The 224,836-nt window shown below is 69.0% G+C and carries 230 protein-coding genes, 3 pseudogenes and 1 riboswitch (2 of these 234 running past the window's edge); of the genes and pseudogenes, 144 read left to right on the top strand and 89 right to left on the bottom strand.

The window, feature by feature from the left end; genetic code table 11:
• Window positions 1–295, bottom strand: partial view of a permease gene (locus A5758_RS22595; RefSeq protein WP_067744605.1) — the beginning only. The gene continues 923 nt to the left of window position 1, outside the view; only the first 295 of its 1,218 coding nucleotides appear in the window; the start codon lies at window positions 293–295; the stop codon falls past the left edge of the window.
• A gap of 279 nt (window positions 296–574) precedes the next feature.
• On the opposite strand from A5758_RS22595, the gene sepIVA reads away from it, so the two are divergent.
• Genes sepIVA through mutM form a run of 4 tightly spaced genes read left to right on the top strand, consistent with a single transcriptional unit; the run spans window position 575 to window position 3,524 of the window.
• Window positions 575–1,312, top strand: a complete 738-nt coding sequence (gene sepIVA / locus A5758_RS22590) for a cell division protein SepIVA (protein WP_067199853.1) — start codon at window positions 575–577, stop codon at window positions 1,310–1,312.
• 59 nt (window positions 1,313–1,371) lie between these two features.
• A complete protein-coding gene (locus tag A5758_RS22585; protein WP_197504019.1) occupies window positions 1,372–1,956 on the top strand; it encodes a DUF177 domain-containing protein in 585 nt (194 codons plus the stop codon).
• Window positions 1,953–2,663: a ribonuclease III gene (rnc, locus tag A5758_RS22580; protein WP_067199736.1), complete on the top strand. Its 711-nt coding sequence runs from the start codon at window positions 1,953–1,955 to the stop codon at window positions 2,661–2,663. Before A5758_RS22585 ends, rnc begins: the two co-directional genes overlap by 4 nt.
• Entirely contained in the window at window positions 2,664–3,524 is an 861-nt protein-coding gene (gene mutM, locus A5758_RS22575) for a DNA-formamidopyrimidine glycosylase (RefSeq protein WP_067744602.1), read from the top strand.
• 64 nt (window positions 3,525–3,588) lie between these two features.
• Here the strand turns inward: mutM and A5758_RS22570 are convergent, their stop codons facing one another.
• The gene (locus A5758_RS22570) at window positions 3,589–4,365 is read right to left on the bottom strand and encodes a PIG-L deacetylase family protein (RefSeq protein ID WP_067199731.1); all 777 of its coding nucleotides are present in this window, start codon (window positions 4,363–4,365) and stop codon (window positions 3,589–3,591) included.
• A 53-nt stretch (window positions 4,366–4,418) separates the two neighbouring features.
• Here A5758_RS22570 and A5758_RS22565 point away from each other — a divergent pair, with 53 nt between their 5' ends.
• The 7 genes from A5758_RS22565 (at window position 4,419) to A5758_RS22535 (ending at window position 14,693) form a co-directional block, all read left to right on the top strand.
• Window positions 4,419–4,832, top strand: a complete 414-nt coding sequence (locus tag A5758_RS22565; protein WP_067199728.1) for an OsmC family protein — start codon at window positions 4,419–4,421, stop codon at window positions 4,830–4,832.
• Entirely contained in the window at window positions 4,819–5,112 is a 294-nt protein-coding gene (locus tag A5758_RS22560) for an acylphosphatase (RefSeq protein ID WP_067744599.1), read from the top strand. Before A5758_RS22565 ends, A5758_RS22560 begins: the two co-directional genes overlap by 14 nt.
• A gap of 179 nt (window positions 5,113–5,291) precedes the next feature.
• On the top strand, window positions 5,292–8,909 hold the full coding sequence (smc, locus tag A5758_RS22555) for a chromosome segregation protein SMC (protein WP_067744596.1): 3,618 nt from the start codon (window positions 5,292–5,294) through the stop codon (window positions 8,907–8,909).
• Window positions 8,910–8,963: 54 nt separating this feature from the next.
• Window positions 8,964–10,277 carry a signal recognition particle-docking protein FtsY gene (ftsY, locus tag A5758_RS22550; RefSeq protein ID WP_067744593.1) on the top strand — a complete coding sequence of 438 codons (1,314 nt, stop codon included), beginning with the start codon at window positions 8,964–8,966 and terminating at the stop codon, window positions 10,275–10,277.
• 184 nt (window positions 10,278–10,461) lie between these two features.
• Complete coding sequence (locus A5758_RS22545; RefSeq protein WP_067212312.1) at window positions 10,462–11,853, top strand: ammonium transporter; 1,392 nt, start codon at window positions 10,462–10,464, stop codon at window positions 11,851–11,853.
• Window positions 11,850–12,188 (top strand): nitrogen regulatory protein P-II, encoded by a 339-nt coding sequence (gene glnB, locus A5758_RS22540; protein WP_066952569.1) that lies wholly within the window; start codon window positions 11,850–11,852, stop codon window positions 12,186–12,188. Before A5758_RS22545 ends, glnB begins: the two co-directional genes overlap by 4 nt.
• Window positions 12,189–12,233: 45 nt before the next feature.
• Window positions 12,234–14,693 carry a [protein-PII] uridylyltransferase gene (locus tag A5758_RS22535; protein WP_082939805.1) on the top strand — a complete coding sequence of 820 codons (2,460 nt, stop codon included), beginning with the start codon at window positions 12,234–12,236 and terminating at the stop codon, window positions 14,691–14,693.
• Between the two features lie 5 nt (window positions 14,694–14,698).
• On the opposite strand, the gene A5758_RS22530 is transcribed toward A5758_RS22535, so the two are convergent.
• The gene (locus tag A5758_RS22530; protein WP_067744586.1) at window positions 14,699–16,429 is read right to left on the bottom strand and encodes a DEAD/DEAH box helicase; all 1,731 of its coding nucleotides are present in this window, start codon (window positions 16,427–16,429) and stop codon (window positions 14,699–14,701) included.
• Window positions 16,430–16,533: 104 nt separating this feature from the next.
• The gene (locus A5758_RS22525) at window positions 16,534–17,328 is read right to left on the bottom strand and encodes an alpha/beta hydrolase (protein WP_067212511.1); all 795 of its coding nucleotides are present in this window, start codon (window positions 17,326–17,328) and stop codon (window positions 16,534–16,536) included.
• Window positions 17,329–17,503: 175 nt separating this feature from the next.
• Between A5758_RS22525 and ffh the strand changes: the two genes are divergently transcribed.
• The 4 genes from ffh to A5758_RS22505 all read left to right on the top strand — a co-directional run bounded on the left by ffh (window position 17,504) and on the right by A5758_RS22505 (window position 22,670).
• Window positions 17,504–19,069, top strand: a complete 1,566-nt coding sequence (ffh, locus tag A5758_RS22520) for a signal recognition particle protein (protein ID WP_067744583.1) — start codon at window positions 17,504–17,506, stop codon at window positions 19,067–19,069.
• A gap of 12 nt (window positions 19,070–19,081) precedes the next feature.
• Complete coding sequence (locus A5758_RS22515; protein WP_156622752.1) at window positions 19,082–20,161, top strand: amidohydrolase family protein; 1,080 nt, start codon at window positions 19,082–19,084, stop codon at window positions 20,159–20,161.
• 69 nt (window positions 20,162–20,230) lie between these two features.
• Window positions 20,231–22,060 (top strand): amidohydrolase family protein, encoded by a 1,830-nt coding sequence (locus A5758_RS22510; protein WP_067744580.1) that lies wholly within the window; start codon window positions 20,231–20,233, stop codon window positions 22,058–22,060.
• A 1-nt stretch (window position 22,061) separates the two neighbouring features.
• Window positions 22,062–22,670, top strand: a complete 609-nt coding sequence (locus tag A5758_RS22505) for a TetR/AcrR family transcriptional regulator (protein WP_067212333.1) — start codon at window positions 22,062–22,064, stop codon at window positions 22,668–22,670.
• Here A5758_RS22505 and A5758_RS22500 read toward each other — a convergent pair whose 3' ends face one another.
• Window positions 22,671–23,546, bottom strand: a complete 876-nt coding sequence (locus A5758_RS22500; protein ID WP_067212336.1) for a D-alanyl-D-alanine carboxypeptidase family protein — start codon at window positions 23,544–23,546, stop codon at window positions 22,671–22,673.
• A 58-nt stretch (window positions 23,547–23,604) separates the two neighbouring features.
• On the opposite strand from A5758_RS22500, the gene A5758_RS22495 reads away from it, so the two are divergent.
• From A5758_RS22495 to trmD, 5 genes are all read left to right on the top strand, one after another.
• Window positions 23,605–24,024, top strand: a complete 420-nt coding sequence (locus A5758_RS22495; RefSeq protein ID WP_067744576.1) for a nuclear transport factor 2 family protein — start codon at window positions 23,605–23,607, stop codon at window positions 24,022–24,024.
• Window positions 24,025–24,200: 176 nt separating this feature from the next.
• Complete coding sequence (gene rpsP / locus A5758_RS22490) at window positions 24,201–24,725, top strand: 30S ribosomal protein S16 (RefSeq protein WP_067212341.1); 525 nt, start codon at window positions 24,201–24,203, stop codon at window positions 24,723–24,725.
• Between the two features lie 5 nt (window positions 24,726–24,730).
• A complete protein-coding gene (locus tag A5758_RS22485) occupies window positions 24,731–24,973 on the top strand; it encodes an RNA-binding protein (RefSeq protein WP_003878715.1) in 243 nt (80 codons plus the stop codon).
• 17 nt (window positions 24,974–24,990) lie between these two features.
• Complete coding sequence (rimM, locus tag A5758_RS22480; RefSeq protein WP_067744572.1) at window positions 24,991–25,512, top strand: ribosome maturation factor RimM; 522 nt, start codon at window positions 24,991–24,993, stop codon at window positions 25,510–25,512.
• Window positions 25,509–26,213 (top strand): tRNA (guanosine(37)-N1)-methyltransferase TrmD, encoded by a 705-nt coding sequence (gene trmD, locus A5758_RS22475; protein ID WP_067744570.1) that lies wholly within the window; start codon window positions 25,509–25,511, stop codon window positions 26,211–26,213. Before rimM ends, trmD begins: the two co-directional genes overlap by 4 nt.
• Here trmD and A5758_RS22470 read toward each other — a convergent pair.
• The gene (locus A5758_RS22470) at window positions 26,210–27,178 is read right to left on the bottom strand and encodes a hypothetical protein (RefSeq protein ID WP_067744567.1); all 969 of its coding nucleotides are present in this window, start codon (window positions 27,176–27,178) and stop codon (window positions 26,210–26,212) included. The two genes, trmD and A5758_RS22470, sit on opposite strands and share 4 nt — an antisense overlap.
• Window positions 27,179–27,531: 353 nt before the next feature.
• Here A5758_RS22470 and rplS point away from each other — a divergent pair, with 353 nt between their 5' ends.
• The 4 genes from rplS to A5758_RS22450 all read left to right on the top strand — a co-directional run bounded on the left by rplS (window position 27,532) and on the right by A5758_RS22450 (window position 29,929).
• Window positions 27,532–27,873, top strand: a complete 342-nt coding sequence (rplS, locus tag A5758_RS22465) for a 50S ribosomal protein L19 (RefSeq protein WP_067212356.1) — start codon at window positions 27,532–27,534, stop codon at window positions 27,871–27,873.
• 69 nt (window positions 27,874–27,942) lie between these two features.
• Window positions 27,943–28,821, top strand: coding sequence for a signal peptidase I (gene lepB / locus A5758_RS22460; RefSeq protein WP_067744564.1), 879 nt, complete (start codon window positions 27,943–27,945; stop codon window positions 28,819–28,821).
• Between the two features lie 2 nt (window positions 28,822–28,823).
• Window positions 28,824–29,627 carry a ribonuclease HII gene (locus A5758_RS22455; protein ID WP_067744561.1) on the top strand — a complete coding sequence of 268 codons (804 nt, stop codon included), beginning with the start codon at window positions 28,824–28,826 and terminating at the stop codon, window positions 29,625–29,627.
• Window positions 29,624–29,929: a DUF2469 domain-containing protein gene (locus A5758_RS22450; RefSeq protein ID WP_046184425.1), complete on the top strand. Its 306-nt coding sequence runs from the start codon at window positions 29,624–29,626 to the stop codon at window positions 29,927–29,929. The genes A5758_RS22455 and A5758_RS22450 overlap by 4 nt, the downstream gene beginning before the upstream one ends.
• Before the next feature lie 5 nt (window positions 29,930–29,934).
• On the opposite strand, the gene A5758_RS22445 is transcribed toward A5758_RS22450, so the two are convergent.
• The gene (locus A5758_RS22445) at window positions 29,935–30,693 is read right to left on the bottom strand and encodes a GAF and ANTAR domain-containing protein (protein WP_067212514.1); all 759 of its coding nucleotides are present in this window, start codon (window positions 30,691–30,693) and stop codon (window positions 29,935–29,937) included.
• Between the two features lie 277 nt (window positions 30,694–30,970).
• Here A5758_RS22445 and A5758_RS22440 point away from each other — a divergent pair, with 277 nt between their 5' ends.
• The 4 genes from A5758_RS22440 to A5758_RS22425 all read left to right on the top strand — a co-directional run bounded on the left by A5758_RS22440 (window position 30,971) and on the right by A5758_RS22425 (window position 34,847).
• The gene (locus A5758_RS22440; RefSeq protein ID WP_067744748.1) at window positions 30,971–31,951 is read left to right on the top strand and encodes an SDR family oxidoreductase; all 981 of its coding nucleotides are present in this window, start codon (window positions 30,971–30,973) and stop codon (window positions 31,949–31,951) included.
• Window positions 31,952–32,025: 74 nt separating this feature from the next.
• Window positions 32,026–32,844: a formate dehydrogenase accessory sulfurtransferase FdhD gene (gene fdhD, locus A5758_RS22435; RefSeq protein ID WP_067744558.1), complete on the top strand. Its 819-nt coding sequence runs from the start codon at window positions 32,026–32,028 to the stop codon at window positions 32,842–32,844.
• Between the two features lie 114 nt (window positions 32,845–32,958).
• Window positions 32,959–33,336: a YraN family protein gene (locus A5758_RS22430; protein ID WP_067744555.1), complete on the top strand. Its 378-nt coding sequence runs from the start codon at window positions 32,959–32,961 to the stop codon at window positions 33,334–33,336.
• Complete coding sequence (locus A5758_RS22425; protein WP_067744546.1) at window positions 33,336–34,847, top strand: YifB family Mg chelatase-like AAA ATPase; 1,512 nt, start codon at window positions 33,336–33,338, stop codon at window positions 34,845–34,847. The genes A5758_RS22430 and A5758_RS22425 overlap by 1 nt, the downstream gene beginning before the upstream one ends.
• A 14-nt stretch (window positions 34,848–34,861) precedes the next feature.
• On the opposite strand, the gene A5758_RS22420 is transcribed toward A5758_RS22425, so the two are convergent.
• A complete protein-coding gene (locus A5758_RS22420) occupies window positions 34,862–35,137 on the bottom strand; it encodes a DUF4190 domain-containing protein (RefSeq protein ID WP_067212378.1) in 276 nt (91 codons plus the stop codon).
• 113 nt (window positions 35,138–35,250) lie between these two features.
• Here A5758_RS22420 and dprA point away from each other — a divergent pair, with 113 nt between their 5' ends.
• Genes dprA through A5758_RS22400 form a run of 4 tightly spaced genes read left to right on the top strand, consistent with a single transcriptional unit; the run spans window position 35,251 to window position 39,446 of the window.
• Entirely contained in the window at window positions 35,251–36,417 is a 1,167-nt protein-coding gene (gene dprA / locus A5758_RS22415; protein ID WP_067744543.1) for a DNA-processing protein DprA, read from the top strand.
• 32 nt (window positions 36,418–36,449) lie between these two features.
• Window positions 36,450–37,301: a siderophore-interacting protein gene (locus A5758_RS22410; protein ID WP_067744540.1), complete on the top strand. Its 852-nt coding sequence runs from the start codon at window positions 36,450–36,452 to the stop codon at window positions 37,299–37,301.
• A 42-nt stretch (window positions 37,302–37,343) separates the two neighbouring features.
• Window positions 37,344–38,507: a lactate 2-monooxygenase gene (locus A5758_RS22405; RefSeq protein WP_067744537.1), complete on the top strand. Its 1,164-nt coding sequence runs from the start codon at window positions 37,344–37,346 to the stop codon at window positions 38,505–38,507.
• A 33-nt stretch (window positions 38,508–38,540) separates the two neighbouring features.
• Window positions 38,541–39,446 (top strand): tyrosine recombinase XerC, encoded by a 906-nt coding sequence (locus tag A5758_RS22400; protein ID WP_067744534.1) that lies wholly within the window; start codon window positions 38,541–38,543, stop codon window positions 39,444–39,446.
• 18 nt (window positions 39,447–39,464) lie between these two features.
• Here the strand turns inward: A5758_RS22400 and A5758_RS22395 are convergent.
• Window positions 39,465–39,950, bottom strand: a pseudogene (locus A5758_RS22395) (M23 family metallopeptidase); the annotation flags it as partial.
• 261 nt (window positions 39,951–40,211) lie between these two features.
• On the opposite strand from A5758_RS22395, the gene rpsB reads away from it, so the two are divergent.
• The 3 genes from rpsB to A5758_RS22380 are packed head-to-tail and all read left to right on the top strand — an operon-like array spanning window position 40,212 to window position 43,304.
• Window positions 40,212–41,045, top strand: coding sequence for a 30S ribosomal protein S2 (rpsB, locus tag A5758_RS22390; RefSeq protein ID WP_067212517.1), 834 nt, complete (start codon window positions 40,212–40,214; stop codon window positions 41,043–41,045).
• Window positions 41,046–41,058: 13 nt separating this feature from the next.
• Window positions 41,059–41,874, top strand: coding sequence for a translation elongation factor Ts (tsf, locus tag A5758_RS22385; RefSeq protein WP_067212397.1), 816 nt, complete (start codon window positions 41,059–41,061; stop codon window positions 41,872–41,874).
• 32 nt (window positions 41,875–41,906) lie between these two features.
• Window positions 41,907–43,304: an amidase gene (locus A5758_RS22380; protein WP_067744528.1), complete on the top strand. Its 1,398-nt coding sequence runs from the start codon at window positions 41,907–41,909 to the stop codon at window positions 43,302–43,304.
• Window positions 43,305–43,365: 61 nt separating this feature from the next.
• Here A5758_RS22380 and A5758_RS22375 read toward each other — a convergent pair whose 3' ends face one another.
• The gene (locus tag A5758_RS22375) at window positions 43,366–43,785 is read right to left on the bottom strand and encodes a MarR family winged helix-turn-helix transcriptional regulator (RefSeq protein ID WP_066952628.1); all 420 of its coding nucleotides are present in this window, start codon (window positions 43,783–43,785) and stop codon (window positions 43,366–43,368) included.
• 125 nt (window positions 43,786–43,910) lie between these two features.
• On the opposite strand from A5758_RS22375, the gene A5758_RS22370 reads away from it, so the two are divergent.
• Together A5758_RS22370 and A5758_RS22365 are read left to right on the top strand one after the other, a co-directional pair.
• The gene (locus A5758_RS22370) at window positions 43,911–44,324 is read left to right on the top strand and encodes a ChaB family protein (protein ID WP_067212401.1); all 414 of its coding nucleotides are present in this window, start codon (window positions 43,911–43,913) and stop codon (window positions 44,322–44,324) included.
• An 89-nt stretch (window positions 44,325–44,413) separates the two neighbouring features.
• Window positions 44,414–44,743: a DUF2795 domain-containing protein gene (locus A5758_RS22365; RefSeq protein ID WP_067212404.1), complete on the top strand. Its 330-nt coding sequence runs from the start codon at window positions 44,414–44,416 to the stop codon at window positions 44,741–44,743.
• A gap of 30 nt (window positions 44,744–44,773) precedes the next feature.
• Here the strand turns inward: A5758_RS22365 and A5758_RS22360 are convergent.
• A pseudogene (locus A5758_RS22360) lies at window positions 44,774–45,612 on the bottom strand (SDR family oxidoreductase).
• Between the two features lie 513 nt (window positions 45,613–46,125).
• Between A5758_RS22360 and A5758_RS22355 the strand changes: the two are divergent.
• Together A5758_RS22355 and A5758_RS22350 are read left to right on the top strand one after the other, a co-directional pair.
• Window positions 46,126–46,680, top strand: a complete 555-nt coding sequence (locus A5758_RS22355) for an MPT63 family protein (RefSeq protein ID WP_067212411.1) — start codon at window positions 46,126–46,128, stop codon at window positions 46,678–46,680.
• A 103-nt stretch (window positions 46,681–46,783) separates the two neighbouring features.
• Window positions 46,784–47,719, top strand: coding sequence for a lysophospholipid acyltransferase family protein (locus tag A5758_RS22350; protein ID WP_067212415.1), 936 nt, complete (start codon window positions 46,784–46,786; stop codon window positions 47,717–47,719).
• 47 nt (window positions 47,720–47,766) lie between these two features.
• Here the strand turns inward: A5758_RS22350 and A5758_RS22345 are convergent, their stop codons facing one another.
• Window positions 47,767–48,504 carry a response regulator transcription factor gene (locus A5758_RS22345; protein ID WP_067744525.1) on the bottom strand — a complete coding sequence of 246 codons (738 nt, stop codon included), beginning with the start codon at window positions 48,502–48,504 and terminating at the stop codon, window positions 47,767–47,769.
• A gap of 223 nt (window positions 48,505–48,727) precedes the next feature.
• Window positions 48,728–48,964 (bottom strand): CsbD family protein, encoded by a 237-nt coding sequence (locus tag A5758_RS22340; protein ID WP_067212426.1) that lies wholly within the window; start codon window positions 48,962–48,964, stop codon window positions 48,728–48,730.
• Between the two features lie 357 nt (window positions 48,965–49,321).
• On the opposite strand from A5758_RS22340, the gene pyrH reads away from it, so the two are divergent.
• From pyrH to rlmN, 4 genes are all read left to right on the top strand, one after another.
• Window positions 49,322–50,092, top strand: coding sequence for a UMP kinase (gene pyrH, locus A5758_RS22335; protein WP_082939804.1), 771 nt, complete (start codon window positions 49,322–49,324; stop codon window positions 50,090–50,092).
• 15 nt (window positions 50,093–50,107) lie between these two features.
• Complete coding sequence (gene frr, locus A5758_RS22330; RefSeq protein ID WP_067212428.1) at window positions 50,108–50,665, top strand: ribosome recycling factor; 558 nt, start codon at window positions 50,108–50,110, stop codon at window positions 50,663–50,665.
• 133 nt (window positions 50,666–50,798) lie between these two features.
• Entirely contained in the window at window positions 50,799–51,620 is an 822-nt protein-coding gene (locus A5758_RS22325; RefSeq protein WP_369816479.1) for a phosphatidate cytidylyltransferase, read from the top strand.
• 23 nt (window positions 51,621–51,643) lie between these two features.
• Entirely contained in the window at window positions 51,644–52,738 is a 1,095-nt protein-coding gene (gene rlmN, locus A5758_RS22320) for a 23S rRNA (adenine(2503)-C(2))-methyltransferase RlmN (RefSeq protein WP_067744522.1), read from the top strand.
• On the opposite strand, the gene A5758_RS22315 is transcribed toward rlmN, so the two are convergent.
• The gene (locus A5758_RS22315) at window positions 52,739–52,993 is read right to left on the bottom strand and encodes a DUF2631 domain-containing protein (RefSeq protein ID WP_067212520.1); all 255 of its coding nucleotides are present in this window, start codon (window positions 52,991–52,993) and stop codon (window positions 52,739–52,741) included.
• Window positions 52,994–53,089: 96 nt separating this feature from the next.
• On the opposite strand from A5758_RS22315, the gene dxr reads away from it, so the two are divergent.
• From dxr to A5758_RS22265, 10 genes are all read left to right on the top strand, one after another.
• Window positions 53,090–54,286: a 1-deoxy-D-xylulose-5-phosphate reductoisomerase gene (gene dxr / locus A5758_RS22310; RefSeq protein WP_067744519.1), complete on the top strand. Its 1,197-nt coding sequence runs from the start codon at window positions 53,090–53,092 to the stop codon at window positions 54,284–54,286.
• Window positions 54,287–54,305: 19 nt separating this feature from the next.
• A complete protein-coding gene (locus tag A5758_RS22305; protein WP_067744516.1) occupies window positions 54,306–55,529 on the top strand; it encodes an RIP metalloprotease in 1,224 nt (407 codons plus the stop codon).
• 18 nt (window positions 55,530–55,547) lie between these two features.
• Window positions 55,548–56,714 (top strand): flavodoxin-dependent (E)-4-hydroxy-3-methylbut-2-enyl-diphosphate synthase, encoded by a 1,167-nt coding sequence (ispG, locus tag A5758_RS22300; protein ID WP_067212442.1) that lies wholly within the window; start codon window positions 55,548–55,550, stop codon window positions 56,712–56,714.
• Window positions 56,715–56,769: 55 nt separating this feature from the next.
• Window positions 56,770–57,624: a GNAT family N-acetyltransferase gene (locus A5758_RS22295; RefSeq protein WP_067212445.1), complete on the top strand. Its 855-nt coding sequence runs from the start codon at window positions 56,770–56,772 to the stop codon at window positions 57,622–57,624.
• Between the two features lie 150 nt (window positions 57,625–57,774).
• Complete coding sequence (locus tag A5758_RS22290; RefSeq protein ID WP_067744513.1) at window positions 57,775–59,592, top strand: penicillin-binding transpeptidase domain-containing protein; 1,818 nt, start codon at window positions 57,775–57,777, stop codon at window positions 59,590–59,592.
• A 66-nt stretch (window positions 59,593–59,658) separates the two neighbouring features.
• The gene (locus tag A5758_RS22285; RefSeq protein ID WP_067212451.1) at window positions 59,659–60,264 is read left to right on the top strand and encodes a DUF1707 domain-containing protein; all 606 of its coding nucleotides are present in this window, start codon (window positions 59,659–59,661) and stop codon (window positions 60,262–60,264) included.
• A 10-nt stretch (window positions 60,265–60,274) separates the two neighbouring features.
• A complete protein-coding gene (gene map / locus A5758_RS22280; protein WP_067744745.1) occupies window positions 60,275–61,132 on the top strand; it encodes a type I methionyl aminopeptidase in 858 nt (285 codons plus the stop codon).
• Window positions 61,133–61,146: 14 nt separating this feature from the next.
• Complete coding sequence (locus A5758_RS22275) at window positions 61,147–62,658, top strand: cobyric acid synthase (protein ID WP_067744511.1); 1,512 nt, start codon at window positions 61,147–61,149, stop codon at window positions 62,656–62,658.
• Window positions 62,659–62,802: 144 nt separating this feature from the next.
• Window positions 62,803–63,363 (top strand): alpha/beta hydrolase, encoded by a 561-nt coding sequence (locus A5758_RS22270; protein WP_197504017.1) that lies wholly within the window; start codon window positions 62,803–62,805, stop codon window positions 63,361–63,363.
• 99 nt (window positions 63,364–63,462) lie between these two features.
• Entirely contained in the window at window positions 63,463–64,197 is a 735-nt protein-coding gene (locus A5758_RS22265) for a gamma-glutamyl-gamma-aminobutyrate hydrolase family protein (protein ID WP_082939803.1), read from the top strand.
• A gap of 8 nt (window positions 64,198–64,205) precedes the next feature.
• On the opposite strand, the gene A5758_RS22260 is transcribed toward A5758_RS22265, so the two are convergent.
• From A5758_RS22260 to A5758_RS22160, 21 genes are all read right to left on the bottom strand, one after another.
• Window positions 64,206–65,096, bottom strand: coding sequence for a PPE family protein (locus A5758_RS22260; RefSeq protein WP_067744508.1), 891 nt, complete (start codon window positions 65,094–65,096; stop codon window positions 64,206–64,208).
• A 571-nt stretch (window positions 65,097–65,667) separates the two neighbouring features.
• Window positions 65,668–66,570, bottom strand: a complete 903-nt coding sequence (locus A5758_RS22255) for a PPE family protein (RefSeq protein WP_156622744.1) — start codon at window positions 66,568–66,570, stop codon at window positions 65,668–65,670.
• Between the two features lie 799 nt (window positions 66,571–67,369).
• On the bottom strand, window positions 67,370–68,512 hold the full coding sequence (locus tag A5758_RS22250) for an alkaline phosphatase family protein (protein ID WP_067744502.1): 1,143 nt from the start codon (window positions 68,510–68,512) through the stop codon (window positions 67,370–67,372).
• 98 nt (window positions 68,513–68,610) lie between these two features.
• On the bottom strand, window positions 68,611–69,348 hold the full coding sequence (locus A5758_RS22245) for a DUF6390 family protein (protein ID WP_255377755.1): 738 nt from the start codon (window positions 69,346–69,348) through the stop codon (window positions 68,611–68,613).
• Entirely contained in the window at window positions 69,345–70,475 is a 1,131-nt protein-coding gene (hypD, locus tag A5758_RS22240; protein WP_067212477.1) for a hydrogenase formation protein HypD, read from the bottom strand. Before hypD ends, A5758_RS22245 begins: the two co-directional genes overlap by 4 nt.
• 16 nt (window positions 70,476–70,491) lie before the next feature.
• Window positions 70,492–70,764: a HypC/HybG/HupF family hydrogenase formation chaperone gene (locus tag A5758_RS22235; protein ID WP_067212480.1), complete on the bottom strand. Its 273-nt coding sequence runs from the start codon at window positions 70,762–70,764 to the stop codon at window positions 70,492–70,494.
• Window positions 70,765–70,835: 71 nt separating this feature from the next.
• The gene (gene hypE, locus A5758_RS22230) at window positions 70,836–71,954 is read right to left on the bottom strand and encodes a hydrogenase expression/formation protein HypE (RefSeq protein WP_082939802.1); all 1,119 of its coding nucleotides are present in this window, start codon (window positions 71,952–71,954) and stop codon (window positions 70,836–70,838) included.
• Window positions 71,951–72,625 (bottom strand): SIS domain-containing protein, encoded by a 675-nt coding sequence (locus tag A5758_RS22225; RefSeq protein WP_067744497.1) that lies wholly within the window; start codon window positions 72,623–72,625, stop codon window positions 71,951–71,953. The genes hypE and A5758_RS22225 overlap by 4 nt, the downstream gene beginning before the upstream one ends.
• Entirely contained in the window at window positions 72,622–73,341 is a 720-nt protein-coding gene (locus tag A5758_RS22220) for a HypC/HybG/HupF family hydrogenase formation chaperone (RefSeq protein WP_067744494.1), read from the bottom strand. Before A5758_RS22220 ends, A5758_RS22225 begins: the two co-directional genes overlap by 4 nt.
• Window positions 73,342–73,344: 3 nt before the next feature.
• Window positions 73,345–75,687: a carbamoyltransferase HypF gene (gene hypF, locus A5758_RS22215; protein WP_067744491.1), complete on the bottom strand. Its 2,343-nt coding sequence runs from the start codon at window positions 75,685–75,687 to the stop codon at window positions 73,345–73,347.
• 1 nt (window position 75,688) lies between these two features.
• Entirely contained in the window at window positions 75,689–75,955 is a 267-nt protein-coding gene (locus A5758_RS22210; RefSeq protein ID WP_067744488.1) for a HypC/HybG/HupF family hydrogenase formation chaperone, read from the bottom strand.
• A complete protein-coding gene (locus tag A5758_RS22205; RefSeq protein WP_067744485.1) occupies window positions 75,946–76,455 on the bottom strand; it encodes a hydrogenase maturation protease in 510 nt (169 codons plus the stop codon). The genes A5758_RS22210 and A5758_RS22205 overlap by 10 nt, the downstream gene beginning before the upstream one ends.
• A gap of 144 nt (window positions 76,456–76,599) precedes the next feature.
• Complete coding sequence (locus tag A5758_RS22200; RefSeq protein ID WP_067744482.1) at window positions 76,600–77,925, bottom strand: hypothetical protein; 1,326 nt, start codon at window positions 77,923–77,925, stop codon at window positions 76,600–76,602.
• Window positions 77,922–78,569 (bottom strand): DUF6084 family protein, encoded by a 648-nt coding sequence (locus A5758_RS22195; RefSeq protein WP_067212501.1) that lies wholly within the window; start codon window positions 78,567–78,569, stop codon window positions 77,922–77,924. The genes A5758_RS22200 and A5758_RS22195 overlap by 4 nt, the downstream gene beginning before the upstream one ends.
• Window positions 78,566–79,192: a DUF5947 family protein gene (locus tag A5758_RS22190; RefSeq protein ID WP_067212505.1), complete on the bottom strand. Its 627-nt coding sequence runs from the start codon at window positions 79,190–79,192 to the stop codon at window positions 78,566–78,568. The genes A5758_RS22195 and A5758_RS22190 overlap by 4 nt, the downstream gene beginning before the upstream one ends.
• Window positions 79,189–80,091 carry a NifU family protein gene (locus A5758_RS22185; protein WP_067744479.1) on the bottom strand — a complete coding sequence of 301 codons (903 nt, stop codon included), beginning with the start codon at window positions 80,089–80,091 and terminating at the stop codon, window positions 79,189–79,191. The genes A5758_RS22190 and A5758_RS22185 overlap by 4 nt, the downstream gene beginning before the upstream one ends.
• Before the next feature lie 4 nt (window positions 80,092–80,095).
• Window positions 80,096–81,895, bottom strand: a complete 1,800-nt coding sequence (locus A5758_RS22180) for a nickel-dependent hydrogenase large subunit (RefSeq protein WP_067744477.1) — start codon at window positions 81,893–81,895, stop codon at window positions 80,096–80,098.
• 80 nt (window positions 81,896–81,975) lie between these two features.
• Window positions 81,976–83,031 (bottom strand): hydrogenase expression protein HypE, encoded by a 1,056-nt coding sequence (locus A5758_RS22175; protein WP_067199623.1) that lies wholly within the window; start codon window positions 83,029–83,031, stop codon window positions 81,976–81,978.
• 229 nt (window positions 83,032–83,260) lie between these two features.
• Window positions 83,261–84,031 (bottom strand): hydrogenase nickel incorporation protein HypB, encoded by a 771-nt coding sequence (gene hypB, locus A5758_RS22170; RefSeq protein ID WP_067744474.1) that lies wholly within the window; start codon window positions 84,029–84,031, stop codon window positions 83,261–83,263.
• Window positions 84,032–84,059: 28 nt separating this feature from the next.
• On the bottom strand, window positions 84,060–84,395 hold the full coding sequence (locus tag A5758_RS22165) for a hydrogenase maturation nickel metallochaperone HypA (RefSeq protein WP_067199614.1): 336 nt from the start codon (window positions 84,393–84,395) through the stop codon (window positions 84,060–84,062).
• Window positions 84,396–84,488: 93 nt separating this feature from the next.
• Window positions 84,489–85,604: a HoxN/HupN/NixA family nickel/cobalt transporter gene (locus A5758_RS22160; protein WP_067744471.1), complete on the bottom strand. Its 1,116-nt coding sequence runs from the start codon at window positions 85,602–85,604 to the stop codon at window positions 84,489–84,491.
• A gap of 170 nt (window positions 85,605–85,774) precedes the next feature.
• Between A5758_RS22160 and A5758_RS22155 the strand changes: the two genes are divergently transcribed.
• Window positions 85,775–86,239, top strand: a complete 465-nt coding sequence (locus A5758_RS22155) for a Fur family transcriptional regulator (RefSeq protein ID WP_067199683.1) — start codon at window positions 85,775–85,777, stop codon at window positions 86,237–86,239.
• Between the two features lie 80 nt (window positions 86,240–86,319).
• On the opposite strand, the gene mtr is transcribed toward A5758_RS22155, so the two are convergent.
• Window positions 86,320–87,699: a mycothione reductase gene (gene mtr / locus A5758_RS22150; protein ID WP_067744469.1), complete on the bottom strand. Its 1,380-nt coding sequence runs from the start codon at window positions 87,697–87,699 to the stop codon at window positions 86,320–86,322.
• A gap of 4 nt (window positions 87,700–87,703) precedes the next feature.
• Window positions 87,704–88,720, bottom strand: a complete 1,017-nt coding sequence (locus tag A5758_RS22145; protein WP_067744466.1) for an alpha/beta hydrolase — start codon at window positions 88,718–88,720, stop codon at window positions 87,704–87,706.
• A 110-nt stretch (window positions 88,721–88,830) separates the two neighbouring features.
• On the opposite strand from A5758_RS22145, the gene mqo reads away from it, so the two are divergent.
• The 8 genes from mqo to A5758_RS22105 all read left to right on the top strand — a co-directional run bounded on the left by mqo (window position 88,831) and on the right by A5758_RS22105 (window position 99,462).
• Window positions 88,831–90,333: a malate dehydrogenase (quinone) gene (mqo, locus tag A5758_RS22140; protein WP_082939801.1), complete on the top strand. Its 1,503-nt coding sequence runs from the start codon at window positions 88,831–88,833 to the stop codon at window positions 90,331–90,333.
• A complete protein-coding gene (locus A5758_RS22135) occupies window positions 90,330–90,854 on the top strand; it encodes a GNAT family N-acetyltransferase (RefSeq protein WP_067744463.1) in 525 nt (174 codons plus the stop codon). Before mqo ends, A5758_RS22135 begins: the two co-directional genes overlap by 4 nt.
• Window positions 90,851–92,713 carry a magnesium chelatase subunit D family protein gene (locus A5758_RS22130; protein WP_067744460.1) on the top strand — a complete coding sequence of 621 codons (1,863 nt, stop codon included), beginning with the start codon at window positions 90,851–90,853 and terminating at the stop codon, window positions 92,711–92,713. Before A5758_RS22135 ends, A5758_RS22130 begins: the two co-directional genes overlap by 4 nt.
• 15 nt (window positions 92,714–92,728) lie before the next feature.
• On the top strand, window positions 92,729–93,343 hold the full coding sequence (cobO, locus tag A5758_RS22125) for a cob(I)yrinic acid a,c-diamide adenosyltransferase (RefSeq protein WP_067744457.1): 615 nt from the start codon (window positions 92,729–92,731) through the stop codon (window positions 93,341–93,343).
• Window positions 93,340–94,734: a cobyrinate a,c-diamide synthase gene (locus tag A5758_RS22120; protein ID WP_067744454.1), complete on the top strand. Its 1,395-nt coding sequence runs from the start codon at window positions 93,340–93,342 to the stop codon at window positions 94,732–94,734. Before cobO ends, A5758_RS22120 begins: the two co-directional genes overlap by 4 nt.
• A 9-nt stretch (window positions 94,735–94,743) precedes the next feature.
• Window positions 94,744–95,949, top strand: coding sequence for a uroporphyrinogen-III C-methyltransferase (gene cobA / locus A5758_RS22115; RefSeq protein ID WP_067744452.1), 1,206 nt, complete (start codon window positions 94,744–94,746; stop codon window positions 95,947–95,949).
• 33 nt (window positions 95,950–95,982) lie between these two features.
• Window positions 95,983–97,575, top strand: a complete 1,593-nt coding sequence (locus tag A5758_RS22110; protein ID WP_067744449.1) for an MFS transporter — start codon at window positions 95,983–95,985, stop codon at window positions 97,573–97,575.
• A 138-nt stretch (window positions 97,576–97,713) separates the two neighbouring features.
• Window positions 97,714–99,462, top strand: a complete 1,749-nt coding sequence (locus A5758_RS22105) for a proline--tRNA ligase (RefSeq protein WP_067744447.1) — start codon at window positions 97,714–97,716, stop codon at window positions 99,460–99,462.
• A gap of 20 nt (window positions 99,463–99,482) precedes the next feature.
• Here the strand turns inward: A5758_RS22105 and A5758_RS22100 are convergent, their stop codons facing one another.
• Window positions 99,483–99,929 carry a ferritin-like domain-containing protein gene (locus tag A5758_RS22100; RefSeq protein WP_066946437.1) on the bottom strand — a complete coding sequence of 149 codons (447 nt, stop codon included), beginning with the start codon at window positions 99,927–99,929 and terminating at the stop codon, window positions 99,483–99,485.
• A complete protein-coding gene (locus A5758_RS22095) occupies window positions 99,926–100,462 on the bottom strand; it encodes a hypothetical protein (protein ID WP_067744732.1) in 537 nt (178 codons plus the stop codon). Before A5758_RS22095 ends, A5758_RS22100 begins: the two co-directional genes overlap by 4 nt.
• Window positions 100,463–100,665: 203 nt before the next feature.
• On the opposite strand from A5758_RS22095, the gene rimP reads away from it, so the two are divergent.
• The 6 genes from rimP to A5758_RS22065 all read left to right on the top strand — a co-directional run bounded on the left by rimP (window position 100,666) and on the right by A5758_RS22065 (window position 107,002).
• Window positions 100,666–101,193, top strand: coding sequence for a ribosome maturation factor RimP (rimP, locus tag A5758_RS22090; RefSeq protein WP_067744444.1), 528 nt, complete (start codon window positions 100,666–100,668; stop codon window positions 101,191–101,193).
• 49 nt (window positions 101,194–101,242) lie between these two features.
• A complete protein-coding gene (gene nusA, locus A5758_RS22085; RefSeq protein WP_067199578.1) occupies window positions 101,243–102,298 on the top strand; it encodes a transcription termination factor NusA in 1,056 nt (351 codons plus the stop codon).
• A 62-nt stretch (window positions 102,299–102,360) separates the two neighbouring features.
• Entirely contained in the window at window positions 102,361–102,723 is a 363-nt protein-coding gene (locus A5758_RS22080; protein WP_197504015.1) for a YlxR family protein, read from the top strand.
• Window positions 102,724–102,787: 64 nt separating this feature from the next.
• Window positions 102,788–105,550, top strand: coding sequence for a translation initiation factor IF-2 (infB, locus tag A5758_RS22075; RefSeq protein ID WP_067744441.1), 2,763 nt, complete (start codon window positions 102,788–102,790; stop codon window positions 105,548–105,550).
• The gene (gene rbfA / locus A5758_RS22070) at window positions 105,550–106,017 is read left to right on the top strand and encodes a 30S ribosome-binding factor RbfA (RefSeq protein WP_067199571.1); all 468 of its coding nucleotides are present in this window, start codon (window positions 105,550–105,552) and stop codon (window positions 106,015–106,017) included. The genes infB and rbfA overlap by 1 nt, the downstream gene beginning before the upstream one ends.
• Window positions 105,992–107,002 (top strand): bifunctional oligoribonuclease/PAP phosphatase NrnA, encoded by a 1,011-nt coding sequence (locus A5758_RS22065; protein WP_156622743.1) that lies wholly within the window; start codon window positions 105,992–105,994, stop codon window positions 107,000–107,002. The genes rbfA and A5758_RS22065 overlap by 26 nt, the downstream gene beginning before the upstream one ends.
• Before the next feature lie 52 nt (window positions 107,003–107,054).
• Here A5758_RS22065 and A5758_RS22060 read toward each other — a convergent pair whose 3' ends face one another.
• Window positions 107,055–107,639: a hypothetical protein gene (locus A5758_RS22060; protein WP_067744435.1), complete on the bottom strand. Its 585-nt coding sequence runs from the start codon at window positions 107,637–107,639 to the stop codon at window positions 107,055–107,057.
• Between the two features lie 323 nt (window positions 107,640–107,962).
• Window positions 107,963–108,712: an enoyl-CoA hydratase gene (locus A5758_RS22050; protein ID WP_067744430.1), complete on the bottom strand. Its 750-nt coding sequence runs from the start codon at window positions 108,710–108,712 to the stop codon at window positions 107,963–107,965.
• Between the two features lie 43 nt (window positions 108,713–108,755).
• Between A5758_RS22050 and A5758_RS22045 the strand changes: the two genes are divergently transcribed.
• Entirely contained in the window at window positions 108,756–109,025 is a 270-nt protein-coding gene (locus A5758_RS22045; RefSeq protein ID WP_067199556.1) for a DUF2277 domain-containing protein, read from the top strand.
• Window positions 109,022–109,582 (top strand): DUF1802 family protein, encoded by a 561-nt coding sequence (locus A5758_RS22040; RefSeq protein ID WP_067744427.1) that lies wholly within the window; start codon window positions 109,022–109,024, stop codon window positions 109,580–109,582. The genes A5758_RS22045 and A5758_RS22040 overlap by 4 nt, the downstream gene beginning before the upstream one ends.
• Here the strand turns inward: A5758_RS22040 and A5758_RS22035 are convergent.
• Both A5758_RS22035 and A5758_RS22030 read right to left on the bottom strand, forming a co-directional pair.
• Window positions 109,541–111,259, bottom strand: coding sequence for a CocE/NonD family hydrolase (locus tag A5758_RS22035; RefSeq protein ID WP_067744424.1), 1,719 nt, complete (start codon window positions 111,257–111,259; stop codon window positions 109,541–109,543). The two genes, A5758_RS22040 and A5758_RS22035, sit on opposite strands and share 42 nt — an antisense overlap.
• A 28-nt stretch (window positions 111,260–111,287) precedes the next feature.
• The gene (locus tag A5758_RS22030; protein WP_067199544.1) at window positions 111,288–111,872 is read right to left on the bottom strand and encodes a DUF3558 domain-containing protein; all 585 of its coding nucleotides are present in this window, start codon (window positions 111,870–111,872) and stop codon (window positions 111,288–111,290) included.
• Window positions 111,873–112,020: 148 nt separating this feature from the next.
• Between A5758_RS22030 and A5758_RS22025 the strand changes: the two genes are divergently transcribed.
• The 4 genes from A5758_RS22025 to A5758_RS22010 all read left to right on the top strand — a co-directional run bounded on the left by A5758_RS22025 (window position 112,021) and on the right by A5758_RS22010 (window position 115,838).
• Window positions 112,021–112,998 carry a metallophosphoesterase gene (locus tag A5758_RS22025; protein WP_067744422.1) on the top strand — a complete coding sequence of 326 codons (978 nt, stop codon included), beginning with the start codon at window positions 112,021–112,023 and terminating at the stop codon, window positions 112,996–112,998.
• Window positions 112,995–113,672, top strand: a complete 678-nt coding sequence (locus A5758_RS22020) for a 4'-phosphopantetheinyl transferase (RefSeq protein ID WP_067199535.1) — start codon at window positions 112,995–112,997, stop codon at window positions 113,670–113,672. The genes A5758_RS22025 and A5758_RS22020 overlap by 4 nt, the downstream gene beginning before the upstream one ends.
• A complete protein-coding gene (gene truB, locus A5758_RS22015; RefSeq protein ID WP_067744419.1) occupies window positions 113,669–114,568 on the top strand; it encodes a tRNA pseudouridine(55) synthase TruB in 900 nt (299 codons plus the stop codon). Before A5758_RS22020 ends, truB begins: the two co-directional genes overlap by 4 nt.
• A gap of 79 nt (window positions 114,569–114,647) precedes the next feature.
• Entirely contained in the window at window positions 114,648–115,838 is a 1,191-nt protein-coding gene (locus tag A5758_RS22010) for a lipid-transfer protein (protein ID WP_067199516.1), read from the top strand.
• 7 nt (window positions 115,839–115,845) lie between these two features.
• On the opposite strand, the gene mntR is transcribed toward A5758_RS22010, so the two are convergent.
• Window positions 115,846–116,538 carry a manganese-binding transcriptional regulator MntR gene (mntR, locus tag A5758_RS22005; protein ID WP_067199512.1) on the bottom strand — a complete coding sequence of 231 codons (693 nt, stop codon included), beginning with the start codon at window positions 116,536–116,538 and terminating at the stop codon, window positions 115,846–115,848.
• A gap of 101 nt (window positions 116,539–116,639) precedes the next feature.
• On the opposite strand from mntR, the gene A5758_RS22000 reads away from it, so the two are divergent.
• On the top strand, window positions 116,640–117,617 hold the full coding sequence (locus A5758_RS22000; protein ID WP_067199509.1) for a bifunctional riboflavin kinase/FAD synthetase: 978 nt from the start codon (window positions 116,640–116,642) through the stop codon (window positions 117,615–117,617).
• A gap of 12 nt (window positions 117,618–117,629) precedes the next feature.
• Here A5758_RS22000 and A5758_RS21995 read toward each other — a convergent pair whose 3' ends face one another.
• Both A5758_RS21995 and A5758_RS21990 read right to left on the bottom strand, forming a co-directional pair.
• Complete coding sequence (locus A5758_RS21995; protein WP_067744417.1) at window positions 117,630–118,115, bottom strand: SRPBCC domain-containing protein; 486 nt, start codon at window positions 118,113–118,115, stop codon at window positions 117,630–117,632.
• Between the two features lie 2 nt (window positions 118,116–118,117).
• On the bottom strand, window positions 118,118–118,459 hold the full coding sequence (locus tag A5758_RS21990; RefSeq protein WP_067744414.1) for a helix-turn-helix transcriptional regulator: 342 nt from the start codon (window positions 118,457–118,459) through the stop codon (window positions 118,118–118,120).
• A 173-nt stretch (window positions 118,460–118,632) separates the two neighbouring features.
• Here A5758_RS21990 and rpsO point away from each other — a divergent pair, with 173 nt between their 5' ends.
• The 4 genes from rpsO (at window position 118,633) to A5758_RS21970 (ending at window position 123,859) form a co-directional block, all read left to right on the top strand.
• Window positions 118,633–118,902 carry a 30S ribosomal protein S15 gene (rpsO, locus tag A5758_RS21985; protein WP_067199669.1) on the top strand — a complete coding sequence of 90 codons (270 nt, stop codon included), beginning with the start codon at window positions 118,633–118,635 and terminating at the stop codon, window positions 118,900–118,902.
• 311 nt (window positions 118,903–119,213) lie between these two features.
• Window positions 119,214–121,469, top strand: a complete 2,256-nt coding sequence (locus tag A5758_RS21980; RefSeq protein WP_197504013.1) for a polyribonucleotide nucleotidyltransferase — start codon at window positions 119,214–119,216, stop codon at window positions 121,467–121,469.
• Entirely contained in the window at window positions 121,447–122,829 is a 1,383-nt protein-coding gene (locus A5758_RS21975; RefSeq protein WP_067744729.1) for a pitrilysin family protein, read from the top strand. Before A5758_RS21980 ends, A5758_RS21975 begins: the two co-directional genes overlap by 23 nt.
• A 4-nt stretch (window positions 122,830–122,833) precedes the next feature.
• Entirely contained in the window at window positions 122,834–123,859 is a 1,026-nt protein-coding gene (locus A5758_RS21970) for a nitronate monooxygenase (RefSeq protein ID WP_067744408.1), read from the top strand.
• Here the strand turns inward: A5758_RS21970 and ald are convergent.
• Window positions 123,856–124,971: an alanine dehydrogenase gene (ald, locus tag A5758_RS21965; protein ID WP_067744400.1), complete on the bottom strand. Its 1,116-nt coding sequence runs from the start codon at window positions 124,969–124,971 to the stop codon at window positions 123,856–123,858. The genes A5758_RS21970 and ald overlap by 4 nt on opposite strands.
• Window positions 124,972–125,071: 100 nt before the next feature.
• Between ald and A5758_RS21960 the strand changes: the two genes are divergently transcribed.
• Both A5758_RS21960 and A5758_RS21955 read left to right on the top strand, forming a co-directional pair.
• Complete coding sequence (locus tag A5758_RS21960) at window positions 125,072–125,533, top strand: SRPBCC family protein (RefSeq protein ID WP_067744397.1); 462 nt, start codon at window positions 125,072–125,074, stop codon at window positions 125,531–125,533.
• Window positions 125,534–125,542: 9 nt separating this feature from the next.
• Window positions 125,543–127,003, top strand: a complete 1,461-nt coding sequence (locus tag A5758_RS21955) for an NAD(P)/FAD-dependent oxidoreductase (RefSeq protein WP_067744394.1) — start codon at window positions 125,543–125,545, stop codon at window positions 127,001–127,003.
• Here A5758_RS21955 and A5758_RS21950 read toward each other — a convergent pair.
• Together A5758_RS21950 and A5758_RS21945 are read right to left on the bottom strand one after the other, a co-directional pair.
• The gene (locus A5758_RS21950) at window positions 126,990–127,496 is read right to left on the bottom strand and encodes a GNAT family N-acetyltransferase (protein WP_067199480.1); all 507 of its coding nucleotides are present in this window, start codon (window positions 127,494–127,496) and stop codon (window positions 126,990–126,992) included. The two genes, A5758_RS21955 and A5758_RS21950, sit on opposite strands and share 14 nt — an antisense overlap.
• 2 nt (window positions 127,497–127,498) lie before the next feature.
• On the bottom strand, window positions 127,499–128,074 hold the full coding sequence (locus tag A5758_RS21945; RefSeq protein ID WP_369816478.1) for a TetR/AcrR family transcriptional regulator: 576 nt from the start codon (window positions 128,072–128,074) through the stop codon (window positions 127,499–127,501).
• 168 nt (window positions 128,075–128,242) lie between these two features.
• Here A5758_RS21945 and A5758_RS21940 point away from each other — a divergent pair, with 168 nt between their 5' ends.
• Both A5758_RS21940 and A5758_RS21935 read left to right on the top strand, forming a co-directional pair.
• Window positions 128,243–129,250 carry a Rieske 2Fe-2S domain-containing protein gene (locus A5758_RS21940; protein WP_067744389.1) on the top strand — a complete coding sequence of 336 codons (1,008 nt, stop codon included), beginning with the start codon at window positions 128,243–128,245 and terminating at the stop codon, window positions 129,248–129,250.
• Entirely contained in the window at window positions 129,247–130,329 is a 1,083-nt protein-coding gene (locus tag A5758_RS21935) for a dihydrodipicolinate reductase (protein WP_067744386.1), read from the top strand. Before A5758_RS21940 ends, A5758_RS21935 begins: the two co-directional genes overlap by 4 nt.
• A gap of 7 nt (window positions 130,330–130,336) precedes the next feature.
• On the opposite strand, the gene A5758_RS21930 is transcribed toward A5758_RS21935, so the two are convergent.
• Window positions 130,337–131,683, bottom strand: coding sequence for an HNH endonuclease signature motif containing protein (locus A5758_RS21930; RefSeq protein WP_067744383.1), 1,347 nt, complete (start codon window positions 131,681–131,683; stop codon window positions 130,337–130,339).
• 103 nt (window positions 131,684–131,786) lie between these two features.
• On the opposite strand from A5758_RS21930, the gene dapB reads away from it, so the two are divergent.
• The 3 genes from dapB to A5758_RS21915 are packed head-to-tail and all read left to right on the top strand — an operon-like array spanning window position 131,787 to window position 133,439.
• Entirely contained in the window at window positions 131,787–132,524 is a 738-nt protein-coding gene (gene dapB, locus A5758_RS21925; protein WP_067744727.1) for a 4-hydroxy-tetrahydrodipicolinate reductase, read from the top strand.
• Between the two features lie 7 nt (window positions 132,525–132,531).
• Complete coding sequence (locus tag A5758_RS21920; protein ID WP_067744380.1) at window positions 132,532–132,987, top strand: hypothetical protein; 456 nt, start codon at window positions 132,532–132,534, stop codon at window positions 132,985–132,987.
• A complete protein-coding gene (locus A5758_RS21915) occupies window positions 132,984–133,439 on the top strand; it encodes a flavodoxin family protein (RefSeq protein ID WP_067199459.1) in 456 nt (151 codons plus the stop codon). The genes A5758_RS21920 and A5758_RS21915 overlap by 4 nt, the downstream gene beginning before the upstream one ends.
• A 5-nt stretch (window positions 133,440–133,444) precedes the next feature.
• Here A5758_RS21915 and A5758_RS21910 read toward each other — a convergent pair whose 3' ends face one another.
• Window positions 133,445–134,278, bottom strand: a complete 834-nt coding sequence (locus tag A5758_RS21910) for an acyl-CoA thioesterase domain-containing protein (RefSeq protein ID WP_082939800.1) — start codon at window positions 134,276–134,278, stop codon at window positions 133,445–133,447.
• A 38-nt stretch (window positions 134,279–134,316) separates the two neighbouring features.
• Here A5758_RS21910 and A5758_RS21905 point away from each other — a divergent pair, with 38 nt between their 5' ends.
• Window positions 134,317–135,852, top strand: a complete 1,536-nt coding sequence (locus tag A5758_RS21905) for a class I adenylate-forming enzyme family protein (protein ID WP_197504011.1) — start codon at window positions 134,317–134,319, stop codon at window positions 135,850–135,852.
• Window positions 135,849–139,088 carry a carboxyl transferase domain-containing protein gene (locus A5758_RS21900; RefSeq protein WP_067744375.1) on the top strand — a complete coding sequence of 1,080 codons (3,240 nt, stop codon included), beginning with the start codon at window positions 135,849–135,851 and terminating at the stop codon, window positions 139,086–139,088. Before A5758_RS21905 ends, A5758_RS21900 begins: the two co-directional genes overlap by 4 nt.
• Here the strand turns inward: A5758_RS21900 and A5758_RS21895 are convergent, their stop codons facing one another.
• Window positions 139,089–139,436, bottom strand: coding sequence for a PE-PGRS family protein (locus A5758_RS21895; protein WP_067744372.1), 348 nt, complete (start codon window positions 139,434–139,436; stop codon window positions 139,089–139,091).
• Between the two features lie 89 nt (window positions 139,437–139,525).
• Here A5758_RS21895 and A5758_RS21890 point away from each other — a divergent pair, with 89 nt between their 5' ends.
• The 4 genes from A5758_RS21890 (at window position 139,526) to A5758_RS21875 (ending at window position 143,996) form a co-directional block, all read left to right on the top strand.
• Window positions 139,526–140,302 (top strand): SDR family oxidoreductase, encoded by a 777-nt coding sequence (locus A5758_RS21890; RefSeq protein WP_067744369.1) that lies wholly within the window; start codon window positions 139,526–139,528, stop codon window positions 140,300–140,302.
• A 2-nt stretch (window positions 140,303–140,304) separates the two neighbouring features.
• Window positions 140,305–141,498, top strand: coding sequence for an acyl-CoA dehydrogenase family protein (locus tag A5758_RS21885; protein WP_067744366.1), 1,194 nt, complete (start codon window positions 140,305–140,307; stop codon window positions 141,496–141,498).
• Window positions 141,495–142,586, top strand: a complete 1,092-nt coding sequence (locus A5758_RS21880) for an acyl-CoA dehydrogenase family protein (protein WP_082939799.1) — start codon at window positions 141,495–141,497, stop codon at window positions 142,584–142,586. The genes A5758_RS21885 and A5758_RS21880 overlap by 4 nt, the downstream gene beginning before the upstream one ends.
• A gap of 195 nt (window positions 142,587–142,781) precedes the next feature.
• Window positions 142,782–143,996 (top strand): glycosyltransferase, encoded by a 1,215-nt coding sequence (locus A5758_RS21875; protein WP_067744723.1) that lies wholly within the window; start codon window positions 142,782–142,784, stop codon window positions 143,994–143,996.
• On the opposite strand, the gene A5758_RS21870 is transcribed toward A5758_RS21875, so the two are convergent.
• Window positions 143,985–144,734 carry a dienelactone hydrolase family protein gene (locus A5758_RS21870; RefSeq protein ID WP_067744361.1) on the bottom strand — a complete coding sequence of 250 codons (750 nt, stop codon included), beginning with the start codon at window positions 144,732–144,734 and terminating at the stop codon, window positions 143,985–143,987. The two genes, A5758_RS21875 and A5758_RS21870, sit on opposite strands and share 12 nt — an antisense overlap.
• A 42-nt stretch (window positions 144,735–144,776) precedes the next feature.
• On the opposite strand from A5758_RS21870, the gene A5758_RS21865 reads away from it, so the two are divergent.
• The 9 genes from A5758_RS21865 (at window position 144,777) to A5758_RS21825 (ending at window position 154,041) form a co-directional block, all read left to right on the top strand.
• A complete protein-coding gene (locus A5758_RS21865) occupies window positions 144,777–145,577 on the top strand; it encodes a thymidylate synthase (protein ID WP_067744358.1) in 801 nt (266 codons plus the stop codon).
• Window positions 145,574–146,071, top strand: a complete 498-nt coding sequence (locus A5758_RS21860) for a dihydrofolate reductase (RefSeq protein WP_067199430.1) — start codon at window positions 145,574–145,576, stop codon at window positions 146,069–146,071. The genes A5758_RS21865 and A5758_RS21860 overlap by 4 nt, the downstream gene beginning before the upstream one ends.
• An 86-nt stretch (window positions 146,072–146,157) precedes the next feature.
• The gene (locus tag A5758_RS21855; protein ID WP_067744355.1) at window positions 146,158–146,859 is read left to right on the top strand and encodes a DivIVA domain-containing protein; all 702 of its coding nucleotides are present in this window, start codon (window positions 146,158–146,160) and stop codon (window positions 146,857–146,859) included.
• Window positions 146,860–146,877: 18 nt separating this feature from the next.
• Window positions 146,878–148,125, top strand: a complete 1,248-nt coding sequence (locus tag A5758_RS21850) for a winged helix-turn-helix domain-containing protein (RefSeq protein ID WP_197504024.1) — start codon at window positions 146,878–146,880, stop codon at window positions 148,123–148,125.
• On the top strand, window positions 148,125–149,516 hold the full coding sequence (locus tag A5758_RS21845; protein WP_067744353.1) for an N-6 DNA methylase: 1,392 nt from the start codon (window positions 148,125–148,127) through the stop codon (window positions 149,514–149,516). The genes A5758_RS21850 and A5758_RS21845 overlap by 1 nt, the downstream gene beginning before the upstream one ends.
• Window positions 149,497–150,558 carry a restriction endonuclease subunit S gene (locus A5758_RS21840; protein ID WP_067744350.1) on the top strand — a complete coding sequence of 354 codons (1,062 nt, stop codon included), beginning with the start codon at window positions 149,497–149,499 and terminating at the stop codon, window positions 150,556–150,558. The genes A5758_RS21845 and A5758_RS21840 overlap by 20 nt, the downstream gene beginning before the upstream one ends.
• 10 nt (window positions 150,559–150,568) lie before the next feature.
• On the top strand, window positions 150,569–151,321 hold the full coding sequence (gene thyX / locus A5758_RS21835; protein WP_067199647.1) for an FAD-dependent thymidylate synthase: 753 nt from the start codon (window positions 150,569–150,571) through the stop codon (window positions 151,319–151,321).
• Between the two features lie 121 nt (window positions 151,322–151,442).
• Window positions 151,443–152,345, top strand: coding sequence for a 4-hydroxy-tetrahydrodipicolinate synthase (gene dapA, locus A5758_RS21830; RefSeq protein WP_067199417.1), 903 nt, complete (start codon window positions 151,443–151,445; stop codon window positions 152,343–152,345).
• Window positions 152,346–152,364: 19 nt separating this feature from the next.
• Complete coding sequence (locus tag A5758_RS21825; protein ID WP_067744347.1) at window positions 152,365–154,041, top strand: ribonuclease J; 1,677 nt, start codon at window positions 152,365–152,367, stop codon at window positions 154,039–154,041.
• Between the two features lie 52 nt (window positions 154,042–154,093).
• On the opposite strand, the gene A5758_RS21820 is transcribed toward A5758_RS21825, so the two are convergent.
• Genes A5758_RS21820 through A5758_RS21810 form a run of 3 tightly spaced genes read right to left on the bottom strand, consistent with a single transcriptional unit; the run spans window position 154,094 to window position 156,103 of the window.
• Window positions 154,094–154,966, bottom strand: a complete 873-nt coding sequence (locus A5758_RS21820) for an SAM-dependent methyltransferase (protein ID WP_067744344.1) — start codon at window positions 154,964–154,966, stop codon at window positions 154,094–154,096.
• A gap of 4 nt (window positions 154,967–154,970) precedes the next feature.
• Complete coding sequence (locus A5758_RS21815; RefSeq protein ID WP_066950641.1) at window positions 154,971–155,792, bottom strand: mycofactocin-coupled SDR family oxidoreductase; 822 nt, start codon at window positions 155,790–155,792, stop codon at window positions 154,971–154,973.
• Window positions 155,789–156,103: a putative quinol monooxygenase gene (locus tag A5758_RS21810; protein WP_066950438.1), complete on the bottom strand. Its 315-nt coding sequence runs from the start codon at window positions 156,101–156,103 to the stop codon at window positions 155,789–155,791. The genes A5758_RS21815 and A5758_RS21810 overlap by 4 nt, the downstream gene beginning before the upstream one ends.
• A 177-nt stretch (window positions 156,104–156,280) precedes the next feature.
• Here A5758_RS21810 and A5758_RS21805 point away from each other — a divergent pair, with 177 nt between their 5' ends.
• The gene (locus A5758_RS21805; protein WP_082939155.1) at window positions 156,281–158,770 is read left to right on the top strand and encodes a DNA translocase FtsK; all 2,490 of its coding nucleotides are present in this window, start codon (window positions 156,281–156,283) and stop codon (window positions 158,768–158,770) included.
• A gap of 64 nt (window positions 158,771–158,834) precedes the next feature.
• Here the strand turns inward: A5758_RS21805 and A5758_RS21800 are convergent, their stop codons facing one another.
• Window positions 158,835–159,350, bottom strand: a complete 516-nt coding sequence (locus A5758_RS21800; RefSeq protein ID WP_197503636.1) for an amino-acid N-acetyltransferase — start codon at window positions 159,348–159,350, stop codon at window positions 158,835–158,837.
• 56 nt (window positions 159,351–159,406) lie between these two features.
• Here A5758_RS21800 and pgsA point away from each other — a divergent pair, with 56 nt between their 5' ends.
• The 4 genes from pgsA to A5758_RS21780 all read left to right on the top strand — a co-directional run bounded on the left by pgsA (window position 159,407) and on the right by A5758_RS21780 (window position 162,240).
• Window positions 159,407–160,006, top strand: coding sequence for a CDP-diacylglycerol--glycerol-3-phosphate 3-phosphatidyltransferase (gene pgsA / locus A5758_RS21795; RefSeq protein WP_082939154.1), 600 nt, complete (start codon window positions 159,407–159,409; stop codon window positions 160,004–160,006).
• Window positions 160,007–160,123: 117 nt separating this feature from the next.
• Window positions 160,124–160,462, top strand: a complete 339-nt coding sequence (gene clgR / locus A5758_RS21790; RefSeq protein ID WP_067199399.1) for a transcriptional regulator ClgR — start codon at window positions 160,124–160,126, stop codon at window positions 160,460–160,462.
• Between the two features lie 127 nt (window positions 160,463–160,589).
• A complete protein-coding gene (pspA, locus tag A5758_RS21785) occupies window positions 160,590–161,420 on the top strand; it encodes a phage shock protein PspA (RefSeq protein ID WP_067199395.1) in 831 nt (276 codons plus the stop codon).
• 10 nt (window positions 161,421–161,430) lie between these two features.
• Complete coding sequence (locus A5758_RS21780) at window positions 161,431–162,240, top strand: hypothetical protein (RefSeq protein WP_067744341.1); 810 nt, start codon at window positions 161,431–161,433, stop codon at window positions 162,238–162,240.
• A 4-nt stretch (window positions 162,241–162,244) separates the two neighbouring features.
• Here the strand turns inward: A5758_RS21780 and A5758_RS21775 are convergent, their stop codons facing one another.
• Window positions 162,245–162,676 (bottom strand): limonene-1,2-epoxide hydrolase family protein, encoded by a 432-nt coding sequence (locus A5758_RS21775; protein WP_067199388.1) that lies wholly within the window; start codon window positions 162,674–162,676, stop codon window positions 162,245–162,247.
• Between the two features lie 53 nt (window positions 162,677–162,729).
• Between A5758_RS21775 and A5758_RS21770 the strand changes: the two genes are divergently transcribed.
• Genes A5758_RS21770 through A5758_RS21760 form a run of 3 tightly spaced genes read left to right on the top strand, consistent with a single transcriptional unit; the run spans window position 162,730 to window position 164,430 of the window.
• The gene (locus A5758_RS21770) at window positions 162,730–163,896 is read left to right on the top strand and encodes a glycosyltransferase (RefSeq protein ID WP_067744338.1); all 1,167 of its coding nucleotides are present in this window, start codon (window positions 162,730–162,732) and stop codon (window positions 163,894–163,896) included.
• Window positions 163,897–163,928: 32 nt separating this feature from the next.
• The gene (locus tag A5758_RS21765; RefSeq protein ID WP_067199643.1) at window positions 163,929–164,192 is read left to right on the top strand and encodes a hypothetical protein; all 264 of its coding nucleotides are present in this window, start codon (window positions 163,929–163,931) and stop codon (window positions 164,190–164,192) included.
• 19 nt (window positions 164,193–164,211) lie between these two features.
• Entirely contained in the window at window positions 164,212–164,430 is a 219-nt protein-coding gene (locus tag A5758_RS21760) for a DUF3046 domain-containing protein (RefSeq protein ID WP_197500931.1), read from the top strand.
• Between the two features lie 62 nt (window positions 164,431–164,492).
• Here A5758_RS21760 and A5758_RS21755 read toward each other — a convergent pair whose 3' ends face one another.
• The gene (locus A5758_RS21755) at window positions 164,493–165,158 is read right to left on the bottom strand and encodes a (2Fe-2S)-binding protein (RefSeq protein WP_067744335.1); all 666 of its coding nucleotides are present in this window, start codon (window positions 165,156–165,158) and stop codon (window positions 164,493–164,495) included.
• 43 nt (window positions 165,159–165,201) lie between these two features.
• Window positions 165,202–165,332: riboswitch (cobalamin riboswitch) on the bottom strand.
• Window positions 165,333–165,500: 168 nt separating this feature from the next.
• Between A5758_RS21755 and recA the strand changes: the two genes are divergently transcribed.
• The 4 genes from recA (at window position 165,501) to A5758_RS21735 (ending at window position 169,197) form a co-directional block, all read left to right on the top strand.
• Window positions 165,501–166,541: a recombinase RecA gene (gene recA, locus A5758_RS21750; protein ID WP_067744332.1), complete on the top strand. Its 1,041-nt coding sequence runs from the start codon at window positions 165,501–165,503 to the stop codon at window positions 166,539–166,541.
• Window positions 166,507–167,019, top strand: coding sequence for a recombination regulator RecX (gene recX / locus A5758_RS21745; protein WP_067744326.1), 513 nt, complete (start codon window positions 166,507–166,509; stop codon window positions 167,017–167,019). The genes recA and recX overlap by 35 nt, the downstream gene beginning before the upstream one ends.
• A gap of 61 nt (window positions 167,020–167,080) precedes the next feature.
• Window positions 167,081–168,574 (top strand): tRNA (N6-isopentenyl adenosine(37)-C2)-methylthiotransferase MiaB, encoded by a 1,494-nt coding sequence (gene miaB, locus A5758_RS21740; protein ID WP_197504023.1) that lies wholly within the window; start codon window positions 167,081–167,083, stop codon window positions 168,572–168,574.
• Window positions 168,571–169,197, top strand: coding sequence for a hypothetical protein (locus tag A5758_RS21735; protein ID WP_067744321.1), 627 nt, complete (start codon window positions 168,571–168,573; stop codon window positions 169,195–169,197). Before miaB ends, A5758_RS21735 begins: the two co-directional genes overlap by 4 nt.
• Here A5758_RS21735 and A5758_RS21730 read toward each other — a convergent pair.
• Entirely contained in the window at window positions 169,194–170,555 is a 1,362-nt protein-coding gene (locus tag A5758_RS21730) for a DUF349 domain-containing protein (protein ID WP_067744318.1), read from the bottom strand. The two genes, A5758_RS21735 and A5758_RS21730, sit on opposite strands and share 4 nt — an antisense overlap.
• Window positions 170,556–170,791: 236 nt before the next feature.
• Here A5758_RS21730 and A5758_RS21725 point away from each other — a divergent pair, with 236 nt between their 5' ends.
• From A5758_RS21725 to A5758_RS21690, 8 genes are all read left to right on the top strand, one after another.
• Complete coding sequence (locus A5758_RS21725) at window positions 170,792–171,103, top strand: hypothetical protein (protein WP_067744315.1); 312 nt, start codon at window positions 170,792–170,794, stop codon at window positions 171,101–171,103.
• Between the two features lie 74 nt (window positions 171,104–171,177).
• Window positions 171,178–172,146: a DMT family transporter gene (locus tag A5758_RS21720; RefSeq protein ID WP_067199352.1), complete on the top strand. Its 969-nt coding sequence runs from the start codon at window positions 171,178–171,180 to the stop codon at window positions 172,144–172,146.
• 33 nt (window positions 172,147–172,179) lie between these two features.
• Complete coding sequence (locus tag A5758_RS21715) at window positions 172,180–172,869, top strand: hypothetical protein (RefSeq protein ID WP_067744312.1); 690 nt, start codon at window positions 172,180–172,182, stop codon at window positions 172,867–172,869.
• Window positions 172,870–172,876: 7 nt separating this feature from the next.
• Window positions 172,877–173,809 (top strand): tRNA (adenosine(37)-N6)-dimethylallyltransferase MiaA, encoded by a 933-nt coding sequence (gene miaA, locus A5758_RS21710; RefSeq protein ID WP_067744717.1) that lies wholly within the window; start codon window positions 172,877–172,879, stop codon window positions 173,807–173,809.
• A gap of 22 nt (window positions 173,810–173,831) precedes the next feature.
• Window positions 173,832–174,704 (top strand): diaminopimelate epimerase, encoded by an 873-nt coding sequence (gene dapF / locus A5758_RS21705; protein WP_067744303.1) that lies wholly within the window; start codon window positions 173,832–173,834, stop codon window positions 174,702–174,704.
• Window positions 174,705–174,750: 46 nt separating this feature from the next.
• The gene (gene hflX, locus A5758_RS21700; protein WP_067744300.1) at window positions 174,751–176,172 is read left to right on the top strand and encodes a GTPase HflX; all 1,422 of its coding nucleotides are present in this window, start codon (window positions 174,751–174,753) and stop codon (window positions 176,170–176,172) included.
• A 93-nt stretch (window positions 176,173–176,265) separates the two neighbouring features.
• Window positions 176,266–177,426: an acyl-CoA dehydrogenase family protein gene (locus A5758_RS21695; RefSeq protein ID WP_067199338.1), complete on the top strand. Its 1,161-nt coding sequence runs from the start codon at window positions 176,266–176,268 to the stop codon at window positions 177,424–177,426.
• Window positions 177,427–178,019: 593 nt separating this feature from the next.
• Complete coding sequence (locus A5758_RS21690) at window positions 178,020–180,224, top strand: LGFP repeat-containing protein (RefSeq protein ID WP_067744292.1); 2,205 nt, start codon at window positions 178,020–178,022, stop codon at window positions 180,222–180,224.
• A gap of 23 nt (window positions 180,225–180,247) precedes the next feature.
• On the opposite strand, the gene lexA is transcribed toward A5758_RS21690, so the two are convergent.
• Entirely contained in the window at window positions 180,248–180,946 is a 699-nt protein-coding gene (lexA, locus tag A5758_RS21685; protein ID WP_067744289.1) for a transcriptional repressor LexA, read from the bottom strand.
• A 288-nt stretch (window positions 180,947–181,234) separates the two neighbouring features.
• On the opposite strand from lexA, the gene A5758_RS21680 reads away from it, so the two are divergent.
• The 3 genes from A5758_RS21680 to A5758_RS21670 all read left to right on the top strand — a co-directional run bounded on the left by A5758_RS21680 (window position 181,235) and on the right by A5758_RS21670 (window position 182,818).
• Window positions 181,235–181,729 (top strand): LysM peptidoglycan-binding domain-containing protein, encoded by a 495-nt coding sequence (locus tag A5758_RS21680; RefSeq protein ID WP_067744286.1) that lies wholly within the window; start codon window positions 181,235–181,237, stop codon window positions 181,727–181,729.
• Between the two features lie 103 nt (window positions 181,730–181,832).
• Window positions 181,833–182,297, top strand: coding sequence for a transcriptional regulator NrdR (gene nrdR / locus A5758_RS21675; RefSeq protein WP_046184812.1), 465 nt, complete (start codon window positions 181,833–181,835; stop codon window positions 182,295–182,297).
• A 38-nt stretch (window positions 182,298–182,335) separates the two neighbouring features.
• A complete protein-coding gene (locus A5758_RS21670) occupies window positions 182,336–182,818 on the top strand; it encodes a peroxynitrite isomerase (RefSeq protein WP_067744277.1) in 483 nt (160 codons plus the stop codon).
• Between the two features lie 8 nt (window positions 182,819–182,826).
• Here the strand turns inward: A5758_RS21670 and A5758_RS21665 are convergent, their stop codons facing one another.
• The 3 genes from A5758_RS21665 to A5758_RS21655 are packed head-to-tail and all read right to left on the bottom strand — an operon-like array spanning window position 182,827 to window position 185,598.
• A complete protein-coding gene (locus A5758_RS21665) occupies window positions 182,827–183,513 on the bottom strand; it encodes a PhzF family phenazine biosynthesis protein (protein ID WP_067199321.1) in 687 nt (228 codons plus the stop codon).
• A gap of 36 nt (window positions 183,514–183,549) precedes the next feature.
• Window positions 183,550–184,581 (bottom strand): alpha/beta fold hydrolase, encoded by a 1,032-nt coding sequence (locus A5758_RS21660; RefSeq protein ID WP_067744266.1) that lies wholly within the window; start codon window positions 184,579–184,581, stop codon window positions 183,550–183,552.
• A 42-nt stretch (window positions 184,582–184,623) separates the two neighbouring features.
• Window positions 184,624–185,598: a proteasome assembly chaperone family protein gene (locus tag A5758_RS21655; RefSeq protein WP_067744263.1), complete on the bottom strand. Its 975-nt coding sequence runs from the start codon at window positions 185,596–185,598 to the stop codon at window positions 184,624–184,626.
• Between the two features lie 198 nt (window positions 185,599–185,796).
• Here A5758_RS21655 and A5758_RS21650 point away from each other — a divergent pair, with 198 nt between their 5' ends.
• On the top strand, window positions 185,797–186,636 hold the full coding sequence (locus tag A5758_RS21650) for a serine protease (RefSeq protein WP_067744260.1): 840 nt from the start codon (window positions 185,797–185,799) through the stop codon (window positions 186,634–186,636).
• On the opposite strand, the gene sthA is transcribed toward A5758_RS21650, so the two are convergent.
• Entirely contained in the window at window positions 186,633–188,048 is a 1,416-nt protein-coding gene (gene sthA / locus A5758_RS21645) for a Si-specific NAD(P)(+) transhydrogenase (RefSeq protein WP_067744257.1), read from the bottom strand. The genes A5758_RS21650 and sthA overlap by 4 nt on opposite strands.
• 111 nt (window positions 188,049–188,159) lie before the next feature.
• Here sthA and A5758_RS21640 point away from each other — a divergent pair, with 111 nt between their 5' ends.
• On the top strand, window positions 188,160–189,218 hold the full coding sequence (locus A5758_RS21640) for a DUF4192 domain-containing protein (protein ID WP_067744715.1): 1,059 nt from the start codon (window positions 188,160–188,162) through the stop codon (window positions 189,216–189,218).
• A gap of 19 nt (window positions 189,219–189,237) precedes the next feature.
• On the opposite strand, the gene ideR is transcribed toward A5758_RS21640, so the two are convergent.
• From ideR to A5758_RS21625, 3 genes are all read right to left on the bottom strand, one after another.
• Entirely contained in the window at window positions 189,238–189,927 is a 690-nt protein-coding gene (gene ideR, locus A5758_RS21635) for an iron-dependent transcriptional regulator IdeR (RefSeq protein ID WP_066950336.1), read from the bottom strand.
• 127 nt (window positions 189,928–190,054) lie between these two features.
• On the bottom strand, window positions 190,055–191,044 hold the full coding sequence (gene sigB / locus A5758_RS21630) for a sigma-70 family RNA polymerase sigma factor SigB (protein ID WP_082939153.1): 990 nt from the start codon (window positions 191,042–191,044) through the stop codon (window positions 190,055–190,057).
• 108 nt (window positions 191,045–191,152) lie between these two features.
• Window positions 191,153–191,566, bottom strand: a complete 414-nt coding sequence (locus A5758_RS21625; RefSeq protein WP_369816474.1) for a DUF3099 domain-containing protein — start codon at window positions 191,564–191,566, stop codon at window positions 191,153–191,155.
• 45 nt (window positions 191,567–191,611) lie between these two features.
• Between A5758_RS21625 and A5758_RS21620 the strand changes: the two genes are divergently transcribed.
• Window positions 191,612–191,851, top strand: coding sequence for a DUF3039 domain-containing protein (locus A5758_RS21620; protein ID WP_066950325.1), 240 nt, complete (start codon window positions 191,612–191,614; stop codon window positions 191,849–191,851).
• Here the strand turns inward: A5758_RS21620 and A5758_RS21615 are convergent.
• Both A5758_RS21615 and A5758_RS25445 read right to left on the bottom strand, forming a co-directional pair.
• On the bottom strand, window positions 191,848–192,843 hold the full coding sequence (locus A5758_RS21615; protein ID WP_067744251.1) for a YihY/virulence factor BrkB family protein: 996 nt from the start codon (window positions 192,841–192,843) through the stop codon (window positions 191,848–191,850). The genes A5758_RS21620 and A5758_RS21615 overlap by 4 nt on opposite strands.
• Before the next feature lie 64 nt (window positions 192,844–192,907).
• A complete protein-coding gene (locus tag A5758_RS25445; protein ID WP_082939152.1) occupies window positions 192,908–193,093 on the bottom strand; it encodes a hypothetical protein in 186 nt (61 codons plus the stop codon).
• Window positions 193,094–193,229: 136 nt separating this feature from the next.
• Here A5758_RS25445 and A5758_RS21610 point away from each other — a divergent pair, with 136 nt between their 5' ends.
• Window positions 193,230–193,586, top strand: coding sequence for a DUF952 domain-containing protein (locus A5758_RS21610; protein ID WP_067744248.1), 357 nt, complete (start codon window positions 193,230–193,232; stop codon window positions 193,584–193,586).
• Here the strand turns inward: A5758_RS21610 and A5758_RS21605 are convergent.
• From A5758_RS21605 to ppgK, 3 genes are all read right to left on the bottom strand, one after another.
• Entirely contained in the window at window positions 193,535–193,948 is a 414-nt protein-coding gene (locus A5758_RS21605; RefSeq protein WP_067744245.1) for a RidA family protein, read from the bottom strand. The genes A5758_RS21610 and A5758_RS21605 overlap by 52 nt on opposite strands.
• Window positions 193,949–194,050: 102 nt before the next feature.
• On the bottom strand, window positions 194,051–195,559 hold the full coding sequence (locus A5758_RS21600) for an RNA polymerase sigma factor (protein WP_082939798.1): 1,509 nt from the start codon (window positions 195,557–195,559) through the stop codon (window positions 194,051–194,053).
• A 176-nt stretch (window positions 195,560–195,735) separates the two neighbouring features.
• A complete protein-coding gene (ppgK, locus tag A5758_RS21595) occupies window positions 195,736–196,545 on the bottom strand; it encodes a polyphosphate--glucose phosphotransferase (RefSeq protein WP_067744242.1) in 810 nt (269 codons plus the stop codon).
• 103 nt (window positions 196,546–196,648) lie between these two features.
• Here ppgK and A5758_RS21590 point away from each other — a divergent pair, with 103 nt between their 5' ends.
• Window positions 196,649–197,527 carry an inositol monophosphatase family protein gene (locus A5758_RS21590; RefSeq protein WP_067744237.1) on the top strand — a complete coding sequence of 293 codons (879 nt, stop codon included), beginning with the start codon at window positions 196,649–196,651 and terminating at the stop codon, window positions 197,525–197,527.
• 8 nt (window positions 197,528–197,535) lie between these two features.
• Here the strand turns inward: A5758_RS21590 and cei are convergent, their stop codons facing one another.
• On the bottom strand, window positions 197,536–198,189 hold the full coding sequence (cei, locus tag A5758_RS21585; RefSeq protein ID WP_066950310.1) for an envelope integrity protein Cei: 654 nt from the start codon (window positions 198,187–198,189) through the stop codon (window positions 197,536–197,538).
• A gap of 193 nt (window positions 198,190–198,382) precedes the next feature.
• Here cei and A5758_RS21580 point away from each other — a divergent pair, with 193 nt between their 5' ends.
• Window positions 198,383–198,685, top strand: coding sequence for a DUF4193 domain-containing protein (locus A5758_RS21580; protein ID WP_007171590.1), 303 nt, complete (start codon window positions 198,383–198,385; stop codon window positions 198,683–198,685).
• A 13-nt stretch (window positions 198,686–198,698) separates the two neighbouring features.
• Here the strand turns inward: A5758_RS21580 and A5758_RS21575 are convergent, their stop codons facing one another.
• Entirely contained in the window at window positions 198,699–199,184 is a 486-nt protein-coding gene (locus A5758_RS21575) for a DUF3093 domain-containing protein (RefSeq protein ID WP_067744234.1), read from the bottom strand.
• Between the two features lie 25 nt (window positions 199,185–199,209).
• On the opposite strand from A5758_RS21575, the gene dut reads away from it, so the two are divergent.
• Together dut and A5758_RS21565 are read left to right on the top strand one after the other, a co-directional pair.
• Entirely contained in the window at window positions 199,210–199,674 is a 465-nt protein-coding gene (gene dut / locus A5758_RS21570) for a dUTP diphosphatase (RefSeq protein WP_066950303.1), read from the top strand.
• Entirely contained in the window at window positions 199,671–200,423 is a 753-nt protein-coding gene (locus tag A5758_RS21565) for a DUF3710 domain-containing protein (RefSeq protein ID WP_067744232.1), read from the top strand. The genes dut and A5758_RS21565 overlap by 4 nt, the downstream gene beginning before the upstream one ends.
• 10 nt (window positions 200,424–200,433) lie before the next feature.
• On the opposite strand, the gene A5758_RS21560 is transcribed toward A5758_RS21565, so the two are convergent.
• A complete protein-coding gene (locus A5758_RS21560) occupies window positions 200,434–201,135 on the bottom strand; it encodes an alpha/beta fold hydrolase (RefSeq protein WP_067744229.1) in 702 nt (233 codons plus the stop codon).
• Window positions 201,136–201,272: 137 nt separating this feature from the next.
• On the opposite strand from A5758_RS21560, the gene A5758_RS21555 reads away from it, so the two are divergent.
• Both A5758_RS21555 and A5758_RS21550 read left to right on the top strand, forming a co-directional pair.
• Window positions 201,273–201,641, top strand: a complete 369-nt coding sequence (locus A5758_RS21555) for an OB-fold nucleic acid binding domain-containing protein (RefSeq protein ID WP_067199265.1) — start codon at window positions 201,273–201,275, stop codon at window positions 201,639–201,641.
• A 74-nt stretch (window positions 201,642–201,715) separates the two neighbouring features.
• Window positions 201,716–202,357: a DUF3159 domain-containing protein gene (locus tag A5758_RS21550; RefSeq protein WP_067199633.1), complete on the top strand. Its 642-nt coding sequence runs from the start codon at window positions 201,716–201,718 to the stop codon at window positions 202,355–202,357.
• Here A5758_RS21550 and A5758_RS21545 read toward each other — a convergent pair.
• Window positions 202,354–203,031, bottom strand: coding sequence for a TrkA family potassium uptake protein (locus A5758_RS21545; protein ID WP_067199263.1), 678 nt, complete (start codon window positions 203,029–203,031; stop codon window positions 202,354–202,356). The genes A5758_RS21550 and A5758_RS21545 overlap by 4 nt on opposite strands.
• Before the next feature lie 13 nt (window positions 203,032–203,044).
• On the bottom strand, window positions 203,045–203,713 hold the full coding sequence (locus A5758_RS21540) for a TrkA family potassium uptake protein (protein WP_156622740.1): 669 nt from the start codon (window positions 203,711–203,713) through the stop codon (window positions 203,045–203,047).
• A gap of 131 nt (window positions 203,714–203,844) precedes the next feature.
• Between A5758_RS21540 and A5758_RS21535 the strand changes: the two genes are divergently transcribed.
• The 4 genes from A5758_RS21535 to dxs all read left to right on the top strand — a co-directional run bounded on the left by A5758_RS21535 (window position 203,845) and on the right by dxs (window position 210,685).
• The gene (locus A5758_RS21535; protein ID WP_067744227.1) at window positions 203,845–205,839 is read left to right on the top strand and encodes an APC family permease; all 1,995 of its coding nucleotides are present in this window, start codon (window positions 203,845–203,847) and stop codon (window positions 205,837–205,839) included.
• 29 nt (window positions 205,840–205,868) lie between these two features.
• Complete coding sequence (locus tag A5758_RS21530; RefSeq protein WP_067744224.1) at window positions 205,869–207,062, top strand: class I SAM-dependent RNA methyltransferase; 1,194 nt, start codon at window positions 205,869–205,871, stop codon at window positions 207,060–207,062.
• Window positions 207,063–207,253: 191 nt separating this feature from the next.
• Window positions 207,254–208,717: a cation:proton antiporter gene (locus A5758_RS21525; protein WP_082939810.1), complete on the top strand. Its 1,464-nt coding sequence runs from the start codon at window positions 207,254–207,256 to the stop codon at window positions 208,715–208,717.
• Window positions 208,718–208,771: 54 nt separating this feature from the next.
• Complete coding sequence (gene dxs / locus A5758_RS21520) at window positions 208,772–210,685, top strand: 1-deoxy-D-xylulose-5-phosphate synthase (RefSeq protein WP_067744221.1); 1,914 nt, start codon at window positions 208,772–208,774, stop codon at window positions 210,683–210,685.
• A gap of 53 nt (window positions 210,686–210,738) precedes the next feature.
• On the opposite strand, the gene A5758_RS21515 is transcribed toward dxs, so the two are convergent.
• The 4 genes and pseudogenes from A5758_RS21515 to A5758_RS21505 form a co-directional block, all read right to left on the bottom strand.
• Complete coding sequence (locus A5758_RS21515; protein ID WP_067744219.1) at window positions 210,739–212,028, bottom strand: ribonuclease D; 1,290 nt, start codon at window positions 212,026–212,028, stop codon at window positions 210,739–210,741.
• A gap of 1 nt (window position 212,029) precedes the next feature.
• The gene (locus A5758_RS21510) at window positions 212,030–212,665 is read right to left on the bottom strand and encodes a DUF3000 domain-containing protein (protein ID WP_067199242.1); all 636 of its coding nucleotides are present in this window, start codon (window positions 212,663–212,665) and stop codon (window positions 212,030–212,032) included.
• A pseudogene (locus A5758_RS26600) lies at window positions 212,662–212,740 on the bottom strand (hypothetical protein); the annotation flags it as partial. The gene A5758_RS21510 and the pseudogene A5758_RS26600, both read right to left, overlap by 4 nt.
• Window positions 212,741–212,839: 99 nt before the next feature.
• Window positions 212,840–213,700 (bottom strand): enoyl-CoA hydratase/isomerase family protein, encoded by an 861-nt coding sequence (locus A5758_RS21505; RefSeq protein ID WP_156622739.1) that lies wholly within the window; start codon window positions 213,698–213,700, stop codon window positions 212,840–212,842.
• 8 nt (window positions 213,701–213,708) lie between these two features.
• Between A5758_RS21505 and hemE the strand changes: the two genes are divergently transcribed.
• From hemE to A5758_RS21485, 4 genes are read left to right on the top strand one after another with little or no spacing between them, the layout of a single operon-like run.
• Window positions 213,709–214,770 (top strand): uroporphyrinogen decarboxylase, encoded by a 1,062-nt coding sequence (gene hemE, locus A5758_RS21500; protein ID WP_067744207.1) that lies wholly within the window; start codon window positions 213,709–213,711, stop codon window positions 214,768–214,770.
• On the top strand, window positions 214,767–216,119 hold the full coding sequence (locus A5758_RS21495; RefSeq protein ID WP_067744203.1) for a protoporphyrinogen oxidase: 1,353 nt from the start codon (window positions 214,767–214,769) through the stop codon (window positions 216,117–216,119). The genes hemE and A5758_RS21495 overlap by 4 nt, the downstream gene beginning before the upstream one ends.
• A 5-nt stretch (window positions 216,120–216,124) precedes the next feature.
• A complete protein-coding gene (gene hemQ, locus A5758_RS21490; protein ID WP_067744200.1) occupies window positions 216,125–216,820 on the top strand; it encodes a hydrogen peroxide-dependent heme synthase in 696 nt (231 codons plus the stop codon).
• 37 nt (window positions 216,821–216,857) lie between these two features.
• Complete coding sequence (locus A5758_RS21485) at window positions 216,858–217,565, top strand: class I SAM-dependent methyltransferase (protein WP_067744197.1); 708 nt, start codon at window positions 216,858–216,860, stop codon at window positions 217,563–217,565.
• 82 nt (window positions 217,566–217,647) lie between these two features.
• On the opposite strand, the gene msrB is transcribed toward A5758_RS21485, so the two are convergent.
• The 4 genes from msrB to A5758_RS21465 are packed head-to-tail and all read right to left on the bottom strand — an operon-like array spanning window position 217,648 to window position 221,716.
• Window positions 217,648–218,055 (bottom strand): peptide-methionine (R)-S-oxide reductase MsrB, encoded by a 408-nt coding sequence (gene msrB / locus A5758_RS21480; RefSeq protein ID WP_067744194.1) that lies wholly within the window; start codon window positions 218,053–218,055, stop codon window positions 217,648–217,650.
• Window positions 218,052–219,362: an arabinofuranan 3-O-arabinosyltransferase gene (gene aftC, locus A5758_RS21475; protein WP_067744190.1), complete on the bottom strand. Its 1,311-nt coding sequence runs from the start codon at window positions 219,360–219,362 to the stop codon at window positions 218,052–218,054. The genes msrB and aftC overlap by 4 nt, the downstream gene beginning before the upstream one ends.
• Window positions 219,363–219,380: 18 nt before the next feature.
• Window positions 219,381–220,940, bottom strand: a complete 1,560-nt coding sequence (locus tag A5758_RS21470) for an alpha/beta hydrolase (RefSeq protein WP_067744188.1) — start codon at window positions 220,938–220,940, stop codon at window positions 219,381–219,383.
• Between the two features lie 14 nt (window positions 220,941–220,954).
• Window positions 220,955–221,716 (bottom strand): pyrimidine reductase family protein, encoded by a 762-nt coding sequence (locus A5758_RS21465; protein WP_067744185.1) that lies wholly within the window; start codon window positions 221,714–221,716, stop codon window positions 220,955–220,957.
• Here A5758_RS21465 and zapE point away from each other — a divergent pair.
• The gene (gene zapE, locus A5758_RS21460; protein ID WP_156622738.1) at window positions 221,715–222,812 is read left to right on the top strand and encodes a cell division protein ZapE; all 1,098 of its coding nucleotides are present in this window, start codon (window positions 221,715–221,717) and stop codon (window positions 222,810–222,812) included. The two genes, A5758_RS21465 and zapE, sit on opposite strands and share 2 nt — an antisense overlap.
• Here the strand turns inward: zapE and A5758_RS21455 are convergent.
• The 3 genes from A5758_RS21455 to A5758_RS21445 all read right to left on the bottom strand — a co-directional run bounded on the left by A5758_RS21455 (window position 222,790) and on the right by A5758_RS21445 (window position 224,634).
• Window positions 222,790–223,290 carry a GNAT family N-acetyltransferase gene (locus tag A5758_RS21455; protein ID WP_067744179.1) on the bottom strand — a complete coding sequence of 167 codons (501 nt, stop codon included), beginning with the start codon at window positions 223,288–223,290 and terminating at the stop codon, window positions 222,790–222,792. The two genes, zapE and A5758_RS21455, sit on opposite strands and share 23 nt — an antisense overlap.
• Complete coding sequence (locus A5758_RS21450; protein ID WP_067744176.1) at window positions 223,278–223,802, bottom strand: hypothetical protein; 525 nt, start codon at window positions 223,800–223,802, stop codon at window positions 223,278–223,280. The genes A5758_RS21455 and A5758_RS21450 overlap by 13 nt, the downstream gene beginning before the upstream one ends.
• Before the next feature lie 85 nt (window positions 223,803–223,887).
• Window positions 223,888–224,634, bottom strand: coding sequence for a Clp protease N-terminal domain-containing protein (locus tag A5758_RS21445; RefSeq protein ID WP_067744166.1), 747 nt, complete (start codon window positions 224,632–224,634; stop codon window positions 223,888–223,890).
• Window positions 224,635–224,685: 51 nt separating this feature from the next.
• Between A5758_RS21445 and A5758_RS21440 the strand changes: the two genes are divergently transcribed.
• Window positions 224,686–224,836 carry the 5' end (the start) of a DUF732 domain-containing protein gene (locus A5758_RS21440; RefSeq protein WP_231987376.1) on the top strand. The gene runs 242 nt beyond the window's last position, so the window shows 151 of its 393 coding nt (coding positions 1–151); its start codon is at window positions 224,686–224,688; the stop codon falls past the right edge of the window.

The following is a 224,836-nucleotide window of genomic DNA, read 5'->3' as shown; positions in this document are numbered from 1 at the left end:
CCTTGCGGAAGAGTGATCGGGCCAACGCGACCGCGGCGTACGAGCACGACGACGACGCCGCACCGAGGCCGGCGGCCAGCGCCAAGGTGCGCGGCCGGTCGTCGCCCAGCAGCGCCACGATGGTGGAGCGCCGCACCACCGCCTGCACCACCGCCGACAGGGCAAACCCCAAGATCAGCGCCCACAGGATTTCCCACGTCATCGATCCCGCCACCGCCAAGGCGTGTCCGACCGCTGCTAGCACGAGTTCTAATCCTTCCCCTTCGATGGGCTGGGCCCCAAACTTATACCCCATGGGGGTATAGGTCAACCGCTGCAAAGTGCGCTGGCCAGCGCCTGGAGCCGCCGCGATCCCTAGAATGGCCGCAACAGGTGCAACCAGCCTTGGTGGCGCGGACGGGCGTTTCGATGCATTTCACTGATGACGGCGAGGCCGCAGCCGGTTTTCGGCGGCGTTTCGCGTCGTTGTCGCGGTCAAATGTCCGACACACCGGCCTCGCCACCACTGTCACAAAGGCAACACCAGGCACACTGGTAACAACAGGGTTTTTGCAGACGCCAGGAGGATGTGGCCGTGTACAGAGTCTTTGAAGCGCTCGACGAATTGAGCGCCATCGTTGAAGAAGCACGCGGCGTTCCGATGACGGCCGGCTGCGTGGTGCCTCGCGGTGACGTGCTGGAACTGATCGACGACATCAAGGATGCGATCCCCGGCGAGCTGGACGACGCGCAGGATGTGCTCGACGCGCGCGACTCGATGCTGCAGGACGCCAAGTCGCACGCCGAATCCATGGTTTCCTCGGCGACCACCGAGTCGGATTCGATGCTCAACCATGCCCGTGCGGAGGCCGACCGGCTGCTGTCGGACGCAAAAGCGCAGGCCGACCGCATGGTGAGCGAGGCTCGCCAGCACAGCGAGCGGATGGTCGGCGAGGCCCGCGAGGAGTCGATGCGCATCGCCACGGCGGCCAAACGGGAGTACGAGGCCAGCGTCGGCCGCGCGCAGGCCGAGGCCGACCGGCTGCTCGAGAACGGCAACATCTCGTACGAGAAGGCCGTCCAGGAGGGCATCAAGGAGCAGCAGCGCCTGGTGTCCCAGAACAGCGTGGTGGAGGCGGCGAACGCCGAGGCCACGCGTCTCATCGACTCGGCGCATGCCGAGGCCGACCGGCTGCGCGGTGAGTGCGACATCTACGTCGACAACAAGCTCGCCGAGTTCGAGGAATTCCTCAACGGCACCCTGCGCTCAGTCGGGCGCGGCCGTCACCAACTCCGGACGGCGGCCGGTACGCACGACTACGCGGTGCGCTAGCGCGTCAACCGGGCGGCCGCGCCCTGGAATTGTGCGGTTCGCGCCGTAGGATTTCTGATATGACGCGGCAGCACAGCACCACCTCGCGGCGCCATCTGAGCTCGCCGATGACGATTGACATCGCCCGGCTCGGGCGGCGTCCCGGGGCGATGGTGACCCTGCGGAAGACCGTGCCCACCCCGTCGCGCATCGGGCTGGACATGATCGCGATCGAGGCGGGCGCTCCGTTGGAGCTCGACCTGCAAGTTCAGTCGGTCTCCGAGGGCGTATTGGTGACGGGGACGGTGGACGCGCCCACCGCCGGCGAATGCTCCCGGTGCCTGACCCCGGTCAAGGGTCACGTGCAGATCCGGTTGACCGAACTGTTCGCCTACCCCGACAGCACGACCGAGGCGACCACCGAGGAGGACGAGGTCGGGCACATCGTCGACGACATCATCGACCTCGAGCAGTCGATCGTCGACGCCGTGGGACTGGAGCTGCCGTTCTCGCCGGTGTGCACGCCCGATTGCCCGGGGCTGTGCCCCGAATGCGGCGTTGCCCTCGCGGCCGAGCCGGACCATCACCACGACACCATCGACCCGCGGTGGTCCAAGCTGGCGGGCATGTTTCCCGAGGCCGACGCGGCGCGGGGTGAGCAGTGACGTCACGGCAAGACCTGCTCGATGCCCTCGGGGTCGAGCTGCCTGACGAGCTGCTCTCGCTGGCGTTGACGCACCGCAGCTACGCCTACGAGCACGGCGGGCTGCCGACCAACGAACGGCTGGAATTCCTCGGCGACGCCGTACTCGGCCTGACCATCACCGACGAGCTCTACCACCGCCATCCCGACCGTTCTGAAGGCGACCTGGCCAAGCTTCGGGCCAGCGTCGTCAACACTCAGGCGCTGGCCGACGTTGCGCGCAAGCTGTCCGCGGACGGCCTGGGCGTGCACCTCTACCTCGGGCGCGGGGAAGCCAACACCGGCGGCGCCGACAAGTCGAGCATCCTGGCCGACGGCATGGAATCGCTGCTGGGCGCCATCTACCTGCAGCACGGAATCGACACGGCCCGCGAGGTGATCCTGCGATTGTTCGGCGCGCTGCTGGACGCGGCCCCGACCCTGGGCGCCGGGCTGGACTGGAAGACCAGCCTGCAGGAGCTGACCGCGGCGCGGGGCATGGGCGCGCCGTCCTACGTCGTCACCTCCACCGGCCCGGACCACGACAAGGAATTCACCGCCGTCGTCGTCGTGATGGACACCGAATACGGCTCTGGCGTGGGGCGCTCCAAGAAGGAAGCCGAGCAGAAGGCCGCGGCGGCCACCTGGAAAGCGCTGGAAGTGCTGGACACGGCGGTTCCCGGGAATTAGATGCCCGAACTGCCCGAAGTCGAGGTGGTCCGCCGCGGCTTGCAGGCCCGCGTCGTGGGCAGGACCATCACCGCCGTCCGAGTGCACCACCCGCGCGCGGTGCGCCGGCACGAGGCCGGGCCTGCCGACCTCACCGCCCGGCTGCTCGACGCCCGGATCACCGGCACCGATCGGCGCGGCAAGTACCTCTGGCTGCTGCTCGACGGTCCGGACCAACCGGACACCGCGCTCGTCGTGCACCTCGGCATGAGCGGCCAGATGCTGCTGGGGGAAGTGCCGCGCGCCGACCACGTCCGCATCTCCGCGCTGCTCGACGACGGAACAGTGCTGAGCTTCGCCGACCAGCGCACCTTCGGCGGGTGGATGCTTGCCGATCTGGTGAGCGTGGACGGCAGCATCGTCCCGGTCCCCGTCGCGCACCTCGCCCGCGACCCGCTGGACCCGCTCTTCGACCGCGATGCTGTCGTTAATGTCCTGCGGCGCAAGCATTCCGAGATCAAGCGGCAGCTCCTCGACCAAACGGTGGTTTCGGGCATCGGCAACATCTATGCCGACGAGGCGCTGTGGCGGGCCAAGGTCAACGGCGCCCGGATCGCCGCCGGGTTGAGCCGCCGCCAGCTGGCCGCCGTCCTAGACGCCGCGGCCGACGTGATGCGCGACGCGCTGGCGCAAGGCGGGACGTCGTTCGACTCGCTGTATATCAACGTCAACGGCGAATCGGGCTATTTCGACCGGTCGCTGGACGCCTATGGCCGCGAGGGGCAGAGCTGCCGGCGCTGCGGCGCGGTGATGCGCCGGGAGAAGTTCATGAACCGGTCGTCGTTCTACTGCCCGAGATGTCAGCCGAGGCCGCGGCTTTGATTGTGCGCGTGGGGCTTTGGGTGTTCACCCACGGCGGCGGCACGCCGAGCGGGCCGACGGCGGATCAATCGAAGATGTCCCGGCGCGCGGACCCCGTGGGCAGGGCCGGGTCGACGAACCACTCGCGGGGAAACAGCAGGCCGAACGCCTGAGGTGGCAGTCGAAGCAGGACCCCGTACATGCGGGCGGCCACGCCGGAGTCACCGATCTGTGAGCGGTGGGCGGCGAACGCGTCTCGCTTCTGGCGCGCGAATCCGAAGACGTCGATGCGGTGGGTGATGCTCGCCCGCGGCGCGTACGCGGTGCGGGCGATGTGCGGCTCGTAGGGCGCCGGCAGCCGCAGCAGACTGGCGAGATGGCCGACGCGCACAAGTAATTCGCGCGGCATAGTCGCCTCCAGCACTCGCGGGGTCGCCGCGAGTTCGGCGCCCCGCTTGCCAACGTGATGCACCTGGACATGATCCCGGTGGCCGTAGCCGCCGTTGGGCTGATAGCTGAGCAGGAGGTCCGCGTCTTCCTCGCTGAGTATTGCCGCGAGCCGCTGCGCCGCCTCCTCGACGTTTGCTCGCCCGAAGCGGACCCGCCCCGGCGGATCCGGGTAGAACACCGGGCCATATCCGCTATCGGCATAGCCAAGGCACTCAACCCGCCGCGCTCCCAAAATGTCGGCGCTCGAACGCAATTCGTCCAGCCGAAAACCGCTTTCCTCGTTGTGCACGCGCCCGTCGGTTGCGGTGACGACGACCACGCGATGCCCGCCTGCCGCCGCACGTGCGAGCGTCCCTCCGGTGAGGATCACCTCGTCGTCGGGATGTGCGTGGAAGGCGACCACGGTGGCCATGAAACGCAGTATGCCCAGGGCGCGGTGAAAGCACGCCCGGTAAAAAGTAGGGCATGACCGAACTCTGGGTGGAGCGCACGGGATCGCGCCGTTACACCGGATACAGCTCGCGCGGTGCGCAGGTCCTCATCGGCTCGGAGGACGTCGAGGGCGTGTTCACCCCCGGTGAGCTGCTGAAGATCGCGCTCGGCGCGTGCAGCGGGATGTCCAGCGACCAGCCGCTCGCCCGCCGGCTCGGCGACGACTACAAAGCGGTGGTCAGGGTGTCCGGGGCCGCCGACCGCGAAAACGAGGTCTATCCACTCCTGGAAGAGACGCTCGAGCTCGACCTGTCCGGACTCTCCTCGGAGGAGAAGGAGCGGCTGCTGGTGGTGGTCGATCGGGCGATCGACCTGGTCTGCACCGTGGGGCGCACGCTGAAAGCCGGTACGCAGGTCAATTTCAAGGTCGCCGATGTCGGATCCTGACGTCCGGCTCACCGCCTGGGTGCACGGGACGGTCCACGGCGTCGGCTTTCGCTGGTGGACGCGCTGCCGGGCGCTCGAGCTGGGCCTGACCGGTTACGCGGCCAACCAGGCCGACGGCCGCGTCCTGGTGGTCGCTCAGGGGCCGCGCGAGGCCGGCGAGAAGCTGCTGGCGCTGCTGGAAGGCGGCGAGTCGTGGCCGTCCAGGCCGGGCCGCGTCGAGAAGGTCGTCGCCGACTGGTCGCAGCCGCAGGAACGTTACGAAGGCTTCGTCGAGCGCTGACGCCTGAACGTGATACCGCCGGCGCTATCACCTTTCAGCGCCCGGCATCGCGTCTGTTCCCGTGACTGATGTGGTCACTGTGGCCAGTGCGTCGACTGTGTTCAGCGGCCGTATTTCGACCCAGGCGACACCCCTCGGTGAGGGCGGCACGGGCGATTTGAGCGGTAGTCTGGCTCGCCGTGTACCTCAAGAGTCTGACGCTGAAGGGCTTCAAGTCCTTCGCATCGCCGACGACTCTGCGTTTCGAGCCGGGCATCACCGCGGTCGTCGGGCCCAACGGTTCCGGCAAATCCAACGTCGTCGACGCCCTGGCCTGGGTGATGGGGGAGCAGGGAGCAAAGACCCTGCGCGGCGGCAAGATGGAAGACGTCATCTTCGCCGGCACCTCGTCGCGGGCCCCGCTGGGCCGCGCCGAAGTCACGGTCACGATCGACAACTCCGACAACGCGCTGCCGATCGAATACTCCGAGGTGTCGATCACCCGCCGCATGTTTCGTGATGGCGCCAGCGAATACGAAATCAACGGCGCCAGTTGCCGTTTGATGGATGTGCAAGAACTGCTGAGCGACTCCGGGATCGGCCGCGAGATGCACGTCATCGTGGGGCAGGGCAAGCTCGACGAGATCCTGCAGTCGCGGCCCGAGGACCGGCGCGCTTTCATCGAAGAGGCCGCCGGCGTGCTCAAGCACCGCAAGCGCAAGGAGAAGGCCCTCCGCAAACTGGACGCGATGTCGGCGAACCTGGCCCGGCTCACCGACCTGACCACCGAGCTGCGCCGCCAGCTCAAACCGCTGGGCCGCCAGGCCGAGGTGGCCCGTCGCGCCCAGACCATCCAGGCCGACCTGCGCGACGCCCGGTTGCGGCTGGCCGCCGACGACCTGGTCAGCCGGCAGGTGCAGCGCGACGCCATCTTCGAGGCCGAGGCCGCCATCCGCCGCGAGCACGACGAGGCCGCCGCCCGCCTGGCCGTGGCGTCCGAGGAGCTCACCGCGCACGAGGCGGCGGTGGCCGAACTGTCGGTTCGCGCCGAATCCGTGCAGCACACCTGGTTCGGGCTGTCCGCGCTGGCCGAACGGGTGGCCGCGACGGTCCGCATCGCCAGCGAACGCGCGCACCATCTCGACGTGGAACCCGCACCGCCCAGCGACAACGACCCCAGAAAGCCTGAAGAGTTGGAAGCCGAGGCCGAGCGGGTTGCCGTCGCCGAGCAGCAATTGCTGGCCGAATTAGCGGAGACGCGCACGCGGCTCGATGCCGCCCGCGCCGAACTGGGCGAGCGTGAGCGCGAGGCCGCCGAGGCCGACCGGGCCCACCTGGCGGCGGTGCGGGCCGAGGCGGACCGGCGTGAGGGCCTGGCGCGGCTGGCCGGTCAGGTGGAGACCATGCGGGCGCGCGTCGAATCGATCGACGACAGCGTCGCGCGGCTGTCCGAACGCATCGAACAGGCCGCCGCCCGCGCGCAGCAGTCCAAGGCGGAATTCGAAACCGTGCAGGGACGCGTCGGCGAACTCGACCAGGGTGAGGTGGGTCTGGACGAGCACCACGAGCGGACCGTCGCCGCGTTGCGGTTGGCCGACGCGCGCGTTGTCGAACTGCAATCCGCCGAACGCGACGCCGAACGCCGGGTGGCCTCGCTGCGGGCGCGCATCGACGCGCTGTCGGTCGGGCTGGAGCGCAAGGACGGCGCGGCCTGGCTTACCGAAAATCATTCTCAGGCAGGACTTTTCGGGCCAATCGCGAAGTTGGTCAAGGTCCGCTCCGGCTATGAGGCGGCGCTGGCCGCGGTGCTGGGATCGGCGGCCGACGCGCTGGCCGCCGAAAGCTTCGGCGCGGCCCGGTCCGCCGTCGCCGCCCTCAAACAGGCCGACGGCGGCCGCGCGGCGCTGGTGCTCGGCGACTGGCCCGCCGACCACCCCGCGGCGCGTGACGCCCTGCCGGGCACCGCCTGGTGGGCGCTGGACCTGATCGAGGCGCCCGCGCGGCTGCGCGGTGCCATCACGGCGATGCTCTCGGGGGTCGCGGTGGTCGACGACCTGGATCAGGCGCTTGAGCTGGTGGCGGCGCGACCGCAGTTGCGCGCGGTCACGCTCGACGGCGACCTGGTGGGCGCCGGCTGGGTGAGCGGGGGCTCGGACCGCAAGTTGTCCACGCTCGAGGTGGCCTCGGAAATCGACAAAGCCGGCAGCGAGCTGGCCGCCGCGGAGTCGCAGGTCGCCCAGCTGACCGCGGCGCTCTCGGGTGCGCTGACCGAGCAGGCCGCCCGCCAGGACTCCGCCGAACAGGCATTGGCCGCGCTCAACGAATCCGACACCGCGATCTCGGCGATGTACGAGCAACTGGGCCGGCTCGGGCAGGAGGCCCGCTCGACCGAAGACGAGTGGAGCAGGCTGCTGCGGCAGCGCGAGGAGCTCGAATCCGGTCGCGCGCAGACGCTCGAGGAAGTCACCGAACTGGAAAACCGGCTGCGCAACGCTCAAGAGACGCAGCACGTGGACGCGGACCGGCCCGACCATGCGGAGGTCCGTCGGCGGATCGCCGCCGCCGCGGAGGCCGCCCGCAGCGCCGAGGTGGAGGCCCGGCTGGCGGTGCGAACCGCCGAGGAGCGGGCCAATGCGGTGCGCGGGCGCGCGGATTCGCTGCGCCGTGCCGCGGCCGCCGAACGCGAGGCACGGCTGCGGGCTCAACAGGCGCGCGAGGCGCGGCTGCGCGCGGCCGCCGTCGCCGCCGCGGTGGCCGACGCCGGCCGGTTGCTGGCGCAGCGGCTGGACTGGGTGGTCGCGGCGGCGTCGAAGATCCGCGACGCGCTGGCGGCCGAACGCCAGGAGCGCGCGACGGCGATGGCGGCGGTGCGCGAAGAGGTGAACGCGTTGAGCGCCCGGGTGGCCACCCTCACCGACTCGCTGCACCGCGACGAGGTGGCCAACGCGCAGGCGGCGATGCGCATCGAGCAGCTGGAACAGATGGTGCTCGAGCAGTTCGGCATGGCGCCGCCCGACCTGATCGCCGAGTATGGGCCGGAGGTGGCCCTGCCGCCCACCGAGCTCGAGATGGCCGAATTCGAGCAAGCGCGGGAACGCGGTGAGCAAGTGGTCGCGCCCGCTCCGATGCCGTATGACCGGGCCACCCAGGAGCGGCGGGCCAAACGCGCCGAGCGGGAACTCGCGGAGCTGGGCCGGGTCAACCCGCTGGCGCTGGAGGAGTTCGCCGCCCTGGAGGAGCGCTACAACTTCCTGTCCACGCAGCTCGAGGACGTCAAGGCGGCCCGCAAAGACCTGCTCGACGTCGTCGCCGACGTCGATGCCCGCATCCTGCAGGTGTTCAGCGACGCCTTCGTCGACGTGGAACGCGAATTCCGGGAAGTCTTCACCGTGCTGTTCCCCGGCGGCGAGGGCCGGCTGCGGCTCACCGATCCGGACGACATGCTCACGACCGGCATCGAGGTGGAGGCGCGTCCGCCCGGCAAGAAGATCACCCGGCTCTCGTTGCTGTCCGGTGGCGAGAAGGCGCTGACCGCGGTGGCGATGCTGGTGGCCATCTTCCGCGCCCGCCCGTCGCCGTTCTACATCATGGACGAGGTGGAGGCCGCGCTCGACGACACCAACCTGCGCCGGCTGATCAGCTTGTTCGAGCTGCTGAGGGCCCGGTCGCAGCTGATCATCATCACCCACCAGAAGCCGACGATGGAGGTCGCCGACGCGCTGTACGGCGTGACCATGCAGGGCGACGGCATCACCGCGGTGATCTCACAGCGGATGCGCGGGCAGCAGGTGGAGCAGCTGGTCTCGCAGTCTTCGTAGCGGCGCAGACCCCGCGCCGACCGCGCGGCGTCGCGCCCCTGAAACAATGTCAGCGTGTCCCAAGGTCTTTGGATCGCCGTCGCGGTCGTCGCTGTCCTGGTTGTCATCGCGGCGCTGGTCCTGGGGCTGGTGCGGTACCGCCGCCGACGCATCACCTTCACGGCCAAGCCAGAGCCCGGCGCGATCGACCGCTCGGGCGGCTACACCGCGTCGTCCGGCATCGCCTTCAGCCAGACCGCAACGGCCGATCGGCTCGACACCACGGGCCTGCCCGCGGTGGGCGACGACGCCACCATTCCTCGCGACGCGCCGCGGCGCACCATCTCGGAGGTCGAGCTCCCCGAACCGGAGACCCTGGAGACCCCCGCCCCGCCGCCGGTAGCACCGGCGCCCCCGCACCCGCCGGCCCCCGAGCCGCCGCCAGCGGCCCCAGAGATCGAGGCCATCGCGCCGCCCGAAGGCCGCCTCGAGCGCCTTCGCGGCCGGCTGGCCAGGTCGCAGAACGCGCTGGGGCGCAGCGTGCTGGGCCTGATCGGCGGCGGCGACCTGGACGAAGACGCCTGGCAGGACGTCGAGGACACCCTGCTGGTCGCCGACCTCGGCCCAGTGGTCACCGAGTCGGTGATGGCGCAGCTGCGCGCCCGCCTGGCCGGCAGCGATGTCCGCACCGAGGCCGACGCGAAGGCCGTACTGCGCGACGTGCTGATCCGGGAGCTGCACCCCGACATGGACCGCTCGATCCGCGCGCTGCCGCACGATGACCACCCATCGGTGCTGCTGGTCGTCGGCGTGAACGGCACCGGAAAGACCACCACCGTAGGCAAATTGGCCCGGGTGCTGGTGGCCGACGGACGCCGCGTCGTGCTCGGCGCCGCCGACACCTTCCGGGCCGCGGCCGCCGACCAACTGCAAACCTGGGCGTCCCGGGTGGGCGCTGAGGTGGTGCGCGGGCCCGAAGGCGCCGACCCGGCGTCGGTGGCGTTCGACGCCGTCGACAAGGGCATCGCGTCGGGCGCCGACGTGGTGCTCATCGACACCGCAGGCCGGCTGCACACCAAGGTCGGGCTGATGGACGAGCTCGACAAGGTTAAACGCGTGGTAACACGACGCGCCGCGGTCGACGAGGTGCTGCTGGTGCTCGACGCCACCATCGGACAGAACGGACTGGCCCAGGCGCGGGTGTTCGCCGAGGTCGTCGAGATCACCGGCGCGGTGCTGACCAAGCTGGACGGTACGGCCAAGGGCGGCATCGTATTCCGCGTCCAACAGGAACTCGGGGTACCGGTGAAGCTGGTCGGGCTCGGGGAAGGTCCCGACGATCTGGCGCCGTTCGAGCCGGGCGCCTTCGTCGACGCCCTGCTCGGCTGAAACCCCTTACACGGCGAGCGCGACGTTAATACCGCCGAAACACGGCGGCCCCACTGCTGAAACAACCATTGAGCATGGTTCTCGCAGGCCACAGGCGTCGCCTGACGGCCATTCATGTCCGACCGGAGGTGAGCGAGTGGCATTCCCGCAATTGGGCCAACCAGATACCGGCGATACCGCCTGGATGTTGGCGAGTTCCGCGCTAGTGCTGTTGATGACGCCGGGTCTTGCGTTCTTCTACGGCGGCATGGTGCGCACCAGAAGCGTGCTCAACATGATCATGATGAGCATCAGCGCCATGGGTGTGGTGACCGTGCTCTGGGTGCTCTACGGCTACTCAATGTCGTTCGGTGACGACCGGGGCGGCGTCGTAGGAAACCCGACCGATTACTGGGGCCTGGCAAAGCTTATCGGCGGCAACGCCGTCAAGGCGGACCCGAGCAAGGGCGTCACGCAGGTCGACATCCCGCTGGCCGGCACCATGCCCGCGACGGTGTTCGTGGCCTTCCAGCTGATGTTCGCGATCATCACCGTCGCGCTGATCTCGGGCGCGGTGGCCGATCGGCTCAAGTTCACCGCGTGGCTGGTGTTCGCCGGGCTGTGGGCGACGTTGGTCTACTTCCCGGTGGCGCACTGGGTCTTCGCCGCCGACGGCTTCGCGTCCGAGCACGGTGGCTGGATCAACAACAAGCTGCACGCCATCGACTTCGCCGGAGGGACCGCGGTCCATATCAACTCCGGTGTGGCCGGCCTGGCGCTGGCCATCGTCCTGGGCAAGCGCCGCGGGTGGCCCACGACGATGTTCCGGCCGCACAACCTGCCCTTCGTCATGCTCGGCGCCGGCTTGCTGTGGTTCGGTTGGTTCGGGTTCAACGCCGGTTCGGCGACCAGCTCCAACGGCTCCGCCGGTGCGACGTTCATGACCACCACGGTCGCCACGGCCACGGGCATGCTCGCCTGGCTGCTGACCGAGCGCATCCGCGACGGAAAGCCCACGACGCTGGGAGCGGCGTCCGGCATCGTCGCGGGGCTGGTCGCGATCACGCCGTCCTGCTCGTCGGTCAACATCCTGGGCGCGATCGTCGTCGGCGCGGTGGCCGGAGTGGTGTGCGCGCTCGCCGTCGGACTGAAATTCCGGTTCGGCTTCGACGACTCGCTCGACGTGGTCGGGGTGCACATGGTCGGCGGTCTGGCGGGCACACTGCTGGTCGGCCTGCTCGCCGCGCCGGAGTCCACTGCGATCAACGGGGTGGCCGGTGTATCGAAGGGGTTGTTCTACGGCGGCGGCTGGGCCCAGCTGGAGCGGCAGGCGGTCGGCGCCTTCGCCGTCCTCTTCTACTCCGGCATCGTCACGCTGATCTTGGCTTTGATCCTGAAGTACACGATCGGGTTGCGTGTCGGCGCCGAGGAAGAATCAACCGGCATCGACGAGTCTGAGCACGCGGAGAGCGCGTACGATTTCGGAACGATCGGCGGGCAAGGATCCGTTCTCCCGGCGGCGCGGACTCCGGTGGATGACCGCAACGGCCTGGAGGAGGATCGAGTGGGCGACAAAGTGGAGGCAGAGCAAGCATGAAGCTAGTCACCGCAATTGTGAAGCCGTTCACCCTCGATGACGTGAAGACCAGCCTCGAGGACGCGGGCGTCCTGGGGATGACGGTCAGCGAAATTCAAGGGTACGGGCGGCAGAAGGGCCACACCGAGGTTTACCGGGGTGCTGAGTACTCGGTGGATTTCGTGCCGAAGGTGCGAATCGAGGTGGTGGTCGACGATTCCATCGTGGACAAGGTCGTGGACAGCATCGTCCGGGCGGCGCGCACCGGCAAGATCGGTGATGGCAAAGTCTGGGTAACCCCCGTGGAAACCATTGTGCGCGTGCGCACGGGTGAACGCGGAACCGATGCCCTCTGACCGTAGCCGCACATTGCTGAACCAGGCCGGACGGGCCGGGAGGGTATGACAAGCCCATCCGATAGGTCATCTGAAGCGGGGACAGGAAGCGCCGGCGGGGCAGCCGATTTGGCTGCCTCGCGGCGCCAACTGCTGTCGGAGGGCAGTCACCTCGGCGCCGCGGAACTCAGGAAAGCCTGGCTGGAGCTTCACGAATCCTGGCTTGTCGCCAAGGCCGGCGAGATCGGCATCACCGACGGCAGCGGTTTCGCGGTCGTCGGGGTCGGTGGCCTGGGCCGCCGCGAGCTGTTGCCGTATTCCGATCTCGACCTAATGCTGTTGCACGACAACAAATCTGACAGGGAATTGCAGCGGGTCGCCGACGGATTGTGGTACCCGCTGTGGGACGCCAACGTCAGGCTTGACCACAGCGTGCGGACGGTGTCCGGGGCCCTGGGCGTCGCCAACAGCGACCTGGTGGCCGCGCTGGGCATGCTGGACGCCCGCCACATCGCCGGTGACGAGCGGCTGTCCGCGGAGTTGATCGACGGGGCCCGACGCCAGTGGCGCAGCGCAATTCGGTCCCGCATGGACGAGCTCGTCGCCATGACATATGAACGCTGGCAACGGTGTTGGCGCATCGCGCAGCGGGCCGAACCGGACCTGAAGTCCGGGCGCGGCGGCCTGCGCGACGTCCAACTACTTGACGCGCTGGGCGTCGCGCAGCTGATCGACCGCCACGGCATGGGCCATCCCGACGCGCCCGGCGGCTCGCTGGACGCCGCGTACCTCACGCTGCTCGATGTCCGCACCGAACTACACCGGGTATCCAAGCGCGGGCTCGATCAACTGCTGGCGCAGTTCGCCGACGAGGTCAGCGCCGCGTTGGGCGTCGGGGATCGATTTGCGTTGTCCCGCATGCTCTCCAGCGTCAGCCGCACCATCGCGTACCACGCCGAAACCGGCCTGCGGACCGCGCAGAACGCGCTGCCCCGACGCGGCCTCACCGCCCTGGTGCGGCGCCCGAAGCGGCGACCGTTGGACGAGGGGGTGGTCGAGTACGACGGCGAGGTGGTGCTCGCCCGCGACGCCCAACCCCAAACCGATGCCGGGCTGGTGCTGCGAGTCGCCGCCGCGTCGGCGGACACCGGCCTGCCGATCGGCGCCGGCACGCTCAAACGACTCGCCGACAGCGTCCCGGATTTACCGTCGCCATGGCCGCGGGAGGCACTGGACGACCTGCTGGTCGTGCTGCTGGCCGGGCCGACGGCGGTGAACACGATCGAGTCGCTGGACCGCACCGGGCTGTGGGGCCGCCTCTTCCCGGAATGGGATGCGGTGCGGGACCTTCCCCCGCGCGACGTCTCGCACAAGTGGACCGTCGACCGCCACATCGTTGAAACCACCGTCAACGCGGCCCCGCTCACCACCCGCGTGGCGCGATCTGACCTGCTCGCGCTCGGCGCGCTGCTCCACGACATCGGCAAGGGGCGCGGCACGGACCACTGTGTGCTCGGCGCGGAATTGACGATCCCGATCGGCAACAGGCTGGGGCTGTCGGCCCAGGACACCGACACGCTCGCGGGCATGGTCCGCCACCACCTCCTGCTGCCGATAACGGCCACCCGAAGCGATCTCAACGATCCCAAGACCATCGAGTCGGTGGCCGCGGCCCTGCACGGCGATCCGCAACTGCTCGAACTCCTGCACGCGCTGGCCGAGGCGGATTCGAAGGCCACCGGTCCCGGGGTGTGGAGCGACTGGAAGGCGTCGTTGATCGAGGACCTGGTCCGTCGCTGCCGGCTGGTGATGGCGGGCGAGCCGTTACCGGAGGCCGAACCGATTGCGCCCCACTATCTTTCGCTGGCGGCCAGCCGCGGCGTGCACGTGGAGCTGCACCCCGGCGACCGGGAGCGCCTGACCGCGGTGATGCTCGCGCCGAACCAGCGCGGGCTGGTGTCGAAAGCCGCGGCGGTGCTGGGGGTGAACTCCCTGCGAATCCATTCGGCGTTGGCCAACATTCACGACGGCGTGGCGATCGTCGAGTTCGTCGTGTCGCCGGTGTTCGGCTCGCCGCCCGAATCTGGCTTACTGCGGCAGCAATTCAACGGCGCCCTGGCCGGCGACCTCGACGTCCTCGGCGCGCTGGAGAGGCGCGATAGCGACGCGGTCAGCGCCGCGACGGCCCGGGCCGGCGAGATTCAGGCCGGGGTGCCCGTCACCCGGTCGACCGCCCCGCCGCGCATCCTGTGGCTCGACGCGGCGACCGCCGGCCAGTTGATCTTCGAAGTCCGGGCCATGGATCGGTTGGGTCTGCTCGCGCTGTTGACCCGTGCGCTGGAACGTGCGGGAGCGGACATCGCCTGGGCCAAGGTCAACACGTTCGGGTCGACCGCGGCCGACGTCTTCTGCGTGACGGTGCCGGCACACGGCGAGCACGACGCGCGAGCCGCGATCGAGCAGAACCTGCTCGCCGTGTTGGGCGGCCCCACGGTCGAGGTGCTCCAGGAGCCGGTCGGCGACTAGAGGGGTCAGGCGTGCTCGGCATTGAGTCGCCGCAGGGCCTCGATGCGGTCCTGGATCTGCTCGCGGGTCGCGGCGGCGATCGGCGGCCCCCCGCAACGACGGCGAAGTTCGCTGTGAATCCAGCCGTGCGGCTTGCCGGTGCGGTGATGGGTGGCCGACACCAATGTGTTGAGCTCGCGGCGCAGCTCGCGCAGCTGGCCATGCATCGACGGTGAGCCCGACACCGCGGCCGGCGCACCCTGTGCGGCCCGTCGCTGCAGCTGCTCGTCCTGCCGGCGATGCAGCAGCGCCCGCATCTGATCGGCGTCGAGCAGCCCTGGGATGCCGAGGTAATCGGCCTCCTCGTCGCTTCCGGCCGGCGCGGCGGTGCCGAACGACGACCCGTCGAAGATGACCTGGTCCAGCTCCGCGTCGGCGCCCAGTGAGGTGAAGCCGTTGTCGGTCTCGGTCTTTTCGGTCTGCGTCCTGACGGCGGCATCACCGTCGAGGGGATCGTCGTCGGGGCGGTGCGGCTCCCCCAGCACGTGGTTGCGCTGGGCTTCCAGCTCGCTGGCGAGCTGCAGCAGATTCGGCACCGACGGCAGGAAGATGCTCGCGGTCTCGCCCGGCCGGCGCGATCGCACGAAGCGGCCGATGGCCTGGGCGAAGAACAGGGGAGTGGAGGCGCTGGTGGCGTAGATGCCGACCGAGAGCCGGGGCACGTCGACGCCTTCGGAGACCATCCGCACCGCCACCAGCCACCGGCTGGTGCCGGCGGCGAATTCGCTGATGCGCGCGGACGATCCGGGATCGTCGGACAACACCACCGTCGGTGCCTCCGAGGTCAGCCTCGTCAGCAGGGTTGCGTAGGCGCGGGCCGCGGTGCGGTCCGAGGCGATGATCATGCCGCCGGCGTCGGGCACGTGCTCGCGTTTCTGGCGCAGCCGCTGGTCGGCGGCCGCGATCACCGCGGGCATCCATTCGCCGGCCGGGTCGAGCGCCGTGCGCCAGGCCCGCGCCGTGTGCTCGGCGGTCAGCGGCTCGCCCAGCCGCGCGGCGTGCTCCTCGCCGGCGCTGTCCCGCCAGCGCGCCTCCCCGGAGTAGGCCAGGAACACCACCGGCCGGACCACCCCGTCGGCGAGAGCCTCGGCGTAGCCGTAGGTGTGGTCGGCCTGCGAACGTCGCACGCCGTCGGCGCCCGATTCGTAGGGTACGAAAGGGATGGGGCTGTCGTCGCTGCGAAAGGGCGTGCCCGTCAAGGCGAGCCGGCGCGTCGCATCGCTGAAGGCCTCGCGGATGGCGTCGCCCCAGGTCTTGGCGTCGCCGCCGTGGTGGATCTCGTCGAAGACCACCAACGTCTTGCGCTGCTCGGTGCGTACGCGGTGCAGCGTCGGATGCGCCGCGACCTGAGCGTAGGTGACCATCACGCCGTGGTACTCGCCCGACATCAGGGCATGGGAGTTGGAGAACTTCGGGTCCAGGGCGATGCCGTGCCGTGCCGCGGCCTGGGCCCACTGCACCTTGAGGTGCTCGGTGGGCACCACCACCGTGATCTGCTCGACGGCGCGCTGGCTCAGCAGTTCCGCGGCCACCCGCAAGGCGAACGTCGTCTTCCCGGATCCCGGGGTCGCCACGGCCAGGAAATCGCGCGGTTGGCCGGCCAGGTATTTCACCAACGCCCGGCGCTGCCAACCCCGCAGCGCGCGGCCGCTGTCGTCGACGGGAGACTCCGTGCGAGCGAGCGGTTGCACGGACATTTCCCCCCGTTTGTTGTAATTGTCGACGCAGCCAGAGTGGTGAAGCGGTGGCTGTGAAATCTAGCACGCCAACGCTTTTCGGCGCAGTAACGACTCGGATGCGGTTACCGTGGCATGCCCGCGACGTCGCGGGTCTGCAGCCAGCCGTGGATGCGTTGCGCGACGTCAGCCCACCCCGGCTCGAGCATCATGTTGTGGCCCATCGGGAAGAATTCCGGCTCGGTCCGGTAGGCGCGCGCCGTGGCCCGCACGTCGCCGACGCTGACGAAGCCGTCGTGCTCGGCGCCGAGGACCAGGATCGGCGTGGTCACCCGACGGGTTCTGACGCGGCGGACCATCGGATCGGTCATGGCGGCGCGGATGCTTTCGGCTCCGGCGCGCTGCATGCAGGATTGGACCACCGCCTCCGGTGTGTCGGCGCAGAAGAGGTACTCGCGGGTAAGGGTGGGGGTGGCGAGGAACTTCAGCAGCGTGGGGTCGGCCCAGGCTCCCATCGTCATCGATGGTCGGCGACGCCAGACACGCACCGCCAACCTGAGCACGCCCTGCGGCGGCACGGAGCCCACCAGGACCGCCGCCGGGGCGCTGCGTGTTTCGAGGTGGCGCTGGATGACGAAGCCACCCAGCGAATGGCCTATCAGCACGGGGCCTCCGCCCAGTTCGTCGGCCACCGAACGGAGGTCGTCGATGTAGTCGGCGATGGAAACCTTGTGCAGCGGCTTGGCCGTCGGACTGGCGCCGTGTCCCCGCAGGCTCATCGCGACCGCGCGGTAGCCCGCGTCGGCGAAGAAGTCCAGGAAGTGCTCCCAGCACCACGCGCCGTGCCAGCCGCCGTGCACGAAGAGCAGCGGCACCGGATGGTCTTGGCTGCAAGATCCCTTGTCGATCACCTCGAGCATGAGCTTCACCTCGTTCGGCGGCGTTTTGGTTCGCTCGACCATTCAAACCCGCTTGCCGTCTCGGCGAGACTGAAACTGGGCACACCTTTATCGGCGTGTCGTGTGCGTGGTTGCAGAGTCGCGGTCGATGGGCGGTGGCGGGCCGGCCAGGCTGGACTACCACTAGGCTGGCGGGGTGTTTGAATCGCTGTCCGACCGGTTGACCGGTGCCCTTCAGGGACTACGCGGCAAGGGTCGACTGACCGACGCCGACATCGAGGCCACCACCCGCGAGATCCGGCTGGCGCTGCTGGAAGCCGACGTGTCATTGCCCGTGGTGCGCGCGTTCGTCACCCGGATCAAGGACCGCGCCCGGGGCGCCGAGGTCTCCGGTGCCCTCAACCCGGCGCAGCAGGTCGTCAAGATCGTCAACGAAGAGCTCATCGGCATCCTCGGTGGGGAGACCCGCCAGCTGGCCTTCGCCAAGACGCCGCCGACCGTGGTGATGCTCGCCGGTCTGCAGGGTTCCGGTAAGACGTCGCTGGCCGGCAAGCTGGCCGCCTGGCTGCGCGGCCAGGGGCACACCCCGCTGCTGGTGGCGTGCGACCTGCAGCGGCCCGCCGCGGTGAACCAGCTGCAAGTCGTCGGTGAGCGCGCCGGGGTACCGGTGTTCGCGCCCCACCCCGGCGAGTCCCCCGAGTCGGGGCCCGGCGACCCGGTCGCCGTCGCGGCCGCCGGCCTCGCCGAAGCCCGGGCGAAGCACCACGACGTCGTCATCGTCGACACCGCCGGCCGGCTGGGCATCGACGACGAACTGATGGCCCAGGCCGCGGCCATCCGCGACGCCGTGAATCCCGACGAAGTCCTGTTCGTCCTGGACGCGATGATCGGTCAGGACGCCGTCACCACTGCCGAGGCGTTCCGCGAGGGCGTCGGCTTCACCGGGGTGGTGTTGACCAAGCTCGACGGTGACGCCCGCGGTGGTGCCGCGTTGTCCGTCCGTGAGGTGACCGGCGTCCCAATCCTTTTCGCCTCCACCGGCGAGAAGCTCGAGGACTTCGACGTCTTCCACCCCGACCGGATGGCCGGCCGCATCCTGGGCATGGGCGACGTGCTGAGCCTGATCGAACAGGCCGAGCAGGTCTTCGACGCCGAGCAGGCCGAGGCCGCCGCCGCCAAGATCGGCACCGGCGAGCTGACGCTGGAGGACTTCCTCGAGCAGATGCTCGCCATCCGCAAGATGGGTCCGATCGGCAACCTGCTGGGCATGCTGCCCGGGGCCGGACAGATGAAGGACGCGCTGGCCCAGGTCGACGACAAGCAACTCGACCGCCTGCAGGCCATCATCCGCGGCATGACGCCCCAAGAACGGGCCGACCCGAAGATCATCAACGCGTCGCGGCGGCTGCGCATCGCCAACGGGTCCGGCGTCTCGGTGTCCGAGGTGAACCAGCTGGTGGACCGCTTCTTCGAGGCCCGCAAGATGATGTCGTCGATGCTTGGCGGCTTGGGCATCCCCGGCATGGGTCGCAAGTCGGCGACCCGAAAGGCCAAGGGCGGCAAGGGCAAGAAGGGCAAGAAGGGCGGGCGCGGCCCGACGCCGCCCAAGGCCAGGAACCCGCTCGGCGCCGGAATGCCGGGCATGCCGGGCGGATTCCCCGACCTATCGCACATGCCCGAAGGCCTCAACGAGCTGCCGCCCGGGCTGGCGGACTTCGACCTGTCCAAACTCAAGTTCCCAGGCAACCCGGGACGAAACTAACCCGCCGTGCGCATGCACGTGCGAGGTGTCGGGCTGCCGGACGAGACCCCAACCGAGCTGTGGATCGTCGACGGGCGCATCAGCACCGAACCGGTCGCGAGGGCCGACACCGTCTTTGACGGCGGCTGGATCATCCCCGGCCTGGTGGACGCGCACTGCCACGTCGGGCTCGGCGAGCACGGCGAGATTCCGCTCGACGAGGCGATCGCCCAGGCCGAGATCGAACGCGACGTCGGTGCGCTGCTGTTGCGAGACTGCGGCTCACCCACCGACACCCGCAGCCTCGACGACCACGAGGATCTGCCACGCATCATCCGGGCCGGAAAACATCTGGCCCGGCCCAAGCGGTATGCGGCGGGTTTCTCACGCGAGCTGGAAGACGAGTGGCAACTGCCCGAGGCGGTGGCGGAAGAGGCGCGGCGTGGCGATGGCTGGATCAAGCTGGTCGGCGACTGGATCGATCGCAGCGTCGGCGACCTCGCCCCGCTGTGGTCCGACGACGTGCTCAAGGCCGCCATCGACACCGCACACACCCATGGCGCCCGGGTCACCGCGCACGTCTTCAGTGAGGACGCGCTGCCGGGGCTGGTCAAGGCCGGCATCGACTGCATCGAACACGGCACCGGCCTCACCGATGACACCATCGCGCTGATGGTCGAGCACGGAACCGTTTTGGTCCCCACGCTGGTCAACATCGTCGAGAATTTCCCGGGTATCGCGGACGCCGCCGCCGCGAAGTATCCGACCTACGCCGCCCACATGCGCGACCTGCATGCACGCGGCCTGTCGCGGATCGCCGCGGCCCGTGATGCGGGCGTGCCGATCTACGCCGGCAGTGACGCCGGCACCATGGTCGCGCCCGGGCGCATCGCCGACGAGATCGAAGCGCTCAAGGGCATCGGACTGAGCCCGACCGATGCGTTGGGCGCGGGGTGCTGGGACGCCCGTCGCTGGCTGGGCCGCCCCGGGCTGGATCACGGCGCATCCGCCGACCTGCTGTGCTACGCGGACGATCCGCGGTCGGGCGCGGCCGCGCTGCACCGTCCGGACCTGGTGATTTTGCGTGGCAAGGCGTTCCGCTCGCCGACGTAGCCCGGAATCGGGCCTGTTCACGGGGCTGACACGCCGAATTCCAGGAAAGATTGCGAGTGCTTGCTATCTATGTTACGTTCCATGTCACCACGACGACTGGAGGCAAAAGTGGCTTACGACGTGATCATTCGCGAAGGGCTGTGGTTCGACGGCACCGGCAGCGCGCCGCAGACCCGCACGCTGGGTATTCGTGACGGCGTGGTGGCCACTGTGTCGGACGGGCCGCTGGATGAGACGGGCTGCCCCGAGGTGATCGACGCGGCCGGCAAGTGGATCGTGCCCGGCTTCATCGACGTGCACACCCACTACGACGCCGAGGTGCTGCTGGACCCGGGTCTGCGGGAGTCCGTGCGGCACGGTGTCACCACCGTGTTGCTCGGGAACTGCTCGTTGTCGACGGTCTATGCCAGCTCCGAGGACGCCGCCGACCTCTTCAGCCGCGTCGAGGCCGTGCCCCGCGAGTTCGTCTACGGCGCGCTGCAGGACAAGACGTGGTCCACCGCGGCCGAATACATCAAGGCGATCGACGCCCTCCCGCTCGGGCCGAATATCGGCTCGCTGCTTGGCCATTCGGACCTGCGGACCGCGGTGCTCGGGCTCGACCGGGCCACCGACGCCACCGTCTCGCCCACCGCCGCCGAGCTGGAGCAGATGGCGGCCCTGCTCGAGGAGGCGCTCGACGCCGGGGTGCTCGGCATGTCGGGGATGGACGCGGCCATCGACAAGCTCGACGGTGAGCGCTTCCGGTCGCGGGCGCTGCCGTCCACCTTCGCGACCTGGCGCGAGCGCCGCAGGCTCATCAAGGTGCTGCGCAAGCGCGGCCGCATGCTGCAGAGCGCGCCCAACGTGGCGAAGCCGTCGTCCGGAATGCTCTTCTTCCTGGCCAGCAGCCGGATCCTCAACCGCGGCAAGGGCGTTCGCATGAGCATGCTGGTATCCGCCGATGCCAAGTCGATGCCGCTGTCGGTATACGTCTTCGGCCCGGGGACCCGCTTGCTGAACAAGCTGCTGGGCGCCAGCGTGCGATTCCAGCATCTGCCGGTGCCGTTCGAGTTGTACTCCGACGGAATCGATCTGCCGGTCTTCGAGGAGTTCGGCGCCGGAACGGCCGCCCTGCACCTGCGGGACCAGTTGGAGCGCAACGAGTTACTGGCCGATAAGGAATACCGCCGGAAGTTCCGCAAGGAGTTCGACCGGATCAAACTCGGACCGTCGTTGTGGCACCGCGACTTCCACGACGCGGTAATCGTCGAGTGCCCCGATGAATCGTTGATAGGCAAGAGCTTTGGGGCCATCGCCGACGAGCGCAAGCTGCACCCGCTCGACGCGTTCCTGGACGTGCTCGTCGAGAACGGCGAACGCAACGTCCGGTGGACGACCGTCGTGGCCAACCACCGCCCAAAGTTGCTCAACGCGCTCGCCAATGAGGGCAGCGTGCACATGGGCTTCTCGGATGCCGGTGCGCACCTGCGCAACATGGCCTTCTACAACTTCCCGGTGAAACTGCTCAAGCGGGTCCGGGACGCCCACCGCGCCGGCACACCGTTCATGTCCACCGAGCAGGCGGTGCATCGCCTGACCGGCGAACTCGGCGAGTGGTTCGGCGTCGACGCCGGCACGCTGCGGCAGGGCGACCGCGCGGACTTCGTGGTGATCGACCCGGCCGGCCTCAACGAAGCGGTCGAGGGCTACTACGAGGAGGAGGTGCCGTTCTACGGGGGCTTGCGGCGCATGGTCAATCGCAACGACGACGCCGTCGTCGCGACCGGTGTGGGCGGCGCCGTCGTCTTCCGCGGTGGCCAGTTCAGGGACGGCTACGGCCGGACCGTGAAATCGGGCCGCTACCTGCGCGCGGGCCAGCGGCACCGGGGCCGGAGCGCCCTGAAAATCGGGGGCTGACGTGGCCAGAACACAGCAGCAGCGTCGGGAAGAGACCGTGGGACGGCTTCTCGACGCCTGCATCGCCACCATCATCGAGGTCGGATACGCCCGGGCGTCGGCGGCCGTGATCACCAAGCGCGCCGGGGTGTCGGTGGGCGCCCTGTTCCGGCACTTCGAGACGATGGGCGATTTCATGGCCGCCACGGCGTCGGAGGTGCTGCGTCGGCAGCTCGAGACGTTCACCAAGCGGGTCGCCGAAATACCGGCCGATCGGCCGGCGCTCGAAGCCGCCCTGGCGATACTCCGCGACATCACCGCCGCCCCGAGCAATGCCGTGCTGTACGAACTGTTGGTCGCCGCGCGCACCGACGAAAAGCTCAGGGCCACTTTGCAAACCGAGCTGCGCCAGTACTCGGCGAAGATTCACGATGCCGCCCGTACGCTGCCCGGGGCCGAAAGCTTCCCCGAGGAAACGTTCCCGGTTCTGGTCGCGTTGCTGACCAACGTGTTCGACGGGGCCGCGGTGGTGGAGGGGGTGCTGCCACAGCCGCAGATCGCCGAGCAACGGATCCCGATGCTGATGACGCTGCTGTCCGCGGCGGCGCCGGACGCGGGCCTGGCGGGATAGCTACAGCGAGCCGATGCTGGACTGCGGGCTCTGCGCGAATCCCCAGTCGAACAACGTCGCCGCCTGGTCCCAGTACGTCGGGCCGCCCTCTTTGAGCAGCCCGTACATCATGGCGATGACCAGCCGGCGGCCACCGCGGGCGGCGGCCCCGACGAAGGTCTTGCGGGCCGCGTTGGTGAACCCGGTCTTGCCGCCGATCGCGCCGGGGTAGCGCTGCAACAGCTCGTCCTGATTGGTGATCGGTTGATCCCCGTGATCGCCGGGGAACATCGCCGACGGCTCGGCAGTGATCTGCGCGAACACCGGGTTGGCCATCGCGGCGCGGAAGATGACGGCCAGGTCGTGCGCGGTCGATGACCCGGATCCACCGGGCCCGTCGAGCCCGGACGGCGTCGCGGCATGGGTGCTCGTCGCGCCGAGCGACGCGGCCTTGGCGTTCATCTTGGCGACCGTGACGTCGGGCCCGCCCAGCATGTGCGCCAGCGTGTTGGCGGCGTCGTTACCCGAGACCAGCAGCAGGCCGTCGAGAAGCTGACGCGCGGTGTAGGTGCGGCCCGGTTTGATGCCGACGCAATTGCATTCCACCTGGGTGTCGGCGGCGTCGGCGACGACGGTGGAGTCCAGGCTCACCGAGTCGAGGACCACCTGGGCCAGCAGCGTCTTGATGGTGCTAGCTGGCGGGTGGGCCACGTTCTGGTCGCGGCCGGCCAGCACCTGACCGGTGTCGAGATCGGCGACGATCCAAGTCTGGGCCGGGCCGTCCGGGATCGGCACCGAGCCCACCGGCTGCATGCTGTCGGCCCAGGCCGTGGGGACGGTCGCACCGCACGCCCCCACCGTGAGCAGGGCCGCGGCTGCGGCCATGACCTTGCGCATGGGCCGAAAGTCTAACTTCCGGGCCTGTTCGGCGTCGATTTTCAGTACTGTCCGATGCATGTTGAGCCTGGCCGAGATTTCCGACCGCTTAGAGATCCAGCAGCTTCTGGTGGACTATTCCACCGCCATTGACCAGCGCCGATTCGACGACCTCGACCAGGTGTTCACGGAAGACGCGTACATCGACTACACCGCACTCGGCGGCATCGAGGGCCACTACCCGGAGGTCAAGAAGTGGCTGTCGGAGGTGCTGCCGAACTTCCCGGTGTATGCGCACATGCTGGGCAACTTCTCGGTGCGGATCGACGGGGATAAGGCCTCCTCGCGGGTGATCTGCTTCAACCCGATGGTGCTCGGCGGGGACAAGGATCAGGTGCTGTTCTGCGGGCTCTGGTACGACGACGAGTTCGCCCGCACGTCCGAGGGCTGGCGGATGACCCGCCGGGTCGAGACCAAGGTCTTCCAGAAGGTCATGTAGGCCGGGACGATCGAGCGGATTTCTGGCGCGGCGCCCCGTTCTGGCACAATGGGCGGCTGTCCACCGAGCGATTACGCATCGCTTGGTGGTCATACACGCGAGGCAAAACCGGATCCGGGCATCCCGCCCCGATCGCTGAATTGCAGCGTGACGCACACAGGAGAACCCGCTTAACCATGGCTGTGAAGATCAAGCTGACTCGGCTTGGCAAGATCCGCAATCCCCAATACCGCATCGCCGTCGCCGACGCGCGCACGCGGCGCGACGGTCGCTCCATCGAGGTCATCGGCCGCTACCACCCGAAGGAAGACCCGAGCCTCATCGAGATCAACTCCGAGCGCGCGCAGTACTGGCTATCCGTGGGCGCTCAGCCCACCGAGCCCGTCCTCAAGCTGCTGAAGATCACCGGCGACTGGCAGAAGTTCAAGGGCCTGCCGGGCGCCGAGGGCCGCTTGAAGGTCGCCCCCCCGAAGCCCAGCAAGCTCGAGCTGTTCAACGCCGCGCTGGCGGAGGCCGAGGGCGGTCCCACCACCGAGGCCGCGAAGCCGAAGAAGAAGTCGCCCGCCAAGAAGGCCGCCAAGGCGGCCGAGCCGGAGGCGCCGGCTGCCGCCGAGACGCCGGCGGAGACCGCCGCTGAAGCCGCGCCGGCGGAGACGGCCGCCGAGGGCGGCGAGCAGGCCGCGCCGAGCGCCGAAAGCTGACTGACGTGAGCACGGTCGTCGTTGACGCGGTGGAGCACCTGGTCCGTGGGATTGTCGACAACCCCGACGATGTCCGGGTGGACATGGTGACCAGCCGCCGCGGCAGAACTGTCGAGGTCCACGTCCATCCCGACGACCTGGGCAAGGTGATCGGTCGCGGCGGACGCACCGCGACCGCGCTGCGCACCCTGGTCGCCGGTATCGGTGGCCGCGGTATCCGCGTCGACGTGGTGGACACCGACCAGTAGCCGCTGATGGAGCTCCGTTGGAGTTGACCGTCGGGCGCGTCGCGAAAGCGCACGGGATCGGCGGCGAGGTCGTCGTCGAGATCCGCACCGACGACCCCGCGACCCGCTTCGCGCCGGGTAACACCTTGCGCGGCAAGCCATCCCGCGGTGGCGAAGAACGTGACTTCGTCGTCGAGAGCGCACGCGAGCATGGTGGGCGGCTGCTGTTGCGATTGGCCGGGGTGACGGACCGCGACACCGCCGACGCGCTGCGCGGCACCTTGTTCGTCGTCGATTCCGATGATTTGCCCCCCATCGATGAGCCGGATACCTACTACGACCACCAACTCGAAGGGCTGCACGTCCGGACGGTGACGGGCCAGGACGTCGGTGTCGTCGCCGAGGTGTTGCACACCGCCGGGGGTGAGCTGTTGGCGGTGCGCCGAGGCGACGGCGGGGAAGTGTTGGTGCCGTTCGTCGGCGCGATCGTCACGTCGGTGTCGCTCGACGACCGCAGTGTCCAGATCGATCCGCCCGAGGGCCTGCTGGATCTGGCATGAGAATCGACGTCGTCACGATCTTCCCGACCTTTCTCGACCCGTTGCGACAATCCTTGCCGGGCAAGGCGATTCAGTCGGGGCTGGTCGACCTGCGGGTGCACGATCTGCGTCGGTGGACGCACGACGTGCATCGCTCGGTCGACGACGCGCCGTACGGCGGTGGCCCCGGGATGGTGATGAAGGCCCCGGTGTGGGGCGAAGCGCTGGACGAGATCTGTTCGGAGCAAACCGTTTTGGTTGTGCCCACCCCCGCCGGTGCGTTGTTCACGCAGGCTGACGCCCAGCGGTGGAGCGCCGAGGAGCACCTGGTGTTCGCGTGCGGCCGCTACGAGGGCATCGACCAGCGGGTCATCGAGGATGCCGCCCGGCGGATGCGGGTCGAGGAAGTCTCGATCGGCGACTATGTCCTGCCGGGTGGGGAGTCGGCGGCGGTGGTGATGATCGAAGCCGTGGTGCGCCTGCTCGAGGGCGTCCTCGGCAATCCGGCGTCGCATCGCGAGGATTCGCACTCCCCGGCGCTGGACCGGCTGCTGGAGGGGCCCAGCTACACCAGGCCGCCGAGCTGGCGTGGGCTCGACGTTCCCGAGGTGTTGTTATCCGGCGACCACGCGCGCGTCGCCGCCTGGCGCCGGGAGGTCTCGCTGCAGCGCACCCGCGAACGCCGCCCGGAGCTGCTCGACCCGCCCGGGCAAGAGGATTAGAGCCCGCGCCCCAGCGGGTCGATCCGGCCCTCGGGAAATATCGTCCTGACCGCCCGGGTGATGGTCTCGCGGGCGGTGGCGTCGTCGGAGTTCTGCAGCGACTGCACCACCATGATGTAGCGACGGTCCGAGCCGATCACACCGGTCGACAAGTGCATCCAGTCGCTGCCGATGCAGCACATCCAGCCCTGCTTGACCGCCACCGGTTCGGCGTACAGCCCGTCGGGGATGCCGAAGCGTTGCGGGTAGCCGTCGAGCCCGTTCGGGGTGGACTGGGCCAGGTCGTCGACGATGACCTTCGCCTTGTCCGCCGGCAGCCCGCCCGATCCGTCGAGCAGCATCTCGTAGTAGCGGATCAGGTCGGTCGTCGTGCTCATCGTGTTCCACCAGCGTCCGTCGCTGGGCGGGGTGGTCGACGTGAGCCCGTAGCGCGCCGCGACCGCGGTGATGATGGCGTTCTCGCCGTCCTGGCCCCAGAACTTCTCCGCCGCGCCGTCGTCGGATGACTGCAACATGATGTCCAACGCCTGGCGGTCGTCCGCGCTCAGCGCGGCCTTGCCCTGCGATTCGTGCAGCAGCAGGTCGTCGGCGATGAACAGCTTGGCCACCGACGCGGTGCCGATGACCTGGCTGTTGCCGGTGGAGACCAGCTGGTGGGTCTTGCGATCGAGGATCGCCACCGAAAGGGCGGCTCCGCCGGCGGCGGCTTCGTCGGTTGCCTGCTGCACCCGCGCCTGCAGGCCGACGGGCCCCGGGTTGGTCAGCTGCCGTTCGGGCTGCGGTGGCTTGACCGCCTCGAGCATGAGCTCGGCCGACTGCGGCGGCGGCTGGCGCAGGCCTCGGTCGGGTGTGACGTAGACCGGGAGGCTGTATACCTTAGCCTGTACCTTCGCCTCGCATCCGGCGGCCACGATCAACGCCACCGCCGCTGTGGCGGTGAACAAAATCAGCGGCCGAACGCGCATTCCTCTCCTCCGACGTGGCTCCGACGCACCCAAGTTCACGGGTGCGGGCTGCATCGCGCCACCTGTCCCGGCCATTACGCAAGGTCCGGTAGCGCGTTCTGGCCCCAGTCATATGTACCATTCACCAGCGTTTTCGGCTCGTTGCGAACCGCCTCCGACGCTGTGATTTTCATGGCAAGCCTCCTGTCTGGCACAATTGACCAGTTGTCTCCAGCGGTTCCAGGCCGGCCGGGCCGCTTCTTGCCTGCTGCGAGATACGCCCAAGTTGCCTCAAACCATCGGCTTGGCGACTGCCTCACATCCGGGTGAGAGCTGTTGCCGCAGGCCGCGACCGCAAGGAAGTGTCTTCTCAGATGAACCGCCTGGACTTCGTCGACCAAGCGTCGCTGCGCGACGACATCCCGGTTTTCGGCCCGGGCGACACCGTCAACGTGCACGTCAAGGTCATCGAGGGCGCCAAGGAGCGTATCCAGGTGTTCAAGGGCGCGGTGATCCGTCGGCAGGGCGGCGGCATCCGCGAGACCTTCACCGTGCGCAAGGAGAGCTACGGCGTCGGCGTCGAGCGGACGTTTCCGGTGCATTCGCCGAACATCGACCACATCGAGGTGGTGACCCGTGGCGATGTCCGCCGCGCGAAGCTGTACTACCTGCGTGAGCTCCGCGGCAAGAAGGCCAAGATCAAGGAAAAGCGCTGAGCTGGGACGGCCGGGCGGCAGTCCCGGTCGGTTTACAGCGCCACAATGTGCGCTGGCTACTCTGATCTCGTGACCGATCCCACGGACTCATCTGAGCCCCAGTCCGCCCAGTCAGAGCCGAAGGTCTCCACCCGCATCCCGGACACGCCCGAAGGCGATTCGCCGAAGGTCCCCGAACCGGGAGAGGCGCCCGACGAGGGCGCGCCGGAGCGCACCAAGCGATCCACGCTGCGGGAATTCGCGCTGCTGGCGGTGATCGCGGTAGCCCTCTATTACGTCATGTTGACGTTCGTGGCACGGCCCTACCTGATCCCGTCGGAATCGATGGAGCCGACGCTGCACGGGTGCGCCGGTTGTGTCGGTGACCGGATCATGGTCGACAAGGTCAGCTATCGCTTCGACTCACCCCGCCCCGGTGACGTCATCGTCTTCAAGGGACCGCCGAACTGGAACCTCGGGTACAAGTCGATCCGGTCCAACAACACCGTGCTGCACTGGGCACAGGACGCGCTGTCCTTCATCGGCTTCGTGCCACCCGACGAAAACGACTTGGTCAAGCGGGTCATCGCGGTCGGCGGGCAGACGGTGCAGTGCCGGGCCGACACCGGCTTGACGGTCAACGGCAAGCCGCTCAAAGAGCCCTACCTGGATCCGGCCACCATGATGGCCGACCCGTCGGTGTACCCGTGCCTGGGCAGCGAGTTCGGGCCGGTCACCGTTCCGCAGGGGCGGCTGTGGGTGATGGGCGACAACCGGACGCACTCGGCGGATTCCCGCGCCCACTGCAACAGTGTCCCGGCCGAGGCGCTCAAGGGCGTGTTGTGCACGGGTGATCCCGCGTCGGGAACCGTGCCGGTGTCCAACGTGATCGGCAAGGCGAGGTTCATCGTGTGGCCGCCCGGGCGATGGGGTGGCGTGTCTTCGGTGAACCCCCAGCAGCACCAGTAGCCATGGCCACGACGTGGCCGCCGCGGACGGTGATCCGCAAGTCATCGGGGTTGCGGACCCTGGAGTCGGCGCTGTACCGCAGCGGCCTGGGGCCGGTGGCCGGCGTGGACGAAGTCGGCCGCGGCGCCTGCGCGGGCCCACTGGTGGTGGCGGCCTGCGTGCTGGGGCCGGGGCGTCTGGAAAGCCTTGCTGCGCTTGATGATTCGAAAAAGCTCACCGAGAGTGCCCGGGAGAAGTTGTTCCCGCTGATTCGTCGTTACGCGCTGGCCTACCACGTGGTGTTCATCCCGCCGGCCGAGGTGGACCGGCGCGGCGTGCACGTCGCCAACATCGAAGGCATGCGCCGCGCCGTGGCGGGCCTGTCGCTGCGGCCCGGTTACGTGCTCAGCGACGGATTCCGGGTGCCCGGCCTGGCGGTGCCGTCGCTCCCGGTCATCGGCGGCGACGCGGTGGCGGCGTGCATCGCCGCGGCCAGCGTGCTGGCGAAGGTCAGCCGGGACCGGCTGATGGTCGCCATGGACACCGACCACCCGGGCTATGGCTTCGCCGAGCACAAGGGTTACAGCACACCGGCGCACAGCACGGCGCTGACGCGGCTGGGTCCCTGCCCCGAACACCGCCATTCGTTCATCAATGTCCGGCGCGTGGCCATAGGGTCAGAAGGGTCGGGCGGCCGCGTCGTGGCCGAATGCCGACCGGACCCTCGCCCGCGCGCGGTGGATATCGGTGAGGAAAGATGGGGCCAGGATTCCCCGGGCGGAACGCCGGGGGAAGTGTTTCTCCGAGAAGGACGTCTGAACAGATGAGTGCCGAGGATCTCGAAAAGTACGAAACCGAGATGGAGCTCTCGCTGTACCGCGAATACAAGGACATCGTCGGCCAGTTCAGCTTCGTCGTCGAAACCGAGCGGCGCTTCTACCTGGCCAACAGCGTGGAGATGGTGCCCCGCAACGCCGACGGCGAGGTGTACTTCGAGCTGCGACTGTCCGACGCCTGGGTGTGGGACATGTACCGCCCGGCCCGGTTCGTCAAGCAGGTGCGGGTGGTGACGTTCAAGGACGTCAACATCGAAGAGGTGGAAAAGCCCGAGCTGCGGCTGCCGGAGTAGCCAGGCTAGCCGTCCTCCTTGTCTTCCGCGGGCGGCAGTTGGCCGCGTCTGTCGATGACTTCCCGCGCGACATCGGCCAGCTTGATGTTCAGCGTCTGGGAATGGCGCCGCAGCAGGTCGAACGCCTGCGTCTCGGTCATGTCGTGGAGCAGCATCAACATGCCGACTGCCTTGCCGATCTCGCGGTTGCTCAGTAATCCGCGGCGCAGGCTGGTGGCGTCGTCGCCCTTTGCGACCGCATTGATGGCCACGCTGGCGAACGCGGCCAGCACCGCCGCGCGCCCGGCCGATTCGGCGTCGAACACGTTGGGGGTGTCGCTGAACAGGTTGAGCGCGGCGCCCTTGCGTTTGTCCACCAGCAGCCGAAAGCCCATCGCCCCGCGCACCGGGGTTTCCGCCACCAGGACCTTCGCCAGCTGCGGCCACAGCGACGGGGTCGTCAGGTCCGGGTCGATCTGGGGGGTCTCCTCCTCGATCGCGTCAATGCACGGACCGTCCCCCGAACGCCGTTCCAGCTCGTCGATCTGCTGCGCCAGCTGGTCACTCGCGCCCACGGTGACGTAGCGGTCGCCATCGCGCACCAACAGGCTGGCGTGGTCGCATCCGCGCACAACCAGGGTGGCGGCGATGCAGATGGCCGCATACATCTGGCCGGCGTCCGAGCCCTGGTAGATGATCTCGGCCAGCGCGGCGAACACCGTCCCGGGGTCGGCCATTTCCCCGCCCGGCGTCGGCCCGCCTGCGGCCGTCGATTCGTCCGCCATGTTGTGCCTCATTCCCTGCGCATTCGGCAGTCTGACCCCCGCGTTTCGATCGCCGTAGATTATCGGTCCTGGGCGCGACCCTCACACGCTGTTCGGTGCGATTGCGACGAATCCCACGCGTCTCGACCTCCAGTCCCCGGGCCGGCGAAAAGCACCCGCTGCCAATACGGGTACCCGCGCGTCTTGCACTCACCAATCGGCGCGCCCGCGGCGGCGCCCGTTGGTGACATTTCCCACCGGGGGTTTCGGCGGGCGCCCGGCGGGAAAGAGCCTTCAGGTGGGAATTAGCGTCGCGGTGACAGGGCCAACCGGCGAGATCGGTATGTCCGCGGTGACGGCGCTGGAGCGTGAACCCGCCGTGGACGCCATCGTCGGGATGGCGCGCCGGCCGTTCGACCCGTCTTCGCGCGGCTGGCAGAAGACGACCTACCAGCAGGGCGACATCCTGGACCGCGAGGCCGTCGACGCGCTGGTGGCGAAGGCCGACGTGGTCATCCACCTCGCCTTCATCATCATGGGGTCGCGGGAAGAGAGCGCCCGCATCAACCTGCAGGGCACCCGCAACGTGTTCGAGGCGACGGTCGCCAGCGAGCGGACACGGCGCCTGGTGTACACCTCATCGGTGGCGGCCTACGGCTACCACGGCGACAACCCCCACCCGCTGACCGAGGACGTCCCGGCACGAGGGTCCGACGAGCACTACTACTCCGCGCAGAAGGCGGCGTGCGAGGCGCTGCTGGCCGAGATCACCAAGGACTCGCCCCTCGAGGTGTTCGTGCTGCGGCCGTGCATCGTCGCCGGGCCCAATGCCACCGTCCTGGCCGACGCCATGCCGTGGAACCAGTTGCCGGGCCCGATGCGCGCCGTGGTCAAGGCGATGCCGATTTTGAAGCCGGTCGTCCCGGACCCGGGCATCCCGTTGCAGCTGGTGCACCACGACGACGTCGCGAGCGCGATCGCGCTGGCGGCCACCACCCCGGCGCCGCCCGGGGCGTACAACATCGCCGGGGACGGCGTGGTGACGGTGGGGGATGTGGCCAGGGCGCTGGGCGGCCGCCCGGTGCGGGTGCCGGCCGTCGCGGCCTCGGCGGCGTCGGCGGCGCTGTCGCGGGTGCCGCTGGTCCCGTCCATGCTGGAATGGCTGCACACCGCGCGCACGTCGATGGTCATGGACACCACCAAAGCGCGCACCCAGCTGGGCTGGCGGCCGGTGCACTCGTCGGCGGAAACCCTGAGGGCGCTGGCTTCGGCGGTGTGATGCCGACCAGGGTAGTTTGGCTGCGTGAGGTTCCAGCGTTCCGCCGCGATCCCGGCTGACGGTGAATTCGCCTAGTGCGGCACGTAACTGCGCGCCGGCGGGTAAAGCATCTCACCGCAGGGAAAGCGATCAGCCGGCCGGAGACGCTGGTCGTCGAGGAGCCGTTGGAGATCCGGGTGAACGGCGCGGCGGTGACCGTGACGATGCGCACCCCGGGTGCGGATTTCGAACTGGCCCAAGGCTTTCTGCTCACCGAGGGGATCATCACCGGCCGCGACGACGTGCTGACCATCCGGTATTGCGGCGGCGCCGTCGAGGGCACGAACACCTATAACGTGCTCGACGTGACACTGGCCGCCGGCGTCACGGTGCCGACCCTCGACGTGACCCGCAACTTCTACACCACCTCGTCGTGCGGGGTGTGTGGCAAGGCGTCGCTGGACGCCGTGCGGCTGATCGGCCGCTTCTCACCCGGCGCGGACCCCGCCACCGTAGCGGCGGCCACGCTCGAGGCGATGCCCGACCAATTGCGTTCGGCGCAAGAGGTTTTCGACAGCACCGGCGGGCTGCACGCCGCGGCGCTGTTCAGCGTCGACGGCACCATGCTGGCGGTGCGGGAGGACGTCGGCAGGCACAACGCGGTCGACAAGGTCATCGGCTGGGCGCTGGAAAATCGGCGGGTGCCGCTGGTCGGCTCGGTGCTGCTGGTCAGTGGGCGGGCCTCCTTCGAGTTGACGCAAAAAGCTGTGCTGGCCGGGATTCCGGTGCTGGCCGCCGTGTCCGCGCCGTCGTCGCTGGCGGTCTCGCTGGCCGAGGAGTCGGGCATCACGCTGGTGGCGTTCCTGCGGGAGGACTCGATGAACATCTACACCAGGGCGGACCGAATCGGCTAGTCGTTTTCGGCCGGTTGTGGATGTAGACGGCACTGGGGATAACCGGCCGTCGCGGATGGATCGCAGGCGTCGCTGCGGCCCGTCGTGTCGGGGTCCTCGAGCACATTGGCTCCCATGACGACCGAAACGACTTTGACTCGGGCCCAACTCGGGGCGATGGGTGAGGCGCTCGCCGTGGATCACCTGAAGAGGATGGGATTGTCGATCCTGCAACGTAACTGGCGCTGCCGCTACGGCGAACTCGACGTCATCGCCTGCGACGAGGCCATCCGCACGGTGGTGTTCGTCGAGGTGAAAACCCGTACCGGGGACGGCTACGGCGGGCTGGCGTACGCGGTCACCGAGCGTAAGGTTCGCCGGCTGCGCCGACTCGCCGGCCTGTGGCTGGCCGGCCAGGACGAGCGCTGGGCGGCGCTACGGATCGACGTGATCCGGGTGCGGATCGGTCGCCGGCGCACACCGGAGATCACCCATCTGCAAGGGATCGGCTGATGGCGCTGGGTCGCGCGTTCTCGGTCGCCGTGCGCGGGGTGGACGGCCAAATCGTGGAGATCGAAGCCGACATCGCGTCCGGACTGCCGGGCGTGCATCTGGTGGGTCTGCCCGACGCCGCCCTGCAGGAGTCCCGTGACCGGGTCAGGGCGGCGGTCGCCAATTGCGGCAACAGCTGGCCGATGGCGCGGCTCACGCTGGCGCTGTCCCCGGCGACGCTGCCCAAGATGGGCTCCGTCTACGACATCGCCCTGGCCGCTGCCGTCCTGTCGGCGCAACGGAAGAACCCGTGGGACCGCCTGGAGAAGACGGTGCTGCTGGGGGAGCTGTCGCTGGACGGACGGGTCCGTCCGGTGCGCGGCGTACTGCCGGCGGTGCTGGCCGCCAAACGCGACGGCTGGCCGGCCGTCGTCGTCCCGGTGGACAACCTGGCCGAGGCCAGCCTGGTCGACGGCATCGACGTCTGGGGCGTGCGCACGCTGGGGCAGCTGCAGAAGTGGCTCAGCGGGTCCGCCGCTCTGGTCAACAGGATCACCGCGACGGCCACCCCACTCGAGGCCTCGGCGGATCTCTCCGATGTGGTGGGGCAGACGCAGGCGCGCTTCGCGGTGGAGGTCGCCGCCGCCGGGTCGCATCACCTCATGCTCACCGGCCCGCCGGGCGTCGGCAAAACCATGCTCGCGCAACGGCTTCCGGGCCTGTTACCGCCGCTGTCGGACAGCGAGTCGCTGGAAGTCACCGCAATCCACTCCGTGGCCGGGCTGCTGTCGGGGGACACGCCGCTGATCACCACGCCGCCGTTCGTTGCGCCACATCACAGCTCCAGCGTGGCGGCGCTCGTCGGCGGCGGTTCAGGCATGGCGCGCCCGGGCGCGGTCAGCCGCGCGCACCGTGGGGTGCTCTTCCTCGACGAATGCGCCGAAATCAGCGTCAGCGCGCTCGAGGCATTGCGAACGCCATTGGAAGACGGGGAGATTCGGCTCGCCCGACGCGATGGGGTGGCCTGTTACCCGGCCCGGTTCCAGCTGGTGTTGGCGGCCAACCTGTGCCCGTGCGCGCCCGCCGATCCGCAGGACTGCATTTGCGCGGCGGCGGCCAAGCGTCGCTATCTGGGCAAGCTGTCCGGGCCGCTGCTCGACCGGGTGGACCTGCGGGTGGAGATGCATGCGGTGCGCGCGGGCGCCTTCGCGGGCACCGAAGCCGAATCGACGGCACATGTTCGCCAGCGGGTGGCGCAGGCCCGCGCGGCCGCGGCCGAGCGGTGGCTGCCGCACGGATTCCGTACCAACGCCGAAGTGAGCGGGGTGCTGTTGCGCCGCAAGTTCCGGCCCGGCAACGCCGCGATGACGCCGCTACAGCAAGCGCTGGACCGGGGGCTGCTCAGCATCCGCGGCCTGGACCGCACCCTGCGGGTCGCGTGGAGCCTGGCCGACTTGGCCGGCGGGGTATCGCCCGGACCCGCGGAGGTCGCGGCCGCGCTCAGCTTCCGGCAGCCGGGAGCGCGGCGATGAGCGCCGGACCCGGGTCACCAGTACGCCTTCGTCAGCCAGTCGTTGTGCCCGCCCCGGACCGCAATCGCGACGGTCACCAGGACGGCGAACGCCCTGGCGAACTGGGCCATCGCGCGGCCGCCCTCGCCGCGCTGTTCCATGTCGCGCAGCGCCACGGACGCGAGGGCGCCGCTCAAGATGGGAATGGGCAAGCCGCACCAACTGACCAGGCTCAAAGCGAACGCCGCGATCGCCCACGGGTTTACGGGGCGGGCGGGCGCGGCGAGCTGGGTCGGCTGGCAGACGATCATTGTTCGCTCCGTTCCTTGCCGGCGGCGCGATGCCGAATGGGGGTCGACGACAACACATTCGCGTACGGGGCTATACGGATCCTTGGCGAATTCTTGGACCCCGGAGCCCGGCGATGCTGACCGCGGTCGACGGTCCCGTGCTGCGCGCGTGGGCATACCTGTCCCGGGTGGCCGAGCCGCCCTGCGCCGAGCTCGCCAGCCTGGTGCGATGTGTTGGTCCGGTGGAGGCGGCCGACCGGGTCCGCCGTGGACTGGTGGACGACGGCCTGGCGCGGCACACCGAAGCGCGGCGCGAAATCGACTGCGCCGCCGCCGACCTCGAGCTGCTCGCCCGCCGGGGCGGACGGTTGATCACCCCCGACGACGACGAGTGGCCGCTGCTGGCGTTCGCCGCGTTCGGGAATCTCCCGGCGAAAGCTCGCGGCGGGGCGCCGATGGTGTTGTGGGCGCAGGGCACGACCCGGCTCGACGAGGTCGCGCACCGCGCCGCCGCCGTGGTGGGCACACGGGCGGCGACGGCGTATGGCGAGCAGGTGGCCGAGGACCTTGCGGCGGGGCTGGCGCAACGCGAGGTCGCGGTCGTCTCCGGTGGCGCCTACGGCATCGACGGCGCGGCGCACCGGGCGGTGCTGAACGCGGACGGAATCACCGTGGCCGTTCTCGCCGGCGGGCTCGACATTCCGTATCCGGGTGGCCACGCGGCGTTGCTGCACCGCGTGGGGCAACACGGGCTGCTCTTCACCGAATACCCGCCCGGTGTCCGGCCGGCCCGCCACCGATTCCTGACCCGCAATCGCCTGGTGGCCGCCGTCGCGGGGGCCGCGGTGGTGGTGGAAGCCGGCCTGCGCAGCGGCGCCGCGAACACTGCCGCCTGGGCGAGGGCGCTGGGCCGGGTGGTGGCCGCCGTGCCCGGGCCCGTGACGTCGTCCGCGTCGGCCGGGTGCCATGCGCTGCTGCGCAACGGCGCCGAACTGGTGACCCGGGCCGACCACGTCGTCGAGCTGATCGGCCGCATCGGCGAGCTGGCGGCCGAGGAACCGCGCCCGGCGACGGCGCTCGACGGGCTCAGCGACGACGAGCGCCGGGTGTACGAGGCGCTGCCGGGCCGCGGCGCCGCCACCGTCGAGCAACTCGCGGTCGCGTCGGGGCTGGCGCCCGAGCGGGTGTTGGGGCCGCTGGCGATCCTTGAGCTGGCCGGGTTGGTGCAGCGCCGCGAGGGCAAGTGGCGACTTTTCCGGGCCGCAACGGGTCAAGCTGCATCGACGACGCGGCTCGTATAGTCGACGGGTGTCGGGCGGGGACAGGAGGACAAGTGGCGGGTCGACCTTTGCAACGCTTCGAGGTTGTCGATACCAAGGAGCTCACACCGCACATGGTCGCGGTCGTGCTGGGCAGCAAGGACTTCGACGCCTTCGTGCCCAGCAAATTCACCGACTCCTACGTCAAGTTGGCGTTCGTCGCCGATGACGTCGACGTCGCGGACCTGCCCCAGCCGCTGACCCTGGACAGCTTCGCCGGCCTCCCCCCCGAGAAGAGGCCGTCGGTCCGGACCATGACCGTCCGGCACGTGGACGCGGCGGCCGGCGAAATCACGCTGAACATCGTGGTGCACGGCGAGCACGGGATCGCGGGCCAATGGGCCGCGGCGGCTCAGCCCGGCCAGCGGATCTACCTGATGGGCCCCGGCGGTGCCTACACACCTGATCCCGCCGCCGATTGGCATCTGCTGGCCGGCGACGAATCGGCGCTTCCGGCCATCGCCGCGGCGCTGGAGGCGTTGCCCCCCAGCGCCGTTGGCAAGGCGTTCATTGAGGTAGCGGGCCAGGAAGACGAGATTCCGCTGACCGCGCCGGAAGGCGTCGAGGTGCATTGGGTCTATCGCGGCGGGCGGGCCGATCTGGTCCCCGAGGACCGCGCGGGCGACCACGCCCCGCTCATCGAGGCGGTCACCACCACGCCGTGGCTGCCCGGTCAGGTGCACGTCTTCATTCACGGCGAGGCGCAAAGCGTCATGCACAATCTGCGGCCCTACATCCGCAAGGAGCGCGGCGTGGACGCGAAGTGGGCGTCGTCCATCTCGGGTTACTGGCGTCGCGGGCGCACCGAAGAGACGTTCCGGCAATGGAAGAAGGAACTGGCCGAGGCGGAGGCCGGGGCCTCCTAGCGGATTCGTCGGCTTGAACGCCGGCTGGCATCCTCTACTCCCATGGCGCATTTCGGGGACTACCAGAACGAGATCTACTTCAAGGGCCTGGGCGGGATCGCGCCCGCGCTGCCGATGGCCTTCGCGGAGCTGGAAGCCCGGGCCGAGCGGGCCATGTCGCCGTCGGTGTGGTCCTACGTCACCGGTGGTGCCGGCGACGAGCGCACCCAGCGGGCCAATCGCGAGGCCTTCGACGGCTGGGGCTTGATGCCCCGCATGTTCGTCGGCGCCGCCGAGCGCGACCTGTCGGTGGAGATGTTCGGCCTGACGCTGCCGTCGCCGGTGTTCATGGCCCCGATCGGCGTCATCGGCATCTGTGCTCAAGACGGCCACGGCGACCTGGCCACCGCGCAAGCCGCAGCGGCCACCGGCGTCCCGATGGTCGTTTCCACCCTGACCGCCGACCCGTTGGAAGACGTCGCCGCCCAGTTCGGCGACACCCCCGGCTTTTTCCAGCTCTACACGCCAAAGAATCGCGAGCTCGCCGCCAGCCTGGTGCAGCGGGCGGAGGCCGCCGGCTACAAGGGCATCGTCGTCACGCTCGACACCTGGATTCCCGGTTGGCGCCCGCGCGACCTCACCACGGCCAACTTTCCGCAGTTGCGGGGATTGTGCCTGAGCAACTACACCAGCGATCCGGTCTTTCGCGCCGGCCTGCAGCGGCCGCCCGAGGAGGACCCGCAAGCCACTGTGCTTCAGTGGATCACGACGTTCGGCAATCCGTTGACGTGGGACGACCTTCCCTGGCTGCGGTCGCTGACCAAGCTGCCGCTCATCATCAAGGGCATCTGCCATCCCGACGACGCCCGGCGCGCCAAGGACGGCGGCGTCGACGGTATCTACTGCTCCAACCACGGTGGCCGGCAGGCTAACGGCGGCCTGCCCGCGCTCGATTGCCTGCCTGGCGTGGTCGAGGCCGTCGACGGTCTTCCGGTGCTGTTCGACTCCGGGGTCCGCGGCGGTGCCGACATCGTCAAGGCGCTCGCGCTGGGCGCGACCGCGGTGGGCATCGGCCGCCCGTACGCGTACGGCCTGGCGCTCGGCGGGGTCGACGGCATCGTGCACGTGCTGCGGATGATGCTGGCCGAAGCCGACCTGATCATGGCCGTCGACGGATATCCCCATCTCGAAGATCTCACCCCGGACACACTTCGGCGCGTCGACTGACAACCGCCCGCCCATGTCTGCGAGCGTGGGGGAGTGCCGGACAGCGAATCGATCCTCGAGGAGTTCGACGAATACCTGTCGCTGCAATGCGGCCGGTCAGCGCACACCCGTCGGGCCTACCTCGGCGACGTGCGCTCGCTGCTGACCTTTCTCGACGACCGCGGCGCCGGGCTGGACAGATTGAGCCTGCCGCTCTTGCGCTCGTGGTTGTCGGCCTCGGGGGCCGCCGGCGCGGCCCGCACGACGCTGGCCCGTCGCACCTCGGCGGTCAAGGCGTTCACCGCTTGGGCCGCGCGGCGCGGCCTGCTGGCCGCGGACCCGGCGGTCCGGCTGCAGGTGCCCAAGGCGCACCGCACCCTGCCGGCGGTGCTGCGCCAAGACCAGGCTCTCGACGCGATGGCTGCCGCGAAATCCGGTGCCCAACAAGGTGATCCGATGGCATTGCGGGACCGGCTGATCGTCGAGATGCTGTATGCCACCGGGATCCGCGTGAGCGAACTGTGCGGCCTGGACCTCGACGATGTGGACGCCGGGCATCGGCTGATCCGGGTATTGGGTAAGGGCAACAAGCAGCGCACCGTGCCGTTCGGGACACCGGCCGCCGAGGCGCTGCGCGCCTGGCTGGACGAGGGGCGGCCCGCCCTGGTGGCCGCCGAGTCGGGGCCGGCGCTGCTGCTGGGTGCGCGAGGGCGGCGGCTCGACGTCCGCCAGGCCCGCACCGTCGTGCACGAGACGGTGTCGGCGGTGGACGGCGCGCCCGACATGGGGCCGCACGGCCTGCGGCACAGCGCGGCCACGCACCTGCTGGAAGGCGGCGCCGACCTGCGCGTCGTGCAGGAACTGCTCGGCCATTCGAGCCTGGCGACCACCCAGCTCTACACCCATGTCGCCGTCTCGCGGTTGCGGGCGGTGCATGATCAGGCCCACCCGCGGGCATGACGCCCGCCCTCATCCCTGCAGCGGCTTGAGCCGGATCGGCGTCGACTTCACCAAACCCAGCGGATCCACATAGTGGGCGCCCGACGCCGGACCCCACATCGCGCCCCAGTGCAGGCACGCCGCGGCCCGGCAGCCGGGATGGCCGGCCACCAGCTCGCCGATCACGGTCTGGGCCGTTACCGGCTGGCCCACCCGAACAGCCGCCCGGACCGGCTCGTAGCTGGTGCGCAGCCCGCCCGGGTGGGCCAGCGAAACCACCGGCCGCCCCGCCAGCTGCCCGGCGAACACCACGGTGGCGGTGCCCGCCGCATACACCGGCTGACCTGCAGCCCCGGGCAGATCCACGCCCCGATGCCCGGGTTTCCAGTTCGGTGACGGGGCGTCGAATCCGCGGGCGACGGCCGGGGGCGGGCGCAACGGCCAATCCAGGCGAGCGTCGTCCGCAACCGCCGGCACCGCGCTGAGCACCGCCAGGCACAGCATCAGCCGCAAAACCCGTCGCATCGGCTCAGTTCATTGCCCCGCCTGCGCCCACACCACTCAGGGCGGGTCGGTGCTGTGCAAAACCACCAGCTGAGTCGGTGTAAACTCCTGGTCGCAGCTCGTTCGCGGGCTGACTTCGCGCGTCCGCCCCGCGTCTCCCGTTCCACAAGGAGTTCGCATCGCATGCCGGGCGGTCCCTTAACAGGGTCCGGCATCGCAGCAGGCGCCAGGGCCCGGCTTCACCCGATGCCGGGCGACAACCGACACAAGTTAGGCACGAGCATGGCCGTCGTAACCATGAAACAGCTGCTGGACAGCGGCACTCACTTCGGGCACCAGACCCGTCGTTGGAATCCCAAGATGAAGCGGTTCATCTTCACCGACCGCAACGGCATCTACATCATCGACCTACAGCAGACGCTGACCTACATCGACAAGGCGTACGAGTTCGTCAAGGAGACCGTCGCCCACGGCGGCAGCGTGATGTTCGTCGGCACCAAGAAGCAGGCACAGGAATCCGTCGCGGCCGAGGCGACCCGCGTCGGCATGCCCTACGTGAACCAGCGCTGGCTGGGCGGCATGCTGACCAACTTCTCCACGGTGCACAAGCGCCTGCAGCGCCTCAAGGAGCTCGAGGCGATGGAGCAGACCGGCGGCTTCGAGGGCCGCACCAAGAAAGAAATCCTGATGCTGACCCGGGAGAAGAACAAGCTGGAGCGCAGCCTGGGCGGTATCCGCGACATGGCCAAGGTGCCGTCGGCGATCTGGGTCGTCGACACGAACAAAGAGCACATCGCCGTCGGCGAGGCCCGCAAGCTGGGCATCCCGGTCATCGCGATCCTGGACACCAACTGCGACCCCGACGAGGTCGACTACCCGATCCCCGGGAACGACGACGCGATCCGCTCGGCAGCGCTGCTGACCAAGGTGATCGCCTCCGCGGTTGCCGAGGGCCTGCAGGCCCGCGCCGGCGTTGGCCGCACCGACGGCAAGCCCGAGGTTGAGGCCGCCGAGCCGCTGCCCGAATGGGAGCAGGAACTGCTGGCCTCCGCTGCTGCCAGCGCCCCCACCGATGTCGCTGCGGGCGCACCCGAATCGACCCCTGAACCCTCCTAAGGAAGGCTGATCATTGGCCAACTTCACCGCCGCCGACGTCAAGAAGCTTCGGGAGCTCACCGGCGCCGGCATGCTCGACTGCAAGAACGCGCTGGCCGAGAGTGACGGCGACTTCGACAAGGCCGTCGAGGCGTTGCGCATCAAGGGCGCCAAGGACGTCGGTAAGCGCGCCGAGCGCGCCACGGCCGAAGGTCTGGTCGCGGCCAAGGGTGGCGCGCTGATCGAGCTGAACTCCGAGACCGACTTCGTCGCCAAGAACGCCGAGTTCCAGAAGCTCGCCGATGACATCGTCGCGGCGGCTTCCGAATCCAAGGCCACCGATGTCGAGGCGCTCAAGGCTGCCGCTACGGGCGGTAAGACGGTCGAGCAGGCCATCGCCGACCTGTCGGCCAAGATCGGCGAAAAGCTCGAGTTGCGCCGTGTCGCGTACTTCGACGGCACCGTCGAGGCCTACCTGCACAAGCGGGCGGCGGACCTGCCACCCGCTGTCGGCGTGCTGGTGGAATACAGCGGCTCCGACGTCGAGGCCGCGCACTCGGTCGCGCTGCAGATCGCCGCGCTCAAGGCGCGCTTCCTGTCGCGCGACGACGTCCCCGAGGACGTCGTGGCCAGCGAGCGCCGCATCGCCGAGGAGACGGCCAAGGCCGAGGGCAAGCCGGAGCAGGCGCTGCCCAAGATCGTCGAAGGCCGGCTGAACGGCTTCTTCAAGGACTCCGTGCTGCTGGAGCAGCCCTCGGTGTCCGACAGCAAGAAGACGGTCAAGGCCCTGCTCGACGAAGCCGGCGTGACGGTGACGCGGTTCGTGCGCTTCGAGGTGGGCCAGGCCTAAGCCCCGCGCGGGCGCGGGCTAGCGTCGGTTACATGCGACACGTGCATGCGTTCGGTGACGACGCCCTCGGTGATCTGGACGCGGTCGGCCTCGCCCACGCGATACAGGCCGGCTGGGTCAGCAGGGCGGAGGTGGTCGAGGCCGCCATCGCCCGCACCGAGGCCGTCGATCCGATCCTCAACGGCCTGGCCTATGCGGCCTTCCAGCAGGCCAGGACCGCCCCGGCGGCGAACGGCTTCTTCGACGGCGTCCCGACGTTCCTCAAGGACAACGTCGACATCGCCGGCCAGCCGACGATGCACGGCACCGACGCGTGGACGCCGTGGAATGCCACCTCCGACGGCGCATTCACCCGGTTGTTCCTGGCCACCGGGCTGGCCCCGGTGGGCAAGACGCAGTTGTCGGAATTCGGTTTCAGCGCGTCGGCCGAACACCCCCGGCTGGGGCCGGTCCGCAACCCGTGGAACACCGACTACAGCGCCGGCGCATCCTCATCGGGCTCGGCTGCGTTCGTTGCCGCCGGCGTGGTGCCGATCGCCCACGCCAACGACGGCGGCGGCTCCATCCGCATCCCTGCCGCCTGCAACGGGCTTGTCGGGCTGAAGCCGTCGCGTGGGCGGCTACCGCTGGACGCCCACCTGCGCCGGATGCCGGTGGGCATCGTCGCCAACGGTGTGGTGACCCGTTCGGTGCGTGACACGGCGGCGTTCTACCGGGAGGCCGAACGAATTTGGCGTAATCCGAAACTGGCACCGGTCGGCGACGTCGCCGGGCCCGGCAGGCCGCGGCTGCGGATCGCCGTGCTGACCCGTTCGGTGCAACGCGACTGCAGCCCCCAGGTGCGCGAGCTGGCGCTGAAGTCCGCCGGCCTTCTCGAGGAGCTGGGGCACCGCGTCGAATACCTCGACGAGCCCCCGGTGCCGGCCAGCTTCGTCGACGATTTCGTCCTTTACTGGGGATTTCTCGCGCTGGCCCAGGTGCGCAGCGGGCGGCACATGTTCGGCAAGACGTTCGACCGCGGCCGGCTGGACAGTCTGACGCTCGGGCTGGAGCGACACACCGCCCGCAACATTCATCGGCTGCCGCTGGCGATCATGCGCCTGCGCCGAATCCGCAGGCGTACCGCACAATTCTTCGGTACCTACGACGTCGTGCTGACCCCGACGCTCGCCGACGAGACGCCCCGCATCGGCTATCTGGCACCCACCGACTACCACCAGGTCATCGAGCGACTGATCGACTGGGTCTCGTTCACCCCGCTGCAGAACGTCACCGGCGAGCCGGCGATCTCACTTCCGTTGGCGCAGTCCGACGAAGGCATGCCGGTGGGCATGATGTTCTCGACCAACATCGGGCAGGAGGCGCTACTGCTCGAGCTGGCCTACGAACTCGAAGAGGCCCGACCATGGGCCCGGATCCAAAACGCTTGACGCGTAGTCCGAGGCGGCGACCCGCTTCGCCCGGCTTCGCCGCGCTCGCGATCGCCGCGGGTCAGTCGGACCCGAGCTTGTCGAGCATCCGCTTGAAGTCGCGCTGTTGAGTTTCGGTCAGCTTGGCCAGGATGCGCGCATCGGCGGTCCGCACCGCGCCTTCGGCGCGCTTAAGCAGGGCGCGGCCCTGACCGGTCAGCGTGGCCGGTAGCGCGCGACCGCTGGACACCGATGTCGGCCGGGCCACGGCGCCAATGTCTTCCAGCTTGCGCAGCACCGTGTTCATCGCCTGCGGTGTCACGCCGGCCTGCCGAGACAGTTCGGCGCTCGACATCCCCGGAACCAGGGAAAGCATGCGGAGGCAGACGAATTCGGGCAGCGTCAGGCCGAGCGGGCCCAACACCGCGGAAACCTCCGGTCGCAGCAGGCTGGCCACCCGGTACAGCAGGTAACCAAGCGGGGCGTCTTCGGCCTGAACCATGTCAATGATATTGACATATTTTCGGGCCCTGGACGCGACTTCGCGGTGCGAAGTGGTGATTGCCGGCCCGTCAGCGGGGTAACCGAAATGTCACTCGTACCGCGCGGGCGTATCAGGAGGTTTTCATGCCCAAGACGACGAAAGGCGGCAAGCCGAAGAAGGACGAACTGCCGAGCACTTTGCAGCGTTCCAACGCCAAAGCGCAACGCACGTTCGCGAAAACGCATGACGCGGCCGCCGACGAATACGGCAGCGAAGAGCGCGCCCACCGAGTGGCATATTCCGCCCTCAAGCACAGCTTCGAAAAGATCGGCGATCATTGGGAGCCCAAAGAAGAGAAGGGCCCGTCCGACGAGCGCGCCAAGAGCGGCGGGCCGCGTGCCTCCGGCGCGACCGCCGAGGGTGTGGACGCCAACGCGAGCAAGAAGCACCTGCTTGACGTGGCCCGCCGTCTCGACGTGCGGGGGCGGTCGACGATGAGCAAGGCGGAGTTGGTCGACGCGATCAAGAAGCACAACCGCCGGGTCCGCGGCCGCTGAGAAAGGCGTTCCAGGTCGCGCGCCGATGTGACCGAGACGTCACCCCGGGGCCGCGTTTAGCGCCACGGCCACCGGGCATCCCGACAGCCATGGTTGCGTCCACTACTCCCAGTCAGCTGCGTCAATGCTTCACCGATGTGGACTTTCCGGCGAACAAACAGGATCTGCTCGACGCCGCCGGTCGCAATGGCTGCGACGACCACACGATCCGCGCCCTGCGAAGCATTCCCCCCGAGACCTACAACAATGCCGCCCAGGTCGCCGCGTCGGTCACCATCATCGACGATCGCGACGTCCGGGACGCCGACAAGGCCGCGGCTCGTCGCTCCCACACCAAGCCAGGGCTGGCCGAAAACGCAAAAGACATCCCCGCTTCGAGCCCGATCGTCGAGGAACTGGGCGAGAACCGGGGCTCCTGAACCGTCCGCAAGAGCAAAAACGATGCGGCGCTAGAGAATTGGCCGGCCTCCGGTGACGGCCACCCGCGCGCCGGAGATGTAACTCGCGTCGTCGGAGGCCAACAGCACGTAGATCGGCGCGAGTTCGGCGGGCTGGCCGGCGCGGCCCAGCGGCGTGTTGTCGCCGAACGACTCGACGCTGTCCGGGGGCATGGTCGAGGGAATCAGCGGTGTCCAGATGGGGCCGGGCGCGACGCTGTTCACCCGAATCCCTTTCTCGCCAGCAACTGAGCGAGGCTGGCCGAGAAGTTGGCGATCGCGGCCTTGGTGGCGGCGTAGGGCGCCAGCGTTGGATTGGGCGTGTCGGAGTTGACCGACGAACTGCCGATGATCGACGCCCCCGCGTTCATGTGTGGCACCGCCGCCTTGGTGAGATAAAAATATGCGCCGACATTGAGCCGGAACGTGTAATCCCATTCCTCATCGCTGATTTCGTCGAGGTTCTTGTGCATCATCTGGTAGGCGGCATTGTTGACCAGGATGTCGATGCCGCCGAATTCTTCGACGGCCCGGTCGACGACGGCGCGGCAATGCGCAGCATCGGAAAGGTCGCCGGACACCAGTACGCATTTGCGCCCGGCGTCTTCCACGTAGCGCGCGACGTCGCGGGCGTCGTCGTCCTCGTTGAGGTAGGAGATCAGCACGTCGGCGCCTTCGCGCGCGAAAGCGATAGCGACCGCGCGCCCGATGCCGCTGTCACCCCCGGTGATGATCGCCCTTTTGCCGGTGAGCTTTCCCGAGCCCCGGTAAGTGTTTTCGCCGCAGTCGGGCACGGGGTTCATCCGGCCCTGCACACCGGGGGCGGTTTGTTGCTGAGGCGCAAAACCCATCTGATTCCTCGATTCGTGGTCGAAAATGCCGGTTCACGGTTCGTATGTCACCGGGCGGGCTGTGGGGACGTCGGGGTCGTCGGCGGCCAGCGGCTCGGGATCGCGCCATTCCTCGGCGCGACGGGCCGGTTACCGCGCAGCGTGCCTCCAATTCGTGCTTGAGCTCGTCCTCGCGCGGACTGTGCTTAGAGCTTCCGCGTTCCATGGACGGCCCCTGTCGTCTGGTCGGATTTCTCCCGCCCCGACTACCCGCCACCGTGCGCGCTAATCGGGCGCCCAGAGCCCGACGACGTTGTCGTTGCCACAGTCATTCAACGTGAATAGCGATACGGATGTTAAAAGCTGATGCGAAAGATGCTGTCCAGCAAAGCAACACCATTTCGCCAGCTAGCCGGCTGAAAATTACGAATAAACGGGCGCATATGTTTAAAGCGGGCAGCAAGGGGCTATTTGCGGCCTATGTGCGTATTGCCCTTCTGGGGGGCGATTGTTCGACACGAAAGGAAATGAGCAATGAAGGTCACCAAGACCGCGCTGAAGACAGCTGCCGCTGCCGGGGGGATAGCGGCGGCAGGCATTTTCGCCGCGGTGCCGGCTTCTGCCGCGCCGCCCAACATCCAGGGGTTCGGCACCAGTGAGCAACTCGTGGACGGGCCGCTGATCACCAACTACACGGTGAGCAACCTGCAGCCGAGCAACGTCTCGATTCCCGGCTACACGCCCAAGGGGACGCTCTACCAGGCGGACGTCACCGCTCGGTCGGACGGCGGGCTCGTGACCCCGATGGTCAAGGACTTCATCGCCCGCGGGCCCAACGGCCAGAACTACCGGGTGATCGACAAGGTGGGGGCCCCTAATGGCCTCAACCCGGCGCCGATCCCGCAGGGTAGCGAGTCGACCGGGACGCTGTACTTCGACGTGACCGGCGCGCCGCCCAACGGCGTGGCCTACAACGACGGGATGCAAGACATCCTGATGTGGACGTCGAACGTGCAGGGCAGCTCTGCGCCCGGCGCTCCGAGCCCGAGCCCGGCACCGGGTGCGCCGCCCAGCCCGGCTCACACCTGATCCCGCTTGCGGATATCTCCCCGCGTCGCGCATGCGACGCGGGGAGGTGCTTTTGGCAGCCGGGTGTTGCGTCGTGTGGGCATGAATCGGGTACACCGTACCCATGAGTAACCCAGATCACAGGCCAGCCGAAGTACGCGAACAAGCGCGACTGAACGCCGAGCGGGCGCGGGCGGCGATGGAGGATCGGCGCAGCGGTCAGGGCGGGGGACTGAGCGGCTGGGTCGCCGAGCGCGCCGGTCGGTGGGACCTCCGCGGCCAGGAAGAGGCCGCCCTGCAGCGGCAGAAGTATCTGTGGAATGTGCTGGTGGACTACTGGTTTCGCATGGAGATCGACGGCTGGGAGAACGTCCCGGAGCCGCCGGTTCTGTTGGTGGGAATCCACTCCGGCGCTCCCTTCGTCTGGGATGCCTGGACCGTCGGTCTGCAATGGTGGCGGCGCTTCGGGCAGGAACGCCCGCTGCACGGTACGGCCCACGACGCGTTGATGGCGATTCCGGTGATCGGCCGGTACTTCCGGTCGATGGGTGTGCTTCCGGCCGCCCCGGACGCGATCGCCACCGCCCTGGCCGAAGGGCGCGACGTTGCACTGTGGCCCGGTGGGGAGGTGGACTCCCTGCGCCCGTGGACCGAGCGCGACCAGGCCAACCTGGCGGGCCGAAAAGGCTTCGTGAAGATGGCGATTCGGGCCGGCGTGCCCGTCGTGCCGATCGCGACGGTCGGCGGCGCCGACGCCATGCCCGTGCTGATTCGCGGCGACAAGCTGTCGAAGGCCTTGCAGCTGGACCGCCTGCTGCGCCTCAAAGTGTTCCCCTTGGCGATCTCGCTGCCGTGGGGGATCGCGCCGGCGGCACTTCCGCAGCTGCCGCTACCGGCCAAGATCAGGACCCGGTTCATGCCCGCCGTGCAGCTCGACCACGATCCCGCACGCGCGGAGGACGAAGCGTACATCGACCGCAAGTACCGCGAGATCCAGGACGCCATCCAGGACGGCATGGACGCGCTCGCGCGCAAGCGCGCCTTCCCGCTCTTCGGCTGACCAATCCCCGAAATCCTTCTCGAGCAGGGCGATTCGCGCTCAGCGCGTCACTGCGCGACCGGGTCCCTGGCGGAATCCGTCGGCGCCAATGTCAGCGTCGGCTCGCTGATGATCCATTCCGGATGCGGTGGGGTCGCCGCCATGTAGCCGACACCTCGGACGGTGTCCACCATCGACTGATGTCGGGGTCCGAGCTTGGCGCGCAGCCGCCGGATGTGGACGTCGACCGAACGGACTCGGCCGTTGCTGTCATAGCCCCACGCCTCGTGCATCAGGCGGGTTCGGGTGAATGGCCGACCGGCATGCTGCACAAGGAAATTCAGCAGTTTGAACTCGGTCAGCGTCAAACCAAGGTCCTTGCCTTCCAGCGATCCAGTGAAGCTGGTCGGGTGCAAGAGCAGGGCGCCGAACCGCAAACTGCCGTTGATTGTGCTGCGCCGCAGCGCAATCGCCCGCTGCAGCCGCTCCTGCAGCTCGTCGAAGTCGGTCCCCGGCGGTATGACGTCGTCGACGTTCCAGTCCACGTCCTCCGTCACGCCGTCGGCCGGCGCCACCAACGCCACCACGGCGGTGGCGGGGGCATCGGTTGTCAGGCGCCGGCAGGCCGCCGCCGCGGCCGCGAGGTTGCCTCGAGCGTCGACGATGGCGACGTCGCCGGCTTCGACCGGCCCCTGGCCGTCACTTATAAGGGGCGCGCGCCGCATGATTCGCCCGAACGAAGTCAGGGGCGGCAGGGCGTGCTCGAAGTCGTCCGCGTCGGTCAGCAGTAGAACGTCCAACGACATCTCCCGAATGTGGGTCCGCTTTGGCCCCCGGCCCTTAGGCATCTCTCCTGGGGGAGATGTCAGCCAGCGCAGCGGTGACTACCCACTCGCGGCGAAAGTATGCAAACGATCTTGCGACGCTTGCGGACCGCGTCGGCCTGGCTAACCGGACGCGATCGTCTTGACCCAGAAAAGTCGATGGGCCCGGTCCGTTTCCACAGACCGGACCCATCCTCCCAGCAAGCTACTGATTGGCCTTCTGGCGCTGCTCAGCGGCCTCGGCGCCGCCGCGGGCCGCCTCGGCCTCGGCTTCCTTCTTCGCCGCGTCGCGCTGCGCTTCCGCCTTGTCCTGCTGGGCCTGGCCCTCGCGGGTGAGGTCGTCTTGACCCGTCACCGCACCAACGGCTTCCTTCGCCTTGCCCTTGACGTCCTCGACGACGCCCTTGACAGCTTCAGCAGGTCCCGAGTTGTTGTCCGCCATGGATCAGTTCCTCCTCGTAGGCGTACCTGAGCGATTCGCGCTCACCACCGATCGCCAACGCGATCGATCCGGTCATACGGCGAGATGGGCCCTCTTTTCTCAAGACCGTGAATTCCCGCCGCGATAGTGCAGATTCCCCACTACGGTCATGCCGCAAACATCCGTAGCGAGGAGCCCGCCGAACCGTAGCGCCGCCTCCGCGTCACCTGGGCCGATCGCAGCGAAAAGTCGTCCAAATCGCCAACTCCGCGCATAACGCACCCCACCGACGCCGGCTTGTGTTGCGATGAGGCAGGATGTGAAATGCCGTTCCGGAGGAGTTAACCCCCGGGATGGCACTCTCATGCGAGGAGCCTGATGACGGAGTCCAGGGAGCCCACGGCACCGGAGAATGGATCAGCTGCCGGGCCGCCGCGGACGCGGCCCAAGTACTCCAGGGTGTTGCTCAAGCTTGGCGGCGAGATGTTCGGCGGTGGCCAGGTCGGGCTGGACCCCGATGTCGTGGCGCGGGTGGCCCGCCAGATCGCCGAGGTGGTTCGCGACGGCGTCCAAGTCGCGGTCGTGATCGGTGGCGGCAACTTCTTCCGTGGCGCGCAACTGCAGCAGCGCGGCATGGAACGCACCCGCTCGGACTACATGGGCATGCTCGGCACGGTCATGAACAGCCTGGCGCTGCAAGACTTCCTGGAAAAGGAAGGCATCGTCACGCGCGTCCAGACGGCGATAACCATGGGACAGGTCGCCGAGCCGTATCTGCCGTTGCGCGCCGTCCGTCACCTCGAGAAGGGCCGGGTGGTCATCTTCGGGGCCGGCATGGGGCTGCCGTACTTCTCCACCGACACCACGGCCGCGCAGCGGGCACTGGAGATCGGGGCGGAGGTGGTCTTGATGGCGAAGGCGGTCGACGGGGTGTTCTCAGCGGACCCGCGGCAGAATCCGCACGCCGAGCTCATCGCCGCGATCAGCCATCGCGAGGTCATCGACCGGGGGCTCCGAGTGGCCGATGCCACGGCGTTCAGCCTGTGCATGGACAATGGCATGCCGATCCTGGTGTTCAACCTGCTGACCAATGGCAATATCGCCCGCGCGGTCGCCGGTGAGAAAATCGGGACACTGGTCACCACCTGAGGGGAAGAGCGAACGATGATTGACGAGGCTCTCTTCGACGCCGAAGAGAAAATGGAGAAGGCCGTAGCGGTCGCCCGTGACGACTTGTCGAGCATCCGGACCGGCCGCGCGAACCCGGGCATGTTCTCCCGGGTCGCCATCGACTACTACGGCGCCACCACCCCCATCACGCAGCTGGCCAGCATCAACGTCCCCGAGGCCCGGCTCGTCGTGATCAAGCCCTACGAAACCAGTCAGCTGGGCGCGATTGAAACCGCGATCCGCAACTCCGATCTGGGCGTCAATCCCACCAACGACGGCACCCTGATCCGGGTGGCGGTGCCGCAACTCACCGAGGAGCGTCGCCGCGAGCTGGTCAAGCAGGCCAAGGGCAAGGGCGAGGACGCCAAGGTGTCGGTGCGCAACATCCGCCGCAAGGCGATGGAGGAGTTGCACCGCATCCGCAAGGACGGCGAGGCCGGCGAGGACGAGGTCGGCCGCGCCGAGAAGGACCTGGACAAGACGACGCACCAGTACATCACCCAGATCGAAGACCTGGTCAAGCACAAAGAAGGCGAGCTGCTGGAGGTCTAGCGGCCACCAGCAGCTAAGTTCACCCAGGTCCGTGGCAACCACCGGCGCAGCCAGCACGCCCGACGAGCCGGCGCGTCAGGGCAGCAAGGCCGCGCAGCAGCCGACCAAGAAGACGTCCCGCGCGGGACGCGACCTGCGCGCGGCCATCGCGGTGGGCGCCGCGATCGGCGGCGTGCTCGTCGTGACGCTGATTTTCGCGCCCCGCTTCTGGGTCCCCATCGTCGCGCTGGCCATCCTGGTCGCCACCCATGAGGTGGTGCGACGGCTGCGCGAGGCCGGATACGTCATCCCGCTCATCCCGCTGCTGATCGGCGGTCAGGTGACGGTTTGGCTGACGTGGCCGTTTCACGCCGCCGGCGCCCTGGCCGGCTTCGGCGCCACCGTGGTGGTGTGCAACGTCTGGCGGCTGTTCATGCAGGACAACAGCAAGCGGCCCGAGCCGTTCGCCGGGTCCCCGTCGGCCAACTACCTGCGCGACGCCTCCGCGACGGTGTTCCTGGCGGCGTGGGTGCCGCTCTTCGCCTCATTCGGCGCCTTGCTGGTCTACCCCAAGGACGGCGCGGGCCGGGTGTTCTGCCTGATGGTCACCGTCGTCGCCTCCGACGTGGGCGGCTACGCCGTCGGCGTGCTGTTCGGCAAGCACCCGATGGTGCCGGCGATCAGCCCGAAGAAATCGTGGGAGGGATTCGCCGGTTCGCTCTTCCTCGGAATTACCGCGGCCGTTTTGACCGCGACCTTCCTGGCCGGCAAGCCGCCGTGGATCGGTGCGGTGCTCGGCGTGATCCTGGTGCTCACCTGCACACTTGGCGACCTGGTCGAGTCGCAGATCAAGCGCGACCTCGGCATCAAGGACATGGGCCGCCTGCTGCCCGGCCACGGCGGCCTGATGGACCGGCTCGACGGCGTGCTCCCGTCGGCGGTCGCCGCGTGGACGGTGCTGACACTCGTCCCCTGAGAAGGGCCGATACTGGACTGGACATGGTCCAACAACTGGTCTTCACCGAACCCCGCCCGAACAAGCCGCCGCGGCACCTGGCCGACCTCGACGCGGACGGCCGCGCCTCGGCCGTCGCCGAGCTCGGCCTTCCGGCGTTTCGCGCCAAGCAGCTCGCGCATCAGTACTACGGCCGTCTGATCGCCGACCCCCGCGAGATGACCGACCTGCCTGCGGCCGTGCGGGACCGGATCGCCGACGCGATGTTCCCGCACCTGCTCACGTCCGCCGCCGAGGTCACCTGCGACGCCGGGCAGACCCGAAAGACGTTGTGGCGCGGCACCGATGGGACGACCTTCGAGTCGGTGCTGATGCGCTACCCGCAGCGCAACACCGTGTGCATCTCCTCGCAGGCCGGCTGCGGCATGGCCTGCCCGTTCTGCGCGACCGGGCAGGGGGGACTGACCCGCAACCTGTCGACGGCGGAGATCCTGGAACAGGTCCGTTCCGCCGCGGTGGCCCTGCGGGACGATTTCGGCGATCGACTCTCCAACGTGGTGTTCATGGGCATGGGGGAGCCGCTGGCCAACTACGCGCGGGTGGTGGCCGCGGTGCGTCGCATCACCGAAGCGCCGCCGCACGGCTTCGGCATCTCGGCCCGCGCGGTCACAGTCTCGACCGTCGGCCTGGCCCCGGCCATCCGCAAACTGGCCGACGAGCGGCTCGGGGTGACGCTGGCCCTGTCGTTGCACGCCCCCGACGACGAACTGCGCGACACGCTGGTGCCGGTCAACAACCGGTGGAAGATCACCGAGGCGCTCGACGCCGCCCGCTATTACGCCGACGTCACCGGCCGCCGCGTGTCGGTGGAATATGCGCTGATCCGCGACGTCAACGACCAGCCGTGGCGCGCCGACCTGCTGGGCAAGCGCCTGCACCGGGCGCTCGGCCCGCTGGTGCACGTGAACCTGATCCCGCTCAACCCGACGCCGGGCAGCGAATGGGACGCCAGCCCCAAGCCGGTGGAGCGGGAGTTCGTCCGCCGGGTGCGGGCCCACGGGGTGTCGTGCACGGTGCGGGACACCCGCGGCCGCGAGATCAGCGCCGCGTGCGGACAGCTGGCCGCCGAGAAGAAGTAGCTACCTGATCCAGCCGCGCCGGCGGCCCCACAGGTCGCGGACCAGGGCGACGAGCACCAGCGTCGCGAACCCGATCAGGAACCAGTTCTCGATGTGGCCGACGTGATTGCCGCGCAGCATCGCCAGCAGGAACACGATGATGACCAGGCCGGTGATGTGCCAGGTGCGGTGATTGATGCTGCTCCAACCCCACGCCGCGGACGGCACCTCAACGGTGTCGACGCCGCTGAAGTGTTCCACCTCGGTACTGGCCACGGTGAATCCCTTTCGTCGGTCCTGCAGCGATTCTGGCATACCCGTGGCGAGGTCCCGCAGCCCTCGCATCGCCACCGGGCGGGGCACAATGAGTGAGTGACGATCGCGACACCCGAGGGCCGCCTGCGCGTGCTGGTGCTGGGCAGCACCGGGTCGATCGGCACCCAGGCCCTGGAGGTGATCGCGGCCCATCCGGACCGCTTCGAGGTGGTCGGCCTGGCCGCGGGCGGCGCGAGCCTGGACACCCTGCTGCGCCAGCGCGCCGAGACCGGGGTCACCAACATCGCCGTCGCCGACGAACGCGCGGCGCAGGCCGCCGACGCCCCCTACCGCGGTCCCGACGCGGTGACCCGCCTGGTCGAGGACACCGAGGCCGACGTCGTCCTCAACGCGCTGGTGGGCGCGCTGGGCCTGCGGCCGACGCTGGCCGCCCTGGAATCGGGCGCCCGGCTGGCGCTGGCCAACAAGGAATCGCTGATCGCCGGCGGTCCGCTGGTCTTGCGGGCGGCACGGCCGGGTCAGATCGTGCCCGTCGACTCCGAACACTCCGCGCTGGCCCAGTGCCTGCGGGGGGGATCCCTCGAGGAAGTCGCCAAGCTGGTGCTGACCGCCTCCGGCGGGCCGTTTCGCGGCTGGACCGCCGCCCAGCTCGAGGGCGTCACCCCGGAACAGGCCGGCGCCCATCCGACCTGGTCGATGGGCCCGATGAACACGCTGAACTCGGCCTCGCTGGTCAACAAGGGGCTCGAACTCATCGAGACGCACCTGCTGTTCGGCGTCCCGTACGACCGCATCGAGGTCGTCGTGCACCCGCAGTCGATTGTTCATTCGATGGTCACTTTCGTTGACGGCTCGACCATCGCCCAAGCGAGCCCCCCGGACATGAAGCTGCCGATCTCCTTGGCGCTGGGCTGGCCGGACCGGGTACCCGGGGTGGCCGCCCCCTGCGACTTCAGCACCGCCTCTAGCTGGGAATTCGAGCCGCTGGACGGCGAGGTTTTTCCCGCCGTCGAACTGGCCCGGTATGCCGGCCAGACCGGCGGTTGCATGACCGCGGTCTACAACGCGGCCAACGAAGAAGCCGCGGCGGCGTTCCTCGCGGGCCGGGTCGGATTCCCCGTCATCGTGAAAACCATCGCCGACGTGCTGCACGCCGCAGACCAATGGGCGGTTTCACCCGCTAACGTGGATGAGGTACTAGACGCGCAGCGCTGGGCGCGGGAGCGAGCGCAACGCGCCGTCGCACACGCCGGGTCCACCGAGGCCTCCGTCAACGCCTCCGGAATGGTGTGAGAAAGGTCCTGCAGCGGAGATGATGTTCGTTATCGGCATTGTGCTGTTCGCCGTCGCCATCCTGATCTCGGTGGCCTTGCACGAGTGCGGCCACATGTGGGTCGCCCGCGCCACCGGCATGAAGGTCCGTCGCTATTTCGTCGGGTTCGGGCCCACGCTGTGGTCGACGCGGCGTGGTGAGACCGAGTACGGCCTCAAGGCCGTGCCGCTGGGTGGCTTCTGCGACATCGCCGGGATGACCTCGGTCGAGGAGCTGGCTCCCGATGAGGCCGATCGCGCGATGTACAAGCAGGCCGTCTGGAGGCGGGTTGCGGTGTTGTTCGCCGGTCCGGCCATGAACTTCGTCATCTGCCTGGTGCTGATCTATGCGATCGCGCTGGTCTGGGGGTTGCCCAACCTGCACCCGCCGACCAGGGCGGTGATCGGCGAAACCGCTTGTGTCGCACCGGAAGTGGCTCCCGGGAAGATCGCGGACTGCACCGGCCCCGGTCCGGCCGCGGCGGCCGGCATCCGCGCCGGCGACGTCGTGGTCAAGGTCGGCGACACCCCGGTGTCCACGTTCGAGGACATGGCCGCCGCGGTCCGCAAGATGCACGGCATCGTCCCGGTCGTCGTCGAGCGTGGCGGCAACGCGATCACCACCTACGTCGACGTCACGCCCACCCAGCGCTTCCTGACCACCGGCGCCAACGGGCAGGGCGGTCAGCCGGCGCCGTCGACGGTCGGCGCCATCGGCGTCGCGGCCGTCAAACTCGCGCCCGCGCACTACGGAGTGCTCTCCGCGGTGCCGGCCACCTTCGCGTTCACCGGCGACCTGACCCGCGAGGTGGGTAGGGCGCTGGTCACCATCCCGACCAAGGTGGGTGCGCTGGTGCACGCCATCGGGGGCGGACAGCGTGATCCCCAGACCCCGATGAGCGTGGTCGGCGCCAGCATCATCGGCGGCGACACCGTCGACCACGGGCTCTGGGTGGCGTTCTGGTTCTTCCTGGCCCAGCTGAACCTCATTCTGGGTGCCATCAACCTGGTGCCGCTGCTGCCCTTCGACGGCGGCCACATCGCCATCGCGGTGTTCGAAAAGATCCGCAACCTCGTCCGGTCGGCCCGCGGCAAGGTCGCGGCCGCACCGGTGAACTACCTCAAGCTGATGCCCGCCACCTACGTGGTGTTGGTGTTCGTGGTCGGGTACATGTTGCTGACCGTGACCGCTGATCTGGTCAATCCGATCAGGCTCTTCCAATAGCAAGAAGGAATTAGAACAGTGACCATTGGCCTGGGCATGCCGGACGCACCGGCGCCCACGCTCGCCCCCCGGCGTAAGACGCGCCAACTGATGGTCCGCGATGTCGGGGTGGGCAGCGACTATCCGATTTCGGTGCAATCGATGTGCACCACCAAAACCCACGACGTCAACACGACGCTGCAGCAGATCGCGGAACTGACCGCCGCGGGGTGCAACATCGTGCGGGTGGCGTGTCCCCGTCAGGAGGATGCCGACGCGCTGGCCGAGATTGCCCGGCACAGCCAGATCCCGGTGATCGCCGACATCCACTTCCAGCCGAAGTACATCTTCGCCGCGATCGACGCCGGATGCGCCGCGGTGCGGGTAAACCCCGGCAACATCAAGGAATTCGACGGCCGGGTCGGCGAGGTGGCCAAGGCGGCCGCCGCGGCGGGCATCCCCATCCGCATCGGCGTCAACGCCGGCTCGCTGGACAAGCGGTTCATGGAGAAGTACGGCAAGGCCACCCCCGAGGCGCTGGTCGAGTCCGCGCTGTGGGAGGCCTCGCTGTTCGAGGAGCACGGCTTCGGCGACATCAAGATCAGCGTCAAGCACAACGATCCCGTCGTGATGGTCGCCGCCTACGAGCAGCTGGCCGCCCAATGCGACTACCCGCTGCACCTCGGCGTCACCGAGGCCGGTCCGGCCTTCCAGGGCACCATCAAGTCCGCGGTGGCCTTCGGCGCGCTGCTCTCGCGGGGGATCGGCGACACCATCCGGGTGTCGCTGTCCGCGCCGCCGGTCGAAGAGGTCAAGGTCGGCAGCCAGATTCTCGAGTCGCTGAACCTGCGGCCGCGCGGCCTGGAGATCGTGTCCTGTCCGTCCTGCGGCCGCGCGCAGGTCGACGTCTACACCCTGGCCAACGAGGTCACCGCCGGCCTGGAGGGCCTGGACGTCCCGCTGCGGGTTGCCGTGATGGGGTGCGTGGTGAACGGTCCGGGCGAGGCGCGAGAGGCCGACCTGGGCGTCGCGTCAGGAAATGGCAAGGGGCAGATCTTCGTTCGCGGCGAAGTGATCAAGACCGTGCCGGAAGCCCAGATCGTCGAGACGCTCATCGAGGAGGCCATGCGTCTGGCCTCGGAGATGGGGACCGATCACGGTCCTGACACAACATCAAGCGGTTCGCCGATCGTGACCGTAAGCTGATGGGGGCCGTTTCCAGCTTGCAAGTCCGTTAATCGCATCACAGAGAGTTCGCCAGATGTCGGCTCCGCCCCTCTTCCGCCTTGTCGGTGAGCGACGGGTGTCTGTGGTGCGCGACGCCGCCGCCGTCTGGCGGGTGTTCGACGAGGATCCCGTCGGGTCGTGCATGGTCGCGGCCCGGGTGGCGGACCACGGCATCGACCCCAATTCCATCGGCGGGGAACTGTGGACCCTGCGCGGCGCGGAAGAATCGCTGTGCTTCGCCGGCGCCAACCTGATCCCACTGCGCGGCGCACCGGAGGACATGGACGCCTTCGCCGACGAGGCGATGAGTGGGACGCGCCGCTGTTCGTCGCTGGTCGGCCGGTCCGACCTGGTGATGCGGATGTGGGAGCGGCTCGAGCCGGCGTGGGGCCCGGCCCGGGATGTGCGCGACCACCAGCCGCTGCTGTCGCTGTCCAGGCACCCCAACTGCGACATCGACCCCGGGGTGCGCCAGGTTCGGCCGGACGAGCTGGACGCCTATCTGGTGGCCGCCGTGGACATGTTCATCGGCGAGGTGGGCGTCGACCCGCGGATCGGCGACGGCGGTCGGGGTTACCGGCGGCGGGTGGCCAGCCTCATCGCGGCCGGTCGCGCCTGGGCCCGCTTCGAGCACGGCCAGGTCGTCTTCAAGGCCGAAGTCGGCTCGCAGTCGCCGGGAGTCGGCCAGATCCAAGGGGTGTGGGTGCATCCCGAGTGGCGTGGCCTGGGCATCGGCACCGCCGGCACGGCGACCGTGGCCGCCGTCATCGTCGGGAGCGGGCGCACCGCCAGCCTGTACGTGAACAGCTTCAACACCGTGGCCCGCGCCGCATACGCCCGAGTCGGCTTCGCCGAGGTGGGCACCTTCGCGACGGTCCTGCTGGACTAGCGGCCCGGCGCACCGAGATCGACGGCAGCGCGAGTACGGGTCACCCTCCTGTCGAACTCGGCGCAGTGGTCGCGGGCTACCTGCGCGTAACGGTTCGGTCTCGGAGTGTCTGCGGAGGTGTTGGCCCCGCAGTTCTTAACATCAGCAACGATGGTAACTACAAGAACATTGGCCTCTTCTGCCTCAGGGCTGTTGCTCCTCTCGGCGATCGCCCTGTCCGGATGCACACCGCGGCCCGACGGCCCCGGCCCCGCGGCCGAAAAGTTCTTCGGCGCCCTGGCGATCGGTGACACCGCCACGGCCGCCCAACTCAGCGACAACCCCAACGAGGCCCGCGAAGCGCTGAACGCGGCCTGGGCGGGGCTGCAGTCGACCCACCTCGACACGCAGATCCTCAACGCCAAGTACGCCGAGGACACCGGCACGGTCGGCTACCGGTTCACGTGGCACCTGCCCAAGAACCGGACCTGGACCTATGACGGCCAGCTGAAAATGGCCCGCGACGAGGGTCGCTGGGAGGTCCGGTGGACCCCGACCGACCTGCACCCCAAGCTGGGCGAACATCAGACGTTCGCGTTGCGGGCCGATGCGCCGCGGCGCGCCTCGGTGAACGAACTCGGCGGCACCGACGTGCTGGTGCCGGGCTACCTGTACCACTACACGCTGGACGCCACCCAGGCCGGATCCGGATCCGCCCTGAGCGGGACCGCGCACGCGATCGTGGACGTCCTGCACCCCTTCAACGGCACGCTCAACGACCCGCAGCTGCTCGCCGAGCAGGCCAGCTCGGCGACGCAACCGGTGGACCTGGTGACGCTGCATCCCGACGACAACGACAAGGTCTTCCCGGCGATCGGCCGGCTGCCCGGCGTCGTGGTCACGCCGCAGCCCGAGATCCTGCCGACGGATCCGCACTTCGCGTCGGCGGCCATGGCCGAGGTGAAGAAGGCGGTGGTCGACCAACTCGACGGCCAAGCGGGCTGGCGGGTGGTGAGCGTCAACCAGAACGGTGTCGAAGTCGAAGTCCTGCACGAGGTCCAGGGCTCACCAGCGCCGTCGATCTCGATCACGCTCGACCGGGTCGTGCAAAACGCCGCCCAGCGCGCGGTGGACACCCGCGGCGGCAAGGCCATGATCGTCGTGATCAAGCCGTCGACCGGCGAGATCCTGGCGATCGCGCAGAACGGAGGCGCCGACGCGGACGGCCTGCTCGCCACGACCGGCCTGTTCCCGCCGGGGTCGACGTTCAAGATGGTGACCGCAGGCGCGGCAGTCGACCGCGACATGGCCACCCCGAACACGATGCTGGGCTGCCCGGGCCATCTCGACATCGGGCACCGCACCATCCCGAACTACGGTGGCTTCGACCTCGGCGTGGTGCCGATGTCGCGGGCGTTCGCCAGCTCCTGCAACACCACCTTCGCCGAGCTCAGCAGCAAGATGCCGCCGCGCGGTCTGACGCAGGCGGCCACCCAGTACGGGATCGGGCTGGACTATCAGGTGGATGGCATCACCACGGTGACCGGATCGGTGCCGCCGACCGTGGACCTCGCCGAGCGCACCGAAGACGGCTTCGGCCAGGGCAAGGTGCTGGCCAGCCCGTTCGGCATGGCGCTGGTGGCGGCGACGGTCGCCGCCGGCAAGACCCCGACGCCGCAGCTCATCGCGGGCCGGCCGACCGCGGTTCAGGGCGACACCACGCCGATCAGCCCGAAGATGATCGACGCGCTGCGGCCCATGATGCGGCTGGTGGTGACCAACGGGACGGCCAAGGAGATCGCCGGCTGCGGCGCGGTCTACGGGAAGACGGGCGAAGCCGAGTTCCCGGGCGGATCGCATTCCTGGTTCGCCGGATATCGCGGCGATCTGGCGTTCGCCTCGCTGATCGTCGGGGGCGGCAGCTCGGAATACGCGGTTCGGATGACGAAGGTGATGTTCGAATCGCTGCCGCCCGACTTCCTGGCCTGACGCCGGCGGCCCGCCCCGGCGGTAAGTTGCGAGGGTAGGCCCAGGGTTCAAGCGTCAGGAAAGGCCATGACTGAGACCGGTGGAGAGATGGTGGCGTTACGGGTCTCGGACGCCGACCGCAACGGCACGATGCGGCGACTGCACAACGCCGTCGCGCTCGGGCTGATCGATATCGACGAGTTCGAGCAGCGCTCGTCGCAGGTGTCCTACGCGCGCACCCGGGGAGACCTCGACGGGCTGGTCGGCGACCTGCCCGGTCCGGGCGCGATCGTCACCTCCGCGGCCGACCGGGTCGAGCTGCGCGGCTGGGCCGGCTCGCTCAAGCGCCAGGGCGAATGGACGGTGCCCACCCGGCTGGCGTTGGTCCGCCGGCTGGGCTCCATCGAGCTCGACCTCACCAAGGCGCGGTTTGCGGGCCCGGTGGTGGTCGTCGAACTCGACATGCGGTTCGGCTCGGTGGAGATCCGGTTGCCGGACGGCGCCAGCGCGTCGATCGACGACGTGGAGGTCTACGTGGGCAGCGCCAGCGACCGCCGCAAGGACGCACCGGGCGAAGGCCGGCCGCACGTCGTTCTGACGGGACGGGTGGTGTGCGGCTCGGTGATCATCCGCGGGCCGCGGCGCTCGTTGATCCGCGGCCGCATCGGCGGAGCCGCCGCGCGGCGTGATTAAGCTGGTCGCCATGCCTGCTCGCACTGCGCTTTCCCCCGGAGAGTTGTCCCCGACTCTGCCGGTGCCCGGCCGCATTCCCCGTCCGGAGTATGCGTGGCAGCCCACCGTGCGGGAGGGCAGCGAGCCGTGGGTGCAGACCCCGGAGGTAATCGAAAAGATGCAGCGCGCCGGCCGGATCGCGGCCGCGGCGCTGCAGGAGGCGGGCAAAGCGGTGGCGCCCGGGGTGACGACCGACGAACTGGACCGGATCGCCCACGAGTACATGATCGACCACGGCGCCTACCCGTCGACCCTGGGCTACAAGGGTTTCCCGAAGTCGTGCTGCACGTCGCTCAACGAGGTCATCTGCCACGGGATCCCGGACTCGACGGTGGTCGAGGACGGCGACATCGTCAACATCGACGTCACGGCCTACATCGACGGGGTGCACGGCGATACCAACGCGACTTTCCTGGCCGGCGACGTCTCCGAGGAGCACCGGCTGCTCGTGGAGCGCACCCACGAGGCGACGATGCGCGCGATCAACGCCGTCAAGCCGGGACGGGCGCTGTCGGTCGTCGGCCGCGTCATTGAGGCGTACGCGAATCGGTTCGGGTACAACGTGGTTCGTGACTTCACCGGTCACGGCATCGGCACCACGTTTCACAACGGACTGGTCGTGCTGCACTACGACCAGCCCTCGGTGACGACGATCATGCAGCCGGGGATGACGTTCACCATCGAACCGATGATCAACCTCGGCGGCCTGGACTACGAGATCTGGGACGACGGCTGGACGGTGGTCACCAAGGACCGCAAGTGGACCGCGCAGTTCGAGCACACGTTGCTGGTGACCGACACCGGCGTCGAAATCCTCACCTCGATATAACAAGCCGTGAATCCTTGAGCGGAGCGCTGCTGGTCGCCGGCACCAGCTCCGACGCCGGGAAATCGGTGGTGGTCGCGGGCCTGTGCCGGTTGCTGGCACGCCGCGGCGTTCGGGTGGCGCCGTTCAAGGCGCAGAACATGTCCAACAATTCCGTGGTCACCGTGGAAGGCGGCGAGATCGGCCGGGCGCAGGCCCTCCAGGCGCGGGCGGCGGGGCTAGCGCCCAGCGTGCGGTTCAATCCGATCCTGCTCAAGCCGGGCAGTGACCGGACGTCGCAATTGGTGATCCGCGGCCAGGTCGCGGATTCGGTCACGGCGGCAAGCTATGTGCGGCATCGCGACCGCCTCGCCGGGATCGTCGCAGACGAATTGTCTTGCCTGCGCGATGATTTTGATGCCGTCATCTGTGAGGGGGCAGGCTCGCCGGCCGAAATCAATCTGCGTGCAACGGATTTGGCGAACATGGGCCTGGCCCGGGCGGCGAACCTGCCGGTGATCCTGGTCGGAGACATCGACCGGGGCGGTCTGCTGGCCCATCTGTTCGGAACGGTCGCGGTGCTCGAGCCCGAAGACCAGGCGCTGATCGCCGGGTTCGTGGTCAACAAATTCCGCGGCGACCCCGCACTGCTGGAACCCGGATTGCGGCAATTGCACGCGATGACCGGCCGCCCGACCTACGGGGTGCTGCCCTACGCCGACGAACTCTGGCTGGACGCCGAGGACTCGCTGTCGGTGGTCGCGCGCCGCCTCGTCGGCACCCCGGAACCGCCGCGCGGGAGCGAGTGGCTGCGGGTGGCCGCGATCCGGTTGCCCCGGATCTCCAACTCCACCGACGTCGAGGCGCTGGCGTGCGAGCCGGGCGTGGCGGTGCGCTGGAGCGCCGACCCCGCCGACCTGGCCGACACCGACCTCATCGTGATTCCCGGCAGCAAATCCACCGTCGCCGACCTGACCTGGCTACGCGATCACGGCCTGGCCGAGGCGATCACCGCGCACGCCGCGGCCGGCAAGCCGGTGCTCGGGATCTGCGGCGGCTTTCAAATGCTGTGCCGGCGCCTCGACGACCCGGTGGAATCGGCGGTCGGCGAAGTCGCCGGGCTGGGGCTGTTGGACGCGGACATCGCCTTCGGCGAGACCAAGATCCTGCGCCGCTGGCCGCCGCCGCTCGCCGGATACGAGATCCATCATGGCCGGGTGTCGCGCTGCGCGGAGGACATCTGGTTCGGCGCGGAGGGCGGGCGCGACTGCCAACCGCACGGCCTGGCGCGTGGCGCGGTCTTCGGCACCCACTGGCACGGGCTGCTCGACAACGACGACTTCCGCCGCGCGTGGCTCACCTGCGTCGCGGCCGCGGCAGGCCGCGACGGGTTCGTCGTCGCCGACACTAACGTCGCCGCGCGCCGCGATGCCCAACTCGATGTGATCGCCGATCTGCTGGCTGACCACCTCGACACCGACGCCGTCCTCGGCCTGCTCGACGGCCCGCCGCCCCGCCGGCCGCACCTGGCAACTCGGTTGGGGCCGTAGGGCATTCGCCGAGCGTCGGCGGCACGACGGCCGAATTGACGGCGACGCAAAACGCGTCGCGCGCGCCCGTAGGGATAGCCGCTGAACGCGGGGGATGTGGAGAAATCGTCCCGCGCGCGGGCCGGTCGGTTGTAGCGTGCGTAGATGCCCTCAATGATGACCACGCTCGACGGGTTCCCCGTCCCGGTAGCGGTGGCTGGTCCGGAACAGGGCGTCGTGGTCGTCATCCTGGGCGACGAGGAGCGCATCCCGGCCGCGTACGACGCGGTCTGCGAACGGCTGCACACCGCGTCGCTTCGGACGGTCGTCATCGGTCTCGACCCGCGCCTGACCCCCAAGTCGGTGGTCGGCATCCTCGACGCGCTGGGAATCGGGTGGGCCGTGGTGGTGGGCGACCGCGCCGGCGGCGAGCTGGCCTGGGAACTGGCCGCGACGAAGCTGGGCCGGTTCGTCGGCCTGGTGGTGATCGATCGCGGCCATCCGCGGGCGGCCGATCGCGACGGCGCGGTTCGCGACGGGCACTGCCCGCCGGTGGAGATCGGCACCACGGTCCTGGTCAGCTCCCCGGCCGCGCGGGCGGTGGCGCGTGCCAGCCAGCAGTATGTCTACGCCGAGTACCGCGTGGTGCATTTGGGCCGGCGGACGGTGCAGGAGTCGACGGCACAGTTGGCCGCCGAGATCGTGTTGCGCACCAGTACCTGGTAGTCCCGCCGGGCGCGCCGAACAGCAACTCGCACAAGCGGTTTGCGGCGACTTCGCGGGTCGCGGGCGGTACCGTGTCGGTCGGGGAAAGGATGCGCGGTTGTGAACGCCTCTGGGCGCCCGGTGGTGGGCCTGACTTCGTACCTGGAGCGGGTGCGGACCGGGATCTGGGACGTGCCGGCGGGTTATCTGCCTGCCGATTACTTCCAGGGTGTCGTGCTGGCCGGCGGGGCCGCGGTGTTGCTACCGCCGCAACCGGCGGAACCTGCGACGGTCGGCCCGGTGCTCGACAGTCTGCACGCGCTGGTGATTACGGGCGGCTACGACGTGGATCCCGCCGCGTATGGGCAACAGCCGCATCCGACCACCGATCAGCCGCGCGCCGCCCGCGACGAATGGGAATTCGCGTTGTTGCGCGGCGCGCTGGACCGGGGACTGCCGGTGCTGGGCATCTGTCGCGGTGCGCAGGTGCTCAATGTGGCGCTGGGCGGCACCCTGCATCAACACCTGCCGGAGGTTCTCGGCCACGACGGACATCGGGCGGGCAACGCGGTGTTCAACAGGTTGACGGTGCGCACCGCGGCGGGCAGCCGGCTGGCCGCGCTGGTCGGGGAGTCCACCGATGCGCCGTGCTACCACCATCAGGCGATCGACAAAGTCGGTGAGGGGCTGATGGTCAGCGCCTGGGACGCCGACGGCGTCGTCGAGGCGCTGGAGTTGCCCGGGGACCGTTTTGTGCTTGCGGTGCAATGGCATCCGGAACAATCCCTGGACGACTTACGCCTCTTCGCCGCGATCGTGGACGCCGCGCGGTCGTATGCCGGGCGCGCGGGCTGACCCGAGCGCTACGCAACCGTTCCGCGGTAGACGGCCATCGGCGCCGCGGCCGTCGCCCAGACCCGTGGTACCGACAGCGCCCCGACCGACGTTGCGCGGCCGACCCGCGCGGTGATTGCCGCGCCGCGAACAGCACGCTGGTCGGGCGCGAGGCAGCGCAAAGCCGCCGCCTTGTTGAGTGAATTCAGGTAGCCGATCGCGACACCCGACGGCGCGGTGAGTGAGCTCAGTTTTGACAGCGGGCAGGTCGCCGACGCGAGGGAGACGTCGAACGTGGCCAGCGGCGACAGGGACAGCGCCCGCAGCGCGCCGGGCGCGGCTGCGATCAGCTGCCGGCCTGCCGATACGACCTCCGGCCCCGATTCCAGTGCCCACGTGCCTCGGCTTGCGCTGCCGGGCGGCAACGTGAACGGCACGATGGCCGCGGCATCCGCCGACGCCGCGGCGTAGGCGTGCATGGCCGCGGCGTCCTGCGCCCACATCCGTTCGTAGTCGGCCTCGGTGGCGGCGATCGCCGGGCTCGCCAGACCCAGGGAGTTCGCCATGATCAGCGATCTGCAATGCACCCGGTTGGCGTCGATCGACGGCGGCGGCACCGTTGCCGCTAACGCCCTTTCGTGTGCGCTCGCCGCAGCGGCGGCCTGGGTTGCCGCTTGCTCGGTGCGTATCGCGGTGGCGTTGAGCCAGTCGATGTAGGACGCCGCGGCTTCGTGCCAGGGGGTGGGATCCTCCCAGCCGGCTCGCAGCTTCGAGATCACCGCCCGGTAGTCCGCGACTGCGGTGTGCAGCCGAGTGGCCAGGCGGGCCCACGCCGACGCGGCTTCGGCCATCGAGTCCGAGCCGGGGCCGGCATGCAGTTGTCCGGAAATGATTTCGGGCGGGAGCATCGTGAAATTCATCGCTATCTCTGCCTAACGACGGCGGTGGGGCCGCGGTTCGAACGGGACTCTTCTCTTGGGACGTAGGCCCGGGGGTTACAGGCCTACCTGCCAAGGAGCCCTCAGCAACGGGCGACGCAGAGCAGCGTCAACAGATCCCGGTCGGACGGAACCGCCCCGGGCGCACGGGATGGTGTGCGGGGCAGCCGAAATACCGCGGCCGCAAACGAAGTCGGTAACGGCGACCCGATCGATGGCGGTGACGAGCGGGCCCATGTGGGCGGCCGATCCCGCGTCATCCATGCGGTCTTGGTGGTCTTGTGATGTGTCGGCGAGGAGCCGGCGGAAAAGCCCGGTGCGGCAGCGCACGCGTTATGCGCTTGCACGTGCGTGGCATCCGCGCGGGCGAGTCCGGAGACCGCGCTCCCACGCGATGCCCAACCCGCTGTGACCGCGCAGAACACACCGAGCACCGCGACCACTGCGATGACGGACCGCCATCGTCGAGTTCTACGGGTATCGCCAACTGTCACAGTGGCCCGAACTTACAACACGAGGCTTGGCCGACAAGCCCAGCGAGCTGTGAAAACGATCAAAGTCCGGTGTGGGTTAGCGGCTCCCCGCCTACGGGGCGCTGGGGTTCAGTTGGCTGCTTGCCCACCGCATTCGGTTTCGCGGCGGGCAGCCATGCCCGCGGCACCGACAACCCGCCAATCGAGATCGCGCGTCCGAAATCCACCAGCACCGCCGCGCGATTACCCCTGCCCGTCTTCGCCGCCGCAGCACCGGTGGCCACGGCGAGCGGGATGCTGGCCTGCCGGGCGAACCCGGTGCGCAGGGAACTCAGCTTGGACAGCGGCGACGACATCGCCAGCACAGCCGTACGGAATCGCCGGCAAGATGCCGAGGATAGCCCGTCGATCGCCGCGGGGAGCATCGAAACCAGTTCCGCGCCGGCCGATATCACTTCGTCGCCGTCGTCGGCGACGGGCGGGGACGTAAAGGGCGTCACGGTCGAGGCGGCCGCAGCGACAGTGGCGTAGGCGTACATGGCGGCGGCGTTCTGCGCCCAGAGCTGGTCGTAGTGGCCCTCCGCGGACGCGATGGCCGGGGTGTTTTGGCGCAGGTGGTTCGTCGCCGCCAGCGACCTTCGCAATGCCCGGTTGGCGACGATGGTCTGCGGCGGCGCGGTCGCGGCCAGCGCCCACTCATACGCGTCGGCCGCCGCGCCGGCGCGGGCGGCGGTTTGCTCCGCTAATGCGGCGGTGGCCTGCAGCCACGCTATGTACGGTGCCGTCGTGTCGCCCATCTGCTGCGCGGCGGGGCCGCGCAAGCCGTCCAGCAGGCCCGCAGAAACGAGGTACTTCGTCGCGGCCTCGCGGAGGTGGTCGGCCAGCCGCTGCCACGTTGTGGCCGCGCTCAGCAGTGATGCGGGGCCGGGGCCGGAATACATTCGCGCGGTGTTGATCTCTGGGGGTAACGCGCCGAAGTCCACCGCTATCTGCCCCCGGCAGGGGCGGGGTGGGTGGCCGCGGATCCAGCGGGCGTGCGGGAGTTGGCTGCAAACATGACTTCCTTGGGTGGGTAGCGACCGACGTTCAGCGTCCGGTCGGGAGTTGCGGGCATGCCGACGGGCTTTGGCCGCTCCGGGCTAACGCCGTCGGCTGTTGGCCGGCGCGCGGCGCCGGCCAGACATGGCTACGAGTGGCTCGGAATGTCGATCAGCGCCTGGACACGCAAAGCTTGGTCAAGAGGTCTTGACCCGCAAGGACAGTCGAGGGTGCGCGTGACGGGCATAAGTCGAGGGGCCGCTGTGCCCCAGTGGCCGACGCGAGTGACGACAGCGTCCACGACCAGCGCGGCACGGACAGCGAAAAGGTCGTCGGCCGATCGCGCTTCAAACCCGCGCTCTTGAATGCCTTGTCGTCGTTCAGGGTGGAGCCGAAGTCGGGATGGCTGCGCGGTGCCGAGCCGTCCCGGAACTGAAGCGTCCCGGTGCCGGTGGTCGCCACCGACACGGCCACGTGCTGCGGTGGGCCGGCCGTCGCCTCAACCTGCAACGCCCAGAATCCGAAGGCAGCGGCGAAAAGGGACAGTGCAGCAACTACGGCCAGAGCCGACTGGCGTCGGGGCCGTCGTGAAGGTCTGCCCGCACCACGGAAACTCACAGTGCTGCCACCGTAGCAGCGCTGGTGAGTGGCGACCCTGTCAGTCCCCTTTGAAAAGGCTTAAAGGTAGCGCAATTTGGGCTGTGAGCGATTCGCGGAAGAAGCCGCAAGGCGGCGCAGCGGCGACTAGTGAGCCGCGGCAGGGGATTTGAAGACGATCAGCGGGATGGCCATTTCGGCGGGCGTCGCCGCGCCGTGAAAGCCTATGAGGCGAGCCGTCTCCGGCGGCTCGTGCCCGGTTGCCAGTACGGCGGCATCGCCGGTGCAGACGGCGACGACGTCGCCGATCCGCGCCAGGTGCGCCGGGCTGACCGGTCCGAACATCCCGGTGGCCACCGCCTGCTCGCGGCTGTAGACGTGCGCCCTGCCGTCGAGTACCTCGCTCCACGCCGCCTGCACATCCGCCGCGGCGCCGGGCTCGGTGTGCAGGTAGCGAACCCTCGGCTCACCGGCGACCACGCGGACTCCCGCGGCCAGCCGCGGGTCGGTGTCGAGGTCGACCCGCGCGTCCGGTGGAACGTTGAAACCGCCGTGGTCGGCGGTCACCAGCAGCGCCGCGTTCGGCGGTAGCGCCTCGACCAGCCGGCTGAGCAGCGTGTCCACCTGGGCGGCCGCTTCGTGCCATCGGGGCGATCCGACGCCGAATACGTGGGCGGCCGTATCCAGGGCGGCGGTGTAGCCGTAGACCAGGCCGGGCGCCGCGCGCAGCTCGTCGGCCACCGCCTGCGCGTTGTCGTCCGTCGGCTGGATCGGGCGGAACTCGGCGCCGCGGTACGCCGCCTCGGTCAGCCCGCTACCCATGAACGCGGCCGGCAAGACGGCGCGTGCGCTCACGCCGGCTTTGTTGAGCCGCCCGAACCACGTGGGTAAGGGTTGCCACTCGGCGTGCGGTGGGTCGTCACGCCACAGGATGTGGTTGAGCACCCGATCGGTGCCCGGCACGTTCAGCGTGAAGCCCAGGATCCCGTGCTCGCCGGGCTGCGCCCCCGTGCCAAGCGAGACCAAACTGGTCGGGGTGGTCGACGGGAAGGTGCAGGTGAGCTCCGTGAGGTGGCCGGCCTGCCCGGCGAGCACGGAGGCGAGCAGCGGGGCGCTGCCGGCCAGCTCCGCAAGCAGATGCCAACCCAGTCCGTCCACCAGCACCACCGCGACCCGATCGACCTGGTCGGCCCCCCCGATGCAGTCGGCCATACCCAGCTCGTCGACGGCGCCCGGCGCGCCGAGCAGAGCGGCGGCCGCGGGCAGCACGTCGCGGAGGGAACCGGGCACGGGGGCCAGTCTGGCACGAGCCGACCCCCAATGGCGGCGACCCGCTTCGCCCGGCTTCGCCGCGCTCGCGATCGCCACGGCCGCGCTCGCGATCGCCGCTAGACGCGCGCCAGTCGGTGGCTCGTCACCCGCAGTTGACGCTCGGTTCCGTCGGCGAGGGCGCCGACCTGCCGCGGTGACAGACGGCCGCACAGCCGCCCCCAGTGCAGCGCGACCTGGTCGCCCGCGGTGGCATCCGGCACCGCGCTGTACCCGTCGATCCAGACGTCGAACACAGCGGACGACGGTTCGGACAGCGCCAGCCCGTCACCGTCGAGCACCAGCCGTCGGCGCAGCACCTCGATCCGGTCGCGGTCACGGGAAAGCACGGTTCCCCAGGTGATGCGGCAGTTGTCGAGCACGTTCAGGGGATGTTCGTCCATACCCCGCCCCAGGAACCGGGTCCACGGGTACACGCCGAAGACGTGGAAACAGTGGTTGGCGGCGGCCTCGCCGGCCAGGTCCGGCGTCAGGTGCGACCAATAGCGGCCCGCCTGCGGGCCGATGATCGCCAGCAATCCGTTGAAGAAGTCCCGGGGGTCCAGGTCGGCGCCGACGCCGCCGCCCAGCCAGTAGGACTCCACCAGCCGGTAATCCAGCGGGTCGGCGATGCCGGTCAGCGTCGACAGCACCCGCAGGTACGGCCACGCCCCGGAGAACGTCGTCGCCGCCCGGCGCACCTCGTCGACCGAACCGTCGCGCAGGGTGGCTCCCAGCGGGGGACCGCAATAACCCAGCGCGTTGGGCGCGTAGGCGTAGCGCGCGAACATATCCGGGCCGTCGGTGTTACCGGTCAAGCGCGCCCCACCAGCTTGACCGCGTCGCGGTGCATTCGGCCGAAGTTGTAGTAGGCGGCGCACGCCCCCTCGGGGGACACCATGCACGTGCCGATCGGGGTCTCCGGGGTGCACGCCGTGCCGAAAACCTTGCACTCCCATGGCTTGAGCACACCCTTGAGCACCTCGCCGCACTGGCACGCCTTGGGATCGGCGACCCGCACGCCCGGCATCGCGAACCGCAGCTCGGCGTCGAATCCCGAAAAGTCGTCGTGCAGCCGCAGCGCGCTTTGCGAGATGAAACCCAGCCCGCGCCACTCGAAGTGGGGGCGCAGCGCAAAAACCTTGCCCATCAACGCCAAAGCGGCGGGATTGCCCCCCTCGGGCACCACGCGCGTGTACTGGTTCTCCACCTCACAGCGGCCCTCCCGGATCTGGGTCAACAGCATCGCGACCGCGGCCAGAATGTCCAGAGGCTCAAACCCGGCTACCACCAAAGGCTTTCGGTACACCTCCGGCACGAACCGGTAGGGGCGATTGCCGACCACCGTGGACACGTGCCCGGGGCCGATGAAACCCGACAGGCGCAGGTCCGGCGACTCCAGGATGGCCTTGATCGGCGGGACGATCATCACGTGGTTGCAGAACACGCTGAAGTTGTTCAGCTTCAGGTCGCGCGCCCGGACCAGGGTGACCGCGGTCGACGGCGCGGTGGTTTCGAAACCGATGGCGAAGAAAACCACGTGCTTGTCCGGATTGTCGAGCGCGATCTTCAGCGCGTCCAGCGGGGAGTAGACGAACCGCACGTCGGCGCCGCGCGCCTTTGCGTCCAGCAGGCTGCCGTGTGATCCGGGCACGCGCATCATGTCGCCGAAGCAGGTGAAGATCACGTCGGGTTGGCCGGCGAGCCACATGGCATCGTCGATGCGGCCCATCGGGATCACGCAGACGGGGCAGCCGGGGCCGTGCACCAGCTCGACGTTGTCGGGCAGCAGGTGCTCGATGCCGTGCCGGTAGATCGTGTGCGTGTGCCCGCCACACACTTCCATGAACTTGAACTGTTCGCCGTCGGCGCCGGCCAGGCGTTCGATGGCGCCCAGCAGCTTGCGGGCCGCGGCCGGATCGCGGAACTCGTCAACGAATTTCATGACGGTCCTTTCGTTCTCAGACGATCGATGAGGAGTCGAAGGCTTGGATCTCGGTGTCGTAGGCGTCGCCGAGCTTCTTGACGGCGGCCAGGGTGAGCAGAGCCTCCGTCTCGTCGATCTTGGCCATCGCGAACCCGACGTGAACCAGGACCCAGTCGTCGGGTTCGGGCATGTCGTCCTCGAGCAGCCGCACGCTGATGGTGCGCTGCACGCCGCTGACGTCGACCTTCGCCAAATAGTCGGCGGGATCGGTGATCTCGACGATCCGGCCCGGAATTCCCAAACACATGTGCGGCCTCCCTTCCTTTCTGGTGGCGATCCGCCGCGCCCGGCTTACGCCGCGCTTGCGATCGCCACGCCCTAGCAGATCCGCGGCAGCGGGTCGCCGACGAGCATGTCGACGATCCGTGTTCCGCCGAATCCGGTTCGCAGCACCACGCTTTCGGCTGGTTCGGTGACGATTTCCCCGACCTCGGCCGCGTCGGCACCCAGGGGATGCGACCGCAGGGCGTCGAGCCCGGCCGCCGCCTCCTCGGGCGCGACGACCGCGACGAGCTTGCCCTCGTTGGCGACGTACAGCGGGTCGATGCCGAGCAGCTCGCAGGCGCCGTTCACCATGGGCGCCACGGGAAGTCGTTCCTCTTCGAGCAGCACCCCGAGACCGCAGGCCTGGGCCAGTTCGTTGCAGACGGTGCCGACTCCGCCCCTCGTCGCATCACGCAGCCAGCGGGTGGACGGCGCGGCCGCCATCAGCAGCTCCACCAGTGGGCTGAGGCACGCGGTGTCGGAGTGGATGTCGGCCTCGATGGCCAGGTCGCCCCGCGCCAGCATGACCGCCATGCCGTGGTCGCCCATCGATCCCGACAGCAGCAGCTTGTCACCGGGCCGCACCGACGCCGCGGACAGCGCGCGTCCCGTGGGAATGACACCGGCCCCGGCGGTGGTGACGAACATGCCGTCGGCGGCGCCCTTGGGCACCACCTTGGTGTCGCCGGTGACGATCCGCACGCCCGCCTTCGCGGCCGCCGCCGCCATGTCGGCGACGATCTCTTTCAATTCGGTGATGGGGAAACCCTCTTCGAGCACGAACGCCGCCGAGATCCACGACGGCACGGCACCGGCCATCGCGAGGTCGTTGCAGGTGCCGTGCACCGCGAGCGCGCCGATGGAGCCACCCGGGAAGCGCCTGGGCTGTACGACGAATGAATCCGTGGACATCGCCAGGCGTTCGCCGCTCGGCAGCGTCAGGACCGCGCTGTCACCGAGTGACTCCAGCAGCGGGTTGCGGAACGCCTCCACGAACACCGCGTCCACCAGCGCCGCCGAGGCTTTGCCGCCCGCGCCGTGGGCCAGCGTCACATGGTCGTCGAGCAACCGGGGCCGGCGCCTGCGGAACGATTCGATCCGCTCGATCACCTCGCCCTCGGCGAATCGTGGTCCCGAGGAAAGGTATTCACCCGCCGACTTCGAATTGCTCATGCCGCCCCCATGCCTTGCTTGCCGCCGAGCTGTTGGTGCACGCTCAGCCAGAGCTGATAGCCCAGCAGCGCTTGCGATTCCTGGATCCGGTGCACGCTCTGCGAACGAACGACGAAGCAGGCGTCCACATTCGGATTGTTCGCGAACGCGCCGCCGTCGTAGCCGGCGAATCCGATGGTGTACAAGCCGCGTTGACGCGCCTCGGCCAGCGCGACGAGCAGGTTGGGCGAACCCCCGCTGGTCGACATGGCGATCGCGATGTCACCGGCCCTGGCGCGGGCGATCAACTGCCGGGCGAACACCAACTCGAATCCGACGTCGTTGCCCAGCGCGGTCAGGATTGCCTGATCGGTGGTCAGGGGCCACGCGGGCAGCGGCATGCCGCCCGGCGGCCGGGCGAACAGCCTCGCCAGGGTGGTGGAATCGGTGCAGCTGCCGCCGTTTCCGAAGGTGAACATGCGCCCGCCCGCCGCGAAACGGCGCGCCAGCTCGGCGGCGGCCTCACCGAGCAACGCGGCGTTGGCTTCCAGTGTCGAGCGCCGCAGCGCCAGGCTTTCGGCCGCCTTCGCCTGCGCCGAGGCGGCCAGGTCGGCCAGCAGCGAGGCGGGATTGTCTTCCTGGGCGTCGATGAACGGATACAGGAAGTTGGTGGGTTCGTCGGCGGTGCTCATCGGCCCTCCTCGTCTTCCAGTCTGCCGATCGCCATGCCCGCGTGCACCAACATCAGGTCCCCGGCTTCGACCGGGTCGATCAGGGTGGTCACCACGTTTTCGATGCCGCGCGCCGTGCGCACCGTGGCGTGCCCGTCGGCCGACGCCGTCACCGCCTCGCCGGGGCGCCCCTCGTCGCTGCAGGTGACGCAAACCGACTCGGCGCGCTCGGGTTTGAGCAGGCCGGGGTGCTCGAAGCACACGTGGGTCAGTTCCCACAGCAGGTGATAGAACAGCACAAAACCGCCCGTCGCGGGCACGCGAGGATCGGGGTCGTCGAGCCACAGCACGTGGTCTGCCATGCCCGCGCCGGGGCGTTCGCCGCTGCCGATCCAGATCGTGGTGGCGCCCCATGCGGGGGCGCGCCGCATCACCGAGCGGACCTGCGCGTCGTCGGCTCCGGAAACCGCGACCACGATGTCGCCCGGCCGCACGGACACTCGCACCAGGTCAACCAGGTCGGGTCCGGTCAGCGCCACCGCGGGCAGGGCCCGTTTGCCCATGATCACCGGGTGCACGAACTCGACCGCGATGTGCAGTGCGTGCGGTTCCCACGACGGCGCGATGGACCACATGGTCGCTCCCGCCGCGAAGCGCTTGGCGAGCGTGAACGCGGTGGCGGCGAGGTCTTCGGCCAATTCAGCGCCCAGCCCGCGATCGATGGCTGTGGTGGTCATGGGTCAACCCTCCTCCCGCGCGGTCAGCATGGAGATCGCGGCCTGACCCAGGGCGAGCCCGCCGTCGTTGGGCGGAACGATGTGGTGGGTCAGCACCTCGAATCCCGCCAGCTGCAACCGCTGACGACACGCTCTCAGCAACAACACGTTCTGGAATACCCCACCGGTGAGGCCCACCAACCGGGTGGCGCCGGCCACCTGACCGACCACCTTGGCCACGGCGTCCGCGACGGCCTCGTGAAAAGCCGCGGCCAGCAGCGCGGGTCGCGTACCGGTGTAGAGCGCCGACACCAACGTCTGCACCATCGGGGCGGGATCGATCACCCCGTCGGCGCCCACCATGAGCGGTAGCGACGGCCCGGCCTGCGCATCCGCCGACTGCGCCAGCGCCTCCAGCTCGATGGCGGCCTGGCCTTCGTAGTCGATGCGGTGCCGCACGCCGAGCAACGAGGCGACCGCGTCGAACAGGCGGCCCATACTCGAGCAGGGCACGCATCCGGTTCCCGTCTCCAATTGCGAACGGGTCAGACGCAATTCGTCCGGCGTCGCGGCCGCGACGGGGGCCAGGTCGGGGGTCCAGTCGATGCCGGCCGACCACAACTGCGAGAGCGCCATCCGCCACGGGTTGCGGACAGCCGCATCACCGCCGGGCAGTGGTACTCCCAACAGGTGGCCGGCCCGTACGAATCGCTGGCTGTCGTGGCCGAGCCGGAGAATCTCCCCGCCCCAGATGGTCTGGTCGCATCCGTAACCCGTGCCGTCGAAGGAGACCCCGACGACGGGTTCTCCGATTCGCCCGTGCTCGGCCAGCAGCGACACCACGTGCGCGTGGTGGTGCTGGATGAGGTCCAGCGGTCGACCGTCCGCGCGGCGCTCCGCCCAGCTTCGGGTGTGATACCCGGGATGCAGGTCGGCGGCCAACCGCGCCGGCTCACCGCGCATTTCGCTGAGTTGGCGCACCGCCCGCTCGAACGCGCGCAACGTCTCCCAGCTGCCCATGTCGCCGATGTGCCCGGACAGATAGGCGCGTGCGCCGTCGGTGAGGCAGAAGGTGTTCTTCAATTCCCCGCCAACGGCCAGCACCGCGGGGCCCTCGGTATTCAAGTCGACCGGCAGCGGTGCATACCCGCGGGACCGCCGGATCGGCAGTTCGCACCCGTCGACCACCCGCACCACCGAGTCATCGCACGGCACGTGGATCGGGCGATCGTGGTCGAGGACCGCATCACACAGCGCCGGAAGTCGTTGTCCGGCATCGTCATCGGTGAAGCAGATGGGTTCGTCGGATCGGTTGGCGCTGGTGAGCACCAGCGCGGTCGGGACGGCCTCGGCGGCGCCGGGCACGGGCGCCAACAGCAGGTGATGGATGGGGGAGTACGGCAGCATGAGTCCCAGCAGCGGGCTACCCGGAGCGACGGCGTCGGCGACCGGCGCAGTGTCGTTCGGGGATCGGCGTCGCAGCAACACGATCGGACGGGCGGGGCCCAGCAGCACGGCGGCCTCGTCGTCGTCGACGTGGGCGTAGCGGCGCGCGACGTCCAGATCACGGACCAGCATGGCAAACGGCTTGGCGCCGCGCGCCTTTCGCGCCCGCAGCGCGGCGGCGGCCGCGCCGTCGCTGACGGAGCAGGCCAAGTGGTAACCCCCGACGCCCTTGATGGCCACCACCGCGCCGGCGGCCAGCGCGCGTTGGGTGGCCGCCAGCGCTGCGTCCGCTCCGTCGATGCGTCCGCTCGCCGACCGGAACCACAGGGACGGCCCGCATTCGGGGCAGGCGATCGGCTGCGCGTGGAAGCGCCGATCCGCCGGGTCGTGGTATTCGGCGGCGCAGCGCGCACACATGGGGAACCCGGACATGGTGGTGGCCGGGCGGTCGTAGGGCAGCTCGCGGATGATGGTGAATCGCGGCCCGCAGTTGGTGCAGGTGATGAAGGGGTGGCGGTAGCGCCGGTCGCGCGGGTCGAAGAGTTCGGAGACGCAGTCGTCGCACGCCGCGATGTCGGGCGGAATCGGCGTCGTCTCGCCGGCGAGGTTCCGGCTGGCCACAATCCGGAACCCGCGTTCGGCGCCGGCATCGGCGGCGAGCTCGCTGACCGTGACGTCGCGGATCCGGGCCAGCGGCGGCGCCTCGGCGCGGAGGCGGCGGCCGAATTCGGCTATGCGTGCGCGCTCGCCCTGCACCTCAAGGAACACGGCGCCCGAATCGTTGCCGACGAAGCCGGACAGGCCGAGTTCGGTCGCGATGCGGTGGACGAATGGCCGGAAGCCAACCCCCTGCACGACACCGGTCACGGTGAAGCGCTGCCGAACGTCGCGTTGCCGCAGCAGCAGGGGGGGCGAGGTCATCTCAGCCGACCTCCGGAAAGTCCGTTGGGTCCGTGCGGCCCCGGCCCATCAGCTCGAGGCCCGCCAGCGCCTGTTCGGCGCCCGCGCGGTCCGTCTTCTCGACGGCGAAGCCCATGTGAATGATTATCCAGTCGCCCGGGGCGAATGTCTCCTCCGGCAGCATGCCTACGTTGACCCTGCGCTGTTCGCCGGTGACGTCGACCAGGACCAGCTGCCCTTCGAAGCCGTCCAGCATCCGGATCACTTGGCCGGGGATCCCTAAACACATGGCTCAGTACCCTCTCGACTGGTTGCGACCGAGTGCGCCTGCAACGCCGCGACGATCTCCTCGACGGCCCGCGCGGCGCGGGGAACCGCCTGGGCCACCGGCTCGGTGAGGCCGATACCCTCCTCGACGCTGCCCGCCTCGCACCCGACGACGACCGTGTAGGGCGGATTGCCGCCCAGCGCCCGCAGGCTGGCGAATACCGCGGCCGGGTCCATGCTGTGGCCGTCGAAACCCATTGCGGCGGGACCTGATTCATGATCGGCCTGGAAAACGTGCAATGTGCCGGGGCTGCCGCGGCTGGGGACGGCGTCAACGAGCACCAGGGTGTCCCAGTCCTCGAGCAGGTCGTAGGCCAAGTGCATGCCGCTGATGCCGTAGTCGGTGACGCGGATGCTCGCACCGTCCTGCGGGATCTCGGCGGTGCGGATCACTTCTGATCCGAATCCGTCGTCGCCCAGGAAGATGTTGCCGATGCCCGCTACCAGGATGCGCGCTGTCATTTCGCGAGCCGGTTACATCCGCCTCAGTTTCAGGTAGCGGCGGGCATCGGGCAGGGATGCCACCCCAAGCGCCACCCCGATCGCCACCACCAACGCGATGATCGCGATGAATATCCAACCCAGGATCTCCATCTCGGACTCCTTTCACGAGTTTGCCGGGCTGCGTTGAGCTTCCAGAGGCTCGATTTCGTCGGGGGAGAAGTACAGGTAGCGGCCATACCAGTCATGCAGGTCGGCGGCCGGGTCGTCCTCGACGACGACCGCGACGTGCTTGGTGCCCTCGACGTCCTCGTGCACCGAGGTGACGCGGGCGGTCTTGCCGGCGACGAAAATGTCCTGCGCGTCGGCGTTGCGCCTCGGCCGCAACCGGACCCGGCTGCCGCGCGCCACCCTGACCCCGTTCACCAGCACCGCATCGATTTCCGGGCGTACGGCGTTGTCGGCCAGTGGATCCCACCAATCGACCCCGTCAGGGATCTCCGGGACCAGGCCCGAGATCGCGTGGGGATCGCGCAGCACGCCGTGCAGGCGAGCCATCGCGTCGGGAGACATGGCGTCACATTGGTCGATGATTCGCGCCGCCCGTGGATCGGTGGCCCGGGCCTGCGCCTTCTCCTCGTCCGTCATGGTCATCACGCGCAGGGTGAGGATCTCGTCGATCTCGGTGCAGTCATACAGGGCGGTGTCGCTCTGCTCGGCGACCTCCGGGTGGTCGTAGAGGATGATCGGCGAGATCAACAGCAATTCCCGGGTGCCGGGGGGGCCGGCCAGCACCGGAAAGCAGCGGTGCTGGCTGCACCGGGCTGCCGCGTCGACCGCTGCGGGCGGCGGCTCGAGCAGCGAAACGAACTGCCCGCCCTCGAGTTCGGCGATGAGGTGCGTTCCAATCATGGACCGCGCGATCGAGTCGTTCTTGTCCGCTGCACCGTCGCCGATGTTGCTGACCCGCACCGACACCCGGCACAGGTCGCCGTCCGCCTCGCTGGCGACCGTGAGCACGCCACGTACCTCCCGTCGTTGCCGCACTAGGCGCCCGCCATCGAGGAATTCGATGTCGGTGCCCGCGTCCGCCGTCACCGACAGTGTCCACGGCCGGCCGTCGAGGGCGACAGGGCCGAAGGACCTTTCGCATTCGACCGCTTCGTCCCAGGTCAGCCACGATCCGCCCGGGGTGGCGAGCTCGTCGACGGGCTCGTATTCCCCCGGGGTGACTTCGCGCTCGGCCCGGCGGTGCTGCAACTGCAGGAATCGCACCACCAGGGTCAGCTCCCCGGCGCCGTCGACCAGGAACTGTGCCGCCAGGGTGTCGTCCTCGCCCAGGCCGGCCTCCGCGGCCCCGGGCGGGCCCAGAACGCCGAATTGCCAGCGTGATTGGTTCTTGCTCGAGGTGCCGCGGTAAGGGTAGAGCAAGTAGCCCTCGTAAAGCACCGCGTCGGCGACGGCGCGGGCCCGGTCCCGATCCTCGGTCACCGCGCCGTCTCCCGGTCCGCGTCCAGCAGTGCGGTGATCGCGTGGTCGAGGTCGAGCAGCCCGTGCGCCGACTTGTAGGCGGCCAGCGCGGTGATGGTTTCGTGGCTCAGCCGCAGCCAGCCGGCGTTCGGGTAGTGCTGGGCCATCAGCTGCCGCCAGACCGTGACCGGCATGTCGTAGCGGCATTCACAGTCCCACGGGACTTGCTGGACGGAAAACCCGCGTTCGGATTTGACGAAAATCGTTCCGCTGAAGAGGAACTGGAGCGGTAGCGCCGCGTCGCGCAGCGCATGCAGGTATTTGGCGGCGGCGACCTCGAAGTCGTAGGTGCAATCCAGCGGCAGCGCCACCGTCGTGTTGCCGGCGAAACCCTGCACCATCGCGGTGCAGTGCTGCCAGAGGAAGGTGCGCTGGGTGCTCGCCCAGCGTTCGCGCGGCCCGAACAGGTCGAGCAGCCCGGCGGCTTCGTCGTCGGAGTACGAGCGTCGCAGCGGCTCGATGCGGACCTGGCAGCGCAGGGCGATCGCGTGCACCGGGTCGCCTCCGCCATCGCCGGTGTCGACGGCGACCCGCGCCGTCAGCACCGGGCTGACGGTGTACGGCTCGGGCGCCACGTCGAGGACCGAGAAGTCGACGTCCATCATGGCGGTGTTCTCACAGCGCGCGCTTCGAGGTGGGAGAAGAAGCCGTCGATGAACTCGCGCGCCTCCTGCCCTCCGTCGAACCCACGCCACAGCATGCGCAGTCGCCCGACGAATTCGTAGCAGGCGTCGATGGGGACGAGATAGCTCTGCGGCGCACCGGATTCGGGGACCCGGACCAGCAGCGCCTCGACGTCGTCGACCAGCAGGCCCACCCGGGCGTCGGCGCCGCTGAGCGCGTCCCAAACGTCCAGCGCGAGCTCGGATTCGCAGGCGCCGGCCGGTCCGGGATAGAAGGCGACGGTGCGCCCGAGTGCGGAGTTCGTGAAGAAGAAGGCGACGCCCACCGGGATCTGCAACGCCTCCCAGGCGCGGCGATCCAGCGCGAAGCCCGGGAATGACAGATACCGGTCGGGCACGGCGCGGTAGCGGAGCTCCGCCTGGGAGTCGGTGAACAGCAGATAGCAGGCTCGGCATACGCACATGAGCTGGCGGTCAGCCACATTCACCACGTGCTGATGGGTGTCAGCGATCGATTCGGAGCACATCTCACACCGCTCCCCGGCCGGTTCGGGGGCCGCACGGTTGCTGCGGATGCGGGTCAGGACCTCGTACGGGGTCGTCATGCCGGGGCGCCCATCGGTTCGGCCAGCGCTACCGATGGCACCCCGTCGCGCACCAGCAGGGGGAGCGGCTCGAGGTGAGTTCCGCCTGCGCCGGCACCCGCGTGGACGACGTCGAACTGCATGCCGCAGCGCGGGCAGCCCAGCAGCGTCTCGCGCAGTCGTGCACCCGCCAACGAGTCGTCACACACCGGACAGTGGTCACGGTAGGCCAGCGGCAGGTCGCCGATCCTGCACACCACCAGCGGGGTGTCCGACACCAGGAAACCCGCCACCTCGCCGGGCTCCAGCTCGGCCAGTTCGGGTACCGGGTACCAGGTCGAGCTCGTCGAATGCAGATGGGCCAGTAGGGATTCGGCGGGTATCACGGCCGGGCCGGGCGCGGATTCGGCGGTCACCACCTCGATCGACGAGACCTCGGGCGCGGCGGCGCGCACCGCGTCCTGGACCGCCAATTCCAGCGTCACCGCCGATGACGGACAGCTCTTGCAACTGCCGGTGAATGCGAGCCGCACGCTATCGCCGTCGACTCCGATCAGGTCGACGTCACCACCGTGCGAGCCCAGGTACGGCCGCACCCGGTCGAGCGCGTCGGACACCCTGCGGTGCACGTCGTGGGGGTGCAGGCCGTGGACGAGGAGCAGGCTGGCCACCAGGTCGTCGGTGGCCAGCCGCTCGGCCAGGCCCGGGCCTGGTCCGTCCCGGGAGCCCTCTTGAGCCAGCAGCATGATCCGTTCCAGCCCGGCCCCGTAGAGCCCGACCACTTCCCGGACCAACTCCCTCGCGCGTTCCTGCGCGGCCGCCCCGCTCGCCGCGCAGGAATCCAGCAGGGTCTGGATCCGATCGCCCGCTGTGCGCCAACGCGCCGCACTGTCGTCAAGGGTTTCCGGGCGATCCACCATCTCCTCACTCCCCGACGGGTGACTGAGTTGGCGTGTGCAGTCTCTCCAGGGTCTTGCCTTTGCCCAGGTACATGTGCACACCGCAGGGCAGGCACGGATCGAAGCTGCGCACCGTGCGCATGACGTCGATGCCCTTGAAGTTCTCCCGGCTGTTCTCCTCGAAGATCGGTTGACCCTGCACCGCGTCCTCGTACGGCCCGGGCGTGCCGTAGCTGTCGCGCGGGTTGGCGTTCCACGGGGTGGGCGGGTACGGGTGGTAGTTGGCGATCTTGCCGTCCCGGATCACCAGGTGGTGGCTGAGCACGCCGCGCACCGCCTCGGTGAAGCCGCACCCGATGGCTTCGTCGGGCACGTCGAACTTCTCCCACGTCTTGGTGCGGCCGGCACGGATCTCGGTCAACGCCTTCTCGGCGAAGTACAACGCGCACGCCGCAGCGTAGGCCTGGAAGTAGGTGCGCGCCCGGTCGCGCTCGATGGTGTTGCTGCCGTATTTGGGCACCTTCCATTCGAACTCGACCGGACCCTTGAGCGCGGTCTTGGGCAGGTTGATCTTGACGCTGTTGCCGGTCGCCTTGACGTAGCCGATGTCGACCAGGCCGGCCAGCGCGGTCGACCACAACCGGGCCAGCGGGCCACCGCCGGTGTCCAGCGCCAGGTGGTCCTTGCCGTCGAACCAGCGCGGCGACATCACCCAGCTGTACTTGCCGCCGTCCATGTCCCGCTTCTGCGGGTGCGGGTTGGTGTGCTGGTTCCACGGGTGGCGCCGGTCCACCGCGTTGCCCAGGGGATCGGTCTTGACGAACATCTCCTGCTCGGTCCAGTCGTCGTAATACGAACTGCCCAAGAGGATCCGGATGCCGAGGTTGATGTCCACCAGCGAGTGGGTGAGCAGTTTGCCGTCGACCACCACGCCCGGGGTCACGAACATGGCGTTGCCCCAGCGCTCCATGTCCTTGTATGCGAAGTTGCACACCTCGGGGTCCTGGAAGGAGCCCCAGCAGCCGAGCAGGGTGCGGCGCAGCCCGACCTTCTCGTAACCGGGTAGCGCCTCGTAGAAGAAGTCGAACAGGTCGTCGTGCATGGGCACGACCTTCTTCATGAACTCCACGTACCGCATCAGCCGGGTCATGTAGTCGGTCATCAGCTGAATCGTCGCGACGGTGCCGACCCCACCGGGGTACAGCGTGGACGGGTGCACGTGGCGACCCTCCATGAGGCAGAACATCTCTCGCGTCCAGCGGCTGACGGCCAGCGCCTCGCGGTAGAACTCGCCGGTGAACGGGTTGAGCGACCGCATGATGTCGGCGATCGTCCGGTACCCGTGGGCGTCGGCCTGAGGCGCGGGCGTCTTCTCGGCGAGCGAAAGCACACTCGGGTTGGTCTCGGACACCATCTTCTCGCAGAAGTCCACGCCGACCAGGTTCTCCTGAAAGATGTTGTGGTCGAACATGTATTCCGCGGCCTCACCGAGGTTGACGATCCACTCGCCGAGGTGCGGTGGCTTGACGCCGTACGCCATGTTCTGCGCGTAGCACGAGCAGGTCGCGTGGTTGTCACCGCAGATCCCGCAGATGCGGCTGGTGATGAAGTGGGCGTCGCGAGGATCCTTGCCCTTCATGAAGATCGAGTAGCCGCGAAAGATCGACGAGGTGCTGTGGCACTCGACGACTTCGCGGTTCTCGAAGTCGATCTTGGTGTAGATGCCCAAGCTGCCCACGATCCTGGTGATGGGGTCCCAGGCCATGTCGACCAGTTGGCCGGGTTCCCGCTTGGCGTGGGTGGGCTCCGGAATGATGGTTGTCATCGCACTTCTTCTTCCCGCTGTGGGCTCTTGAGCTCGAGAGCTCAGATTTGAGAACGAAGCGCGCCCACCCAGTAGGTGACCTACCAGGTGCGGCGCGCTCCGGTGGTGAGTTGGTTACCGTTGTGGCGCCACCGCGGTTCCTTGTCGACGGTGCGCGACGTGATGCCCCGCAGATTGCGAATCACGGTTCCGTACAGGCCCACGGCGGTCGTCGAAACCTTGCCGCCCGGCGGTTCGTCCATGAACGGCATGAACTTGTCGGGGAATCCCGGCATCGTGCAGCCGATGCAGATCCCACCGACGTTGGGGCAACCGCCGACACCGTTGATCCATCCCCGTTTGGGCACGTTGCATTTGACCACCGGACCCCAACAGCCAAGCTTGACAATGCATTTCGGCGATCCGTATTCGGTGGCGAAGTCGCCCTGCTCGTAGTATCCGGCCCGGTCGCAACCCTCGTGCACGGTGGCGCCGAACAACCACGCGGGGCGCAGCGCGTCGTCGAGCGGGATCATCGGCGCCTGACCGGTCGCCATGTAGAGCAGGTAGGTCAGCGTCTCCGACAGGTTGTCGGGATGGATCGGGCAACCGGGCACGCACACGATGGGAATGCCGGCCTTGCTCTTCCAGTCCCACCCCAGGTAGTCGGGCACCCCCATCGCCCCGGTCGGGTTACCGGCCATGGCGTGGATGCCGCCGTAGGTGGCGCAGGTCCCGACCGCGACGACCGCGGTGGCCTTGGGCGTCAGCCGGTCGAGCCACTCGCTGGTGGTCATCGGCTGGTTGGTGGCCGGGTCGTTGCCGAACCCGCACCAGTAGCCCTCCTCCTTGATCTTCTCGTTGGGGATCGATCCCTCGACGACGAGCACGAACGGTTCGAGCTCGCCGCGATCGGCTTTGAAGAACCACGACAGGAAATCGTCCGCCCCTCCGCTGGGTCCGCACTCGAAATCGATGAGCGGCCAGTGCACGGCGACCTTCGGAAGCCCCGGTAGAGCCCCCAGGGCGATCTCCTCGATCGTGGGTTGGGTGGCGGCAGTCAACGCCACCGAATCGCCATCACAACTGAGCCCCGCATTAATCCATAGGACATGAATCAATGTTTCTTCCGCTTTGACTGCTGCTTCTGTTGGCATGCTGCAGCTTTCCGGGGCCGGGCTGAGGCCCCTGCGCCACCGGAGTCGACCGTCGGCCCACTTGCGCAGCGCTAATTTCTGGGTCTACTCTTCACCGCCCAGCGTGTCAACGTCTCTGCGGTACCAAGTAGTTAGACAACCGTTGCATACACTTTCGCGCCGCTCGGGGAGCAATCGTCGGCCGCGCCGATGCCCCGAGATCATGCGAAAGCCTTGCAAGAGCGGACCGTCAGGCCGGCGCGTCCGCGGCGAATCGTCGCAGCCAGCCGAACCAAGCGCCCATCCCCGCCCCGGTCCGCGCACTGAGCGGCAGGATCGTCGCCGTCGCATTGACCTTGCGCACGTGGGCGATGTACTCGTCGACATCGACGTCGAGGTACGGAACCAAGTCAATCTTGTTGAGTAACACCACATCCACCGAGCGGAACATCACCGGGTACTTCAGCGGCTTGTCCTCGCCCTCGGTCACGGAGTAGACCATGGCCTTGGCGTGCTCGCCCACGTCGAACTCGGCCGGGCAGACCAGATTACCGACGTTCTCGATGATCACCAGGTCCAGCGCGGGCAGGTCGAGACCCGGCAGTGCGCGGTTCACCATCGGCGCGTCGAGGTGGCACTCGCCGCCAAAACCGTTGCTGGTGTTGAGCAGTGACACCTGGGCGCCTCGACCGCTGAGCTTCGCCGCGTCCAGGTCGGTGGCGATGTCGCCCTCGATCACCCCGATGGCAAGCTCGCCGGCGAGCTCGTCAAGCGTGGCCTGCAGGACGGTCGTCTTGCCCGATCCCGGCGAGCTCATCAGGTTGAGGGTGCGCACCCCACTGCTCTCGAACGCCGCGCGGTTGGCGTCGGCGAGCAGGTCGTTCTCCGCGAAGATCGCCTCCAGCACGTCGACCCGCTGCTTGCCGGTCTGGTATTGGCCGTGATCGCCGTGCCGGTGATCCGGGTCGCCGTGCTCGTGGGTGTGCACGGTCCCGTCGTCATGCCGATGAAATCTACCCATAGTCAAATCCGTTCGGAGCGGGCCAGTTTCACGAGACGTCCAACGACGTCACCAAGAATTCGTTGCCGCGCAACACCTCGACGTCGGAGCTGTCACACTCGGGACACCAGATCGACCAGGCCGACGTGATCTCCGAGTGCCGGCCGCACGCGCGGCAGCGCACCTCGGCGCCGACGCACTCGAGTTCCAGCTCGGCGCCGGGCATGTCCTCGGCGTCCCGCACGAGCGTCCAGCAGAACGACAGCGACTCGGGCACCACCTGGCGCAGCGCCCCGATCCGCACGCGCACGACGTCGACGTGCCGACCGTCGGCATGCGTCTTGACCACACCGGCGATCGCTTCGCACAGCGACAGCTCATGCACAGCCGATCACCGGCGTCCGGCCGCAGCGAGGCTCATGAGCACTGTTCTACACCGACGGCCCGGGATGCGCAGCCGCTCTCCGGGTTCGCGGTTCTAAGACGACGTCCACTTCTGTTCGAGGCGCCCGTAGCGCCAGACGAGCAACGCCACCGCCCAGGTGACGACGAACGCGCCGACGATGAAATAGCCGACGGCGCCCAGGTCCAGCCCGCCGATCCAGCTCCAGAACGCGCCCCGCCAGCCGAACTGCTCGGCGAACAGGGTGAGTAGTTCGACGCTGCCGATCAGCAGCGCGACGACCACCGACAGCGCAGTGATGGTGATGTTGTAGTAGATCTTGCGGACCGGATTCGAAAAGGCCCAGCCATAGGCGAAGTTCATGAACGAGCCGTCGATGGTGTCCAGGAGGCACATGCCGGCGGTGAACAGCACGGGCAGACACAGGATGGCGTACCACGGCAACCCGGCGGCCGCGCTGGTGCCCGCCAGGACCAGCAGCGCGATCTCGGTGGCAGTGTCGAACCCGAGCCCGAACAGCAGCCCGACGGGGTAGGAGTGCCATGACTTGGTGATCGATTTGGTGAAGCGGCCGAGTAATCGGTTCATCAGGCCCCGGTTGTCCAAGTGCCGTTCCAGTTCTGCCCCGTCGGTGTCGGGGTCGTAGCCGCCGCGGCGGACCCGCGTGAACACCCGCAGGATGCCCACCAGCACGACGACGTTGAGGAGGGCGATCGCATAGAGGAACACACCGGAGACGCCCGTGCCGATCAGTCCCGTGTAGTGATGCAGCTTCGAGGAGTCGTCGCGGACCGGTCCCACGAACGTCTTGACCCCGGACGCCAGCAGGACCGCCAGCGCGAAGACCACCGTGGAATGGCCCAGCGAGAAGAAGAATCCGACCGCGAGCGGCCGCTGCCCGTCGTTCATCAGCTTGCGGGTGGTGTTGTCGATGGCGGCGATGTGGTCGGCGTCGAACGCGTGCCGCATTCCCAGGGTGTAGGCCGTCAACCCGACGCCGACCCCGAATGCCTTGCCGCCCAAGCTGAATTGCGCCGGGGCCACGAAGGCCACCAGGGCGAACCAACCGACCACGTGGAGCGCGACGATGATCGCCGACATCGATGCGAGCCGCCCCCACTCCGCCGGTGTCAGGGCGCTGCGCAGCCTGGTCGTCCATGACGGGCGCCGACCGAACTCAGTACTGACCACTGGGTTCCTCCAGGGTCCTTCCAGCATCGGGCATGGAACGGAGCAACCCGCACGACTGTATGTGCCGTCGTCAGCCAGATGCAAGTAGGTTGCAGGAATCCCGGGGGCCGGTGCAGGGCGAATTCGGCCGAAAGCTGGCGCGCCCACCGCGGCGGCGCGACACTGAACTGGTGACGCCCAAGCCGCCGGCACTGGACCCGTCCGCCACCGCCCGGATCGGCGATCTCCTGCGCGCCCGGGGGCTGCGGCGCATGTCGTCGCGGATCCAGGTGCTGGCGGTGCTCGAGCCGGTCGACGGCCATCTGCCGGTGGCGGAGATCCACAAGCGGGTGCGGGCGTGCCTGCCGCACGGGGCCCAGGCTCCCGACGTGGCGACCATCTATCGCACGGTGACCACCCTGGTCGGCCAGGGAGTGCTGCACCCGTTGACCCTCGACGGCGGTGTCACCACCTACGGGATGGCCACCGCGCCGCACCACCACGCCGTATGTACCGAGTGCGGCTCGATCATCGAGGTGCCCGCCCGGCAGCTCAGTTCGGCGCTCGAACACGCAATGGCGGGCAGTTCCTTCGCGCTGTCCGAGGCCGCGGGCCTGACCCTGCACGGCCTGTGCCCGCAGTGCCAAAAGCGCTGAGCTGCACCAACAGTGGCGACCCGTCCCCCGCAAGCGGGAGGTGCCCCCAGCGCCCGGCTACGCCGCGCTTGCGATCGCCACTAGGACAGATCGAGTAGCGCGTTCTCGACCACCTCGGGGAGCGCCGGATGAATCCAGTACTGGCCGCGGGCCATCTCGTGGGCGGTGAGCCCGAAGCTCATCGCCTGGATCAGGGGTTGGATGATCGACGACGCCTGGTGGCCCATGATGTGCGCGCCCAGCAGACGGCCGGTGCTGCGCTCGGCGATCAGCTTGACTATCCCGGTGGTGTCCTCCATGGCCCAGCCGTAGGCGACGTCGCCGTAGTCGTGTATCGCGACCGAGACATCGAATCCCTGTGCGATGGCCTGGTTTTCGGTCAGTCCGGCGGATGCCAGCTGAGGGTCGGTGAACACCGCCGACGGTACGTGGCGGTGGTTGGTCATCACCATCGACTCGGTGTCGTCCCAGTCGCAGTGCAGGTTGTGCTGTACGACGCGGGCCTCGTGGTTGGCGACGTGCTTGAGCTGGTATGGCGACGAAACGTCGCCGAGGGCGAAAACACCACGCGCCGAAGTCCGTTGGTATTCGTCGACCACCACCCGGCCGCTCTCAACCTCGACACCGGCCTGTTCGGCGTCCAGCAGGTCGGCGTTGGACACCCGCCCGGTCGCGACCAGCAGCAGGTCGGCGTCCAGCGTCGACCCGTCGTCGAGGCGCAGCGCGACGCCGGAGCCGTTGTTGGTGCCGCCCACGATGTTTCGGTGTGTGCGCAGTTCCCATTTAGCTGCGGCGATGCGGGTGAAGCGTTTACAGATGGTGTCGTCACAGTGCCGCAGCATCGAGCTGCCGCGGATGACCAATGTCACCCGGACGCCGAGGGCGGAAAAGACATGGGCGAATTCAGCTGCCACGAAGCCACTCCCGACGATCACCAGGTGCTCGGGCAACTCCGGGATCCGCATGATCGTGTCGCTGGTGTGATAGGCGACACCGCAGTCGAGGATCGCGGGAGGGATGACCGGGCGGGACCCCGCCGCGATCACCACCTGATCGGCGGTGAATTCGTCGCCCCCGTCCGTGCGCAACAAGTAGCGCCCGTCGGGTTGAACCGGTCCGAACCGGGTGTGCTGGTCGTACAAGTCGATGCTGGGTGACGCGCGGCGGTAATCTTCGCCGCTCATCGAGATCGGATCGATACGTCCGAAGATCCGCGAGACGATGTCGTCCCAGCGGATCCGGTCGACGTGCGCGTCGACACCGAAGCGCGCCGCGTCCCGGATCGTCGTGGCGACTTCGGCGGCGTAGACGAACATCTTGGTCGGGATGCACCCGACGTTCAGGCAGGTGCCGCCGAACGTGCCGTGCTCGCACAGCGCCGCACGCTTGCCGGCGAACCGATTGTCGAGAAGGGTGTTGCCCGAACCGGTTCCGATAATGGCGATGTCATAGGTCTCCAACCCGTCACCCCATCCTCGAAGAGGGCTCGATGCGGTCGATGTGGAGGTAGCGGTCCAGCCAGAGATCGAGCTGGCGGTAGGCCGCCCGCCGAGGCTGCGGCAGCGAGAGGAAGACGTCGTGTTTGGCGTCGCCGATCGGCACGATGGTGCTGTGATTCCCGATGCATCCGGCCCGCCTGGCAATCTGGGTGACGTCGAGAACCGCGTCGCCGCACTGCATGGACGCCGCGTCGCTGGTTTCCCGCACGGTGTGGTCCGAGCGCAGGATGAGGTTCGGCACCCCGACGTCGAGCCCGCGGTGCAGCCGGGCGTGGCCGCGGCGGATGGCGTGCAGCCAGCCGAGCGTGATCGGGAAGCCGCCCACCGGTTTCCACTGCAGGTCGTAGTCGAACTCGCCGTGGTAGTCGCGGTGCAGGGTGGTGCCGTAGCCGCCCTCGGTGGGCGCCCGGACCACCACCCTGGACCGCACGCGGGACAGGCCGGCGATCAGCGCCGAGGTCACCGAATGGCGCAGCACCGCCGGGCCGTGGAGGTCCAAAAACGGGCTGTTGAGCACGAGACCGCCGATGCCGGCGTGGGCTGCGGCGTCGCGCCGGCGGAGCCGGTCCAGCCATAACGACACGATGAGCCCACCGGAGGAATGGCCATACACCAAAACCTTGGCGGGTCGGTGGTGCTCGCGGATCGCCGCCAGAGCGTGGTCGAGTTCGGCGTCGTAGTCGTCGAGGTTGGTGATGAAGTGCGGTGTCTGGCCGTCGCGGCGCGACCGGCCGCATTTCTGTAGGTCCAGCGCGTAGAAGGCAAAGCCGCGGTCGGCGAAGTGGTCGGCCAGCGCCGTGTTGAAGAAGTAGTCCGTGTAGCCATGCACGGCCAGCACCGCGTGACCCGCGCCGGAGGGTCCGGCGGGCTCACCGCGTCGGATCAGCGTCGCGACGATCTCGCCCTCGCCGACCGGGTCGGGCCCGAGGGGGATGGTGCGCTGCCAATAACCGGGCAGGACATCGGGCACCCAGCCAGTCACGAGGCCAGCTTAGAGGTTTTGCTGGCGATGGGGAGGCGCACGCCGTCCGTGCCGCGTTTGCCTCGGGATAGCCTGGGAACCGGCACAGTCGACGGAAGGACCAGGAGCAGGTGTCATCGCTAGCCCGAACCGCGCGGACGGACGTCGTGCTGGTGGGCGCGGGCATCATGAGCGCAACCCTGGGTGCGTTGCTGCGGCGGCTGCAGCCCGACTGGTCCATGACCATCGTCGAACGCATGGACGCCGTCGCGGCCGAAAGCAGCAGTCCGTGGAACAACGCCGGCACCGGGCACTCCGCGCTGTGCGAGCTCAACTACACCCCGCAGAACCCGGACGGCTCGATCGATATCACCAAAGCGGTGCGCATCAACGAGCAGTTCCAGGTGACCCGCCAATTCTGGGCCTACGCCGCCGAGAACGGGATCCTGACCGACACCGGCTTCCTCAACCCGCTCCCGCACGTGAGCTTTGTGCGCGGGGTGCAACTCGTCGAGTTCTTGCGCCGACGGCAGCAGGCCCTGGCTCCCAACCCACTGTTCGCCGGCACCGAATTCATCGACGATCCGCAAGAGTTCGCCCGCCGGCTACCGTTCATGGCCGCCAGGCGCGACTTCTCCGAACCGACCGCGCTCAACTGGGCCCCCCACGGCACCGACGTCGACTTCGGTGCACTGGCCCGACAGCTCATCGGCTACTGCGTGCAGGGCGGCGCCACCGCGTTGTTCGGCCACGAGGTCCGCGACCTGACCCGGCAATCGGACGGCAGCTGGACGCTGCTGATCCGCAATCGCCGCACCGGCGAAAAGCGCCGGCTGAACGCCAAATTCGTCTTCATCGGGGCCGGCGGCGACGCGCTGCCGCTGCTGCAGAAGGCCGGCATTCACGAGGTCAGGGGCTTCGCCGGGTTCCCCATCGGCGGCCGGTTTCTGCGCACCGACAACCCCGCGCTCACCGCCGCGCACCGGGCCAAGGTGTACGGGGTCCCGGCGCCGGGGGCCCCGCCGCTCGGCGCGCTGCACCTGGACCTCCGGTTCGTCAACGGCAAATCCTGGCTGGTGTTCGGGCCGTACGCCGGCTGGTCACCCAAGTTCTTGAAACACGGCCGCCTCAGCGACCTGCCCCGCTCGGTGAAGCCGGACAACGCAATGGCCATGCTCGGGGTCGGCCTCACCCAGCTGACACTGATCAACTACCTGATTCACCAGCTGCGGCTGTCCGAACCGGACCGCATCCACGCGCTGCGCGAATTCGCCCCCAGCGCAGCGGGTTCCGACTGGGAGCTGACCGTGGCCGGTCAGCGCGTGCAGGTGATCAGGCGGGACCGGCGCAAGGGAGGCGTGCTGCACTTCAGCACCACCGTGCTGGCCGCCGCCGACGGCAGCATCGCCGGGCTGCTGGGAGCCTCGCCGGGAGCATCGACGGCCGTGTCGGCCATGCTCGAGGTGTTGGAGCGGTGCTTCGCCGGCCGCTATCAATCCTGGCTGCCCACGCTCAAAGAGATGGTGCCGTCGCTAGGGGTGGAGCTGTCCCGCGAGCCGGCGTTGTACGCCGAGGTGTGGTCCTGGGGAACCGAGGTGTTGGGGTTGCAGTCCGATTCGGGGGTTCGGTCATGAGTGAAGCGTTGCGTCGGTCCTGGGCCAAAGACCTTGACGCCCGGACCCTTTACGAGCTGCTCAAGTTGCGGGTGGAGGTGTTCGTGGTGGAGCAGGCCTGCCCGTACCCGGAGCTGGACGGGCGCGACCTGCTCGCCGAAACGCGGCACTTCTGGCTGGAGACGCCCGACGGCGAGGTGATCTGCACGCTGCGGTTGATGGAGGAGCACGCCGGCGGCCGAAAGACGTTCCGGATCGGCCGGTTGTGCACCAAACGCAGCGCGCGCGGGCAGGGCCACACCACCCGATTGCTGCGCGCCGCCTTGGCCGAGGTCGGCGACTACCCGTGCCGGATCGATGCGCAGACCTACCTGTCGGACATGTACGCCCAGCATGGGTTCGTCCGCGCCGGTGACGATTTCGTCGACGACGGCGTTCCGCACGTGCCGATGCTGAAGCCCCCACGCCCGCCTCCTCAGGGGGATACCCCGCCGGCATCGTCGACCGGCTGGCCGGGCGCCGGCCTGACGGAGCTCCCGTGAAGCCGTATCCGTTCAGCGCGATCGTCGGGCACGACCAGCTGCGCCTCGCGCTGCTGCTGTGCGCGGTGCGCCCGGAGATCGGCGGTGCGCTCATCCGGGGCGAGAAGGGCACGGCCAAGTCGACGGCCGTGCGCGGCCTGGCGGCGTTGCTGTCCGAGGCGACCGGTGACCCGGGCGCCGGCCTTGTCGAAATGCCGCTCGGCGCAACCGAAGACCGGGTGATCGGCTCGTTGGACCTGCAGCGGGTGCTGCGCGACGGCGAGCACGCGTTCTCGCCGGGACTGTTGGCGCGCGCGCACGGCGGCGTGCTGTACGTCGACGAGGTCAATCTGCTGCACGACCATCTGGTGGACGTGCTGCTCGACGCCGCGGCGATGGGCCGGGTGCACATCGAACGCGACGGGATCTCGCATTCGCACGAGGCCCGGTTCGTGCTGATCGGCACCATGAATCCCGAGGAGGGCGAGCTGCGTCCGCAGCTGCTGGACCGGTTCGGCCTCACCGTTGACGTGCACGCGTCCCGTGACGTCGACGTGCGGGTGGAGGTCGTCCGGCAGCGCATGGCCTACGAGGCCGACCCGGACGCGTTCGCCGAGCGTTACGTCGACGCCGAGGCCGAACTGGCCCGGCGCATCGCCGCCGCGCGGGCGCTCGTCGGCGAGGTGGTATTGCCGGACAACGAGTTACGGCGCATCGCGGCGGTATGCGCGGCGTTCGACGTCGACGGGATGCGGGCCGATCTGGTGGTGGCCCGCACCGCCGCCGCGCACGCCGCCTGGCGTGGGGCCAAGTCCGTCGAAGAGCAAGACGTCCGGGTGGCCGCCGAGCTGGCGTTGCCGCATCGGCGCCGCCGCGACCCGTTCGACGACCCCGGCATCGACCGCGACCAGCTCGACGAGGCGCTGGCGCAAGCCGGCGACGACGACCACGAGCCGGAACCCGACCCGCCGGGCGGCGGTCAGTCCTTGGAAGGCACTGGGGAGCAATCGAATTCATCGTCGGCGTCGAAGCTGCCGCAATCACCGAACTCGATGGGCAACGACCAGCCGCGCTCCAGCGCGCCGCCGTCAAAGACCTTCCGCGCCCGCGCGCTGACGGTGCCCGGGGTCGGCACGGGCGCGCCGGGGCGGCGATCACGGGCCCGCAACGCCAGCGGCAGCGTGATCGCGGCCACCGACGGAAACGACACGACTTCCGGCGCGCATGGGCTCCACCTGTTCGCCACCCTGCTGTCGGCCGCCGAGCGTGCCGGGTCCGGCCCCCTGCGCCCGGGGCCGGATGACGTGCGGCGGCCGATCCGGGAGGGGCGCGAAGGCAACCTGGTCATCTTCGTCGTGGACGCCTCGGGCTCGATGGCGGCGCGCGACCGGATGGCCGCGGTGAGCGGGGCGACGTTGTCGCTGCTGCGCGACGCCTACCAACGCCGCGACAAGGTCGCCGTGATCACGTTCCGCCAGCAGGAGGCGCGGCTGCTGCTGCCGCCGACATCGTCGGCGCACATCGCCGGCCGGCGGCTGGCCCGGTTCGACACCGGCGGCAAGACTCCGCTCGCCGAAGGCCTGCTCGCCGCGCGTGAACTGATCGTCCGGGAGAAGGCGCGCGACCGGGCCCGGCGTTCCCTGGTGGTGGTGCTGACCGACGGCCGGGCCACCGCCGGAACGGACCCGTTGGGCCGCAGCCGGGCCGCGGCCGCCCGGTTGGTGGCCGAGGGCGCGGCCGCCGTGGTCGTGGACTGCGAAACCTCCTATGTGCGGCTGGGTTTGGCCGAGCAACTGGCCCGCCACCTCGGGGCGCCGGCCGTGCGCCTGGAGCAGCTACACGCGGACTCTCTGACGCGCGCCGTGCGCAACGCGGCCTGAGAAAGGTAACCGCCGATGCCACAAGGCCGCCCACTGCAGGTCCCCGAGGACGGACTGAGCACCAAGGCCCGGCGCAACACCCCGGTGCTGGCGGTGCACACCGGCCCCGGCAAGGGGAAGTCGACTGCCGCGTTCGGAATGGCGTTGCGGGCCTGGAATGTCGGGCTCTCCGTCGCGGTCTTCCAGTTCGTCAAGAGCGCCAAATGGAGGGTGGGCGAGGAGACCGCCTTCGCTCAACTTGGCCAGGTGCACCAACAGCACAACATCGGTGGGCCCGTGGAATGGCACAAGATGGGCGCGGGCTGGTCGTGGTCGCGCAAGGCGGGCAGCGAACTCGATCACGCCGCGGCCGCGGCCGACGGGTGGGCGGAGGTCTCGCGCCGGCTGGCCGAGCAGCGCCACGACTTCTATGTGCTCGACGAGTTCACCTACCCGCTCAAATGGGGGTGGGTGGACGTCGACGAGGTGGTGGACGTGCTGCTGGCACGGCCGGGCCACCAGCACGTGGTCATCACCGGGCGCGATGCCCCGCAGCGGTTGATCGAGGCCGCCGATCTGGTCACCGAGATGACCAAGGTCAAGCACCCGATGGACACGGGCCGCAAGGGGCAGAAGGGCATCGAGTGGTGAGTGTCCCCGCGGTCGTCGTCGCCGCGCCGGCGTCGGGCAGCGGAAAGACCACCGTGGCAACGGGTTTGATCGGCGCGCTGCGGCGGGCGGGTCATGTCGTGGCACCGTTCAAGGTGGGCCCGGACTTCATCGACCCCGGTTATCACGGCCTGGCCGCCGGGCGTCCCGGCCGCAACCTGGACTCGGTGCTGGTCGGCGAGAACCTCGTCGGCTCGCTGTACGCGCACGGCTCGGGCGGTGCGGACATCGCGGTGATCGAGGGGGTGATGGGGCTCTTCGACGGGCGGATCGGGCCCGCCGCGGCCGGTCCCGCGGAAGGCTCCACCGCCCACGTGGCCGGCCTACTGGGTGCACCCGTGATTCTGGTGGTCGACGCGCGTGGCCAGAGCCACAGCATCGCCGCACTGCTGCATGGCTTTTCGACGTTCGATGCCGCGACCCGGGTCAGCGGCGTGATCCTCAACCGGGTCGGTTCGGCCCGGCACGAAGACGTGCTGCGGCAGGCCTGCGAGCAGGCCGGTGTCGCGGTGCTGGGGGCCATTCCGCGCACCACCGAATTAGAGCTCCCGACAAGGTATTTGGGTCTGGTCACCGCGGTGGAGTACGGGCGGCGGGCGCGGCTCGCGGTCGAGGCGATGACCGACCTGGTCGCCCGTCACGTCGACGTGGCGGCCGTGGCGGCCGTGGCGGATGTCGCCGCGAGCCGGACCTGCACGGCGTGGGACCCGGCGACCGCGGTGGGGGAGACGCTCGGCGGGCGCGCCACCGTGGCGATGGCGGCGGGTAAGGCGTTCACCTTCGGCTACGCCGAGCACGCCGAGCTGCTGCGGGCCGCCGGCGCCGACGTGGTCGAATTCGACCCGCTGGCTGAGGAGTTGCCGGACGGCACGGACGCGGTGCTGCTGCCCGGCGGCTTCCCGGAACAGTTCACCGCGGAGCTCTCGGCCAACGACGCCGTGCGCCGGCAGATCAACGAGCTGGCCGCCGCCGGTGCGCCGATCCACGCCGAATGCGCGGGCCTCATCTATCTGGCCACCGAACTCGACGGCTACCCGATGTGCGGAGTGCTGGCCGGGTCCGCGCGGTTCACGCCGAATCTGACGTTGGCCTATCGCGACGCCGTCGCCGTGGCCGATTCGCCGCTCTATTCCGCCGGGCAGCGGGCGGTGGGGCATGAATTCCACCGGACCGCAATCACATTCAGCGGCGGCTACCAGCCCGCCTGGGCCTATCGGGGCAACGACGCGGATACCGTGCGCGAAGGCGTCGTGCACGCCGGAGTGCACGCCTCGTATCTGCACACCCATCCGGCTGCCGCACCACAAGCCGTCGCGCGGTTCGTCGCGCACGCCGCCGCCCGCCGTTACCGCCGCCCTCGCGGTCGCCACTAGGCTTGCCCGGTGACCGAGAACGCCTACCTCGCCGGGCTGCGGCTGGCCGGCAAGAAGGTCGTCGTGGTCGGCGGCGGCTCGGTTGCCCAGCGCCGGCTGCCCTTGCTCATCGCCAGCGGCGCGGACGTTCACGTCATCTCTCGCAGCGCCACCAGGTCGGTCGAGGCGATGACCGGAATCACGTTGTCGCTGCGCGAATACCGCGACGGCGACCTCGACGGGGCCTGGTACGCGATCGCCGCCACCAACGACGCGCAGGTGAACGCGGCCGTCGTCGCGGAGGCCGAGCGCCGTCACCTCTTCTGCGTCCGCGCCGACGTCGCCGTGGAAGGGACCGCGGTGACCCCGGCGTCCTTCAGCTACGAAGGGTTATCGGTCGGGGTGCTCGCCGGCGGCGCGCACCGCCGGTCCGCGGCCATCCGCTCGGCCATCCGGGAGGCGCTGCAGACCGGGGTCATCGCGCCGGACAGCGCGGTGAGCCCCGACGTCGTGCGCGGTGGGGTGGCGCTCGTCGGCGGCGGCCCCGGCGACCCCGAACTGATCACCGTGCGCGGGCGCCGGCTGCTGGCCCACGCGGACGTGGTGGTCGCCGACCGGCTGGCGCCGCCGGAACTCTTGGCCGAGCTGCCGCCGCACGTGGAGGTCATCGACGCCGCCAAGATTCCCTACGGGCGGGCGATGGCGCAGGACGCGATCAACGACGTCATGATCGAACGCGCCCGGTCCGGGAAGTTCGTCGTCCGGCTCAAGGGCGGGGACCCGTTCGTCTTCGCCCGCGGCTACGAGGAAGTGCAGGCGTGCGTCGACGCCGGGATCCCGGTCACCGTCGTGCCGGGTGTGACGAGCGCCATAGGAGTGCCCGCCCTGGCCGGCGTTCCGGTCACGCATCGGGCCATAAATCACGAATTCGTCGTGGTCAGCGGACATCTGGCGCCCGGTCACCCCGAATCGTTAGTGAATTGGAATGCGCTGGCCGCGCTCTCCGGCACCATCGTTTTGCTGATGGCCGTCGAACGCATCGAGCTTTTCGCCGACGCACTCATAGCGGGCGGCCGACCTGCGGAAACGCCGGTCCTGGTGGTTCAACATGGAACGACGGCGGCTCAGCACACTTTGCGGGCCACTCTCGCCGACACGCCGGAAAAGATCCGAGCCGAGGGCATCCGACCTCCCGCGATCATCGTGATCGGGCCGGTGGCGGCTTTCGGGCTTTAAACGGATCTTAAGATTACTGTAAGGTAACCCTTTATGACGGCCCTCAACGACAGTGAGCGCGCGGTGCGGAACTTTACGTCCGCGCGCCCCGATCGTCCGGCCCCGGCGCGCTCCACGCGCCCGGCGGAGACCGCCACCACCCGCATCAGCAAGTACTACCCGGCCTGGCTGCCTTCCCGTCGCTTCATCGCGGCCGTGATCGCCATCGGCGGGATGCAGTTGCTGGCGACCATGGACAGCACCGTCGCCATCGTCGCGCTTCCCAAGATTCAGAACGAGCTCAGCCTGTCCGACGCCGGCCGTAGCTGGGTGATCACCGCATACGTGCTCACCTTCGGCGGGCTGATGCTGCTGGGCGGCCGGCTCGGCGACACCATCGGGCGCAAGCGCACCTTCATCGTCGGCGTCGCGCTGTTCACCATTTCCTCGGTGCTGTGCGCGGTCGCGTGGGACGAGGTGACCTTAGTCATCGCGCGGCTGTCGCAGGGGGTCGGTTCCGCCATCGCCTCGCCGACTGGGCTGGCGCTGGTCGCGACCACCTTCCCCAAGGGGCCCGCGCGTAACTTCGCGACGGCGGTGTTCGCCGCGATGACGGCCATCGGCTCGGTGATGGGCCTGGTCGTCGGCGGCGCGCTGACCGAGGTGTCGTGGCGGCTGGCCTTCCTGGTGAACGTGCCGATCGGGCTGGTGATGATCTACCTCGCCCGCACCGCGCTGCGCGAGACCAACCGGGAGCGGATGAAGCTCGACGCCACCGGCGCCATGCTGGCCACGCTGGCGTGTACCGCCGCCGTTTTCGCCTTCTCGATGGGACCGGAAAAGGGCTGGGTCTCGCTCACCACCGTCGGCTCGGGCGTGGTCGCGATGGCCGCCGCGCTCGCCTTCATCATCGTGGAGCGCACCGCCGAAAACCCCGTCGTCCCCTTCGACCTGTTCCGGGACCGCAATCGGCTGTTCACCTTCGCCGCGATCTTCCTGGCCGGCGGACTCATGTTCAGCCTGACCGTATGCATCGGCCTATACGTGCAGGACATCCTGGGCTACAGCGCGCTGCGCGCCGGCGTCGGCTTCATCCCGTTCGTCATCGCGATGGGGATCGGCCTGGGCGTCTCCTCTCAATTGGTGTCACGGTTCTCGCCCCGGGTGTTGACCATCGGCGGCGGAATTCTGCTGTTCTGGGCGATGCTCTACGGCTGGGCGTTCATGCACCGCGGCGTGTCCTATGCCCCCAACCTGGTGCTGCCCATCATCGTGGGCGGAATCGGCATCGGCATCTGCGTCGTTCCGCTGACGCTGGCGGCCATCGCCGGTGTCGGCTTCGATCAGATCGGCCCGGTGTCGGCGATCGCGTTGATGCTGCAGAGCCTCGGCGGGCCGCTGGTGCTGGCCGTCATCCAGGCCGTGATCACCTCCCGCACGCTGTACATGGGCGGCACCACCGGCCCGGTGAAGATCATGAACGACCTCCAGTTGCACGCGCTCGACCAGGGCTATACCTACGGCCTGCTGTGGGTGGCCGGGGTGGCCGTCGTCGTCGGCGCGGCGGCGCTGTTGATCGGCTACACGCCGGCGCAGGTGGCCCACGCGCAAGAGGTCAAGGAAGCGATCGACGCCGGCGAGTTGTAACGCCGCGGGCCGCCGATGGCGGCCGGCTCCAAGATCGTTGCGCCGCATTCGATAGCGCCGGTGGTATCAGATTCGCGGAGCCTTGCGTGGGTCCTCGGCTGCCAGGCGCCTATCCCTGACAAGTTAGGCTGGCCCGCTGTGATCACCCGGATGTCCGAACTGTTCTTGCGCACGTTGCGTGACGATCCCGCTGACGCCGAAGTGCCCAGCCACAAACTTCTGATCCGGGCCGGCTACATCCGGCCGATCGCGCCCGGGCTGTACAGCTGGCTGCCGCTGGGGCTGCGGGTGCTGCGCAAGATCGAACGCATCGTCCGCGAGGAGATGAACGCGATCGGCGGGCAGGAGATCCTGTTTCCCGCCCTGCTGCCGCGCGCGCCGTACGAGACCTCGAACCGGTGGACCGAATACGGCGACGGCGTGTTCCGGCTCAAGGACCGCCGCGGCAACGACTACCTGCTGGGGCCGACGCACGAAGAGGTGTTCACGCTGACCGTCAAGGGTGAATACAGCTCCTACAAAGACTTTCCGGTGTTGCTCTACCAGATCCAGAACAAATACCGCGACGAGGCGCGGCCGCGCGCGGGGATCCTGCGGGTGCGCGAGTTCCTGATGAAGGACTCCTATTCCTTCGACGTCGACGACGCCGGACTCAAGGCCGCCTATCACGCGCATCGGGAGGCCTACCAACGCATCTTCAACCGGCTAAAGGTGCGCTACGTGATCGTGTCCGCGGTATCGGGGGCGATGGGCGGCAGCGCGTCCGAGGAATTCCTGGCCGAAAGTCCGGTCGGTGAAGACACCTTCGTGCGCTGCCTGGAATCCGGGTATGCGGCCAACGTCGAGGCGGTCGTCACCGCCCGCCCGGAGGCCAAGCCCGTGGATGGACTGCCCCAGGCGGTGGTCCACGACACCGGTGACACCCCGACCATCGCCACCCTGGTGGACTGGGCCAACACGGCCGACCTGGGCCGCACGGTCACCGCCGCGGACACGCTGAAGAACGTGTTGCTCAAGGTGCGCCAGCCCGGCGGGGAGTGGGAGCTGCTGGCCATCGGCCTGCCGGGCGACCGCGAGGTCGACGACAAGAGGCTGGGCGCCGCGCTGGAACCGGCCGACTACGCATTGCTCGACGACTCCGACTTCACCAAATACCCATTCCTGGTGAAGGGCTATATCGGCCCGAAGGCGCTGCGGGACAACGGCGTTCGCTACCTCGTCGACCCACGGGTGGTGGATGGCACCAGTTGGATCACCGGGGCGGACGAGCCCGGCCGGCACGTCGTCGGCTTGGTGGCCGGCCGGGATTTCACCGCCGACGGCACCATCGAGGCCGCCGAGGTGCGCGACGGCGATCCGTCTCCCGACGGCGCCGGCCCGCTGGTGTCGGCCCGGGGCATCGAGGTCGCGCACATCTTCCAGCTCGGCCGCAAATACACCGACGCCTTCGCCGCCGACGTGCTCGGTGAGGACGGCAAGCCGGTGCGGCTGACCATGGGGTCCTACGGCCTCGGCGTGTCGCGGATGGTGGCGGTGATCGCCGAGCAGCACCACGACGAGCTGGGCCTGCGCTGGCCGTCTTCGGTCGCGCCGTTCGACGTCCACCTGGTGATCGCCAACAAAGACGCGGATGCCCGCGCCGGGGCCACCGCGCTGGCCGCCGACCTGGACCGGTTGGGCGTCGAGGTGCTGCTCGACGACCGTCAAGCATCACCGGGGGTCAAGTTCAAGGACGCCGAGTTGCTGGGCGTGCCATGGATCCTGGTGGTGGGGCGCGGCTGGGGCAACGGCGTGGTGGAACTGCGCGACCGCTTCAGCGGACAGACGCGCGAGCTGGCCACCGGTCCGTCGCTGGCCACCGACGTCGCGGCCGCCCTGACCGGGTAGTTCTGAAAACCCTTGCGCCGCTAGTCGTTTCCGCCGGGAAAGCTCGTCGTGATGGGCCAGGCGCCCAGCACCCGGTTCCACCGAGCGGCCATCACCGCGCTTTGCGTCAGTGCCGTGGCGGCGAACGCGCGGTCGTCGGCCGTCTCGGCGTGCTCGATCACCACGCGCCAGGCCGACGCGCCATCGTTTTCCATCCGCGCCGCCAGCCGCGCCGCATCCGCCGCGCTGCCCACCAGGATCGGCAACTGGTAGCCGGGGGCGGCGACCGGCGCGTTGACCTTGCGGGCGGTCAGCATCGCGATCACGTCGTCGCGGCGCTGGCGGTGCTGGGACAGGGCTTCCACCACCAGGCCGTTGACGCTGGGCGGCGACAACGCCGAGACCATGCCATAGCCGTAGATCGTCGAGTGTTCGATGGCCAGCGCGTCGCACAGCGCCGCGTTGTCCGCGTCCTTGCCGGAGCTCATATCGACGGGCCCCCGGGCACCAGGGCGACCGTGTACGACGCGGTGCAGGACGCGATGATCGAGGCGAGCAACCCCGCGCGGTAGCCGGATTCGCCCGCCACCAATCGGCTGGCGCTGTCCGCCGAGGCACGCAAGGCGTTGATCACGTCGGACACCGGCGGCGGAGGCGGCGGCGGCCCCGCCGGTTCGGCGGGGCTCGGGCTGGGGCCCGTCGTCTCGCTGGTCGAGGAGGCGGTGATCTTGCCGGCGGCCCGCGAGATCTCCGTGGACAGGGCGCGGGCGTGCGCGGCACGCTGACTCGCGACCACCGCCAGCGCGGCGGCGATCTGCGGTGGATTGCCGACGGCCGCCGCGGCGGCACCGGCCAGCGCGCTGTCCTTGCGAGCCTGGTCCAGCGGCCCCAGCAGCTCTTCGACGGACGGGGGCTTGGGCGGGGACTCGCCGCAGGCGGAGGTCACCACCCCGAGCGCAGCTAGAGCCGCGCCGCCGGCGAGCACGCCCCGCCGGTTGACGACCGGAAATGCGCTAGACACAAACACATCCTGCCATCGGTGCGGGGGCGGGTACGAGGCCAGGACGCGATCCGGCCGTCAGACGCGATTCCTGGCGTATCGTTGATAGCTGCTCTCGCGGAACGGCAGCCTTCGCGTTCCGCCAGGACACTGGAGCCGCCCGCAGTGCAACGGGGCGGCGACGCCCTCCAGCTGACCGAACAACTCAAGATGAGGAGCTCGCCGTGACCACCGGGCTACCATCGCAGACGCAGGTGATCGAGCTACTCGGTGACGAGTTCGCGCGCGCTGGATACGAGATCGAAGACGTGGTCATCGACGCCCGGACGCGTCCGCCGCGGATCATGGTCGTCGCCGACGGTGACAAAGCCCTCGACCTGGACACCATCGCGACGCTGTCGCGCTCGGCGTCGGCTTTGCTGGACGGCCTCGACGACGTCGCGGACCGCTATGTGCTCGAGGTGAGTTCGCCGGGCGTGGACCGCCCGCTGACCAGTGCGAAGCATTTCCGTCGCGCCCGCGGCCGCAAGGTCGACGTCATTCTCGCTGACGGTGCGCGACTGACCGGTCGCGTCGGCGAGACGCGCGGCGAGACCGTCGCGCTGGTGGTCCGCGCAGGACGGGACTACCGGGTGCGCGAATTGCCGCTCGCTGATATCGCCAAAGCCGTTGTCCAGGTGGAGTTTTCGCCCCCAGCCCAAGCGGAGTTGGACCTGGCGGGCCAGGCCGACAGGACGGAGGCCGGAGCATGAACCGCGCCGGCGACGATGCAGAGCGTAGCGATGAAGAGGAGCGGCGCTGATGAACATCGACATGGGCGCGCTGCACGCCATCGAGGTGGATCGCGGCATCTCGGTCAACGAGCTGCTCGAGACGATCAAGTCGGCGCTGCTCACCGCCTACCGGCACACCGAGGGCCACCAGAACGACGCGCGCATCGAGATCGACCGCAAGACCGGCGCCGTCAAGGTCGTCGCCCGCGAGACCGACGAGGACGGCAACGTCATCAGCGAATGGGACGACACCCCCGAGGGTTTCGGCCGCATCGCCGCCACCACCGCCCGTCAGGTAATGCTGCAGCGGTTTCGGGACGCGGAGAACGAGCGCACCTACGGTGAGTTCTCCACCCGCGAGGGCGAGATCGTCGCGGGCGTCATTCAGCGGGACAACCGCGCCAACGCCCGCGGCCTGGTCGTCGTCCGGATGGGCAGCGAGACCAAGGCCTCCGAAGGCGTGATCCCGGCGGCCGAACAGGTGCCCGGCGAAAGCTACGAACACGGCAACCGGGTGCGCTGCTACGTCATCGGCGTGACCCGCGGGTCCCGGGAGCCGCTGATCACGCTGTCCCGAACGCATCCCAACCTGGTCCGCAAGCTGTTCTCCCTGGAAGTCCCCGAGATCGCCGACGGGTCGGTGGAAATCGTGGCGGTGGCCCGGGAGGCCGGCCACCGCTCCAAGATCGCGGTGAAGTCCAACGTTCCCGGGCTGAACGCGAAAGGGGCCTGCATCGGCCCGATGGGCCAGCGGGTCCGCAACGTGATGAGCGAGCTTTCCGGGGAGAAGATCGACATCATCGACTACGACGAGGACCCGTCTCGTTTTGTGGCGAACGCGCTGTCGCCGGCCAAGGTGGTCTCCGTGTCGATCATCGACCCGAACGCCCGCGCCGCGCGCGTGGTGGTGCCCGACTTCCAGCTGTCCCTGGCCATCGGCAAGGAGGGCCAGAACGCGCGGTTGGCCGCACGCCTCACCGGGTGGCGCATCGACATCCGCGGCGATACGCCGGGGGGATCGGAGTCGCATTCGGAGAGCCATCCCGAACACGGGGCCACCCACGGGATGGCGCACGACCGCTAGCGGATCCCCGCGCGCACCCTTGGGCGGTTCTGACCATCGGATAAGTGACGCTAGACTGAGCCGTGATCCAGCGTGAGCCTTCGGTCCGGGCGCACAGGCGTGTGGACGGACCTGTCCGGACGTGTGTCGGGTGCCGAAAGCGAGAGCTGGCCGTCGAACTGCTTCGCGTGGTGGCTGTGTCGGACGGGAACGGCGAATATGCCGTGATCGTTGACACGAGGGCCAACCGGCCGGGGCGGGGTGCATGGCTGCATCCCGTACCGCAGTGCGTGCAACAGGCGATTCGGCGGCGGGCTCTCACCAGGGCGCTGCGCATCGACCGTCCACCGGACACATCCGCGCTGGTCGAGCACGTGGAATCGCTCGACCAGCACGGCAACAGAACAGGTAGCAAAGAACATGAGCACACCGTGAAGTCCCGATGACCATGCGTCATAGCTAAACCCGAGGCGCGGCCCCACGACTGTCGCCTCTTAGACAGGAGATGTAGTGGCAGGTAAGGCCCGCGTACACGAGTTGGCCAAGGAACTCGGTGTTACCAGCAAGGAAGTTCTCGCCCGGCTGAATGAACAGGGCGAATTCGTAAAATCCGCATCGTCAACCGTGGAAGCGCCGGTCGCTCGTCGACTGCGTGAATCCTTCGGGGGCGGCAAGCCGGCTGCCCAGAAGACGGCGGCCAAGGCGGCCGCCAAGGCTCCGGCCAAGGGTCCGGACAAATCGCTTGACCAGGCACTCGATAAGGCCATCGGCAATGGCGAGGCCAACGGCGAAGCCGCAGGCGGGACGACGACCGCCGCCGCCCAAGCGGCCCCGGCCGCGCCCGCGGAAGCGCCGGCGCAACCCGGTCCGGTGCCCGGCCGCCCCTCACCCGGACAGCCGACGCCGCCCGCCCCCGGGCAGCCGGCCGGCCAGCCCGGCCCCCACCCCGGCATGACGCCGGGTCCGCGCCCGGGTCCGGCGCCGAAGCCCGGCGTCCGCACCCCGCGCGTCGGCAACAACCCGTTCTCTTCCGCGCAACCCGTCGACCGGCCGATCCCGCGCCCGGTGCCCCGCCCCGGGGCGCCCCGGCCCGGGGGCGCGCGCCCCGGCGCCTCGCCCGGCAACATGCCGCCCCGTCCCGGCGGTGCCGCAGGTCAAGGCCGCCCGGCCCGGCCCGGCGCCCCGCGACCCGGCGGTGGCCGTCCCGGCGGTCCCGGCGGCCGTGACGGCGGCGGCGGCAACTACCGCGGCGGCGGCGGCGGAGTCGGCGCCCCACCCGGGGGTGGCGGTGCGGGAGGTTTCCGCGGCCGTCCCGGTGGCGGTGGCGGCGGCGGCCGTCCCGGTCAGCGCGGCGGCGCCGCCGGTGCGTTCGGCCGTCCCGGCGGTGCGCCCCGGCGTGGTCGCAAGTCCAAGCGGGCGAAACGCGCCGAGTACGAGAACATGCAGGCGCCGGTCGTCGGCGGCGTGCGGTTGCCGCACGGCAACGGCGAGACCATCCGGCTGGCCCGCGGCGCGTCGCTGAGCGACTTCGCCGACAAGATCAACGCCAACCCGGCCTCGCTGGTGCAGGCGCTGTTCAACCTCGGCGAGATGGTGACCGCCACCCAGTCCGTCGGTGACGAGACGCTCGAGCTGCTGGGCAGCGAGATGAACTACGTCGTCCAGGTGGTCAGTCCGGAGGACGAGGACCGCGAGCTGCTGGAATCCTTCGACCTGACCTATGGCGAGGACGAGGGCACCGAGGAAGACCTGCAGACCCGGCCGCCGGTGGTGACCGTGATGGGTCACGTCGACCACGGTAAAACCCGGCTGCTGGACACCATCCGGAACGCCAGCGTGCGCGAGGCCGAGGCCGGGGGCATCACCCAGCACATCGGTGCGTACCAGGTGTCCGTCGACTTCGACGGCACCGAGCGGCCGATCACCTTCATCGACACCCCGGGTCACGAGGCGTTCACCGCCATGCGTGCCCGCGGCGCGAAGGCCACCGACATCGCGATCCTGGTGGTCGCCGCCGACGACGGCGTGATGCCGCAGACGGTGGAGGCCATCAACCACGCGCAGGCGGCCGACGTGCCGATCGTGGTGGCGGTCAACAAGATCGACAAGGAGGGCGCCGACCCGGCGAAGATCCGCGGCCAGCTCACCGAATACGGCTTGGTTGCAGAGGATTTCGGCGGCGACACGATGTTCGTCGACATCTCCGCCAAGGAAGGCACCAATATCAAGGCGCTCGAAGAGGCGGTGCTGTTGACCGCCGACGCCGCCCTGGACCTGCGGGCCAACCCCGACATGGAGGCCCAGGGTGTGGCGATCGAGGCGCACCTGGACCGCGGCCGCGGCCCGGTCGCCACGGTGCTGGTGCAGCGCGGGACGCTGCGCGTCGGCGACTCTGTGGTGGCCGGCGACGCCTACGGTCGCGTCCGCCGCATGGTCGACGAGCACGGTGACGACGTCGAGGAGGCGCTGCCGTCGCGTCCGGTGCAGGTCATCGGCTTCACGTCGGTGCCCGGCGCCGGTGACAACTTCCTCGTCGTCGACGAGGACCGCATCGCCCGCCAGATCGCCGACCGGCGCAGCGCCCGCAAGCGCAACGCGCTGGCGGCGCGGTCGCGCAAGCGGATCAGCCTGGAGGACCTGGACTCGGCGCTGAAGGAAACCAGCCAGCTGAACCTGATCCTCAAGGGCGACAACGCCGGTACGGTCGAGGCGCTCGAGGAGGCCCTGATGGGCATCCAGGTCGACGACGAGGTGGAACTGCGCGTCATCGACCGCGGCGTCGGCGGCATCACCGAAACCAACGTCAACCTGGCGTCGGCGTCGGACGCGGTGATCATCGGCTTCAACGTGCGCGCCGAAGGGAAGGCGACGGAGCTGGCCAACCGCGAGGGCGTCGAGATCCGGTACTACTCGGTCATCTACCAGGCGATCGACGACATCGAGAAGGCCCTGCGCGGCATGCTCAAGCCGATCTACGAGGAGAAGGAGCTGGGTCGCGCCGAGATCCGCGCGATCTTCCGGTCCTCGAAGGTGGGCATCATCGCCGGCTGCATGATCAGCTCCGGGGTGGTGCGGCGCAACGCGAAGGCCCGCCTGTTGCGGGACAACGTCGTGGTCACCGAGAACCTCACGATCAACTCGCTGCGACGGGAGAAGGACGACGTGACCGAGGTCCGCGAGGGCTTCGAGTGCGGTATGACGCTGGGCTACTCCGACATCAAGGAAGGCGACATCATCGAGTCCTACGAGCTCGTCGAGAAGGAGCGCGCCTGATGGCCGACCCGGCCCGGGCGCGCCGATTGGCCAAACGCATCAACACGATCGTCGCCTCGGCGATCGAGTTCGAGATCAAGGATCCCGGCCTGGACGGGGTGACCATCGTCGACACGAAGGTCACCGCCGACCTGCACGATGCGACGGTGTTCTACACCGTGATGGGCCGCACCCTGGACGACGAGCCGGACTACGCCGCCGCGGCGGCCGCACTGGAACGGGCCAAAGGCGCGCTGCGCACTCTGGTGGGGGCGGGCACCGGCGTGCGATTCACGCCCACGCTGACCTTCACCCGCGACACCACGTTGGACACCGTGCAGCGGATGGACGAGTTGCTGGCGCGTGCCCGCGCCGCCGACGCCGATCTGGCGCGGGTTCGTTCCGGGGCCAAGCCGGCGGGGGAGGCCGATCCCTACCGGGGGTCTAGTGATGAGGACACCGGTGACGACGACCGACGCGAAGACTGAGCTGGCCCGCGCCGCGGGAGCCGGGGGACGCGTTGACGCCCGCGGCGCGGTCGAATTGCTTTCGGACGCCGCGACTATCGCGGTAGTCGCCCATGTCCATCCCGACGCCGACACGATCGGCGCGGGCCTGGCGCTGGCTTTGGTGCTGGACAAGTGCGGCAAAAGCGTCGAGGTCGGTTTCGCCGAGCCGGCGACGCTGCCGGAGTCGCTGTCGTCGCTGCCCGGTTGTCACCTGCTGGTCGGTGCGGACGAGATGCGGCGCGACGTGGATCTGGTTGTCACCGTGGATGTTCCGAGCGTGAAGCGGCTGGGCGCGTTGAGTGATCTAACCGGTCCCGGCCGCGAGTCGCTGGTGATCGACCACCACGCCTCCAACGAGCTGTTCGGGACCGCGAACTTCGTTGACGTGTCGGCGGATTCGACCACGATGATGATTGCCGACATCCTCGACGCGTGGGACAAGCCGATCGAACCGGACGTCGCGCACTGCATCTACGCCGGGCTGACGACCGACACCGGGTCGTTCCGCTGGGCCACCCCCCGTGCGCTTCGACTGGCGGCCCGGTTGGTGGAGACGGGCGTCGACAACGCCGCCGTCAGCCGAACGCTGATGGACAGCCATCCCTTCACCTGGCTGCCGCTGCTGTCACGCGTGCTGGGCTCGGCGCACCTGCTGCCCGAGGCGGCCGGTGGTCGTGGGCTGGTGTATGCCATTGTCGGACACCAGGATTGGGTCACTTCGCGCCCCGAGGAAGTCGAAAGCATCGTCGACATCGTGCGCACCACGCAGCAGGCCGAGGTGGCCGCGGTGTTCAAGGAGGTCGACCCGCAGCAGTGGTCGGTGTCGATGCGCGCCAAGGCCGACGTGGACCTGGCGGCGGTCGCGTCCGCGTTCGGCGGGGGCGGCCACAGGCTGGCCGCCGGCTATTCGACGAGCGGGCCGATCGACGACGCGGTCGCGTCGCTGCGTGCGGCCCTGGGCTGATTGCCCGACTTCTCCGCACCTCGCTGCGCGAGCTGCTGCGTCGCCGGGCGGGCTAGAACGCCCAGCTGCCCGCCCGCTGCAGCACGAACCCGTGGTCTCCGCTGGTGGTGTCCAGGCAGGCGACGAGGTTGTCGGCTCCGACGGCGCACGTGACGTTCAGGTAGGTCAGCTTCTGACCCGCGCCCAACAACTTGCCGCCCGGCGGCAGGGTGGCCGGGTTGCCGTCACATCCGCCGTAGGACATGCGGCTCAACTGGTAACCCGGTCCCTTGAACTCGGCGGAACCCACCAGGCAATCGCCCGGGTGCGGGCGCCCGCCGAGAACCGGAACGTCGTCGATGCCGGGCATGTCGCCCTTGCACTTGATGTCCTGTGACGGCTGCGGCGCGGGCGCCGGTCCGCCATAGAAGTCGCAGGCCAGGGTGTACGGGGTAGAAAAACTGATCCGCGGCGGAGTGCCCGGGCCGCTGCTGGTGACGTAGCCGTCCGCCGGGACGGGCGTGAAACCGTCCAGGTTGGGAAATCCCGCCGGCGGCTGCGCGGTAGCGCGCGGCGCGGGACCCGCGATCGTTACCGCCGCGGCGAGCGCAACGGCGCACGCGAGCAGCCTCCCGATGACGTCGACGACCAAACGCATCAGCTGATCGTATTGGTTGCCCTCAGTTCACCCACAAGCCAGCGGCGATGAGAAGTGACACAACGCCGATGACCAGGCGCAACGCCGGCCATTTCCACATTCCGGCTCGACGGCGCGGGCCTGCGACCAGCGCCCCGATGCATGACACCAGCAGCGCCAGCGCAATCCCGCCCCCGATGACGACGGTCCCGGCGAAGGTGCGATGAAAACGGCGCTGACCGCCGGCTCCGCGACGAAGAGCAGCACGGTCGCGACGATTTCCGCGGTCGGTCGTCGCCACGGCGCGGCCGGCGGAAATTGGATCATCGACAAGGCCGCCGCGGCTAGCGGACCTGCGCCCGTCCCCGCTGCAGCACCGCCTCGCGGTTCGCGGCGATGTCGTCGCCGCTGGTCCGGAACTGGCGGGCTGCCATCGCTTCCAGCCACAGCCCCGCGCTGGTCTGCGAGTCGTCGATCCGGTGATAGGACGCCAGCAGCGCGCGCACCGCGTCCTGGTTATTGCCGACGATCGACGCCGCCACTGCGCGGGCGGCGGGCAACAGCCGGTCGTGCGGCACCACCTCGGTCACCAGCCCGGCGCGCAGCGCGTCGGTGGCCGACAGGTAGTCCCCGGTCATACTCATCCGGCGGGCCAGGCCGACGCCGACCTTCTGCGGCAGCCGCACGCTCAGTCCCCAGGTGGGCAGCAGGCCGACGCGGGCGTGGGTGTCGGCGAAACGGGCGTTCTCCGAAGCGATCAGGATGTCGCAGTACAGGGCCAGCTCCAGCCCGCCGGTCACCGCGGCGCCGTTGATCGCACCGATGACCGGCTTGCTCAGCGGTGGCCACCGCGGGGAGATGTCCGGCAGCGCCGAGGAACCGCCCAACTCCTTGAGATCCAGGCCCGCGCAGAACACCGGGTCGGCGCCGGTGACGATGACGACGTCGACGGCGCCGTCGGTTTCCGCGTCGGCCAGCGCCCCGAAGAACCGATCCCGCAGCGCCGAAGACAGCGCGTTGCGGGACTGCGGCCGGTTGAGGGTCAGGGTGCGCACCCGCTCGTCGGTTTCGATCAGCAGGATGTCGTCGCTCATGCGATCACCGTAAAGGGTCGCCGGCCGCGCCTATCGTTGAGGCATGTGCCGGAACATCACCGAGTTGCGCGGGCTGCAACCGTCGGCCACCGCCGAGGAGATCGCGGCGGCGGCCCGCCAGTATGTGCGCAAGGTCAGCGGGATCACCCGACCGTCGGCCTCGAACGCAGACGCCTTCGAGGCGGCGGTTGCCGAGGTCACCGAGACGACGACGCGGTTGTTGGCGGCGCTGCCCCCGCGGCGTCAGCCGCCCAAGTCCGTCCCGCCGTTGCGAAGGCCCGAGGTGGTCGCCCGGCTGGCCGGGGCGCAATGACGCTCACCGCGACCATGCCCGCCCTCAAGGAGTGGAGCGCCGCCGTGCACGCCCTGCTGGACGGTCGCCAGCGGGTGCTGCTGCGCAAGGGCGGCATCGGGGAGAAGCGGTTCGAGCTGGCCGCTTCCGAGTTCCTGCTGTTCCCGACGGTCGCGCACAGCCATGCGGAGCGCGTGCGGCCCGAGCATCGCGACCTGCTCGAGGCGGCCGCCGCCGACAGCACCGAGGACCGCCTGGTGATCCGGGCGGCAGCGAAAGTCGTTGCCGCCGTGGCGGTTAACCAACCCGACCGCCTAGCGGAAATCGAGGACCTGCACATCTGGACCCCCGAGTCGGTCCGCGCCGACCGGCTCGACTTCCGCCCCAAGCACAAGCTCGCCGTGCTGGTGGTGTCGGTGCACCCGCTGGCCGAGCCGGTGGAGATCACCCGGATGCCCGACTACGGCGGCTGCAAAAGCTGGGTGGAGCTGCCCATGCGGGCGCCGCTCGCCCCGCCGGTGCATGACGAGGCATCGCTAGCCGAGGTCGCCGCCCGCGTCCGCCGCGCCGTTGGCTGACAGGTCGAGCGGGCCGACGGGCAGCAACAGCCGGGAGCGTCCGTAGCTCACGGTGTGGGTGGCCGGCTCGGACTGTCGGCCCGTCAGAATCGGCTCGTCGGTGCCCAGGTTGCGCGCGTAGCGGGGAAACCAGCTGCCGGCGATCAGCAGGCGGATGCGGGAGCCGGCGCGGAAGCGGTGGGCGATGCCGTCGAGTTCGACGCGGACGGTCCCCTTCGACGACTTCTTGGCGGTCCGCAACCGCCGGTAGCCGTCGCTGACGTTCTTCGACCGGCCTTTGGCGTCGACCTCGCTCACCCGGACGAAGAGATCGACGTGGGGAGTGTCGGCGCCGTGCGTTAGCTCGACGACCGGGGTCCCGTAGACGCACAGGTCGTGGGTGAGGGTGAGGCTGGTGAAGGCCAGGACGTCGTCGCGCGACGCGAGCCGGCTGTCGTCGCGGTAACCGCCGTTCGGCGACAGCAACGGGCCGCCCGTGGTGGGTGTCGGGTCGGCGGGGTCGTAGCGGAAAGACGCCGGCGCCAGCCGCGCCAGGTCCGTCGGCGCGGTTTCACCGAGGTGGCCGCCGGGCCGCAGATACAGCGCGCGCTCGGTGGTGGCGGGCGGCCAGTCGGCCACGTTGCGCCAACCCTGGCCGGTGACATACGCGTGGACCCGGCCGGGCCGGCGCGGGGCGGGGCCGCCACCGAGGTGGGCGCCCAGCCAGTCCAGCGACTCCCGGGTGCAGGTGCTCAACCCGGTGGTGAGCAGCTGGGTGTGCGTCCAGGGGCCCATCGTCAGCGCGACGTCGACGCCCCGGCCGCGCAGGTGCTCGTACTGCTGCAGCGTCTGCCTGACGAAGATGTCCTGCCAACCGCCGATCAGCAGCAGGGGCACGTCGACTCGGTCCAGCGCGTCGCCGCAGCGCAGGGCGTCCCAGAACGGATCGTTCGGGTCGGTGTGCTCGACCCACGACTCGAACCACGGCGCGCCCGCACCGAGCAGCGCCCGGGCCGTGTCGCCCACCGGCAGCCCGAGGGCCGCCTGTGTCACCCGGCTGCGGTTCTGCAGCTGGCGCAGCGCCGACCGGGCGCGCACCGGGTCCTCCTGGTGGGCGACCATGTCGCTCCAGCCCAGAAAGTCGTTGATCGCGAACGAGCCGGTGCCCCACACCGAGGCGTTGAAATCGTGCGGCCCCACGATGACGACCGCCGCGGCCAGCTCCGGCGGGGGATCGGTCATCAGCGCCCACTGGGTGAACCCGAGGTAGGACAGCCCGATGGTGGCGAACCGGCCGGTGAACCAGGGCTGCTCGCGCAGCCAGGCCACCGTGTCGGCACCGTCGGCGGCCTCGTTGGCCATCGGTTCGAAATCCCCGCCCGACCCGAACGTGCCGCGGACGCTCTGCAGCACGACGTGGTAGCCGCGGGCCGCGTACAGCGCGCCGAACACCAGGGAGAACGGGAAGGAGCGCCCGTAGGGCCCCCTCGCCAGCAGGGTGCCGGCGGGGGAGTCGGTGTTCGGCGTGTAGTGATCGGCCACCAGGTCGACCCCATCACGCATAGGCACCCGGACGCGTTCGACGGTGTACTCGGTGGTCGCCGGCGGCAGGCCAAGCAGCCGGCCCACAGCCTTGCCGCCGAGGTGTCGCAGGGCGTGCAGCGTGGGCTGGGCGGGTCGCGTCGAGGTGATACTCACGGTGCCCAGGTTAAGGCCCGCGTGGGCTTTAGAACTTGTAGTAAGGCGCGAGGTCGTTGGCCCGCTGCAGGTCGGTCGACATGCAGTCGACCTCGGGATTGGAGTAAACGGTCGAGTAGTAGAGAGCCTGCTGCAGCACGCCGTAACTGGTCTTGAACGCGACCATGCAGGAGTAATACCAGTAGCTGTTGTGATACGTCGGCTTGAGCACCCAGTACTGCGCGGCGCGGTGGCCGGCGATGGTGGTCTCGACGGCGTCGGGAGGCAGCGACTCCTCGTAGGTGCGCCAGATGATGGGCTCGACGGCCACCTGGTAGTTGCCCGCGTCGAAGTGGCAGCGCAGGCCGTCTTCGTGCTCGGGCGGTGTGAACGCCAGCCCCAGCCGCTGGATGACGTCGAACGGGATGTCCTCGCACGCGTCGAACGGGCGCGGATCGGTGGTCGCCACGATCGGGCTCTTCATCGTGGTTTCCATCGGCGCCGCCGTCGAGCGTAGCTCGACGCGCCCGCCCCCGGTAGGCCCCGGCGCGGCGCCCTGCCACCCGGCCGTACCGGCGATGGCCGCTGCGACCACGGCACCGATCGCCCCGATCAGACGCACCTTGGCGAACACGACACCCCCTGACGGCTCCCTGGCCCTTGCCGGGAGTGTACAAGTCGCCTCCCGCACGGTCACCGATAAACAAGAACACGTTCCAATGCCGGCGAGCAAGGCGCGGCCCCAACCGGCCCCGGACCGCGGGTCATTAGGCTGGTTAATCGTGGCTGGTCAAAATGCGGGGCAGGAATCGACCAATGGGGGGCAACCCACGCTGTGGGCCGTGTCCGACCTGCACACCGGCCACCTCGGCAACAAGCCGGTCACCGAATCGCTGCACCCGTCCTCGCCGGACGATTGGCTGATCGTCGCGGGTGACGTCGCCGAACGCACCGACGAGATCCGCTGGGCCCTCGACCTGCTGCGCCGGCGCTTCGCCAAGGTGATCTGGGTGCCCGGCAACCACGAGTTGTGGACCACGACGCGGGACCCAGTGCAGGTCTTCGGGCGGGCCCGCTACGAGTACCTGGTCCACATGTGCGACGAGTTGGGCATCGTCACGCCCGAGCATCCCTTCCCGGTGTGGACCGAGCGCGGCGGCCCGGCCACGATCGTGCCGATGTTCCTGCTCTACGACTACAGCTTCTTGCCCGAGGGGGCGGCGAGCAAAGCCGAGGGCCTGACCATCGCGCGGGAGCGCAACGTGGTCGCCACCGACGAATTCCTGCTGTCGCCGGAGCCGTACCCCACCCGGGAAGCGTGGTGCCAGGAGCGGCTCGCCACCACGCGGAGCCGCCTCGAGCAACTCGACTGGATGACGCCGACCGTCCTGGTGAACCATTTCCCGCTGGTCCGCGAGCCCTGCGACGCGCTGTTCTACCCGGAGTTCTCGCTGTGGTGTGGGACCACCAAGACCGCCGACTGGCACACCCGCTACAACGCGGTCTGTTCGGTCTACGGTCACCTGCACATTCCGCGCACCACCTGGTACGACGACGTGCGCTTCGAGGAAGTGTCGGTGGGATATCCGCGGGAGTGGCGGCGCCGCAAGCCGCACAGCTGGCTGCGCCAGGTGCTGCCCGACCCGCAATACGCGCCGGGCTACCTGAACGACTTCGGCGGCCACTTCGAGATCACTCCCGAGATGCGGCAGCAGGCCGCGCAGTTCCGGGAACGGTTGCGGCAGCGGCAATCACGATGACGGACAAGCTGGTTTCCTCGGTACTGCCCGACATGGGCGAGCTCGCCTATTCAGAGCTGTACTCCGACCCGCCCGACCTCGTTCCCCTGCCCGAAGAGGAGCCGCTGATCGCCAAGTCGGTTGCCAAGCGGCGCAACGAGTTCGTCACCGTCCGGCACTGCGCCCGGGTCGCGCTGGGCGAGCTCGGGCTGCCGCCGGTGCCGATCCTCAAGGGCGAGAAGGGCGAACCGTGCTGGCCCGACGGCGTGGTGGGCAGCCTCACCCACTGCACCGGCTATCGCGGCGCGGTCGTGGGCCGCACCGAAGCGGTGCGCTCGGTGGGCATCGACGCCGAGCCGCACGACGTGCTGCCGGACGGCGTGCTGAACGCGATCAGCCTGCCCGAGGAGCGACACGAGATGACGACGTTGCCCGCCGGCCTGCATTGGGACCGAATCCTGTTCTGCGCCAAGGAAGCAACGTATAAGGCCTGGTTCCCGTTGACCAAGCGCTGGCTCGGTTTCGAGGACGCCCACATCGTGTTCGACCTCGACCCGCCGGACGGGGAGACCACCGGGGTGTTCGTGTCCAAGATCCTGATCGACGGGCAGACCCTCGACGGCCCACCGCTGACCGCGCTGAGGGGCCGGTGGTCGGTCGAGCGGGGACTGGTGCTGACCGCCATCGTGCTATGAGTGCGGGGCCTGGTCCGGGATTGGTCGTCGTCGACAAGCCGGCCGGGATGACCAGCCACGACGTGGTGGGACGCTGCCGCCGCATCTTCGCCACCCGCCGGGTGGGGCACGCCGGGACGCTGGATCCGATGGCCACCGGCGTGCTGGTGATCGGCGTCGACCGCGCCACCAAGATCCTCGGCCTGTTGACGGCGGCCGCCAAGTCGTACACCGCCACCATCCGGCTGGGCCAGACCACCTCCACCGAGGACGCCGAAGGGGAAGTGCTGCACAGCGTCTCGGCCGCGCACCTGACGCGCGAGGCGATCGCGGCCGCGGTCGCCTGCCTGCGCGGGGACATCCAGCAGGTGCCGTCGGCGGTCAGCGCGATCAAGGTGGACGGGCGGCGCGCCTATCGGCTGGTTCGCGAGGGGCAGACCGTCGAACTCGAGGCCCGGCCGGTACGCATCGACCGGTTCGAGGTGCTCGATGTTCGGCCCGGATCCGACGTCGACGGCGTCATCGATGTTGATGTGGAGGTCGACTGCTCGTCGGGAACCTACGTTCGCGCGCTGGCCCGCGACGTCGGCGCCGCGCTCGGCGTGGGCGGGCACCTGACGGCGCTGCGGCGCACCCGGGTCGGCCGCTTCACCCTGCAGCAGGCCCGCCAACTCGACGACCTGGCCGAGCGGCCCGGCCTGTCGTTGACCCTGGATGAGGCGTGCCTGCTGATCTTCCCGCGCCGCGACCTGACCGCCGGGGAGGCCGATTCGGCGGCCAACGGGCGAGCGCTCGCGCCTGCCGGCATCGACGGTGTTTACGCCGCCTGCGACGCCGACGGCCGGGTGATCGCACTGCTGCGCGACGAGGGCGCACGCACCAAGTCGGTGGTTGTCATCCGCCCGGCGACGCTGTAGCGGGCTTCGAGGGTCCCCATCGAGGGGCCGGCGGGGTTAAGTTGCACACTGGGGGCCTGGCCGTTGGAAAGGGACAAAGATGTCTAACAAGGTTTACGTCGTCGGCGTCGGCATGACGAAGTTCGAGAAGCCGGGCCGCCGTGAAGGCTGGGACTACCCGGACATGGCGCGCGAGTCCGGGACGAACGCGCTCACCGATGCGGGGATCGACTACCGCGAGGTGCAGCAGGGCTACGTCGGCTACGTCGCCGGCGATTCGACGTCCGGGCAGCGGGCGCTCTACGAGCTGGGCATGACCGGCATCCCGATCGTCAACGTCAACAACAACTGCTCGACCGGCTCGACCGCGCTGTTCCTGGCGGCCCAGGCGATCCGCGGCGGGATCGTCGACTGCGCCATCGCGCTCGGCTTCGAGAAGATGCAACCCGGCCCGCTGAGCGGCGGCTTCCAGGACCGCGAATCGCCGATGGGCAAGCACGTGAAGGCGATGGCCGAGATCGACGAGTTCGCGATGCCCGTCGCGCCCTGGATGTTCGGTGCCGCCGGCCGCGAGCACATGCGCCAATATGGCAGCACCGCAGAGCATTTCGCCAAGATCGGTTACAAGAACCACAAGCACTCCGTCAACAATCCGTTCGCGCAGTTCCAGGAGTCCTACACGCTCGAGGACATCCTGGCGGCGCGGATGATCTCCGACCCCCTGACCAAGTTGCAGTGCTCGCCCACGTCCGACGGCTCCGGCGCGGCGATCCTGGCCTCGGAGGGCTTCGTCGACCGCCACGGGTTGGCCGCCCAGGCCGTGGAGATCGTCGGCCAGGCCATGACGACGGACTTCGCGTCGACGTTCGACGGGAGCGCCAAGAACCTGATCGGCTATGACATGAATGTGCAAGCGGCGCAACAGGTTTACGGCCAGTCCGGGCTCGGCCCGGAGGACTTCCAGGTGATCGAGCTGCATGACTGCTTCTCGGCCAACGAGCTGCTGCTCTACGAGGCGCTCGGCCTGTGTGGCCCGGGCGAGGCGCCGAAGCTGATCGACAACGGCGACACCACCTACGGGGGACGCTGGGTGGTCAACCCGTCGGGCGGCCTGATCTCGAAGGGGCATCCGCTGGGCGCGACCGGGCTGGCGCAGTGCGCCGAGCTGACCTGGCAGCTGCGCGGCACCGCCGACAAGCGTCAGGTCGACAACGTCAGCGCCGCACTGCAACACAACATCGGGCTGGGCGGCGCGGCCGTCGTCACCGCGTACCAGCGCGCGGAGCGCTAGCCCTGAGCTAGCCCACCACCCAGACCGCCCGGGCCGCCGGGCTGCCCAGGTCGACCGTCGTCTCCGCGCCGTCGCCGGCTTCGATCGCCACCGAGATCATGCCGGCGAATTCCCGGCGGGTCAGGACCCGCAGTCGCGAATCGAGGTTGATGCCGACGTCGGCGAAATAGCGCAGCATCTCCGGGTCGGCGTCGGAGATCCGGGCCACCGTTCCGGTGTCTCCGTCGCCGCACGCCCACAGCTGGCGGGCCGGCGGCGTGGGCACCTGCCCGTCGGAGGCCGGGATCGGGTCCCCGTGCGGGTCGCGTTGCGGGAACCCGAGCTTGGCGTCGATGCGGGCCACCAGCCGATCCGACACCGCGTGTTCGAGCACCTCGGCCTCGTCGTGCACCTCGTCCCAGCCGTAGCCGAGCTCGTTGACCAGGAAGGTCTCCAGCAGCCGATGCCGGCGCACCATCGCCAGCGCCGCCCGCCGGCCCGCCTCGGTCAGGGTCACGGCCCCGTATTTCTCGTGATCGACCAGGCCCTGCTCGGCGAGTTTGCGGATCGACTCCGAGGCCGTGCTGGCGGAGACCCCGATCTTCTCGGCCAGCATCTTGGTGCTGACCTTCTCCCGGGACCACTCCTGGGCATTCCAGATGACCTTGAGATAGTCCTGGCCGACCGCGGTGAGACCGCCACGCTCTTCGTCAGCCCTCACACCGAGAAAGTTTAGGCAACCCAAGCCTGATCGTGTGCTCCTCGACACCCTCGCGCCGGCGGATCTCCCGGCGGCCCGCGGCGGGCCGTAGGCTTGCGGTCGTGCAGCGGTGGCGCGGCCAAGACGAGATTCCCACGGACTGGGGCAGATGCGTGCTCACCATCGGGGTGTTCGATGGCGTGCACCGGGGCCACGCGGAGATAATCGCGCATGCCGTCAAGGCCGGGCGCGCCCGCAACGTGCCGACCGTGCTGATGACATTCGATCCGCACCCGATGGAAGTCGTCTACCCGGGCAGCCATCCCGCGCAGCTGACGACGCTGACCCGCCGCGCCGAACTCGTCGAGGAGCTGGGCATCGATGTCTTCCTGGTGATGCCGTTCACCAGCGACTTCATGAAACTCACGCCGGAGCGCTACGTCCATGAGCTGCTGGTGGAACACCTGCACGTGGTCGAGGTCGTGGTGGGGGAGAACTTCACCTTCGGCAAGAAGGCGGCCGGCAACGTCGAGACCCTGCGGCGCGCAGGCGAGCGATTCGGCTTCGCGGTGGAGTCGATGTCACTGCTCAGCGAGCACCTGAGCAACGAGACCGTGACGTATTCGTCCACGTATATCCGGTCCTGCGTGGACGCCGGTGACGTGGTGGCGGCCATGGAGGCGCTGGGCCGTCCGCATCGCGTCGAGGGCGTCGTTGTCCGCGGCGAGGGGCGGGGCATGGAGCTGGGATTCCCGACCGCCAACGTGGCGCCGCCTATGTATTCGGCGATCCCGGCCGACGGCGTGTATGCCGCCTGGTTCACCCTGCTCGGGCACGGACCGGTGACCGGCACCGTCGTCCCGGGCGAGCGCTACCAGGCCGCGGTGTCCGTGGGCACCAACCCGACCTTCTCCGGGCGCACGCGCACCGTCGAGGCCTTCGTCCTGGACACCACCGCCGACCTCTACGGCCAGTACGTGGCGCTGGACTTCGTCGCCCGCATCCGCGGTCAGCGCAGGTTCGACTCGGTGAAGGAGCTGATCGACGCGATGGGCAAGGACACCGACCGGGCGCGCAAGATGCTCTCGGCGCAGGACTGAACGGCCGCAGCTTCAGGAAGCAACCAGGTCGTCGATCTGGTTGATGGCCGACGTGGAGCCCTCGACGACGCCCATATCCAGCACTCGCTGAAGATCGTCGGCGGATCCGAAGGTGCACACGTAGATCGCGCGCGTGCCGCCGCCGTGCTCGGTGAAGGTGTAGGTGTTCTCCGCGACCGGCAGGTCGGGGTTCGGGTTGAAGTCCAGGTCGGCGAACCCGTCGAGAAACGAGAAGCTGTTCGGCTCGTCGACGGCGGTGATCTCCCAGTAGCCGGCGTACTTCTCGCCGTCCGGACCGGTCATGAAGTAGGTCGTGCGACTTCCCGGCGTGAGGCTGTGGTTCACCACGGTCGCCGGGTGCGACGGCGGTCCCCACACCTTCTCCAGTTGACGCGGATCGGCGTAGATCTGCCAGATGCGCTGCACCGGGGCGGCGAAGTCGGCGGTGATGGTCAGCGTCAGGGCGTCCGGGTCATGCTTGACGTCGGTGACGGGCATGGTCAGTCCTCCTTGGTTGGGTCGGTCGAGATGAGTTCGTCGATGCGGGCGATGCGGCCCCGCCAAACCTGCTCCAGCTCGGTGAGCATGCCGGCGACCGACCGCACCGCCGCCACGTCACCGCTGGCCAACTGCTCGCGACCGTTTCGGCGTTTTTTGATCAGGCCGGCCTTCTCCAGCACGACCACGTGCTTCTGCACGGCCGCAAAGCTCATGTCGTATTTCAGGGCGAGCGAGGAAACCGAGTGTTCCCCGGCCAGCGTCCGGCGCATGATGTCGCGCCGGGTCCGGTCGGCGAGCGCGTGAAAGAGGGCGTCCACCCGATCCTCTACGTCTACGGTCACCCGATTAACCTACAACCAAATGGTTGTAGGTTGTCAAGTGGTGGGAGCTGGCCTGCGATTTCAGTGGACATCGGAGCCGCTGATAGACTCGCCCCCCGGATATGGCGTGTGCTGCAGTCCGCGGTGGCCACGTACGAATTTTTTTCGCGGCACCGATTGATGGAGATGTTTTCGTGGCGCTGACAGCCGAGCAAAAAAAGGAAATCCTGGGCACCTACGGCCTGCACGACTCCGACACGGGTTCCCCGGAGGCGCAAGTCGCGCTGCTGACCAAGCGGATCGCCGACCTGACCGAGCACCTGAAGGTCCACAAGCACGATCACCACTCCCGGCGGGGCCTGCTCCTGCTGGTCGGCCGGCGTCGCAGGCTGCTCAAGTACGTCGCCCAGATCGACGTGGAGCGGTACCGCTCGCTGGTCGAGCGCCTGGGTCTGCGCCGCTGACCCGGGCCTGCTTTCGGGCCAAGTCCGCCCGTGTAGAGTGGGAGCGTTCTGGGCCGGGTTCGGCCCGAGCGAACGGTGCGGCCACGCAGATCCGCGTGCGCCGTTCCAGCGTGTCATGACGGGAGCAGCCCAGTCTGTATCGGGCGGTCTTCGGTAGTGGCTGCCGGGCTCTCCGGATCTGGGGCAGGTCGGCCGCTTCGATCGATGGCCGTAGCCGCATTCAGACTTTTTCCTCTCGTAGGAAGCTCTCGGGTTACTTGCGCGTGACGACGCGAAAAAGCTAAATACCCAGAGAGGCCGTACGGACACCTATGTCTGTAGCTGAAATTGAAGAAGGCGTGTTCGAGTCGACCGCCGTTATCGACAACGGGAGCTTCGGCACCCGCACAATCCGTTTTGAGACCGGCCGGCTGGCCCAGCAGGCCGCCGGCGCCGTCGTCGCCTACCTCGACGACGAGAACATGCTGTTGTCGGCGACCACCGCCAGCAAGAACCCGAAGGAGCACTTCGACTTCTTCCCGCTGACCATCGACGTCGAGGAGCGGATGTATGCCGCCGGGCGGATCCCCGGCTCGTTCTTCCGTCGCGAGGGCCGGCCCTCCACCGACGCGATCCTGACCTGTCGCCTCATCGACCGGCCGCTTCGCCCGTCGTTCGTCGCCGGACTGCGCAACGAGATCCAGGTCGTCGTGACGATCATGAGCCTGGACCCCAACGACCTGTACGACGTGGTGGCGATCAACGCCGCCTCGGCCTCCACCCAGATCTCCGGCCTGCCGTTCTCCGGCCCGGTCGGCGGCGTGCGCGTGGCCCTGATCGACGGCACCTGGGTCGCCTTCCCGACCGTCGAGCAGCTCGAGCGGGCCGTGTTCGACATGGTGGTGGCCGGCCGCAAGGTCGATGGGGATGTCGCCATCATGATGGTCGAGGCCGAGGCCACCGATAACGTCATCGAACTCGTCGAGGGCGGCGCCCAGGCGCCGACGGAAGCCGTGGTGGCCGAAGGCCTGGAGGCGGCGAAGCCGTTCATCGCCGTGCTGTGCACCGCGCAGGAGGAGCTGGCCGGCGCGGCCGCCAAGCCGACCGGCGAGTACCCCGTCTTCCCCGAGTACGGCGAGGACGTCTACTACTCGGTTGCCTCGGTGGCCACCGACGAGCTGGCCAAGGCGCTGACCATCGGCGGCAAGGCCGAGCGCGACCAGCGCACCGACGAGCTGAAGGCCGAGGTGCTGCAGCGGCTCGCCGAGACCTACGAGGGCCGGGAGAAGGAGGTCGGCGCCGCGTTCCGTTCGCTGACCAAGAAGCTGGTCCGGCAGCGCATCCTGACCGACCACTTCCGCATCGACGGCCGGGGCATCACCGACATCCGCGCGCTGTCGGCCGAGGTCGCCGTGGTGCCGCGGGCACACGGCAGCGCGCTGTTCGAGCGCGGCGAAACCCAGATCCTGGGTGTGACCACGCTGGACATGGTCAAGATGGCCCAGCAGATCGACTCGCTGGGGCCGGAAACCTCCAAGCGCTACATGCACCACTACAACTTCCCGCCCTTCTCCACCGGCGAGACCGGCCGCGTGGGTTCGCCCAAGCGGCGCGAGATCGGGCACGGCGCGCTCGCCGAGCGGGCCCTGATCCCGGTGCTGCCCAGCGTCGAGGAGTTCCCGTACGCCATCCGCCAGGTGTCCGAAGCGCTGGGCTCCAACGGCTCGACGTCGATGGGATCCGTCTGCGCGTCCACGCTGGCGCTGCTCAACGCGGGTGTGCCGCTCAAGGCGCCGGTCGCCGGCATCGCGATGGGGCTGGTCTCCGACGACGTCGAGATCGACGGCAAGAACGAGCGTCGCTTCGTCACGCTGACCGACATCCTCGGTGCCGAGGACGCGTTCGGCGACATGGACTTCAAGTGCGCGGGCACCAAGGACTACGTCACCGCCCTGCAGCTGGACACCAAGCTGGACGGGATCCCCTCCCAGGTGCTCGCGGGCGCGCTGTCCCAGGCCAAGGATGCACGCCTGACCATCCTCGAGGTCATGGCCGAGGCCATCGACGCGCCCGACGAGATGAGCCCCTACGCGCCGCGGGTGACCACCATCAAGGTCCCGGTGGACAAGATCGGCGAGGTCATCGGGCCCAAGGGCAAGGTCATCAACGCCATCACCGAGGAGACCGGGGCGCAGATCTCCATCGAGGACGACGGCACGGTGTTCGTCGGCGCCACCGACGGGCCCTCGGCGCAGGCCGCGATCGACCGGATCAACGCCATCGCCAACCCGCAGCTGCCGACCGTGGGCGAGCGGTTCCTCGGAACCGTGGTCAAGACAACCGATTTCGGCGCGTTCGTGTCGCTGCTGCCGGGACGCGACGGCCTGGTCCACATCTCCAAGCTGGGCCGCGGCAAGCGCATCGCGAAGGTCGAGGACGTCGTGAACGTCGGAGACAAACTGCGGGTCGAGATCGCCGACATCGACAAGCGCGGCAAGATCTCCCTCGTCTTGGTCGAGGAGGACAGCGCTGCCCCAGCCGATGCTCCGGCGGCCGCCCCTGCCGATGCCGCGACCGCCAGCAACTGACCTACCCCGGCCGCGTCCGACTCGTGCGGGCGCCCTGCGCCGGGGTAAGCAGATCGCCGAGGCGGAACCGGACCGCCAATCCGCACTGCGCCGCAGCACGCTTCCGGGCGGTCTGCGGGTAGTCACCGAGTACCTGCCGTCGGTGCGTTCGGCGTCCGTCGGGGTCTGGGTCGGCGTCGGATCGCGCGACGAGGGCGCCACCGTGGCGGGGGCGGCGCACTTCCTCGAGCATCTGCTGTTCAAGTCGACCCCCACCCGGAGCGCCGTGGACATCGCGCAGGCGATGGACGCGGTCGGCGGGGAGCTGAACGCGTTCACCGCCAAGGAGCACACCTGCTACTACGCGCACGTGCTGGACAGCGACCTGGAGCTGGCCGTCGACCTGGTGGCCGATGTGGTGCTCAACGGCCGTTGCGCGACGGAAGACGTCGAGCTGGAACGCGACGTGGTGCTCGAAGAGATCGCGATGCGCGACGACGATCCCGAGGACGCGCTGGGGGACATGTTCCTGGGGGCGATGTTCGGTGACCACCCGGTTGGCCGGCCGGTGATCGGCACCGCGCAGTCGGTGTCGTCGATGACCCGGACCCAGCTGCACTCCTTCCATGTCCGGCGCTACACGCCGGAACGCATGGTGGTCGCCGTGGCCGGCAATGTCGACCACGATGAGGTGGTGGCGCTGGTGCGTGAGCACTTCGGGCCGCACCTGGTGCGCGGGCGCCGGCCCGTCGCCCCGCGCAAGGGCGCCGGACGGGTGACCGGCCGACCCGGCTTGATGCTGGGCAATCGGGACGCCGAGCAGACCCACGTCGCGCTGGGCGTGCGCACCCCGGGGCGTGGCTGGCCCCATCGCTGGGCGCTGTCGGTGCTGCACACCGCGCTGGGCGGGGGGCTGAGTTCCCGCCTGTTCCAAGAGGTTCGCGAGTTGCGCGGGTTGGCCTACTCGGTGTACTCGACGGTGGACATCTTTGCCGACAGCGGCGCGCTGTCCGTCTATGCCGCCTGCCAGCCCGAGCGGTTCGCCGAGGTGATGCAGGTGACCAACGAGGTCCTCGAGTCGGTGGCCCGCGACGGCATCACCGAGGCCGAGTGCCGCATCGCCAAGGGGTCGTTGCGCGGCGGCCTCGTCCTCGGCCTGGAGGATTCCAGCTCCCGGATGAGCCGGCTGGGTCGCAACGAGCTGAACTATGGCCACCACCGCAGCATCGAGCACACCTTGCGGAAGATCGACCAAGTGAGCGTCGAGGAGGTCAACGCGGTTGCCCACCGGCTGCTGAGCCAGCCCTACGGGGCCGCCGTCCTGGGTCCGTATGCCTCCAAACGGTCACTGCCCCAACAACTTCGGGCGATGGTAAATTAGCCCCGTGGTACTGGGCTTTTGGGACATCATGGTGCCCATCGTGGGTGCGCCGATGGCCGGCGGACCGGGCACGCCCGAGCTGGCCGCGGCGGTGTCCAACGCGGGTGGACTCGGCTTCGTCCCGGGCGGCCACCGGAGCGCGGAGCGCTTCGCCGAGGACATCGCCGCCGCGCGCAAGGCCACCACCGGGCCGCTGGGCGTCAACCTGTTCGTTCCGCAACCCAGCGTCGCCGACTGGATGGCGCTGGACTACTACGCCGAAGAGCTCGAGGAGATCGCGGACTACTACCAGGTCGAGGTCGGCCACCCGCACTACGGTGACGACGACGACTGGGAGCGCAAGCTCGAGGTGGTCGCCGACGTGCGGCCCGAGCTGGTGTCGTTCACCTTCGGTGTCCCGCCGCCCGACGTCATCCGGCGGCTGGGGGCGCTGGGCCTGCTGGTGATGGTCACCGTGACGTCGGCGTATGAGGCCGGGGTGGCCGTCGCCGCCGGCGCGGACAGCCTCATCGTCCAGGGGCCGGACGCGGGCGGGCACCGGGGCACGTTCGCGCCCGACATGGAGCCCGGCAACGAATCGCTGCACCACCTGATCGATCGCATCCGTCACGCGCATGAGGTGCCCGTCGTCGCGGCGGGCGGGCTGGGCACCGCCCGGGATGTCGCCGCCGTGCTGCACCGCGGCGCGGTGGCCGCCCAGATCGGCACCGCGCTGCTGCTCAGCGACGAAGCGGGCACCAGCACCGCGCACCGCACCGCCCTGAAGAATCCGGTCTTCGGCACCACCGTTGTCACCCGCGCCTTCTCGGGCCGGTATGCGCGCGGCCTGGAGAACAACTTCACCCGCCTGCTCGACAACGTCGCGCCGCTCGGCTACCCGGAGGTCAACCAGATGACCTCCCCGATCCGCGAGGCGGCGGCCGCGATGGAGGACCCGAACGGGATACCGCTGTGGGCCGGAACGTCGTTCAAGGAGGCCCAGCCGGGGCCGGCGGCCGATATCATCGCCAGCCTGGTGGAAGCCGACTAGGCCAGGACGCTCGCCGGATCGGTGAACGGCAGCCCCAAGTCGGTGGCCACCCGTTCGGACAGCAGCCCGCCGTCGTGCGTCGAAAGTCCCTTCGCCAGAGCGGGATCCGACCGGCACGCCGCCTGCCAGCCACGGTTGGCCAGTTCCAGCACGTAAGGCATCGTCGCGTTGGTCAGCGCCACGGTCGACGTCTTGGGCACCGCGCTGGGCATGTTCGACACGCAGTAGAACTGCGTGTCGTGCACGGCGAACGTCGGGTCATCGTGCGTGGTCGGCCGGGAATCCGCGAAGCAGCCGCCCTGGTCGATGGAGATGTCCACCAGCACCGCACCCGGCTTCATCTGCGCGACAAGCGAATTCGAAATCAGTTCCGGCGCCTTGGCGCCCGGCAGCAGGACCGCCCCGATCAGCAGGTCGGCCCGCGTGACCGTGCCCTCCAGCTCGTACGCCGACGAGTAACGCGTGCGGACCTGTCCGCCGAACTCCGCGTCCAGCAGCCGGAGCTTGCTGATGTTGAGGTCGAGCACCGTCACGCTCGCGCCCATGCCGTTGGCGACCCGGGCGGCGTTGTAACCGGCCGTGCCGGCGCCGATCACCACGACGTCGGCGGGTTTGACGCCCGGGACCCCGCCCATCAGCACACCGCGCCCGCCGTGGGACCGCATCAGATGGTAGGAGCCGACCTGCGCCGAGAGCCGACCGGCGACCTCGCTCATCGGGGCCAACAACGGAAGGCTGCCGTCGGCGGCCTGCACGGTCTCATAGGCGATTGACGTTGTGCGGGAAGCCAATAACGCATCGGTGCAGGAGCGGGAGGCGGCCAAGTGCAGATAGGTGAACAGCACCTGATGCTGCCGCAACAGGCCGTATTCGGCCGGAATCGGTTCCTTCACCTTGAGCAGCAGGGCGGCGTCGGCCCACACCTGTTCGGCCGAGTCGGCCAGTTGGGCCCCCGCCGCCTTGAACTCCTCGTCGGGAATCGACGACCCCTCACCGGCGCCGGCCTGGACGAGCACCTCGTGGCCGCGACGGGTCAGTTCGGCGACGCCCGCGGGGGTGATGGCCACCCTGAACTCGTTGGCCTTGGTCTCGGTCGGTACGCCGACTCGCATGGTTGCCCCTTGCTTTGGGAGGTTCGCCCTTCAGTGTGGAGAAAGTTCGGATGGGCCGCAATCGAGGTGAAACCGCGGGAGCGCTGGCTATGATCGGCCCATGACTGACCCCTGCGTGTCGGACACCGTGCAGGTCGATGCCCGCCCGGACGTGGTGTACCGGCTGATCACCGACCTGCCCACGCTGGCCTCGTTCGCAGAGGAGGCGGTGGCGATGGAGTGGCGCAAGGGCGATTCGGCGCGCCCCGGGGCGGTGTTCACGGGTCACAACGAAAGCAGCAAACGGCGCTGGAGCACCAAGTGCACGGTCACCGACGCGGAACCGGGCCGCCTCTTCGCGTTCGATGTGCGGCACTCGGTGCTTCCGATCGCGCGCTGGCAATACGACATCGTCGCGGCCGATGGTGGTTGCCGGGTCACCGAAAGCACCTGGGATCGCAGGCCCGGCTGGTTTCGCAAGATCGCCGGCAAGGCCACCGGTGTCCCAGATCGCGTGGCCGCCAACACCGAACACATCCGGCTCACCTTGCGGCGCCTCAAGCAGCGCGCCGAGTCCGAGTAGCCGGCAACCATGCGACGCGATCCCGCCGTAGCCGTCGTCGGAGCCGGCATGTCGGGCATGTGCATCGCAATCGCGTTGCTGCGCAGTGGGATAACCGACGTGACTCTCTACGAGAAGGCCGGCGAGGTCGGCGGGACCTGGCGCGAGAACACCTACCCCGGTCTGGTCTGTGACATCCCTTCGCGGGTCTACCAGTACACGTTCGCCCGAAACCCCAACTGGTCGCACCTGTTCTCGCCCGGCCGCGAAATCCAGGCGTATTTCCGCGACGTCGCGGACCGCTTCGGGTTGCGCGACCGCATCCGGTTCGGCACCGAGATCTCCGATGCGCGCTTCGAGGGCGGCCGCTGGCGGCTGCGCACGGATGCCGGGGAGGAATCGAGCGTCGACTTCCTGATCTGCGCGACCGGCGTGCTCCATCACCCCCGCCTACCGTCGATTCCCGGCCTGCAGGACTTCGGCGGGCGGGCTTTTCATTCGGCGCGGTGGGATCATTCCGTCGAGTTGCGCGGTCGCCGGATCGCGATCATCGGCAACGGGTCGACGGGCGTGCAGCTCGTCTGCGGCCTGACCGGCGTCGCGGGCCGGGTCATGCTGTTCCAGCGAACCGCGCAGTGGGTGCTTCGGCTGCCCAACCCCCGGTACAGCAGGTTCACCAACATCACCCACAACAGGTTCGGCTGGCTCGACCGGATGGCTTACCGCTGCTACAGCTTCGGCTTCGACCTGTTCGCCGCCGGCCTCACCAAGCCGGGCCTGCGCCGAAAGATCATGGGGGCGCTGTGCCGCGCCAGCCTGCGCGAGGTCCGCGACCCCGAGCTGCGCCGCGCCCTGACCCCCGACTACACGCCGATGTGCAAACGGCTGGTGATGTCCAATGGCTTCTACCGCGCCATCCAGCGCGACGACGTCGAACTGGTCACCGCCGCTATCGACCACGTGGAACCGCGCGGCATCGTGACCGGCGACGGCGTCCTGCACGAGGCAGACATCATCGTGCTCGCCACCGGATTCGACACCCACGCGTTCTTCCGGCCGATGCGGCTGATCGGCCGCGACGGTATCGCCGCCGACGACGTGTGGCGTGACGGCCCGCGGGCCTACCAGACCGTGGCGCTGCCGGGCTTCCCCAACTTCTTCATGATGCTGGGTCCGCACAGCCCGGTCGGCAACCTCGCGCTCACCACCGTCGCCGAATCGCAGGCCGAACACATACTGCGGTGGATTCAGCGTTGGCGGCGTGGTGAATTCGACACGGTGGAGCCGACCTGGCCGGCGACCGAGAACTTCAACGCCAAGCTGCGCGCCGCGATGCCGAACACGGTGTGGACCACCGGTTGCCAGAGTTGGTACCTGAACAAGGACGGGGTGCCCGAGGTGTGGCCCTTCACGCCGGGCGAGCATCGCGCCATGCTGGCGAACACCGATCTCGGACAGTACGACTTGCGCCGACACGTCACCGCCGGCTGAGCCGGAAGCCCAGATGGGCGACCTTGATGCCGCCCACGGGCTCCCAGTCCAGGGTGCGTCCGTCGGCGCGAAAGTCGTTCTTCTCGTAGAAGGTTCGCGCTTGGATGTTGCGTTCCGCGCACCACAGGACGACGTCAACCGACGGGCTTTCGGCCAGAGCGGTGGCGAGCAGGCGCTCGCCGACACCGCGCCGTTGGCATTCCGCCGCGATGTACAGCGAGTCGAGTTCGACCTGCTCGGGATTCGCCGGGTCCGGTCCGAAGATGGCCATTCCGATTGTCCGGGAACCTGATTCGGCGACCCACATGCTCCAGTCGCGGCGCTGCAGGATTCGCGGGTACGCCAGCACCGCCCAGCGCCGCGGCGATCCGAGGACGTCGAGGGTGGCGTCCGGCAGGATGCCGGTCCAGGACTGCCGCCAGACCGGATAGTGCATCTCGGCGACGTTCGCGAGATCGGCAGGTCCGGCTTGGCGGATCGTGATGCCGCCCATCGTCACGGGCGGGGTTGCTCCAGATAGGCGGCCAGCGCGTTGGTCAGGCCCCGCCGCGCCATGTCCAGGTCGGCGTACGAGCCGAGCTGGCGCTCGGACACCAGCCCGCGCATCGCGCCGGGGATCAGGGCGGCCACCTCGCGCACCCGGTCCGGGTCGACGTCGAGACCGGCGAAGGCGTTCTGGCAGGTCTCCAGCCAGCTCTTGCCCCACGAGAACAGCTCGGCGGCGGTGCGCGGGAACAGCCGCTCGAGCTCGTCGGGGTCGCGGGGGAGCGCCGCACGGAGGTTCTCGATCGCGCGCGAATCCGGCGACGCCAACCCGGTGTAGAGGGTGTCGATGATGGCGCCGACCCGCTCGCGCAGGGGCGCGTCCGGTGAGATCGGCGTTGAGAGGGTCGAGAAGGTTGCGGCGCGCCGTTCGGCGGTGCGGTGCAGCACCGCCGCCCAGAACCCGTCGGTGTCGCCGAACTGGTACTGCACGGCGCCCCAGGTCGCGCCGATCTCCTTGGCGATGCGATTGGCCGACACCGAGCCGGGGTCGCCGGAGGCCAACGACTTGAGCGCGGCTTCGAGCATGGTCTCGCGCGTGGCGTTGCCACGCCGGTTGGGGCGCCGGTTCGCGGTTCCGGCCCCGCTCACCTGCCGAGTCATCTGCCGAGCGTATCGCACGCGCAGAGTTTCATAGAGGGTACTTTTATTTCTTCGGTCGCCCCGCCTATCATTCTTTTCAAGGAGGGATCCCGCATGGCTAAGCCGCCGCTGTCGATGAGGCCCACGGGCTGGTTCCAGGTCGCCTGGTCCGACGAGATCGGTATGGGCGACGTGCACAAGATGAAGTATTTCGGCCAGGAGATGGTCGCGTGGCGGGCCGAGTCGGGTCAGCTCACCGTGATGAACGCCTACTGCGAACACCTTGGCGCTCATTTGGGGTACGGCGGCACGGTCGTCGGCGAGGTGTTGCAGTGCCCGTTCCACGGGTGGCAGTGGAGCCAGGAGGGCCGCAACGTCCGCATTCCGTACCAGGATCGCCCCAACCGCGGGCGGCGCATCCGCACCTACCCCGTGGTGGAACGCAACGAGTCGGTCTACATCTGGCACGACGTCGAGCGCCACGAGCCGTACTTCGATGCTCCGGACGTGTTCGGCGCGTTCGGCGACGGCAGCAACTCGGACGACTACTACCCCCAGCAGCGGTTGTACCGGCCGGCCCTGGAGCTGCATCCGCAGTACGTGCTTGAAAACGGTGTCGACTTCGCACATTTCAAGTTCGTGCACAACACGCCGATCGTGCCGGTGTTCACCCGCCACGACTTCGCCGAGCCGGTGTCGTTCGTCGACTTCACCATCACCTTCGAGGGTGACGACGGGCAGAAGATCGAGGACGTCAACAGCGGCGTCGAGGCCATCAACGGCGGTCTGGGCATCGCGGTGACCAAGAGCTGGGGGATGATCGATAACCGCACGATCTCCGCGGTCACCCCGGTAGACGAGTTCACCTCCGACGTCCGCTTCATGGTCTACATCGGCCGCACGCCGGGCAAAGACCCGGCCCGCGCCGAGCTCAAGGCGACCGAGTTCGGCCGTGAGGTGATCCGGCAGTTCGAGCAGGACATCGAGATCTGGCAGCACCAGCGCTACTCCGACCCGCCTGCGCTGGCCACCGACGAGTACGAGGGCTTCACCGCAATCCGCAACTGGGCCAAGCAGTTCTACCCCGAGGCAATCGCAACGCAGAAAGGCTCAACGGAATGAGTTCAGCACCGGTCCGCGTCTTCCAAGTGGCCACCGGAAATGTCGGCTCGGAGATGATCAAGCGGATCGCCACCCAGCCCGACCTCGAACTCGTTGGCGTGCACTGCTATTCGCCGGACAAGATCGGGCGCGATGCCGGCGAGCTCGCGGGCATTGAGCCCAACGGGGTGAAGGCCACCGGCTCCATCGAGGAGATCATCGCCGCCAAGCCGGACGTGCTCACCTTCCACGGCGTGTTTCCCGACGAGGACCTCTACGTCAAAGTGCTTGAGGCCGGCATCAATATCGTCACCACCGCCGACTGGATTACCGGCTGGCATCGCGACAAGAACCATCCGCACCCGTCGGGCAAGCCGGTGAGCCGGCTGCTCGCCGAGGCTTGCGAAAAGGGTGGCGCGACGTTCTACGGGACCGGGATGAACCCGGGCCTGAACCAGGTACTGGGCGTGGTGTGTTCGGCCGACGTCGCCGACATCGAGAACGTCACCACCATCGAGTCCGTGGACGTGTCGTGCCACCACTCCAAGGACACCTGGATCGAGGTGGGCTACGGCCAGCCGGTGGACGATCCGGAGATCCCGTCCAAGCTGGAGAAGTACACCCGCGTCTTCGCCGACAGCGTGCTGATGATGGCCGACTGCTTCGATCTGACCCTCGACGAGGTGAAGTTCAGCTACGAGCTGGGCGCCTGCACGAAGGACGTCGACCTGGGCTGGTACACCCTGCCCAAAGGCTCGCTGGGCGGCAACTACATCAAGTACCAGGGCATGGTGGACGGGGTGCCCCGGGTCGAGACGCACCTGGAGTGGCAGATGACGCCGCACACCGATCCGAGCTGGAACATCAAGGGCTGCTACATCACCCAGATCAAGGGCGACCCGTGCATCTACAACAAGCACATGATCTTCCCCAAGCCCGGTGTGGACCTGTCCAACCCGGACAACTTCGCCTCCATCGGGATGACCGTCACCGGCATGCCCGCGCTGGCCTCGATCAAATCGGTCGTGGCGGCGCCGCCGGGGCTCATCACCAGCGCGGACCTGCCGCTGCGCGGGTTCGCCGGTCGGTTCAAGATGTAGGCGCCGGTCAAGGATCCGCGAGGCGCTCCGGGTGGTGATAGTCGTTGGTGCCCGGGCCGCGGCCCAATCGAGGCGGCGGAATCCATTCGGTACGCCCGTTGGGTAGCTTCCTTGTGCGCCAGCCCTTTTCGATCAGCTTGTGGTGCGGCGTGCAGGCGAAGGTGAGTTTGTCGGCATCGGTAAGGCCGCCGGTGGCCCAGTCGTCGAGATGGTGGACCTCGCACCAATAGCCCGGCGCGTCGCAGCCCGGGTGCGTGCAGCCGCGGTCCTGCGCGTAAAGCACCACCCGCTGATCCGGTGTGGCGATTCGCCGCGTACGGCCGAGATACAGTGGGCGGCGCGAGTGTTCGTCGAACACGGCCAAATAGTGGTAGGCGTGTCGCGCCATCCGGATCACGTCGCGCATCGGCAACACCGTTCCGCCGCCCGTGGCCGCGCGCCCGGTGCCCGCCGTCAGCTCCTGCAGCGTGGTGGAGACGATGACGGTGACCGGCAATCCGTTGTGCGCCCCTAACCGCGGGTCGCCCAGCTGGCCGCGCACCAGCGCGTTGATCGCGTCATGCTGGCGCTGCGCGTGGCTCCGCGTGTCGCTGTTCGCGGATTCCTCGGCGGGTTCGTCGTCGACACAGGGCTTTTCGTCGTCCGGATCGCACATGCCGGGGGCCGCGAACCGCGCGAGCCAGGCATCGAGATTGGCCCGCAGCTCCGGCGAGGCGACCAGCTTGCCGATGCTCATACCGTCGAGACGCTGCCCAGTCCAGGCGAAGCCGCGCTGCCGGGCGCGGTCGGTGTCGGAGAATTTCCCGTCGGGATTGATCCGCAGGGCGCACTGGTGCGCGACCTTTTGCAGCTGGTCGGGACGCAAAGCCAGCGCCTGCTGGGCCAGGAAGCGCTCGGCCGCATCGACCTTCTCGGCGGGCACGGCGTCCGGCAGGTCGCGCACGAACGCCTGAATCACCCGCAGGTGCTGCCCGTCGAGAAGGCCGCTCCGCCACGCCACGGCGGTGGCCGGCAGCTCCGGCGGCATCTCCTGGCCGGTGAGGGTCAGGCGCGGCGAGAGCTGCTTGGCGTCTCGAACTCGACGGCACGCGTCGGCATAGCTGATCCGCAGCCAGTCGGCGATCACCCTATGGACCGGACCGCCGACGTCGCCGGGATCCTCGTTCGCCAGGCCGGCAATCACGTCGGTGCCGACCGCGGCCTGGCGCCGGTGAGAGCGCTCCATCGCTTCCAGCACGCGCAGCCGGACTTCGGGGCGCAGCGCGTCGAAGTCCAGCCCGCCCACCGCCGCGTCGGCCGCGTCCAGCGCGTCCAAGGCGGCCTTCACCTCGGCCGGAACCTCGATCGAACTCATGTTCGAACACTATCCGGGGACTCCGGCGCCGGCCACCGCGATTGCGACCGCTGTGGATAAACACCCAACTGTGGATGAAGGGGCCCGGTCTAGGGTGAAGCTCATGCGGGTAGGCGTCTTGGGAGCTAAGGGCAAAGTCGGTGCGGCGATGGTGGCGGGCGTGCAGGCCGCCGAGGACTTGACCCTGTCCGCGGAGGTGGACGCCGGCGACTCGCTGAGCATGTTCACCGACTCCGGCACCGAGGTGGTCATCGACTTCACCCATCCCGACGTGGTGATGGGCAATCTAGAGTTCCTGATCGGCAACGGGATTCACGCCGTCGTCGGCACCACGGGCTTCACGCAGGAGCGCCTCGACCAAGTGCAGGCGTGGTTGGCCGACAAGCCCAATACGAGCGTCCTCATCGCCCCCAACTTCGCGATCGGCGCGGTGCTGTCGATGCACTTCGCCAAGCAGGCGGCGCGCTTCTTCGAGTCGGTGGAGGTGATCGAGCTGCACCACCCGCACAAGGCCGACGCCCCGTCAGGTACGGCCGCGCGCACCGCCAAGCTGATCGCCGAAGCGCGAAAGGGCTTGCCGCCCAACCCCGATGCAACCAGCGCCAGCCTGCCCGGCGCCCGCGGCGCGGACGTCGACGGCATCCCGGTGCACTCGGTGCGGCTGGCCGGGCTGGTCGCCCACCAGGAGATCTTGTTCGGCACCGAGGGGGAGACGCTCACCATCCGCCACGACAGCTTGGACCGCACCTCGTTCGTGCCGGGCGTGTTGTTGGCGGTGCGGCGCGTCCAGGAACGGCCCGGCCTCACCGTGGGCCTCGAGCCCCTGCTCGACCTGCACTGAACCTGCAATGAACACCGCCCTGCGCACCCAGTTCCTCATCGCGTTGCTCTGCGTGGCGATGCTGGTTTACTTCGTGCTGCTGGGGCGGATGGCCGTCGCGATGATCGCCTCGGGCCGGGCGGCCGCCGTGGGCCTGGGCCTGGCGGTGCTGATCATGCCCCTGATCGGGCTGTGGGCCATGGTGGCGACCCTGCGGTCCGGGTTCGCCCACCAGAAGCTGGCCCAGTTGATCGCGGCCGACGGCATGGAGCTCGACACCAGCGCGCTGCCGCGGCGGGCGTCGGGCCGCATCGAGCGGGACGCCGCCGACGCGCTGTTCGCCTCGGTGCGCACCGAAGTCGAAGACCACCCCGACGACTGGCGGCGCTGGTACCGGCTGGCCCGCGCCTACGACTATGCGGGGGACCGCAGGCGGGCGCGGGAGGCCATGAAGACGGCGCTGGAATTGCAGGGCCGCCAATGAGCAAGACGCTGCTGATCGTCCACCACACGCCGTCCCCGCATTGCCATGAGATGTTCGAGGCGGTCGTCTCGGGTGCCACCGACCCCGAGATCGAGGGCGTCGAGGTCGTCCGGCGCCCGGCGCTGACCGTGTCGCCGGCCGAGATGCTTGAGGCCGACGGCTACGTGTTGGGCAGCCCCGCGAACCTGGGCTACATGAGCGGGGCGCTCAAGCACGCCTTCGACTGCGCCTACTACCAACTGCTCGACTCGACGCGCGGGCGCCCGTTCGGCTTGTACCTGCACGGCAACGAGGGCACCGAGGGCGCCGAACGCGGCGTCATGTCGATCACCACGGGGCTCGGTTGGACGAAAGCCGCAGAGACCGTGCTGGTTTCGGGCAAGCCGGACAAGAGCGACCTACAGGCGTGCTGGGAACTCGGCGCTACGGTTGCTGCTCAGTTGATGGGATGAGCCGTCTAGGCGAAAGCCGGCTTGAATGCCTCGGCCGGCTGGGCCAGGGCCAGCGCCGAGCTGGTGCCGATCGGCCCGTGCCGGTCGAAGAGGGTGGCTGCCCCGGTCGCGACGCCGGCCGTCGCGTAGTGGCTCTGGGCCGCCAGCCCCAGGTATTCACCGTCGGGCAGGCGGCTCGCGGTGACCGTGTAGTCGGCGTTGATGTAGCGCAATCCGCCGGTGCCCCAATGGGTCAGCGAACTCGTGATGTCTCCGACGAAGGCCAGGCGGGTGAACGGGGTCAGTGGGTGGCCGTGCACCATCGGGCGAAAGATCCGCGTCCAGGCGAACTTCTGGGAATGGGACTGTTCCCACTCGCCGGCCGCGATGCCCGGGCTGCCCGCGGCGGTGGCCCCATAGCCCCAGATCAGGAACGGCATGTCGGTAGGGAAGCCCTCGGAATCGGCCGGAAGCGGCGGCATTTGGAGGGGCGCGGACCACACCGCCCCCTCGGGATGATCCCCTCGGCGCAGGAACAGCGCGCTGGCCCGCGCGACGGTGTTGCCGTTCTGCACCAGCGCCCCGTCGACGAGCTTGATCCGCCGGCCTTCCCGCTGCACCGAGGTCCGAATCTGCACCGGCTCGGGCAACGCCGGACGCAGCAGGTCGACCGTGAGGCGGGCCGGCTGGAAGTCGGGTTCGATGCCGGATTGCTCTATGCCCCAACCGAGCAGGCCGCCGACGATCTGGCCGCCCATCGCCGCACCCCACGGCCCTCCGGTCAACCGGCCGGGCAGGTAGCAGTCGCCGTCGACAGTGAAGAACGCCTCGGGCATGATGGCGGGATCGTCGATCGTCACCGCTATCACGATAGGACACCGGATAGTAAGGAACGGGCATGCCTGCAGTGATCGAAATTTCCCGTGAAAACAACCCGTTCCCCACGACCGGCGTGACCCGCGACGCCGACGGTGTCCCGCACTACGACGATCTACCCGCCACGCTGCTGGACATGCTGGCCGAACAGGTCGACCGGCGCCCGGACAGCGAGGCGCTGGTCGAACTCGGTGCCGGTCGGCTGACCTACCGCCAGCTGTGGGACGGCGCCGCGCGCGTCGCCGGTGGGCTGCGCGCCGCCGGGCTGCGACCCGGTGACCGCGTCGCGGTGCGTTACCCGGCCGGCGTCGACTGGGTGCTGGCGTTCTGGGGCACCGTGATGGCGGGTGGCGTTGCGGTGGCGGTCAATACGCGCTCGGCGCAACCAGAAGTCGAGTTCGTCCTCTCCGACTCCGGGGCGACACTGGACCTGGCGGCGGACACGCCGCTGCCCGACGGCCAGCCCTACGTGACCGAGCGACTCGGCCCCGCCGACGTGGCCGCGCTGTTCTACACCTCGGGCACCACCGGCCACCCCAAAGGCGTGCCGACCACTCACGAGGCCTTCCTGACCAACACCGAGAACGGGATCCGCTGTCTCGACCAGCCCCGAGACCTGGGCGAAGGGATGCGCACGCTCATCTCGGTGCCGCTGTTCCACGTGACCGGTTGCAACACACAGCTTTTGGCGGCCGCCCGGCTGGGCGGGGCCTCGGTGATCATGCCCGCCCTCAACCTGGACGCCTTGATCGCCACCCTGGGCGCCGAGCGCATCTCCGTCATGGTCACCGTTCCGGCGGTCTACGCATTGATGCTGCGGCAGAATGCCTTTGCCGACGCCGACGTTTCCAGCGTCCGCTGGGTGGGTTACGGGGGCGCCCCGATCGCCCCGTCGTTGGTGCGGGCGGTGCAGAACGCCTTCCCGCAGGCCACGGTCTTCAACGGCTACGGCATGACCGAGACCTCGTCGCTGATGACGGTGCTGCCCAGCCGGGATGCCGTCGAGCACGCCGACTCGGTCGGCTACGCGGTCCCGTCCGTCGACCTCGGCCTGATTCCGTTTGGCGGCGACGAGCCAGGCGTCGGTGAGTTGGTGGTGCGCGGGGCCAACGTGACCGCCGGGTACTGGAACAGGCCGGAAGCGACCGCGGCCACCATCGTGGACGGCTGGCTGCACACCGGCGACGTGGTGCGGGTCGACGACGTAGGCCGGGTGCACATCGTCGACCGGCTCAAGGACATCATCAACCGCGGCGGTGAGAACGTCTCCAGCGTCGAGGTGGAAGCCGTGCTGCTGGCGGCGCCCCAGGTGCAGGACGCGTGCGTGCTGGCGGTTCCCGACGACGTCATGGGCGAGAAGGTGGGCGCGGTGTTGTTCGGCGGTGCGGACGGGATCGACGTGCCGGCGGTGCTCGACCACTGCCGCGAGCAGCTCGCCGACTTCAAGGTGCCGCAATACGTCACGGTGGTCGACAGCGCGCTGCCGCGCAACGCCGGCGGCAAGCTGCTCAAGGGCAAACTCCGTGAACAGGTGCAGTGGGGAGAGCCGCTGCGATGAGCGCGACCGTACTGGTGGCAAACCGCGGCGAGATCGCGCTCCGAATCATTCGCACGGCAGTCGAATTGGGCATGCGAACGGTCGCGGTCTACGCCGAAGACGATGCCGAAAGCCCGCACGTGCATGCCGCCGACGAAGCGATCGGCCTTCCCGGCGCCGGCCCGCGGGCCTACTTGGACCAGCCCGCCATGCTGGCCGCGGCCAAGAGCTGCGGCGCGGAGCTGATCCACCCCGGTTACGGATTCCTCAGTGAGAACGCCGAGTTCGCCCGCACTTGCGCCGGCGCCGGCTACGCGTTCGTGGGACCGGACGCCGACGCGCTCGAACTGGTCGGCAACAAGTCCGCCGCCCGCGGAGCCGCTATCGCCGCCGGGGTGCCGGTGTTGCCCGCGACCGACGGGCCGAGCAGCGTCGCCGAGATCGAGGCGTTCTTCGAGGCCCAGGGCGGCGCCATCATGATCAAGGCGCTTGCCGGCGGGGGTGGGCGGGGAATGCGCACCGTGCGCAGCGCCGACCAGATCGGCAGCGCCTACCAACAGTGCGCCGGGGAGGCGCAACTGGGCTTCGGCGACCCGGCGCTGTTCGCCGAAGCGCTGCTCGACGGCGCGCGGCACATCGAGGTCCAGGTCGTCGCCGCGCCGGCGGGGCACCAAACCCGCGCGCTTGCGCTCGGCGACCGCGACTGCAGCATCCAGCGGCGTTACCAGAAGCTCGTCGAAATGGCTCCCGCCCAAGGGCTTTCCGACACATTGCGGCGCAGCTTGCACCAGGCCGCGGTCCGGCTGTGCGCACGGGTCGGGCTGCGGGGGCTGGCCACCGTCGAATTCCTGGTCGCCGGTGAGGAATTCGACTTCCTCGAAGTCAACCCGAGAATCCAGGTGGAGCACACGGTCACCGAGGAGACGACCGGATTCGACCTGGTGGCCGTCCAGTTGGCCATCGCCGGGGGTGCCTCCTACTATCAGCTCGGGCTGCCGGCCGGGATCGCCTCCGACGGCAACGAAATCATCGGGGAGCCCGCGGCGCATCGCGGCATCGCCATCCAGGCCCGGGTCAACATGGAGACTTTCGCCCCCGACCTCTCCGTTGTGCCCGCGGCCGGCACGCTCACCGCGTTCTCGCCGCCGAGCGGGCCGGGGATCCGCGTTGACACCTACGGCAGGACCGGCCTGGTCGTCAACCCGCAATACGACTCACTGCTGGCGAAGGTGGTGGCCCATGTGCACGGGTCGTCGCCGCAGGCGGCGTTGCGGAAGGCCCGAACCGCGCTCGCCGAGTTCGGCATCGAGGGGGTCCGCACCAACATCGACTTCCTCCACGAGCTGTTGAATGACCCCGCCGTTCAATCCGGTTGCGTGAGCACCGGTTTCGTCGACGAGAAGTTACCCGAGCTGGCGGCGGCGGCCTCGTCGCACCAGCACGACGTCCGCGCGGCTTCGGTCGAGCTCTATCCCGGCGAGGACGTGCTGCGTGCCCAGCTGGCCGGCACGGTGGTCGAGGTGGTGCCCGAAGGCGCGGAACACCCGGCGGCCAGCCAGCTCGTCGTCCTCGAAGCGATGAAGATGCAGCATGTGCTCGTCGCGCCGGACGCGCTGCGGACCGTGCGCAATCTGGTGACGCCCGGGCAGGTCGTCGGAACCGGTGACCCGTTGCTGGTGTTCGCCCGCACCGCTGCCGGCGCAAGGGGCGACTCATCGACGGCCGCAACGGATCTCGACCGGCCGCGCGCAGACCTCGACGAGGTGCGCAGGCGGCATCTGTTCACCCTCGACGAGGGCCGCGAGGCCGCGGTCGCCAAGCGGCACAAGCAAGGCCGTCGCACCGCGCGGGAGAACATCGCCGATCTGGTCGACCCCGGCAGCTTCGTCGAATACGGCGCGCTGGCCATCGCGGCGCAGCGCAGCCGGCGCTCGGAAGACGACCTCATCGCCAACACGCCGGCCGACGGCCTGGTCGCAGGCCTGGCCACCATCGGCGCGGACCGTTTCGGGCGAGCGGCGGCCGAGGCCGTCGTGGTCTCCTACGACTACACCGTGCTGGCCGGCACGCAAGGCATGCGCAACCACGCCAAGACCGACCGCGCGTTCGACCTGGCCGCCCGGAAACGGCTGCCGGTGGTGCTATTTGCCGAGGGCGGCGGCGGCCGGCCGGGGGACACCGACGTCGGCGGCGCCGCCGGTCTGGACGTGCCGACCTTCCGGATGCTGGCCGCGCTGAGCGGCCGGGTGCCGCTGGTATCGATCGTCTCGGGCCGGTGCTTCGCCGGGAACGCGGCGCTGGCCGGGGTGTGCGACGTGATCATCGCGACCCCGGACGCCAACATCGGGATGGGCGGGCCGGCCATGATCGAGGGCGGCGGGCTGGGGGTTTACCCGCCGGAGGCGATCGGGCCGATCGGCGTGCAGCGACGCAACGGCGTGGTCAGCCTGGTCGCCCGCGACGAGGCGCACGCGGTCACGTTGGCCAAGCAGTACCTGTCGTATTTCCAGGGCCACGTCGATGATTGGGCGGCACCCGATCCGCGGCTGGCCCGGCATGTGGTGCCGCAGAACCGATTACGGGCCTACGACGTGCATCGCGCCATCGAGGCGATCGTCGACATTGACTCCGTGCTGGAACTGCGCCCCGACTACGGCGTCGGCATCGTCACCGCCCTGGTCCGGGTCGAAGGGGCGGCATATGGGCTGATCGCCAACAGCACGCATCACCTCGGCGGCGCCATCGACGCGGAGGCGGCCGACAAGGCCGGCGACTTCCTCGCCCTGTGTGAATCGTTTGGGCTGCCGGTGATTTCGCTGTGCGACACCCCGGGCTTCATGGTCGGGCCCGACGCGGAGAAGGACGCGGCGGTCCGGCGGTTCGGACGGATGTTCGTTCTGGGTGCGCGCATGACGGTGCCCATCGGAATGATCATTTTGCGCAAGGGATACGGGCTCGGGGCGATGGCGATGGCCGGCGGTTCCTTCCGCGCCCCGCAATTCACCATCGCCTGGCCGACCGGGGAGATCGGCGGGATGGGACTCGAGGGGGCTGTGCGCCTCGGGTTCAGCAAGGAACTGGCGGCCGAGGGTGACCCCGTCAGGCGCCAAGAATTATTCGACAAGCTGGTGGCGGCGGCCTACGAGCACGGCAAGGCGCTGCGGGCGGCCACCACCTTCGAACTTGACGACGTCATCGACCCCGCGGACACCCGGGCCTGGATCACCAGGCTCCGGGAGCCGCGAAGATCGGTCTGATCAGGCGTGGCCGGAACCGCAGCCGACGCCGGGCAGGCAGCCCTGGCCGCCCGGAATTCCGCCCGGTCCAGCGTTTTGGCCGCCGGAGCCGCAGCCGACGCCGGGCAGGCAGCCCTGGCCGCCGGGGCCGCCGCCCGGGCCGCTGTTCTGGCCGCCCGAACCGCAGTTGCCGTTGGCGTCACAGCCGCCGCCGTTCGGGTCGTCCTTGAACACCACGTGCGTGGGCGCCGCGGACTGCGCGGGTGCGGATGCCAGGGAATCGGTTACGGCGATCGGCGCGACCGCGATTGCTGCTGCCGCAGCCCCGCCCACCACCAGTCTTTTCGTGAGGGTTAATTTCGTGGACATGCGCCTCGCGTACCACGCTGACGCACGTGTAAACACATCCATATAGCAAACGGTAAACCGTTGGCTTCCGCGATGGAAGGTGCAGCTCGATGACCTCACTGGATCTGACCGGCCGAACCGCGATCGTCACCGGCGCATCGCGCGGGATCGGGCTCGCGATCGCCCAACAACTCGCGGCCGCCGGGGCCAACGTGGTGCTCACCGCCCGCAAGCAGGAGGCCGCCGACGAGGCCGCGGCACAGGTAGACGGCAACGCGCTGGGCGTCGGCGCGCACGCCGTCGACGAGGACGCCGCCCGGCGCTGCGTGGACCTGACGCTGGAGCGTTTCGGCAGCGTGGACATCCTGATCAACAACGCGGGCACCAACCCCGCGTACGGCCCGCTGATCGACCAGGACCACGCGCGCTTCACCAAGATCTTCGACGTCAACCTCTGGGCCCCGCTGCTGTGGACGTCGCTCGTCGTCAAGTCGTGGATGGGCGAGCACGGCGGCGCGATCGTCAACACCGCTTCCATCGGCGGCCTGCATCAATCGCCGGCCATGGGCATGTACAACGCCACCAAGGCCGCGCTCATCCACGTCACCAAGCAGCTGGCGCTGGAACTGTCGCCCCGCGTCCGCGTCAACGCGATCGCCCCTGGGGTGGTGCGCACCAGGTTGGCCGAGGCGCTGTGGAAGGACCACGAGGATCCGCTCGCCTCCTCGATCGCGCTCGGCCGCATCGGTGAGCCCATCGACGTGGCCGCCGCCGTGGCATTCCTGGTCTCCGACGCGGCGAGCTGGATCACCGGCGAGACGATGGTGATCGACGGCGGCCTGCTGCTCGGTGCCGCACAGGGCTTTCAGGCTCGACCGCAGGGCTAGCGATGAGCTCCGATGACCTGGCGACCGACCTGAAGGCGCGGGTGCAGGCGCTGCTGGACGAGCATGACCCGGCCACCACCGATCCGCGCGAATTCCTTGGCGCACAGTACGACGCGGGCCTGGCCTGGGTGCACCTGCCGCACGGCTTCGGCGGGCTGGACCTGCCGCGAAAGGCCCAGGAACTCGTCGACGCCCAGCTGGCGGGCGCCGGCGCGCCGGTGGGCGGCACCGCCAAGAACTTCATCGGGATGGGCATGGCGGCGCCCACCATCGCGGCGTTCGGTACCGACGAGCAGAAACGAAAGTTCCTGCGCCCTTTGTTCACCGGTGAGCAAGTGTATTGCCAGTTGTTCAGCGAACCCGGCGCGGGCTCGGACCTGGCCGGGTTGGCCACCCGGGCGGTCCGCGACGGTGACGACTGGATTGTCAACGGGCAGAAGGTGTGGACGTCGATGGCGCAGCACGCGCAGATGGCCATCCTGGTTGCCCGCACCGACCCGACGGTGCCCAAACACTCTGGCCTGACGTACTTCCTGTGCGACATGACGCAGCCCGGTGTCGAGGTGCGCCCGCTGCGCCAGATAACCGGCGAGGCGGAGTTCAACGAGGTGTTCCTCACCGACGTGCGGGTGCCCGACGAGAACCGGCTCGGCCCGGACGGCGGCGGCTGGCGGGTCGCGACCACCACGCTCAATAACGAGCGCGTCGCGATCGGTACCCGCGCCGGAACGCCGCGCGAGGGCGGGATCATCGGGAAGGTCACCAAGGCGTGGCGCGATGACCCCGGGCTGCGCAATCCCGCGATGCACGACGAGCTGATGAAGCTGTGGGTCGACGCGGAAGTCCTTCGCCTGGCCGGCGAGCGGCTCCGGCAGCAGGCCCAGGTGGGTCAGCCCGGACCGGAAGGCGCCGGCATGAAGGTTGCCTTCGCCAAGCTGGCGCAGTCCATTTCGGGCTTCGACATCGAGCTGCACGCCGAGGCGGGGCTGCAGTACGACGACTGGACCATGCGCAGGACCGAAGTCGTGGATCTGGTCGGGCGCGAGCCCGGATACCGCTATCTGCGGGCTCGCGGCAACTCGATCGAGGGCGGCACCTCGGAGATCCTGCGCAACACCATCTCTGAGCGCATTCTCGGCCTGCCGGGCGAGCACCGCGTCGACAAGGACGTCGCGTGGAAGGACCTGGATCGGTGAGTGACCTGCTCTACTCGGACACCGAGGAGGCCCTGCGCGACAGCGTTCGGCATCTGTTCGCCGACCGCTGCCCGCCCGAATCGGTGGCCCGCGCCTATGACCCCGAACCGCAAGACTTCTCAAGCCTCTGGCGGACACTGGCCGTCGAGCTCGGGGTGGCCGGCCTGCTGGTCCCGGAGTCGCTTGGCGGGGCCGGGGCGGGTGCCCGCGAGGCCGCGGTCGTCATGGAGGAGATCGGCCGGGCCGTCGCGCCGGTGCCGTTCTTGTCGAGCGCGGTGCTGGCCACCGTCGCGCTGTTGCATGCCGGCGATACCGAGACCGTGTCCGCCCTGGCCCAAGGCGAGCTGACCGCGGCGTTGGTAGTGCCGCTCTCGACAGCACCCGGGGATCCGCCCGGGGCGGTGACCGGCGGCGCAGACGGGCTGAGCGGATCGGTCACCAGCGTCGCCGGTGCCGCGCAGGCCGACGTGCTGGTGGTGCCGGTTGCCGGTCCGGACGGACACGAGCTGCACACCGTCTCGCGCACCGCGGCCGGTGTGGAGGTGTCGCCACTGTTGGCGCTGGACATGACGAGACCCCTTGCGGATGTGCGCTTTTCGGCGGTCGCCTCGTCACGCTTCGGGCCGGCCGACGGCGCGGTCACCGAGGCGCTGCGCACGGGGGCGGCCCTGCTCGCGTCCGAACAGCTCGGCATCGCCCAATGGTGTTTCCAGACCACGCTGGAATATGCCAAGCAGCGCAAGCAGTTCGGCCGCGCGATCGGCTCGTACCAGGCGATCAAACACCGGTTGGCCGATCTGTGGTTCGAAGTCAGCGCCGCGACGGCGGCGGCCCGCTACGCCGCCGACACGTGTGCCCGCGGCGACGAAGACGCGGCCCTCGCGGCCGCCGTCGCCCAGGCGTATTGCAGCGGCGTCGCCGTGCACGCGGCCGAGGAGTGTGTGCAGCTGCACGGCGGCATCGGCATGACGTGGGAGTATCCCGCGCACCTTTATCTCAAGCGCGCCAAGAGCGACCAGTTGATCTTCGGCACCGCCTACCGTCACCGCGCCCGGCTGGCCGAATTGGTGGGCCTGCCCCCGAACTAGTTGGGCTCGGATTGATTTTTTTCCCCGCGGCGCGCCGCGGAGGGCAAACTTCGTTATTTTGCCGCGGTATTCGCGGCGTCATGGGAATCGCATTCCGGGTTGACGCAGGCCACGGGCCGCCGTTTCATGCGAAGGTGTCGGTCCGCGGTGGGCGACGAGGTGGCCGACCGCACGCCGGAGGTGAAGAACGTCGGAATGCGTGTGTTGCTGTCCACCCACGATTCGCGCGGGGCGGTCGAACCGCTTGCGGCGCTCGGGGTTCAGTTGCGGGCGCTCGGCGCGGAGGTTCGGGTGTGCGCGCCGCCGGACCAGGAATTCGCGGAATTGCTGGCCGGTATCGGCCTGCCGCTGGTGCCATTCGGCGATTCGTGGCGTGCCATGGCGGCCGGCCTCACACCGTCCGAGGACGACCTCCGCCGGCACTTGGACGCGCTGGTCGCCGCGCAATTCGACACGGTGGCCGCCGCGGCCGACGGATGTGACCTGCTGGTGGCCACCGGCTTCCCGCCGGTCGCGGCGGGCGCGCGGTCGGTGGCCGAGCGCCTGGGCATTCCCTACGTCTATGTGAGCTACCAACCGACCATCCTGCCGTCGCCGCACCACCTGCCCCCGACGTATGCCGGCCAGTTTCCGCCGGGAGTGATCGACAACCGGGTGCTGTGGCGGATGGACGCCCAGCACATGGACACGCTGTTCGGCGCGACGCTCAACGACCACCGTGCGTCGCTGGACCTGCCGCCGGTGGACGACATCCGCGACTACGCCCTCACCGAGCGTCCATGGCTGGCGGCGGACCCCACGCTGGGACCGTGGCCGGAGCGAAGCGGGCTCGATGTGGTCCAGACCGGGGCGTGGCTGCTGCCCGACGAACGTCCCCTCCCCGCCGACGTGGCGGAGTTCCTCGACGCCGGCCCGGCGCCGGTGTACGTGGGCTTCGGCTGCATGCCGATGCGCGCCGCGACCGACCTTTCCCGGGCGGTCGTCGAGGCCGTCCGCGCCCATGGCCGCCGGGCGATTCTCTACCGAGGCTGGGCCGGCCTGGCCCCGATGGACGACCGCGACGACTGCCTCGCCGTCGGTGAGCTCAACCACCGGGCGCTCTTCGCCCGCGTCGCCGCAGTCGTGCACCACGGCGGCGCGGGCACCACGACCACCGCCGCGCGGGCCGGTGCGCCGCAGGTGGTGCTGCCGCAGGGGGCCGATCAGCCGTATTGGGCCGGTCGGGTGGCGGACCTGGGCATCGGTGTCGCGCACGACGGTCCGGCGCCTACCGCCGAGTCGCTGTCGGCCGCGCTCGAGACGGCCCTGTCGCCGGATATCCGTGCGCGGGCGAGTGCCGTGGCCGCCACGATCCGCACCGACGGCGCGGCGGTGGCCGCGACGCTGCTGCTGGACGGGTTAGCGCGGTAACGCGGAAGCGAAGACCTCGGTCATCGCCTGCCAGTGCCGCTCCGCCGCGGCGGGGTCATACGGCGCGTTGTCCGGAACCGCGAACCCGTGGGCCGCCGGATACCACTCGATCGTGTGCTGCACGCCGGCTGCGGTCATCGCCTTGTCGAGCTGCTCGGCGTGGTCGTGGGTGAAGGACGCGTCATCTTTGGCGCCACCCACATACACCGTCGCGCGCATCCGGTCGGCCAGCAGATGCGGGCTGTCCGCCGTGTCGGTCACCAGGCCGCCGCCGTGGAAGGACGCCGCAGCGGCCACGCGCTCGGGCACCCGGCCGGCGACCACCAAGGACGTGCGGCCGCCCATGCAATATCCACACACGCCGAAGCGCTCCCCGGACACCTCCGGCCGGGCCGACAGGTAGTCGAAGAAGGCGACGGCGTCGCTGGCCATCTTGTCCGGGGTGATGCTGCCGATCATCCCGAACAGCCGCTTGCGTTCCTTCTCGTCGGCGAACACGGTGGCCATGTCGAACGGAGCCCACTCGCCGCTGCGGTAGTACACGTCGGGAAGAAGCACGGCGTAGCCGTATCCGGCCAATTTGGCCGCCATTTGTTCGAAGGTGTCGCGCAATCCGCCGGCGTCGGGGTACATGACCACGCCGGGCCACGGAACTTGGGATTCCGGACCATCGGGGGTGAACAAGTGGACGGTGCAGATCCCGTCAGCGGTGGCGATGGTGTCGATGATGTTCGGCATGGGACCCGTTCTACTCCTGGCCCTGGGAGCTAAGCTGGCCGCGTGCCGATCCCGACGCCCTACGAGGACCTGTTGTGCCTGGTGCTCGAGCGGGGCACGGCCAAAGCCGACCGCACCGGCACCGGGACCCGCAGCCTGTTCGGCCAGCAGTTGCGCTACGACCTGTCGGCCGGCTTCCCGCTGCTCACCACCAAGAAGGTGCATCTGAAGTCGGTCATCTACGAGTTGCTGTGGTTCCTGCGCGGCGACTCGAATGTCGCCTGGCTGCACGAGCACGGCGTCACCATCTGGGACGAATGGGCAAGCGAGACAGGCGATCTCGGGCCGATATATGGCGTGCAGTGGCGGTCCTGGCCGACGCCGACGGGTGAGCACGTCGACCAGATCACCGCGGCGCTGGACTTGCTGCGAACCGACCCGAACTCGCGGCGCATCATCGTCTCGGCGTGGAACGTGGGGGATATCCCGCAGATGGCGCTGCCGCCGTGCCACGCGTTCTTCCAGTTCTACGTGGCCGACGGTCGGCTCAGCTGCCAGCTGTATCAGCGCAGCGCCGACCTCTTCCTAGGTGTGCCGTTCAACATCGCCAGCTACGCGCTGCTCACCCACATGATGGCCGCCCAGGCCAACCTGTCGGTCGGTGAGTTCGTCTGGACGGGCGGCGACTGCCACATTTACGACAATCACGTCGAGCAGGTGCGCACCCAGCTCAGCCGCGAGCCGCGGCCGTACCCGGAACTTGTACTGGGACACCGGGATTCGATCTTCGACTACACCTACGACGACGTCGTCGTGAAGAACTACGACCCGCACCCCGCGATCACAGCCCCCGTCGCTGTATGACCGACCTCGGCCTGGTGTGGGCTCAGTCGACGTCGGGCATCATCGGCCGTGGTGGCGACATCCCGTGGCGAGTTCCCGAGGACCTGGCCCGCTTCAAAGAGCTGACCATCGGGCACACCGTGATCATGGGCCGGCGCACGTGGGAGTCGCTGCCTGCCAAGGTCCGGCCGCTGCCCGGTCGCAGGAATGTCGTACTCTCGCGCCGGAGGGACTTCGTGGCCGACGGCGCGGAGGTCGTCGGGTCGCTCGAGGCGGCTCTTGCCGGTTCCGAGACCGAGCCCGAGACGTGGGCGATCGGTGGCGAGCAGGTCTATCTGCTCGCGCTGCCCCACGCCACGCGGTGTGAGGTCACCGAGGTCGAAGTCGACCTGCGGCGCGACGACGACGACGCGCTGGCGCCTGTGCTCGACGACGCCTGGCTGGGTGAGACGGGGGAGTGGCAGGTCAGTCGCACGGGGCTGCGGTACCGGCTACACAGCTACCGTCGGGCATAGGCGTTGGTCTCCGCGCCCGTGACATACTCGGACGCGGGGGTCGGTCTCTCCGCGTCACCACACGTTGCCAGGAGGGGGAATTGGCAGTGATAACCGAACCCACGAAAGCGTTCACTCGCATGTTCAGGGGCTACGACCCGGCCGCGGTCGATGCCCACATCGAGATGTTGACCACCAAACAGCAGTTGCTGCTCGACGATGTCGAGAGTCTGAGGTCCCGGCTGAAGGAAGCCGGCGACCAAACGGCCGCACTGCGCAAGGAGGTCGCCGTCCTCACCGACACCTCACCCTCACCCCACGCGGTGCAGCGCCGGATGGCGAAGATGCTGCAACGCGCGGTCGAGGAGGTTTCCGAGATGCAGGCCGAGGCGCGGAGCGAGGCGGACGCGCTGATCGCAGCGACCGAGGCCGAGGTCGAGGCCGCGCAGCGAAAGCACGAAGAGGAGTTGGCGGCGATGGCCGAGCAGCGAAAAGCCATGGAAACCGATTACGAGGAAGCCAAGAAGCAGCTCGAAGCCGAATTGGCCGGGATGCGCGCCGAGACCGAAGCGGCGATCGACAAGGCGTGGCGCGACGCCCAGCGCGAGGCCGATCACTATCGCGAGCAGGCCCGGCGTGCGGCGGACGAGGCGATCAAGCAACGGATCAACGTCCTCGAGCAGCTGATGGGCGTGTACCGCGACCTCGAAGCGGTCCCGGCCGCTCTCGAGTCGGCCTACCAGGAGCAGAAGAACGCGCCGGAGCCGAGCGTCGTGGTGCCGCTGGACGGGAAAGTCAGCACGGGCTAGCCGCGTCGCCGCGGGGCGCTGTCGCACCCGAGCGGTATTCTCGGCGCCGTGTCGATCCGGACCCCCAGGCTGTCGGCCGCGCAAGCCCGACGGATCGCCGTTGCGGCCCAAGGCTTTAGCGAGCCACGGCCCGCCGGTCCGATCACCCGCGCCCACCTGAAGCGGCTGATATCGAGAATCCAAGTGCTGCAACTGGATTCGGTTTCGGTCGCGGTGCGTGCCCACTACGCGCCGGTGTTCAGCCGGCTCGGCCCCTACGACCGCGACGTGTTGGACCGCGCCGCCTGGGGCCCGCGCGCGTCGCGGCTGCTGGCCGAGTACTGGGCGCACGAGGCCGCGCTGATGGCCGTCGACGACTGGCCGCTGCTGCGCTGGCGGATGCGCCAGTACCGGCACGGCCGCTGGGGCGTTCACATCGTCAAGGCCAATCCCCAGCTCGCCGACAAGATCGTCGCCGCCGTCGCCGAGCTCGGGCCGAGCACCGCCGGACAGATCGAGGCCCATCTCGAGGCCGAACCGCGCGGGCCCAGAGGAAGCTGGTGGGGCAGCCGCAGCGACACCAAGTGGGTCGCCGAGGCGCTTTTCGCGGCCGGCGTGCTCACGACGGCCACCCGCGTGGGCTTCGCACGGCACTACGACCTGGTGGAACGGGTGCTGCCGGCGAGTGTGCTGGCGCGCGACGTCGACGACGAAGAGGCCGTCCGGGAACTCACGCTGCGGGCGGCCACCGCGCTCGGCGTGGGCACCGAGGCCGACATCCGCGACTACTTCCGGCTGTCGGCCCAGCAAGTCAAGCCGGCGGTCGCCGACCTGGTGGCCGCGGGTGAGATCGAGCGGGTCGACGTCGAAGGCTGGCCCGCGCCGGCCTATCTGCGCACCGGGCGCGCGGTGCCGCGCGCCGACCGGGGCACCGCGCTGTTGTGTCCGTTCGACCCGCTGATCTTCTTTCGGCCCCGGGTTGAGCGGCTGTTCGGATTTCACTACCGCATCGAGATCTACACCCCGGCCCACAAGCGCCAGTACGGCTACTACGTGTGGCCGCTGCTGATGGACGGGCAGCTGGTGGCGCGGGTCGACCTCAAGGCCGATCGGGCCGCCGACACGCTGCGCGTCGTGGGCGCGTTCGGTGAACCCGACGTGCCGCGACCGCGCGTCGTCGAGGCGCTGGCCGGCGAATTGCAGTCGATGGCGTCGTGGCTGGAACTTGGCGGGTTCAGCGTCGCCACCCGGGGCGACCTGGCCGCCGATCTGCGGGTGGCCGGCTGATGCGGGCAACGGACAAAGAGCTCAAAGACACGCTGTGGAAGGCGGCCAACAAACTGCGCGGCTCCCTATCCGCCGGCCAGTACAAGGACGTCGTCCTCGGGCTGGTGTTCCTCAAGCATGCCTTCGATGCGCAGTGGAAGTTGTTGGTGCACAACGCGGAATCGCCCGACATCGGCCGGCTCGTCGACGAGGCGATGGAGGCCGCGGCGCTGCCGCGGCTGTACGAAAACCACCTCGACCCGCGCCGCCTCGGTGAACTGCTGGGCCTGCTGGACACCGCACGGTTCGGTGAGCGTGGCCACGCCCGGGACGTGCTGGGCGAGGTGTACGAGTACTTTCTGGGCAATTTCGCGCGCGCGGAAGGGCGCCGCGGCGGCGAATTCTTCACCCCACCCAGCGTGGTCCGCGTGATCGTCGAGGTTCTGGAACCCTCGAGCGGGCGGGTGTATGACCCGTGCTGCGGCTCGGGCGGGATGTTCGTGCAGACCGACCGATTCATCGCCGAACACGACGGTGACCCCGCCGGAATCACGATCTGCGGACAGGAAAGCGTCGAGCAGACCTGGCGGATGGCGAAGATGAACCTCGCCGTGCACGGCATCGACAACTCCGGGCTGGGTGCGCGGTGGGGTGACACGTTCCGCGACGACCAGCACGCCGGCGTGCAGATGGATTACGTGATGGCCAATCCGCCCTTCAACATCAAGGATTGGGCCCGCGACGAGCGTGACCCGCGGTGGCGCTTCGGTGTCCCGCCAGCCGGCAACGCCAACTACGCGTGGATTCAGCACGTCCTGTCCAAACTGGCCCCGGGTGGGAAGGCCGGCGTCGTCATGGCCAACGGTTCGATGTCGTCGAACGTGGCCGGGGAAGGGGAGATTCGCGCGCGGATCGTCGACGCCGACCTGGTGTCGTGCATGGTCGCTCTGCCCGGGCAGCTGTTCCGCAGCACGTCGATTCCGGTGTGCCTGTGGTTCTTCGACACCGACAAGGGCAAGCGGTCCGGGCAGGTGCTGTTCATCGACGCCCGCGGGCTCGGCTACCTGGTGGACCGCACCGAGCGGGCGCTGACGCACCAGGAGGTCGTCCGCATCGGCGACACCTATCACGCGTGGCGCGGATCGGAATCGGCTGCCGCGAAAGGCCTTACCTACCAAGATGTTCCGGGGTTCTGCGGCTCCGCGTCGCTCGACGACATCGCCGCGGCAGGCTACCCGCTTACGCCGGGACGCTATGTCGGGGCGCCCGCCCCCCAAGGCGACGGCGAGCCGGTAGAGCAGAAGATCGCCCGGCTGACCGGCGACCTGCTCGCCGCACTCGACGAATCCGCACGCCTGGAAAGCGTTGTACGCCAACAATTGGAGCGCCTGGGTGACCACCACACTGGGTGACCACCTGGCCTTCAGCACCGGCGGCGGCGCGCCGCTGCCGGCGCCGGGCGGCTGCTTCCGCGTCTACGGCGCCAACGGGGCCATCGGTTACACGGCCGAACACAACGCGGCCGGCCCGCTGATCGTCCTCGGGCGCGTCGGGGCGCAGTGCGGCAGCCTGCGGTACTGCGACTCCGACGTCTGGGTCACCGAGAACGCACTGGTATGCCGGGCCAACGACCCACGCGAGACGCGGTATTGGTACTACGCGTTGCACACCTGCCGGCTGGGCGATCACCGCTCCGGATCGGGGCAGCCGCTGCTGAGCCAGCGCATCCTGCGTGACGTCGCGGTGCGCAGCGTGGGCGCGCCTCAGCGCCAGGCGATCGCCGAACTGCTCGGCTCCCTCGACGACAAAGTGTCCGCCAACGAACGGGTGATCGAGACCGCCGAGAACGTGATGGTCGCCATCGCGGAGTCGGCCCGCGAACGCGTGCGGCTGTCCAGCCTGGCGGGCCGGTCGGCGGCGTTCCTCAACGTGACCGAGTTCGACGACGTGGTCGCGCACTTCAGCCTTCCGGCCTTCGATGACGGGGCGCAGCCCCGCGCCGCGAGCGCAGAGTGCATCAGGAGCGGCAAGTTCCTCCTGTCGGAGCCGTGCGTGTTGTTCGCGAAGCTCAATCCCCGGATTCCGCGAATCTGGAATGTGGTCAGCCTGCCGCCGCGGATGGCCGTGGCCAGCAGCGAGTTCGTCGTCCTGAAACCGAGCGGCGTCGACGCCTCGGCCCTGTGGTCGGCCGTTCGGCAACCCGACGTCTCCGAACGGCTGCAACGCCGGGTGGCCGGGACTTCGGGGAGCCATCAGCGGATCCAGCCGCGCGATCTGTTGGAAGTTATGGTCCCGGACGTCCGGCGCCTGCCGACCGCGGCCCTGCAAACGATCACCGACCTGGGGGCGCTGTGCCACGCACGTCGCACCGAGAGCGCGCGGCTGTCCGCCGTCCGCGACGCGCTGCTGCCCCCGCTGATATCGGGTGAGCTCCGGGTACGGCTGCCACGTTAAGGTGAGCGCCGTGGCCGAGACCGCGCCGCTACGCGTGCAACTGATCGCCAAGACCGAGTTCCTGGCGCCGCCGGACGTGCCGTGGACCACCGACGCCGACGGTGGCGCGGCGCTGGTTGAGTTCGCCGGCCGGGCCTGCTATCAGAGCTGGTCGAAACCCAATCCCAAGACCGCGACCAACGCCGGCTACATCAAGCACATCATCGACGTCGGGCACTTTTCGGTGCTCGAACACGCCAGCGTGTCGTTCTACATCACCGGCATTTCGCGATCGCTCACGCACGAGCTGATCCGGCACCGGCATTTCTCCTACTCGCAGCTGTCGCAGCGCTACGTGCCGGAGGGCGACTCGCGAGTCGTCGTACCCCCGGGCATGGAGGACGACCCCGAACTGCGCCGGATCCTGACCGAGGCGGCCGACGCCAGCCGGGCCACCTACGCCGATTTGCTGGCCAAGCTCGAGGCGAAATTCGCCGACCAACCCAACGCCATCTTGCGCCGCAAGCAGGCGCGCCAGGCCGCGCGGGCGGTGCTGCCGAACGCGACCGAGACCCGCATCGTCGTCACGGGCAACTACCGGGCCTGGCGGCACTTCATCGCCATGCGCGCCAGCGAGCACGCCGACGTGGAGATCCGGCGGCTGGCCATCGAGTGCCTGCGCCAGCTCGCCGACGCCGTGCCCGCGGTGTTCGCCGACTTCGAGGTCTCGACGCTGGCCGACGGGACCGAGGTAGCCACCAGCCCGCTGGCGACCGAAGCCTGACATTCCAGTCGGCACTGCAGTCACCCCGCCGGGCTCCTGAGGCTGACCGCCCCCGCCGCCCGGGCAACGCACGTCCGCGCCGTTGCCAAATACCTTGCCGCCGCCAGGTAACCTAAGGACCGTGAGCACCGTCGGATTCGACGCCCCGGCCCGGTTGGGAACCGTGCTGACCGCGATGGTGACACCGTTCGCTCCCGACGACTCCCTCGATACCGGCGCCGCGGCACAGCTGGCGAGCCACCTGGTGGACGCGGGGTGTGACGGCCTGGTGGTCTCCGGCACCACCGGCGAGTCGCCGACCACCACCGACGACGAGAAGCGAGAGTTGCTCCGCGTCGTGCTGGAGGCGGTGGGCGACCGCGCCCGGGTGATCGCCGGCGCGGGCACCTATGACACCGCTCACAGCGTCCGGCTGGCCAAGGCCTGCGCGGCCGAGGGCGCCCACGGATTGCTGGTGGTCACGCCCTACTACTCGAAGCCGCCGCAGAGCGGGCTCATCGCGCACTTCACCGCCGTCGCCGACGCCACCGAACTGCCGGTGCTGCTCTACGACATCCCGCCGCGCTCGGTGATCCCGATCGAGACCGAGACCATCCGTGCGCTGGCCGCCCATCCGAACATCGTGGGAATCAAGGACGCCAAAGCCGACCTGCACAGCGGCGGCCAGATCATCGCCGAGACCGGGCTGGCCTACTACTCCGGCGACGACGCGCTGAACCTGCCGTGGCTGGCCATGGGCGCCACCGGCTTCATCAGCGTGATCTCTCATGTGGCCGCGGGTCAGCTCCGAGAAATGTTGTCCGCCTTCGCTTCCGGCGACATCGCCACCGCGCGGAAGATCAACGTCTCCGTCGCCCCGCTGTGCAACGCGATGAGCCGGCTGGGCGGCGTGACGATGTCCAAGGCGGGGCTGCGCCTGCAGGGCATCGAAGTTGGCGATCCCCGGCTGCCGCAAATGCCGGCGTCGCCCGAGCAAATTGACGCGCTGGCCGCCGATATGCGCGCGGCGTCGGTGCTCCGGTGAGCCAAAGGGTGGCCCGTAAGTGGATGTAGACCTCGCCCCTCCTGGTCCCTTGGCCGCTGGTGGGTTGCGGGTCACCGCGCTGGGCGGCATCAGCGAAATCGGCCGGAACATGACGGTTTTCGAGCATCTCGGCCGGTTGCTGATCATCGACTGCGGGGTGATGTTTCCCACCCATGACGAGCCAGGGGTGGACCTGATCCTTCCGGACCTGCGCCACATCTCGGACCGGCTCGACGACATCGAGGCGCTGGTGCTGACCCACGCGCACGAGGACCACATCGGCGGCATCCCGTTCCTGCTCAAGCTGCGCCCGGACATCCCGGTCGTTGGATCGAAGTTCACCCTGGCGCTGGTCGCCGCGAAATGCCGTGAGCACCGGCTCAAGCCGGTGTTCATCGAGGTCAGCGAACGCCAGCGGAGCACCCACGGCGTCTTCGAGTGCGAATACTTCGCCGTCAACCACTCGATCCCGGATGCGCTGGCGATCGCCGTGCACACCGGCGCGGGAACCGTCTTGCACACCGGCGACATCAAGCTCGACCAGCTTCCCCTCGACGGCCGGCCCACCGATCTGCCCGGCATGTCCCGCCTCGGCGACGCCGGTGTGGACCTGTTCTTGTGCGACTCGACCAACTCCGGGATCCCCGGCGTCGGGCCGTCGGAGAGCGAAGTGGGACCGACGCTGCACCGCCTGATCCGGGGCGCCGAGGGTCGGGTGATCGTCGCCTGCTTCGCCTCCAACGTCGACCGGGTGCAGCAGATCATCGATGCCGCGGTCGCGTTGGGCCGGCGGGTGTCGTTCGTCGGGCGGTCCATGGTGCGCAACATGGGTATCGCCCGCGAGCTGGGGTTCCTGCGGGTGGCCGATTCCGACGTGATCGACATCGGCGCCGCCGAGATGATGCCGCCCGAGCGCGTGGTGCTGATCACCACCGGCACCCAGGGCGAGCCCATGTCGGCGCTGTCGCGGATGTCACGCGGCGAGCATCGCAGCATCACGCTCACCGCGGGCGACCTGATCGTGCTGGCGTCGTCGCTGATCCCCGGCAACGAGGAGGCGGTCTACGGCGTGATCGACGCGCTCGCCAAGATCGGGGCCCGCGTCGTCACGAACGCCCAAGCCCGCGTGCATGTTTCGGGCCACGCGTACGCCGGCGAGCTGTTGTTCCTCTACAACGGCGTGCGGCCGCGCAATGTCATGCCGGTGCACGGCACCTGGCGGATGCTGCGCGCCAACGCCAAGCTGGCGGCCAGCACCGGTGTGCCGGAGGAGTCGATCCTGTTGGCCGAGAACGGCGTCAGCGTCGACCTCGTCGCCGGCACGGCGTCGATCGCCGGGGCGGTACCGGTCGGCAAGATGTTCGTCGACGGGCTGATCAGCGGCGACGTCGGCGATATCACGCTGGGGGAACGGCTCATCCTGTCGTCGGGCTTCGTCGCGGTGACCGTCGTCGTCCAGCGCGGCACCGGGCGCCCCGTGGCCGCGCCGCACTTGCATTCGCGCGGGTTCTCCGAAGACCCCAAGGCGCTGGAGCCCGCCGGGCGCCGGGTCGAGGCGGAGCTGGAACTGCTTGCCGCGGACAACATCACCGATCCGGGCCGCATCGCCCAGGCCGTGCGCCGCACCGTCGGCAAGTGGGTGGGCGAGGTGTACCGCCGGCAGCCGATGATCGTGCCGACGGTCATCGAGGTCTAGTGGCGATCGCGAGCGCGGCGAAGCCGGGCGAGGCGGGTCGCCACGATCGGACCTACAGCTTTTCCGCGTAGGCCGACCATTCCAGTTGCGACGCCTTCAACTTGCGACCCGTGGGTTCCACGTAACGCTCGAGGAGTTCGTCCGGGCCGGCCTGCTCCAGCAGCCGCCAACCGTATTCATCGACGAACTCGCCGACCTCCTCGGGCTGTAAGCCGAAGTGCCACAACTGCCTCCGCTGGCGGACGCTGCGATAGAGCGTACGAGTGCCGTACCGATTCGTACCGTCGATGAAATCCCGCCGGACGTAGGTGAATACCAAACGGCTGCCCGGCGCGGCCGCGCGCAACCCCTCCAGCGTCCGGCGAACGGTGGCTTCGGTCAGGTACTGGGTGACTCCCTCGCAGATGAAGAAGGCCCGGTAATCGGTGCGGTAGCCGTGCTCGGCCAGGGCGGTCAGCAAGTCGTCGCGCTCCAGGTCCAACGCCACCTGCCGCACCGACATCGGCGGCCCGCCGAGCACCCGCCGGACCGTCTTCACCTTCCTGGCGACGTTGACCGGCAGGTCGACCTCGAAGACGGGGACGCGGACTTGGCGCGTCAACAGGTAGGCGCGGGTGTCCAACCCGGCACCGAGGATGACGACCGCGTCGACGCCCTCGAGCGCCTCGGCGAGCTTGTCGCCGATGAAACGCTTGCGGCAGGCCATGTTCGCCCACAGGCCGCGGCCGGTCCACTCCGATCCGCGGATCATCAAGCGGCGCACGGGGGCCACACGGGTGGCCGCGACAAGCCAGCGCAGTGGCGCCGGCAGAAACAGTTCCGCGAGGTCGTCGTCCACCAGGCGGCGGCCCGGTGGCTCGTTCTGTTCGACGGCGGCCAACACCATCGGGCCGAAAGCGGTCTGCGCGGCGGGATTCCGTGCCATTCGACTACTTGTTCAGGAAGCCCGCATCGACCGGCAACGTCACGCCGGTGATGTAGCGGGCCTGGTCGCTCACCAGCCACGCCACCGCGTTGGCGACGTCCTCGACGTCCAGCACCTCCACCGGCATGGCATTGCCCATGGCGCCCGGTGTGTCGGTCGCGGCGGCCATCTTGGCCAGCCATTCCCGGGTGAACTCGTTGTTGATCATCGGGGTCTCGACACCGGACGGGTGGATCGAGTTGACCCGAATATACTGTGTGGCAAGCAGATTCGCATATACCCGCATCAGCCCCACCACGCCGTGCTTGGCGGCGGCATAGCCGACGGAACCGGCGTCCGGGCTGCCGACGCCGGCCAGTCCGGCGCTCGAGCTGATCAGCACGATCGAGCCTCCGGTGCCCTGCTTGACCATGGTCGGGATGGACACCTTGATGGTGTTGTAGACGCCGGTGAGGTTGACGTCGATGACGTCGCGCCAGCCGTCGTCGCCGGACTGCATCGGTGCGATACCGGCGTTGGCCACGACGATGTCGAGCCGGCCGAACTCGTCCAGGCCCGCCTGTAGCGCGGCCGACAGCGAGGCCCGGTCACGGACGTCGCCACGGGCGGCCACGATCCGGGCGCCGGTGTCCTCGACCAGCTTGACGGTTTGCGCCAGGTCGTCCTCGGTGGCCAGGGGATACGGCACGCTGGCGATCTGGTCGCACAAGTCGACCGCGATGATGCTCGCGCCGTCGGCGGCGAGCCGCACCGCGTGTGCACGTCCCTGGCCGCGCGCCGCGCCGGTGATGAAGGCGATCTTGCCTTCGAGGGGCCGCGTCATCAGGACCGGAGCTGACCCTTGTCCGGGTCGCCGGCGGGAACCGGCTGCAGCATCTTGATGTCCGGCGCCCCGGCGAGGTGGTCGCCGGCCGCGGTGAACATCTTGGTGACGGCGGGAGCGGTGCTGTGGGCCTTGAGCGCCTCGGGATCGGCCCACTGCTCGACGAAGACGAAGGTCTCGCCCGATTGGTGCAATGAGTACAACTGGCAGCCGGGTTCGTTGTGCACTTCCTCCACAGCCTGCGTAAGGATGTCGCGGACCGCGTCGACCGATTCGGGTTTGACGGTCATGGTGGCAACGACGACGACGGGCATGCTGGGGCCTCCTGGGGCTACGGGGTGGGTGACGCGCATGACTTCTGTTATCTAAATCACCGGTTGTCACCCTACTCACGCGGCCTGACGGCCCATCCGTCAGATGGCTCACATGACCAAACCGTAACCAGTGTGGCGGGTGGTGCAGATGATGGCGGTGCGACTACCCTTGCCGACATGGCTAACAAGACCGCCGCCCGCTCCAAAGCCAGAACGAGCAGGTCAAAGGCCCCTTCGCGAAGTGGGTCGGGTCGCGCGCGGCCGGCGGCGCCCCGTAAGCGGCCGAGCAGGCCCGCCAAACGGCGAAACCACTCGCTGCTGGTGGCCGCCGGGCTGACCGGCGGCCGCGCGCTGCGCGCCACCTGGCTGATGGCGGCACGCAGCACTGGCGGCGCGGCCCGATCGATCGGCCGGGCCCGCGACATCGACCCGGGGCACCGCCGCGACGGGATCGCGCTGATGCTGCTCGGCCTTTCCGTGGTGGTCGCCGCGAGCTCGTGGTTCAACGCCGCCCGGCCGGTCGGCGCGTGGGTCGACACGCTGTTGCGCACCTTCATCGGGGCGGGCGTCCTGGCGCTTCCGGTCGTCACCGCCGCGGTCGCGGTGGCACTGATGCGCACCCAGCCCAACCCCGATGCGCGACCCAGGCTGATCCTGGGCGCCACCCTGATCGCGCTTTCCGTTCTCGGCTTGCGGCACCTGTGGTCCGGCTCGCCGGAAGACCCGGAAGCGCGGCGCCGCGCGGCGGGGTTCATCGGCTTCGCCATCGGCGGCCCACTGTCCGACGGGCTGACGGCGTGGATCGCGGCGCCGTTGTTGTTCATCGGCTTCATGTTCGGCCTGCTGTTGCTGACCGGGACCACCATCCGGGAGGTGCCCGACGCCGTCCGCGCCATGTTCGGCGCCCGACTGCTCGGCGATGACGAGTACTACGACGACTATGACGACGACGCGGATTCCGGTGCGGTCCAGGACTTTTCCGACGAGTTCTACGACGAGAGTTCGCTCGATCCCGAAGATGGGCCGCCGCCGGCCTGGGCGACTGCGGAGCCGGCAGCGGCCCTGCGCGACAACGAGGACGACATTCCCACCACGCCGGAGCCGGCCATCGGGAAGAGCCGCCGCCGCGACAAGAAGAAGACCGAGGTGCTCGACCGCGTCGTCGAGGGGCCCTACACCCTGCCGTCGATGAGCCTGCTGGTGGCGGGTGACCCGCCGAAGAAGCGCAGCGCCGCCAACAACGTCATGGCCGACGCCATCGGCGAGGTGCTCACCCAGTTCAAGGTCGACGCAGCCGTCACCGGCTGCACCCGCGGACCGACCGTCACCCGCTACGAGGTCGAGCTCGGGCCGGGCGTGAAGGTGGAGAAGATCACCGCGCTGCAGAAGAACATCGCCTACGCGGTGGCCACCGAGAGCGTGCGCATGCTGGCCCCCATCCCCGGCAAGTCCGCCGTGGGCATCGAGGTGCCCAACACCGACCGCGAAATGGTGCGGCTGGCCGACGTGCTGACCGCGCCGTCGACCCGTCGCGACCACCACCCGCTGGTGATCGCCCTCGGCAAGGACATCGAGGGCGACTTCATCTCGGCCAATCTGGCCAAGATGCCGCACCTGCTGGTCGCGGGATCCACCGGCTCCGGTAAGTCCAGCTTCGTCAACTCCATGCTGGTGTCGCTGCTGACCCGGGCCACCCCCGAAGAGGTCAGGATGATCCTGATCGATCCGAAGATGGTGGAGCTGACCCCGTACGAGGGCATTCCGCACCTGATCACCCCGATCATCACTCAGCCCAAGAAGGCCGCCGCCGCGCTGGCGTGGCTGGTCGAGGAGATGGAGCAGCGCTACCAGGACATGCAGGCGTCGCGGGTGCGCCACATCGACGACTTCAACGAGAAGGTGCGGTCGGGGGCCATCACCGCGCCGCTGGGCAGCCAGCGCGAATACCGGCCGTACCCGTACGTCGTGGCGATCGTCGACGAGCTGGCGGACCTGATGATGACCGCGCCGCGCGACGTCGAGGACGCGATCGTGCGGATCACCCAGAAAGCCCGGGCCGCCGGCATCCATCTGGTGCTGGCCACCCAGCGCCCGTCGGTCGACGTGGTCACCGGGCTTATCAAGACCAACGTGCCGTCACGGCTGGCGTTCGCCACGTCCTCGCTCACCGACAGCCGGGTGATCCTGGACCAGGCCGGTGCCGAGAAGCTGATCGGCATGGGCGACGGCCTGTTCCTGCCGATGGGCGCGAGCAAGCCACTGCGGTTGCAGGGCGCCTACATCACCGACGAGGAGATCCACGCCGTCGTCAACGCGTGCAAGGACCAGGCCGAGCCCGAATACACCGACGGCGTCACCACGGCCAAGCCGACGGGCGAACGCACCGACGTCGACCCCGACATCGGCGACGACATGGACGTGTTCCTGCAGGCGGTCGAGCTGGTGGTGTCCAGCCAGTTCGGCTCCACCTCGATGCTGCAGCGCAAGCTGCGCGTCGGCTTCGCCAAGGCCGGCCGGCTGATGGACCTGATGGAAACCCGCGGCATCGTCGGGCCCAGCGAGGGATCCAAGGCGCGCGAGGTGCTGGTCAAGCCCGACGAGCTGGCCGGAACGCTGGCGTTGATCCGGGGCGGCAGCGACGCCGACGGCGGCGACCCCGACGAATAGCTCGCGGGGCCTGTGGCGATCGCGAGGGCGGCGTAGCCGGGCGACGCGGGTCGCCACCATCGGGCTAGAGCACCAGCAGCATCCGGGAGTTGCCCAGGATGTTGGGCTTGACGTAGCTCAGGTCCAGGAACTCGGCGACACCGATGTCGTAGGAGCGGCACATCTCCTCGAACACCTCGGCGGTGACCGGCGTGCCCTCGATCTCGGTGAACCCGTGCTTGCCGAAGAACTCGGTCTCGAACGTCAGCACGAACAGGCGCTTCAGCTGCAGCTCGCGCGCGACCTCCAGCAACCGATCGACGATCGCGTGGCCGATGCCGTGGCCCGTCATCGCCGGGTCGACCGCGACGGTGCGGATCTCGCCCAGGTCGGACCACATCACGTGCAGCGCGCCGCAACCGACCACGTCATCGCCGCATTCGGCCACCCAGAACTCCTGGACGGCCTCGTACAGCGTCACCAGGTTCTTCTCGAGCAGGATCTTCCCCGCGTAGGTGTCGACGAGTTGTTTGATCGCGGGGACGTCGGACGTTCGCGCGCGGCGCACCACCGCTCGGCGGTCCTGTGGACATTCAGTCACGGCTAACAGTATCGGCATCGGGGACGGGCGCGCTGGTCAACAGTTATTCTGTTGCCGTGTCGGGGCAGCCGCAAACGGGACCGTTGATGGGACCGCCGGGCCGCGCCCATATCGCAAACCTCGCCAACACGCTGACGCTGTTGCGGCTGGTGTTGGTGCCGATCTTCCTGCTCGCGCTGTTCGCCAAGGACGGTCACGAGATCGCTTTCCGGATCGTGGCTTTCGTGATTTTCGCGGTTGCCGCGATCACGGATCGGCTGGACGGCCTGCTCGCCCGCAACTACGGCATGGCGACCGAATTCGGGGCGTTCGTCGATCCGATCGCGGACAAGACGCTGGTCGGGTCGGCGCTGATCGGTCTGTCGATGCTCGGCGAGCTGCCGTGGTGGGTCACGGTCGTGATCCTGGTCCGCGAGTTCGGGGTCACGGTGCTGCGGCTGGCGGTCATTCGCCGTGGGGTCATCCCGGCCAGTTGGGGCGGCAAGGTCAAGACCGTGGTCCAGGCGGTGGCGATCGGCCTGTTCATCCTGCCGCTGGCCGGGCCGTTCCGGGTGACGGCGGCGGTGGTGATGGGTGTGGCCATCGTGCTGACGATCGTCACCGGCATCGACTACGTGGTGTCGACCGTTCGGGAAGTGCGTCGGACGACCGACTGATTTTCCGGTCGCCGAACGGGAACCAAGGCCCCGCTCCCCGCGTTTCACGTAGTGAGCATCCGCCGGACGCGGTCGATTTCGTGCCGAGCGGGGCTGACTGGACGAAGGAGGGCAGGAATGCCGTCATTAGTGCGCGAGGTCATCGGCGACGTGCTGCGCGAGGCCCGGGTGACGCAGGGCCGGACGCTGCGCGAGGTGTCCGATTCGGCGCGGGTGAGCCTCGGATATCTGTCCGAGGTGGAGCGCGGGCGCAAGGAACCCTCCAGCGAGCTGCTCAACGCGATCTGCGAGGCGTTACAGGTCCCGCTGTCGTCGGTGCTCACCGACGCCGGCGAGCGGATGGCCGGCCAGGAACGGGCGGCCCACAGCGCGCCCGTCGACGGGGCGCGCGGTCCCAGCATCGACGCCGGCACGAAGGTCGTCATCCCGCCGGTGGCGTCCCTGGCGATCGCCTGAGCGCAGCCCGGCGCGGCGATCCAGCGCCAGGGGTAGGGCGATCGGCCCCGACCCACTAAATTGAGCGACAAGCGACGGCCCATCCAGGGACCATCCGGCCTATAAGAAGCGAAGGTGGAGCTCACTCATGGCCAATCCGTTCGTCAAAGCGTGGAAGTACCTGATGGCGCTGTTCAACGCGAAGATCGACGAGCACGCCGACCCCAAGGTGCAGATCCAGCAGGCCATCGAGGAAGCGCAACGCACGCACCAGGCGCTGACGCAGCAGGCGGCGCAGGTGATCGGCAACCAGCGCCAGCTGGAGATGCGGCTGAACCGGCAACTCGCCGACATTGAAAAGCTGCAGGTCAACGTGCGCCAGGCCCTGACGCTCGCCGACCAGGCCACCGCCGCCGGTGACGCCGCCAAGGCGACCGAGTACAACAACGCCGCCGAGGCGTTCGCGGCCCAGCTGGTGACCGCCGAGCAGAGCGTCGAGGACCTCAAGACGCTGCACGATCAGGCGCTGAGCGCGGCCTCGCAGGCCAAGAAGGCGGTCGAGCAGAACGCGATGATGCTGCAACAGAAGATCGCCGAGCGCACCAAGCTGCTCAGCCAGCTCGAGCAGGCCAAGATGCAGGAACAGGTGAGCGCGTCGCTGCGGTCGATGAGCGAGATCGCCGCCCCGGGCAACGTGCCCAGCCTCGACGAGGTGCGCGACAAGATCGAACGTCGCTACGCCAACGCGATCGGCTCCGCCGAGCTCGCACAGGGTTCGGTGCAGGGCCGCATGCTCGAGGTCGAGCAGGCCGGGGTGCAGATGGCCGGTCACTCCCGGCTGGAGCAGATCCGCGCGTCGATGCGCGGCGAAGCGCTGCCGACCGGGGGGACACCCGCCGCCGGGGCCACCCCGGAGGCGAAGCCCGCGTCCGCCGAGACCACCGGGGGCGCGGTCACCGAGAAACCTTTTGGCCAGTAACGCGGGTGTCGTGGCGGTGAGCGAGACGCGGCGCGGGCTCTGGCGCACGTTGCTGGGGCGCGGGTTGGCCACCGCCGCCGACCTTTCCGATTTGGTGGCCCAGAAGATCAGCGCCGCCGCGGATCCGCGTGCGCGGCTGCTGCGGCGGCAACGTCGCGCGCTGCGGTGGGGCCTGATCTTCGCCGCCGGCTGCGTGTTCTGGGCGTTGGTGACGATGCTGCTGGCAGCCTGGGGATGGTTCGCGCTGCTGCTGGAGATCACCGGCGCCGTCGCGGTCATCATGGCCATCCCGGCGACGCTGTTGTTGTTCCGCTACCGGTGGCTGCGCTCCGAGCCGCTGCCCACGCCCCGCCCGACGAACGCGCGCCGGCTGCCGCCACCCGGGTCGGCGGCGCGGCCCGCCATGTACGCGCTGGGCGCCTCCGAACGCGGATTCCTCTCCCTGCTGAACGTGATCGAGCGCGGCTCGATGTTGCCGACCGCCGAGATCCGTGACCTGACCGCGGCGGCCAACAAAACCTCGGCGGCCATGGCGGCCACCGCTGCGGAGGTGGTGTCGATGGAGCGGGCGGCGCAGTCCAGCGAATCATCGCGGGCGTATCTGGTGCCCACCATCAACGCGTTCACCGCGCAGTTGAGCGCCGGCGTCCGTCAATACAACGAGATGGTCACCGCCGCAGCCCAATTGGTGTCTTCGGCCAACGGCGATCAGTTGGCCGCCTCGCAGCGCTACCGCGCCGAGCTCGCCGGGGCAACCGACCGGCTGGTCGGCTGGGCGCAGGCGTTCGACGAACTCGGCGGCTTGCGCGGCGCCAGCTAGCGGGCTAGAACGTCGCTTTCAGCGACGGCAGCACCACGGCGGCCAGGCCGCGAAGGGTGGCCTTGAACATGTCGAAGAAGTCAAAGTAGTCGCGCCACAACGTGATTCGCCCGTCGTGGACTTCGAACACGCCGCACACCCAGAACTGAAGCCGCAACGGGCCGAAGATCAGGGCGTCGGTGCGCTCGGTGAGCACCGCCCCGCCGTCGGCGGCGATTCGGTGGATCTTCACCTCGAAGGCGGCGCGGCCGTCCATCCGGCGAAACAGCTTCATCGCCCTGGCGCGGCCGTGAATCGTCGGCAGCCCGACATTTTCGTAGACGAGGTTGTCGTCCAATGCTGCGTCGGCGGCCTCGTAATCCGCATCCTGCAGGGCGTTCAGAAAGCCCTCGACCGTGCGGGTGTTCGCAACGGTTGTCCCAGTCAGCTCGGTCATGGGTGCCAGCGTAGGCGAGCGTTTCGGTGGCGCGCTGTGGCAGGGTAAGGCCGATGCGCGTCGCCGTGGTCGCCGGGCCGGATCCCGGGCACTCGTTTCCCGCGATTGCGCTGTGCCAACGCTTCGCCCACGCCGGCGACGAGCCCACGCTGTTCACCGGCGCCGAATGGGTCGACACGGCCCGCGCCGCCGGCATCGACGCCGCCCCGCTGGACGGGCTGGCCGCCACCGACGACGACGCCGACGCCGGGGCCCGAATCCATCGGCGCGCGGCACGGATGGCCGTCCTCAACGTGCCGGCGCTGCGCGACCTGGCGCCCGACCTCGTGGTGTCCGACGTCATCACCGCGGGGGGCGGCATGGCCGCCGAGCTGTTGGGCATCCCGTGGATCGAGCTCAACCCGCATCCGCTCTACCTGCCATCGAAGGGACTGCCGCCGATCGGGAGCGGACTGGCGCCGGGCACCGGCCTCCGCGGCCGGCTCCGCGACGCCACGATGCGGGCGCTCACCGCGCGGTCGTGGCGCGCGGGCCTGCGGCAGCGCGCGACCGTGCGGGTCGAGATCGGACTGCCGGCCCGCGATCCCGGGCCGCTGCGGCGGCTGATCGCCACCCTGCCCGCCCTCGAGGTGCCGCGGCCGGACTGGCCGGCGGAGGCCGTGCTGGTGGGCCCGCTGCACTTCGAACCGACCGATCGGGTGCTGGAAATCCCGGCGGGCTCCGGACCCGTGCTGGTGGTCGCGCCGTCGACCGCGATGACCGGGACCGAGGGGCTGGCGGAGGTCGCGCTGGCTCACCTGCGGCCGGGGGAGACGCTGCCGGCCGGATCGCGGCTGGTGGTCTCGCGGCTGGGGGGAGCGGATCTGCAGGTGCCCCCGTGGGCGGTGGTCGGGCTCGGCAGCCAGGCCGAGTTGTTGCGCCACGCCGACCTGGTGATCTGCGGCGGTGGGCACGGCATGGTGGCCAAAACGCTGCTGGCGGGGGTGCCGCTGGTCGCGGTGCCCGGTGGCGGGGATCAGTGGGAGATGGCGAACCGGGTGGTCCGGCAGGGCAGCGGGCGGCTGATCCGGCCGTTGACCGCCGAGGCGCTGGTGGCTGCGGTGAACGAGGTGCTGTCGTCGCCCCGCTATCGGGAGGCCGCCCAAGCCGCCGCCGCTAGCATCGTCGGCGTGGCCGATCCGGTCCGGGTGTGCCACGAAGCGCTCGCTCCGACGGGATGATCGGGCGGGTTCGCGAAGGGAGGGCGTCGGCAATGAGGACGATCGCCGCGGGCGGCCTGCTTCTTGCCTTGATGTTCGGCTCGGGCGTCGCGCGTGCCGACAGCGGCGACGAGCAGCAGGCATGCCAGTTGATGGACGACCCGGCGGCCGCTGAGCAGGGCTATGCGCCGGCCGAATACGCCTTCATGCAGTTGCGCTCCCGAATGTCGGCGCAGCGGGCGCGGACGACCATGTCCGAGGCCGTCCAGGACTTCTGCCCCAACCACCTGATCGACCTGCCGGCCAGTTGGCGGTAATGCGGCCGGTGTCCGAACGCTGCCCGGTGGGTATCTTGCTGGCGTGCGGCTAACGGAATTCAACGAGCGCGTGGTCCTGCGATTCGGTGCGGCATACGGCTCTTCGGTGCTGGCGGACCATGTGCTGAGCGGTTTCGACGGCCGTACCGCCGCCCAGGCGATCGAGGACGGGGCCGAGCCCCGCGACGTGTGGCGGGCCCTGTGCGTCGACTTCGACGTGCCGCGCGACCAGTGGTGACGTGCGGGCCGCAACCTTGTTCGTAGGGCGGGTACTCGTTCTGCCGCAGTAGAGCCGCGAGCCTAACTTCGCTTCGACGGTGGCGCCTCGAACACGCAATCGCCGCAGACGGACCGACCCGGAAGGCGATAGAAGAGGCAGCAACTACGACGTTTGAAGCCCAGGTGTGGGCCGGTGACGCCCGATCCGGCCAGCGCGCCGGTACCCAGCAGCGCATGGGTCATCTCGGCGATCCGCGGGCCGAGGTCGGGCCGCGCCGCGAGCAGGGCCCGGGCGGCGCCGGTCAACGCGGAGGCGACGTTGCCCGCCAGCAGGGCGGGCGCCAGCTTGACCCGCAGCCCGGCGGCAAGCGGCTCCATGTGCTCTTGCACCACCACCCGGTACAGCACGTCCGGCGAGTTGGCGGGGACCCCGACGGGCGCGGGCAACCGCAGTTGCGCCCCGTCGTCGGCGCGTTGCAAGTCGTTGAGGTCGGGGACGACGCCGTGACCCAGCGCGCAGGCGAGCACGGGCGACCACAGGCGGGTGGCGTGGCCGAGCTGAACCAGCGAGGCGGCGACGCGCAGGTCCGTCGTGTGATAGCGCCTGGCGGTGGCGTCGACCAGGTCGGTGAAACCGTCGGCGTAGGACCGCCCGACCGGGTGCCAGCCCGTCGCATCGCCGCCCACGGGCAACGCGAAAAATCCTTTGTAGCAGGATATTTCGGCTAGCTCAGCAGAGATGTCCATATATGCGCAACCAAGCCTCTTCAGGGGAGATCCGCCCCGGTTGTGGTGAGGAAGCGCCGACGGTGAGTGTCTGGCTCTCGGGTGGGGGCATCCCCATCCCGGTCACAGTGGCGGGACCGCGCCGGATTCGCACCGGTTTCCTCAGGCTTATGCCCCGTCAGCGCCTTTCGGTAGCAGATGTTGCCATACGCGGTGGGGGCCCGGCGTGTCCACTTGAATCGAACAGGTGTTCGGCTACTGTGGGGAACGTTCGGTGAGTCAACTTGTCGGTGGCCTTCTCTAGTGTCACGGCCAACCGACCGACACCGGTCACCGAACACAACGAACCATAGGAGAGGCACCATGACGCAAGCCCCCGACCGCGAGAAGGCTCTCGAACTGGCGATGGCCCAGATCGAAAAGAGCTATGGCAAAGGCTCGGTGATGCGTCTCGGCGACGAGATGCGTCAGCCGATCTCGGTCATCCCGACCGGATCCATCGCACTGGACGTGGCCCTGGGCATCGGCGGCCTGCCCCGCGGCCGGGTCGTGGAGATCTACGGCCCGGAGTCCTCGGGAAAGACCACCGTCGCCCTGCACGCGGTGGCCAACGCCCAGGCCGCCGGCGGCGTCGCGGCGTTCATCGACGCCGAGCACGCGCTGGACCCGGACTACGCCAACAAGCTGGGCGTGGATACCGATTCCCTGCTGGTCAGCCAGCCCGACACGGGGGAGCAGGCGCTCGAGATCGCCGACATGCTGATCCGCTCCGGAGCGCTGGACATCCTGGTCATCGACTCGGTGGCGGCGCTGGTGCCGCGCGCGGAGCTCGAGGGCGAGATGGGCGACAGCCACGTCGGTCTGCAGGCCCGGCTGATGAGCCAGGCGCTGCGGAAAATGACTGGCGCGCTGAACAATTCGGGAACCACCGCGATCTTCATCAACCAGCTGCGGGAAAAGATCGGGGTGATGTTCGGCAGCCCGGAAACCACCACGGGCGGTAAGGCTTTGAAGTTCTACGCGTCGGTGCGCATGGACGTGCGCCGGATCGAGACGCTCAAGGACGGCACCAACGCGGTCGGTAACCGCACCCGGGTCAAGGTCGTCAAGAACAAGGTGGCGCCGCCGTTCAAGCAGGCGGAATTCGACATCCTCTACGGCAGGGGAATCAGCCGCGAGGGTTCGCTGATCGATATGGGCGTGGAGCAGGGCTTCATCCGCAAGTCCGGTTCCTGGTTCACCTACGAGGGTGAGCAGCTCGGTCAGGGCAAGGAGAATGCCCGCACCTTCCTGATGGAAAACGGCGAGGTGGCCAACGAGATCGAGAAGAAGATCAAGGAGAAGCTCGGCATTGGCGCGGTCGTGACCGATGACGACGTCCTGCCCGCCCCCGTCGATTTCTGAGCCCTCTCGCGAGGAGCAGGCGCGGACGCTGTGCCTGCGCCTGCTCACCGCGAGGGCGCGCACCCGGGCCGAGCTGCACGGCCAGCTGGCGAAACGCGGTTACCCCGAGGACATCAGGGCTGCCGTGCTCGACCGGCTCGCCGCCGTTGGCCTGGTCGATGACAGCGACTTCGCCGAGCAGTGGGTGCAGTCCCGCCGGGCGAAGAGCAGGCGGGCCCTGGCCGCTGAACTGCGCACCAAGGGTGTCGACAGGGACGTGATCGCCACCGCGCTGTCCGGGATCGACGCCGGTGCCGAGCGGGACCGGGCCGAGCAGTTGGTGCGGGCCAAGCTGCGTCGGGAAGCGCTGGACGGCGATGACGCGCGAGTGACCCGCCGGCTGGTCGGGATGTTGGCGCGCCGTGGCTACAGCCAGAACCTGGCGTGCGAGGTCGTCCTCGCCGAACTGGCCGCCGAACGGGAGCGCCGCCGGGTCTAGCCCGGTGACGTGCGGTTTCTCGCCCGCCGACCGGTCGCCGTACCATGGCCCCGTGACTTCGATGGTGGCCCGAGATGTTTCGGGGGCGCGTACCTACCAGGTGCGCACCTACGGCTGCCAGATGAACGTCCACGATTCCGAGCGGTTGGCGGGTCTGCTGGAAGCGGCCGGTTACGAGCGGGCGGTCGAGGGGGCCGACGCCGACGTGGTCGTCTTCAACACCTGCGCGGTCCGCGAAAACGCCGACAACAAGCTGTACGGCAACCTCAGCCACCTGGCGCCGCGCAAGCGCGGCAACCCCGAGATGCAGATCGCGGTCGGGGGTTGCCTGGCCCAAAAGGACCGGGATGCGTTGCTGCGCAAGGCGCCCTGGGTCGACGTCGTCTTCGGCACGCACAACCTCGGATCGCTGCCCACGCTGCTGGAACGGGCGCGGCACAACAAGGTCGCCCAGGTGGAGATCGCCGAGTCGCTGCAGGAGTTTCCGTCGTCGCTGCCGAGCGCACGCGAATCAGCTTACGCCGCTTGGGTTTCCGTCTCCGTCGGGTGCAACAACAGCTGCACCTTCTGCATCGTGCCCTCGCTGCGGGGCAAGGAGGTCGACCGCAGCCCGGCCGACATCCTGGCCGAGGTGAGGGCGCTGGTGGACGACGGCGTGCTCGAAGTCACGCTGCTGGGCCAGAATGTCAACGCCTACGGGGTGTCGTTCGCCGACCCGGCGCTGCCCCGCGATCGCGGCGCCTTCGCGCGCCTCCTGCGGGCGTGCGGGGACATCGACGGTCTGGAACGGGTGCGGTTCACCTCCCCGCATCCGGCCGAATTCACCGACGACGTCATCGACGCCATGGCGCAGACGCCGAATGTCTGCCCCGCCCTGCACATGCCGCTGCAGTCGGGCTCCGACCGGGTGCTGCGCGCGATGCGGCGCTCGTACCGCGCCGAGCGCTACCTCGGCATCATCGACCGCGTGCGCGCGGCCATGCCGCATGCCGCCATCACCACCGACCTGATCGTCGGGTTTCCCGGTGAGACCGAAGAGGACTTCGCGGCCACCCTGGACGTGGTGCGGCAGGCCCGGTTCGCGGCCGCGTTCACCTTCCAGTACTCCAAACGGCCCGGCACCCCCGCCGCCGAGCTCGCCGGGCAGCTCCCGAAAGCCGTTGTGCAGGAACGCTATGAGCGCCTGGTCGAGCTGCAGGAGCAGATCTCGCTGGAGGGCAATCGTGCGCTGGTCGGCCAGACCGTCGAGCTGCTGGTCGCCGCAGGCGAGGGACGCAAGGACACCCGCACGGCGCGGATGACCGGCCGCGCCCGCGACGGGCGCCTGGTGCACTTCAGCGCCGACGACCGAATCCGACCCGGGGACCTCGTCACCGCGGTGATCACCCAGGCCGCGCCGCACCACCTCATCGCCGACGCCGGCGTCCTCAGCCATCGCCGCACCCGCGCCGGGGACGCGCACGCCGCCGGGCAGCGCCCGGGTGGCATCGGGCTCGGCATGCCCGCCGTCGGACCGCCCGCCGGCCCAATCGAACCCCTTGGATGTGCCCGATGAACGAAGAACACCCCGACCTCGACGCCCTGCGCACCGAAATCGAGGCCGCCGAGCGCCGCGTGGCGCGCGGATTCGACCCGGGCCCACGGGGGTTCGTCGTGGCCATCCTGGTCTTCGTGCTGCTGGGATCGTTCATCCTGCCGCACACCGGCGCGGTGCGCGGCTGGGACGTGTTGTTCAGCAGCCACGGGGCCGGCGCGGCCGCGGTGTCGCTGCCGTCGCGGGTGTTCGCCTGGCTGACGCTGGTGTTCGGCGTCGGCTTCTCGATGCTGGCGTTGGTCACGCGGCGCTGGGCGCTGGCCTGGATCGCGCTGGCGGGTTCGGCGCTCGCCGGCGCGGCGGGACTGTTGGCCATCTGGTCGCGTCAGACGGTGGCCGCGGGGCACCCGGGCCCGGGGGTGGGGCTGATCGCGGCCTGGATCATCGTCCTCACGCTGACCTACCAGTGGGCCCGGGTGGTGTGGTCGCGCACCATCGTGCAACTCGCTGCCGAGGAGCAGCGGCGCCGCGTCGCGGCGCAGCAGCAGTCGATGACGCTGCTCGACAGCCTGGACGACGGGCCCGACGCCCCGAACCGCCGGGGGGAGCCGAACGGCGCGGCCCCCGGGGATCCCGAAGCCTAGGGCTTGCGGGTCAGCGCCTCGGCGGCCGCCTGCGCCCACTGCCGCCACTGCTCGGCGTTGGCCCTGGCCTCTTCGGCCTCTTTGGTGCGGCCCGCCGCCGCGGCCTTCTGGGCCTGCTGCTCGTATTGTTCGGCACGGGTGCGGAACTGCTCAGCGCGGGCCTGCGCCTGCGGATCCGACCAATCGGCCTCGCCCGCATCGCGCACCTTCTTCTCGATCGCACGCAGCCGGCGCTCCAATTCGGCGGACCGTTCCCGCGGCACCTTGCCGATCGCGTCCCACTTCTCGGCGATCGACCGCAGCGCGGCCCTGGCCGCGTCGTGGTTGCTCGTGTCGATCTTCTCCGCCTCGGCCAGCAGCGCCTCCTTGGCGGTGGCGTTGGCCCGCAGCTCCGCGTCCTTCTCCGCCGTCGCCGCGTTGCGGGCCGCGAAGAAGATGTCCTGGGCCGCCTTGAACCGCCGCCACAGGGCGTCGTCGACGTCGCGGGCCGCTCGGCCCGCCGCCTTCCACTCCGTAAGCAGCTTGCGGAATTCCGCGCTGGTGGCGGTCCAGTCCGTCGAATCGGACAACTCCTCGGCCCGCTCGCACAGCCGTTCCTTCGCCTGCCGGACTCCCACCCGCTCCCGGTCCAGCTCGGCGAAATGCGATCCCCGCCGCCGGTTGAAGGCCTCCCGGGCCGCCGAATAACGCTTCCACAGCGCATCGTCGACCTTGCGGTCCAGGCTGTTGATGGTCTTCCACTCGTCGAGGATGGCGCGCAGCCGGTCGCCGGCCGCCTTCCACTGTGTCGAGTTGGCGCCCAACTCCTCGGCCTCGGCGGCCAGCGCCTCCTTCCGTGCGGTCTGGGTGGCGCGGTGCTCGTCGCGGCGGGAGCGCTCCTCGGCGACGGTGCTCTCGACCTGGTCGATGAGGCTGGTCAGCCGGCGCGCGAGCGCGTCGATGTCGCCCAGCACTGACGCCGTCGGCAACGTTTCGGCCAGTTCGGTGGCGTGGGCTTTGATCTTGCGGGCGTCACCGGTTCCGGCCGCCAGCCGCTCCTCCATGAGGGTGACCTCGGTGCTCAGGTCGTCGAAGCGGCGGCCGAAGTGGGCGAAGGCGGCTTCTCGGTCGCCGGCCTGCCAGGAGCCGACGATGCGCTCGCCGGCGGCGGTGATCAGCCAGACCGTGCCGTCGTCGTCGACCCGCCCGAACTGATGCGGATCGCTGCGCGGGGGCGCCGGTATGGGATGGGTGGTGGGCCGCGGCCCCGGACTGAGCGGCCGGGGCCCGGGACGTGGTCCCGGACGTGGCACCGGGCGCGAAACCGGTTGGGCCACCGGGTCAGCCGGATCTCCGCCGTGTGGTTCGTCAGCCGTCATGCGCTCGTCACCTACCCTTCGCGCGGTCGGTATTCCGCGCACCTGCCGCGCGTAGCGGCACCATCTGCTGCAGCCGCGGGCCTGCCGTCTCGGCTCTCCCAACAGCTGCTTAACAGTATTCAAGCAGCTTGGCGGCCCGTGCGCCGCCACCCTGATCTTCTCGTTCATACCCGCTGCATCCGTCCGGACGCAGCGGGTATGACGGTTGTCCGTACCCCGACTCGGACCGAGGAACCATGGCCAAGGCGGACATCGCCGCGTTGCTCGCGTTGGCGTCCGCGCTCTGCGCCAGAATGCTGGCGGTGGCGGCGCTGGTGATGACGGCCGCCGCCACCGTCGAGCTCGCTCGCGTCGACGCCTCCGCGACGCGCGACCGGGTAGAGGCGCGGCTCGGGACGCCGTCGCGCAACCGGCGTAGCCGGCCCGCCGTTGTAATCGAATCGCGGCGGTACCCACAGCACCTACTTATGTTGATGAAGTATCAACAGTGGGTGAACCGGTCAAAGAGCAATGACGTGCGCTACGTCATACAGTTGTTGCTGAACTGATCGCGAATTTTTGGTGTATTTCCCCGCACCCCAGGGAAAGCTGGTCGGGGCAGTCGTGAGGTGAGGGGTCGCTCATGTCGAAGGTTGATGTCGCGGCGCTGATAGCGCTGTGTGCGGCGTTGGCGTCCGCGGTCGGCGATGTGATCCGTCAGCGCTCGGCGCAGGAGATCACGGATAAGAAGGTCGGCCATCTCGAGCTGTTCCGCATGTCGCTGCGGGACACCCGGTGGTGGTTGGGCGGCCTGGCCGCGATCGTCAACTACAGCCTGCAGGCCGGGGCCCTGGCGTGGGGTTCGGTGGTGTTGGTGACCGCGCTGCAGGTGACCGCGTTGCTGTTCGCCCTGCCGATCTACGCGCGGCTGACCAAGCGCCGGGTGACCCGCTGGGAGTGGGTGTGGGCGGTGACACTGGCCGGCGCCCTGGCGGTGGTCATCATCGTCGGTGACCCGGCCTCCGGCCATCAGCGCGCGTCGGTGGAGACGTGGGCCATCGTCGCCGCGGTGATGGTGCCTTTGCTGATCGCGTGCGTCGTGGCCGCGCGAATCTGGTCGGGCAGCCCGATGGCGGCCGCGCTGCTCGCGGTGGTGGCGGGGTCGGCCCTGGCATTGTTCGCGGTGCTCACCAAGGGCATCGTCGAGGTGGGCGAGAACGGCCCGTTGGCCGTGCTGACAGCCCCCGAGTTCGTCCCCTGGCTACTGCTGGCGCTGACCGGGATGATCTTCCAGCAGTCGGCGTTCCGTGCCGGCGCGCTGACGGCCTCGATGCCGACGATGACCGTCGCGAAGCCCGTCGTGGCCGGGTTGCTCGGCATCTTCGTGCTCGGCGAAACACTGCACGCCGACGGGCCCAAGGCCTTCGTCCTGATCGCGGCGGTGGCGGTGGTGATCGTGGCAACGGCCGCACTGGCCCGCGGCGAGGCCGCGACGATGGTCGCGGAGGTTGGGCGCGACGACGGAAGCCTCACGCCGGGCGCGTGGTCATCCGAGGACGGCGACGCCGGCCCTTTTAACACCGGCCCCGTTGTCGCGGCGGCCGAGGCCTAAACGCACGCGTCGGCGAACCGTTAGTTTGGTGGCGTGCTCAGCGGCATTGCCATCGTTCCCTCGGCTCCGCTGCTGGTGCCCGAGCTCGCCGGAGCGGCCGCCGCGGAGGTGACCGACCTGACGGCCGCGGTGCTGGCGGCGGCCGCCCTATTGCCCGCGCGCTGGACCGTCATCGGGACCGCCGGGCGCGACGACGTTTTCGGCCCCGGCACGGCCGGCTCCTTCTCGGGTTTCGGCGCCGACGTGCGGGTCGGGCTTTCCCCGCAAGCCCCCTCCGCGGCGCCCGCCGACCTGCCCGTGTGCGTGTTGCTGGCCGGCTGGGTCCGGGGCCAGGCCCGGCCCGACGCGACCGCGCAGGCCCGCGTCTACTCCGCCGACCACGACGCCGGGACCGCGCTCGCCCAGGGGCGACGCTTGCGCGCCGACATCGACCGATCACGGGAGCCGATCGGCGTGCTGGTCGTGGCCGACGGCGCGAACACCCTGACGCCGGCCGCCCCCGGCGGATTCGACCCGGGCAACGCCGGCGCGCAGGCCGCCCTCGACGACGCGCTGGCAACCGGCGACGTCGCCGCCCTGACGCGGCTGCCGCGGCAGATCCTGGGCCGGGTCGCCTTTCAGGTGCTGGCCGGCCTGTCCGAACCCGGGCCGCGCTCGGCCAAGGAGCTGTACCGGGGTGCGCCCTACGGCGTGGGCTACTTCGCCGGCACCTGGCAGCTCTGAGGTGGCCGTGCGACCACTGGCGATCATCGGCCCCACCGGAACCGGCAAGTCGCAGCTGGCGCTCGACTTTGCAGAACGGGTCGAACGGCTCGAGGGATCCGCCGAAATCGTGAACGCCGACGCGATGCAGCTCTATCGCGGAATGGACATCGGGACGGCCAAGCTTCCCGTCGACCAACGCCGCGGCATCCCGCATCACCAGCTCGACGTCCTGGACGTCACCGAGACCGCGACCGTCGCCCGCTACCAGCGCGCGGCCGCGACCGACGTCGAGGCGATCGCCGCCCGCGGCGCCGTCCCCATCATCGTGGGCGGCTCGATGCTCTACATCCAGTCCCTGCTCGACGACTGGTCGTTCCCCGCGACCGATCCCGCCGTGCGGGCGCGCTGGGAACAGCGGCTGGCCGAGGTCGGGGTCGGCGAGCTGCACGCCGAGCTGGCTCGTCGCGACCCCGCCGCCGCCGCGGCCATCCTGCCCACCGACGCGCGGCGCACCGTGCGGGCGCTCGAAGTGGTCGAGCTGACGGGACGGCCGTACGCCGCGTCCGCACCCCGCATCGGCCCGCCTAGGTGGGACACCGCCATCGTCGGACTGGATTGCGAGACAACGATTCTGGACGAGCGGTTGGCCCGCCGCACCGACGCCATGTTCGACCAGGGCCTGGTCGGCGAGGTGAGCGCGCTGCTCGGCGCGGGCCTGCGCGACGGGGTCACCGCGTCGCGCGCCCTGGGCTACGCCCAGGTGATCGAGGCGCTCGACGCCGGGGGCGGCGCGGATCGGCTGCGCGACGCGCGGGAACAGACCTACATGGGCACCCGACGCTATGTGCGACGGCAGCGGTCATGGTTCCGCCGCGACCACCGGGTCCACTGGCTGGACGCCGCGGATAGCGCGCGGCTCGTCGACGAAGCCCTGCGAGCCTGGCGCCACGTATCCTGAGCAGGTGAATCGCGCGGCGCATATGATCTTCGCCAAGGGCCACGGCACGGAGAATGACTTCGTGTTGTTGCCCGATGTCGACGCGGCGCTCACACTTACCGCGGCCCGGGTGTCCGCCTTGTGCGACCGGCGGCGCGGGCTGGGCGCCGACGGGGTGCTGCGGGTGACCACCGCCGGTGCCGCCCACTCGGCCGGCGTGCTCGACCGGCTGCCCGATGGCGTGGACTCGGCCGACTGGTACATGGACTACCGCAACGCCGACGGCTCCGTCGCCCAGATGTGCGGCAACGGCGTCCGGGTGTTCGCACACTACCTGCGGGCCAGCGGGATGGAGTCCCGGGACGAGTTCGTGGTCGGGTCGCAGGCCGGCCCCCGGCCGGTCACCGTGCACCGCGTCGATGCGACGTATGCCGACGTCACCGTCGACATGGGCAAGGCCAACACGCTGGGCCCGGGCGAGGCGACGGTCGGCGGGCGCCGGTTTTCCGGCGTGGCGGTCGACGTGGGCAATCCCCACCTGGCGTGTGTGGATCCCGACCTGACCGCCGAGGAGCTGACAAGGCTGGACGTGGCGGCGCCGGTCAGCTACGACCACGCCCAGTTCCCGGAGGGGGTCAACATCGAAGTTCTCACGGCACCGGCCGGCGGCGCGGTGCGGATGCGGGTGCACGAGCGGGGCGTGGGTGAGACCCGCTCGTGCGGCACCGGAACGGTCGCGGCCACGGTGGCCGCACTGGCCGCCGGCGGGGCGGACACCGGCACCCTCACGGTGCGGGTGCCGGGCGGCGACGTCGTCGTCACCGTCACCGATGCCACCAGCTACTTGAGAGGACCGTCGGTATTGGTCGCGCACGGGGAGATCAGCGGGGAATGGTGGGACGCGCAGCAGCGTTAATTCGGGTGCACGACGCCGATCCGCCGTGCATCATCTTGTATTGCCTATGACACATCCTGAATTCTCCAATCCCGCTGTGCCGGAGCCAAGCACCGGCGAACTCGCCCTGGAAGAACGGTCGGCGCTGCGCCGCGTCGCCGGTCTATCCACCGAACTCGCTGACGTATCCGAAGTCGAGTACCGCCAGCTCCGGCTGGAACGCGTAGTGCTGGTCGGCGTGTGGACCGACGGCACCGCCGCCGACAGCGAGGCCAGCATGGCCGAGTTGGCCGCCCTGGCCGAGACCGCCGGTTCCCAGGTGCTCGAAGGGCTCATCCAGCGCCGCGACAAGCCCGACCCGTCGACCTACATCGGCTCGGGCAAGGCTCAGGAGCTGCGCGAAGTGGTGCTGGCCACCGGCGCCGACACCGTGATCTGCGACGGTGAGCTGTCCCCGGCGCAGCTGACCGCGCTGGAGAAGGCGGTGAAGGTCAAGGTCATCGACCGCACCGCGCTGATCCTGGACATCTTCGCCCAGCACGCCACCAGCCGGGAGGGCAAGGCGCAGGTCTCGCTGGCCCAGATGGAGTACATGCTGCCGCGGCTGCGCGGCTGGGGTGAGTCGATGTCCCGGCAGGCAGGTGGCCGCGCCGGCGGCAGCGGGGGAGGCGTGGGCCTGCGCGGCCCCGGTGAAACCAAGATCGAGACCGACCGCCGCCGCATCCGTGAACGAATGGCCAAGCTGCGCCGCGAGATCAAGGACATGAAACAGGTCCGCGACACCCAGCGCAGCCGTCGCCTGCACAGCGACGTGCCGTCGATCGCCATCGTCGGCTACACCAACGCCGGCAAGTCCAGCCTGCTCAACGCGCTGACCGGCGCGGGGGTGCTGGTGCAGGACGCGCTGTTCGCCACGCTGGAACCCACCACCCGCCGCGCCGAGTTCGCTGACGGGCGGCCGCTGGTGCTCACCGACACCGTCGGGTTCGTCCGGCACCTGCCCACCCAACTGGTCGAGGCGTTCCGCTCGACGCTCGAGGAGGTCGTCGACGCCGACCTGTTGCTGCATGTGGTCGACGGCTCCGACGCCAACCCGCTGGCCCAGATCAACGCGGTTCGCGCGGTGATCTCCGACGTCATCGCCGACCATCACGGCGATCCACCCCCGGAGCTATTGGTGGTCAACAAGGTCGACGCCGCGAGTGGCCTGACCCTGGCCAAGCTTCGTCACGCGCTGCCCGGCGCGGTCTTCGTCTCGGCCAGGACCGGCGAGGGCATCGACGCGCTCCGGCGCCGGATGGGCGAGCTGGCCGTTCCCGCCGATACCGCAGTGGACGTGGTGATTCCCTACCACCGCGGTGACCTGGTGGCCCGGCTGCATGCCGACGGTCGCGTGCAGCAGGAGGAGCACAACTCCGACGGCACCCGGATCAAGGCCCGCGTACCGGTGGCGCTGGCCGGGCGCCTACAGGAGTTCTCGACGCGCTGATCGGCCCGGCGACTGGACCCCGCCGGCCGCCTACCAACCGTCTGGTTGGTATATGTTGGGCGACAGAGTTTCCAGTCGCCGGAGGTCATCCACATGGGCAGTGCCGTCAAGTACCAGCGCTCTCTTTTCGAGGCGGAGCACGACCTGTTCCGCGAGTCCTACCGGGCCTTCCTCGATCGCCACGTCGCGCCCCATCACGACGAATGGGAGAAGGCGAAGATCGTCGACCGCGGCGTGTGGCTCGAGGCCGGCAAGCAGGGCTTCCTCGGCATGGCGGTGCCCGAGGAGTACGGCGGCGGGGGCAACCCCGACTTCCGGTACAACACGATCATCACCGAGGAGACCACCGCCGGTCGCTATAGCGGGATCGGCTTCGGCCTGCACAACGACATCGTGGCGCCGTACCTGTTGGCCCTGGCCACCGAAGAGCAGAAGCAACGCTGGCTGCCGAAGTTCTGCACCGGCGAGATCATCACGGCGATCGCGATGACCGAGCCGGGAACCGGCAGCGACCTGCAGGGCATCAAGACCCGTGCGGTCAAGCAGGGCGACCACTACGTGCTCAACGGCGCAAAGACGTTCATCACCAACGGAATCAACGCCGACTTGGTGATTGTCGTGGCGCAGACCGATCCCGACAAAGGGGCGCAGGGCTTTTCGTTGCTCGTCGTCGAACGTGGCATGGAGGGTTTCGAACGCGGCCGGCACTTGAACAAGATCGGGCTGGACGCGCAGGACACCGCCGAGTTGTCGTTCACGGATGTCAAGGTGCCCGCCGAAAACCTGCTGGGGCAGGAGGGCATGGGATTCATCTACCTGATGCAGAACCTGCCGCAGGAGCGGATTTCGATCGCCATCATGGCGGCCGCGGCAATGGAGCAGGTGCTGGAAGAAACCCTGCAATACACAAAGGAACGCAAGGCATTTAACAAGCCGATCGGCAGCTTCCAGAACAGCCGCTTCGTGCTCGCCGAGCTGGCGACCGAGGCGACGGTGGTGCGCATGATGGTCGACGAGTTCATCCGGCTGCACCTGGACAAGAAGCTGACGGCGGAGCAAGCGGCGATGGCCAAGTGGTACTCCACCGAAAAGCAGGTGCACCTGATCGACCGTTGCCTGCAACTGCACGGCGGCTACGGCTACATGCGCGAATACCCCGTCGCCCGTGCGTATTTGGACGCGCGGGTGCAGACCATCTACGGCGGAACGACCGAGATCATGAAAGAGATCATCGGACGCAGCCTCGGGGTCTAGCGCTAACACGTTGGTCGACAACGCCATCGGCCGGCCAATTCGCACTCTGACGGCAAACCTCATCAATGCCCGGCGCGCGGGGCGATTTTTCGGATAGATCGGTGAAGAGTTAATGGCTTCACGTACCGTCGGCACATGTGTTCGGGGTATGTCGCCCGCGTAATGGCGCACCGTCGAGCCGAAAAGCGCGACGCCGCTGACGACCCCGGTAGGTCCGACAACACCCGCGGGCGCGCAGTCGCAGCGCGCGACGGCAGCCGTGCGCGATTGCGCAGGCGGGCGTCGGGTCCGGGGTGGGGCACCAATACCCATACGTCGCGCGACCGATGCTGCTGCCGGTCGCGATTTGAGCGTGGCTCTGCATCATTTCGACATCGGCGTGGTATCCGTTTTTGTAATATTCGTGATTTGACTTCGCATTTTTCGTTCGCGGGAGCAAAGTTATGCGCGCCCGGCGATAATGCGGATCGGAACGGGGTTGTTTCCCCGCGGTCGGACTACGGCCCGCCTGCCGGCTGTGCAGGCACGGGCCTAGCCGCTGACAGGGGCATGGCCGTCGGCTGGGAGGCTTGGTGAACGGGCAGAGAGGTCACATGCGCAGGCTGGTCGGGAGCGCGCTGGTCACCTTGACCGCCACGGCAATAGCCGTCGGCTTGCTGGCGCCGCCGGCAGCGGCGTCTCCCATCGGCGACGCCGAGGCGGCCATGATGGCGGCCTGGGAGAAGGCCGGCGGTGACGGTTCACCCCTGGGCGCCCGGAAGGGCGATGTGTATCCCGCCGGGGATGGTTTCGCGCTGGACTTCGACGGCGGCAAGATGTTCTTCACCCCGGCGACCGGCGCCAAATTCGTCTACGGGCCGATCCTGGACAAATACGAGATGCTGGGCGGGCCTGTAGGCAGCGATCTGGGCTTTCCCGCCATCAACGAAGTGCCCGGCCTCGCCGGGCCCGACAGCCGCGTGAGCACCTTCTCCGCCAGCGACAAGCCGGTGATCTTCTGGACGCCCGAACACGGCGCGTTCGTGGTGCGCGGCGCGATCAACGCCGCCTGGGACAAGCTGGGCAGTTCGGGCGGCGTCCTCGGCGTCCCGGTCGGCGACGAAACGTACAACGGCGAGGTGTCCGCCCAGAAGTTCAGCGGCGGCCAGGTCTCGTGGAACAGGCAGACGAAACAGTTCTCCACCGAGCCGCCCGCACTGGCCGACCAGTTGAAGGGCCTGCAGGTTGCGATCGATCCCACCGCGGCCATCAACATGGCCTGGCGCGCGGCCGGCGGGCCCAATGGGCCGTTGGGGGTGAAGAAGGGGACGCAATATCCGATCGGCGGCGACGGAATCGTCCAGGACTTCGCCAACGGCAAGGTCTATTTCAGCCCCGCCACCGGCGCGAACGCCGTCGAGACCGACATCCTGGCCAAGTACGAGTCGCTCGGCGGACCCGCCGGCAGCGACCTGGGTTTCCCCACCGCCAACGAATCCGACGGCGGCATCCCGTCCAGCCGCATGGTCACGTTCTCCGGCGCCGACAAACCGGTGATCTTCTGGACGTCGGAGCGCGGCGCGTTCGTGGTGCGCGGCGCCATGAAGGCGGCGTGGGACAAACTCCGCGGACCGACCGGCAAGCTGGGCGCGCCCGTCGGCGACCAGGCCGTCGACGGCGACGTCGTCTCCCAGCAGTTCGCCGGCGGCAAGATCTCGTGGAACCGGGCGAAGAACACGTTCAGCACGGATCCCGCCAACCTTGCGCCGCTGCTGTCCGGCCTGCAGGTGTCTGGCCAGAACCAGCCGAGCAACTCGGCGATGCCCACCCACGCCAAGAAGTTCACGTGGCAGTGGTGGTGGCTGCTGGCCGCCATCCCGGTGCTGGTGCTGGTCGTCGTGGCGGGGTTGCTCGCGATCGGTTGGCGTCGGCGTCGCGCCATACGCGAGGATGCCGGCTACGAGCCTCCCCGCGACCTCGATGCCGGTTATGACGCCGGCGCCGAGCGGCAGTGGGAACGTGACGATGTCACCACCGAGCATTTCGCGCATCAGCCGGAAGCGCCCGAGGCGGCCGGCCGGGTCAGCTGGCGGCGCGGCGGCACCGAAGAGGATTCATTCGAGCAGGACCCCGACGCGGTGGACACCGACTCCTTCTCCGCGGTCTCGCCGGCGGCCCTGTCGGGGGCCGGCTACCCCGAAACGGAGACCGAATACGCCGAATCCGATTACGCCGAATCGGATTACGCCGACGGGGAATACGCGGACGAGGATTACGCCGAGGTCGAGTACGCCGACGATGAGCGGGAGTCCGCCTACGCGGACGCCGCCCGCGGGGACGATGACCATGTGGAGGCCGAATACCTCGACCTCGCCGTGGCGCCAACGCCCCCGGCCCCCGAGTTCGGCGCCGGTGGCCCCGACGTCGCCGCCCCCGAGGGCGAGTATCCGGATGTTGCGGTCACGCACGTCCCGGCGGACGTCGCCGAGGCCCCCACTCCAGAGGCCGCCGCTCCGGAAGCCGCCGCGCCGGAAGCCGTCGCGCTGGCGGCTGCCGCCGCATCCGAGCAGCGCAGCGGGCGGCACGCGGCCACCGATGACGAGGACACCGCCGGGGGGGCCGGCCCAGCCGGGCGCCCGACCATCCACCTACCGCTCGACGATCCCTATCAGGTGCCCGACGGATACCCGATCAAGGCGAGCGCCCGCTTCGGGCTGTACTACACACCGGGCAGCGAGCTCTACCACGACACGCTCGCCGAAATCTGGTTGTCCAGCGAAGAAGTGGCGCAGGCCAACGGCTTCGTCAAGGCGGACTGAGCCGGCCGGAAGTCCGCGACGGGCTAGACCTTGCGGATCACCGTGACGACCTTGCCGAGCACGGTCGCGTCATTGCCGGGAATGGGATCGAACGCGGGGTTGTGCGGCATCAGCCATACCTGACCGCCGGCGCGCTTGAACGTCTTAACGGTGGCCTCCCCGTCGAGCATGGCCGCGACGATGTCGCCGTTGTCGGCGACGTTCTGCTGGCGCACCACCACCCAGTCGCCGTCGCAGATCGCCGCCTCGATCATGGAGTCGCCGACGACCTTGAGCAGGAAGAGCGTGCCCTCGCCGACCAGCTCGCGCGGCAGCGGGAAGACGTCCTCGACCGCCTCCTCGGCGAGGATGGGGCCACCGGCCGCGATGCGCCCGAGAACCGGAACGAACGTCGGCTCCGGCAGGGCGTCCGAGCCGGCGACGTCGGTGGTGCGGGCCGCCACCTCGTCGTCGGCGCCGCGGACGTCCACCGCCCGTGGGCGGTTCGGGTCGCGACGCAGGTATCCCTTGCGCTCCAGGGTGCGCAGTTGATGAGCCACCGACGAGGTCGACGTCAGACCGACGGCGTCGCCGATCTCCCGGATGCTCGGCGGATAACCGCGACTGGTGACCGACGCGCGAATGACGTTCAGAATCGTGCGTTGCCGTTCGGTCAGCGATGAATCCACGGCGCGCAGCCGACCGTCCGCGCTGGCCGATGAAGTGTCGTTGCTGTCGCTCATGGCACTGAATGTAACCCCATGGCGGCCGAGAATCAAACATGTGTTCGACTAGCGTGTCGCGCCGCGGGCGGCCGCAAACCCACCCGTCGAAGTCGTTAATCACAAAGGTGTAACTCTTCGGCAGATCGGGTATTTCAGCCGCATGTCAGCTCTAGCGACCACGGACTTGTCGGTGGCGGGGTCTAGCGTTCGACTCGTGCGACACGCTTCGCTCACATGTTCGGATTTCGAACACACGAGCGATACAGTCGAACAGCTGAGCGAATCAAGTTGACCGGAGGAACGCAGATGACAACCATCCACACGCTGGCGCCGCGTACCAGCAGCCCTCGGCGTCCGGTCAACGGACCGGTCCAGGGGCTTCGTTACGGCCGGGACGGGCTGGCCCGTTCCCGCCGGCCCGGTCCGTCGAGGCCGGCGGGCGCGCCCACGCGTTATTACGGCACCGGCGTCGCGATGTCCGCCGCGCCGCATCGCAAGCGTCCCGTCACGGTGGCGACCACCGTCTGGTTGGCGCTGGCGGCCGGCGCGATCACGCTGTGGCTGGGCCTCGTCGGGAACGTCGGTCAGGTGCTCAACGGCGACGCCGGGAGTTCGGCTGCTCACGTACCCGACCGATTGGCCGTGGTCCGCGTCGAGGCGGGGGAGTCGCTGCAAGACGTCGCTCACCGGGTGGCGCCCGACGCGCCGGCGCGCCAGGTTGCCGACCGCATCCGCGAACTCAACGCCATGAACTCACCGACGCTGGTGGCGGGCCAAACGCTGATCGCCCCGGTCGGCTGACCACCGCCCTCGCTGGGGCCGGCTGCATTCGCCGCGCAGGTGAGGGCACGGGTACGCTCGTGCTGCGGTACCTGGTGTTTGTCGGCACGGCGAAGGAGCGGCCATGCATTGCCCGTTCTGCCGGCATCCCGATTCCCGGGTGATCGACTCGAGGGAAACCGATGAAGGGCAGGCCATCCGGCGCCGCCGATCCTGCCCCGAGTGCGGGCGGCGTTTCACCACCGTTGAGACCGCCGTTCTCGCGGTGGTCAAGCGCAGCGGGGTCACCGAACCTTTCAGCCGGGAGAAGGTCATCAGCGGTGTCCGCCGGGCCTGCCAGGGCCGCCAGGTGGACGACGACGCGCTGAACCTGCTGGCTCAGCAGGTAGAGGACACCGTGCGGGCCGCGGGTTCCCCGGAGGTCGCGAGTCACGAGGTCGGGCTGGCCATCCTCGGCCCGCTGCGCGACCTCGACGAAGTGGCTTACCTGCGGTTCGCATCGGTATACCGGTCCTTTGAGTCCGCGGACGATTTCGAGCGCGAGATCCAGGCGCTGCGCGAGCACCGCCAGGTGACAACACCGAGCTGACGGCCGGGCCCAAGCCGCCCGGGCCTAGGCTCGGTTTCATGCCCACCGACTTGCATCCCGATCTCGAGGCACTGGCACCACTCCTGGGAACCTGGGCTGGCCAGGGTGCGGGCGAGTACCCGACGATCCAGCCCTTCGACTACCTCGAAGAAGTGGTCTTCTCCCACGTCGGTAAGCCGTTTCTGGCCTACGCGCAAAAGACCAAGGCGCCCGACGGCAAGCCGTTGCACGCCGAGACCGGATACCTTCGCGTGCCGCAGCCCGGTCACGTCGAGCTGGTGCTGGCGCACCCGAGCGGCATCACCGAAATCGAGGTCGGCACGTATTCGGCCGCCGGCGGCCAGATCGAAATCGAGCTGTCCACAACGGACGTCGGGCTGACCCCGACTGCCAAAGAGGTGACCGCGCTTGGCCGTTCCTTCCATGTCGACGGCGACGAGCTGTCGTATTCGGTGCAGATGGGCGCGGTCGGGCAGCCCTTGCAGCACCACCTCGCCGCGGTGCTGCACCGGCAGCGTTGAACCGCGGGTCAGTTCAGGTGCGTCACACCGTCATTGACGACGCGCCCGGCCACCCCGACCCAGCCCTCGGCGTTCCACGTCGTCTCGATGACCGATCCCTTGCCCTGGGTGATGTGTAGGTCGCGGCTGAGGTAGTCGGTGATGCGCATCGCTGCCGAGCCGGTCGCCTCGTCTTCCGGCACACCGAGGTTGGCGGCAAACACGCGGGCGCGTACCGATCCGGCGGCCCGGTCGGTCCACGCCCACAGGTAGTGCGCCGTGTCGTCGGAAAAATCTCCCGGGTCGGCGGCGAGAAGGTCGTCGGCTGAATCGAATTCGTGCAGGGCGACCTCGGGAGCCCAGTCCGACCGTGCGCTGATGCCCGCGCTTTCCGCCCCATAGCTCACCTGCACGATGCCGGCCGTCACCTGCAGCGTGTTGATCGGCGTTCCGTTCTCGCGCAGCCACCACGCCGCGCCGACGGTCGGGTGCCCGGCGAACGCAATCTGGATTAGTGGGGTGTAAATGGTGGCGTGCGCCGTCGTTGATCCGCCAGCCGGAAGATCGACGAAAACCGTTTCGCTATAGCCCAATTGAGTTGCGAGCCGTTGCCGAGCGGCGGGCTCGACCTGGGCGGCATCCACGACACCCAGCGGATTGCCGAAATTCCCCTCCGAATCGGTGAACACCCGCAACACGGTGACGTCGATACCCATGGCCCGACTGTACGGCCCCTGGCGCGGCCGCGGGGTTCAGGTGGCGCTGCGTTCGTCGGATCCCATGGCGTTCAGCACGGCGACGCGGGTGGGGGCGGGGCCGGTGACGGCCTTCTCGCCGCCGCCGCTGCGGAGCAGCTCGCGCAGGGCCGCCTGATCGTATTCGGCCGGCGAGGTGGTGTCGACGAAGCGTTCGACCACGTCGATGAAGCGAGCGGGGTCGTCGTGGAAGGGGAAGTGGCCGGAGCCCTGGAAGATTTCGAGGCGGGAGCCGGGCATCGCGGCGTGCGCCATCCACCCATGACGAACCGGGACGACCACATCCTTGGTGCCCCAGACGATCTGCACCGGGATGGCTTCGGTCAAATAGCACCGATCGAGCATGGTGACGATCTGTCCGCGCCAGTCCACCACCGCCCGCAGGGTCCGGCTGAACGCCGCCGACGCCGTCGGCTCCGGCAGGTCATCGAGGATCCGCAGGACGTTGGGCAGGTCGCGGCCCAGGCCGGTCGATCCGATCGCCAGGCCCGCGATCCGTCCCGCCAGCTGCACCGCCGGCAACACCAGGGGAAGCCGCAGCAAGGCCAGCGCCTCGCTGCCCATCGGCAACGAGGCCAACCGGAAGGCGACGTTGACGTCCTTGGTGACGCCGCCGGCCGCGACCAGGATCAGCCGGTCGACCAAATGCGGGAACTGGTAAGCGAATTGCATGGCCACGCCGCCGCCCAGCGAATGGCCGACAACCGTCACCCGCTCGATGTCGAGCACGCTGAGCAGGTCGCGCATCCCGTTGGCGTAGGCGGCGACCGAATAGTCGGCGCGCGGCTTGTCGGATCGCCCGTGGCCCAACAGGTCCGGGGCGATGACGGTGAACCGCTGGGCGAGCTTGGCCTGCACGGTGTTCCAGGTGGTGGAGTTGTCACCGATGCCGTGGACCAGCAGGATCGCCGGCCCGTCACCGGCGATCCGGTAGGCCCGCTTGTAGCCGTGGATGGTGCGGAACTCCAGCCGGGGCTCGCTGACCTCCCGCACCGGGCGGAGAGTGCTCTTGCGCTTCCGCTCGGTCATGTCGCCACCTTGGTGTCGGGCCGGGAAGGCCGGGCGGAAAGGTCAGGCCTGGTCTTCGTCGCCGCGCTTCTTCTCCGCCTCCTGGGCGAGGAATCGCTCAAACTCTGCGCCAAGCTCGTCGCCGCTAGGCAGGTCCTCGTCCCGAGTTAGTAACGACCTGTTCTCCTGAGCGTCGATGAAGGCATCGTACTGGCGCTCGAGCGCGGTCACCACTTGAGCAACCTCCGCGCTCGCCTCGACCTGCTCGTCGATCTTGGTCCGGATCACTGCCGCCGCTTCGGTCAACGCCGTCAACGGCAGCTCGAGCGACGCGATCTTGGCCACCTGCTCGAGCAACGCCTCGGCGGCCGCCGGGTAGTCGGTTTGCGTCAGGTAGTGCGGCACATGCACGGTGTAGCCGACGACCTCGTGGCCGTGCTGGGCCATCCGATATTCCAGCAGGTTCGACGCGCTGCCGGGGACCTGGATCTCCGAGATCCACGGCGTGAACTCCGCGATCAACTCGGGGTTGTTGGAGTGCGCGGTCATCGTGATGGGCCGCGTGTGCGGAACCGCCATCGGCACGGTGCCCAGGCCGATGGTCTGGCGAACGTTGAGGCGCTCCGCCAGCAGGCGGACCGCGGTGATGAAGCGCTCCCACTTCAGGTCCGGTTCCATTCCGGCGAGGAGCAGAAACGGGGTGCCGATGGTGTCGCGCAACGCGTACAGGCTCAGCTCGGGGTCGTCGTAGTTCGTGAAGTGATCGGTCTTGAAGGTCATCAGCGGCCGCCGCGACCGGTAATCGAGCAATTCGTCGATGGCGAAGGACGCCACCAGCTCGGAGTCCAAAGCCGCTTTCAGATGCGACGCGGCCAGCCGGATCGCGTGACCGGCATCCGAGAAACCTTCCAATGCGTGCACCAGCACCGGGCCTCGCCCGTCCGACGTCGACAGCTGGGGCGCGGGCAGCTCGAGCTCGTACATGCCGGCCTGTCCCGGCTGGTAGTGCTGCTCCTGCGGGTCCTGATCGTGAGCCATCGGAATCGCCTCCTCTCGGGGGTTTCACCAGGGTGCCCTACCAGTGTCCCCCGAATCGGTGGGCACCAATATCAAACAGCGATGTGAAGTTCGGGTTTAATCCACGAGTGAACATGTCGGGGGGTCGCTCGTGAGTTTTACCGGCGAGCCGGTCGGCACGCGACGCGTCGAAATCTGCTCTCTGTGCAGGTGTCAGGCATGATGAAACCGATGCGCGTACCGACCCTGTTGCTGTGCTTGGTGGTCGCCGTGGCGACGTCGGTGACGTCGTGCAAGCGGCCGCCGAATGATCGTGCGTCGGCCCCGCCGGCGCCGGCCGTGCGCAGCAGTGCGCCGGTGCAGCGGCTCGGCACGCCCCAGCAAAAGGCGGTGGCGGGCCCGGTAGACCCGGACAAGCGCGTCGGCGCGATCTTCATTGACGGCGGTCCGCTGCACGTGTGCACGGGCTCGGTGGTGCATTCCGCGGGCGGCAACCTGATGATGACCGCGGCGCACTGCCTGGCCGGGGCCTCCAAGATCACCTTCGTGCCGGGTTTCGTCGGCGACGCGCCCCCCGCGCCGGCCGATGTGTGGAAGGCCGACGCCGTCTACCTCGATCCCCGCTGGACCGTCAGCAAGGATCCCAGCGCCGACTACGCGATCGCACGGCTGAGTAACGACGTCGGGGGTTCGGTGGAGTCGCACGCCGGCCTCGCGCTGACGCTGGGCACGACGCCGCCGCCCGGTAGCCACGTCACCGTGATGGGCTATCCGGCCGGTGTGGGTGGCGCTCCCATCGGGTGTCAGGCGAGCACGTCGTTGACCGAGGCCGGATTTCCCTCGTTTCCGTGCGAGGGGCTGGTGGACGGCACCAGCGGCGCGCCCTGGGTCAGCGGTACCACGCTGACCGGGGTGATCGGGGGTTTCGAGCGCGGCGGGTGCGCCGCGAACGTGTCGTATTCGGCCCCGTTCGACGCGCAGACCGCGCGACTGTTGGCCCGTGCCGATGCCGGCGGCCCCGGCGACCCGGTTCCCGGGGAGCTCGACGACAGCTGCTAGGCGCGGAACTGGTTGAGCGCGCGCACTTTGTTCATCACGTCGAGCGCGGCCACCTTGTAGGCCTCCGAGAACGTGGGGTAGTTGAACACGGCGTCCACCAGGTATTCGACGGTGCCGCCGCAGCCCATGACGGCCTGCCCGATGTGCACCATCTCGGTGGCGCTGGTGCCGAAGATGTGCACGCCCAGCAGCTTGAGATCGTCGGTGGACACCAGCAGCTTGAGCATGCCGTAGGAGTCGCCGGCGATCTGGCCGCGGGCCAGTTCGCGGTACCTGGCCACGCCGACCTCGTAGGGGATCGCGTTCTTCGTCAGCTCGACCTCGGTGGCGCCCACGTAGGAGACCTCGGGGATGGAGTAGATGCCGATCGGCTGCAGTTCGGTGATCCCGTCGGTCGGCTCTCCGAAGGCGTGGTAGGCGGCCAGCCGGCCCTGTTCCATCGAGGTCGCGGCCAGCGCGGGGAAGCCGATCACGTCACCGACGGCGTAGATGTGCGGCACCTTGGTCTGGAAGAAGTCGTCGACGAAGATCCGGCCGCGGTTGTCGGCCTCCAGCTCGGCGTTGTGCAGGTCGAGGTGGTCGGTCTGACCCTGCCGCCCGGCGGAATACATCACGGTCTCGGCGGGGATCTGCTTGCCGCTGGCCAGGGTGGTGACGGTGCCGGCCGAGCCGACGTCGACCGCGGTCACCTCCTCACCGAACCGGAACGTCACCGCCAGGTCGCGCAGGTGGAACTTCAGCGCCTCCACCACCTCGGGGTCGCAGAAGTCCAGCATGTCGCTGCGCTTCTCCACGACGGTGACTTTGGTGCCCAGCGCGGCGAACATCGAGGCGTATTCGATGCCGATGACACCGGCGCCCACCACCACCATCGAGGTGGGCAGCGATTTGAGGTCGAGGATCCCGTCGGAGTCGAGCACCCGCTCCTCGTCGAACTCGACGCCCGACGGCCGCGCTGGCCGGGTGCCGGTGGCGATGACGATGTATTTGCCGCTGACGGTTAACTTTTCGCGACGGGACGGGTCTTCGACCTCGATGGTGTGCGGGTCGACGAACCGGCCATGGCCCAGCAGCAGGTCGATGCGATTGCGCATCAGCTGGTTGCGCACCACGTCGACCTCCTTGCCGATCACGTGCTGCGTGCGGGCCAGCAGGTCGGCCGGGGTGATCTTCTCCTTGACGCGATAGCTCGCGCCGTACAGTTCCCGTTGGCTCATCCCGGTGAGGTAAAGGACGGCCTCGCGCAACGTCTTTGACGGGATGGTGCCGGTCTGGACGCACACCCCACCGAGCATCTGGCCGCGTTCGACGACCGCGACGGTCTTGCCGAGCTTGGCCGAGGCGATGGCGGCCTTCTGGCCGCCGGGCCCCGAGCCGATGACCACCATGTCGTACGCTTGCGCCGAACTCATGGGGTAACAGTAGAGCAGCAGAACTCACAGTGCTGGGTTCATTCACAGGCCCGGGATTCCATCCGTTCTCCCGAGCACCGGCTGACGGTGCGGCACGTCAGCGTGGTGCCCATGACGACGCATCGACGTGACTTCAAACTGAACCGGCCCGGCGCACTCATCGCCGCGCTGCCTGCCGTCCTCGGCTTCGTTCCCGAAAATTCATTGGTACTGGTGTCTTTGGATGGTGGCGACCTCGGAGCGGTGATGCGGGTCGACCTGTCCGACGAGCTCGCCGCGCGGGTCGGACACCTCGCGGAGGTCGCCGCCGCGGCCCGGCCCGACGCCGCGATCGCGGTGATCGTCGACGCGGAGGGGGCGCACTGCCCCTGCTGTAACGACGATCACCGGCTGGTGTGCGATGCGCTCGCAAAGTCGTTGTCCGAGCACGACATCGAGTTGTGGGCCGCACACGTGGTAGACCGGGTCGCCCTCGGCGGGCGCTGGCACTGCGTGGACGGTTGCGGCTCGAGCGGCCTCGTCGATGATCCGTCGGCGTCGCCGCTGGCGGCCGCGGCGGTGCTCGACGGCAGGCGGCTGTACGCGCGCCGCGCCGACCTGCAGGCCGTCATCGCGATCGAGGACACGGCGCGCAGCGCCAAATTGACCGCCGTGATCGACCGGCAGGAGACCAGGCGCCGGTCCGCGCACCGCGCGGATCCGGCCCGCTGCACCCGCGCCGACGTGAAGCACGCGATGGCGGCCGCGTCCCGTGTCGCCGCCGGCGAGGCGCTGACCGCAGGCCAGCTGGCGAAGCTGGGCTGCGCACTCGTCGACGCGCAGGTGCGCGACATCCTCTACGCCCTGGCGGTCGGTGAGAATGCCGACGAGGCGGAGTCCTTGTGGGCGCTGCTGGCTCGCACCCTGCCCCCGCCCTGGCGGGTGGAGGCGCTGGTGCTGCTCGCGTTCAGCGCTTACGTCCGCGGCGACGGGCCGCTGGCCGGGATATCGCTGGAGGCCGCGCTGCGCTGCCAGCCCGGCCATCGAATGGCGGGCATGCTGGACACGGCGTTGCAATCGGGCCTGCGGCCCGAGGACATCCGGGAACTGGCGCTTACCGGCTACCGGCTGGCTAAAGAGCTCGGCGTGCGGTTGCCGCCGCGACGGCCTTCTGGCCGCCGGGCGTGCTAGCCCTAGGGCGAGCGAGCGGTCAGACTTTCTCGACCTTGACGGCGTGCGCCATCTCGTGCGGCAGGGTGACGTTCTCGTGGCCCGGGATGACGATGGTGACCCCGGCGGGCCCGGTCTCGACGGTCACCCGCGCGTTGGGGACGACGCCGGCGTCCTTCAGGCGGGTGATCAGGTCGATGTCACCTTGCACATGTTCGGTCAGTTGGCGGACGACCACGGCCACCGGCGAACCGGGCGGCAACTCGGTGAGCCGGACGAGGTTGGCGTCGTCGGCGCCGGACTCGGGGCCGACGCCCAGGTCCAACAGACCCGGGATCGGGTTACCGAAGGGGGAGGTGGTCGGGTGGTTGAGCACCTTGACCAGACGCCGCTCGACGTCCTCGCTCATCACGTGCTCCCACCGGCATGCCTCGGCGTGCACTTCCTCCCAGGGCACCCCGATGACGTCGACGAGCAATCGCTCCGCGAGGCGGTGCTTGCGCATGACGGAAATGGCCAGCGCCCGGCCCTTGTCGGTGAGCTCCAGGTGGCGGTCGCCGGCGACGTGGAGCAGCCCGTCGCGCTCCATGCGGGATACGGTCTGGCTGACTGTCGGCCCGCTCTGGTCGAGGCGTTCTGCGATGCGCGCACGCAGCGGGGTCACGCCCTCTTCTTCGAGGTCGTAGATGGTCCGCAAGTACATCTCGGTGGTGTCAACCAGGTCGTTCATTCAGCACCTTCCATCGACGCCGAGTCTACTTGGCCAGCTGCGCGAATGGGTGTAACGCTGCCCCGACAAGCAGTATGCCCGCCGCGTGCGCGGCGGGCATACCGTCTGCTACCTAGCTGGGGGGGTCTTAGCTTGCGTACGACCGTAGCCGGTCGGCGCGCTCGCCGTGGCGGAGTTTGGACATTACGTCTCGCTCGATCTGCCGGACCCGCTCGCGCGAGAGGCCGAACAGCTTGCCGATCTGATCGAGGGTGCGTGGCTGGCCGTCGTCCAGGCCGAAGCGCAGCCGGATCACCTGGTGCTCGCGCTCGTCGAGAGTGGCGAGCACGCTGCGGATGTCGGTGTGCAGCAGCTCGGCGATCACCGCGTTCTCGGCGGACATCGCCTCGGCGTCCTCGATGAAATCGCCCAGCGGGGCCTCTTCTTCGGAGCCGACCGGCATGTCCAGGCTTACCGGGTCGCGGCTGTGCTCGAGCAGGTCGTTGATCTTTTCGACCGGGATGCCGGACTCGGCCGCGAGTTCCTCGTCGGTGGCCTCGCGTCCCAGGTTCTGGTGCATCTCCCGCTTTATTCGCGCCAGCTTGTTGACCTGCTCAACCAGGTGCACCGGCAGCCGGATGGTGCGGCTCTGGTCGGCCATGCCACGGGTGATGGCCTGGCGAATCCACCAAGTGGCATAGGTGGAGAACTTGAATCCCTTTGTGTAGTCGAACTTCTCCATCGCGCGGATCAAGCCCAGGTTGCCCTCCTGGATGAGGTCCAGCAGCGGCATACCGCGGCCCGTGTAGCGCTTGGCCAGCGACACCACCAGACGCAGGTTGGCTTCCAGCAGGTGACGGCGCGCGGCCTGTCCGTCGCGCGCGACGGCATCGAGGTCACGTCGGCGGTTCTCGCCGAGGCGCTTGCGCGTTTCGAGCAGATGCTCGGCGTAGAGCCCGGCCTCGATGCGCTTGGCCAGTTCAACCTCGCCCGCCGCGTTCAGCAGCGCCGTCTTACCGATGCCATTGAGATATACGCGCACGAGGTCAGCGGCCGGGCTTTGAGCATCCAGATCGCCGTCAAATCTGCTCGTGCTGGCGTTCGCCATAGCGACCTCCCGTTCGGCTTGTTCTGTCATGGAGTTCAACGACAGATCAGCCCTGAGAGTTCCCGGCCCGTTGTGATCTCACACGTCTTGACGTGCGGGAATGTGCCGTCGACCTGAGAATGTCCTGAGAAGTGCGGACTATTCCGAGCCCTGCGGTCCGGTTGGCCAGCTCGAGTGGGGATGCCGGGGCGGTTCGATCGCCGGCCGCTCGGCGCTCGGGAACAGCGGCGTGCGCCGCCGGGCATCGTCGAACCGCCGCGGCTCGTCGGGGCTGCGCGGTGGCCGGTCGTTGGCGATCAGGACCGCCATCCACGGCAACGGGATCGACACGGCCACGATCGCCAGTGAGATCAGGCCGTTGTGCCACGCGCCGTATGCCAGCGCGGCGAGGATTAGCGCCGGGATCCGGAACCCCATCAGCGTCAAGTATTTCCGGACCCGCGCGCGGTGCTGCTCTTCGTAAGAGGGTGCTGCGGCGGTGATGAGCACCGGCCGGCCCTCATCGTCGAACCCCAGATCGGATTCGCGCTTCATTTCTCCACTCTCCCACACCCGGGCAATTCCGGCAGGAGCGAGTTACGGGGCACAATGTCAGGTATGGAGACCCAGACGATCGAACGCACCGAGACCGACGAACGCGTCGACGACGGGACGGGCAGCGATACGCCGAAGTACTTCCACTACGTCAAGAAGGACAAGATCGCCGAGAGCGCGGTCATGGGTAGCCACGTGGTGGCGTTGTGCGGGGAGGTCTTTCCCGTCACCAAGGCGGCCAAGCCGGGTTCGCCGGTCTGCCCGGATTGCAAGCAGATCTACGACCGGATGAAGAAGGGCTAGGTCGGCCGCGACGGCTCGGCCGCCAGCGTCGCGTTATCGGCGGGCGCCGGCTCGGGTGACGAAGCCGCCGGACGCTTCAGCGCCGTCACGCGGTATTCCAGCCACTTGCGCAACCGGTGGGCGTGCGTCTTCGGCGCCGGGAACTCCTCCTGGACTGCCGCGTTGAGTTCGGCGCCGAGCATGACCGCGAAACCGCCGAAGAACGCGAATAGCAGGAACGCGATAGGTGTGGCCAGCGCACCGTAGGTGTAGCCGGTGCTGGTGATCCACCGCAGGTAGATCCGAAGGCCCAGCGTCGCGATCAGGAAGACCGCCGTGGCGAGCACGGCACCGAAGATCAGCCGGTGCGTCGGCAGGGGTTCGGGCAGCGCCACCCGGTACAGGATGACCACCCCGACCAGCAGTCCGAGGATCAGCGCCGGGTAATACCCGTAGCGCAGGACGTTGGCCAAGTCGTACGGGATGTGTTCGCTCACCTTGCGCGGGCCCACCACCAATACCGGCGCGGCCACCACCACGAACACCAGCATCACCATGTAGAGGAACAGGGCGAAGAGCCGCTGCCGCACGGGGTGCCGCAGCGGGGTCTGGTCGTGCGCCTCCACCACGGCGTCGACGTAGGCCGAGATCGCCGACGATCCCGCCCACATTGAGATCAGGAAGCCGACCGACACCACCTCGCCACGCGCATTGGCGGTGACGTCACGGATGGTCGGCTCGATGATCTCGTTGACGACGCTGGGCGAGAAGAAGCTGCGGATCGCGGAGATGATGCTCTTCTCGATCGCCGTCAACGTGTCGGGCCCGAACAGCGGCGCCACGTAGGCCATGCTTCCCAGCATCCCCAGGAGCAGCGGCGGTAGCGACAGCGCCGACCAGAAGCCCGCCTGCGCGGACTCGGAAAAGATGGAGTCATCCCAGCTTTTCGAGAGGGTCCTCAGACCGAGTCGCCAGATGTGATGGCGCGACGGTTTTGCGACTTGATCGCTCATACCCGTCCAGCATTACCGAAGACTTGCCCCGTCGCCCACATTGCCGACGGGTGAGTCCGGCGGACTAGCTTGCGCTGACCTCCAGGACGGCGGAAAGCTCGGTCAATTTCGCCTCGTGCTCATTGGCGTGATGCTGGCAGAAGAGAAGCTCAGCTCCGGAAGGCAGCGTGGCACGGACTCGAGCGGCGGCACCGCAGCGGTCGCAGCGGTCCGCACGGGTTAGCTCGGGACTGGTCAGAGTTGCATTCATGGCTTCTCCGTTCTTGCTTTTATTCACTCTCTCAGACGTATGGGGTTTTCGCGTTGTTCCCTGATCGTTATCGGGTGTGTCGTTTCTCACGGCCTGTAAACGTTTCGTTTCCGACGCATCTCTAATGTGTTCGTCCATGACTTCCGCTCCTGACCTGCTGGTACATCTGTGTGGGGTGGACGAATGGTCCCGTGCCCGCGCGGCCGGTGAGATCCACGCGTCCGGCGGCCAGTTCATCCATCTGTCGACGCCGGGGCAGGTTCACCTGCCGGCGAATCGGCTCTATCGGGGCCGCGATGACTTGGTGCTACTGCACATCGATCCGGCGCGGCTGCACTCCGAAGTGCGTTGGGAGCCAGGCGTTGCAACGGATCCGGAGTCGATGCTGTTCCCGCACCTGTACGGTCCGCTGCCCACGGACGCTGTGATCAGAGTCACGGCCTACCGCCCGGCGCCCGACGGAACCTTCCCGCCCGCTGGGGAGTCCACGTAGGCGTCGGCCTCGATCTCGACCAACAACTCGGGCGCTATCAGCGCGGACACCTCCACCATGGTGGCCGCGGGACGGATCGCGCCGAAGACCTGCGCGTGTATCGCCGCGACCTCGCGCCAGCGGGAGATGTCGGTGACATAGATCCGGGTGCGGACCACGTCGGAGAGCGCCGCTCCCGCCTGTCGGAGCGCAACCTCGATGCGGCGCAACGCATCTCGGGCCTGGGCCGCGATGTCGCCGGCCGGCCCGGCACCGGTCGTTCCGGCTACCGACACGTGCGGGCCGACCCGGACCGCGCGCGAATAGCCGACGGCGGCTTCGAACTCGGAGCCGGATGACACCACTGTGCGGTTGGCTGACATGGGAGTAACCGTACGACGGTCCCGCCGGCGGCGCGACGCATTTTCCGTGGGCGCTGAGCGTCCTTGCGCGGCAACGGCTCCGGCGAGGACGTTCGGTGGTTACTAGTCGAGGTAGTCGCGCAAGACCTGGGAACGGCTGGGGTGGCGCAGCTTTGACATCGTCTTGGACTCGATCTGACGGATGCGCTCGCGGGTGACGCCGTAGACCTGGCCGATCTCGTCGAGGGTGCGCGGCTGGCCGTCGGTGAGGCCGAAACGCAGCCGTACTACGCCGGCTTCGCGCTCCGACAGCGTCTCCAGCACCGACTGCAACTGGTCTTGCAGCAGGGTGAACGACACCGCGTCGACGGCCACCACGGCCTCGCTGTCCTCGATGAAGTCACCCAGTTGACTGTCGCCCTCGTCGCCGATGGTCTGGTCCAGCGAGATCGGCTCACGGGCGTATTGCTGGATCTCCAGCACCTTTTCGGGCGTGATGTCCATTTCCTTGGCCAGCTCTTCAGGCGTGGGCTCGCGGCCCAGGTCCTGCAACAGCTCGCGCTGGATGCGGCCCAGCTTGTTGATCACCTCGACCATGTGCACCGGGATGCGGATGGTGCGGGCCTGGTCGGCCATGGCGCGGGTGATGGCCTGCCGGATCCACCACGTCGCGTAGGTGGAGAACTTGTAGCCCTTGGTGTAGTCGAACTTCTCGACCGCACGGATCAGGCCCAGGTTGCCTTCCTGAATGAGGTCCAGGAACGCCATCCCGCGGCCGGTGTACCGCTTGGCCAGCGACACCACGAGGCGCAGGTTGGCTTCCAGCAGATGGTTTTTCGCGCGGTCGCCGTCGCGGCAGATCCACATCATGTCGCGGCGCTGAGCGGCGGGCAGCTTGTCGCCGCGCTCGGCCATCTCGGCCATCAGCTGCGTGGCGTACAGGCCGGCTTCGATTCGCTTCGCCAGCTCGACCTCTTCCTCGGCGTTGAGCAGCGCCACCTTGCCGATCTGCTTGAGGTACGCGCGAACCGAGTCCGCGGATGCGGTGAGTTCGGCGTCCTTGCGCGCTTGCCGCAGCGCCTCAGACTCGTCTTCGTCCCAGACGAAATCGCCGGAGGCTTTGTCCTTTTCGGAGGGCTCGGCGATTTCCTCGTCGTCCTCGGCGGGAGCCGCGGCAACCACGGCGGCTGCCGGGGCGGTTGCCCCTTCCTCGCTGTCGTCGGGGTCGGGCGGGTCGACTTCGGCGTCCTCGCTTTCGGCCGCGACGTCGTCTTCCTCCAGGTCGTCCAGGCTCAGGTCGGCGGCGTCGATCTCGAGGTCTTCGCCGGGCTCGGCGTCGAGCTCCGCGTCGTCGAGATCTTCGACGGCCTCCACGTCGACGTCGGAATCCGCCGGCGCGCCCTTGGCCGCTTTGGTCCCGCGGCCCGACGGTGCCTTGGCGGTGCGGGTCTTCTTGGTGTCGGCGGCGGCGCCGGCCTCGGCCGCGCGTGCCGGCGCCTTGGCGGCGCGTTTCGCGGGGGCGGAGCCATGAGCGGCCTTGGCCGCCGATCGCTTAGCGGGGGAGGACGGAGACTTCGTGGCGGTCCGTTTCACCGGCGCTTCGGTTGCCGGGCTTGCCTTGGTCGCTGCCACTTACACCCCTTCGTTTGGGCTCACCTTCGGTGGGTATTGGGCATGGTTAACCGAAAGTGTCTGCTATGTCGATGTCGGCGTTGGATCAGCGTGGGTGTTTGCACGCTATCGTTCGGGCGGTCGCCGATGACCATTGTAACGACAGTGAGCGGTGCAACGGCTCTGCCGGGCGAAAATCAGTGCGTCACGTCGGAGGTGGAGGCCATGGCCGCGCCGACGATCCCGGCGGTGTTGAGCAGGGCCGCCGCCACCACCGGGGTGCGATTTTCGAGCAGCGGTAGCCACTTGTCGGCCTTGCGGCTGATGCCGCCCCCCGCGATGAACAGGTCCGGCCACACCGCGTTCTCGATGGCCACCAGCACCCGGGTGACCTGCTTGGCCCACTTTTCGAAGCTCCAACCGTTCTTCTCCTTGACCGACGACGCCGCGCGCTGCTCGGCTTCCTTGCCGCCGACCTCGAGATGGCCGAACTCGGTGTTGGGTATCAAGACGCCGTTGTGGATGACCGCGGAGCCGATTCCCGTCCCGAACGTCAGCAACACGACCAGACCGGACCGATTTCTGCCGGCGCCGTAGTGCTCCTCGGCCAGCCCCGCGGCGTCCGCATCGTTGAGCACCGTGACGTCCTGGCCGTCCAACTCCGCGCTGATGATGTCGCGCGCGTTGCTGCCGATCCACGAGTTGTCGACGTTGGCAGCCGTCTGGACGACACCGTGGGTGACGACCCCGGGATAGGTCACCCCGAGTGGACCGGTCCAGCCGAACGCGTTGACCACCTCGGCGATGGTCTTAGCAACCGCCGGCGGCGTTGCCGGCTGCGGGGTCAACAGCTTGATCCGCTCGCCGATCAGCTGCCCGGTGTCCATGTCGACGACGCCGCCCTTGATGCCGCTGCCGCCGACGTCGATGCCGAATCCCCGACGCTGTGGGGTGCCGACGGCGGCGCCGGTGCCGGGCGTTTCCGTGGTCGAGTCGGTGCTGGTCATCGAAGCTCCTGGACGTGGCTGAGGCTGTCCGCCCACCTTAGCCCGGCGCTGGTGCGCCTACGGGGTATCTGCGGGGCCGTGCCGCCTGTGATGCGATAGACCGGTGACCCGAGGAGATGACGAGCCCGCCCGCTTGCGCACGGTGGCCGAATCGCTGGCCACGGAGGCCGCCGCGTTCGTGCGGCGTCGCCGCGCCGAGGTCTTCGGCGAGGCCCCGGCGAACTCGCAACTTCCGGGCAACGGCGCGGTGCGGTCGAAGAGCACCCCCACCGATCCGGTGACCGTCGTCGACACGGAGACCGAACGCCTGTTGCGGGACCGGCTGGCCGAATTACGGCCCGGTGACCCGATTCTCGGCGAGGAGGGCGGCGGCCCGGCCGACCCGGCGGGGACCCCCGCGGGCGCGGTGACGTGGGTGCTCGATCCCATCGACGGCACGGTGAACTTTGTCTACGGGATCCCGGCGTACGCGGTGTCGGTCGGCGTGCAAGTCGACGGCGTGTCGGTGGCGGGCGCGGTCGCCGACGTCGTCGCCGGCCGGGTGTACTCGGCCGCGACCGGCCTGGGCGCGCATGTCATTGACGACCAGGGGGTGCGGCCGCTGCGGTGCGCCGCGGTCGATGATTTGTCGATGGCGCTGCTGGGCACGGGTTTCGGGTACTCGCGGCAGCGGCGGGCGACGCAGGCGGCCCTGTTGGCGCGGCTGTTGCCGGTGGTCCGCGACGTCCGCCGGATCGGTTCGGCGGCGCTGGATCTGTGCATGGTCGCGGCGGGCCGGCTAGACGCGTTCTACGAGCACGGCCTGCAGCCGTGGGATTGCGCCGCCGGTGCGCTGATCGCCGCTGAGGCGGGCGCGCGGGTTTCCTTGCCGGCGAACGACATTGAGGGCGCCGGGCTGGTGCTGGCCGCCGCGCCGGGAATCGCCGACGAGCTGCTGGCCGCCCTGGATGAAATCGACGGCCTCGACCCGATCCTCGATTGACGCCGCTGTCAGCAGCTGCTGGCGTGAATCTTCGTGAGCAGCGCGGGGTCTGACGGCTCGGTGGCGCCGGGGCGCAGCGTGGCCAGCACGGCATCGATGTCGTCGTTGTGGGCCAGCGCGGTGAAGTCCGTACCCAACGCCAGGTCGACTGAGTCGTCGGCGCGGCTGTCGTTGAACAGCTCCATGCACGGCGCCACCAACCAGACCGCTGCCGCGGTGGCTTGCCCCGCCGTACCGAACCGGATCTGGCCCTGGCAGGTCAGCCGCGTGCCGGCATAGAGCGGATCGTTAGCGGCCGTCGGCTGGGCAAACCCGAGGTCTTTGAGAGCGCCTGAGACGTCACCGGCCTGCCCGCCACGGCCGCTGGCGTTGAGCACGCGGACCTTGGTGTCGCTGAGCTTGGCGGGTGTGACGTCCATCATCGCGCTTCGCGACACCTGCTCACCGAGCTGAGCGGGCGCCCCGGATCCGGCCCCTTTCGGCGGCGGGTTGCACACCGCGACCTCGTGCACCTTCGCCGGCCGGGTCAGCGCGATCGTCCACACCACGGCCGTCACCACCACGAGGAAAACGACGACGACGATGGCGGGGCGCGGATTGCGCCGCCGGAAGGGCCGGCCGTGCTTGTCGAAGGCGGTACCCTCGGTGATTTGTGCGACCACAGGTGCACTCTAGTCACACCCTAAACGCACTGTTCAAAGGCGAACGCAAGGGCGAAGATGGGTGTGTGACGTAAATCACACATAACCGGGGCGCGATCCGGGCACGAATCATTTGGTGGATGCGTTCGACGCTGGTACAAAGCGATGCCTGAGACACGAGGCATGAAGAGGCAATAGGGCAGGGGAAACGAATATGCCTACCGACTACGACGCTCCACGGCGCACCGAGACCGACGACGTCTCGGAAGACTCGCTGGAGGAGCTCAAAGCGCGGCGCAACGAGGCGGCTTCGGCCGTGGTGGACGTCGACGAATCCGAAACCGCTGAGTCTTTCGAGCTGCCCGGCGCCGATCTGTCCGGGGAAGAACTGTCAGTTCGCGTCATTCCGAAGCAGGCCGACGAATTCACCTGCTCGAGCTGTTTCCTGGTGCAACACCGCAGCCGGCTGGCCAGCGAGAAGAACGGCCTGATGATCTGTACCGACTGCGCGGCCTGACCGGGGTTCGGGATCAGCTGCGCAATGCCGACAGCACCCGCTCGGGGTGGCGGCAACTCACCAGCCAGTACGGCGTCGGGTCGTCCGGGTCATCGAGGACGACCAGGATCATCGGCCCGATCCATGCCCGATGCAACACGTAAGCCGCCGGGTCGAGTTGGCGGCCCAGGGCCGCGGACTTGGCCGACGGGACGACCGCGGCGGACCGGGCGATCACGGTGACCGGCAGGTGCGCCTCGCCGGCCCACAGTTCAACCCCGCCCGGGACGTTCGGGTCGGCGGTCACCCGGATCTCGACGCGGCCCAGCCACAACAGGGCGCCGGCCGCCACCGCGAAAAGCGTTGCGTACGGCAACCAGGAAGGCCGGGGGGCGACACCCATGTTGACTTCGAAGGCGATCAGCCCCGCCAGCCCGAAGGCCAGCGGCCACCACCACCATGGCACCCACAGTCGTTCGCGATATCGCACATTGTGCGGCGCGACGCGCGTATCGGACACGCAGTCAAGGGTAATCTGTGGCCCCGTGTCGACCAGTCTCGCCATCGTCCGTCTTGATCCCGAGCTTCCACTGCCCACGCGCGCTCACCAAGGCGACGCCGGGGTGGACCTCTACAGCGCGGAAGACCTCAAGCTGGAACCCGGGCGACGCGCCCTGGTCCGCACGGGCGTGGCCGTCGCGATCCCGTTCGGGATGGTCGGGTTGGTGCACCCGCGTTCGGGATTGGCGTCGCGCGTGGGGCTATCGATCGTCAACAGTCCGGGAACCATCGACGCGGGCTATCGCGGCGAGATCAAGGTTGCGCTGATCAACCTCGATCCCACCGAGCCCATCGTGGTGCACCGCGGCGACCGCATCGCCCAGCTGCTCGTGCAGCGGGTCGAGCTGGTAGAGCTGGTCGAGGTGTCGTCGTTCGACGAGGCCGGCCTGGCCGACACATCCCGTGGCGACGGTGGCCACGGTTCCTCCGGCGGACATGCGAGTTTGTGATGGCACTCAATAGACGTTCAAGCAACGACGACAGCGACCAGTCGGTGGACGCAGTCGCTGACCCGATCGACGACGAGTTCGACGAAGAACTCGAGGGCCCGTTCGATATCGACGATTTCGAGGACCCGTCGGTTGCGGAGCTGGCGCGCCTGGACCTGGGCTCGGTGCTCATTCCGATGCCGGAGGCGGGCCAGCTGCAGGTCGAACTGACCGAGACCGGCGTTCCGAGCGCCGTGTGGGTCGTCACGCCCAACGGCCGCTTCACTATCGCGGCCTACGCGGCACCGAAGACGGGCGGCCTGTGGCGGGAAGTGGCCAGTGAACTCGCCGATTCCCTGCGCAAGGACTCGGCCAAAGTCAGCATCAAGGACGGCCCCTGGGGCCGCGAGGTGGTCGGCTCCGCCTCCGGTGCGGTGCGCTTCATCGGGGTCGACGGCTACCGCTGGATGATCCGCTGCGTCATCAACGGCCCCCACGAGACCATGGAAGCCCTCGAGCAGGAGGCGCGAGCGGCGTTGGCGGACACCGTGGTTCGCCGCGGTGACACACCCCTTCCGGTGCGCACGCCGTTGACCGTGCAGCTGCCCGAGCCGATGGCGCAGCAATTGCGGGAGGCCGCGGCCGCCCAGCAGGCCCAGCAGGCCGAGGCGCAACAGGCCGCGGAGCAGGAGGGGTCCAACCAGCCGGCGGCGCGCCGCAGCGTTGACGGTTCGGCCATGCAGCAGCTGCGCACCACCACCGGGGGCTGAACCAATCCCCCTAGCTCAGCTCGGCGAGGGCGGCCAGGCACGCCGCGCCCAGCGCGGCGGGGTCCGAGCCGATCTGGTCGAGCGTCACCGTCCGCAGCGCGGCCCGCGGCGCGGCGGCAACCCACTCCACACCGACCTGGAGTGGATGGATGGGATCGTCGACGGCGGACGCCACAGCCAGTGGCACGGCCAGCCGGGCCAGCTCGGCGTGGTTGGGCGCCACGTGGCCGGCGGCTTCGTCCATGGCGTCGGGCAGTTGTGGCCACTGGGCGCGCCACGACCGCGCCAGCTCGTCGGCCAGCCACGGCGGGCTGGACGCCCGCATCTGGTTGGTCGTCGCCTCCAGTCCGTCAGCACGGAGCTGCGATGCCGTATGCCGCGCCGCGAGTGCCGCGGGCGCCGTTTCGGGTTCCCCGGCCCACGCCGGCAGCGCGGCCAGGACGGCGACCGCCCTGTCGGGGTGGGCCAGTGCCCAGGCGACCGCCACCGCCGCGCCGATCGAGACGCCGCCGACGGCGATCGGGCGCGTGCGCGCGGCGATATCCAAAGCGGACACGTAGCCGTCGATCAACCGATTCGGGTTGGGCGGCGGGGTCACCAGCACGGCGCCGGCCTCGCGCAGCGGGCCCGAAAAAGCCCGGCGAACGTAGTCGTCGTCGGACCCCGTGCCGGGCAGCAAGACGGTCGTGACACCCCGCAGATCGGCAGTCATCCCCTGATATTGCCCCGGCGTTCATTTGTGCCCAACAGCGGTGTTTGAGTCGGTTGGCGCGCGGGAACCAACAGGTCTACGGTGTCCGTTGGCATAAATGGAAGCGCCAAGGCTTATCGGCATTGTCAGGAGGGGCCATGGGGGCCCAAGGATATCTGCGCCGGCTCACCCGCCGCTTGACGGAGGCTCCGGAGCAACGCGACTCGGAGGAGTTGTCCGACGAGGTCGCACTCACCGGCGCGCAACGAGTCATCGATTGCGAGCGTGGCCAAGAGGTCACCATGGTCGGCACGCTGCGCAGCGTGGAATGTAACGGCAAGGCCTGTCCGGGCGGTGTCCGTGCCGAGCTGTTCGACGGCAGCGACACCGTCACTTTGGTCTGGTTGGGCCAGCGCCGGATACCCGGCATCGACTCGGGCCGCAAGCTGCGGGTGCGGGGCCGGCTGGGCAAGCTGGAGAACGGCACCAAGGCCATCTACAACCCGCACTACGAGATTCAGCGGTGACTCGCCCCGCCGATTGGGGGTCGAGTCCGGGACCGCATGAGTCGGGCTCGCCCGAACCCGCGACCGCCAGCCGCATCACACCGGAACGTCTGCTGGGGCAGGTGGGCGGCGTCAGCGGTGTCATCTATTCGTCGCTGCCCGTTGTGATCTTCGTCATTGCTTCGAGCGTGTCCGGTTTGCTCGTGGCGGTCGGGTCCGCGCTGGCCGTCGCCGCGCTGGTGTTGGTATGGCGGTTGATCCGCCGCGAATCCCCGCAACCGGCATTCTCCGGGTTCTTCGGCGTCGCCATCTGCGCGCTCATCGCCTACATCGTGGGGGAGTCGAAGGGCTACTTCCTGCTGGGCATCTGGATGTCGTTGGTGTGGGCGGTGGTGTTCGCCGCGTCGGTCGTCATCCGACGGCCTCTGGTCGGCTACGCGTGGAGCTGGGCCGGCGGGCGTGGTCGCGAATGGCGCGACGTGCCCCGGGCCGTCTACGCGTTCGACATCGCCTCGGTCTGCTGGGTGCTGGTGTTCGCCGCGCGGTTCGTCGTCCAGGGCCTGCTCTATGACGCCGACCAGACCGGTTGGCTGGCGGTCGCGCGGATCGCGATGGGGTGGCCACTGACCGTGGCGGCCGCGCTGGCGACATACGCGGCGATCAAAGCCGTGCAGCGTGCCCTGCCGGCGGTCGGTGACACCGGCGTCCAGATCGACGCCGACCCCGTCCGCGACTAGCTGTCGAGCGGCGGGCCGTCCGGCAGCAGGAGTTTGCGCAGGTCCTCTTCGACCTCCGCGACCGCGACGAAGAGCAGCTCGTCGCCGCCCTCCAGCGGCTCGTCCGCCTCGGGCACGATCACCCGCGGGCCGCGCAGGATCGTCACCAGCGAGGCGTCCCGGGGCAGTTGCAGGCGGCGCACCGGCTTGCCGCCCCAGGGCGTGTCGTCGGGCAGGGTGATCTCGACGAGGTTGGCCTGGCCGCGACGGAATTCCATGAGCCGCACCAGATCACCGACGGCGACGGCCTCTTCGATGAGCGACGCGAGCATGCGCGGCGTGGACACCGCCACATCCACGCCCCAGGCGTCGGTGAACAACCACTCGTTGCGGGGATCGTTGACCCGGGCCACGACCCGCGGCACCGCGAATTCGGTCTTGGCCAGCAAGCTGAGCACGACGTTGGCCTTGTCGTCGCCGGTCGCGGCCACCACCACGTCGAAGTCCTGCAGATGCACCGATTCCAGCAGGCTCAGCTCGCAGGCATCGCCGAGACGCCAGTGGGCGGCGGGGATGGCGTCGACGTCGACGTGATCGGGATTGCGCTCGATGAGCGTCACGTCGTGGCCGTTGCCGATGAGTTCGCGACTGACGGAGCGGCCGACGGCGCCGGCCCCGGCGACAGCTACCTTCATATCCGCCGTCTCCTTAACCGAGGTCTTCACTGGGTGGCATGGCCGCGATGGCGATAGCCTCGGCGGCGCGGCCGGAGATCGCGGCGACGTAGACCTGATCGCCGGCCTGGATGACCGTTTTCGGTTCCGGCAAGACGCCGGCACCGAACCGGATCAGAAACGCGACGCGGGCGCCGGTGGCCTGCTCGAGATCGGTCACCCGGTGCCCGATCCACTCCTCGTGCAGGACGACCTCGGCGACGGCCACGGTGCCGGTCGGGTCCCGCCATTTCGCGGTCTCGGTGTCGCGCAGCAGCGCGTTGAGCAGGCGGTCGGTGGTCCAGGGCACGGTGGCGATAGTCGGGATGCCGAGGCGTTCGTAGACCTCGGCGCGCTTGGCGTCGTAGATCCGGGCGACGACGCGCTTGACGCCGAAGGTCTCCCGGGCCAGCCGCGCCGAGATGATGTTCGAGTTATCCCCGGATGACACGGCGGCGAACGCGTCGGCCTCCTCGATGCCGGCCCGCAGCAGTACGTCCCGGTCAAACCCCTGGCCCAACACCCGCTCCCCGGCGTACTCAGGGCTGAGCCGGTTGAAGGCGGTGCTGTCGCGGTCGATGACCGCGACGTCGTGGCCGATCCGCGATAACCCGTCGGCCACTGAGGAACCGACGCGGCCGCAGCCCATCACCACTACTCGCACTTTCCGATCCTCTCGGCTGCGTCCTGCGCCCCCCCGATCGGCAACCCACGTCGGCCAGCCGATTTCGGGTCGGCAAACATTCTCGCCTACGAAGCTACCGCCAAACCCTTGTGGGCTTACTCTTGGCTCTCGTGTCCAAACTTTCAACCGCAGCGCGTCGGTTGCTAATTGGCCGGCCGTTTCGCAGCGACCGGCTGAGTCACACCCTGCTGCCCAAGCGGATCGCCTTGCCGGTGTTCGCCTCCGACGCGTTGTCGTCGGTGGCGTACGCACCCGAAGAGGTCTTCCTGATGCTCTCGGTGGCAGGCCTGTCCGCGTACGCGTTGACGCCCTGGATCGGGCTCGCCGTGGCCGCGGTGATGCTGGTCGTGGTGGCCAGCTACCGGCAGAACGTGCACGCCTACCCGTCGGGCGGGGGCGACTTCGAGGTGGTCACCACCAACCTCGGTGACACCGCCGGCCTGGTGGTCGCCAGCGCCCTGATGGTGGATTACGTTCTCACCGTTGCCGTTTCGACGGCGTCGGCGATGTCTAACATCGGCTCCGCCATCCCGCTGGTGGCCCAGCACAAGGTGTGGTTCTGCGTGGCGGCCATCCTGCTGGTGATGGCGTTGAACCTGCGCGGAATCCGGGAGTCCGGGGTGGCGTTCGCCATTCCGACCTATGCGTTCATCGTCGGCGTCTTCATCATGATCGGTTGGGGCCTGTTCCGGATCTTCGTGCTGGGCAACCCGCTGCGCGCGGAGTCGGCCGGCTTCCAGATGCACGCCGAGCACGGCCAGGTCGTGGGCTTCGCGCTGGCATTCCTGGTGGCGCGGTCCTTCTCCTCGGGCTGCGCGGCGCTGACCGGTGTGGAGGCCATCAGCAACGGCGTTCCGGCTTTCGAGAAGCCCAAGTCACGCAACGCGGCGACGACGCTGCTGATGCTGGGGGCGATCGCGGTGACCCTGCTGATGGGCATCATCGTGTTGGCTCAGCAGATCCGCGTTCAGCTGGTCGAGGATCCCGCCACGCAACTGGCCGGCGCCCCGCCGGGCTACTACCAGAAGACCCTGGTCACCCAGCTGGCGGAAACGGTGTTCGGCAGCTTCCACATCGGCTTCCTGCTGATCGCCACGGTGACCGCGCTCATCCTGGTGCTGGCCGCCAACACCGCGTTCAACGGGTTCCCGGTGCTCGGCTCGGTGCTGGCGCAGCACAGTTACCTGCCGCGCCAGCTGCACACCCGCGGGGACCGGTTGGCGTTCTCCAACGGGATCCTGTTCCTGTCCGGGGCGGCGCTGCTGGCGATCATCGCGTTCCGCGCCGAGGTCACCGCCCTGATCCAGCTGTACATCGTCGGGGTGTTCATTTCGTTCACCCTGAGCCAGATCGGGATGGTGCGGCACTGGACTCGATTGCTGCGCACCGAGACCGACCCGCGTGCGCGGCGCAAGATGGTGCGCTCCCGGGTCGTCAATACGGTCGGATTGCTCTCCACCGGCGCGGTTTTGTTGGTCGTCCTGGTGACGAAGTTCGTCGCCGGCGCATGGATCGCGCTTTTCGCCATGGGTTTGCTGTTCGGAATGATGAAGATGATCCACCGGCACTACGGCACCGTCACCCGGGAACTGGAGGAGCAGGCCGCCGCCCAGCACGACGTGGTGTTGCCCAGCCGCAATCACGCTCTGGTGCTGGTGTCCAAACTGCATCTGCCCACGCTGCGCGCGCTGGCCTACGCCCGAGCGACCCGCCCCGATGCGCTCGAGGCGCTCACCGTCAGCGTGGACGACGGGGAAACCCGCGAGCTGGTGCACCAGTGGGAGGAAAGCGACATCAGTGTGCCGCTGAAGGTCATCGCCTCGCCGTACCGCGAAATCACCCGCCCCATACTGGATTACGTCAAGCGGGTCAGCAAGGAATCGCCGCGCACCGTGGTCACCGTCTTCATTCCCGAGTACGTGGTGGGCCGTTGGTGGGAGCAGGCGCTGCACAACCAAAGCGCGCTGCGGCTCAAGGGCCGGTTGTTGTTCATGCCGAACGTCATGGTGACTTCTGTTCCGTGGCAACTGACTTCGTCGGAACGGCTGCAGACGCTGCAGCACCACGTGGCCCCGGGGGACACTCGTCGGGGAATCTTCGATTGACCCGCGAATCCCCCCGCGCACCCGGCGCGGTGCTGCCCCCGCACGAGGAGCTCACGTTGGTCACCGGCGCCCCGGCCAACGGCGGCAGCTGCGTGGCGCACCACGAGGGGCGCGTGGTGTTCGTCCGCTACGCGTTACCGGGTGAGCGGGTGCGGGTCCGGGTCACCGCCGACCGCGGATCTTATTGGCACGCCGAGGTTGTCGAGGTGCTCGAGCCGTCGGCCGACCGCGTCGAGTCGCTTTGCCCCATCGCCGGGGTGGACGGTGCCGGGTGCTGCGACTTGGCGTTCGCCGCCCCGGAGGCGGCCCGCGCGATCAAGGCGCAAGTGGTGGCCAATCAGCTGGAGCGGCTGGGCGGACACCGCTGGAATGGCGAGGCGGAACCGCTGTCGGACTCCGGGCCGACGGGTTGGCGCACCCGGGTCCGGCTCGACGTGGGCACCGACCGCCGCGCCGGGTTTCACCGGTATCACAGCGACGAGCTGGTGACTGACCTGCGCTGCGCGCAGTTGCCGGCCGGCATGCTCGACGGGATCGCCGAATCCGAATGGCCGCCGACCGCCCAGCTGCACGTAGTCGTGGACGACGACGGTGCGCGCCACGTGGTGCGCACGCTGCGGCAGGGCAGGAAGACCGCGACCAAGGTCGTCGAGGGCAGCTACGAGGCGGTGCAGCGGGCCGACGGCCGCAGCTGGCAGATCCCGGTGACGGCCTTCTGGCAGGCGCACCGCGGCGCGGCGACGGTGTACAGCCGCCTGGTCGCCGACTGGGCGCAGCCCGGCACCGGCACGACCGCCTGGGATCTGTACGGCGGCGCCGGCGTTTTCGCCGCGGCGCTTGGCGCCGCGGTCGGGGAGCCCGGTCGGGTGCTGAGCGTGGACACGTCGCGCGCGGCCCCGCGCGCCGCCCGGGCCGCACTGGGCGACCTGCCGCAGGTGCAGGTCGTCACCGACTCGGTGCGGCGGGTGCTCAACGCGCAACGATCCGGCGCCGATGTGGCGGTGCTGGATCCGCCGCGCGCGGGGGCCGGGCGCGAAATCGTTGATCTGCTGGCCGCCGCCGGTGTCCCGCGGATAGTGCACATCGGTTGCGAGGCCGCATCTTTCGCCCGCGATATCGGGCTCTACCTCGGCCACGGCTATGCCGTCGAGAAGATCAAGGTGTTCGACGCGTTCCCGCTGACCCATCACACCGAATGCGTCGCGCTGCTGACGCGCGCTTAGGGGCGCCGCCAGAGCCGACGAGACACGAGTAATCGCAATGACTCTGCGGGTGGGGCGCCCCGAAAGCGGCTAGACTCCATCGCGGTGTGCCGGGAAGTCTGGTCGGCGATGTCCTCGATGTCCCTGTCGACCAACCGAAAGGCACGAGTGCCTACCGACAAATCGCCGTCGCGTCTCCGGGTGCCGCGATCGTGAACGATGGTCTTCGGTTCGCGCTCATCATCTTGTTCTCCAGTGCGGTCGGGCTGGTCGCTGTCTTGGCGAACCGTCTGACGGAGCGGGTCAAGGTCCCCGTTCCACTGCTCGTGCTCGTCGGAACGGCAGCGGTGGTGCACTCCGTGCCCGCGGTGCAACCACCGTCCGAGCGGATCGTGCAACAGGTAATCACCATCGCACTGGTGCTGGTGCTGTTCGACGGCGGAATGCATATCGGGCCTTCTCGTTTCCGCGCGGCGGTGGCTCCTATCCTGTCGGTCGGCGTCGTGGGCACCGCCCTCACCGCCGCCGGTGCCGCATTGGTGCTGCACTACGCAGGCGGGGTGAGCTGGTTCCCCGCGGTGCTCGTCGCAACCGCCATAGCTCCCACCGATCCGGCCGTGGTGTTCTCTGTCCTGGGCAAACGCGAGATCAGAGGCCGCAGCAGCACGATCTTGGAGGGCGAGTCCGGCGCCAACGATCCGGTGGGCATCTCGTTGATGTCCAGCCTGATCGCCGCCGGCGGCCTCAGCGCAGCCGGATTCGCCAGCGTCGGAACTCAATTCGCTCTGCAGATGGCGATCGGCCTGGCGGTCGGGGTGATCGGCGGCCGCGCCTTGCTCGTCTTCATGCGCCGCGTGGCGCTGCCGAGCGAAGGCCTCTACCCGTTACGAACGCTGGCATCCATCCTGATGCTGTACGGCATCGCCACGCTTGCACACGGATCGGGATTTCTGGCGGTATTCGTCGCCGGCATCGTGATCGGCGACGCGCGCGCGCCCTACAAGCCGGAGATCAAGCGATTCCACGCCGCCCTGGCCGGTCTAGCCGAAATCGTCGCTTTCGCCGTGCTGGGTTTGACCGTCGACCTCGGCGTCCTTACCCACCCCGACGTGTGGATTCCCGGGATCGTCCTCGGAATTGCCCTGACGGCGCTGATCCGCCCGCTGGCCGTGAGCGCATGCCTGGTTGGCGTGCACCTGAAGCGAAACGAACGCGTCTTCATCCTGTTCGCCGGCCTCAAAGGGGCGGTGCCGATTCTGCTCGGCGAGTTGCTGCGCGCCGCGCACATTCCCAACGCCGAACGGCTCTACGGCATCGTGGTCGTCGTCGTGATCTTCTCGGTTCTGGTGCAAGGCAGCTCGGTGCCCGGCGTCGCAAAACTGTTGGAACTGCCCATGCGCACCGTGGAGACCCAGCCATGGGAGATAGGTGTGCGGCTCGCGGACGAACCGGAGGGGGTCCATCGATTCAGCGTTGCCCCGGGCTCTGCCGCCGAGGGGTGCACGGTGGAGGGTCTCAGTGACCGTGTCGGCGACATCTGGGTGAGCATCGTGGTTCGCACCACCGGCCTGGTGCCGGTGCGGGGCGACACCGAACTTCAGGCCGGTGACGAGGTCGTCGTCCTGGCGGATCCCGAACTTCGCGACACCCTGGCCGAGCTCTTCAGACCCTCGTAGGCCGGCTGCCTCCGGCTCCCTGCTGTTCCTTCCGACGCTGCGTAGACTATCGGGATGCTGGAACAGATCCGCGGGCCCGCTGATCTGCAACACCTGTCCCAACAGCAGCTGCGCGAACTGGCCGCCGAGATTCGCGAGTTCCTGATCCACAAGGTCGCTGCGACCGGGGGACACCTCGGGCCCAACCTCGGCGTCGTCGAACTGACGCTGGCGCTGCATCGGGTATTCGACTCGCCGCATGATCCGATCGTCTTCGACACCGGTCACCAGGCATACGTCCACAAGATGCTGACCGGGCGCTCGCAGGACTTCGAGAGCCTGCGCAAAAAGGGTGGGCTGTCGGGCTATCCGTCGCGCGCGGAGAGCGAACACGACTGGGTCGAGTCCAGCCACGCCAGCGCGGCGTTGTCGTACGCCGACGGCCTGGCCAAGGCGTTCGAGCTGACCGGCCACCGCAACCGGCACGTGGTCGCCGTGGTCGGCGACGGCGCGCTCACCGGCGGCATGTGCTGGGAGGCGCTGAACAACATCGCGGCGTCGAAGCGGCCGGTGATCATCGTGGTGAACGACAACGGCCGCAGTTACGCGCCGACGATCGGCGGCGTCGCCGACCATCTGGCCACCCTGCGGCTGCAGCCGGCCTACGAGCACGCCCTGGAGAAGGGCCGCGACGCGGTGCGCTCGCTGCCGCTGCTCGGCGAGCTCGCCTACCGGTTCATGCACAGCGTCAAGGCCGGCATCAAGGACTCCCTGTCCCCGCAGCTGCTGTTCACCGACCTGGGGCTGAAGTACGTGGGACCGGTCGATGGCCACGACGAACGCGCGGTGGAGATGGCGCTGCGCCACGCGCGGGGCTTCGGCCGGCCGGTGATCGTGCACGTCGTCACCCGCAAGGGCATGGGTTTCGGTCCGGCGGAGGACGACGAGGCCGAGCAGATGCATTCCTGCGGCGTCATCGATCCGGTCACCGGGCAGGCCACCAAGGTCGCCGGTCCCGGTTGGACCGCCACCTTCTCCGACGCGCTGATCGGCTACGCCAGGAAGCGCCGCGACATCGTGGCCATCACCGCGGCGATGCCCGGCCCGACCGGGCTGAGCGCCTTCGGACAACAGTTCCCGGATCGCCTGTTCGACGTCGGCATCGCCGAGCAGCACGCGCTGACGTCGGCGGCCGGCCTGGCGATGGGCGGCATGCACCCGGTGGTGGCCATCTATTCGACCTTCCTCAACCGGGCCTTCGACCAGATCATGATGGACGTGGCGCTGCACAAGCTGCCCGTCACCATGGTGCTCGACCGGGCCGGGATCACGGGTTCGGACGGCGCCAGCCACAACGGCATGTGGGACATGTCGATGCTGGGCATCGTGCCCGGCATGCGGGTGGCCGCGCCCCGGGACGCCACCCGGTTGCGCGAGGAACTCGGCGAGGCGCTTGAGGTCAACGACGGGCCGACGGCGCTCCGGTTTCCCAAAGGCGATGTGGGCGAAGACATTCCGGCCCTCGAGCGGCGCGCGGGTGTCGACGTGCTCGCCGTCCCGGCCGCCGGGCTGAACCACGACGTGCTGCTGGTGGGCGTCGGCGCGTTCGTCCCGATGGCGCTCGAGGTCGCCAAGCGGCTACACAACCAGGGGATCGGCGTGACGGTGATCGACCCGCGTTGGGTGCTGCCGGTGTCCGAGGGAGTGATCGAGCTCGCCGCGCAGCACAAGCTGGTCGTCACGTGCGAGGACAACGGCGTCAACGGCGGCGTGGGGTCGGCGGTGTCGGCGGCCCTTCGGCGCGCGGAGATCGACGTGCCGTGCCGCGACGTCGGCCTGCCGCAGCGGTTCTACGAGCACGCCTCGCGGGGAGAGCTGCTGGCCGACCTGGGGCTGACGGACCAGGACGTGGCCCGCCGCATCACCGGGTGGGTCGCCGCGCTGGGTAACGCCGTCACCGAAGCGGAGATCCGCGAGCACCTCGACTAAGTGGCGATCGCGAGCGCGGCGGAGCCGGGCGAAGCGGGTCGCCACCATCGGGGCTAGTCGCGGTCCTCTTCGGGCGGTTGCAGCGCCCGGGCCAGAACGGGATCCACCAATTCGCGCTGCCACTGCCGGGCCTGCCCGGCCCGTAGAAACGTCTCGACGGCGTCGAAAGGATCGGGGGCGGGCTCCCAGTCCCAGCACAGCCGTCGCACCAGGTCGGGCGAGACCAGGTTCTCGGTCGGGACGTGCACCCGCTCGGACACCTCCGACAGCGCCGCCCGCGCCGCCTCCAGCCGTGCCGCCGCCTCCGGTTTGCGCCTGCTCCACCGCGCCGCCGGCGGGGGCCCGTTCGGCGGTTCGGTATCGACGGGCGGGTTCTTGGTTTGCCGGGCCGCCTCCAGTGCCCCCAACCACGTGGCGGCGCTGCGACGTTGATTGCGCCCACCGAACACCGGCAAGGCGGTGAGGTCCTCGAGGGTCTTCGGGTCGGCGATGGCGGCCTCGATGATGGCCGAGTCCGGCAGGATGCGTCGCGGCGCGATGTCGCGGCGCTCGGCGATGCGGTCGCGCGTCAACCACAGCTCGCGGACCGCGGCCAGGCCGCGCTGCTCGCGTACCCGATGGATTCCCGACGTCCGCCGCCACCGGTCCCGCCGCGTCGCCGCGCTGGGCTCCCTGGCGCCCGCCACCCGTAGGTAGTCGAATTCCTCTGTGGCCCAACCGGTTTTGCCTTGCTCGGCCAGCACGTCGGCGATCGCGGTCCGCAGCTCGATGAGCAGTTCCACGTCCAGCGCCGCGTAATTGAGCCATTCATCGGGCAGCGGGCGTTTGGACCAATCGGCCGCCCCGTGCCCCTTGGCCAACCCGGAACTGAGCAGCCGCTCCACCATGGTTGCCAGGTTCACCCGTTCGAACCCGGCCAGCCGCCCGGCGAGCTCGGTGTCGTATAACGCGGATGGCCGCAAGCCGACTTCCGCGAGGCAGGGCAGGTCCTGGTCGGCCGAATGCAGGATCCATTCGTCTTCGCTGAGCACCTCGGCGACGGGCCGCAGCGCCTCGAGCGGGTCGGCGCCGTGGCTGACGGGGTCGATGAGCACGGTGCCTGCGCCGGCCCGCCGGATCTGAATCAGGTAGGCGCGGTTGGAGTACCGGAAACCCGAGGCGCGCTCGGCGTCGACCGCAAACGGTCCGCGACCACGGTCCAGGAGCTCCGCCGCCTCCTGGATCTGGCGGGCGGTCACCGAGAGGTCCGGGATCCCTTCGGCCGGGTGCAGCAGGGGCGTGGGCGCGGGTTCGGTGTCGTCGGGCGCCGTGCTGCCGGCCCCGTGGGCCGCCGGTTCGCACATGTCAGGCGCGTGACCGCGAACTCAGATCGGTGACGCCCGTCGGCGGGAGACCCGCCGCGTGTTCCAGTACCTCGCAGAAGGCCTCGACATGGGCGCCGACTTGCGGCGTGGTCGCCGTCCACGACGCCCGCAGCTCCAACTGGTGGGCGCGCGGCGGCCCCGAAATGTCGCCGTAGCGCACCGAGGTGGTGGCGGTGACCGTGCCGCCGAGGGCGGTGACCTGCTCCATCCGGGACTCCAGCGCGTCGACCAGCCAACTCCACGCCACCTCCGGCAGCAGGGGGTCGACGGCCTCGCTGGGATCGAGGTCGGCCTGGATGTAGGCGACCAGGCGGATGGTGCCGTCCCACGCGTCGGCGCCTTCCGGGTCGTACAGCAGGATCAGGCGGCCGAAGGCGTCGCCGTCGGATCGCTCGGGGACGATTTCGCGGTCGGGATGCTTGACCTCGGCCCCCAGCGCGTAGCTGTAGGGCGCCAGGCGTTGCGGCGGGCGGATGGGGCCTAGCTCGATTTCCGGTCGGACGGTGACGCCGTTCATCGCCGCTACCGCCTCGCGGAATGGCTCCGGTTCAGCTGAGGTCACTTGGCGCCGCTCCTGTTCATCCGGGCCACTCTGCGTCGTCGCGGCCCGGGTCATTTGCGCCGCTCCTCCGCATCGCTGCCGTCCCCCGCATGCGGGAGGTGCCCCCACTGCGTCGTCGCGGCGCGGGTCACAGGGTCCGACGGTAGACCTATCAGCCGACACGCGGAATCAGGCGCGCCGACCGCTACCAACCCGTTACCCGACCTCGTCGGCCGGTATCGCCCCTGCTCAGGAGCCATTTCCGCCGGTAAATCGGGTCGGCCGCTTCTCGCGGTGCGCCGCCAGCCCTTCCTGCACGTCGGGGCCGCTGAAGCTGAGGAATTCCAGGCCGAGCGAGGTCTCGAAGGTGGGCGCGAACATGCGGTACCAGGAGTTGAGGCTGTGCTTGGTCCACCGGATGGCGTTCTGCGCGCCGCGGGCCAGATCCTCGGCGATCCGCGTCGCCGTGGACAGCACCTCATCGTCGTCGACGCAGGTGGACACCAGGCCGATGCGCTCGGCTTCCTCGCCGAGCAGCGTCTCGCAGGTGAGCAGGTAGTACTTGGCTTTGGCCATGCCGACCAGCAGCGGCCAGCAGATCGCGGCGTGGTCGCCCGCGGCCACGCCAAGCTTGGTGTGCCCGTCGATGAGTTTCGCGGTGCGGCCCGCCACCGAGACGTCGGCGAGCAGGGCCACCACCAGGCCCGCGCCGACGGCCGGGCCCCGGATCGCCGAGACGACGGGCTTGTCGAAGTTGACCATGTTGAGCACCAGATCGCGGGCCTCCCGCATGATGCGCATCCGGCCCTCGTAGTCGCCGATGGTTTCGGCGATCAGGTCGAAGCTGCCGCCGGAGGAGAATGCCTTGCCCTCGCCGCGGACCAGCACGACGCGCACGTCGCGGTCGCGGGCGATCGCCGGCCAGATGTCGGCGAGGTCCCGGTGCATCTGCGGCCCGACCGAATTGAGGCCGGGGGCGTCGAGAACCAGCGTCAGGATGCCGTTGTCGCCGACCTCGCAGCGCAGGCTGGGGAACTCGTCGTAATTCACGGGCGGGTGGCTGACTGGCACGGTCGTCGATATTACGCAGCAGCACCCTCGTGGCAGCATTGAGGACAATGAGTACTCGCCGCGACCTCCCCGAGTCGCCGTATCTGGCCGCCGTCACCGGTGGCAAACCCGGCCGGATCCCGGTGTGGTTCATGCGGCAGGCGGGTCGTTCGCTGCCCGAATACCGGGCGCTGCGGGCCCAGACCGACATGTTGTCGGCCTGCTTTGACGCCGAGCTGGTCTGCGAGATCACCCTGCAGCCGGTGCGCCGGCACGACGTCGACGCGGCGATATTGTTCTCCGACATCGTGGTGCCGCTGCTCGGCGCGGGCGTCGACCTGGACATCGTCGCGGGTGTCGGGCCGGTGATCGCGTCGCCGGTGCGCACCACGGCCGACGTCGATGCGATGAAACCCCTTGACCGGCAACGGATTCAGCCGGTGTGCGACGCGGTGACGCTGCTGGTGGCCGCGCTCGGCAGCGTCCCGCTGATCGGGTTCGCGGGTGCCCCGTTCACCCTGGCGTCCTATCTGATCGAGGGCGGCCCCAGCCGCCACCACGCCCGCACCAAGGCGATGATGCTGGCCGAACCGGACAGCTGGCATGCGCTGATGGAAAAGCTGACCGACATCACCGTGGGCTTCCTGCGGGCGCAGCTGGAGGCCGGCGTGGACGCCATACAGGTGTTCGACTCGTGGGCGGGCGCGCTGTCGCTCGCCGACTACCGCACCTACGTGCAACCGCACAGCGCCCGGGTGTTCGGCGCGCTGGCCGAGTACGGCGTGCCGATGACGCACTTCGGGGTCGGCACCGCCGAACTGCTGGGGGCCATGTCCACCGTCTTGAAACCAGCCACAGCCACGGTGGTGGGCGTGGACTGGCGAACCTCGCTCACCGACGCGGCCACCCGGGTCGCGGCGGGTACCGCGCTGCAGGGCAACCTCGATCCGGTGGTGCTGCTGGCGGGATGGCCCGCCGTCGAACGCGCCGCCCGGGCCGTGGTCGACGATGGGCGCCGCGCCGTCGACGCGGGCGTGACCGGTCACGTCTTCAACCTCGGCCACGGTGTGCTGCCCGAGACCGACCCCGGTGTGCTGACCGATCTGGTGTCACTGGTCCACTCCCTATGACGCCTTCGTATTGTGTTGTCGGAGGCGGTATTTCGGGCCTGACGGCGGCATATCGGCTGCGCGCGGCGGTGGGCGACGACGCGGCCATCACCGTGTTCGATCCCGGCGACCGGCTGGGCGGGATCTTGCGCACCGAGCGGGTCGGCGGGCAGACCATGGACCTGGGTGCCGAGGCGTTCATCCTCCGCCGGCCCGAGATGCCCGCGCTGCTGGCCGAGCTGGGCCTGTCGGGGCGCCAACTGGTGTCCACCGGCGCCCGGCCGTTGATCTACAGCCAGCAGACGCTGCACCCGTTGCCCACCGGCACGGTGGTCGGGATTCCGTCGTCGGCCGCCTCCGTGGCGGGGTTGGTCGACGAGGCGACCGTGGCGGGCATCGAAGCGGAACCCGGCCGCCCGCTCGACTGGCGACCCGGCAGCGATCCCGCGACGGCCGAACTGGTGGGTGAGCGGTTCGGCGAGCAGGTGGTGGCGCGGTCGGTGGATCCGCTGCTGAGCGGGGTGTACGCCGGTTCGGCGGCCACGATCGGGCTGCGCGCGGCGGCCCCCGGCGTCGCGGCGGCCTTGGACCGCGGGGCCACCAGCCTGACGGACGCTGTTCGCCAGGCGCTGCCGCCGGCGACCGGCGCACCCGTGTTCGGGGCGCTGGACGGCGGGTACCAGGTGCTGCTCGACGCGCTCGTCGAGCGCGGCCGGCCGCACCGGGTCCGGGCCGCGGTGCAACGGCTCGAACCGGCCGGACCGGGGTGGTCGCTGCTGGATGACACCGGCGCCCGATGGCACGCCGACGCGGTGATCCTGGCCGTCCCGGCCCCGCGGGTGGCGCGCCTGGTCGCCGATGTCGCCCCGAGCAGCGCCGCCGCCGCCGGCCGGATCACCAGCGCGTCGTCGGTGGTTGTCGCGCTCGCGGTGCCGGGCGACACGCCGTTCCCGCAGTGTTCCGGCGTGCTGGTGGCCACCGGAGAGCCGTTGCGGAGCAAGGCGATTACGCTCTCGTCGCGTAAATGGGGCGCCCGCGGGGACACCCAGCTGCTCAGGCTGTCGTTCGGTCGTTGCGGCGACGACGTGGCTGTCAGCGTCTCGGACGACGAACTGCTGGGCTGGGCGCTGAGCGACCTGGTCGACGTGTTCGACCTGGCCGTCGACCCGGTCGATGCCCGCGTGCAGCGCTGGATCGAGGCCATGCCGCAGTACGGGCCCGGCCACGCCGAACTGGCGGCCGAGATCCGCGCGGGCCTGCCGCCGACGCTCGCCGTGGCCGGCAGCTACCTCGACGGCATCGGCGTGCCCGCATGCATCGGGGCGGCCGGCCGCGCGATCGAGGCCCTCGATGTGGAAGTGGCACGATAGGTTCCATGGCCAAGCTCGACTACGAAACCCTCAACGCGACGATCCGCTACCTGATGTTCTCGGTCTTCTCCGTGCGGCCGGGCGAGCTCGGAGAAGAGCGCGATGCCGTCATCGATGACGCGTCGCGGTTTTTCAAGCAGCAGGAGGAGCGCGGCGTCGTGGTGCGCGGACTCTACGACGTGGCGGGCCTGCGGGCCGACGCCGACTTCATGATCTGGACCCACGCCGAAACCATCGAGGCGCTGCAGGCCACCTACGCCGACTTCCGGCGCACCACCGCGCTGGGACGGGCCTGTTCGCCGGTATGGAGCAGCGTGGCGCTGCACCGGCCGGCCGAGTTCAACAAGAGTCACATCCCGGCGTTCTTGGCCGGCGAGGAGCCCGGCAACTACATCTGCGTGTATCCGTTCGTGCGGTCCTACGAGTGGTACCTATTACCCGACGAGGAGCGGCGCCGCATGCTCGCCGAACACGGCATGGCCGCCCGCGAGTACAAGGACGTCCGCGCCAACACGGTGCCGGCGTTCGCGCTCGGTGACTACGAATGGATCCTGGCCTTCGAGGCCCCCGAACTGCACCGCATCGTCGACTTGATGCGCGAGCTGCGCGCCACCGACGCCCGCCGGCACACCCGCGAGGAGACGCCGTTCTTCACCGGCCCGCGCGTGCCGGTCGAGCAGTTGGTGAACGCGCTGCCATGAGCCACCCGACGTCACCGACCCGGCCCGTTTCGAGGAGATGTACCGCGACGAGCGGACGTCCCACGGACTGCCGGCCGCCACGCCGTGGGACATCGGCGGCCCGCAGCCGGTGGTTCAGCGACTGGTCGCTCTGGGCGCGATCAAAGGTGAGGTGCTCGACCCGGGCACCGGGCCGGGCCACCACGCGATCTACTACGCGTCGAAGGGGTACGCGGCCACCGGCATCGACGGGTCGGAAGCCGCCCTGGAGCGGGCCCGCGAAAACGCCCGCAGGGCAGGGGTCTCGGTCAACTTCGAGCTGGCCGACGCCACCAAGCTCGAGGGCATGGAAGGCCGTTTCGACACCGTCGTCGACTGCGCCTTCTACCACACCTTCAGCACCGATCCCGAGCTACAGAGGTCCTACGTGCAAGCGCTGCACCGAGCCACCAAGCCCGGTGCGCGGCTGTACATGTTCGAGTTCGGCGAGCACAACGTCAACGGATTCAAGATGCTGCGGACGTTGTCCGATAAGGCTTTTCGCGACGTGCTTCCCCTCGGCGGCTGGGAGATCACCTACCTCGGCCCGACGACCTACCTGGTCAACATGAGCGTCGAGCAGATCGAGATGATGGCCGCGCGCAATCCCGACGTGGCCGATCAGGTCGAGGAACTGCTGGAACAATTCCGCTTGATGGAACCGTGGCTGGTGCACGGCCGGGTGCACGCCCCGTTCTGGGAAGTGCACGCCACCCGGGTGGACTGAGTTCGCGCCGTCTCGCGCGGCCCCTTGCGGCCGCTCCCGCGACACAATAAACGTCGCCAAGAAAGCCGGGCCTGAAAGCCGACTACGCCCCCTTAGGCACCAGGCGCAGCGAGATGGAATTGATGCAGTAGCGCTGATCGGTCGGGGTGGGGTAGCCCTCGCCGGCGAAGACGTGGCCCAGGTGGCTGTGGCAGTTCGCGCACAGCACCTCTGTGCGCGTCGTGCCCATCGAGTGGTCGGGCCGCAGGATCACCGCATCGGAGTTCGCCGGGTCGAAGAACGACGGCCAGCCGCAGTGCGACTCGAACTTCTCTGTGCTGCGGAACAATTCGGCCCCGCAGGCGCGGCACTGGTAGACGCCTTCGGTCTTGGTGTCGGTGTACTCACCGGTGAAGGGCCGCTCGGTGCCGGCTTGGCGCAACACGTGAAACTCTTCGGGCGTGAGCTTCTGGCGCCACTCGGCATCGGTCAGCTGCAGCTTCGGATTCATGCATCCACGCTAGCGCGCTGGCGCCCGGGCGTCAGCCACGCCGGATCGATGCCCTCATCCAGCCGGTTCTCGGCTTTCGCGTCCAGATACCGGAACAACAGCACGGTGAACACCACGATGAGCAGCAGCGACCAGCCGTAGGTGATCTTCAGGTAGTGCAACGCGCGGCCGTACCTCATCCACCGGTAGATCAGCCAGTCGTCCAGCGCCAAGAAGCCGTAGATACCGAGCCATGCCGGCCAGTTGCGGATCAGCGAGTTGGGCAACACCACGGTCATCAGGAACGGGAACAGCATCATCGAGTAGTAGCCCTGGGCCAGTGACAGCACCAGCCACGACCAGAGCAACAGCACGCCCGACGAGCTGGTGAACCAGAACAGTGGGTCGCGGGTGCGGTAGTAGCGATACAGCAGCCACATCGCGCCGATCGCCAGCACGGTGAACAGAAGCCGCAGGAACACGATCAGCCACGTGGGCAGGCCGAAGTAGACGCCGTTGCCCTCGATCGAGCTGTTGAAGTAGTCACGCGTGCCCAGGATGTAGGGCACCGTCTTGGTGACGAAGTCCATGGGATCGCTGACCAGAGGCCACGCGGCCAGGTTGACGACGACGGGCACCACGATCGCGGGAACCAGCGGCCGCCACTGGCGGTTCAGCAGCGGCAGCAAGAGCAACGGCCCGAGCAGCGGTTTGAGCGTCAGCGTCAGCCCGATCGCGATGCCGGCCCACCACTGATGGCTGACCCGGCCGTCGAGCAGCCAGCGCAGGAACAGTATCTCCGCCAGCAGCACGCAGCCGTTGATGTTGGTGAACACCAGAGTGCTGGTGACGCTTTCCGTGCAGAACATGGCCAGCAGCAGGGCGGGCGCGGCCACCGAGGACAGGGTGGATTTGAACATCCGCAGCAGCAGGTACCAGGCCAGCAGGATCGCGACGGTGTTGATCAGAACGAACAGATACCGCGACGGCGTGAATGACAGATACCCGAACGGCGCCATGAGCAGCGTGCCGCCGGGCGGGTACAGGTAGTGCGGGTCGACGTAGTCGAAGTGCTCGTTGTAGATGTCCCAGCCGCGCCGGAAGTTCAGCACCGCCCGATAGACCGGCTTGAAATCGTCGGTGATGTTGCCGTTGAGGGTGAGGATGATGCTGCGGTGCAGCACCGACATAATCGCCAGGGGCCACAACGCCGACCGCACGATGGTCGCCGCGCTCGGGGGGCCGCTGCGGGGACGAAAGGCGGCCAGGATCCAATCGCGGGAGCCGGCTCGGCTCGATTCAGCTGCCGTCACCAGCGCACCGTACACCGGCGCGCGGCCGGAAAATCAGGCGGGACAGTACGTGTCGGTGCCGGGCAGTTTGCCGCTGTTGACGTAGCCGATCAGCGGGGGGACCGCGCAGCTCGAGTAGATGCTGGCGCCGTGTCCGATGCCTTGCCACATCACCCGCTTGCTGGCCGCGTTGGCGTTGATGACGGTGGCCGCCGTCGCCGCGACCCCTTCGGTGCCGACGATCGGGTCGTTCTGCACGCCCAGCAATAGGACGTCGACCTTCAACGATTTCGGCGGCGCCGGCGGCGAGCCGGTGGGCCAGTGCACACACTTGACCATGTTGAGCGCCGCGACGGTGCCGAACTGCGGGTACAGCTTGGCCCACGCCACGACCAGTTCGCGCACGCGGTCCGGGGTCGGGCGGTTGACGGCGTCGCTGCAGGTATTGACGAACTGGCCGTCGGAGTCCTCGGTGGCGTCGGCGTGGTTGATCAGGTTGGTCAGCTGATTGGTGTCACCGGACCGGGCGGATGCCAGAGCGTTGGCCAGGCTGGTGGTGGCGTTGACGCGGCCGCCCGAGGGAAAGCCAAGCGCGACGGTGATGGCGCTCGCCAGCTGGGCCACCGACGCCCCGGCGGGCCCCTTGCCGGCGCGGGCGTCCGCCAGCATCCCGCTGACGGCGCCCTTAGGGTCGGAACCCAGCGCGCAATTCACCGCGAGGCACTGGGCGGCGAATGCATCGAGCGCGGCCTGCTGGCCCTTGACCTGTTGCTCGGCGGCGGCTTCGGCGCTGGCGCCCAACGCAACTGGCGAGTCGAGTATCAGCCGGGCGACCTTGTCGGGTCGCGCCGCGGCGTAGGCCAGCGCCACCTGCGCGCCATTGCCGATCCCGACAAGCGCGACCGCCGGCACGTCCCACAGCGACCGCAGTCGCTCGATGTCCGAGGCGGCGTGGGCGTTGTCGTAGGCGGACGCACCCGGCGCGATGGCGTCGGTGCAGCTGGTGGTGGCGTTGTTCGCGACGTCCGACAGGTTGGCGACGGGGTCGTCGCCGGTCTGGAACTGCGCCTGATCGCGCATGATTTGCCGGTCGGAGGTGTCCCGGCAGTCGATCGGGTTCGACATGCCCATGCCGCGACGGTCGACGGCGACGATCGGGTGGGTCTGCAGCACGTCGGCGCCGCCCCGGGACAGCCAGACCGGCAACTGCGCCGAAGACGGCAGGTCCGAGCCTGTGGTGAAGACCAGTGGGCCCGCGTCGCGCGGCGTCTGGTTCGAGCGGGCGCGGACCACGCCGACGCTCACGGTGCCGGTTCCGCCGCCGTTCGGGTCCAGGTCGGCGTCGTAGTTCGCGCAATCCAGCTGGACCCCGGCCGCGGGCGGCACCGCGGCGTCGCCGAACACCCGCGACGTGCAGTCGTGCCACGGCAGGTCGTTCTTGGGGGCGGCGAGCGGCGGCGGGCCGCTGGGGGGCGGCTTGGCGGTGGCCGCACCCTGGGGTTTGGCGCCGGAGTTGGTGGCGAAGCGCGGGTCGGCGGCCAGGCCCGGGACGCAGCCGGCCACCACGGTGGTCGCCGCAATCAAGATCGTGGCGAACGTGATCTGCCGACTCATGTCGACCACAGTAGCTAGGCCTTGACGTAGCGGGTGTACAGGTAACCGGCGTCGTCGGTCAAAACGTGGGCACAGCGCATCCGGGTGAGCAGCTGGCTGGGGCCCGTCGCGATGCGCCGGGCCAGCCCGCCGACGATGTAGGGCGCGATGGTCAGGCAGAGCTCGTCGAGCATGTCGCGCTGGATCAACGAATCGAGCAGCATCGGCCCGCCCTCGGTCAGGACGCGGCGCATCCCGCGAGCGCCGAGGGTCGCCAGCATGACGGCCTCGTCGACATCGCCCGGGTCGCTCCCGGAGCAGTCGATCACTTCGCACAGGTCAGTGAGCAGCCGGCGCGCCGGGGCTGCGGCCGCCGCGCAGGTGAGGACCAGCGGTGGAACCTCGGTCCTGGTGAACACCGCCATGTCGCGGTCGAGGCGACCCGACTTGGTGACGATCGCCAGTGGCGGGACCTCGCTTTGCCCGCGGGCCTGCCGCTGCTGGCGCTGGGCGACGCTCAGCTGCGCGCCGGAATAGCCCTCGACCCGCACGGTGCCCGCGCCGACCACGATGACGTCGGCGAGCTCACGCAGCAGGTTGAAGACGAATCGGTCGCCGGGACCGCCCATCGTTCCGCTGCTGCCGCCGGAGGTGGCCCCACCGTCCACGCTGGTGATGAAATTGGCCCGCACCCATGTCCCGTCGGTTTCGGGGTAGCCGTAGAGCCGGGGGAGTTCACCGTCGTCGACTTCGCGTATCGATCCGAGCAGCGACAGCGGCGTCTCGGGAAGGGACATGAGGTCGATTGCAGCACGCCGTTACAGTTCTGGCATGCACGGGTCCCCGTCCACGCGAGTGGCGCACCTGGTGGATCGGCATCCGACCGTCTCGCCCGAGCGGTTGATCGCTCAATTGAGGCCGCCCCCAACGTTCGCCGACGTGAGCTTCGCGACGTACCAGCCCGATCCGGCCGAGCCGACGCAGGCCGCCGCCGTCGTGGCATGCCGGGACTTCTGCCGGCAGGCCGTGGAACGACGGGCGGGCCGGCGAAAAATGTTGGGCCGACGGGCGGTTCTGCCCGGTGTCGGGTTGTACCTGGACGGCGGCTTCGGCGTGGGCAAGACCCACCTGCTCGCGTCCGCCTACTACGAGCTGCCCGGAGACGGGCCGGAGTCGTCAAATCCCAAGGCCTTCGCAACTTTTGGGGAACTGACACAGTTGGCCGGGGTGTTCGGTTTCGCCGAATGCGTCGACCTGCTGGCCGACTACACCGCGGTGTGCATCGACGAGTTCGAGCTGGACGATCCCGGCAACACCACGCTGATCTCGCGGCTGCTCTCGTCACTGGTCGAGCGGGGGGTGTCGGTGGCGGCCACCTCCAATACGCTGCCCGAGCAGCTCGGCCAGGGCCGATTCGCCGCCCAGGACTTCCTCCGGGAAATCAACACGCTGGCAGGCATTTTCGCTATCGTGCGGATCGAGGGTCCCGACTATCGGCACCGCGGCTTGCCGCCGGCGCCGCAGCCGCTGTCGGACGAAGAGGTGGCCGAGCGCGCCGCACGGGTCGACGGCGCGACGCTCGATGATTTCGACGCGTTGTGCGCGCACCTGGCCACCATGCACCCGTCGCGGTATCTGACCCTCATCGAGGGAGTGACCGCCGTGTTTCTGACGGGCGTGCACGGAATCGATGACCAGAACGTCGCGCTGCGGCTGGTGGCGCTTACCGACCGGCTCTATGACGCCGGCGTGCCGGTGGTGGCCTCGGGCGCGAAGCTGGACACCATCTTCAGCGAGGAGATGCTGGCCGGCGGATACCGAAAGAAGTATCTGCGGGCCATGTCTCGGCTCCTGGCACTGACGGCTGGCGTCAACGAAGCACGTGGGTCATGACGAAGTCGTTCTCGCGCCCGGCGCCGACCTGAAAAGTCCGCGTGCCGCTGACCGTGAAGCCGCTCTTGGCGTAGAACCGCTGTGCGCGTTGGTTTGCCTGATTGACGCCCAGCCACACGCGGCGCGCGCCCCATTCGCGGGCCGTGGCCAGCGCGAGGTCCATCAGCGCGGTGGCGACCCCGCTGCCGTGGTGCTCGGGCGCAACGTAGATCTTGGACAGCTCGGCGGCGTCACCGTCGCGAATCAGCATGGCGTAACCGACGATTCGGTCGTCGTCCGCCGCGGTCAGGACCGCGCGTTGCGGATCGGCCAGGTATTCGGCGAAGCGGTCTGGCGACAGGTTGGCCTCGACGAATGCTGCGATGTTCGCCGGCGCCATCGATGCGGGGCAGGCTAACGGGAATGTGCGCGCGGCAATGCCGGCAAGCTGTTGAACGTCAACCGAGTTCGTTGTTACGACGCGTGTCAGAGGTTCCACTGCGCGAGGTGGTAGCCCGTCTTCTTGTCCAGCAACACCACGGTGGAGACGGGATCACGGTAGGCGTCCCAATACACCTCGCCGCGCACGATCGCCCCGTTCGGCGCGTTGGTGAGCACGTTGTCGAGGGCGTCGGGCGCATCGGTGGCTCGTGGCTTGTAGGCGTCGGCGAACGGGGTCACGCCGTCGAAGCTGAAGTTGGTGGCCATGATGAACGGATTGGGTACCCGGACCGCGCGGACGACCACGTCGGCACGCTCGACGGTGCTGCCCGGGAAGCCCTTATAGGTGCCTTCGCGCGTGTAGCCGAATCCGGGGGGTGGGTCACAGGGTGACACGCCGGTGACGGTGACGTCGGCAACGTAGGTGCCGGTGTCCACCCGCAGCGTGTCCCCGATGTGGCCGATCGGGGCATCGCCGGCCCAGGCGCGGGGAGCGGGAAGTCCGGCGACGGCGGTGGCGCTCGCCGCGGCGACGAGAAACGCGGACAGGACGACCAGCCAGCGGTGCATCTTCGCCTCCTAGCACCCTTGGAAGGGGACCATCGAATGATCGCACACGCGGTGAGGCGGCCGGGAGGGGTCAGACCACACCCGATCAGCCGTCCGCGCGGTCGGTCTTGCCGCCGCCGAGCGATTCCAGCGCCTTGATCAAATCGGCCTCCACACGGGCCTTGTCGACACCGCATCGGCGCAGCGGTCCCTCGTCGGAGGAGGCTTCCTCCAACTCGAGCAGGGCCAGCAGCAGATGCTCAGTCCCAATGTAGTTGTGGCCCAAACGAAGTGCTTCCCGGAAGGTGAGCTCGAGGACTTTGCGCGCCGGGCCGCTGAACGGGATGAGGTCGGGAGTCCCGCTGCTGGGCGGGGGCAGTTCGACCGCGGCGCGCAGCGCTTCGGTGTCGACCTTTTGCAGGTGCAGCAACACCGTGGCCAGCGCGGCCGGATCGTCGAGGAGGCCGAGGAGCAGGTGCTCGGGGGTGATCTCGTTGTTGGCCGCCTCGTGAGCGGCGTTCTGGGCCGCCACCACGGCGCCGCGCGCCCGCGGGGTGAAGCGGCCGAAGCCCTGTTCGGGGTCCAGGGTGGCCGGCTCGGCGCGCGGCACGAACCGCTTCTGGGCGGCCTGTTTGGTGACGCCCATGCTCTTGCCGATGTCGGTCCACGACGCCCCGGATCGGCGGGCCTGATCGACGAAATGCCCGATGAGGTGGTCGGCGACCTCGCCCAGGTGCTCGGCGGCCAGCACGGCGTCGGCCAGTTGATCCAGCGCGTCGGTGTGGACCGATTTGATGGCGCCGATCAGCTCGTCGAGGCGGACGGGGTAGGCGATGCGGGTCGGGTCGGGCATGCCGTCAACGATAGGTTGACGTAAGTGTGGCTGTCAACCAAAGGTTGACGATTGTTAACAATTGTTTCGCCAGCGGCGAACCGCCCGCGCGTCTGGGACGATTTCGAATTTATGAAGCTTGTTCTGACGATTTCCAGTGTTGCGGCCGTGATTGGCTTGGCCGTTCCCGCGCACGCCGACGACACCGACGACGCGTTCCTTG

Source organism: Mycobacterium sp. 852014-50255_SCH5639931 (assembly GCF_001665605.1).
Lineage (GTDB): Bacteria > Actinomycetota > Actinomycetes > Mycobacteriales > Mycobacteriaceae > Mycobacterium > Mycobacterium paraffinicum.
The sequence above is the reverse complement of the archived record's forward strand: the minus strand, read 5'-3'. Positions and strand labels throughout refer to the sequence as shown.

Coding starts and splice junctions, on each gene's coding strand:
- A5758_RS22585 (WP_197504019.1), top strand. CDS start 1,372: ATGACGCGGCAGCACAGCACCACCTCGCGGCGCCATCTGAGCTCGCCG.
- mutM (WP_067744602.1), top strand. CDS start 2,664: ATGCCCGAACTGCCCGAAGTCGAGGTGGTCCGCCGCGGCTTGCAGGCC.
- A5758_RS22570 (WP_067199731.1), bottom strand. CDS start 4,365: ATGGCCACCGTGGTCGCCTTCCACGCACATCCCGACGACGAGGTGATC.
- A5758_RS22565 (WP_067199728.1), top strand. CDS start 4,419: ATGACCGAACTCTGGGTGGAGCGCACGGGATCGCGCCGTTACACCGGA.
- A5758_RS22560 (WP_067744599.1), top strand. CDS start 4,819: ATGTCGGATCCTGACGTCCGGCTCACCGCCTGGGTGCACGGGACGGTC.
- A5758_RS22545 (WP_067212312.1), top strand. CDS start 10,462: ATGTTGGCGAGTTCCGCGCTAGTGCTGTTGATGACGCCGGGTCTTGCG.
- glnB (WP_066952569.1), top strand. CDS start 11,850: ATGAAGCTAGTCACCGCAATTGTGAAGCCGTTCACCCTCGATGACGTG.
- A5758_RS22535 (WP_082939805.1), top strand. CDS start 12,234: ATGACAAGCCCATCCGATAGGTCATCTGAAGCGGGGACAGGAAGCGCC.
- A5758_RS22530 (WP_067744586.1), bottom strand. CDS start 16,429: ATGTCCGTGCAACCGCTCGCTCGCACGGAGTCTCCCGTCGACGACAGC.
- A5758_RS22525 (WP_067212511.1), bottom strand. CDS start 17,328: ATGCTCGAGGTGATCGACAAGGGATCTTGCAGCCAAGACCATCCGGTG.
- A5758_RS22515 (WP_156622752.1), top strand. CDS start 19,082: ATGCACGTGCGAGGTGTCGGGCTGCCGGACGAGACCCCAACCGAGCTG.
- A5758_RS22510 (WP_067744580.1), top strand. CDS start 20,231: ATGTTACGTTCCATGTCACCACGACGACTGGAGGCAAAAGTGGCTTAC.
- A5758_RS22500 (WP_067212336.1), bottom strand. CDS start 23,546: ATGCGCAAGGTCATGGCCGCAGCCGCGGCCCTGCTCACGGTGGGGGCG.
- A5758_RS22495 (WP_067744576.1), top strand. CDS start 23,605: ATGTTGAGCCTGGCCGAGATTTCCGACCGCTTAGAGATCCAGCAGCTT.
- rpsP (WP_067212341.1), top strand. CDS start 24,201: ATGGCTGTGAAGATCAAGCTGACTCGGCTTGGCAAGATCCGCAATCCC.
- trmD (WP_067744570.1), top strand. CDS start 25,509: ATGAGAATCGACGTCGTCACGATCTTCCCGACCTTTCTCGACCCGTTG.
- A5758_RS22470 (WP_067744567.1), bottom strand. CDS start 27,178: ATGCGCGTTCGGCCGCTGATTTTGTTCACCGCCACAGCGGCGGTGGCG.
- rplS (WP_067212356.1), top strand. CDS start 27,532: ATGAACCGCCTGGACTTCGTCGACCAAGCGTCGCTGCGCGACGACATC.
- A5758_RS22455 (WP_067744561.1), top strand. CDS start 28,824: ATGGCCACGACGTGGCCGCCGCGGACGGTGATCCGCAAGTCATCGGGG.
- A5758_RS22450 (WP_046184425.1), top strand. CDS start 29,624: ATGAGTGCCGAGGATCTCGAAAAGTACGAAACCGAGATGGAGCTCTCG.
- A5758_RS22445 (WP_067212514.1), bottom strand. CDS start 30,693: ATGGCGGACGAATCGACGGCCGCAGGCGGGCCGACGCCGGGCGGGGAA.
- A5758_RS22430 (WP_067744555.1), top strand. CDS start 32,959: ATGACGACCGAAACGACTTTGACTCGGGCCCAACTCGGGGCGATGGGT.
- A5758_RS22425 (WP_067744546.1), top strand. CDS start 33,336: ATGGCGCTGGGTCGCGCGTTCTCGGTCGCCGTGCGCGGGGTGGACGGC.
- A5758_RS22420 (WP_067212378.1), bottom strand. CDS start 35,137: ATGATCGTCTGCCAGCCGACCCAGCTCGCCGCGCCCGCCCGCCCCGTA.
- dprA (WP_067744543.1), top strand. CDS start 35,251: ATGCTGACCGCGGTCGACGGTCCCGTGCTGCGCGCGTGGGCATACCTG.
- A5758_RS22405 (WP_067744537.1), top strand. CDS start 37,344: ATGGCGCATTTCGGGGACTACCAGAACGAGATCTACTTCAAGGGCCTG.
- rpsB (WP_067212517.1), top strand. CDS start 40,212: ATGGCCGTCGTAACCATGAAACAGCTGCTGGACAGCGGCACTCACTTC.
- A5758_RS22380 (WP_067744528.1), top strand. CDS start 41,907: ATGCGACACGTGCATGCGTTCGGTGACGACGCCCTCGGTGATCTGGAC.
- A5758_RS22375 (WP_066952628.1), bottom strand. CDS start 43,785: ATGGTTCAGGCCGAAGACGCCCCGCTTGGTTACCTGCTGTACCGGGTG.
- A5758_RS22370 (WP_067212401.1), top strand. CDS start 43,911: ATGCCCAAGACGACGAAAGGCGGCAAGCCGAAGAAGGACGAACTGCCG.
- A5758_RS22365 (WP_067212404.1), top strand. CDS start 44,414: ATGGTTGCGTCCACTACTCCCAGTCAGCTGCGTCAATGCTTCACCGAT.
- A5758_RS22355 (WP_067212411.1), top strand. CDS start 46,126: ATGAAGGTCACCAAGACCGCGCTGAAGACAGCTGCCGCTGCCGGGGGG.
- A5758_RS22350 (WP_067212415.1), top strand. CDS start 46,784: ATGAGTAACCCAGATCACAGGCCAGCCGAAGTACGCGAACAAGCGCGA.
- A5758_RS22345 (WP_067744525.1), bottom strand. CDS start 48,504: ATGTCGTTGGACGTTCTACTGCTGACCGACGCGGACGACTTCGAGCAC.
- A5758_RS22340 (WP_067212426.1), bottom strand. CDS start 48,964: ATGGCGGACAACAACTCGGGACCTGCTGAAGCTGTCAAGGGCGTCGTC.
- pyrH (WP_082939804.1), top strand. CDS start 49,322: ATGACGGAGTCCAGGGAGCCCACGGCACCGGAGAATGGATCAGCTGCC.
- frr (WP_067212428.1), top strand. CDS start 50,108: ATGATTGACGAGGCTCTCTTCGACGCCGAAGAGAAAATGGAGAAGGCC.
- rlmN (WP_067744522.1), top strand. CDS start 51,644: ATGGTCCAACAACTGGTCTTCACCGAACCCCGCCCGAACAAGCCGCCG.
- A5758_RS22305 (WP_067744516.1), top strand. CDS start 54,306: ATGATGTTCGTTATCGGCATTGTGCTGTTCGCCGTCGCCATCCTGATC.
- A5758_RS22295 (WP_067212445.1), top strand. CDS start 56,770: ATGTCGGCTCCGCCCCTCTTCCGCCTTGTCGGTGAGCGACGGGTGTCT.
- A5758_RS22290 (WP_067744513.1), top strand. CDS start 57,775: ATGGTAACTACAAGAACATTGGCCTCTTCTGCCTCAGGGCTGTTGCTC.
- A5758_RS22285 (WP_067212451.1), top strand. CDS start 59,659: ATGACTGAGACCGGTGGAGAGATGGTGGCGTTACGGGTCTCGGACGCC.
- map (WP_067744745.1), top strand. CDS start 60,275: ATGCCTGCTCGCACTGCGCTTTCCCCCGGAGAGTTGTCCCCGACTCTG.
- A5758_RS22270 (WP_197504017.1), top strand. CDS start 62,803: ATGCCCTCAATGATGACCACGCTCGACGGGTTCCCCGTCCCGGTAGCG.
- A5758_RS22260 (WP_067744508.1), bottom strand. CDS start 65,096: ATGAATTTCACGATGCTCCCGCCCGAAATCATTTCCGGACAACTGCAT.
- hypD (WP_067212477.1), bottom strand. CDS start 70,475: ATGAAATTCGTTGACGAGTTCCGCGATCCGGCCGCGGCCCGCAAGCTG.
- A5758_RS22235 (WP_067212480.1), bottom strand. CDS start 70,764: ATGTGTTTGGGAATTCCGGGCCGGATCGTCGAGATCACCGATCCCGCC.
- hypE (WP_082939802.1), bottom strand. CDS start 71,954: ATGAGCAATTCGAAGTCGGCGGGTGAATACCTTTCCTCGGGACCACGA.
- A5758_RS22225 (WP_067744497.1), bottom strand. CDS start 72,625: ATGAGCACCGCCGACGAACCCACCAACTTCCTGTATCCGTTCATCGAC.
- A5758_RS22220 (WP_067744494.1), bottom strand. CDS start 73,341: ATGACCACCACAGCCATCGATCGCGGGCTGGGCGCTGAATTGGCCGAA.
- hypF (WP_067744491.1), bottom strand. CDS start 75,687: ATGACCTCGCCCCCCCTGCTGCTGCGGCAACGCGACGTTCGGCAGCGC.
- A5758_RS22210 (WP_067744488.1), bottom strand. CDS start 75,955: ATGTGTTTAGGGATCCCCGGCCAAGTGATCCGGATGCTGGACGGCTTC.
- A5758_RS22205 (WP_067744485.1), bottom strand. CDS start 76,455: ATGACAGCGCGCATCCTGGTAGCGGGCATCGGCAACATCTTCCTGGGC.
- A5758_RS22195 (WP_067212501.1), bottom strand. CDS start 78,569: ATGATGGACGTCGACTTCTCGGTCCTCGACGTGGCGCCCGAGCCGTAC.
- A5758_RS22190 (WP_067212505.1), bottom strand. CDS start 79,192: ATGACGACCCCGTACGAGGTCCTGACCCGCATCCGCAGCAACCGTGCG.
- A5758_RS22185 (WP_067744479.1), bottom strand. CDS start 80,091: ATGGTGGATCGCCCGGAAACCCTTGACGACAGTGCGGCGCGTTGGCGC.
- A5758_RS22180 (WP_067744477.1), bottom strand. CDS start 81,895: ATGACAACCATCATTCCGGAGCCCACCCACGCCAAGCGGGAACCCGGC.
- A5758_RS22175 (WP_067199623.1), bottom strand. CDS start 83,031: ATGCCAACAGAAGCAGCAGTCAAAGCGGAAGAAACATTGATTCATGTC.
- hypB (WP_067744474.1), bottom strand. CDS start 84,031: ATGGGTAGATTTCATCGGCATGACGACGGGACCGTGCACACCCACGAG.
- A5758_RS22135 (WP_067744463.1), top strand. CDS start 90,330: ATGAGTGAAGCGTTGCGTCGGTCCTGGGCCAAAGACCTTGACGCCCGG.
- cobO (WP_067744457.1), top strand. CDS start 92,729: ATGCCACAAGGCCGCCCACTGCAGGTCCCCGAGGACGGACTGAGCACC.
- A5758_RS22110 (WP_067744449.1), top strand. CDS start 95,983: ATGACGGCCCTCAACGACAGTGAGCGCGCGGTGCGGAACTTTACGTCC.
- A5758_RS22100 (WP_066946437.1), bottom strand. CDS start 99,929: ATGAGCTCCGGCAAGGACGCGGACAACGCGGCGCTGTGCGACGCGCTG.
- nusA (WP_067199578.1), top strand. CDS start 101,243: ATGAACATCGACATGGGCGCGCTGCACGCCATCGAGGTGGATCGCGGC.
- rbfA (WP_067199571.1), top strand. CDS start 105,550: ATGGCCGACCCGGCCCGGGCGCGCCGATTGGCCAAACGCATCAACACG.
- A5758_RS22060 (WP_067744435.1), bottom strand. CDS start 107,639: ATGCGTTTGGTCGTCGACGTCATCGGGAGGCTGCTCGCGTGCGCCGTT.
- A5758_RS22050 (WP_067744430.1), bottom strand. CDS start 108,712: ATGAGCGACGACATCCTGCTGATCGAAACCGACGAGCGGGTGCGCACC.
- A5758_RS22045 (WP_067199556.1), top strand. CDS start 108,756: ATGTGCCGGAACATCACCGAGTTGCGCGGGCTGCAACCGTCGGCCACC.
- A5758_RS22040 (WP_067744427.1), top strand. CDS start 109,022: ATGACGCTCACCGCGACCATGCCCGCCCTCAAGGAGTGGAGCGCCGCC.
- A5758_RS22020 (WP_067199535.1), top strand. CDS start 112,995: ATGACGGACAAGCTGGTTTCCTCGGTACTGCCCGACATGGGCGAGCTC.
- truB (WP_067744419.1), top strand. CDS start 113,669: ATGAGTGCGGGGCCTGGTCCGGGATTGGTCGTCGTCGACAAGCCGGCC.
- A5758_RS22010 (WP_067199516.1), top strand. CDS start 114,648: ATGTCTAACAAGGTTTACGTCGTCGGCGTCGGCATGACGAAGTTCGAG.
- A5758_RS21995 (WP_067744417.1), bottom strand. CDS start 118,115: ATGCCCGTCACCGACGTCAAGCATGACCCGGACGCCCTGACGCTGACC.
- A5758_RS21980 (WP_197504013.1), top strand. CDS start 119,214: ATGTCTGTAGCTGAAATTGAAGAAGGCGTGTTCGAGTCGACCGCCGTT.
- A5758_RS21975 (WP_067744729.1), top strand. CDS start 121,447: ATGCCGCGACCGCCAGCAACTGACCTACCCCGGCCGCGTCCGACTCGT.
- ald (WP_067744400.1), bottom strand. CDS start 124,971: ATGCGAGTCGGCGTACCGACCGAGACCAAGGCCAACGAGTTCAGGGTG.
- A5758_RS21960 (WP_067744397.1), top strand. CDS start 125,072: ATGACTGACCCCTGCGTGTCGGACACCGTGCAGGTCGATGCCCGCCCG.
- A5758_RS21955 (WP_067744394.1), top strand. CDS start 125,543: ATGCGACGCGATCCCGCCGTAGCCGTCGTCGGAGCCGGCATGTCGGGC.
- A5758_RS21950 (WP_067199480.1), bottom strand. CDS start 127,496: ATGGGCGGCATCACGATCCGCCAAGCCGGACCTGCCGATCTCGCGAAC.
- A5758_RS21945 (WP_369816478.1), bottom strand. CDS start 128,074: ATGCTCGAAGCCGCGCTCAAGTCGTTGGCCTCCGGCGACCCCGGCTCG.
- A5758_RS21940 (WP_067744389.1), top strand. CDS start 128,243: ATGGCTAAGCCGCCGCTGTCGATGAGGCCCACGGGCTGGTTCCAGGTC.
- A5758_RS21935 (WP_067744386.1), top strand. CDS start 129,247: ATGAGTTCAGCACCGGTCCGCGTCTTCCAAGTGGCCACCGGAAATGTC.
- A5758_RS21930 (WP_067744383.1), bottom strand. CDS start 131,683: ATGAGTTCGATCGAGGTTCCGGCCGAGGTGAAGGCCGCCTTGGACGCG.
- dapB (WP_067744727.1), top strand. CDS start 131,787: ATGCGGGTAGGCGTCTTGGGAGCTAAGGGCAAAGTCGGTGCGGCGATG.
- A5758_RS21920 (WP_067744380.1), top strand. CDS start 132,532: ATGAACACCGCCCTGCGCACCCAGTTCCTCATCGCGTTGCTCTGCGTG.
- A5758_RS21915 (WP_067199459.1), top strand. CDS start 132,984: ATGAGCAAGACGCTGCTGATCGTCCACCACACGCCGTCCCCGCATTGC.
- A5758_RS21905 (WP_197504011.1), top strand. CDS start 134,317: ATGCCTGCAGTGATCGAAATTTCCCGTGAAAACAACCCGTTCCCCACG.
- A5758_RS21900 (WP_067744375.1), top strand. CDS start 135,849: ATGAGCGCGACCGTACTGGTGGCAAACCGCGGCGAGATCGCGCTCCGA.
- A5758_RS21895 (WP_067744372.1), bottom strand. CDS start 139,436: ATGTCCACGAAATTAACCCTCACGAAAAGACTGGTGGTGGGCGGGGCT.
- A5758_RS21890 (WP_067744369.1), top strand. CDS start 139,526: ATGACCTCACTGGATCTGACCGGCCGAACCGCGATCGTCACCGGCGCA.
- A5758_RS21885 (WP_067744366.1), top strand. CDS start 140,305: ATGAGCTCCGATGACCTGGCGACCGACCTGAAGGCGCGGGTGCAGGCG.
- A5758_RS21875 (WP_067744723.1), top strand. CDS start 142,782: ATGCGTGTGTTGCTGTCCACCCACGATTCGCGCGGGGCGGTCGAACCG.
- A5758_RS21870 (WP_067744361.1), bottom strand. CDS start 144,734: ATGCCGAACATCATCGACACCATCGCCACCGCTGACGGGATCTGCACC.
- A5758_RS21860 (WP_067199430.1), top strand. CDS start 145,574: ATGACCGACCTCGGCCTGGTGTGGGCTCAGTCGACGTCGGGCATCATC.
- A5758_RS21845 (WP_067744353.1), top strand. CDS start 148,125: ATGCGGGCAACGGACAAAGAGCTCAAAGACACGCTGTGGAAGGCGGCC.
- A5758_RS21820 (WP_067744344.1), bottom strand. CDS start 154,966: ATGGCACGGAATCCCGCCGCGCAGACCGCTTTCGGCCCGATGGTGTTG.
- A5758_RS21810 (WP_066950438.1), bottom strand. CDS start 156,103: ATGCCCGTCGTCGTCGTTGCCACCATGACCGTCAAACCCGAATCGGTC.
- A5758_RS21805 (WP_082939155.1), top strand. CDS start 156,281: ATGGCTAACAAGACCGCCGCCCGCTCCAAAGCCAGAACGAGCAGGTCA.
- clgR (WP_067199399.1), top strand. CDS start 160,124: ATGCCGTCATTAGTGCGCGAGGTCATCGGCGACGTGCTGCGCGAGGCC.
- pspA (WP_067199395.1), top strand. CDS start 160,590: ATGGCCAATCCGTTCGTCAAAGCGTGGAAGTACCTGATGGCGCTGTTC.
- A5758_RS21775 (WP_067199388.1), bottom strand. CDS start 162,676: ATGACCGAGCTGACTGGGACAACCGTTGCGAACACCCGCACGGTCGAG.
- A5758_RS21770 (WP_067744338.1), top strand. CDS start 162,730: ATGCGCGTCGCCGTGGTCGCCGGGCCGGATCCCGGGCACTCGTTTCCC.
- A5758_RS21765 (WP_067199643.1), top strand. CDS start 163,929: ATGAGGACGATCGCCGCGGGCGGCCTGCTTCTTGCCTTGATGTTCGGC.
- A5758_RS21755 (WP_067744335.1), bottom strand. CDS start 165,158: ATGGACATCTCTGCTGAGCTAGCCGAAATATCCTGCTACAAAGGATTT.
- recA (WP_067744332.1), top strand. CDS start 165,501: ATGACGCAAGCCCCCGACCGCGAGAAGGCTCTCGAACTGGCGATGGCC.
- recX (WP_067744326.1), top strand. CDS start 166,507: ATGACGACGTCCTGCCCGCCCCCGTCGATTTCTGAGCCCTCTCGCGAG.
- miaB (WP_197504023.1), top strand. CDS start 167,081: ATGGTGGCCCGAGATGTTTCGGGGGCGCGTACCTACCAGGTGCGCACC.
- A5758_RS21735 (WP_067744321.1), top strand. CDS start 168,571: ATGAACGAAGAACACCCCGACCTCGACGCCCTGCGCACCGAAATCGAG.
- A5758_RS21730 (WP_067744318.1), bottom strand. CDS start 170,555: ATGACGGCTGACGAACCACACGGCGGAGATCCGGCTGACCCGGTGGCC.
- A5758_RS21725 (WP_067744315.1), top strand. CDS start 170,792: ATGGCCAAGGCGGACATCGCCGCGTTGCTCGCGTTGGCGTCCGCGCTC.
- A5758_RS21720 (WP_067199352.1), top strand. CDS start 171,178: ATGTCGAAGGTTGATGTCGCGGCGCTGATAGCGCTGTGTGCGGCGTTG.
- dapF (WP_067744303.1), top strand. CDS start 173,832: ATGATCTTCGCCAAGGGCCACGGCACGGAGAATGACTTCGTGTTGTTG.
- hflX (WP_067744300.1), top strand. CDS start 174,751: ATGACACATCCTGAATTCTCCAATCCCGCTGTGCCGGAGCCAAGCACC.
- A5758_RS21695 (WP_067199338.1), top strand. CDS start 176,266: ATGGGCAGTGCCGTCAAGTACCAGCGCTCTCTTTTCGAGGCGGAGCAC.
- A5758_RS21690 (WP_067744292.1), top strand. CDS start 178,020: ATGCGCAGGCTGGTCGGGAGCGCGCTGGTCACCTTGACCGCCACGGCA.
- lexA (WP_067744289.1), bottom strand. CDS start 180,946: ATGAGCGACAGCAACGACACTTCATCGGCCAGCGCGGACGGTCGGCTG.
- A5758_RS21680 (WP_067744286.1), top strand. CDS start 181,235: ATGACAACCATCCACACGCTGGCGCCGCGTACCAGCAGCCCTCGGCGT.
- nrdR (WP_046184812.1), top strand. CDS start 181,833: ATGCATTGCCCGTTCTGCCGGCATCCCGATTCCCGGGTGATCGACTCG.
- A5758_RS21670 (WP_067744277.1), top strand. CDS start 182,336: ATGCCCACCGACTTGCATCCCGATCTCGAGGCACTGGCACCACTCCTG.
- A5758_RS21665 (WP_067199321.1), bottom strand. CDS start 183,513: ATGGGTATCGACGTCACCGTGTTGCGGGTGTTCACCGATTCGGAGGGG.
- A5758_RS21660 (WP_067744266.1), bottom strand. CDS start 184,581: ATGACCGAGCGGAAGCGCAAGAGCACTCTCCGCCCGGTGCGGGAGGTC.
- A5758_RS21655 (WP_067744263.1), bottom strand. CDS start 185,598: ATGGCTCACGATCAGGACCCGCAGGAGCAGCACTACCAGCCGGGACAG.
- A5758_RS21650 (WP_067744260.1), top strand. CDS start 185,797: ATGATGAAACCGATGCGCGTACCGACCCTGTTGCTGTGCTTGGTGGTC.
- sthA (WP_067744257.1), bottom strand. CDS start 188,048: ATGAGTTCGGCGCAAGCGTACGACATGGTGGTCATCGGCTCGGGGCCC.
- A5758_RS21640 (WP_067744715.1), top strand. CDS start 188,160: ATGACGACGCATCGACGTGACTTCAAACTGAACCGGCCCGGCGCACTC.
- ideR (WP_066950336.1), bottom strand. CDS start 189,927: ATGAACGACCTGGTTGACACCACCGAGATGTACTTGCGGACCATCTAC.
- sigB (WP_082939153.1), bottom strand. CDS start 191,044: ATGACAGAACAAGCCGAACGGGAGGTCGCTATGGCGAACGCCAGCACG.
- A5758_RS21620 (WP_066950325.1), top strand. CDS start 191,612: ATGGAGACCCAGACGATCGAACGCACCGAGACCGACGAACGCGTCGAC.
- A5758_RS21615 (WP_067744251.1), bottom strand. CDS start 192,843: ATGAGCGATCAAGTCGCAAAACCGTCGCGCCATCACATCTGGCGACTC.
- A5758_RS25445 (WP_082939152.1), bottom strand. CDS start 193,093: ATGAATGCAACTCTGACCAGTCCCGAGCTAACCCGTGCGGACCGCTGC.
- A5758_RS21610 (WP_067744248.1), top strand. CDS start 193,230: ATGACTTCCGCTCCTGACCTGCTGGTACATCTGTGTGGGGTGGACGAA.
- A5758_RS21605 (WP_067744245.1), bottom strand. CDS start 193,948: ATGTCAGCCAACCGCACAGTGGTGTCATCCGGCTCCGAGTTCGAAGCC.
- ppgK (WP_067744242.1), bottom strand. CDS start 196,545: ATGACCAGCACCGACTCGACCACGGAAACGCCCGGCACCGGCGCCGCC.
- A5758_RS21580 (WP_007171590.1), top strand. CDS start 198,383: ATGCCTACCGACTACGACGCTCCACGGCGCACCGAGACCGACGACGTC.
- A5758_RS21560 (WP_067744229.1), bottom strand. CDS start 201,135: ATGACTGCCGATCTGCGGGGTGTCACGACCGTCTTGCTGCCCGGCACG.
- A5758_RS21555 (WP_067199265.1), top strand. CDS start 201,273: ATGGGGGCCCAAGGATATCTGCGCCGGCTCACCCGCCGCTTGACGGAG.
- A5758_RS21545 (WP_067199263.1), bottom strand. CDS start 203,031: ATGAAGGTAGCTGTCGCCGGGGCCGGCGCCGTCGGCCGCTCCGTCAGT.
- dxs (WP_067744221.1), top strand. CDS start 208,772: ATGCTGGAACAGATCCGCGGGCCCGCTGATCTGCAACACCTGTCCCAA.
- A5758_RS21515 (WP_067744219.1), bottom strand. CDS start 212,028: ATGTGCGAACCGGCGGCCCACGGGGCCGGCAGCACGGCGCCCGACGAC.
- A5758_RS21510 (WP_067199242.1), bottom strand. CDS start 212,665: ATGACCCGGGCCGCGACGACGCAGAGTGGCCCGGATGAACAGGAGCGG.
- A5758_RS21505 (WP_156622739.1), bottom strand. CDS start 213,700: ATGCTGCCACGAGGGTGCTGCTGCGTAATATCGACGACCGTGCCAGTC.
- hemE (WP_067744207.1), top strand. CDS start 213,709: ATGAGTACTCGCCGCGACCTCCCCGAGTCGCCGTATCTGGCCGCCGTC.
- A5758_RS21495 (WP_067744203.1), top strand. CDS start 214,767: ATGACGCCTTCGTATTGTGTTGTCGGAGGCGGTATTTCGGGCCTGACG.
- hemQ (WP_067744200.1), top strand. CDS start 216,125: ATGGCCAAGCTCGACTACGAAACCCTCAACGCGACGATCCGCTACCTG.
- A5758_RS21485 (WP_067744197.1), top strand. CDS start 216,858: ATGTACCGCGACGAGCGGACGTCCCACGGACTGCCGGCCGCCACGCCG.
- msrB (WP_067744194.1), bottom strand. CDS start 218,055: ATGAATCCGAAGCTGCAGCTGACCGATGCCGAGTGGCGCCAGAAGCTC.
- A5758_RS21470 (WP_067744188.1), bottom strand. CDS start 220,940: ATGAGTCGGCAGATCACGTTCGCCACGATCTTGATTGCGGCGACCACC.
- zapE (WP_156622738.1), top strand. CDS start 221,715: ATGAGGTCGATTGCAGCACGCCGTTACAGTTCTGGCATGCACGGGTCC.
- A5758_RS21465 (WP_067744185.1), bottom strand. CDS start 221,716: ATGTCCCTTCCCGAGACGCCGCTGTCGCTGCTCGGATCGATACGCGAA.
- A5758_RS21450 (WP_067744176.1), bottom strand. CDS start 223,802: ATGCACCGCTGGCTGGTCGTCCTGTCCGCGTTTCTCGTCGCCGCGGCG.
- A5758_RS21445 (WP_067744166.1), bottom strand. CDS start 224,634: ATGCCCGACCCGACCCGCATCGCCTACCCCGTCCGCCTCGACGAGCTG.